Consider the following 230686-nt stretch of genomic DNA (forward strand, 5'->3'; position numbering starts at 1 on the left):
TCCACCCCGAAGGGCTTCATCGTTCGACTTGCATGTGTTAAGCACGCCGCCAGCGTTCGTCCTGAGCCAGGATCAAACTCTCCGTGAATGTTTACTCGTAATCGAGTGAACACATCGGAAGAGCGGAACAGCCACCATCGGAATAAGACGGTGTGTTCCTGCGTCCTCGCTAGTGTTGCCTACCCGCCGCATGGGCCAGTAGGACTTCAAAGGAACCTCAACTTGCCGAAGCAAGTCGGGGTATCAACATATTTGGCGTTGACTTTTGGCACGCTGTTGAGTTCTCAAGGAACGGACGCTTCCTTCGTACTCACCCCTGCGGGCTTTCCTCCGGACGTTTTCGTTCGGTGTTTCTTTTGTGTTGTTGCGTTTCCGACTCTATCAGACCGTTTCCAGTGCCGATTTCCTCGGTCCCGCTCGCTTTCCAGGTTCTTCGCTTTCGCGTTTTCCCTTTCCGGCGGTTCCGACTCTATCAGATCCTTTCGGGCCTGATTCCCAGTCAGCGGGTGTTGTCTTCGCGGCTGTTGGGCCGTTCCGACGAGTGAGACATTAGCGGAGTCCGGGGCCCCGATGCCAATCGGGGTGCGCCCTCTCGAACGCGGATTCCTCATTTCGCAAAAGCGCATGAGAATGCATACGACGGACGTCGCAGTCATTGGTCATGGTTTTGCGGGATGGTTGTCGCCGTCCCGGTCGAGGACGACCGGTGCTCACATAGGACAACCCGCAGAACCTTACGGACGGGCCCCCTCCGCGTCAAACCGGCCCGGTGTGACCCACCGCTCACCCCGGAGCCGCGCCCCCCGGCCTTATTATGCAACTTGTTGCACAAGGGATGTCGCGTGAGCGCATGGAGGCGTCGGATGAACCAGTCGAGCCCTTCGGGTCAAAGCCCATCGGGTCTGAACCCTTCAGGTCAAAGCCCATCGGGTCAGAGCCCGACGAGTCGGTACCCCCACCTGTTGGCCCCGTTGGACCTGGGTTTCGTCACCCTCCCCAACCGGGTGGTCATGGGCTCGATGCACATCGGCCTGGAGGAGGCCGAGCGCGGCTTCGAGCGGATGGCCGCCTTCTACGCCGAGCGGGCGCGTAGTGGTGTCGGGCTGATGGTCACCGGCGGCATCGCCCCTAACGACGTCGGGCGGCCGTACCCCGGCGGCGCCAAGCTGACGACTCCCGAGGAGGTCGCGCAGCATCGCCTCGTCACGGACGCCGTGCACGAGGCCGGCGGCCGGATCGCGATGCAGATCCTGCACTTCGGGCGGTACGCGTACCACCCCGACCTGGTCGCACCGAGCGCGCTGCAGGCGCCGATCAGCCCGTACGTACCCCGTGCGCTGACCGACGACGAGGTCGAGGAGACCGTTGAGGAGTTCGTACGGGCGGCCGGGCTGGCCAAGGAGGCCGGTTACGACGGGGTCGAGATCATGGGCTCCGAGGGGTACCTGATCAACGAGTTCATCGCCGCGCACACCAACAAGAGGGACGACAGGTGGGGCGGGTCGTACGAGAACCGCGTGCGCTTCCCGCTGGAGATCGTGCGGCGGGTGCGGGAGCGGGTCGGGCCCGACCTCATCCTGATCTACCGACTGTCCATGCTGGACCTGGTGCCGGGCGGGTCGACGTTCGACGAGGTCGTGCAGCTCGCGAAGGCCGTGGAGGCGGCCGGGGCGACGATCATCAACACGGGCATCGGATGGCACGAGGCCCGGATCCCGACGATCGCGACCTCCGTGCCGCGCGGCGCGTACGCCTGGGTGACGAAGCGGGTCATGGGATCGGTAGGGATTCCGCTCGTGACCACCAACCGGATCAATACACCCGAGCTGGCGGAGGAGCTGCTGGCCGGAGGCTTCGCCGACCTCGTGTCGCTGGCGAGGCCCTTCCTCGCGGACCCGGAGTTCGTGGCCAAGGCACGGGACGGACGGGCCGACTCGATCAACACCTGCATCGGTTGCAACCAGGCCTGCCTCGACCACACCTTCAGCGGGAAGATCACTTCCTGTCTGGTGAACCCGCGGGCCTGCCACGAGACCGAGCTGGTGCTCTCCCCCACCCGGCTGCGCAAACGGGTCGCCGTGGTCGGCGCCGGCCCGGCCGGGCTCGCGTGTGCGGTGACGGCGGCCGGGCGGGGACACGCGGTGACGCTGTTCGACGCGGCCGATGCGATCGGCGGGCAGCTGAACGTCGCACGCAAGGTGCCGGGCAAGGAGGAGTTCGACGAGACGCTGCGCTACTTCGGCAACCGGATCCAGGAGTACGGGGTCGAGCTCCGGCTGGGCAGCGTCGTGACGCGCGAGGTGCTGGAGGCGGGCGCGTACGACGAGGTGGTGCTGGCGACCGGTGTCGCCCCGCGTGTGCCGGAGATCGACGGCGTCGGTCACCGTAGCGTCGTGCGCTACCTGGAGGTGCTGCGCGGCGAGGTGGAGGTCGGCGAACGGGTCGCGATCCTCGGCGCGGGCGGCATCGGGTTCGACGTCGCGGAATTCCTCACCGACGAGGGGGAGCAGGCCTCGCTCTCCCCCGAGGTCTTCTTCCGGCAGTGGGGTGTGGACATGGAGTACGAGGGCCGGGGTGGGCTGCGGGCGCCCGAGCGGCCGAAGTCGACGCGGACCGTGCACCTGCTCCAGCGCAAGGAGACGAAGGTGGGGGCGGGGCTCGGCAGGACCACCGGCTGGATCCACCGCACCGAGCTGGCCAAGCGGGGGGTGACCATGGTCGCGGGGGCGTCGTACGAGCGCATCGACGACGAGGGACTGCACGTGGTCCTGGGCGGCGAGCGGCAGGTGCTGGCGGTCGACACCGTTGTGCTCTGCACGGGGCAGGAGCCGCGCCGGGACCTGTACGAGGAGTTGCTGGCCGGGGGCGTACCGGTCCATCTGATCGGTGGCGCGGACGTGGCGGCGGAACTGGACGCCAAGCGGGCGATCAAGCAGGGGACCGAGGTGGGGGCGGGGTTGTAGCGGGACGTGCGGGTGGGGGGAGCTGTGGTCGGGCTTGCGGATGGGGGGAACTGTGTCGGGCGTGCGGGGTGGAGGCGGGCCCGTTGCGGAGCGTGCCGGTTGGCGGTGCTGCCTAGGATGCGGTCATGTCACTCCCCCACGCCATCCTGACCGCCCTGTTGGAGAAGCCGTCCTCCGGGCTGGAGTTGACCCGGCGGTTCGACCGGTCCATCGGGTACTTCTGGTCGGCGACGCATCAGCAGATCTACCGTGAGCTCGGAAAGCTGGAGCAGGCCGGGCTGATCCGGGCGCTGCCGCAGGACGTACCGACGCGGGGGCAGAAGCGGGAGTACGAGGTGCTGGCCGCCGGGCGCGAGGAACTGGTCGCGTGGGTGGCGAGGACCGAGGATCCCAAGCCGTTGCGGGACGCGTTCGCGCTGCGGCTGCGGGCCGCCGCGATGGTGGGGACCGGGGAGCTGCTGGCCGAGGTGGAGCGTCATCTCGGACTGCACCGCGTGCAGCTGGCCACGTACCGGGAGATCGAGAAGCGGGACTTCGCGGCGGGAGCCGACGGCCGTGAGGAACGGTTGCAGCATCTGGTGCTGCGGGCCGGCATCGAGATGGAACGGTTCTGGGTGGAGTGGCTGGAGGAAGCCATGGTGGAGCTGCGGGAGCTGGACGGCTGACGAGGTCCACGGCTTCCGGGCGGCGCGGGACGGGCCCACGCGTGCCGTATGGGTAGGACCTACGCGTGCCGTATGGGCAGGACCTACGCGTGCGGGAGGGCTCGACCCACGCAAGCGGGGGGGCCGGGCCCGCGCATGCGGGAAGGGCCGGGCCCGTGACGGGTCCGGCCCTTCCGGCAGGTGGCTCAGGCCTCGTTGCGGGAGGCCCAGAACTCTTCGAAGTTGAGCCGGCCGTCGCCGTCGCCGTCGTGGGACTTGATGATGGCCTGGGCCACCGTCTCGGTGACGTTGAAGTCGCCGAGCTGGGCCATCAGGCTCTTGTACTCGGCGGCCGTGATGACGCCGTCCTGGTTCTTGTCGAACTGGTCGAACGCCTTGCGCGCCGACTCGAAGTCGATGTCCGCCACGTGGTCCACCCCTTGGTGCGTCAGGCCGGTCGGTCTCGGCCGGGCCAATCAATACGGCGACAGGTTAGCGGCCCTGGTAAGGACCCCGGTGGGGCGGGTTCGGGATCCGGTTTCCGGACCGGTCGCCGGTGCCCGCCCGCGACGGGCGGCGGGGGCGGGCGCAGGGGCTGAGCAAGGGGGAGGAGGGACCCTGGTGGAGTGGGGAGGGGTCAGCGGAAGATTCCTGTGTGGCCGAGGGAGTAGCGGCCCGGTTGGGGGTAGACTGCCAGGCCGTGCGGGCCGTCGCCGACCGGGATGCGGGCGAGCTGCTTGCCGGATGTCGTGTCGATCGCGTACACCTCCGAGTCGTAGCGCCCGGCCAGCCAGAGGACCTTGCCGTCCGCCGAGACCCCGCCCATGTCGGGGCTGCCGCCCTCCGGCAGGTGCCACTTCTTGGTGAGTTTGTTCCGCGCGAAGTCGAAGACCGAGATCGACCCCTCGCCCCGGTTGGGCACGTACATCTCCTTGGAGTCACGGGAGATGTAGAGGCCGTGGCAGCCCTTGCCGGTGGGCAGGAGGTTGGGGGTGGTGAACTTCTCGCCGTTCAGTACCCACATTCCGTGCGCCATCATGTCGGCGATGTAGAACGTCTTGCCGTCCGGGGAGATCTTGACGTCCTGCGGCATCGCCCCCTCGAAGGGCAGCTTCTGCTGGCCGACGACCCTCATCTTCTCCGTGTCGACCTTGAGCAGTTCCCCGGAGAACTCGCACGAGACGATGAAGTAGCGGCCGTCCGCGGAGAAGTCCGCGTGGTTCACGCCCGCGCAGCTCACCGGCACCGTCTTGACCCGGTTCATGGTGTGCGGGTCGCGGAAGACGAGTTCGCGGTCCATGGAGGCCATGACGATCGCGTACTTGCCGTTCGGGGTGAAGTAGAGGTTGTACGGGTCGTGCACCTCGACCGGCTTGCCCGCGATCCCGTTGGCCGGGTTGATCGGGGTCAGGGAGTGGCCGCGGTTGTTATTGACCCAGAGGGTCTTCATGTCCCAGGAGGGCACCACGTGCTGCGGCTGGATGCCCACGGGGATCGTCTCGATGACCTTGTACGTGGCCGGGTCGATGACCGAGACGGTGTTGGAGATGGTGTTGGGGACGTAGATGCGCGCGGGGAATTTCCGGGCCACCGGCGCGATGTTGCCGGGGCGGTTCGCCGCGTAGATGTCCTTCGGGTTCTGCACCGGCGGCATGCCGGGCAGTCCGGCCGGGGCGGCCTTCTTGAAGGGGGCGGGCACGGCGGCGGCATTCGTACCGGGAGCTTGTGCGCCGTTCCTGCCCGAGGGGTCCGCGCAGCCCACGAGGGCGGAGAGCAGCACGGTCGCCGCGCACAGGGCGCGGGTACGGGAGGAGAACGGGCGCGCGGCGGGCGGGCGGGGGGCGGGCGTACGACGTGAGGCCAAGACCCGCGCGAGGGAACGGGGCAGGGGCCGGGATCCGCGCCACGGGCGGGGGTGGTCGTGGGCGTGGGGGTGGGGGTGGGCGCTGGTGCGGGGAGGCAGGGGCAGCGGGGTCATGGCGTCAGCAGCTCCGTGGTGGTCACCGCGCGCAGCTTGCGGCGGTGGAGGTCGTCGAGGAGGGCGGGCAGCGCGGCGACCGTGTCCGCATAGCCGAAGTGCAGGCTCACCACGGATCCGTTGCGGATCTCCCCGGCGACCTTGCTGGTGACGGCCGTCGCGCCGGGCGAGGTGAAGTCGAGGGAGTCCACGTCGTAGGAGAGGACGTGGGGGTAACCGGCCCGGCGGGCGAGCCGCTGCACGAGCGGTGTCGCGTACTGGGTGCGGGACGGCCGGAACCAGGTGCCGATCGAACCGGTGAGGCGGCGCAGGCGCTGCGCGCACTCGGTGATCTCGCGGTACGCCTCCTCCTCGGGCATCTCCGAGACGGTGAGGTGGCGCTGGGTGTGATTGCCGAGGTCGTGACCGCCGTCCAGGATCCGGCGCGCCATGGCGGGGTGTTCGTCGAGCCAGCTGCCGACGGCAAGGACGGTGATCCGGGCGCCGGCCCGTTCGGCCTCGGCGAGGACGGCCCTGGCGGTGGCGGGGTCGCCCTGGCCGTGGAAGGTGAGGGCGACCTGGGGACGGTCACGCGGGCCGTGCCCGACCTGGGCGGGCTGCCCGGGGAAGCGGCGGGGGGCGGGGGCGGCCGGGACACTGCCGGTCCGGTCCTGGCCGTGCTCCCCACCGGACGCGGCCCCGGTGGCGGTGGGGTCCGTGGAGCGGCCCGCGGGCACGGCGCCGTCGGGGCGGTCCGCTCCCCCGCACCCGGCCGCGAACACTCCCGCCAGCGCGGCACCGGTCCCGGCCCGCAGCAAGGCGCGCCGACCGGACACCGCCGCACGGCCACCGCCGGCCTCTTCGGCAGGGGCCGGGGACGTTCCAGGGGCACTGCGCAGCCGGTCGCCGTGGTCGGTCGGTGGTGCGATGGGGCTCACCTCGCCAAGGGGTGGGGCGGGGCTCGCCCCGGGTGAGCACCATAAATGTGTCAAGCGAGGAACTTCCCGATTGCTCCTTTTGGGGCGTTTCGACCCCCGGCCAGAGTGGTCGCGTCCGGGAGTTCACGGGCCACCCGACCGGACCCAGGCAGCAAGGAAACACGCATCGAATCCCATAGTTATGCAGCTAAAGAGAGGTGGGTGGCCCACCTCACCAACGATTCACCTCTAAAGTGTGAGGGTTTGTGGCGTATTGCCCGAGTAGGGACTTTTGGCTTGAAGCCGCCTGTCTGCCATAGTCGGAGGCACGAACCCCATTGACCCGGGCCAGTTCGTGACTCAGGCCCTGGAGCACACCCCTTCCGCTCCAAGGCCCCCTCGGAAGCCCCCGCAGCGCGCCCCACCCCGGCGCCTGGGGGCTTCTGGCGTTTACGGGCGGCCACCCCGCGCGGGCAGCCAACCCTCGCGATCCGCAACCCCAGCGGCCCGCCGACCCTCACCGGCCCGCCGACCCTCACCGGCGGTCCGCTACCCGCACTCAGCGGTCACGGTCAACCACCCGCATCTCGAACCACGTCGTCTTTCCTCGCGGCAGTAAATCCACGCCCCACCGGTCGGAGAGCTTGTCCACCAGGAAGAGGCCCCGGCCGCTGACGTCCGTCTCGCTCACCGGCATCAGGCACGGCAGACCGCGCGAGGGATCACGCACCTCCACGCGGATCCAGCCCCGGCGGCGCAGCATCTTCAGCCCGAAGACCCGGGCGCCGGTGTGCCGGACGGCATTGCCGACGAGCTCCGAGACGAGCAGTACGGCGAACTCCGAGACCTGCGGGGACAGTCCCCACTTGCGCTGCACGACCCACAGGGTCAGCCGGCGCGCGGTGCCCGCCGATTCGCCGAGCGAGGGCAGCTTCACCTCGCCGTCCGTCGGGTCGCCGAAGGTCGCCACCTCCGTGCGCGTCCGTTCGTCCTCGACGGCCGGCAGCCACCGCGCGGCGGTCACATGCCCCTGCTGTCGCGGTTCCTCCACACCCTCCAGGCCCGCCATGCCCCCATCATGGCCGCAGCCGGCGGGGTCCGGGGCCGTTCCGGGGGAATCGATCCCATGGAACGGCGTCACCCCGGGGCGGCATCCGGTATATGACAGAGGCAGGAGTGGAGCCTTGGCGCCGCACTGACCTGCGACTACGTACCGCACCCAGGTGATCACCCGCTGTGCGATCACGCTCAGCCTTAATGTCCTCTTAAGGCTGAGCCGGCCCGGCAGGCCCCCCGCACGGATGACCTGCCGTCAATAGACCCTGCCGTCAATTGGCCGCGTCCTAGAGGAACTTGGCCTTGCCGGGCCCCTCCTCCACGAAGCTGCGCATGCCGCGCTCCCGGTCCTCGGTCGCGAACAGCCCGGCGAACCAGGTGCGTTCGATCGCCAGGCCGGTCTCCAGGTCCGTCTCCAGGCCGGCGTCGATGGCCTCCTTCGCCGCGCGCAGGGCGAGAGCCGGGCCCTGCGCGAGCTTCGCGGCCCACGCGTGCGCCTGCTCGTACACCTCGGCGGCCGGTACGACCCGGTCGACCAGGCCGATCACGAGGGCCTCGTCCGCCTTCACCATGCGGCCGGTGAAGATGAGGTCCTTGGCCTTGGAGGGGCCGACGAGGCGGGACAGCCGCTGGGTGCCGCCCGCGCCCGGGATCAGGCCGAGCTGGATCTCGGGCTGGCCGAACTTGGCGTTGTCGGCCGCGATGCGGAAGTCCGCACAGAGGGCCAGCTCGCAGCCGCCGCCCAGCGCGTACCCGGTGACGGCGGCGACGACGGGCTTGGGGATGCGGGCGACCGCGGTGAAGGCGTCCTGGAGCGCCCGGGACCGTACGACCATCGCGGCGTGGTCCATCGCCTGCATCTCCTTGATGTCCGCACCGGCCGCGAACACCTTCTCTCCGCCGTGGACGACCACCGCGCGCACGTCGTCGCGCCGGCCGGCCTCCTCGGCGAGCTCGCGCAGCCGGTCCTGGGTGGCGACGTCGAGGGCGTTCATCGGGGGGCGGTCGAGACGGATCGCGCCGACGCCTGCGGTGACTTCGAGAGTGACTGTCATACGGGCGAGGTTAGCGGTCGTTCACGCGGTGGCAACGGGAGCACGGACACGGGCCCGATGCACTTGGTCACAGTGCACCGGGCCCGTTCCGCGTACGAGACGCGGGAGCTACTTGGTCCACTCCGCCCAGGACATGTTCCAGCCGTTCAGGCCGTTGTCCGGGGATATCCGCTTGTCGTGGGAGTTCTTGACGATGACGACGTCACCGATCTGCGAGCTGTTCCAGAACCAGGCCGCCGGGGTCCCGCCGTCCCCCGCCCCGCGCTCGTCGCGCAGGCCGACACAGCCGTGGCTGACGTTGGAGGAGCCGAAGGTGCCGGAGGAGGCCCAGTAGTTGCCGTGGATGAAGGTGCCGGAGTTCGACAGCCGCATGGCGTGCGGGACGTCCTTGATGTCGTACTCGCCGCCGAAGCCGACGGTGGCGCCGTTCATCCGGGTCACCTTGAGCTTCTCACTGATGACCATCTCGCCGTTGTACGTCGTGGTGGAGGGGGCGCCCGCCGTTATCGGGATCGTCCTGACCAGCTTGCCGTCGCGGACGACCTTCATGGTGTGGCTCTTGGCGTCGACCGTGGAGACCTGGCTGCGGCCGATGGTGAACTTCACCGTCCTGCTCTGCTTGCCGTAGACACCGGGGCGGCCCTCGACGCCGTCCAGGTTGATCCTTACGGTGACCTCGGTGCCGGGCGCCCAGTACTTCTCGGGGCGGAAGTCCAGGCGGTCGTTGCCGAACCAGTGGCCCTCGATCGGCACGGACGGTTCGGCCGTCACCTTGATCGCCTTCTGCACCGCCTCCGGCGAGGTGATGCCCCGGGTGAAGTGGAAGGACACCGGCATCCCGACGCCCACCTTGGTGCCGTCCTCGGGACGGAACTCGCCGATGAAGGTGTTCTTCGGGACGAGGGTGGTGAAGGAGGTGTCCTGGGCCGACTCGCGGCCGTCGGCGTCCTTCGCGATGGCGTGCACCTTGTACGACGTACTGGCGGCGAGGTGGTGGGAGGGCTCCCAGCCGCTGCCGTCGGCGGCCAGCTTGCCCTCGACCTCGTTGCCCTTGGAGTCGGCGACCTTGACCTCGGTCAGTTTGCCCTTGTCGGCGGTTATCTTCAGCGTGCCGCTGGTCGCGACGTCCTTCGCGCCGTTCTTCGGCGCCACGGTGACGACCGCCTGGGACGCCTTGGTGTCAGGCTGCCCGGCACCCGGCTGCTGCTTGTCCGGTTTGCCCGCGTCGTCCGGTCCGCCGCCGCCGCAGGCGGTGACCAGGAGCAGCAGGGCGCCGAGCACGAGCGCGAGCAGCGCCCGCCCGCCGCGCCGACGTGTTCCCGTGGGCCCGGACGTGACCGGGATCGGCTGCCTGTTCAATGTGGAATTCTCCCCTCGCGCACGGCCCTGACCAGGCCCGCACCCCCGTACGCAACTACCGCGCACTGTGCGCTAGATAATCACACCGGGCGCGTCGGGAACTCTCTCCGAATGTCACCGTTCCGTCCCAAGTGGCCTGCTGGGCAGGGGTGCGGGCCCGCGTCGGGAGGGTCAGCGCAGGGCGGAGCCGGCCGTCCAGCTCTCCCATCCCATGTTCCAGCCGCCGAGCCCGTTGTTGGGAGCGACCTTTCGGTCATGTGAGTTGACCACTTCGACGACGTCTCCGACGAGCGTGCGGTCGAAGAACCAGCCCGCCGGGGTCTCCCCGCTGCCGCCCTTCACGTCGCGCAGTCCGATGCAGCCGTGGCTTGCGTTGCTGGAGCCGAAGACTCCGGTGGACCAGTAGTTGCCGTGCAGGAAGGTGCCGGAGGCGGTGAGGCGGATGGCGTGCGGGACGTCCGCGATGTCGTACTCGCCGCCGAAGCCGACGGTGCGCCCGTTCATCCGGGTGACGTCGTGCATCTCGCTGACCACCATCTTCCCGTTGTAGGTGGGGTTCTTGTCGGTGCCCGCGCTGATGGGGACGGTGGACAGTTCCTCGCCGTCGCGGGTGACGGTCATGGTGTGCTCCTCGGCGTCGACCAGGGAGGTCTGGTGGCGTCCGACGGTGAAGGAGACCGTCTTGTTCTGGATGCCGTAGACGCCGGGGGCCGCCGGTACGTCGCGCAGCCTGATGTCGGTGGTGACGACGGTGCCGGGGCGCCAGTACGTACGCGGCCTGAAGTCGAGGCGCTCCTTGCCGAACCAGTGGCCGACGACGGGGACGGCGGGCTGCGAGGTGACGCGGATGGCGCGCTCGACGGCCGCCCTGTTCTCGATGGCCCGGTTGAAGGAGAAGGAGATGATCATGCCGGTGCCGACGGTGGAGCGGTTCTCCGGCTTGAAGTAGCCGATGAAGCGCTCGTCGGGGACGTGGGTGGTGAAGGACGTCGTACGGGCGGTGCGGTGGCCGTCCTCGTCGACGGCGACCGCGTGCACGGTGTACTTGGCGGCGAGCACGAGCTTCCCGGCGCTGTCGCCCGCGTCCGGCTGCCAGGTGCTGCCGTCGGCGCTGATCCGCCCCCGTACCTCCTCCCGCTCGGAGTCCTCGACGCGCAGCACCCGCACCCGTTCCAACGTGCCGTCGGGGACGTTCACTTCGAGGGGGGCGCCGACCCGCACGTCCTTGGCGTTGTCGGCGGGGACGATGCGGATCGCCTCCTCGGGGGAGGCCGGCTCGGAGTCGAACCAGGAGCCGACGCCGCCGGAGCAGCCGGTGAGGGCGAGGGCCAGGGCGACGACGGCCCCGGCGCGGGCGAGAGTTCTTGTCACGGGGTGTCGCACGTCCGGGCCGACGGCCAGCGGCCTGCGGGGGAGACGTGAGTGCGAGCGCCACTCTGGGCATGACAGCAGGGAGGACCTCATGTGGAGAGCCTGGCGGCCGGGACGCCGTCGTGCCTCTCGACTCGCCGGTCCCCGACGAGCCGCGGGAGGACCAACGGTGTCGAGCGCATCCGAACAGGACGTGCAAGTAGTACCCGGGAGCGAGGTGCTCCCGGCCCATCGGAACGGGGCCGCGACCGTGGCCACCAGCAGAAACGGCCACCGGCAGCGGTCCGGCGACGGCCCCCGGCCACCCGTGTGGCCGGGGGCCCCGAACCCTCTGGGGGCCCGGTTCCGGGTCGGCCCCGACGGGGTGGCGGGCACCAACTTCGCCCTGTGGGCGGGCGGTGCGGAGTCCGTCGAGCTGTGCCTCTTCGACGAGGAGGGCGTGGAGCGGCGGTGCCCGCTGACCGAGCTGACGCACGAGGTGTGGCACGGCTTCGTGCCCGGGGTGCGGCCCGGCACGAGGTACGGCTTCCGGGTCACCGGGCGGTGGGACCCGTGGACGGGCGCCCGCTGGAACCCGGCGAAACTGCTGCTCGACCCGTACGCGAGGGCGGTGGACGGCGACTTCGTCCTGCCGCCCGAGGTGTACGGACACGTACGGGACTGGCCGCAGCAGCACGTGGCGGACACGGTGCGCGACGAGCGCGACTCGGCCCCGTTCGTGCCGAAGGGGGTCGTCGTCCACGACGACGACGACTGGGTGGACGACCGGCGGCCGAAGACGCCGTGGGCGGACTCGGTGATCTACGAACTGCACGTACGGGGCTTCACGATGCGCCACCCCGGCATCCCCGAGGAGCTGCGGGGCACGTACGCCGGGCTGGCGCACCCGGCGGCGATCGAGCACCTGGTGCGGCTGGGGGTGACGGCGGTGGAGCTGCTGCCGGTGCACCAGTTCGCGCACGAGGACCACCTGCTGCGGCGCGGCCTGAAGAACTACTGGGGCTACAACTCGGTCGGCTACTTCGCCCCGCACGCGGGGTACGCGGCGAGCGGTACGGCAGGACAGCAGGTCGGCGAGTTCAAGCGGATGGTGCAGGCGCTGCACGCGGCCGGCATCGAGGTGATCCTGGACGTGGTCTACAACCACACGGCCGAGGCGGGCGAGCTGGGCCCGACGCTGTCCATGCGCGGGATCGACAACCGCGGCTACTACCGGTTGCAGGGCGACGCCCGGCGCTACGCGGATTACACCGGGTGCGGCAACACCCTGCACGTGGTGCAGCCGCACGTGCTGCGGCTCATCACCGACTCGCTGCGCTACTGGGTCAACGAGATGGGGGTGGACGGCTTCCGCTTCGACCTCGCGGCGGCGCTGGCACGGTCCATGCACGACGTGGACATGTTGTCGCCGTTCCTCGCGGTGATCGCGCAGGACCCCACGCTGCGGCGGGTGAAGCTGATCGCGGAACCGTGGGACGTGGGCAGCGGCGGCTACCAGGTGGGCGCGTTCCCGCCGCTGTGGACCGAGTGGAACGACCGCTACCGGGACGCGGTCCGGGACTTCTGGCGCGGCGCGCTGCCGGACGTACGGGACCTGGGCTACCGGCTCTCGGGGTCGAGCGACCTGTACGCGTGGGGCGGCAGACGGCCGTACGCCTCGGTCAACTTCGTGACCGCGCACGACGGTTACACGCTGCGGGACCTCGTCTCCTACGAGCAGAAGCACAACGCGGCGAACGAGGAGGGCAACCGGGACGGCACCCACGACAACCGGTCCTGGAACTGCGGGGTGGAGGGCGAGAGCGACGACGCGTCCGTACTCGCCCTGCGCAGGCGGCAGCTGCGCAACCTGGTGACCACGCTGCTGCTCTCCACGGGCGTGCCGATGCTGGTGGCGGGCGACGAGATGGGTCGCACCCAGGGCGGCAACAACAACGCGTACTGCCAGGACAACGAGATCAGCTGGGTGGACTGGTCGCTCCTCGACGATCCCGGCTGGCGCTCGCTCTTCGACCTGACCGCGCGGCTGCTGGCCCTGCGGCACGCGCATCCGGTGCTGCGGCGGCGGGCGTTCTTCTCCGGCAGGTCCCAGGGGGCCGACGGGCTGCGGGACCTGGCGTGGTTCACGGTGCACGGCCGGGAGATGACGCAGGACGACTGGTACGCGCCGACGGCGACGCTCGGGATGTACCTCTCGGGCACCGACATCCCCGGCCGCGACGCCAGGGGCGAGAAGGTCGAGGACGAGAGCTTCCTGGCGGTGCTGCACACGGGCGGCGACCCGGTGGACTTCCGGCTCCCCGGTGAGCCGTGGGGGGCGTCGTACGAGGTGGTCGTGGACACGTCGCAGGAGGAGCAGGCGGAGCGGGCGGAGGTGGCGGGCGCCGTGCACGCGGGTGGCGCGGTGCTGCCGGTGCCGGGCCGGTCGGTGCTGTTGCTGCGGGTCAGGAGGTGAGGGAGGAGCAGGCGCGCGGGCGTCAGCCGAGGATGCCGCGTTCGTAGGCGGTGGCGACCGCCGCCGCGCGGTCGTTGACGTTCAGCTTGGCGTAGAGGTGGGTGAGGTGGGTCTTCACCGTGGCCTCGCTGATGAACAGGACGCGGGCGATCTCGCGGTTGGAGGTGCCCTTGGCGACGAGGCTCAGCACCTCGTGCTCGCGGGCCGAGAGGGGTGAGCCGGAGGTGGCGCCCGCGGGGCGGGGGTTGCGGACCTGGGTGATCAGGCGGGTGGCGACGGCGGGGGACAGGACCGTACGGCCTTCGGCGGCCGCCCGTACCGCGGTGAAGAGTTCCTCGCGGGGGGCGTCCTTGAGGAGGTAGCCCGTCGCGCCGGCCTCGATGGCGGGCAGGGTGTCGGTGTCCGTGTCGTAGGTGGTGAGGACCAGGACCTTGGCGGGGAGGGCGCGGCGGGTGATCTCGGCGATGGCGGCCACTCCCCCGCCGCCCGGCATGCGCAGGTCCATGAGGACGACGTCGGGGTTCAGCCGCGCGGTCAGTTCCACGCCTTGGGGGCCGCTCGACGCCTCGCCGAGCACCTCGAAGCCGGGATCCGTGGCGAACATGCCGCGCAGGCCGTCCCGTACCACCGGGTGGTCGTCGACGATCAGGAGGGTGATGGCATCAGATGTCTCGGGCATGGGGCAGCAAGGGTACGCGGGCGGAGAGCGCCGTGCCGGAGCCCGGCTCGGACTCGACGCTGACGGTGCCCGCGACGCGTTCGGCGCGGGCGCGCATGCCGTCGAGGCCGAAGCCGCCCGCCTCGGTGCGCGCGGCCACCGCCGAGGGGTCGCAACCGGTGCCGTCGTCGCGGATGTCGAGGGCCACCTCGTTCTGGCCGCCGGAGAGCCTGGCGAAGCGGGTGGTGAGCTTCTCGGCGAGGCCGAGCCGCTCGGCCAGGGGCCGCCAGTCCGCCGGGACGGGGTAGAACGACGCGTACAGCTCCAGGGCCTCGCGGACCAGGAGCTTGGGCTGCAACTCGCTCTCCTGGAGCTGGACGCCGAGCAGATGGGTGACCTTCTCGTGGTCGTCGACCGGGCTGAGCCCCGCCACCCGCACCGTGCCGGGGTCGGGGGTGCGCAGGCCCTCGACGCATTCGACGGTGGTGGTCTTGCCGGCCCCGTTCGGGCCGAGGATCCCGAAGATCTCACCTTCCTCGACGGCGAAGGAGACCCCGTCTACGGCGGGGCGTCCTGCGTAGGCCTTGCGGAGTTCGCTGACTTCGACGAGGGCCGTACGAGGAGGATGGCGCGGGCCCCGGCCCTGCGGTATCGGCCATCGCGCTCGACGGGGGCATCAGCCGATCGGTGGATGGGTGCGCCGCGGGGTGAACCCGTCCCCTACGACACCCGCAGGGCGTACCGGGGTGCGCACGGCGGCAGTTCCGAGGGTTCGTCGTACAGCTGGGTCCGTACGGCCGGGTCTGTACGGCCGGGTGCGTACGGCGGGGTGCGTACGGCGGGGTGCGTAGGGCCGAGTGCGTACGGCCGGGTCCGTACGGCCGGGTGCGTAGGACCGGGTGCGTAGGACCGGGTGCGTAGGACCGGGTGCGCGCGACCGGGAACGCGCGATCGGGAACGCGCGGGGAGTCGGGGCGAGGCTCCGAATACTCACTGGGCCAGGTCGCGGGCGGCTCGTAGGCTCAGGCCCGATGACCGATACACACACCTCCCCCGCGCCCGACCGCTCCGCCGTCCGCTCCCTGCTGCGCCTGTGGCCCTACGTCAGACCCGTGCGCGCGAGGTGGGGCGGGGCGGCGGTCGTCGCCGTCGTGGCCTCCTGCCTGAGCCTGGTCTTCCCCCTCGTACTGAAGTGGATGGTCGACGGGCCGATCGCGGACGGCGACCCGGGAGGGGTGTGGCTGGGCGCGGGCATGCTGCTCGGGCTCGGGATCGTCGAGGCGCTGCTGTTCGGCTTCCGGCGCTGGCTGGTGGCCCGGCCGCTCGCCTCGGTCGAGGCCCAGTTGCGGGCCGGCCTGTACCGGCACGTGCAGCGGCTGCCGGTGGCGTTCCACGACAAGTGGGCCTCGGGGCAGTTGCTGTCGCGCGGCACGACGGACCTGATGCTGATCCGGATGTTCCTGGCGTTCCCGCTGACCTTCCTGGTCGTCAACGGGACCACGATCCTGGTGGGGTTCGTGCTCCTCCTGCTTCAGGACTGGTCGCTGGCGCTGGTGCTGATGGTGCCGGTGGTTCCGCTGATGGTCCTGTGTGCGGTCTTCGAGGGGAAGTACGCCCTGGTGTCGCGCAAGGCGCAGGACCAGGTCGGGGACCTGACGACGGTCGTCGAGGAGAGCGTGCTCGGCATCCGGATCATCAAGGGCTTCGGCAGGCACCGGGCACAGGCGGCCGCGTTCCGGGAGCTCTCGCAGCGGCTGCGCGGTACGGAACTGGCCAAGGCCAGGCTCCTCGCGGGCATTCTCGGCTCCATCACGGTCGTGCCGGAGCTCGCCATCGGCGCGGCGCTTGTACTCGGCACGATCCAGGTGGCGGACGGCGGGCTGTCGGCGGGGACGCTGGTGGCGTTCCTGTCGACGGCGCTCGCGCTGCGCTGGCCGGTGGAGTCGATCGGCTTCCTGCTGGCGATGAGCCAGGAGGCGGCGACGGCGGCGGACCGGTTCTTCGAGGTGATGGACGTGGCGCGGGAGGCCGAGCCGAAGGACGGGACGGAACCGGCGGGGCCGGGCGAGGCGGGGCCGGGCGAGGCAGGGCCCGGCGAGGCAGGGCCCTGCCCGGCGGGGCCCGGCCCGGCGCGGCCGGACGAAGGGTCCGGCGGGCTGCGGTTCGAGGGGGTGGAGTTCCGGTACCCGGACGCGCCCGCCGACTCCGCACCGCTGCTGGACGGCGTCGACCTGCACATCAGGCCGGGCGAGACCCTCGCGCTGGTCGGTGCCACCGGATCGGGCAAGACGACGCTGACCGCGCTGGTGCCCAGGCTGCACGAGGCGACCGGCGGCCGGATCACGCTCGACGGGCAGGACATCGCGGAGATGCCCCGCGCGCGGCTGCGCGAGCTGGTGTCGGTCGCGTTCGAGGAACCGACGCTGTTCTCGGCGACGGTCGGAGAGAACGTACTGATGGGGGCGGGTGCGCTGGGCGCCGGGGACGAGGAGCTGCGGCGCGCGCTGGACGTCGCCCAGGCCGACTTCGTGCACCGACTGCCCGAGGGCTCGGACACGGAGGTCGGTGAACAGGGGCTCAGTCTCTCCGGCGGCCAACGACAACGGCTCGCACTGGCGAGGGCGGTGGTGGGCAAGCCGCGCTTCCTGGTCCTCGACGACCCGCTCTCGGCTCTCGACGTGCACACGGAGGCACTGGTCGAGGCGGCGCTGCGGCGGGTGCTCGACGACACGACGGCGCTGGTGGTGGCACACCGGCCGTCCACGGTGATGCTGGCCGACCGCGTGGCACTGCTGTCCGCGGGCCGCGTCACGGCGGTGGGCACCCACCACGAACTACTGCGCGACAACGCGGAGTACGCATGGCTGATGTCGGGAGCGGGGGCCGGGGCGGACGCGGAGGCGGACTCGGACGGGCCGGCGGACGGGCCGACCGGCACGGAAGCGGGCGGGCTGGCGAACGCAGAAGCAGACGGGCCGGCGTACGCGGGAGCGGGCGGGCCGACCGGCACGGAAGCAGACAGGCCGACCGGCGGGGTTGGGCCGGCGGACGCGGACCCGGACAGGCCGACCGGCACGGAAGCAGACAGACCGACAGGCGCGGAAGCGGGCGGGCCGACCGGCACGGAAGCAGACAGACCGACCGGCACGGAAGCGGACAGACCGACCGGCGCGGAAGCAGACGGGCCGGCGGACGCGGCCGATCCGACCGGTGTCGCCGCAGCAACGACCCCCTCCGACGTCCCCACCACAAGCGGCGCTCCGACCCCTCCCACCACCCCCCGCGCACAGAGCGCCTCCGCAACGACTCGTCACGAAGGGGTGGGCGCGTGACCACCATTGACCAGGGCAAGTCGCCATCGACCGTCGAGCAGCACGCCTCCACCGCGGCCTCCACCGCGTCCGATGCCCCGGACGCCCCGGCCACCCCGGACGGCCCGGGTGGCCCCCTCTCCCCCGACTCGTTCGACCGCGACGAGCTTCCCTCGCCTCCCGGTGCCACCTGGCACCTGCTCGGTTCGCTGTTGCGGCCGCGTCGTCCGTACGTCCTCGTCTCCGTCCTCCTCCTGCTGCTCCAGCAGGCCGCCGTGCAGGCCGGTCCGCTGCTGGTCGCGTACGCGATCGACCGGGGCGTACCCGCGTACCGGCGGGACGACTACGGGCCGCTGGTCTCGGTCGCGGTCGGCTACCTGGTCTGCTCGGTGGCCTCCGGCCTGCTCCAGTACGCGTTCTTCCGCACGTCCGCCCGCGTCAGCCAGGACGTGCTCCTCGATCTGCGCGGCCGGATCTTCCGGCACGCGCAGGCGCTCAGCGTGGACTTCCACGAGCGCTACACCTCGGGCCGGCTGATCTCCCGCTCCACCACCGACGTGGAGTCCCTGCGCGAGCTCCTCTCCGAGGGCCTCCAGGAGCTGATCGGTGTCGTCCTCGCCTTCGTCTCCATCTCGGCGATGCTGCTCTGGCTCGACCTCGGGCTCGGCGCCGTCGCGGTGGCCTCCTTCGTACCGCTGTATCTACTGGTGCGGCTGTACCAGCGACGGGCGGGTGTGGTCTTCGGCCGGCGGTCCACGGCGGTCGCCGCGGTGATCGTGAAGTTCGCCGAGACCCTGAACGGCATCCGCCCGGTGCAGGCCTTCCGTCGCGAGCGCGCCAACGACGCGGCATTCGCCGCCCTCAACCGGAGGCACGAAGTCTCCAACGGGGACAGCCTGTTGGAGATGGCCCGGTATGTGACCGGCTCCCGCCTGATCGCGAACACCGCCGTCGCCGGCATCGTCCTGTGGGGCGCCCACCGGGTCGCCGACGGCAGCCTCGCGCTCGGTGTGCTCGCGGCAGCGGTGCTGTACCTGCGGCGGCTGTACGACCCGATCGACCGGATGGGCATGTTCCTGAACGCCTTCCAGTCGGCGGCGGCCTCGCTGGAGAAGATCGCGGGGCTGCTCGCCCAGACCCCGACGGTCCCCGAGCCGGCCGAGCCGAAGCACCTGCCGTCCCGGGATGGTGAACGCCCCGGCCGCGAGGTGGAGTTCGCGGGCGTACGGTTCGCCTACCGCACCGGTGGCGAGGTGCTCCCGCGCTTCGACCTGACCCTGCGTGCGGGCGAGACGGTCGCGGTGGTCGGCTCGACGGGCGCCGGCAAGTCGACCCTGGCGAAACTCCTCGCGCGCTTCTACGACCCGACCGAGGGCCGGGTCCTGCTCGACGGCACCGATCTGCGTCATCTCGCGGTGCCGGAGCTGCGGCGCGGGGTCGTCATGGTCACCCAGGAGGCGTTCCTGTTCTCCGGCACGGTCGCCGAGAACATCGCGATCGGCCGCCCGGAGGCCACCCGCGCGGAGATCGAGCAGGCCGCGAGGGCGATCGGCGCGCACGAGTTCATCGTGGGGCTGCCGGACGGTTACGACACGGACGTGCGCAAGCGGGGCGGGCGGATCTCCGCGGGCCAGCGGCAGTTGGTGGCCTTCGCCCGTGCGCTGCTCGCCGATCCGGCGGTGCTGATCCTGGACGAGGCGACCAGCTCGCTCGACATCCCCGGCGAACGGGCGGTGCAGCGGGCGATGCACACGGTGCTGCACGGGCGCACCGCGGTCGTCATCGCGCACCGGCTCTCCACGGTGGAGGTGGCGGACCGGGTGCTGGTGATGGAGCACGGGAGGATCGTCGAGGACGGCGCCCCGGCCCGGCTCATCGGCGGCGACGGCCGGTTCGCGGACCTGCACCGGGCCTGGCGGGACAGCCTGGTCTGAAGCGAGGGGGAGACGGGCAGGAGGACGCGTACGCCACCCCTGCCCGCTGCCCCCTCCGGTCACTTCTTGCGGCGTCGCAGCAGCACACCGGCGACCAGCACCGCGGCGGCCACACCGAGCACGGCCGCCCGGTGGTCGCGTACCGGCCCCGGCGCCTTGTCCTGCCAGATCTCCTCGGCCTGTGCCGCCCTGGCCTTGACCTGCTCGGACAGCTCGGCGGCCTTCGCCGACGTCTGCTCCTTGAGCTCCAGGGCCTTGACCGCGGTCTGCTCCTTGAGTTCCACCGCCTTGACCGCCGTCTGCTCCTTGAGCTCGGCGGCCTTGACCGCCGTCTGCTCCTTGAGCTCCGTGGCCTTGGCCGCGGTCTGCTCCTTGAGCTCGCCTGCCTTCTCCTGAGCACGGGCCTTGACGTCGGTCTTGTCGGCCAGCGCCTGCACCGTCTCGCCCAGTTCGTGCCGTGTCTGTTCGACCTGCTCGCGCAGTTCCTCGGGGCTCTCGGCGGTGGGCTCGTCGTGGGGTGGCTGCGTCATCGCTTGGCACTCTCCTTGATCTCGGCCACATCGGCCTTCACGCTGTCGATGGTCTGTTCCGGCGCGGGCCCGGACGCCTTGCCGACCTCCTTCTTGCCGGTCAGCGCCAGTACCGCGGTGACCAGGCCGAGGACGGCCGTCACGATCAGGGCCGCGGCCCACACCGGCAACGGCACGGCCAGGCCCGCGATCGCGGTGGCCACCAGGGCCTGGAGGGTGAGGAACCCGGCCAGCCCGGCGCCGCCGAAGAGCCCGCCGCCCTTCCCGTACCGCTTGCCCTTCTCCTTCATCTCGGCCTGTGCCAGCCGCATCTCACCGCGCACCAGCTCGGTCAGCTGTTGCGAGGCGCGGTGCACCAGTTCACCGACCGGAGCCTGGGACGCACCGGAGTCCCCGGTGGCGCCCACGGGTCCGGCGCTGACGTGCCCGGTGCTGCCGGCGGTGCTGCCGGCCTCGTACCGGCCCGATTCATCCATCACTCACGCTCCTTGACGACGACCAGCTCCAGGTACCCGCTCCGGGCCGACGTTCACAGAAACACGCGCGCCAGTTGACGAATACGTACGGCGGGGCCTTCACGCCGCCCCCACAACCCCACGGGTAAGGTCGCGAAGCACCCGCAACTTCACACGCCTGCAACACTTTTCGGCTCACTGGGCACAGGTTTTCGGCCATGCGCGGATACTGGGACCATGACGTGGAGGCACCCCCTCCGGGCGGCTGTGCGGGAGGTGCCGTACGCGGGCTTTGCGATGGCAGCGCGCGCGGCACGGGACATCCATCCGTAAGCCCGTTCGGGACGGGATTTCCTACCGGGATTCCCTTACACACGGGCAAACGATCCGGATACCGAACATGACCATTCGAGCAACGGAACGCTTCCGGCCAACTTGTTGACGCGGTCCTGACAGCAGGCGGGTCCGACTGTCACTCTTCCGACGTTCCACGCACCAACTGCTCTGTCTGCTCTGCAAGTTCAGCCCGGGACGGCCCGACCCAGCCGACCGGTACCCCCCTCGCAGAAGGAGTTCGCGTGAGATCCACGCACCGCAAGCGCGCCACCGCGTCCGGCGCCCTGCTCGCCGCCGCAGCACTGCTCGCCGTCGGCGTCCAGACCGGGACAGCCAGTGCCGACGACGGATGGGACGTCGCGCCCAAGGGAGCGGCCGCGCAGCCCAACCCCGGGGCCCAGCCCGCCAAGCTCACCCCCGCGCAGCGCGCGGTCCTGCTGGCCAAGGCCAACGAGACCAAGGCGGCCACCGCCAAGGAGCTCGGGCTCGGCGCCAAGGAGGCGCTCCTCGTCCGCGATGTCGTCCAGGACCTGGACGGCACCACGCACACCCGGTACGAGCGCACCTACGGCGGCCTCCCCGTCCTCGGCGGCGACCTGATCGTCAAGAAGGACAAGGCCGCCAAGACGCGGGGCGTCTCCCGCTCCACCACCGCGAAACTCCAGGGCATCGCCGCCGCCGCGAAGGTGGCCCCGGCCGCCGCCGAGAAGCAGGCGCTCGGTCTCGCGAAGTCCGCGGGCTCCGCCAAGACCGAGGCGAGCAGCGCGCCCCGCCAGGTCGTCTGGATGGGTTCCGGCGCGCCGGTCCTCGCCTGGGAGACGGTGGTCGGCGGGCTGCAGCACGACGGCACCCCCAACGAGCTGCACGTCGTCACGGACGCCGCCACCGGCAACAAGCTGCACCAGTGGCAGGCCGTCGAGAACGGTGTCGGCAACACCCAGTACAGCGGCCAGGTCACCGTCGGCTCGACCCTGTCGGGTTCGACGTACAGCCTGACCGACGCCGGCCGCGGCAACCACAAGACGTACGACCTGAAGGGCGGCTCGTCGGGCACCGGCACCCTCTTCACGGGTCCTGACGACGTCTGGGGCAACGGCACGCCCTCCAACCGGGAGACGGCGGGCGCGGACGCCGCCTACGGCGCCCAGCTCACCTGGGACTACTACAAGAACGTGCACGGGCGCACCGGTATCCGCGGTGACGGCGTCGGCGCGTACTCCCGCGTGCACTACGGCAACGCGTACGTCAACGCGTTCTGGCAGGACTCCTGCTTCTGCATGACGTACGGCGACGGCCAGGGCAACAGCAAGCCGCTGACCTCGATCGACGTGGCCGCGCACGAGATGACGCACGGCGTCACCTCGGTGACCGCCAAGCTGGTCTACAGCGGCGAGTCCGGCGGCCTGAACGAGGCGACCTCCGACATCTTCGCGGCGGCCGTCGAGTTCAACGCCAACAACGCCCAGGACAAGGGCGACTACCTGGTCGGCGAGAAGATCGACATCAACGGCAACGGCACGCCACTGCGCTACATGGACAAGCCGTCCAAGGACGGCGCGTCGAAGGACGCGTGGTACTCGGGCATCGGCGGCATCGACGTCCACTACTCGTCGGGCCCGGCGAACCACTTCTTCTACCTGCTGTCCGAGGGCAGCGGCGCGAAGGTCGTCAACGGGACCTCCTACGACTCCCCGACCTCCGACGGCCTGCCGGTCACCGGCATCGGCCGCGACAAGGCCGAGAAGATCTGGTTCAAGGCGCTGACCACGAAGTTCACCGCCAACACCAACTACGCCAACGCCCGCGTCGGCACGGTGGCCGCGGCGACCGAGCTGTACGGCGCGAACAGCCCCGAGGTCAAGGGCGTCGAGAACGCGTGGGCCGGCATCAACGTCGGGGCGCGCCCCGGCGGCGGCGACCCGGACCCGGGCGGCACGGTCTTCGAGAACCAGACGGACGTCGCGATCCCGGACGCCGGTGCGGCCGTGACCTCGTCCATCCCGGTCAACAAGACGGGCAACGCCCCGGCGGCCCTCAAGGTCGACGTGGACATCATCCACACCTGGCGCGGTGACCTGGTCATCGACCTGGTCGCCCCGGACGGGACCACGTACCGGCTGAAGAACTCCAGCTCCTCCGACTCGGCCGACAACGTGAAGGCGACGTACACCGTCAACGCCTCCGCGAAGCCGGCGGCGGGCACCTGGAAGCTCAAGGTCCAGGACGTGGCGGCGCAGGACACCGGCCGCATCAACGGATGGAAGCTGACCTTCTGATCCGCTCCGCAAGCGGACCGAACAGCTGACGGCCTGAACAGCGGTGCCCGGAACCGGCAACGGTCCCGGGCACCGCTGCGTGCGGGCCAAGGCCTAGGGTCTTTCGTTTGGATCAGGCTGGATCAGGGAGCGGGGTCCGGTGCCGTGGATCGCAAGGCGGAGGAGGGAACCATGGCGGAGCCATGGTGAGTGACGACAACGCCGCGAGGCGCGGTGCCGGGGCACGCGAGCCCAGCATGATCCAAACGAGAGGCCCTAGGTTCGTGCCATGCGTGTCATATCCGCCCTGCGCAGGGACGGCCACCGTGCCGTGCTGCTGGACCTCGCCCTGTGGGTGTTCCTGAGCTCCTTCGTGCTGATGAAGGAGGACCCGAACGGCGGGGGCTCCTGGCCCCTGACGGCTGCGGGCACCGTCTCCCTCGGGGTGGCGGTGCTCTTCTGCCGTGGTGCGCCGCTGGTCGCGCTGACGGTCGCGGTGGTGTGCGGAGCCCTGCGCAGCCCGGAGCTGTTCACCCCTTCGTACGCCGTCGCGATGTGTGTCTTCGCCTTCCTCGCGGGGCGGCGGAGCGGGCGCACCCGGCCCGCCGTGCTGGTCTTCTCCGGGTACGCCGGCGCCGGCCTCCTCTGGTGCCTGCTCTGCGACGTCAGGCTGTGGGTGTGGTTCACCCAGCTGACGAGCCTGCTGCTGCAGGCCGTGGTGCCGTGGCTGATCGGGCGGTTCGTGCGGAGTTACGCGCGGATGGTCGCCGACGGCTGGGAGCTGGCCGACCGCATGGAGCGCGAACAGCGGGCGGTCGCGGACCGGGAGCGGCTGCGGGAGCGCTCCAGGATCGCGGGCGACATGCACGACTCGCTGGGCCACGACCTGTCCCTGATCGCGGTACGGGCAGCCGCCCTGGAGGTCAGCCGGGCACTGCCGCCGGCCGAACAGGAGGCGGCGGGCGATCTGCGCCGGGCGGCGGCCGATGCCACGGCCCGGCTGCGGGACATCGTCGGCGTGCTGCGCGCGGACGACGAGGACGCGCCGAGAACGCCGGCCGACGAGACGGTGGACGCGGTGGTGCAGCGGGCCAGGCGGTCGGGCGTCGAGGTGGAACTCACCGGCGGCGAGGCACTGTCGGGCCTGCCGCCGACGGCCGACCGGGCCGTCCACCGGGTGGTGCAGGAGGCGCTGACCAACGCGACGAAGCACGCGCCGGGCGCGCCGGTGCGGGTGGCGTCGACGGGCGGTACGGAGGTGGTGACCGTCGAGGTCGTCAACCGCCCGCCCGTACGGCCGGCTTCGAGCGGACTCGCGTCGGGCGGGACGGGGCTGGTCGGTCTGGACGAGCGGGTGCGGCTCGCGGGTGGCACCCTGACGCACGGCGCCACCCCGGACGGGGGATTCCGGGTCCGCGCCCGGCTGCCGCTGACCGGCTCCCCGCTCCCGGTGCCCGCCCCCTCGCCCACCGCGGCGGGTGAGTTGCGCCGTGCGCGCCGGGACGTCAGGCGCGGCCTTGTGCAGGCGGTGGTGGCGCCGGTGGCCGTGGTCGCGGTCGTCGGCGTGCTGATGCTGCTCTTCCAGCAGTACACCCAGTCCCGGTCGGTGCTCGGCCGCGGCGAGTTCGACCGGATGCGGGTCGGCGAGGAGCGGACCGCGCTGGAGGCCCGGCTGCCCGACCACCCGCTGGACGGCCCGCCGGAGGGCGTCGGCCCCGAACCCGCGGGAGCCGACGCCTGCCTCTACTTCCGTACCCTCCGCCACGACACGACGCCGGTCTACCGGCTGTGCTTCACGGACGGCCGCCTGACCTCGAAAACCGTCGCGGAGGACGTCCCCAACGAGGAGCGACGCCGACCGTAGGTGCAACGCCGGCCCGCCCGTGACAGCACCGCACGCGACAAGAGCACCGCCGGCCGTGGGAGCACCGCACGCGACAAGAGAGATCCGCCGACCGTGGGAGCACCGCGCGCGGTGGAGCACCCCCGGCCGCAGCCGCACCCTCTGTCACGGCAGGAGCCCCCTACCGCATCAGCACCCCCGCGCCCTCTCCCGTGGCCTCGGTCGGCAGCACCAGGAGCCCCATCTCCACGCCGCTGCCGAGCAACCGGTGTGCGGGCAGCACCCGGACCGTGTATCCGTACGGTCCCGTCCGGTCCAGTGCCAGCGGGCCCTCGTACGTCCACCGGCCCTCCAGGTCCGGCCCGGACGCGGGCTTGAGCGGGAAGGTCTGCGCGCCGCCGATCCGGTCCTCGGAGTCGACGCGCCCCGCGACGGCCTGCACCTCCACGTCGTCCGGCCCCAGCTCACCGAGCTCCACCCGGACCCGCAGCGAGAGGGTGGAGCCGAGTTCGGCCGTGCCGTTGACCGCCGCGGGGGCGAGCGCCTCCACATGGTCGACGGCGACGCCGGGCCACGCGCCGCGCACCCGCGCCTTCCAGCCCGCCAGCTCCCGCGCGCCGTCGGGCCCCAGGTCCCGGTGCGCGCGGGCGGCCGGTGCGTACAGCCGCTCCACGTACTCCCGCACCATCCGTCCCGCCAGCACCTTGGGGCCGAGTGTCACCAGGGTCCGGCGGACCATCTCGATCCAGCGGTCGGGGAGCTGGTCGCGGCCCTGCTCGTAGAAGCGGGGGGCGACCCGCTGCTCGATGAGGTCGTAGAGGCCGTTCGCCTCCAGGTCGTCCCGCCGGTCCTCGTCGGCGCCGGCGCCGTCCGCGGTCGGGATCGCCCAGCCGAAGTCGGGCTCGAACCACTCGTCCCACCAGCCGTCCAGGACGGACAGGTTGAGACAGCCGTTGAGCGCGGCCTTCATTCCGCTCGTGCCGCACGCCTCCAGCGGCCGGAGCGGGTTGTTCAGCCATACGTCGCAGCCCGGGTAGAGCTTCTGCGCCATCCGCATCCCGTAGTCGGGCAGGAAGACGATCCGGTGCCTGACCCGCGGGTCGTCGGCGAACCTGACCAGCTGCTGCACCAGCCTCTTCCCGCCGTCGTCGGCGGGGTGGGCCTTGCCGGCGACGACGATCTGGATCGGCCGCTCGGGGTGCAGCAGCAGTTCCGTCAGCCGGTCACGGTCGCGCAGCATGAGGGTGAGCCGCTTGTACGAGGGGACCCGGCGCGCGAAGCCGATGGTGAGGACGTCGGGGTCGAGCACTCCGTCGATCCAGCCCAACTCGGCGTCCACCGCGCCGCGTTGCAGCCAGGACGCGCGCAGCCTGCTCCGCACCTCGTGCACCAGGTTCTCCCGCAGTACCCGGCGCAGGTCCCAGATCTCGGCGTCCGGGATCTCGGCGACGGCGTCCCAGCGGGGTGAGCCACCGACGGACAGCGCGTCCTCGGCGCGGCCGGGGCCGATCTGCCTGGCACCGAGCCGGACGACCTCGGGGTCGACCCAGGTGGGGGCGTGCACGCCGTTGGTGACCGAGGTGATCGGCACCTCCTCCGGGTCGAACCCGGACCACAGCCCGGCGAACATCCCCCGGCTCACGGCACCGTGCAGCAGGGAGACGCCGTTGGCGCGCCCGGCCAGGCGCAGGCCCATCACGGCCATGTTGAAGAGGTTGGGCTCCCCGCCGGGGTAGGTCTCCATGCCGAGCTGGAGGATCCGCCCGGCCTCGACCCCGGCGAGCTCGCCGTCGTCCCCGAAGTGGCGGGCGACCAGCTCGCGGTCGAAGCGGTCGATGCCGGCCGGGACGGGGGTGTGGGTGGTGAAGACGGTGCCGGCCCGCACGGACTCCAGTGCGGCGTCGAAGTCCAGCCCGCCACCGCCGGTCCCGCCACCGGTCCCGCCGCCGTCCGCCGCACCGCCGTCCGCCACAGCGCCGGCCGTCCCGCCGGCCCCCAGTTCGCGGATGCGCTCCAGGCCGAGGAAGCCGGCGTGCCCCTCGTTCGTGTGGAACACCTCGGGCTCGGGGTGCCCGGTCAGCCGGCAGTACGCCCGTACCGCACGCACGCCGCCGATTCCCAGCAGCATCTCCTGCAGCAGCCGGTGCTCGCTGCCACCGCCGTACAGCCGGTCGGTGACGTTGCGCTCCCCCGGGGCGTTCTCCTCGACGTCGGAGTCCAGCATCAGCAGGGGTACGCGCCCCACGTGCGCCTGCCAGATGTCGGCGTGCAGCGCGCGGCCGCCGGGCAGGCGCAGCGAGACCCGGCACGGCGATCCGTCCGCCTCCCTGAGCAGGGTCACCGGCAGCTCGTTGGGGTCCAGCACGGGGTAGTGCTCCTGCTGCCAGCCCTCCCGGGACAGCGACTGGCGGAAGTAGCCGTGCCGGTAGAGCAGGCCGACGCCGATGAGCGGGACACCGAGGTCGCTGGCGGCCTTGAGGTGGTCCCCGGCGAGGATGCCGAGGCCGCCGGAGTACTGGGGAAGTGCGGCCGTGACGCCGAACTCGGGCGAGAAGTAGGCCACGGCGGCGGGGAGTTGGGGCGCCTCGCCCGGCCGGACCTCCTGCTGCTCCTGGTACCAGCGCCGCCCGGCCAGGTACTCGGTGAGGTCGTCGGAGACTGCGGTGAGCCGCTGCAGGAACGGACCGTCCCCGGCCAGGGCGGCGAGCCGCTCGGCGGAGACGGCGCCGAGCAACCGTACCGGATCCTCTCCGGAGGCCTGCCACCCCTGCGGGTCGATGGACTGGAACAGTTCCCGGGTCTCGGTGTGCCAGGACCATCGCAGGTTGCGGGCGAGATCGCTGAGCGGGCGGAGCGGGTCGGGAAGAACGGGACGCACGGTGAACCGACGGATTGCCTTCACAGGACCACCTTCGCAGGGGCAGCGGTTTCCGGACGAAGACGCCACGATGCGTCTGCGCCCTTCACTCCGACGGTAAGGCCGATCGCCCCTCGCCCTCCACGGCGCACGCCCGGCGGGCGGGGGTGCGCGCCGTCCCGGTGTCCCCCGGTCGGCGGAATTCCGTCCCCCGCGGCCGGAGCTTCAACAACTGCCCACGTGACGCTGAAGGTTGGGCAAACACAAGCCCCACGTGAACGGCGGGACCCCGTTGTTTTTCGCCTGGTGGTCTTGCACGCACCGTTACGCGACGGTAGTTAACACGGCACCGGATTGACTCCGGGAGGTGTAGGGGAAGCCTCCTCCCGGTACCCGGTGAAGAGAGCACCCGAACACGCACCCGAATGCCTCATATCCCGCCACCCGAGTGACTGTTCATTCTTCGGACGCCGGACAGGAGCGGTCATGCCCGCACCCCGCAGGTCGAGCACGGATAGTCACGAGCAGCTAGAGACAGCGCGCCCCGCCCAGAGCCGAAGCGGCTCCGTTGAAGATCGGCCCACAGGTGAGCACATGATCGGTCGTATTCCCGTCCTGGACGTCCTTCCCGCGGTCGACCGCGGACGAAGGCCGGCCAAGGCGGTGGCCGGAGAAACGTTCCAGGTCTCCGCCACCGTCTTCCGTGAAGGCCACGACGCCGTGGCCGCCAACGTCGTCCTCGTCGACCCGAAGGGAAAGCCCGGCCCCTGGACCCCGATGCGTGAGCTCGCGCCCGGCACGGACCGCTGGGGCGCCGACGTGACCCCCGACGCCGTGGGCCGGTGGTCCTACGCCGTCGAGGCGTGGGGGGACCCCGTCTCGACCTGGCGCCACCACGCGGGGATCAAGATCCCGGCGGGCCAGGACACCGAGCTCGTCCTCACCGAGGGCGCCGAACTGTACGAGCGCGCCGCGGCGGGGGTGCCGAAGAAGGACGGCCGCGAGGCGGTCCTGGCCACCGTGGACGCCCTGCGCGACACGCGGCGCCCCGCCGCCGCCCGGCTCGCCGCCGCCCACACGCCCGAGGTCGACGCCGCCCTGCGCCGGTACCCCCTGAGAGAGCCGCTCTCCACCTCCGACCCGCTGCCGCTGCTGGTCGAGCGCCCGCGCGCACTCTTCGGTTCCTGGTACGAGTTCTTCCCCCGCTCCGAGGGGGCGACCCCGTCGCAGGACGGTGCTACGGCGACCGGCAGGCTGCGCAGCGGCACCTTCCGCACCGCCGCGGAGCGGCTGCCCGCCGTCGCCGCGATGGGCTTCGACGTGATCTATCTGCCGCCGATCCACCCCATCGGCACCACCCACCGCAAGGGGCCCAACAACACGCTCTCCGCCACCGAGGCGGACGTGGGCGTGCCCTGGGCGATCGGCTCCGCCGACGGCGGCCACGACGCGATCCACCCGGACCTCGGCACCTTCGAGGACTTCGACCACTTCGTCGCCACCGCCCGCGACCTGCGCCTGGAGGTGGCCCTCGACTTCGCCCTCCAGTGCTCGCCCGACCACCCCTGGGTCACCGAGCACCCCGAGTGGTTCCACCACAGGGCCGACGGTTCCATCGCGTACGCCGAGAACCCGCCGAAGAAGTACCAGGACATCTACCCCATCGCCTTCGACCGCGACATGGAGGGCCTGGTCACCGAGACCCTGCGGATCCTGCGGCTGTGGATGGGGCACGGGGTGCGGATCTTCCGCGTCGACAACCCGCACACCAAGCCGGTCGTCTTCTGGGAGCGGGTGCTCGGCGAGATCAACCGCACCGACCCCGACGTGATCTTCCTGGCCGAGGCGTTCACCAGGCCCGCGATGATGCGCACCCTCGGCGCCGTCGGCTTCCAGCAGTCGTACACCTACTTCACCTGGCGTAACACCAAGCAGGAACTCACGGAGTACGCGCTGGAGTTGGCGCACGAGACCGCTTCGTACATGCGTCCGAACTTCTTCGTGAACACCCCCGACATCCTGCACGCCTACCTCCAGCAGGGCGGGCGTCCGGCCTTCGAGGTGCGGGCCGTGCTGGCGGCGACGCTGTCGCCGTCCTGGGGTGTGTACGCGGGCTACGAGCTCTGTGAGAACACCCCGTTCCGGGACGGCAGCGAGGAGTACCTCCTGTCCGAGAAGTACCAGCTGAAGCCGCGGGACTGGGAGGCGGCGGAGCGCGAGGGCCGGACGATCGCGCCCCTGATCACCACCCTCAACCGGCTGCGGCGGCGCCACCGCGCGCTCCAGCAGCTGCGTGACGTGCACTTCCACCACACGGACAACGACGCGGTGATCGCGTATTCGAAACGCTGCACGGGAGCCACGGAGGGCGACGGGGCCTCGAACACCGTTCTGGTGGTCGCGAACCTCGACCCTCACCACACCCAGGAGGCCACGGTCTCGTTGGACATGCCGGCACTCGGCCACGAGTGGCACAGTGCCGTCCCGGTGCGCGACGAGCTCACCGGCGAGACCTACCACTGGGGCAGGGCCACCTACGTGCGACTGGAGCCGGGCCGTGCGCCCGCGCACATCGTGACCCTGCGACCGTCCCCGCTGACCGGAGGGTCACCCACATGATCGTCAACGAGCCCGTTCACGACACCTTCGAGGACACCCCCGCCAAGGACCGGGACCCCGAATGGTTCAAGCGCGCGGTCTTCTACGAAGTCCTCGTCCGGTCCTTCCAGGACAGCAACGGCGACGGCGTCGGAGACCTGAAAGGCATCACCGCCAAACTGGACTACCTCCAGTGGCTGGGCGTCGACTGCCTCTGGCTGCCGCCGTTCTTCATGTCGCCGCTGCGCGACGGCGGCTACGACGTCTCCAACTACACGGCGGTCCTCCCGGAATTCGGCGACCTCGCCGACTTCGTGGAGTTCGTCGACGCCACGCACCAGCGTGGCATGCGCGTGATCATCGACTTCGTCATGAACCACACGAGCGACCAGCACGACTGGTTCCAGCAGTCCCGCAACGACCCCGACGGGCCCTACGGCGACTACTACGTCTGGGCCGACGACGACAAGCAGTACCAGGACGCCCGGATCATCTTCGTCGACACGGAGACCTCCAACTGGACCTTCGACCCGGTGCGCAAGCAGTACTACTGGCACCGGTTCTTCTCGCACCAGCCGGACCTCAACTACGAGAACCCCATGGTGCAGGAGGAAATCATCTCCGCCCTGCGCTTCTGGCTGGACCTCGGCATCGACGGATTCCGCCTGGACGCGGTGCCGTACCTCTACCAGGAGGAGGGCACCAACTGCGAGAACCTGCCGCGCACCCATGAGTTCCTGAAGCGGGTGCGGGAGGAGATCGACGCCTCGTACCCGGACACGGTGCTCCTCGCGGAGGCCAACCAGTGGCCCGAGGACGTCGTCGACTACTTCGGCGACTTCGAGAAGGGCGGGGACGAGTGCCACATGGCGTTCCACTTCCCCGTCATGCCGCGCATCTTCATGGCGGTGCGCCGCGAGTCGCGCTACCCGGTCTCGGAAATCCTCGCCAAGACCCCGGCGATCCCCTCCAGCGCCCAGTGGGGCATCTTCCTGCGCAACCACGACGAGCTCACCCTCGAAATGGTCACGGACGAAGAGCGCGACTACATGTACGCGGAGTACGCCAAGGACCCCCGGATGCGCGCCAACATCGGCATCCGCCGCAGGCTGGCCCCGCTGCTGGACAACGACCGCAACCAGATCGAACTGTTCACCGCCCTGCTGCTCTCCCTGCCCGGCTCCCCGATCCTCTACTACGGGGACGAGATCGGCATGGGCGACAACATCTGGCTCGGCGACCGCGACGCGGTACGCACCCCGATGCAGTGGACACCCGACCGCAACGCCGGGTTCTCCTCCTGCGACCCGGGACGGCTCTCGCTGCCGACCATCATGGACCCGGTCTACGGCTACCAGGTGACCAACGTCGAGGCCTCGATGACCTCGCCCGCGTCCCTGCTGCACTGGACCAGGCGCATGATCGAGATCCGTAAGCAGAACCCTGCCTTCGGTCTCGGCTCGTACACCGAACTGCCGTCGTCGAACCCGGCCGTGCTCGCGTTCCTGCGCGAGGCGCCCTCCACCGTCGAGGGCGAGGACGACCTGGTGCTGTGCGTGCACAACTTCTCCCGGTTCGCCCAGCCCACCGAGCTCGACCTGCAGGTGTTCAACGGACGGCACCCGGTTGAGCTGATCGGCGGAGTGCGCTTCCCCGCGATCGGCGAACTGCCGTACCTGCTGACCCTGGCGGGACACGGCTTCTACTGGTTCAGGCTGCGCAAGCCGACCTCCCTGGTGAGGCCGCCCAAGTCCAAGCGCTGAGGGGCCGGGTGTCCCGGCGGGGCGGTTTCCGCCGCCCCGCCGGGGGCACCCGCCCCTCATACGCGTACCCGACACGTCCCGTACAGCCGGACAGCTTTGCCGTAATCCGGGACACTCTGTGCATTACGTGTGCCCGGGGAAAGGACGCGATGCCATGTCGGAGGCTGCTTCCGCCTCGCCGCTCATTTCTCCACCGACGTCCCCGCCCGTCCCGCACGCCTCGTCGGCCCTGCTCGCCTCGCTCGCCCCGCTGCTCCACGAATGGCTGCCCCGGCAGCGGTGGTTCGCGGGGAAGGGGAGGCCGGTGGACGACTTCACCCTGGTGTCGGCGACGGAGCTGCTGCCGCTCACCGGTTCACCGGGGCTGCTCCATCTGCTCGTGCGCGCCGTGCAGCCGGCGGCCCCCGCACAGATCCCCGGGGTGCCACCGCCCGCCGACTGCTACCAGCTGCTCCTCGGGGTGTGCAGGTCGCTGCCGCCGGTGCTCGCCACCGCGCTGATCGGCCGGGTGCAGGAGGGCCCGCTGGCCGGATACACCGTGTACGAGGGGCTCGCCGACCCGAAGGTCGCGGCTCTGCTGCTCGAACGGCTCCGGGTGCCGGGAACGCTCGGCTCGCTGCGCTTCGACAAGGACACCGACGCGCACTTCACGGCCGGCCTCGTCGCCAGGCCACTGGACTCCGAACAGTCCAACTCCTCACTGGTGTACGGAAATTCGTACATCCTGAAGATCTTCCGACGGGTCCATCCGGGGGTGAACCCCGATCTGGAACTACCGCTCGCGCTCGGCCGCGAGGGGTGTGCGCGAGTACCGGCGCCGGTCGCCTGGTTCGAAGGGGCGAACCCGGAGGACCCCACCGAGCCGTTCACCCTCGGACTGCTCCAGCCGTTCCTGGACGGTGCCGACGACGGCTGGCAGCTGGCCCTGAAGGCGCTCGCCACCGACGCGGACTTCACCGCGGAGGCGTACGCGCTGGGCCGGGCCACCGCCGAGGTGCACACCACGCTCGCCGCCGCCCTGCCGACGCTCACCCTCGGCCGCCCGCAGGCCGAGGCCCTGGCCGCGCAGATGGCCGAGCGGCTGGAGGCGACGGTGCAGGCGGTACCCACGCTGCTGCCGTACGCGCCGGGTCTGCGGGCCGCCTTCGACGCGGTACGGGAACTCGGCGGCGCCGGTCCGGTCGTCACCTCGCAGCGCGTCCACGGCGACCTCCACCTGGGCCAGGCGCTGCGCGGCCCCGACGGCGAATGGTCGGTGATCGACTTCGAGGGTGAGCCCGCGAAACCGCTCACCGAACGCCGCCGCCCCCAGCCCGTCGTACGCGACATCGCGGGAATGCTCCGCTCCTTCGACTACGCGGCACGGATGCACCAGCCGTGGAACCCCGAATGGGCCGAGCGTTGCCGCGCCGCCTTCTGCGAGGGGTACGCGGCCGCGTCCGGCACCGACCCACGCCACCAGCCGGTACTGCTGCGGGCGTACGAGACCGACAAGGCGGTCTACGAGGTGCTGTACGAGGCCCGGCACCGGCCGGACTGGCTGCCCGTGCCGATGGCCGCCGTCCAGCGGCTCGCCACCCCCCTGCCCCCTTCCGACCGACCCTGACCGCCCCACCCTGCCCCATCTCCCCCCCGCTCGAACTCCAATGCTGTTCCTGAGGAGGACGCACCCGTGACCCCCCGTCCCACCACCCCTCCCCCCGGCGAAGACGCTCCACCCCCGCCCCGCCGCCGCGCGCCCGGCGCCACGGCACCCAAGGCCCCGAAGCCGAGGGCGGAGAAGACCGAGGAGGCGAAGCCCGCGGAAGTGCAGCCCGCGGAGGTCAAGCCGGCGGCGGCGAAGGCCAAGCGCGCCAGGTCCAAGCCGGCCACGGCCGCCGAACCGGCCACGGCGAAGCCCGCCACGGCCAGGACCGTGAAGGCCAAGTCGGCCACGTCGAAGCCTGCCGGGGCCAAGCCGGCCGCGGCCCGGTCGGCCGCTGCCAAGCCTGCCGAGGCGAAGCCCGCAGCGGCCAAGGCCGTCAAGGCCGTCAAGGCCGCCAAGACGAAGCCGGCGAGGACGCGGCCGGTGAAGGCCACGTCCGTGCAGGCCACGTCCGTGGATCCCGGGTCGGCCGAGGCCGGTTCCGCGACGGCCGTGCCCGCGCTTACCGCGACCGCGGAGGCTGTGCCCGTCGCGGGCGCGCCCGTGGCGGCCGGTTCACTGCGGACCCTGCCCGTGGAGAGCGAACCGGTGACCCTCTCCGCGCAGGCCGGGCCGGTGCGGACCGTTCCCGGGCAGGCCGAGTCGGTGGAGCCGGAGGCCGCCGTCTCCCCCTCCCCCACGGCCCTGTCCGGTGACGGCGTGCAGCCCGCGCTCCCGCTCGGCGGTGAGGAGCGGTCGCGACTGCTCGCGGGGACCCACCACGCACCGCACGGCGTGCTCGGCGCACACCCCGCCCCCGCGCCGGGGCGCGGCGTGCTGTTCCGGGTGCTCCGGCCGCACGCGAAGGCGGTCGCCGTCGTCGCCGACGGGGTGCACACCCCGCTCTTCGACGAGGGCGACGGGCTGTTCGGCGGCGTGCTGCCGCTCACGGACGTCCCGTCGTACCGGTTGCGGGTGACGTACGAGGACAACGAGATCACGGTCGACGACCCGTACAGCTTCCTGCCCGCGGTCGGCGAACTCGACCTGCACCTCATCGGCGAGGGCCGCCACGAGGAGCTGTGGAAGGCGCTCGGCGCCGAGCCGATGACCCACCAGGGCGTCACCGGCACCCGGTTCACCGTGTGGGCGCCGAACGCGCGCGGGGTCCGGGTGGTCGGGGACTTCAACTACTGGGACGGCGCCGGGTGCCCGATGCGCTCGCTGGGCGGCACCGGGGTCTGGGAGCTCTTCCTCCCCGGGGTCGGCGAGGGCGCGCTCTACAAGTTCCAGATCACCCGCCCCGACGGCTCCCACACGATGCGTGCCGACCCGATGGCCCGGCACGCGGAGGTGCCGCCCGCGAACGCGTCGATCGTCACGGCCGCACATCACGAGTGGCAGGACGCGGACTGGATGGCGAGCCGCGCGGAAAGGCCCGTGCACGAGGCGCCGCTTTCCGTATACGAAATCCATCTGGCTTCCTGGCGGCCGGGCCTGACGTACCGCCAGCTCGCCGAGCAGCTGCCCACGTACGTGTCCGACCTCGGGTTCACGCACGTCGAGCTGATGCCGGTCGCCGAGCACCCCTTCGGCGGCTCCTGGGGCTACCAGGTGACCGGGTTCTACGCGCCGACCTCCCGGATGGGCGGTCCCGACGACTTCCGCTTCCTGGTCGACTCCCTGCACAGGGCAGGGATCGGCGTGATCGTCGACTGGGTGCCCGCACACTTCCCGCGCGACGACTGGGCGCTCGCCGAGTTCGACGGCCGGCCGCTGTACGAGCACGAGGACCCGATGAAGTCGGCGCACCCCGACTGGGGCACCCTCGAATTCGACTTCGGCCGCGCCGAGGTGCGCAACTTCCTGGTGGCGAACGCGAGTTACTGGTGTGAGGAGTTCCACATCGACGGACTGCGCGTGGACGCGGTCGCCTCGATGCTCTACCTCGACTACTCGCGCGAGGAGGGCCAGTGGGCCCCCAACGCGCACGGCGGCCGGGAGAACCTCGACGCCGTGGCCTTCCTCCAGGAGATGAACGCCACCGTCTACCGGCGCAACCCCGGCGTCGTCACCATCGCCGAGGAGTCCACCGCCTGGGACGGCGTCACCCGTGCCACCCACCACGACGGGCCGGGCGGTTTCGGCGGTCTCGGCTTCGGCCTGAAGTGGAACATGGGGTGGATGCACGACTCCCTCGACTACGTGTCGAAGGAGCCGGTGCACCGCAAGTACCACCACCACGAGATGACCTTCTCGATGGTCTACGCGTACAGCGAGAACTACGTCCTGCCGATCTCGCACGACGAGGTCGTGCACGGCAAGCGCTCCCTGGTGAGCAAGATGCCGGGCGACTGGTGGCAGCAGCGCGCCACCCACCGTGCCTACCTGGGCTTCATGTGGGCCCACCCGGGCAAGCAACTCCTCTTCATGGGACAGGAGTTCGCGCAGGGCGCCGAGTGGTCGGAGGCGCACGGCCCGGACTGGTGGCTGCTCGATCCGTCGTACGGCGCGGAGGCGGAGCACCGGGGCGTGCGCGACCTGGTGCGTGACCTCAACGCCGGTTACCGGCAGGCGCCGGCACTCTGGGAGCGCGACACGGTCCCCGAGGGCTTCGCCTGGGTGGACGGCAACGCGGCCGAGGACAACGTGTTCGCGTTCCTGCGCTACGACGCCGCGGGGAACCCGCTGCTCGCGATCTCCCACTTCTCGCCCGTCGTACGGCACGACTACCGCATCGGCGTCCCCGACGACGTGCCCGCGTGGGCCGAGGTCCTGAACACGGACGCGGCCGACTACGGCGGCAGCGGCGTGCACAACCCGGAGCCGCTGAAGCCGGAGTCCGTCCCGCACCACGGCCGCCCGGCCAGCATCCGGATCACGCTGCCGCCGCTCGCGACGGTGTGGTTCCGGCCGGCGTGACCGGCGCGGGCGGTGGTGCGTGACCAGCCGTAGGTGATCACGCCTGGGCGAAGGGCCGTTCACCGGTGTGGACCAGGCCCAGCTGCTGGGTCGCCCGGGTCAGCGCGACGTACAGGTCGCTGAGGCCGCGTGCCGAGCCGGACCTGATCAGGTCCGGCTCGGTGACGACCACCGTGTCGAACTCCAGGCCCTTGGCCTGGTGCGGGGCGAGCAGGACGACCCGGGCGGTGAGGTCGGGCTCGGCGCCGTACGAGGCGTCGGGCAGTTCCGCCGCCAGGGCGGGCAGCAGGCCCTCCGGGGCGACGACGGCGATCCGGCCCCCGGACCGGGCGCCGGCGAGCGCCTCGGTGACGGCCTCCGCGACCGTACGGGGCAGGGCGTGCGCGGTGGTGGCCCTGCTCCACGGCTGGACACCGGTGGAGCGCACCGAGGCCGGCGGTTCGAACGACGGGTCGGCGGTGCGCATCACGCGTGCGGCGAGGTCCATCACCTCCGCCGGGGTCCGGTAGTTCACGCCGAGCCTGGTGTGCTCGAAACGGCTCCCCACGTACGGTTCGAGGATTTCCTGCCACGAGCCGCAGCCCGCCGCGTCACCGGTCTGTGCCGGGTCGCCGACCAGGGTCATCGAGCGGGTGGGGCAGCGGCGCATCAGCAGCCGCCACGCCATCGCGGACAGCTCCTGCGCCTCGTCCACGATGACGTGTCCGAACGCCCAGGTGCGGTCCGCGGCGGCGCGCGCCGCGGCGCTGCGGTGGTCGCCCTCGTCGTGCCGTTCGGCGAACCGCTCGGCGTCGATGACGTCGTGTGCGGAGAGCAGCTCGGAGTCCTCGTCCTCGACGTCCTCGAACTCGTAGGTGCGAGAGCCGTACGACACGTCCAGGACGCCCTGCGCGTAGGCGACGCGTTCCTGGTACTCGCGGGCCGCGGCGGCGCGCGCCGCGTGGTCGTCCGAGCCGAGCAGCTCGGCGGCCTCGTCGAGCAGGGGTACGTCGGCGGACGTCCAGGCCCCGGCCCCGGACCGCCGGATCAACTCGGCGTCGCTGTCCGGGAGATGGGTCGGGGACTCCAGGAACTCGGTGATCAGCTGCTGCGGGGTGAGCTCGGGCCACAGGCCGTCGATCGCGGCGACGACGTCCGGGTTGGCGGCGATCTCCTTGCCGAGCTGTTCGACGTCGGAGGGGGTGAGGATGTTCTCGTCGGGGCCCAGGTCCTCGCCCAGCTCCTCGGCGATGGCCTCGTAAGGCTCCCGCCCGATGCGGTCGGCGTGCTGTGCGGTGAGGGCGTCCAGGACGTGCCTGCCGAAGTGGGCACGGGCCAGGTTGTGCGGCAGCCGGGTGGCGCGGGCCAGGTGGCGGGCGTCCTCGGCCATGGCGCGCTCCAGCCGCAGTGTGTACTGCTCGTGCGCGATCTCCAGGACGGTGTCGGGGGCCGTCTGCCGGTCCCGTACCACCTGGGCGAGTACGTCGGCCATGGCGGCACGGCCCTTGACCGCGGCGGCCCCGGGGGTGTCGGTCGCGGTGGCGGTGACACCGGGGAAGAGCTCGCCGGTGGTGGCGAGCAGGACGCCGGTCTCACCGAGCGAGGGCAGGACGTCGCCGATGTAGCCGAGGAAGGCCGGGTTGGGGCCGACCACCAGGACGGCGCGGCGGGCCAGCTGCTCCCGGTAGGCGTAGAGGAGGTAGGCGGCGCGGTGCAGGGCGACGGCGGTCTTGCCGGTGCCGGGGCCGCCCTCGACGACGAGCACGCCACGGTGGGGGGCGCGGATGATGCGGTCCTGCTCGGCCTGGATGGTCTGCACGATGTCGGCCATGCGGCCGGTGCGCGCACCGTTCAGGGCCGCGAGCAGCACGGCGTCGCCGCTGGGGTCCTCGTGGCCGGTGCGCTCGGTGTCGCGCAGGTCGAGGATCTCGTCGTGCAGCGCGGTGACGGTGCGGCCCCGGGTGGTGAGGTGCCGGCGGCGGCGCAGTCCCATCGGGGTGTGCCCGGTGGCGAGGTAGAAGGGCCGGGCGACGGGGGCGCGCCAGTCGATCAGCAACGGGGTCCGTTCCGCGTCGTCGCGGCGGATTCCGGCCCGGCCGATGTGGTGGGTGGCGGCGCCGTCCCCCGCCTCGTTCTGCTCGCCGTCGTGGAAGTCCAGGCGGCCGAAACACAGGCCGGACTCCACCGCGTTCAGCGCGGAGAGCTGTCCGGAGCGTTCCTGGGCGGTGATCTCGCGCTCCACGCGGGTCTGCCGGCCGTTCCCGGTCTGGGCGAAGGAGCCCTGTACGGCGGCCTCGGCCTGCTCCCGCAGCGCGTCGAGCCGTTCGTACAGACCGTCCACGAATTGCTGCTCGCCGCGCAATTCCTGGGATTCCTGGGTTGACAATTCCTCGGTTGACAAGTCTTCCCCCACTGGGATACGGTGACGTCATAAGGATCCCCATGACAATTTCCAATTTCAGTCATGGAAACGTCCAATATACGCAGAGAAATACCCCGGCTGTCAATTGCGCCGGGGTATTTCTCTGTGTGCGCGCCTCGGTCGGCCCGGGTGCCTCAGTCCGCCGGAAGCGATTCGACGAAGGTCAGCGGCGCCGTCAGGGTCACGTACCGAAGGACCCTGAGCGCCGTGCGGTCTGGGCAGTGGACCGCGAATGCGCCGCCCCAGCGGGCGACCTGCTTGCGCACCCGGAGCAGTAGCGCCAGGCCGCTGCAGTCGAGGAAGGTCACCTCGCGGAGGTCGACGACGGTGTGCCGCGGCCGCGAGGTGAGGGCCCGGTCGATCGGGGGGCCGCACCGGATCGCCGCATGGAGATCGAGTTCACCGGACAGGCCGAGGACGAGCGTGCTCCCCGCCTGTCGTTCACCGACGATCTGCTCGACGGTTGATTCCGGCATGTTCGCCATCCCAGGGGCTCGCACTGTCTACGATCGGTCGACTCACCGGGGTCTGGGATGGTCTCCATGAACGTAAGCATCGACCGGGCGCGCAGAATCGGTTCCTCATACGGATGTAGCCCGTACGAGTGACTCTGACCTGACTTTCCTTGACTCAGCGGCGCGAGATCCGATCCTTCCCCGCTCCAGGCAGCAGGACCGCCACCAGCACCGTGCCCGCACCGAGCACCACCGCGCCGACCAGGCTGGTGTGCGCGACGGCGTCCGAGAAGGCGGAGCCGACGGCGTCCGCCATCTCCTTGGCTCCCTGGGCGAGTTGCTCCGCCTGACCCTTCAGCTGGGCGGCCTGCTCGGGCGAGGTGGCCTTCGCCGCCTGTCCCGCCAGCGCGTGCGCCTTCTCACCGATGCCCTGCGCGACCGCGTACCCGGCGCCGACGGAGTCCTGCGCGGTGTCGAGTGCGGAAGCGGGCAGCTTCGTGCCCTGCACGCCGTCCGCCAGGTGCGAGGAGTACGCACCGGCCAGTACCGAACCGAGCACCGCGATGCCGAGCGAGCCGCCCAGTTCCAGGGAGGTGTCGTTGACCGCGCCGCCGACGCCGAGTTCGGACTCGGGGAAGGCGCCCATGATCGCGTCGGTGCAGGGCGAGAGCGCCAGGCCGATGGCAAGTCCGAGGATGACCAGGGGCGGTACGAAGTCGCCGTACGAGGACGCGGCGTCGATCCGGGTGAGCAGGGCGAGCGCGACCGTACCGCCGACCATGCCGGCCGTGACGGTGGTCTTCATGCCGAGTCGCGGGGTGAGGAAGCCGGTCAGCGCGGAGCCGACGAACACGGCGCCGGCCAGCGGCAGCATCCGTACACCCGTCTCCAGGGCGTTGAGGCCGAGCACGAACTGGAGGTGCTGGGTGAGGAAGTAGAACGCGCCGAACACGGCCAGGAAGAAGAGCGCGACGGCGAGGTTCGAGCCCGCGAAGCCCCGGTCGAGGAAGCGGCGGACGTCGAGGACCGGGCGCGGGTGCCGCAGTTCCCACAGTACGAAGAGCAGCAGTCCCACACCTGCGACGACGGCTGCGCCGATCGCCTTCGCGTCCCAGCCGAAGTGCGGGCCCTCGATGATCGCGAAGATCAGGGCCGCGACCCAGACGACGGAGAGGAGTCCGCCGACGTAGTCGATGCGGCCGTGCGAGGAGGCCTTGGAGGGCGGTACGAGCGTGTAGGCGCCGATGATGGCGAGGGCGGCGACCGGCACGTTGATCAGGAACGTCGAGGCCCAGCCGTGGTCCTCCAGCAGCGCGCCCGCGACCAGGGGGCCGGCGGCGATGGCGAGCCCCGCGGTGGCGGTCCAGATCACGATCGCCTTGGCGCGTTCGGCGCGGGGGAAGGTCGCGGCGAGGAGGGAGAGCGTGGCGGGCATGATCATCGCGGCGCCCACGCCCATCACGGCGCGGGCGGCGATGACGCCGTCGGCGCTGTCGACGAGCGAACCGGCCACCGACCCGGCGCCGAACACCAGCAGCCCGAGGACGAGTGCGCCTCGGCGGCTGTACTTGTCACCGACGGCGCCCAGCAGCAGCATCAGCGCGGCGTACGGCACGGTGTAGCCGTCGACGACCCACTGGAGGTCGGCGCTGTTCAGCCCGAGGTCCTTGGTCATGTCAGGGGCGGCGACGGTGAGAGCGGTGTTCGCCATCACGATGATCAGCAGGCTGAGGCACAGGACCAGGAGCGCCCACCAGCGCCTCAGATAGGGCCCGACCATCTTTTCGACCGGTTGGTTCGCGACCAGGGGCACGGTTTCCACCTCTTTGACATCTTCTGGCGATTCCTGCGGGCGCGCGCTTGCACACCGATGTGCAATTACACAGCCGTGTGCAAGTTACGGGAATGCACAGCCATGTGCAAAATGGGGGCATGACCACGGGTGGCTCGACCGGAACCGGTAGCTCAGGCAGGGCGGACGCGAACCGCCGCCGCATCCTGGAGGTCGCGCTGGCCGAGCTGCTGCGCGACCCGGACGCGAGCATGGACCAGATCGCGCGGGCGGCGGGGGTGGTGCGGCGCACGGTGTACGGGCACTTCCCGAACCGGGAGGCCCTGGTGGCCGCGCTGGTCGACGGCGCCGCGGAGGCGGTCATCGAGGCCCACGCGGCGGGGCGCGCCGGGGTGGCCGACCCGGCGGAGGCGCTGGCGCGCGCGATGCTCGCGGTCTGGCACATCGCGGACCGCTACCGGCTGCTGGTCGCGCTGGCCCAGCGGAGCGTCACGATGGAGGGCATCAAGCAACGGCTGACCCCGGTGCGGGAGGACTGCGTGGCGCTGCTGCGGCAGGGGCAGGAGGCGGGGGTGTTCCGGTCCCCGGTGCCGGCGGCGGCCCTCGCGTACGTCCACGAACAGACGCTTTTCGGCCTGATGGAGGCCGTGAACGAGGGAGCCCTGCCCACGGCCGAAGCGGGCCGGGCGGCCGCGACGACGGCCCTGCTCTCGGCGGGCGTGGGGGCGGCGCGGGTGGAGGAGCTGCTGGGGCGGGTGGGGGTTCAGGGGTGGCTGAGTGATCAGGAGCGAGGGCACACTGCTGACTGACGCCAGGCGGGCTCTTGACTGACTGACACCGGGCGCGGCCCCCGGTCCAGCCACGACCCCCGGTCCGGCTGCGGATACACCCCGGTAACCCCTGGATCTTCCTACGAGCTGTGTTCTCGTCGGAACGCACCGTAGCCACCGGCCCCCTCCTGTCCCTACGGTGTGCCCGTGCACCTCACCCCGCCGTCCGACGCCCCGCCCTTCGACGCGCCCGCCGCCCGCCGGCTGCGCGAGGCGCTCGGGATGGAACCCGGCCATGTCGCGTACGGGCTCCAGGCGCAGTACGGGCTGCCCGTCGGACCCGAGTTGGTGGTCGCCTGGGAGCGGGGGCTGCGTACCCCGACCGCCCACGAGGTCACCGCCCTGGCCGGGGTGCTGTGGTGCTCACCCGCCGAACTCCTGCACGCCGCCCGCACGCTGCGCGAGCACCGCACCGCGCGCGGGTTCTCCACCGCCGACCTGGCCCGGCGGGTCGGGCTCGGCCTGGACGCGTACGTACGGATGGAGGAGACGGGCAGGTGGCGCGGCACCGAACGGCAGTCGGCCGCACTGGCCGCCGAACTCGGCCTGTCCGCACAGCAGTTCGTGACCGCCGCGGGCCGTGACGAGGACCTGGCAGAGCTGCTGCGGAGCGCGGTGACGACCCGCTGGCAGGCGTACGTCAGACCGCTCGCCAAGGTGGTTCCGCTGGAGCGCGCCGCGCTGGAGGACGTACTCCTGCGGCTGCACGCCGACTACCAGTCGCGGATGGTGGCGACGCTGGGCTGGGGCGGCGGCGTCGGGGACGCGGGCGACGGGGCCGCGGGGCGGGAGTTCCTGACGGAGGTCGTGGGGCACTTCTGGGAGCGCGCGAAGGGGGCCCGCTGACCTTGCGCGGCTGACCTTGCGCCGGCTGACCTTGCGCGGCTGACCTTGCGCGGCTGACCTTGCGCGGCTGACCTTGCGCAGCCGACCTTGCGCAGCCGACCTTGCGCGCCGTACGACGCGGCCCCGGTCGCCCCCGAGGGGGTGGCCGGGGCCTTCGGCGTGCGAGCGGGCGGTCGGGGACCGTCGGTCACGCGCGCGGGCGGCCAGGGACCTCGGGCGCGCGGGCGGGGGCGACGCGGGCCGGTCCGCCGACGGCCCCGAGAGGTCCTAGAAGACCGACTCGGCCTCGCGCATCCGGTTGTCCGGAACCGTCTTCAGCTCGGTGACGCCCTCGGCCAGCGGCACCATCTGAATGGTGGTGCCGCGCAGCGCGGTCATCTTGCCGAACTGCCCGGCGTGCGCCGCCTCCACCGCGTGCCAGCCGAAGCGGGTCGCCAGGACCCGGTCGTACGCGGTGGGGGTGCCGCCGCGCTGGACGTGACCGAGGATGACCGGCCGTGCCTCCTTGCCGAGCCTGCCCTCCAGCTCGACGGCGAGGCGGGTGCCGATGCCGGTGAAGCGCTCGTGACCGAACTGGTCGATGATGCCCTTCTCGTACGGCATGGTGCCCTCGGCCGGGCGCGCGCCTTCCGCGACGCAGATGACGGCGAACTTCTTGCCGCGCGCGAACCGCTCCTCGACCATCTTGACCAGCGAGTCCACCTCGAAGGGCCGCTCGGGCAGGCAGATGCCGTGGGCGCCGCCCGCCATGCCGGACTCCAGCGCGATCCATCCCGCGTGCCGGCCCATGACCTCGACGACCATGACGCGCTGGTGGGACTCGGCGGTGGTCTTCAGCCGGTCTATGGCCTCGGTCGCGACGCCGACGGCCGTGTCGAAGCCGAAGGTGCGGTCGGTGCCGTTGATGTCGTTGTCGATGGTCTTGGGGACGCCGACGACCGGCATCCCGGCGTCCGAGAGCATCCGGGCGGCGGTCAGGGTGCCCTCGCCGCCGATCGGGATGAGGGCGTCGATGCCGTACTTGGCGGTCAGCTCGGCGCAGTTCTCGGCCGCCTCGCGCAGCCGGTCGCGCTCAAGCCGGGCCGAGCCGAGGATGGTGCCGCCGCGCGGCAGGATGCCGCTGACCGCGTTGAGGTCGAGCGGACGGAAGTGTCCGTCGAGGAGGCCCTTGAAGCCGTCCTCGAAACCGATCACCTCGTCGTCGTGTCCGGCGACGGCGCGGTGCACGACCGACCGGATCACTGCGTTCAACCCAGGACAGTCGCCGCCTGCGGTGAGAACTCCGATACGCATCGTGCTGTGTCTCCTGCTCTTGGTGGTACTTGTGAGCCAGGTGCCAATTGTTCCACGCCCGGAATGCGACGCGCGCTTTCGGATACTCCGGACCAACGGGGACAGAGGGTCTTTGGCCCTTGGCCAAGGGACTTCTTCCGGCGGGCGCTCTATCCAGCCTCAAAGGTATTGTCAAGGGTGCAAGACCACCCTAACCGCACAAACTCGGCAAAGCCGCTGGCCGGCCGCCGAGCGGCCCCACCGGCCTGTTGACTTGACCTGGCGACCGGGTAACCGGGTGACCGGGTGGCCCGGTGACCGACCCGAGACTTACCGACGACGAGACGGAGAGCACGCGTGACGCGCAGCGTGTACGTGACCGGCATCGACCGGGGGGACGGCCGCCAGGTCGTCGAGCTGGGAGTCATGGAGCTCCTGACCCGCCAGGTGGACCGGGTGGGCGTGTTCCGCCCCCTGGTGCACGACGGCCCCGACCGCCTCTTCGACCTGCTCCGCACCCGCTACCGGCTGTCCCAGGACCCGGCGACGGTGTACGGCATGGACTACCGCGAGGCGTCCGCACTGCAGGCCGAGAAGGGCACCGACGAGCTGGTCTCCCGCCTGGTGGACCGCTTCCACCAGGTGGCCAGGGATTACGAGGTGGTCCTGGTCCTCGGCACCGACTTCGCGGACACCCAGCTCCCGGACGAACTCTCGCTGAACGCCCGGCTGGCGAACGAGTTCGGTGCGTCCGTGATACCGGTCGTCGGCGGCCGGAAGCAGACCGCCGAGTCGGTGCGCGCCGAGGCCCGCAACGCCCACCGCGCGTACGAGAGCCTGGGCTGTCACGTCCTCGCCCTGGTGGTGAACCGGGTCGCGCCCGCCGACCGCGCCGAGATCTCCGAACGCCTCGAAAGCCGGCTGCCGGTCCCCGCGTACGTACTCCCGGACGAGCCCGCGCTCGCCGCACCGACGGTCGCGCAGATCACCCAGGCGCTGGGCGGAACGGTCCTGCTGGGGGACGACGCGGGTCTCGCGCGCGACGCGCTGGACTTCGTCTTCGGCGGCGCCATGCTGCCGAACTTCCTCAACGCCCTGACCCCCGGCTGCCTGGTCGTGACCCCCGGCGACCGCTCCGACCTGGTGGTCGGCTCGCTGGCCGCACACAGCGCCGGCACACCGCCCATCGCCGGCGTACTGCTGACGCTGGACGAGCGGCCCGGCCAGGAGATCCTGACCCTGGCCTCGCGCCTCGCGCCCGGCACACCGGTGGTCTCGGTGGCGGGCGGCTCCTTCCCCACCGCCGGGGAACTCTTCGCCATGGAGGGCAAGCTCAACGCCGCCACGCCCCGCAAGGCGGAGACCGCACTGGGCCTGTTCGAGCGACATGTCGACACCGCCGATCTGCTGACCCGGATGTCGGTGGCCCGCAGCGGCCGGGTGACGCCGATGATGTTCGAGCACGAGCTGCTCGAACAGGCCCGCTCCGACCGGCGCCGCGTCGTCCTCCCCGAGGGCACCGAGGAGCGTGTGCTGCGCGCCGCCGACGTGCTCCTGCGCCGCGACGTCTGCGACCTCACCCTCCTCGGCGACGTCGACGTCATCCGCAAGAAGGCCGCCGACCTGGGCATCGACCTCAAGGGCACCCAGCTCATCGACCCGCAGACCTCCGAGCTGCGGCAGACCTTCGCCGAGCGGTACTCCCAGCTGCGCGCCCACAAGGGCGTCACCGTGGAGCTGGCGTACGACGTCGTCGCCGACGTGAACTACTTCGGCACGCTGATGGTCCAGGAGGGTCTCGCCGACGGCATGGTCTCCGGCTCGGTGCACTCCACGGCGGCCACCATCCGCCCGGCCTTCGAGATCATCAAGACCAAGCCGGACGCCAAGATCGTCTCTTCGGTGTTCTTCATGTGCCTCGCGGACAAGGTCCTGGTGTACGGCGACTGCGCGGTCAACCCGGACCCGAACGCCGTCCAGCTCGCGGACATCGCGGTCCAGTCGGCCGCCACCGCCGCCCAGTTCGGCGTGGCACCGCGGATGGCGATGCTGTCGTACTCCACGGGCACCTCGGGCGCGGGCGCCGACGTCGACAAGGTGCGCGAGGCGACCGAGCTCGTCCGCTCCTCGCGCCCCGACCTGCTCGTCGAGGGGCCGATCCAGTACGATGCGGCCGTCGAGCCCTCGGTGGCCGCGACCAAGCTCCCGGGGTCCGAGGTGGCCGGCCAGGCGAGCGTGCTGATCTTCCCGGACCTGAACACCGGCAACAACACCTACAAGGCGGTCCAGCGTTCGGCCGGCGCCGTGGCCGTCGGCCCGGTCCTGCAGGGCCTGCGCAAGCCGGTCAACGACCTCTCGCGCGGCGCGCTCGTCCAGGACATCGTCAACACGGTCGCGATCACCGCGATCCAGGCTCAGGGCGAGCCCCGGGAGCGGCGCGACGAGCAGACCGCGCCCGGCGAACAGCCCGCCGCCCCGCAGAGCACACGGGCCCCGCAGAGCGGCGGGGCCGCATGACCTCCGTACCCGTACCAGAAGGCAGTGCCGTGACCAGCAACCCGACCCGTGTCCTCGTCCTCAACTCCGGCTCCTCGTCGCTGAAGTACCAGCTCATCGACATGCGCGACCACTCCAGGCTGGCCATGGGGCTGGTCGAGAAGATCGGCGAGGACACGTCCGCGCTGGTGCACACGCCGCTGTCCGGCGGTGGTGACAAGCGCGTGCGCGAGACCCGGTTCGCCGACCACGACGAGGCCCTTCAGGCGGTCGCGCTGGAGCTGGCGTCGGACGGTCTGGGCCTCGACTCCCCCGAACTGGCCGCGATCGGTCACCGGGTGGTGCACGGCGGGCTGAAGTTCTCCGCGCCGACCGTCGTCACGGACGAGGTGCTGGAGGAGATCGAGCGGCTGGTGCCGGTCGCCCCGCTGCACAACCCGGCGAACATCACCGGCATCAAGACGGCCCGGGCACTGCGCCCCGACCTCCCGCAGGTCGCCGTCTTCGACACCGCGTTCCACACGACGATGCCGGAGTACGCGGCCCGCTACGCGATCGACGTCGAGACCGCCGACGCGCACCGCATCCGCCGCTACGGCTTCCACGGCACCTCGCACGCATACGTCTCCCGCAAGACGGCGGAGCTGCTGGGCAGGGCTCCTTCCGAGGTCAACGTCATCGTGCTGCACCTCGGCAACGGGGCCTCCGCCTCCGCGGTGCAGGGCGGCCGGTGCGTCGACACCTCGATGGGGCTGACCCCGCTGGAAGGCCTGGTGATGGGGACGCGCTCCGGCGATCTCGACCCCGCGGTGATCTTCCATCTGGAACGGGTGGCGGGAATGTCGACGGACGAAATCGACACGCTGCTCAACAAGAAGAGCGGGCTGGTCGGCCTCTGCGGCGAGAACGACATGCGGGAAATCCGCCGCCGTATCGACGAGGGCGACAAGCAGGCCGAACTCGCCTTCGAGATCTACATCCACCGGCTGAAGAAGTACATCGGCGCCTACTCCGCCGTGCTCGGCCGGGTGGACGCGGTGGCCTTCACCGCGGGCGTGGGGGAGAACGCGGCCCCGGTGCGCGCGGCGGCGGTCGCTGGCCTCGCCGAACTGGGTCTCGCGGTCGACGCGGATCTCAATTCCGTACGTTCCGACGAACCCCGGATCATTTCGCCGGAGTACGCACGGGTGGCCGTGGCCGTTGTACCGACCGACGAAGAACTGGAAATCGCGAACCAGGTGTACGACCTGGTCGCAGCCGTCGACAACAACGACAACTGAGCGCGTCTGAGCAGCACCGCGCCCATTTGTACATTCCACCAGACGGAATATTCCGCAGCGAAACAAACCGATAGGATCCGCCTTATGCGCCGTTCCAAAATCGTCTGCACCCTTGGCCCCGCCGTCGACTCCCACGAGCAGTTGGTCGCTCTGATCGAAGCCGGCATGAGCGTGGCCCGATTCAACTTCAGCCATGGCACCCACGAGGAGCACCAGGGCCGTTACGACCGCGTCCGCAAGGCCGCCGCCGAGACGGGCCGCGCCGTGGCAGTGCTCGCGGACCTCCAGGGTCCGAAGATCCGCCTGGCGAAGTTCGCCGAGGGCCCCGTCGAGCTGGTGCGCGGTGACGAGTTCACCATCACCGCCGAGGACGTCCCCGGTGACAAGTCCATCTGCGGCACCACGTACAAGGGCCTGCCGGGCGACGTCCAGAAGGGCGATCCGATCCTGATCAACGACGGCAACGTCGAGCTCAAGGTCGTGTCGGTCGACGGTCCCCGCGTGAAGACGATCGTCATCGAGGGCGGTGTCATCTCCGACCACAAGGGCATCAACCTGCCCGGCGCGGCGGTCAACGTCCCGGCCCTGTCCGAGAAGGACGTCGAGGACCTCCGCTTCGCGCTGCGCATGGGCTGCGACCTGGTCGCGCTCTCCTTCGTCCGGGACGCCGACGACGTCAAGGACGTGCACAAGGTGATGGACGAGGAGGGCCGCCGCGCCCCCGTCATCGCCAAGGTGGAGAAGCCGCAGGCCGTCGAGCACATGGAGGGCGTCGTCATGGCGTTCGACGGTGTGATGGTGGCCCGTGGCGACCTGGCCGTCGAGTACCCGCTCGAAAAGGTCCCGATGGTGCAGAAGCGCCTCATCGAGCTGTGCCGCCGCAACGCCAAGCCGGTGATCGTGGCGACCCAGATGATGGAGTCGATGATCACCAACTCCCGTCCGACGCGCGCGGAGGCCTCCGACGTCGCCAACGCGATCCTGGACGGCGCGGACGCGGTCATGCTCTCCGCCGAGTCCTCGGTCGGCGCGTACCCGATCGAGACGGTCAAGACGATGTCGAAGATCGTCGTGGCCGCCGAGGAGGAGCTCCTCGGCAAGGGACTGCAGCCGCTGGTCCCCGGCAAGAAGCCCCGCACCCAGGGCGGTTCGGTGGCCCGCGCGGCGGCCGAGATCGCGGACTTCCTGGACGGCAAGGCGCTGGTCGCCTTCACCCAGTCCGGCGACACCGCCCGCAGGCTGTCCCGCTATCGCGCGGCCCAGCCGATCCTGGCCTTCACCACGGACGAGGCCACCCGCAACCAGCTCGCGCTGAGCTGGGGCGTCGAGTCCTTCGTGGTCCCCCACGTCGACAACACCGACGCGATGGTCGACCTGGTCGACGCCGAGCTCCTCAAGCTCCAGCGCTACAACAACGGCGACACCATGATCATCACGGCCGGCTCGCCCCCCGGCATCCCGGGCACCACGAACATGGTCCGGGTGCACCACTTGGGCGGCGTGGAGGCCACCGCCTGACGGCAGTCGCCCGTCCGGCACGTGGTGCGGCGACGGCCGCGGCGCAGCTGAACGAGGGCGGGTCCGGGGTACTGCACCCCGGGCCCGCCCTCTTCGGCATTCAGGACCTTCGGCCCGCCCGGCCGGGCCCATCGGCCCGGAAGGGCCCCCGAACCCGCTGCTACGTTGGACGAGTTGCACCGCCCGGAGCCCCCGGGCCCCGCGGCATCCACCACGTGTACGCCCGGCACTGCCCGGCGACAGGTACGGCCGAGAGGAGGCGATGGTCCCATGGATCACAGTCCGAGTTGCCCGCACAGCGCACTCCGCATCGCCTCTGCCTCCGCCACCGACACCGCTCGCTGAACCTCGGTCCTCTCTTCCTGAGTCGCGGCCGTGGCTCGGCCGGGTCACCGCGACGGCCTTGAGGGCCCCGCGCCCCCGCCCTCTTACGGGCAGCCGCGGATTCCGCCCGCCTGAGCTGATCCCCGGAGTCCCGGCTCATCGGGGCCGCCGTGGGCGATGCGCGCCTTCGACGCACCCACACGTACACCCCCTCACGCAGTGCACCGCCGTGCCGTGCGTTGCCGTCAGGCATCCCGCGGCCCCGCGGTCCGCGACGCGTCTGCCCGAGTTACGGCTGACGCAACGTCACCACCCCTATGCACTAGGAGACTTCACCATGACGCACCACGCCTTCAGCACGGAGACCCTGGGCTCCCGGCCTGTCGGTCAGAGCCCCGCCTCCTTCGAGCACGCCCCCGAGGCCCCCGAGAGCTTGGAGCTGCTGCGCGAGATCCGGGACGAACTGCGGGACTTCAACAAGGACATGGACCGGCTCAACGCCCTGACGGAGGAGCAGGTCGTCTCCACCGTGCAGAATCGCAAGGTCGCCGCGATCACGCTGATGTTCGTGATCCCGTCCACGTTCGCCGCGATTCCCGGTGCCAACTTCGAGCACCTCGACGAGTACGGCTTCGACAGTTTCTACGCCCTGCCGGCCCTGCTCGGCGCGGTCGTCGTCTCCGCGCTCGCCACCTTCGCCGTGGTCAAGCGCAAGAGGTGGCTCTAGACCAGCACCGCACCGCGCCCGGCGCACGGCTGAGCCCCCTCCGTCGAACACGGAGGGGGCTCAGCCGTGCGCCGGGCGGTTCCGCCAAGGCCGCTGCGGTCGGCGTCAGTTGGCCGCCGCGTTGCCCGTACCCGGGCCGGTGAAGTAGTTGTGCAGACCGGGGACGGTCAGGGTGCCGCCGAACTGGCCCGCCTGGACGACCCTGACCTTCGTGAACATCGCGATCGGCACGTTCAGCGGCGGCGGTGACTCCGGGCTGAAGGTGATCGGGATGAGGCCGAAGAGGTTGCCCTTCAGCTCCTCGGTGTACATGGTGACCGTGCCCTGGCGGAGGGTCGAGGTGGAGCCCTTGCGCGCCTGGACGTGGCCCGTCGTGCCGTTCGGGCCGACGGTCGTCTGGTGCAGGTCCTTGATGTCCGTTTCCTTGGTGGTGAACTTCAGGACCTTCTTGATCTTGCCGCCCGCGGTGCGGACCTCGACGACGCCCTCGTAGTTGAGGCCGCGGAGGGTCAGCATCGAGGTTTCGAGGATCCACGGGTCGTCCGGCAGGTCCGGGATGCCCGGCTCCAGTTCGGCGTCCGCCAGGGCCTTGGGGTCGGCCGTGGGGCAGGGGAAGGGGATCTGGCCGTCCGCGTTCGGGACCAGGTCGGGCTTGCCGTCGCCGTCCCGGTCGAAGTCCTCGACCTTGAGTCCGAGCTTCTCGGCGGCCTCGCGGATGGCCTTCTCGGTCTTGGCGGTGGCGGCGTCGGCCTTGTCCTTGGCGGCCTGCTCCTCCTGCGCCAGTTTCTCCTTGGCTTCCTTCGCCTTCTTGTCGAGCGCGGCCTTGGCGTCGTCGGCCTTCGCATCCTCAGCCTTCGCGTCCTTGGCGTCGTCGGCCTTGGCGTCGCCGGCCTTGGCGTCCTTGGCGTCGTCCGCCTTGTCCGCGCCGGCTGCTCCGGCGTCGCCCGGGTCGGCGGCCGGGGGCTTCTGCGCGTCGTCGGCCGGCTTGTCCTTCGCGTCCGGGGCCGCGGAGTCCTTCGGTGTGGGCGTGGCCGCGGGGGGAGCCGCCGGCTCCTCCTTCTTGCCGCCGAGGCCGTCGAAGAAGTCCTTGATCGCCGGTCCCACACCGAGCGGGTCCAGCGGGTTCTTGGACTCGGTGGGAGTGGGGGTGGGCGCGGGTGTCTGCGCCTCGGCGCCCGGGGCCTTGGGCTGCGCGGGCGACTTCGTGGCGTCCGGGGGCGGCTTGCCGTCCTGCGCACCCGCCCCGGCGCCGTCACCGGCGGCGTCGTCCTTCGCCGGGTCGTCCTTCGCCGCGTCGTCCGTGGCACCGCCGGGCTTCGTGGCGTCCGGCTTCGTGGCGTCCGGCTCGCCCGCCCCGTCCTTGCCCTTGTCCGCCTCGTCCTTGGCGGCGCCGTCCTTGTCCGCCTGGTCCTTCGCCGCCTCGTCCTTCGCGGTGTCCGGCTTGCCGTCCCCGTCCTTGTCGGCGTCCTTGGCCGCCTCGTCCGGCTGGGTCACGCACGGGCCGGGGGCGAACGGGTTCACCGGTTCCTCGGCCGCCATCGCCAGCTTCGGCGTCAGGCTCATCCCGACGAACACCGCGGTGGGCATCGCCGCGAGGGCCAGGGCCTTGCCGGCCGGCATGTGGAGCTTGGTCAGCAGCGACTTCCTGGGGGCCGCGTGGCGCGGCCCGCCTCTACCGCGCGCCGCCTCTCCCCCGCCCGCGATCTCCTGGGCCTCGTCACCCCGCACTGTTCCTCCTGCCATTGGCGTCGACGGATGTGTCGGTCGTGCTGGTGTCCGGCGCGTGCGTGCCCGTACCGGCTCCCGGGCCCTGGGTCTTGGTCAGGTTCGGCCCCGGCTGTCCGGTGTCCTGCGGCGGCACCTGCGTCAGGGTCATCGTCCGGTCGGGCGACGACGGCTGCGCGGAGGGCTGCGCGGGGACCTGCGCGGCGGGCTGCGGCTCAGGCTGCGAAGGCGCCTGCGCGGCAGGCTCCTTCGCCGGGGCCCATGCGATGGACATCGCACCGCCCAGCAGCGCGAGCAGGAAGCCGATGATGAAGCCGCCGATGTTCGACACCGGGATGGAGACGAGGGCGAGCAGGATCGCGGCCACACCCGCGAAGATCCGCACGATGGAGTGGAACCACATCGTGAGGCCGAGCGTGACCAGCAGTACGCCGATGATCAGCGAGCCCGCACCCGCCGTCGTCGCCATGGTGAGCGTGAGCGAGCCCATTTTGAGGTCGTTGTACGGGAAATACATGATCGGGACGCCACCGAGGATGGTGAGGAGTCCCGCCCAGAACGGCCGGACGCCTCGCCAGGCGCGGAAACGTAGCCGCCAGTATTGGAAATCGCGGCTCTCGCTCGGAACCGAGGTCTCGGCGCTCATGAAAACAGCTCCCTGGAACCGGTGTTGCTGTGCAGAAGATGAGGGAGAGGGTGCGGGCGGGCCACCCCGGTGATGAGCCGGCCAACGGTGTCCCGCCCGCGGCGGGGTGCTAGCGGCACGCCCGCGTCCGAGTGCCTAGTAGCACTCCTTGACGCCCTTGTGCAGGCGCAGGCTCAGGTTGCTGAGCTTGAAGGTGCCCGCCGAGGTCGCCCAGGCGCGCTGCTTCACCTTCGTCAGCACGGCCTTGTCGGCCTGCTGCGCGAAGCCGAAGGGGTTGGCCTGCGTCCCCTTCTGGATGCCGGGGCCCTTGGTGGCCTTGCCCGCCGCGACACCGATGTCGATGTTCGAGAACTCGGCGTCGGCGTCGAGGTCGGCGACGTCCAGGTAGATGTTCTCGGCGTGCACCGGCGTCGCGCCGGTGCCTGCCTTGAGCATCAGGCTGACGCTGCCGAAGATCGGCACGCCCGGCGTGACGACCGACTGGCACATGTTCGTGATGTCGGCGGTCTTGAAGCCGGAGACCGCGACCGGGTGGGCGGTCGGGTTGCCCTCCAGGTCGGTGCCCTGGGCGATGCTGCCGTACTGCACGAAGCCCGTGCCGTCCAGCTTGTCGGCCGTGACCTTGAAGTCCTGGCCGGAGACGCTGAACGAAGCCGCCAGCGCACCCTGGGCCATGGCGACGCCGATCGCGGCGGTCGCGGCCACGCTCGGCACCATGACGACCGCGAAGCGACGCCATCTGGTTCCACCGCGTACTTGGGAACTCATGTACTTTCCTCCTTCTCGGACGTACATCTCCGGTACGGGCAGGGGCCCGTCGGGATGGGAGAAGTGCTACGTCCTCGGAGGGCGGGCGCCGCGTCGGAGCCCGGCACGAGCCGTGTACCGATCACCGGCGATCACCCCCGAGCGACAACCACTGGCCACGCGTTCGCGCAACCTGCTGGACAGGCACCGCGGTTGAGCGCGGAGACCCCCCTGTCCTGAGCCGGCACCACTGCTGCCGGCCCGCCCGGTGGGGACCCAGAGAACCCGCCGACCCGACCGGCTTGTCAGGGCGTGGGCAATGGACCGAGCGTGGCCGATCGTGGTCCATTCACGGGCTCGGCACAAGGGGGTTCGTTACTCGCTAGTAACGGGCCGATAACCGAAGCACTGCCGGGCGGTCTCGCAGGGTTGCGTACGGCTGCGTCGCGTGACGCGGCAAATTGGGCGATTGCCGAGAGAAGGCGGACAGAAGGACAAGTTCGCTTTACTGCGAGTAACAGCGGCCGCGATTACCAAGTTTTGGTAAAGCGCGGCCGCGTTTTGTCACTGTGTCGCCAAATTCCCGCGAGGCGGAAGAGCGTCGCGGACACCGCGGTGGTGGTTGAGGTTTAAACACCATCCACCGATATGTCGCCGCACCCGGGGGCGGATTGCCCCGGATCCGGCGGCGGAACTGCTAGAAGAGCACTCGTGCGAGGGCCGCCCGCGCGGATGCCACCCGCGGGTCGTCGGCGCCCACGACCTCGAAGAGTTCGAGCAGCCGGACCCGCGCCGCGTTGCGGTCGTCCCCCGCCGTCACGCGCACCGTGTCGACGAGCCGCCCGAAGGCGTCCTCGATGTGACCGCCCGTGAGGTCCAGCTCGGCGGCGGCGATCTGCGCGGACACGTCGGCGGGCCGCTCGGCCGCCTCCTTGCGCGTCTGCTGCGGGTCCAACTTCGTGACCCGGCCCAGGAGTTCGGCCTGCACCAGGCCGGCCTTCGCATCCGGGTTGGCGGGGTCGTCCGCGAGTACGTTCTTGTAGGCCTGGACGGCGCCCGCGAAGTCGTTGGCGTTGAGCGCGTCCATCGCCGCGTCGAGCAGCGCGTCGTAGGGGCCGACCGGGACGGTGGTCTCCGCCTCGGCCACGGGGCCGTCCGCGACCTGGATCCCGGTGAGCCCGAAGCGCTCCTCGCCGACCTGGATCAACTGGTCCAGGGTCTGCCGGATCTGCTCCTCGGGGGCCACGCCCTGGAAGAGCGGCAGGGCCTGTCCCGCCACCACGGCGAAGACGGCCGGAATGCCCTGGATGCCGAACTGCTGCATCAGCATCTGGTTGGCGTCCACGTCCACCTTGGCGAGGACGAACCGGCCCGCGTACTCCTGGGCCAGCCGCTCCAGGAGCGGGCCGAGCTGCTTGCACGGCTCGCACCACTCGGCCCAGAAGTCGATGACGACCGGGACCTCGGACGAGCGCTGGAGGACGTCTGTCTCGAATCCTGCCTCGTCGACGTCGAAGACGAGGTGGGAGGCGGGCACTGCTGCGGTGCCGCCCTGCCGGGCGGTCTCGGCGCGCGCCTGCTCCGCCTTCTGCCGGGCCTCGTTGGCCGCTTTCACCGCGGCGAGGTCTACGACGCCGCTCATGGACATGTTCCTAGGCTGCATGCGTACATCCTCCCCCCTCGGCGACCGGTTCAGAAAAGGCTCCGCCCCTGACGGGGGGTGCCGCTGTGCGATGTCGTTCGGTACTGCTCGGGCGGCGCCGGGTCCCCACCTGACGCCAGTGGTTGTCGCTCGGCCTCACGGGAAGTCTCGCGGAAGGCTTTCGCTACGGGTCGTAGCGTAACTCGACCGCCCGGCGGAACGCGCCGTGATCTCCCTCACGATCACCTTCGGGGCCTCTGCCGGACCGGACCTACTCGCCGGTATGGTCTCCGGCATGTCCACCCCCGCCACTCCCTCACCACCCCGCACGGGCCGCCCCCGCAGCGTCACCGCCGACGCCGCGATCCTCGGCGCGACCCGCGACGCACTGGTGGATCTGGGCTGGTCGAAGTTGACCATGAGTGATGTGGCACAGCGCGCCGGGGTCGCCAAGACCACCCTCTACCGGCGCTGGGCACACAAGAACGAGCTCGTCGTGGACGCGGTCGCGGTCCTCTTCGACGAGCTCGAACTCCCGGACCGGGGAAGCCTGTTGGCGGACGTGCAGGGCGTGGTGCTGCAGTTCGCCGCGCTCCTGGAGCGCCCCGAGACCAAGACGGCCCTGATGGCGGTGGTCGCGGAGTCCACGCGCGACGCCGCCCTGCGCGAGCGGATCCGCTCGGCCATCGTGGACCGGCAGAAGCGCCTCGTGCTGCTCGGCCGGGAACGCGCGCAGGCCCGCGGCGAGCTGCCGTACGAGGAGTCCCCCGTACAGGCGGCGCGCAACGCGGACCTGATCTTCGACGTGATCGCCGGGGCCGTCGTCCACCGGGCGCTGGTGAGCGCGGAGCCGGTGGACGAGGCCTGGGCACGCAACTTCACGGTCCTGCTGGTCGGGGGGCTCGGCGGGGTGACCCCCGGCTGAGCCTCCCCGGGCAGATCGGACCGGCCGGCGCGGGACCCGGCGCGACTCAGACCTGGTAGCGGTCCGGCGTGAAGAGGTGGACGTTCTCGGCGACCCACTCGCTGGTCCGCTTCAGCCCTTCCTCCAAGGACATCTCCGGTTCCCAGCCCGCCCATTCACGCGCCCGGGTGTTGTCGGAGAGCAGCCGCTCCACCTCGCTGCCCGTGGGCCGCAGCCGTGCCGGGTCGACGACGACCTCGGCGTCCCGGCCCGAGGCGGCGATCAGCGCGCTCGCCAGTTCGCCGATCGCGATCTCGCGCCCCGTACCCAGGTTGACGCTCTCGCCGAGCGCCCTGTCGCAGTCCGCCAGCGCCAGGAAGCCGCGCGCGGTGTCCGTGACGTAGGTGAAGTCCCGGGTCGGCGTGAGCGAGCCGAGCTTGATCTGCCGTGCCCCGGAGTGCAGCTGGGCCAGGATCGTCGGGATGACGGCGCGCGCCGACTGCCGCGGCCCGTAGGTGTTGAAGGGGCGTACGACGGTGACCGGCAGCTCGAAGGCGTGGTGGAAGCTGAGCGCCATCATGTCGGCGCCGATCTTCGACGCGGAGTAGGGCGACTGCGGCTGGAGCGGGTGCTGCTCGCTGATCGGCGCGGTCAGTGCGGTCCCGTACGCCTCGCTGGTGGAGGTGTGCACGAGCCGGCGGACGCTGTGCCGGCGGCAGGCCTCGGCGATGTTCTCCGTGCCGACGACGTTCGTCTGGACGTAGGCGCCCGGAGAGGCGTAGCTGTACGGGATGCCGATGAGGGCGGCGAGGTGGAAGACGGTGTCCGTGCCCGCGACGGCGTCGCTGACGCGGCCCGCGTCGCGCACGTCGCCGGTGAACATCTCGACCTGGTCGCTGCGCAGGTGCTGCTTGAGGAAACCCTTCTCGGCGTACGGCTTGTAGTGCACGAAGGCACGGACGTCGGCGCCGAGCTCCACGAGCAGGTCGACCAGGGTGGAACCGATGAACCCCTCGGCGCCGGTGACGAGTACCTTGCGGCCGTTCCAGTCGATGCGGTCGCGATTGGCGGCAGTGCTCATGAGGTGTACTCCAGGTCTCGGGAGATGTGGGCGAGTTCGGGAAGTCCGGAGAGGCGCAGCACCTGGGCGGCGAGCAGGTCGGCGGCCTGAGCGTGCGTGCTGGGGCCCGCGGCGCGGGACATCGCCGCGAGCCGGGAGGGGTCCGCGAGCAGCGGCTCGACGAGTGCGGCGAGGCGCTCGGCCGTCGTCTCCTCGTCCGGTACGAGGTGGGCGGCGCCGGCGTCGGAGAGGACCCGCGCGTTGTGCGTCTGGTGGTCGCCGGGGGCGTGCGGGTAGGGCACCAGCACCGCGGGCACCTTGACCGTCTCCAGTTCGGCGACGGTCGCGGACCCGGCCCGGCAGACCACGAGGTCGGCCGCGGCGTACGCGAGGTCCATCCGGTCCAGGTAGGGCACCACCGAGGCGACCTGCGCGGCGCCCGCGTACGCCACGCGCTGCCGGGTCTCCGCCAGCTTGGCCGGTCCCGTCTTGATCAGCAGGTGCACGTCGTCGCGGTGGCGCCACCTGGCCGCCAGGCCCACGGCCGCCTCGGTCAGCCGCACCGCGCCGAGGCTGCCGCCGTTGAACAGGACCAGCCGGGACCCGTCCGGCACGCCCAGCGCCCGGCGGGCCTCCTCACGCAGCCGGGCCCGGTCCAGGTGGGCGAGCGACGCGGCGATCGGCATGCCGACGGTGCTGGCGTTCTGGCCGCCCGCCAGGTGGGCGCGGCTGCGGTCGAAGGCGACGGCGATGTTGTTGGTCAGCCGGGCGGCGAACTGGTTGGCCCGCCCGGGGACGGCGTTGGACTCGTGGATGATGCTCGGCAGCCCGGCCATCCTGGCGCCGACGATCACCGGGGCACTCGGGTAGCCGCCCATGCCGACGGCGACGTGCGCGCCCTGTTCCTTGAGGATCGCGCGGGCCTGTGCGCCCGACTTCAGCAGGGCGGCGGGCAGCAGGTACCGCTTCGCCCCCAGCGAGGGGTCGAAGGGGATCATGTCGACGGTGTGCAGCCGGTGTCCTGCGCCCGGTATCAGCTCCGTCTCCAGGCCCCGGGTCGTGCCGACGAACGAGATGACGGCGTCGGGCACGGCCCGGCGCAGTGCCTCGGCGAGTGCGAGCCCCGGGTAGATGTGCCCCCCGGTGCCGCCCGCCCCGATCACGACTGAGAGTGGTGTGCGCATGGCCGCCACACTCACGAAGATCCGTAAGAAGGTTCTAAGAGGTTCCGTTGACCGCATTTGGCAGGATTCGGTGCATGACGAAGATCCTGGTGGCCGACGACGAACCGGAAGTGCGGGCCGCCGTCGAGGACGGCCTCTCCATCGAGGGGTACGAGGTCCGCGGCGCGCCGGACGGGCTGGCGGCGCTCTCGGCCGTCGCCACCTGGCAGCCGGACGTGCTCGTGCTGGACGTGATGATGCCGGTCATGGACGGCCTCGCGGTCTGCCGGCAGCTGCGGGCCGTCGGCAACCGCACGCCGATCCTGGTGCTCACCGCGCTCGACTCGGTGAGCGACCGGGTGGACGGGCTCGACGCGGGCGCCGACGACTACCTGGTCAAGCCGTTCGCGCTGGACGAGCTGGTGGCCCGGGTGCGGGCACTGCTGCGCCGGGCGGCCCCGCCGGCCGAGGAGGACCCGGCGCTGTCGTACGCGGACCTGGTCGTCGACCCGCTCACCCGCACCGGCCACCGGGCGGGGCGCCCGCTCGAATTCAGCCGCACCGAGTTCGCGCTGCTCGAACTGCTGCTGCTCCACCCGGGCCAGGTGCTCCCCCGTGAGCTGATCCTCGACCTGGTCTGGGGCCGCGACTTCGGTCCTGACTCCAACTCGCTCGCGGTGTACATCGGTTATCTGCGCCGGAAACTGGAGTCGGCGGGCGAGCCCCGCCTGGTCCACACCGTGCACGGGGTCGGTTACCGGCTGTCGGACGGGGCATGAGCGGCGGCCGGCGCCGACGCGCGCTGGGTGCCCGCTGGCGCCGTCACCGCCCGATCCGCACCCGCCTGGCGCTGGCGGCCTCCGCCGCCGTCGCCCTCGTCGCGATCGGTGTCTGCACCGCCGCGTTCTTCGTCATCCGCTACGAGATGTACCACCAGCTCGACCTCAACCTGACCCAGTCGGCGACCATCCTCATCCAGTCCGACCGGCACCGGCCGGTGGGCAACATCGCGGGCGAGTGCCGCTATCTGTCGGCTCCGGCGTGCTCCCAGGTCGTACCGGCCGACCCGGCGGACGACCCGGCCGCGCCGTACCACCTGCCGGTGACGCCACCGGTGCGCGAGGTGGCGTCCGGCGCACGCGCCCCGTACTTCTCCAACTTCCGGATGGAGGGCCATCCGGCGCGGCTCGCGGTGACCCCGATCGGGGGCGGGCGCGCCCTCCAACTCGCCCTGCGGGCCGACTCGGTGGAGCGCGGCATCCGGCAGGCGGCCCTCCTGCTGTCGGCGGTCGGCGGCGCGGGCGTCCTGCTGGCCGCCGCCCTGGGCTACTGGGTCTCCCGCACCGGCCTGGCCCCGGTCGCCCGGCTCACCGCCACCGCCGAGCACATCGCCGCGACCCGCGACCCCCGTCACCGCATCGAGCTGCCGCCGGGGCCGCCGGGCCGCGAGGACGAGGTCACCCGGCTCGCCGCGAGTTTCAACACCATGCTCGGCGAACTGGAGCAGTCCGTCACCGCCCAGCGCCGGCTGGTCGCGGACGCGTCGCACGAGCTGCGCACCCCGCTCACCGCGCTGCGCACCAATGCCGAACTCCTCGCGAAGTCGGACCGGCTCACCCCCGCCCAGCGCGACCGGGCCTCCGGCGCCCTGACCCGTCAGCTCCGCGAGGTCACGGGGCTGGTGAACGACCTGATCGAGCTCGCCCGCGACGAGGAACCCCAGCCCCTGCTGGAGGAGGTACGCGTGGCGGCCCTGGCCGAGCACACGGTGGCCGCCGCTGCCGCGCACTGGCCCGCCACCCCCTTCCCGTTCCACCTCGCCCCGCAAGCGGCGACGGTCGTACTGCCCGGCGTGCCGGCCAGACTGACCCGGCTGCTCACCAACCTGCTGGACAACGCGGCGAAGTTCAGCCCGTCGGGCGCGCCGGTGGAGGTGGAACTGTCGGTGCGCGGCGCCCGGCTGGAGCTGACGGTGCGCGACCACGGCCCCGGCATCTCGGCCGACGACCTCCCGTACGTCTTCGACCGCTTCTACCGTGCCGAGGCGGCGCGCGCGCTCCCCGGCTCCGGGCTCGGCCTGGCGATGGCCCGCCAGATCGCCCGCGCCCACGGCGCGGAGCTCACCGCCGAACAGGCCCCGGGCGGCGGCGCGTTGTTCCGGCTGCGCTTCGGTGGCGGCGGTGGCGGCAGTGGCGGGGCGACGGAGTCGTGAGGCACTCGCGTGCCCCGGCGGACGGTCCTGGCAACGCCGGTGGCAGTATGCCGAGTTCCTCCTGTCAGGGGGACGAGTCCGATCGCGAGGAGTGCGCATGACTTCGGGTACAAACGGCGCGGCGGCGGCCGGGAGCTGGAAACTGGGCGGCGATCTGCCGGTCCACCGCATGGGCCTCGGCACGATGCGACTGCCGCAGACCGGTGAGGCCTTCGCGGCAGGCGCCGTGCCGCGCGACCGCGACCAGGCGATCGGCGTGCTCAGACGTGCGGTCGAGCTCGGCGTGAACCACTTCGACACCGCGGCCTTCTACTTCTCGTCGCTGCGTTCCGCCAACGAGCTCATCAACCGGGCCCTGGCCCCGTACGCCGACGATGTCGTCATCGCCACGAAGGTGTGGCCCGGCCGGGACGCGAACGGCGAGTGGTGGCAGGCCGAGCCGCACCAACTGCGCGGCCAGGTCGAGGAGAACCTCCGCCAGCTGGGCCGCGACCACCTCGACGTGGTGAACCTCCGCGTCCCGCGGCGGGACGGGATCGTCTCGGTGGCCGAGCACTTCGCGGTCCTCGCCGGGCTCCGCGAAGCCGGCCTGATCCGCCACCTCGGCCTGTCCAACGCGACCCCCGCCCACCTCGCCGAGGCCAGGGCCATCGCCCCCGTGGTATGCGTCCAGAATGCGTACGGCCTCGACTCGCCCCGCGAGCAGAGCGACTTCCTCCGCCTCTGCGGGGAGCAGGGCATCGCGTACGTGCCGTTCTACGCCATCGCAGGCGCCGGACGTGAGGCCGGGGCAACGGGCACCGACGACCCGCGGGTGCTGACCGTCGCCCGCACGCACGGCGCGTCTCCCGCGCAGGTCCGCCTGGCCTGGACGCTGCGGCAGGGCCCGCACGTGCTGGCGATCCCGGGCACCGGCGACCCGGCGCACCTGGAGGCGAACGTGGCCGCGGCCGCCCTGCGCCTCACCGACGAGGACCTGTCCCTCCTGGGCGCCCCGACGGCCGGCCAGGACCGGCCCCTCACCTGACCCCGCGGGCCGCAGGGGGAACTACTGGGGCGGGTGCAGCTTGCGGTAGTACGTCCAGCTGGTCTCGTTGGGCTCGCTCCACCTCTGCGGGGCGTGGGCGAACTCCGGGTGGTGGCCTGCGATGTGGTCGCGGGTACGCTCCGGCACTTCGGCGTACGAGCCGAGCTTGCGGCCCCGGCAGTGGTAGGTGAGCCCGCCGGGGCGCTGTCCCCTGCCCATCCACGGCAGCCAGGGCGACATCCGGGTCCACGACATGGTGGCCGGCACACTGGGCGCGGACCCGGCCAGGTCGGCGCGGTCGGCGAAGAACTGGAAGAGTTCGAGGGCCCTGTAGGTGTCGCCCGCCGAGGCGTGCGGGTACTGGGCCACCGGCAGCGGCGAGGGGTAGGCGAGGGGGATCTCCAGACTGAAGCAGACCTGGTCCCCGAGTTCGGTCGTGGGGACCGGGAAGGGGCGCCACCGCTGGTTCGCCGGGTCGTTCCAGATGTGCACCACCGGCAGTTCCTGCCAGGTCTCCAGGATCTCGCGGGTGACGGGGTCCAGGTAGAACGCGGCCTCGCGGGTGAGCAGTTGGAAGGCGTCCTCGCCCGCCTCGGGGTCCTGGACGAGGCGGGCGACGTTGAGGCCCTCGAAGCCGAAGAGACGCTGGTAGGGCTCGTCGGGGGCCCACGAGTACACGTCTCCAGACCACCAGTAGGTGACCTCCTCGCCGTCGAGGGAGGCCCGGGTGCGGGCGAGGTCTCGGAGCAGTTGTGCGGGTGTGGTCGTCATACCGAGCACTCTGCGCGACAGCCGTCCCGGCCGGGCGGAAAACACCGCGACGGGCACGGAAACGGCCGGAAAAGCCGCCCGGATCGTGGCCCCCGATCGGGGGCCACGGTCCGGGTGCGCGCGCCGGGCGGTGAGGATGCGGTCCTGGCCGGCGCCGGGAGGCCAGGCGGGTCTGCGGTCCCGGTCGGCGCCGGGAGGTCAGGCCTGGGTGCCTGCCTGGTCGGCGCCCTCGGCCGGCGCCGCGGTCCGTCCGCCGCCGAACACCTCCTCGACGAGTCGCTGGAGTGCCTGCTGGAACGCGGCCCCCAGGGAGAGTTCGGCGTCGTCCACGTAGTTCAGCGCGGCGGTCAGGGTCCTGCTGCCGTCGGGGGTGCTGAACATCAGCGCCGCGTGACCGCCGTGACCACCGTTGTGGGTGATGACCTTGGAGCCGTCGCCCGCGTCCTGCACGAAGACCCCCAGGCCGTAACCGACCTTGGACTCGGGGGTGAGCATCTCGGCCAGCAGGTGCGGCGGCAGGAGCTCCCCGCCCACCAGCGCGGAGATGAAGGTGTGGAGGTCCTGGGCGGTGGAGATCATGTCGCCGCCGCTGGAGATCCAGGACGGGTCCTGGCGCGTGACGTCCACGGTCCGCTGCTCGCCGTCGGCGTCCTCGTACCGGTAGTAGGCGTGGGCGTGCGGCTCCGGGACGTCCAGCTGGGGGTGTTCGGCGTCCGGCACCCGGGTGCCGGTCAGACCGAGCGGTCCCAGGATCAGCCGCTGCATCTCCTCGGCGAGCGAGTGCCCGGTGACGCTTTCGACGATCATCCTGGCGAGTACGTAGTTGGTGTTGGCGTAGCTCCAGTCCGCGCCCGGCTCGAACCTGGCCGGCTTGGCCAGGGCCGACCGGGCCAGCTCCTCGGGCCGGTAGCTCCTGAAGCGGTCCTCCACCCACTCCCGGCCGGACCACGGGATGCCCGGTGCGAAGGTGCCGTCCGCCAGGAGTTCGCCGGTGTGGTTGAAGACCCCGCTGGTGTGCTGGAGGAGCATCCGCACGGTGATCCGCCGGTCGATGCCGAGCTCGGGGAGGTAGTCGTGCGCGGGGACGTCGAGCCCGATCCGGCCCTCGGCCACCAGTTGCAGCACCACGGTCGCGGTGAAGGTCTTGGTGTTGCTGCCGATCCGGACGTGCCCGCCGGGCGGTGGCATCGCCGCCCCGCCGAGTTCGGCCACCCCAGCGGCGCCGCTCCACACGCCCCGCTCGTCGTGCACCCGCAGCAGCACTCCGGTGAAGCCGGACTCCACCATCTCCTCCGCGAGTTTCCGCAGTTCGGGGCGGTCCTGACCGGCGGCGGCCTGGCTGGTCTCGTTGGTCCTGTTCGACATGATGCTGCTCCTCAGGGGCGGCGGGCGAAAGACGCGGCGGGGAGAGAGACGGTGCGCGGTGGGAGGTCAGAGGCTGCGGGCGGTGATGTCGCCGTACGAGGTGGTGGCGTGGATGTTCAGTGCGGCGCCGGCGCCCTCGGAGTTACGGAGGGAGTTGTGGACGCGGCCGAAGCCGGTACCGGCGTCGAGGGTGGCGGAGACTCCGCGGGCGGCGCCGATCTCGATCTCGCCGGCCTCCGTGCGCAGCACGACCTCGCCGCCGACGGCCTCGGTGATGCGCAGGTCGCCCTTCTGGGTGCTGATCCTGGCGGGGCCGCCCAGCCGGCCGACCGTGACGTCGCCTGCCTGGAGGCTGAGGTGGGCCGCCGCGGTCTCGTCGAGCTTGACCGTGCCGTGCGCACCCTCGAAGGTGACGTCGCCGAGCCGCCCGACGCCCCGCAGTTCGGCGCTGGCGGCCTTCGCCTCGACGTGCGAACCGGCGGGCAGCTGCACGGTGATCTCGACGGAGCCGGAGTTGCCCAGCATGCGGCTCTGCGCGGCCGGGACGGCGATCCGCAGGACACCGTCGGCGTGGTCGACCACGACCCGCTCGGCCGCCTTGACGTCGCGGCTCTTGCCTGCGTCGGCGGGCAGGATCTCGACGGTGGTGTCGGCGCGGTCGGCGGCGATGAACCGGATCTGCCCCGCGGGGATGTCCAGGACGGTGGTGACGGGGGCGGCGGTGGCGAACTTCTGCATGGTGTGCTCCTTGGCTCGTTGTTTCCGATGCCTGAAAGCTACGTTGCATTCACAACCTGGGCAACACCTAATTACCCGTCAAACCCCTTAATTGCAGCTCAGCACAGCAAAATCGTTGCAACGCCCTGCGACCTAATGCAACAGCCCTCCCACCCCCCGTTGCAATGGAATGCCGGTGAACGCTATGTTGGGTCACCACGGACCACGAAGGAGACCGCGATGCCGGGAGGCAGACTCACCCAGCAGGAACGTCAGCAGATCGCGCTGGGGCTGGCCGACGGTCTTCCCTATGCGGAGATCGCCAGACGCCTCGACCGTCCGACCTCGACCGTCACGCGGGAGGTCATGCGTAACACCGGCGCCTCCGGCTACCGCGCCGACCAGGCGCACCGCGCCACCGAACACCGCGCCAGGCGCCACAAGCAGGCCGAACCCCGGGAGCCGGCGGTCAAGTCGCCCGCACAGCCGCACGGCAGGGACGCCGAGGCGGTACGCGAGTACGAGGAGGTGTTCACGGAGGTCCAGGTCGCTTCCGGCATGCCTCGGATGATGGCCCGGGTGATGGCCTGCATCACCCTCACGGACTCGGGCAGCCTCACCGCGGCCGAACTCGTCGAGCGGCTCCAGGTCAGCCCGGCCTCCGTCTCCAAGGCGGTGGCGTTCCTCGACAGCCAGGGAATGGTGCGGCGCGAGCGCGACGAAGGGCGCCGTGAGCGCTACGTGGTCGACGACGACATCTGGTACCAGTCGATGGTCGCCAGCGCCCGCGCCACCGCCCAGATCGTCGAGACCGCGCGCCGGGGCGTCGGCGTCCTGGTCCCCGGCACCCCCGCCGCCACCCGCCTGGAGAACATCGCGCGCTTCCTGGACTACGTCTCCGAAGCCACCGCCCGCGCCGCGGAGCAGGCCCGCGACGTCCTGCGCACCAGGCCCGACCCGACCCCTGGCGAGCCCGCCTGACGGTACGGGACGCGCCCCGGGCAGCGGTACGGGATGGGCTCCGGCTCCGGCTCCGGCTCCGGCTACACGGGAGGCCGGGGTCCCCCCTTGCTGCTTCCGGAGGTCACCTCTTCCAGGCGCAGCTGCCCAGCGTCGCGCGCCCGTTCTTCAGGAGCTTCGCCGCCTCCCGGGCGGGCGGCAGTTCGGTGTCACCTTTGTGGCAGACCACCGTGCGGCTGCCGTAGCCCGCCAGGTCGGCGAGTATCTGGTCCCAGTGGCGGTACTGCACGTCGTGCCCGGTGTCGTCGTAGGTGCGGACGACCGGCTTGCCCGGCAGCGCGCCCTGCCAGGTCTTGAGAGTGGCCGGAGGGACCGTGGTGTCCTTGTTGCCGCCGTAGAGGAAGACAGGGGCCTTCAGCCGCGAGAGGTCGGGGCCCGGCCGCAGGCAGTACAGCTTCTGCTCGTGGACCTGCGGGGCCGGGTCCGCCTGCTGGCCGCGCTGGTTGTAGGTGCGGGCCCCTTCCTCGAAGGCGGTGTCCGCGAAACCGGGGATCGACTTGACCGGGCTGTCGTCGGCGAACGCCCACCACTTCCTCGGGTCGGTGATCGACTCCTTGAGGGACTTGGCGAGTTCGGCGTCCGGGAGCGCGCAGTAGGCGGGCCTGGCGCCGTAGGGGGCCGCGGCGGCGGCCAGGTGGAGCTGGTCGATGCGGCCGGGGGCCAGGGACGCCAGCTCGGCGGCGTACGGGCCGCCGCCGGAGATCGCGATGACGCGGACCTTCCTGACGCCCAGCCGGTCGAGGACTTCCAGGGCGTCCTTGGCGAAGTCCGCCTTGCCCAGGCCCTTGTCGAACTCCGTGTCGCCGAAGCCGTTGCGCTCCACGGAGATCAGCCGCAGGTTCAGGTTCTCCCTGGTGGTACGGAAGAAGTCCGTCATGTGCGCGGCGCGGGCGCTCGTTCCCGTACCGCCGATGTACAGGACCGGGGTGCCGTCGCGCGGGCCGTCGTCGATGTAGTGCGCGGTGCGGCCCGTGGAGAGCTTCGCCGCCTTCACCTCGGGGCCGAGGGAGTCGAAGGAGTCCTGGATCTTCGGCAGACCCTGGCCCTTCCCCTGCTCGTCCCCCTCGCCCTTCTCCTTCGCGTGGGCGAGGGGCTGCTGCGCGCCGGCGGGGGACGCGTCCGTCAGGGCGAGCGTGCCGATGACGGCGGCCAGGGTGGCGGTCGCGGCAACGGCGCTGCGCAGGGCGGTACTTCTGAAGGCGGTGCTCACGGTGTTTCGGTCCTCCGGCAGGAAGGCGGGCAGGGGCGGGCGGATCTTGCTGTCGCGCCGCCCCTACCCGGGCAACCGCCGTTGACACCTGTCACTGCCCGTTGCCACCGCCGGGTGCACGGTGGTACTCGGCCTGCTGCCACGACCGGATGCCCTACGGGCCTCCGCTCACTGGCACTGCCTGGCGCCCCGCGGCGGTCCGCTCACTGCCACGGTTGCGCGCTCTGCCTGGCGTTGGCGGTCATACGGCGCAGTACCTTGAGCGCGGCGACGTACTCCTCGTCGCTCACACCCTCGTGCACCTGGGCGCGCAGGCCGCTCACCAGCTGCTTGACCTCCGCCTTGCCCGCCAGTCCCGCCTCGGTGAGGTTCAGCTGCCCGCCGGCCGGGTCCGTGGCCAGCCAGCCCCTGTGCAGGAGCTGATCGACGACCCGGGAGATGTCGTACGGATTGTCGGCGAACTCGGCGAGGGCGGCCACCACCTCGGCGCGGGTCTGCGGGCCCGCGTCCACCCGGTTGAGGACCCACCACTGGGGCTGGGTGATGTCGAGACGTGCCATCGAGTCCCGGAGCAGGTTCTTGACTGCGTTGCTCGCCACCCCGGTCCAGTAGGCGACGGGCTGGGAGGCGAGGTCCGCGTCGGCGGCGTGCGGGTCGGCGCTGTGCTGTGCGGTGGGGGCGGCAGGGGTCCTGGGCTCGCTCGTCGTGGTCATGTGCGGGACGCTACGACCTCAACCCAGGTCGAGGTCAACGGCCGCCCGCACACCGAGAACCGCCGGCCCCGCACATCGAGGACCGCCGGCCCCCGCACATCGAGGACCAACAACACCCGCCCACCGAGGACCACCGGCAAAGCGCGCGCCGAGGACCACCGACAGTCGCACGCCGAGGACCACCGGCACCCGCGCGCCAAGGACCACCGACCGTCGCACGCCCAGGACCACCGGCACCCGCGCCCCGACCGCCGCTAGAACCCCGGGGGTTCCGTGTAGACGCCCCACTCGTCGCGCAGCACTCCGCAGATCTCGCCGAGCGTCGCCTCCGCCCGTACCGCGGCCAGCATCGGCTCGATCATGTTGGAGCCGTCGCGCGCCGCCGCCAGCATCGCGTCCAGCGAGGAGCGCACCTTGGCGTCGTCACGCCGCGACCTGCGCTCGGCCAGCACCCGTACCTGCTCGGTCTCCACCTCGTGGCTGACCCGCAGGATCTCCAGGTCGCCGGTGACCGAACCGTGCGCGGTGTTGACCCCGACGACCAGCTTGTCGCCCTTCTCCAGCGCCCGCTGGTACTGGAACGCCGACTCGGCGATCTCGCCGGTGAACCAGCCGTCCTCGATGCCGCGCAGGATGCCGGAGGTGATCGGCCCGATCGGGTGCCGCCCGTCCGGGTGGGCGCGCAGTCCGCGCTCCTTGATCTGTTCGAAGATCTTCTCGGCGTCGGCCTCGATGCGGTCGGTGAGCTGCTCCACGTACCAGGACCCGCCGAGCGGGTCGGCCACGTTGGCGACGCCGGTCTCCTCCATCAGGACCTGCTGGGTGCGCAGCGCGATCTCGGCGGCCTGCTCGCTGGGCAGGGCGAGGGTCTCGTCGAGTGCGTTGGTGTGCAGCGAGTTGGTGCCGCCGAGGACGGCCGACAGTGCTTCCACGGCCGTCCGTACGACGTTGTTGTACGGCTGCTGCGCGGTCAGGGACACCCCGGCCGTCTGGGTGTGGAAGCGGAGCCACTGCGCCTTGTCGGTCTTCGCCCCGTACACCTCCTTCATCCAGCGGGCCCAGATCCTGCGGGCGGCGCGGAACTTGGCGATCTCCTCGAAGAAGTCCAGGTGCGCGTCGAAGAAGAAGGAGAGCCCGGAGGCGAAGTGGTCGACCTCAAGGCCGCGGCTCAGCCCCAGCTCCACGTACCCGAATCCGTCGGCGAGGGTGTACGCCAGCTCCTGCGCGGCCGTCGCCCCCGCCTCGCGGATGTGGTAGCCGGACACCGAGAGCGGCTTGTAGGCGGGGATGCCGGCGGCGCAGTGCTCCATGAGGTCGCCGATCAGGCGCAGGTGCGGCTCCGGCTGGAAGAGCCACTCCTTCTGGGCGATGTACTCCTTGAAGATGTCGGTCTGGAGGGTGCCGTTGAGGGTGGCGGTGTCGACGCCCTGGCGCTCGGCGGCGACCAGGTACATGCAGAAGGCGGGGACCGCGGGCCCACTGATGGTCATCGAGGTGGTGACGTCGCCGAGCGGGATGTCCCGGAAGAGGACCTCCATGTCGGCGGCCGAGTCGATGGCGACCCCGCAGTGCCCGACCTCGCCGAGCGAGCGGGGGTCGTCGGAGTCGCGGCCCATCAGGGTCGGCATGTCGAAGGCGACGCTCAGCCCGCCACCGCCGGCCGCCAGGATCATCTTGTAGCGCTCGTTGGTCTGCTCGGCGTTGCCGAAGCCCGCGAACTGGCGGATGGTCCAGGTCCGGCCGCGGTACCCGGTGGCGTGCAGTCCACGGGTGAAGGGGTACTCCCCCGGCCAGCCGATGCGCTCGAAGCCCTCGTAGGTGTCACCGGGGCGCGGCCCGTAGACCGGTTCGACCTCGTCGCCCGAGAGCGTGCTGAAGTCGGCGTCCCGCTTGCGGGCCTTGTCGTACCGGGCCTGCCAGCGGCGGCGGCCCTCCTCGATCGCGGCAGCGTTGTCCGTGGCGTCCATCCCTCCAATTTACTAGGACGTCCTAGTAAATGTCGATGGAGAACCGCCGTACGGTTTTCCTTCCGTACGGCGGCGGGTGCTGCCTGCGTCAGGCCTGCGCCTTGGAGGTCACCGGGCCCTGGTCCCTGACCAGCGGCTTCACCTCGCGGGTGATCTTCGGCTCGACGAAGAAACTGGCCACCGGGATGCAGCCGGCCGCCAGCACCCAGAGCAGCTTGCCGAAGGGCCACTTCGCCTTGGTGCCGAGGTCGAAGGCGAACACCACGTAGATGATGAAGAGCACACCGTGGATCTGGGAGATCAGCATGGTGTCGCCGGTGTCGAAGCCGTACTTCAGGACGATGGCGACGGTGAACACCAGGAGCCACACGGCGGTGACGTAGGCCATCACCCGATAACGGGTCAGCACGCTCTGTTTCATGCCATCGAGCGTAACCGGGCGGACCGGGCGATCTTCGGGCGGGCCGGGGGTCGCGGGCGGTGGCCTGCCGCGCCGCGACGCGCCCTCTCAGGCCTCGTCGAAGTCCTTGGCCGCCACCCGCAGCGGGCGCAGCATCGCGAAGATCTCCGCGCACTCCTCCGCGTCGTAGGCACCCAGCCCGAACTCCATCGCCATCAGGTCGCGGGTCGCCGCCTCCACGACGTCGCGCCCCTTGCCGGTGATGGACGCGAGGGTGCCGCGTCCGTCGTTGGGGTTGGGGCGCTTGTCGACGAGCCCCGACCTGACCAGCCGGTCCACGGTGTTGGTGACCGAGGTCGGGTGGACCATCAGACGCTCGCCGATCTTCGACATCGGCAGCTCGCCCTCCTTGGAGAAGGTGAGCAGAACCAGCGCCTCGTACCGGGCGAAGGTCAGTCCGTACGGCTTGACGACCGCGTCGACCTCGCCGAGCAGGATCTGCTGGGCACGCATGATCGAGGTGATCGCGGTCATCGAGGGCACGGGACCCCAGCGCTGCTGCCAGAGTTCGTCGGCGCGGGAGATGGGATCGAAGGGGAGGCTGAGCGGCTTCGGCACGGAGCCGACCCTACCGGTCAGTCATATCGTGGTCAGCTCTGTCTCGCGGATCGGTCCGGACGGGACCGGCTTCTTGCACCGGCCGGGCTTTGCGCACCGGTTTCGCTTCCTGCGCCGGCTCTCCCCCTTGCGCGGGGCACGCGTCCGGGGGCACGCCCGGGTACGCGTCCGGGGGCACATCCGGCTAGGCGTCCGGGGGCAAATCCGGGCACGCGTACGGGACCACGTCCCGGGGCACGCCCGGGGGCACGTCCAGGGGTGGGCCTCGCCGCTTCGTCCGTCTCGGCGCACCTCGCCGCGCTGCGCGACGCGGGACTGCTGGTCCCCCGGCGGTACGGACACCAGGTGCTGTACGAGCGGTCACCGCTCGGGATCGCCCTGGCGGCCGGAGGGTGAGCGGGCCGCAGCACGGGGGGTGGCCCCGGGACGGGCGTGACCCTCCCCACCCCGGGACGGGCCGTAACCCTCTCCGGGACGGGTCGTAACCCCGCACTAACTGTGCGTTATGTCACGATTGGGCGTTCCGTTCCGTCCGTCTGCACCGCCGTCCCGAGGGGGCTGGATGTCCGGCCGAAGGATTGTCCGTACGCGTGCGCTGAGCTTTCCGCATCTCAGCCGTGCGCACTTCACCAGCCGTGCGCGCCTCACCCGTGTGTCCGCGACCCGTACGTCCGCCACCCGTGCGTCCGCGCCCGTCACCCGTACCTCGCTCGTGCTCGCGGTCGTGGTCGCCCTGGCCGGGGTCGCCGGGTGTGCGTCGGCCGACTCCGCCGTCCCCGCAGCGCCCGCCGCCTCCGCCGACGCGCCGTCCACGCGGGCGCAGGAGCCGCCCGCCGACACCTCCCCCTTCTGGGTGGACCCGCGGTCCAGCGCCGCACGCCAGGTGCAGGAGTGGACGGCGCAGGGGCGTACCGAGGACGCGGACCAGCTCAAGAAGATCTCCGAGCGGCCGGTGGCCAACTGGCCCGCGGGCGACGACCCGGTGCCGGACGTCCGGCGGGCCACGGCCGGGGCGTCCGGCGCCGGGCGCACCGCCGTGCTCGTCGCGTACAACATCCCGCACCGCGACTGCGGCCAGCACAGTGCGGGCGGCGCGGCCGACAGCGACGCCTACCGGAACTGGCTCGACTCCTTCGCGAGCACCATCGGCAACGCCCGCACGACGGTGATCCTTGAGCCGGACGCCGTCCCGCACATCGTCGACGGCTGCACCCCCGCCGAGGTCCACGACGAGCGCAGCCGGCTGCTCTCGCAGTCCATCGACCGGCTGAAGCAGCAGCCGGGGACCAAGGTCTACCTGGACGCGGGGAACCCGGCCTGGATCACCGACCCGGGGAAGCTGGTCGATCCGCTGAAGCGGGCCGGGGTCGAGAAGGCCGACGGGTTCTCGCTGAACGTGTCGAACTTCCAGCGCGACGAGGTCGTGAAGTCGTACGGGGCGCAGTTGTCCGGACTGCTCGGCGGCGCCCATTTCGTCGTCGACTCCAGCCGCAACGGCAAGGGTCCGCTGTCGGGTTCGCGCACCGACGCCTGGTGCAACCCGACCGGCCGGGCACTGGGCAAGCCGCCCACCGACCGGACCGGGAACGCGCTGCTCGACGCGTACCTGTGGATCAAGCGCCCCGGCGACTCGGACGGCCAGTGCCGGGGCGGCCCCGCGGCGGGGACCTGGTGGCCGGACTACGCGCTGGGCCTGGCCCGCGCGAGCGGGTGAGCCGGCGCGCCGCTCGGCCTACTTGACCTGGATCCAGTGCGCCACCGACGGCACGCCGTCCTTGTCGGTGGCGAACAGCATGTACCAGCCCGCCGGGACCAGGGTGCGGTCGTCCGGCACCGTCACCGTGATCTTGCCCTTGTCCTTCTTCAGACCGAGCTCGATCGAGCGCTGTTCGACGTCGGTGGTGTGGGTGACGGCGCTGGGACGCATGAGGCGCGCCTTGACGATCCGGTCGGCGTCCTTGGTGCGGTACGTCGCCGATTCGTCGGCGGCGAAGGCCTGCGGGCCGCCTTCCAGGGCCGGGCGGCTCCTGCCCTTCTCCAGGTAAGGCGGGGTGTAGATCTCCACGCGCTGCTCGAAGGTGCCGAGCTTGGTGTTGTCCTCGTCGCCGTAGAGCGGGTCGGAGCCGAAGGTGGCCACCCGGCCGTCGGGCAGCAGCAGCGCCTCGGAGTGGTAGTTGCGGCCGACGGTGGGCTCGGCGGCGTCGCGGAAGGCGTTGGCCCGGGGGTCGTAGAACTGCGCCTTCAGGATGTCGCTCGCACTCCGGCCGCGGTAGTCCTTCGAGCCGCCGCTGGTGAAGACGGTGTCGTCGGGCATCAGGACGCTGGAGAGGTACCGGGTGCCCTGGGCGAGCTGCGGTCCCGTCCGGAACGCCGGGTTGCCGGCCTTCAGGTCGGCGATCGCGGTGCGGGTCGTGGCCTTGTCGGACTCGCCGACGCCGCCGCCGCCGAGCACCATCACCTTCTGGTCCTGCGCGGGCGGCAGCAGGACGGAGGCCGAGGTCTCCAGCTGGTCCTGGTCGGTCATCCCGCCGACCTTCGTGAACTTGTTGGTGTCCACGTCCCACAGGCCGGGCTCGCGGCCCTTCAGGGCGGGGCCGTAGCCCGCGTTGGAGCCGCTGTAGAAGAGCTTGCCGCCCTTGGTGAGGAAGAGCGCGGGGTACGTGGGGAAGTAGTGGAAGGGCCCCTTGCCCCACTTCTTGGTCCTGGGGTCGTAGATCTCGTTGTCCCCGGGAACCACGTCACCGACGTCGTTGAGCCCGGAGGCGGCGAGGACCCTGCCGTCCTCCAGGGTGGTCAGCGTCGGGTACCAGCGGGCGTCCTTCATGGGCGACACCGGGACGTACTTCTCGGCCTTGGGGTCGAACTCGTAGGCCGCCTTGATGCCCTGGAAGTCCTGCTTCTCGGTGCTGATCCGCTGCGCGAGGCCGTAGACGTTGTCCGCGTCCTTTTGCGGCAGGCCGACGATCTCGTACTGCGCGGCCTGGGTGGTGAGCGCGCCCGCCCCCTCCTTGACCGCCTCGACGAACACGCGTGCCTCGGCCGCAGTCACCTTGGTCTGCCAGGGCTTCATCTGCCCCGAGGCGAAGTAACCGATCTTGAAGTCGCGCTTGGCCTTGGGGACCGTCACGTCGAACTTGGACACGTACTCCACGCCCGAGGGGGAACGGAAGCGGGTGCCCTTCTTCAGGCTGATGGGTTTGTCGGGCGACTCGTTCTTGACGCGCATGCCGCCGCCGGCCCGGGTCACCTTGTCGCCGAGCACCTCGTAGCGGGCGGTGCCGCCGGCCACCAGGAGCTGTCCGTCCGGGAGCTGGGCGTGCCCGGCGCAGAAGAAGTCCTCGGGGGTGGGGATCTTCTTGAAGGTGTTCTTCGCCGGGTCCCACAGGACGGTGTCGAAGGTCCCCGAGTCGAACTTCTTCTGGTCGTTGCCCGAGCCCGCGATCAGGAGCACCTTGCCGGTGTGCAGGAGGGCCGCGTGGATCGCGTTGAGCCGGTACTCGCCGGGGATGTCCAGCGTCTCCCAGGAGCCGTACTCCGCCTTGTAGTCGGGCTGCGCGATCTTGTAGGCGTGGTACCTCTCCTGCGCGAAGTCCAGGGCCGCGGGGGCGTTGAGACCGACCAGCAGGATGACGGCGCCGCCGCCCAGCAGGCTGTTCCTGAGCTTCTTCGGCGCGCGGACCTGGCTCTCGCGCGGCTCCTTCGACGCGTCGGACGCCTTGTCGGCCGGCTCGCCTGACGGGCGGTCGGTCATGTCACTTCCCTCCGGTGGTGGCGTTGGCGGTGGCCGGGGTGGCGGTGGCGGTGGCGGGTTTCTTCGGGGCGATGGCGGGCTTCTTCGGAGCGGTGGCGGGCTTCTTCGGGACGGTGGTGGGCTTCTTGGCCGGGGCCGCCGCCTCGGGTCCCGCCTCGACGTGCACCCCTTCGCGCCGCGGGTTCGTGCCGCGCTCGGCGTACCCGCTCCAGAGCCAGACGCCGACCGGCGCGAGCGAGATGACCAGCGCCAGTACGGCCCAGGTGCGCATGGCCGCGTGGGTGTGGCCGTACTGCACCGACGCGGCCAGGGAGACCACGACGACCGCCGCCCAGAGGAGATGGATGCGGAAGGTCAGCAGCCGGTCGGGGCTGGCCTCGCCCCCCTTGGGCGTGACCACGAACCGGCCGCGCCTGCCGACCAGGGCGGCGCCCAGCGACTTCAGGTAGATCGGTGCGCAGATCGCGGACATCGCCATGCCGGCCAGGCCGCCGGAGCCCTCGGGCTCGTGCGGGGAGACGTTGTGGTGTCGGTTCCAGAGGTAGAGGCAGATCTGGAGCGCGACGGCGTCGCTGTAGAGCATCAGCCAGACGGACGTCGAGACCTGGGTGCCGGACGCCCCGAACCACAGGAACAGCACGCAGCTGAGGATGCCGAGCAGCCAGTTGACCGCCGTCATGGGGTAGTACACGAGCATCAGGCCGTAGTTGAGCAGCCGGCCGGGCGGCACCCGGAAGGGCGCCTTCCAGAACTGCTTGAACACCGTCTCGTACGTGCCCCTGGACCAGCGCATCTGCTGGGTGAAGAAGTCCGTCCAGGACGCCGGGCCCTCGCCGACCGCGAGCACGTCGGGGGTGTAGACCGAGCGCCAGAAGTGGTTTGTGCGCGGGTTCCTGCGGCGGTGCAGCTCGAAGCCGGTCGCCATGTCCTCGGTGATCGAGTCGTAGAGCCCGCCGATCTGGGTCAGCGCGGTGACCCGTACGACGTTGTTGGTGCCGACGAACATCGGCGCGCGGTAGCGGTTGCCCGCGCGCTGGATGAGCGCGTGGAAGAGGTACTGCTGCGACTCCGCGGCCTTGGTGACGGCGGCCGTGTAGTTGCCGTACACCTGCGGGCCCACGACGAAGGCGACGTCCGGGTCACGGAAGTAGCCGAGCATCCGCTCCAGGTAGTTGGGCAGCGGGATGTGGTCGGTGTCGACGGAGGCGAAGTAGTCGTAGGACTTGCCGTGCATGGCCAGCCAGGCGTTGTAGTTGCCGTGCTTGGTCCTCGCCCGGTGCGCGCCCTTCTCCCGGTTCCAGTCCGGGACGCCCTTGCGGGTGAAGTGACGTACGCCGAGCTCCGCGCAGAGCGCCTTCGCCGCGGGGTCGTCGCCCTCGTCGAGCAGCCACACGTCGAGCGGCCCCTCGTGGCGGACCTTGCCGGCGCCCTCCAGGGTGGCGCGCACCATCGCGAGGGGTTCCTTGCCAGGGACGTACGTCGTGAGGAAAGCGACCCGGGTGCCCTTCTCGGCGGTGACCGGGACCGGGTCGCGGGCGACCATCGTGGCGTGTGCGATCGACACCACGTTCAGCAGCATGAAGAACATGATGAAAGCGATCGCGCCGAGCATCGTGTGGTCGGCGCGGACCAGCCAGGGGTCCGCGTTCTCCCGCTCGGTCCAGTGCGAGGGCCAGACCAGGTACGCCAGCAGCGCCGCCGACAGCAGCGGGGCGAGCGTCATCAGCAGGACGGCGCGTATTCGGTGCGGCTCCTTGGAGAGCAGGCTGGTGTACCCGACCGTGTAGGGGCCGTCCCCCGGGTCCGTGAGCGGCCCGGCCAGGCGGCTGTACTTCTCGTAGTCGTAGCCCTCCGGCAACACGCTGCCTCCAAGGTGGTTCCGTGAGGCCCATACCTCACGAATCCCACAAAAGGTCAGATCGACGCGCGCTGCGACTCGGGTCGTCCGATGGAGGGACGGCCGACGCTACGGCAGCTGCGTCCGCCGGACCTTGCGCAGCCGGAGCCTGACGGCCCGTTGGGCGACGGGGCCGAGCTCCTCCAGCACGCCGACCAGCCCGGCGAGCTGCTCCAGCGCGTCGAGCGCGCTCATCGCGCCCGCCTCGTCCACGCCCTCGTACAACTCCAGACCGATGAAGGCGGCGGCGACCGCGCGGGCGAGTCCGGCCGGGTCGGTGAACTCGGCGACCGGGCTGCCCTCCAGCACCCGGGCGAGCACCTTCTCGATCTCCTCCACCCACAGGTCGAGGCCGGCGGCGGTCGCCGGGGCGAGCCGGGGCTGGGTCTGCGCGCCGGCGAGCAGCTGGCCCAGGAAGGCGACGTGCCCGCCGCGCTTCTCCTCGTCGTGCATGACCCGGCCGAACTCCAGGAGCTCGGTGAGGGAGCTGACAGCGGCCAGCCGGGGCCTGTGGTGGGCGACGCGCTGTTCGGCGCCGTGCCGGCAGGCGGCGGCCAGCAGTTCGTCGACGGAACCGAAGTGGTAGAACACCAGGGCCTGATTGACCCCGGCCGCGGCTGCGACAGTGCGCGCCGACGTCTTGGCGATGCCCTGCTCGGTCAGCGTTCGCAACGCCCCCACCAGCAGTTTCTCCCGGGTGTCCGCCGCACTCACGCGCGGGCCTCCTCGCGGATCGGGCGCAGCCCCGGCCGTGTGCCGTGCGCTGTCGCGGCCATGAAGGCGGCCCGGAAGGACCCCTCGTACCCGAAGAGCGGTCCGAACCACCTGTTGACCACCCTGACACGGATCCGGAAGCGCCCTGTCCGGTCGTCGTACGTCTCGCGCACCTCGGCGTCGGCGCCGACGAGGTGCGGGACGCGGACGTCCACCGGGCCCTCGCGGAAGCGGTGCTCGCCGGAGCGGATGACGAGGCCGCCGTGCGCGTCGGCGGAGAAGTGGAGGTCGCTGGCGAGGTGCTGGTGGGTGCCGAGGTAGTCCAGCACGCAGTCGCGCTCGGGGCTGTGGATCATCGTGGCGTCGAACCGGTACGGGCCGCCGGGCAGGTGGAAGGTCCGCACGAAGGTGACGGTCTCCCGGCCGAAGGAGTCCAGGTACGGGACGTTCTCGATGACGAACGGGACGTTCCGGCCGGTCCGCGGAACGAGGATGTTGCGGGTGGCGCCGAGCTTCAGGAACGGCCGGACGAAGCCGGGGCCGTGCCAGATCCGGTCCATGACGCCCCGCCCGACGCACGCCTCCCCGCTGTCCAGACCGACCGAGAAGCGGCGTTGCAGCATGGGGTGGAGGCGGTCGAAGGTCTCGTCGCCCATCGCGGTGCGGAAGATCGAGTCGTGCCGCAGGGGGACTGTCGTGCTGGTCATGCCTGCTCCAGGGTGGCGAGGACGGCGGGTGTACGGACCGAGGCGGGCGGGGTGCGCAGAGTGCGGCGGGCGGCGGGGGTGCCGGGCAGCGGCGGCAGCAGCACCGCCGCCGCCAGGAGGACCGCCGCGAGTACGGGGGCGGCCCCGGCGAGCTCCGGCACGCGCCCCGTGGCCGCTGGCCCGGCGGCCGCGAGTACGACCGAGAGGACCGCGACGGCGACGCGCAGCGCCAGCTCGGCCAGCGCCGCGGCCAGGGAGCGGGCCGGGCTCCTCCCGTGCTCCAGCCACAGCCGCAGCCGGTCGAAGGACCACGCGGTGGCCCAGCCCATCAGCGGCCGGAACACGAGGCGGTCGGCCATCTTCCCGAACCGGCCCCAGCGCGGCCGGTAGTCGTAGCCGGTGAGGAAGCGGATCCCGTCCGGCGTCGGGACGTAGCGCCAGTAGCCGCTGCCCTCCGCGAGCAGCGAGAGCGGGTGCGGCGAGGCGAACCGCAGGGCGCAGGTGCGGGTCCCGTCGGGGCGGTGGCGCTCCCCCGCGAAGACGCCCGTACCGGCGACGTTGAGGAAGGGCGCCAGCCGGGTCGCGTACCGGAAGCGCTGCGGTTCCGCCTCCGAGAGGCGCGGCAGGTGGTCTATGTCGGTGAAGCGAAGGTCCCAGCGCCGGTGCTGGGACGGCTCCTGGGTGCGCTCCCAGAGGGTCTCCAGGTCGGCGCGGATCAGCGCTTCCACGTACAGCTGCGTCATGTGCGTACCCCCACCACGATGTTTTGAGCGACCGCTCAAAACGGAAGGTACGCCTTTTTGAGCGACTGCTCAACCCTGAATTGAGCAACTGCTCAAACACGGGTCGCGAAAAAACCCCTGGCCCACGGGACCAGGGGTTTGTACGCGAGCGGGAGACCGCGGGTGGCTCAGCCGGCGAGGTGGCGCTCCACCGTCTCGACCTTGGCGGTCAGGCCGTCGGTGACCGACGGGCGGATGTCCGCCTTCAGTACGACGGACACCCGCGGCGCCCGCGCCTCGACGGCCGCGACGGCACGCTTGACGACGTCCATCACCTCGTCCCACTCACCTTCGATCGAGGTGAACATGGCGTCCGTGCGGTTCGGCAGTCCCGATTCGCGCACCACGCGCACCGCGTCGGCGACGTACTCGCCGACGTCCTCGCCGACTCCCAGCGGCGTGACGGAGAAGGCGACGATCATGCGGCTGCCGCCTCCTTGCGGGCGCGGGCGGCCATCACGGCACGCTCGCCCTCGGACTTGAGCCTGCGCTCGGCGAAGAAGCCGCCGGTGGGCAGGACCGACATCACGAGGTAGAAGGCGGCAGTCCTCAGCGGCCACCTGGTCCTGTTCCAGGCGTCGGCCCAGAAGAGGACGTACAGCACGAAGAGCAGGCCGTGGACCGCGCCCATGACCGGGACCGCGTTGAAGTCCGTGGTGCGCTTGAGCACCGAGCAGACGAGCAGCAGCAGGAAGGAGACCGCCTCGGGGGCGGAGACCAGGCGGAGGCGGCGGAGTGCGGAGGCGGTCTTGAGATCCACGGAAGGGCAACCTTCGTCGTCGGAACGGGGTGGGCCGCGAGACGGGACCCGCGGCGATCTTGTGAACGTGTGCACAAGCGCGGCTCCATTGTGGCATCCGGCTTTGCCACGCCTTGGCTCAGGGTCGTGTCAGGGTTGTCCGGGGGGGGTGCCCCGGAGAGCGAATCAGGGCCGGTATCCGCCCGAAGACCCTGGTAGCGCACGCATCGGGCGGATATCTTCGATCCCGTGGCTCAGTTCCGACTCCAAGGCAGCAAGGTGCTCGCCGTCGACATGACCGGGGACGCCGTCAAGGCGAAGAACGGCTCCATGGTCGCGTACGACGGCCGGATCGCCTTCAAGAAGATGACCGGCGGCGGCGAGGGGATGCGCGGCATGGTGACCCGCCGCCTCACCGGCGAACAGATGACGGTGATGGAGGCCAAGGGGCACGGCACGTGCTACTTCGCCGACCGCGCCAGCGAAATCAACCTGGTGAACCTGACCGGCGAGAAGCTCTACGTCGAGTCCAGCAACCTGCTCTGCACGGACGCGTCCCTGCGCACCGGCACCACCTTCACCGGGTTGCGCGGCGGCGCCACGGGGGGCGGCCTGTTCACCACGACCGTGGAGGGCAGTGGCCAGGCGGCGATCACCTCGGACGGCCAGGCGGTCGTCCTGCGGGTGTCGGCGCGGTACCCGCTGCAGGTGGACCCGGGCGCCTACATCGCGCACACCGGCAGCCTCCGCCAGTCCTTCCAGTCCGGCGTCAACTTCCGGACCCTCATCGGCGAGGGCTCCGGCGAGGCCTTCCAGATCCGCTTCGAGGGCGAGGGCCTGGTGTACGTCCAGCCCAGCGAGCGCAACACGGTGGGGGGCGACGTCTGATGCCGTTCGTCGAGATCAACTCCCGGATGGTCGAGGCCCGGGTGGTGCCCGGCGCGCGGATGTACAGCCAGCGCGGCGCGATGCTCGCCTACCGCGGCGACGTCTCCTTCACCCCGAACATCCAGGGCGGCCAGGGCGGCGTCATGTCGATGATCGGCCGCCGGGTCGCGAACGAGGCGACCCCGCTGATGACGGTGGAGGGCAGCGGCACCGTGATGTTCGGCCACGGCGGCCACCACATCCAGGTGATCAACCTCGCCGGGGACACGCTGTACGTGGAGGCGGACCGGCTGCTCGCCTTCGACGGGACGCTCCAGCAGGGCACGATGTTCATGGGCTCGCAGGGCGGGGTGATGGGCATGGTCCGCGGCCAGGTGTCGGGGCAGGGGCTGTTCACCACGACCCTGAAGGGCCACGGCGCGGTCGCCGTCATGGCGCACGGCGGCGTCGTCGAGCTGCCGATCACCCCGCAGCGGCCGGTGCACGTCGACCCGCAGGCGTACGTGGCGCACCACGGGGACGTCACCAACAAGCTGTCGACCGCGCTCGGCTGGCGCGACATGGTGGGACGCGGCTCCGGCGAGGCGTTCCAGCTGGAGCTGTCCGGCAACGGCGCGGTGTACGTACAGGCCTCGGAGGAAAAGCTGTGACCGCTCCCGTCGTCCTCGACCCGCAGACCCTCCCCTGCGACGACAACGTCAATCCGTACACCTTCTGCGTGGAGCTCAAGGGGAGCCAGTGGTTCCTGCAGAAGGGCAAGATGATCGCCTACTACGGGCAGATCGACTTCAACGGCATCGGCCACGGCCGCTTCGACCGGTTGCTGCGCACGAGCTTCCACTCGCCGCTGCACGCCAGTGACTGGGTGGTCGCCGAGGGCAGCGGCAAGATGCTGCTCGCCGACCGCGCCTTCGACGTGAACTCCTTCGACCTGGCGGACGGCAACCTGACGATCCGCTCGGGCAACCTGCTCGCCTACCAGCCCACCCTGGCGCTGAAGCAGTCGATCGTGCCGGGTTTCCTGACCCTGATCGGCACGGGCAAGTTCGTCGCGGCCTCCAACGGCCCGGTGGTCTTCATGGAGCCGCCGCTGCGCGTCGACCCGCAGGCCCTGGTCGGCTGGGCGGACTGCCCGTCCCCCTGCCACCACTACGACCACGGGTACCTCTCGGGCCTGGTGGGCGGCCTGCGCGCGATGACCGGGATCGGCGGGGCCTCCGGCGAGGAGCACCAGTTCGAGTTCGTCGGGGCGGGTACGGTATTGCTCCAGTCGACCGAGGTACTGAGGGCCGAGGCGGCCATGGGCGCGGTGGGCGGCGCGGCCGGGGAGAACGCAGGCGTGCCCGGCGGCGGGGGCCCGGCCAGCGGTCAGCACGGCGGACAGCAGGGCGCACCGCGGCTGCCGGGTCAACTGGGCGATCTCCAGCGCCGGTTCGGACTGTGAGCGGTAGTCTGCGGAGTGTGACCGTCTCTTTCGGGTGACACCTCGGTGCCCGGGAGTGCCCGGCATCACACTCGCAGGCTTTGTCCAGTATTCAACTTCTTAGGTAGAATCCGATCATGCCCCCCATGGACAGCGCCCCCTCCGCCGACGACACCGCCGCCACGCCCTGGCTGAGCGATGCCGAACAGTGCGCCTGGCGCACCTGGCTGGACGCCAGCAAGCTGCTGATGCACCAGCTGGAGAAGGATCTCCAGCCGTTCGGCCTGACCAACAACGACTACGAGATCCTGGTCAACCTCTCCGAGTCCGCCGACAAGCGGCTGCGGATGAGCGACCTGGCGACCGCCACCCTCCAGTCCAAGAGCCGGCTCTCGCACCAGATCACCCGCATGGAGAACGCGGGCCTGGTCCGCCGCGAGAACTGCGAGTCGGACCGGCGCGGACTGTACGCGGTACTCACCGAGCAGGGCGGCGAGGTGATGCAGAAGGTCGCCCCGCACCACGTGGCGTCCGTACGCCGCCACTTCATCGACACGATGGAGCCCGAGGAACTGCTCAGGCTGCGCGCCTCGCTGACCCCGATGACGGAGCAACTGCGCGGCAGGCGCGGCAAGGCGTGACGCGGCGCGGGTGACCGGGTCGCCGGGCGGGGGCGGCCGACGGGGAGCGCGCGGATGACCGGGTCACCGCCGGACGGGGGCGACCGGTGGAGAGCGCGCGGATGGCCGGGTCTCCGCCGGAACGGGGGGGGCGACCGGTGGAGAGCGCGCGGTTGGCCGCTACCGCAGGACCGGCAGTGCGAGCGTGAACAGCGCGCCTCCGCCCGGGGCCTGACCCGCCGTCAGTGTGCCGCCGTGTCTGCGCGCGACATCCCTGGCGATGGCCAGTCCGAGTCCCGCGCCGCCGTCGTCCCGGCTGCGCGCGTCGTCGAGCCGGACGAACCGCTCGAAGATCCGGTCCCGTTCGGCCGCCGGCACCCCGGCCCCGTCGTCCGCGACCTCCAGCACCGCGCGCCCGTCCCCCCGGGCCCGCAGCGTCACGGTGCCGCAACCCTCCGCGTGCCGCTGCGCGTTGTCGAGGAGATTGCCCAGCACCCGGGCCAACTGACCCCGCGAGCCCGCCACTTCGATCCCGTCCGCCACGTTCGCGGTCACCCGGCACCGGTCGCTCCCACCGCGCTGCGCCACTTCCGCCCGTACCAGCGCGGACAGGTCCAGCCGGGCGGCCCCCGGCTTCTCGCCCGCGTCCAGCCGAGCGAGCAGCAGCAGGTCGGCGGCCAGGTCCTGGAGCCGCACGGTGTCCTCCACCGCCCCCGCCAGGTCGAGCAGTTCCGGGTGCGCGGCGGCCACTTCGAGCTGGGTGCGCAGCGAGGCGATCGGGCTGCGCAGCTCGTGCGAGGCGTCCGCGACGAACCGGCGCTGGCGCTCCACCGAGCTCTCCAGGGCGGCCAGGGTCTCGTTGGTGGTGACCGCGAGCCGGTCCACCTCGTCACCGGTGCCCGGCACCGGCACCCGCCGGGACAGGTCCTCGGACGCCGTGACGGTGGCCATCTCGCGCCGGATCCCCTCGACGGGCCGCAGCGCCCGCCGGGTGACCAGCCAGGTCACCCCGGCCACGACCACCAGCAGCACCGGCAGCCCCACCAGCATCGCGGAGCGCACGGTCTCGACGGCGCCCTGCTCGGTGGCGAGCGGCGCGCCCGCGTAGACGGTCACGGTCTCGCCGGCCCCGGTGGTGGCCTCGACGGCCGCGAACCGGTAGTCGGCGCTGTCGCCGTCGACGGTCGCGGTGCCGGAACTGTGCGCGGGCTCGTCGCGGGAGACCTCCCCACGGCCCGGGTCGTCGCCGTCGTCGTCACCGTCCGCCTCCGCCGGGCTCCGGCCGGACGCGACCGGCCGTACCCGGGCGCTGCCGGTCCCCGAGATCGCCTCCAGCTTCCTGCTGGCGGCCACCACCTCGCCCTTCTCCGTGACGACCTGGACCGGGCTCTCCTCCGCGTCCGGCAGTTCCAGCTTCTCGTACGGAACCCCCAGGGCGACCTGCGAGGCCACCTCCTGGGCGGCCACCTCGGACTGGAGGTCGGTCTGGCCCGTGAGGTTGTCGTGCAATACGAGCAGCACGGCGAGCCCGGCGGCGATCAGCGCGACGGCGACGACGGCGGTGGCCCCGAGGGCGGCCCTTGCCCGTACCGAGCGCATCAGGCGTCGCCCCCCACCGGCACCAGCCGGTAGCCGGCGCCGCGCACGGTCTGGATGCGCTCGGCGCCCAGCTTGCGGCGCAGCGTGGAGATGTACACCTCGACGATGTTGGGGTCGCCCTCGTAGGCGAAGTCCCAGACGTGTTCCAGCATCTCCGCCTTGCTGACGACGGCGCCCGGCCGTAGCGCCAGCTGTTCGAGCACCGCGAACTCCTTGGCGGTGAGGGTGACTTCGTCCTCGCCCCGGTGCACGCGCCGGGCGGCGGTGTCCAGGGTGAGCGCGCCGACGCGCAGCAGCGGGGACTGTCCTGCGCCGCCCCTGCGCCGCAGCAGGGCCCGGACGCGGGCGAGCAGGACGACGTACGAGAAGGGCTTGGTGAGGTAGTCGTCTGCGCCGGTGTCGAGCCCTTCCGCCTCGTCGTACTCGCCGTCCTTGGCGGTCAGCATCAGGATCGGCACGTCGTTCCCGGCGGCGCGCAGGGTGGCGCACACCCGGTAGCCGTTCATGCCCGGCAGCATGATGTCGAGGACGAGCAGGTCGTACGCGGTCTCGCTCGCGCGGTGCAGCCCCTCCAGACCGTCATGGACCACGTCCACGGCGAAACCTTCGGCGGTGAGCCCCTTGGCCAGGGACACCGCGAGGCGCTTCTCGTCCTCCACGATCAACAGGCGCATGGGGACAAGGGTCGCAGGGCCTACCTGAAACGGGCTTCAGGCGCCTTCAGGGAGCGTTCAGCCTCCCGGGTCCAGATTGATGTCCGTACCAAGGAACTCGGTCGACGCAGGCCGGGGAAGACCGATCGCGGATCCGGGAGGACCCCATGAAGCGCAAGTTCGTCATCGCCACCGCCGTCGCCGTCGTACTCGTCGGCGGAGGTACGGCCACCGCGTTGAGCGCGCCGTCCGACGACGCTGCGGCGGCCTCCGCCTCCGCCTCCGGTCGCGACGAGGGCAAGCAGGCCCCCGCGGGCAGGGCCGACGCTGCCAAGGCCGTCGGCACGGCCGCGTCCGCCGTGCCCGGCACTGTGACCGGCGCGGACCTGGAGGACGACGGGCGGGAGTGGGACGTCGACGTGTTCGGCAAGGACGGCAAGTGGTACGACGTCACGCTCGACCCGGCCGGCGCCAAGGTCCTGGCCAAGCGCCTGGACGCGGACGACGACGACCGCGGGCGGCACGCCCCGCAGGGCGCGCCCGTCACCGTCCGGCAGGCGATGGACGCGGCGCTCAAGGCGGCGCCGGGCACCGTGACCGAGGCCGACCTGGAGAAGGGCCACTGGGAGATCGAGGTCCACGACGGCGACGGCCGGGGCAAGGACGTGAACGTGGACGCCAAGACCGGCAAGGCCACGCCGGTCAAGGCTCAGGACGACGACCGCGCGGACGCCGACGGGACGGACCACGACGGCGCGGACGACAACGGGACGGACGACAACGGCGCGGACGACGACAGCGGCGCCGCGTCGCACGACTCCGCCTCGCACGACTCCGCCTCGGACGACTCCGGCACGGACGGCTGACCGCCCGGGACGTCCCGTACCGCGGCACGGCGGCAGCCAAGGGCAGGCGGCCCCGCGGCCCGGCGGCGGCCCAGGAGGCAGGCGTCGGCACGGCCCCCGTACCCACCCCGTACGCACCGGCGGTGCTCGGCGGTACGGCCACGGAGAGCAGGCGCGTCCCTCAGCCCTCCGTCACGCCCGCCACCAGTTCGTCCGCCGCCGCGTAGGGGTCCAGGCCGCCCGCCACGATCCGGGCGGCCAGTGCCTCCAGGCGGCGGTCGCCGCGCAGGTCGCCGATGCGCTCGCGCAGCGTGGTGACCGCGATGGTCTCCACCTCGTGCGCCGCCCGCGCCGCCCGGCGCGCGGTCAGCACCCCGTGCTCCTCCATCCAGGCGCGGTGCTTCTCCAGGGCCTCGACGACCTCGTCGATCCCTTCGCCGCGCGCCGCGACCGTCTTCACGATCGGCGGCCGCCAGTCGCCGGGCCTCCGGGACTCCCCGAGGCCCAGCATGTGGTTGAGCTCGCGGACGGTGGCGTCGGCGCCGTCCCGGTCCGCCTTGTTGACCACGTACACATCACCGATCTCCAGGATTCCGGCCTTCGCGGCCTGGATCCCGTCGCCCATCCCCGGGGCGAGCAGCACCACCGAGGTGTCCGCCTGCGACGCGATCTCGACCTCCGACTGGCCCACGCCCACCGTCTCGACGAGGACGACGTCGAAACCTGCCGCGTCGAGGACCCGGACGGCCTGGGGGGCCGCCCAGGCCAGCCCGCCCAGGTGGCCGCGGGTCGCCATCGAGCGGATGTAGACGCCGGGGTCGGAGGCGTGGTCGGCCATCCGGATCCGGTCACCGAGCAGCGCGCCCCCGGAGAACGGCGACGACGGGTCGACGGCCAGCACCGCGACCCGCTTCCCGGCCCGCCGGTACGAGGCCACGAGCGCGGACGTCGATGTCGACTTGCCGACACCGGGCGAGCCGGTCAGGCCGACCACGTACGCGTTGCCCGCCAGCGGCGCCAGCGCCGCCATCACCTCGCGGAGCTGCGGGGACGCCCCCTCGACCAGCGAGATCAGCCGGGCCACGGCCCTGGGCCGGCCCTCCCTGGCCTGTTCCACCAGCGTGGGGACGTCCTGCATCGTTCAGCTCCGCTCGGTCGTTCGGCGCGTACCTGTGAACCGCGTACCTACGAGAACCACGTACCTACGAGAACCGCCTACGTACGGGAACTACTTGCCCGGCACGCGGACGATCAGTGCGTCGCCCTGGCCGCCGCCGCCGCACAGTGCCGCCGCGCCGACGCCGCCGCCGCGCCGCTTCAGCTCCAGGGCGAGGTGCAGTACCAGCCGCGCGCCCGACATGCCGATCGGGTGCCCCAGGGCGAGGGCGCCGCCGTTGACATTCACCTTTTCCGGGGACACCCCGAGGTCCTTCATTGACTGGAGCGCGACGGCGGAGAAGGCCTCGTTGATCTCGATCAGGTCGAGGTCGTCGACGCCGATCCCCTCCTTGCCCAGTGCGTGCTCGATGGCGTTCGAGGGCTGGGACTGGAGGGAGCTGTCGGGGCCCGCCACATTGCCGTGCGCGCCGATCTCGGCGAGCCACTCCAGGCCGAGCTCCTGCGCCTTGGCCTTGCTCATGACGACCACGGCGGCGGCGCCGTCCGAGATCTGCGAGGCGGAGCCCGCCGTGATCGTGCCGTCCTTGCCGAAGGCGGGACGCAGCTTGGCGAGGACCTCGACGGTGGTGTCCGCCCTGATGCCCTCGTCGGTGGAGACCAGCACCGGCCCGCCCTTGCGCTGCGGGACCTCGACGGGGGTGATCTCCGCGTCGAAGACGCCGTTCTTCTGCGCCGCCGCGGCCCGCTGGTGGGACCGGGCCGCGAACTCGTCCTGCGGGGCGCGCTCGATGCCGAGGCGCTTGTTGTGGGTCTCGGTCGACTCCCCCATCGGCACGTTGTCGAAGGAGTCGGTCAGGCCGTCGTACGCCATCGAGTCGATCATCTCGATCGCGCCGTACTTGTGGCCCTCGCGGGACTTCGGCAGCAGGTGGGGGGCGTTGGTCATGGACTCCTGGCCGCCCGCGACCACGATGTCGAACTCGCCCGCGCGGATCAGCTGGTCGGCCAGCGCGATGGCGTCCAGGCCGGACAGGCAGACCTTGTTGACGGTCAGGGCCGGCACGCTCATCGGGATGCCCGCCTTGACGGCGGCCTGCCTGGCCGGGATCTGGCCCGCGCCGGCGGTGAGCACCTGGCCCATGATCACGTACTGCACCTGGTCGCCGCCGATGCCCGCACGCTCAAGTGCCGCCTTGATCGCGAAACCGCCCAGGTCGGCACCGGAGAAGGACTTCAGGGAGCCGAGCAGCCGGCCCATGGGCGTGCGCGCGCCCGCGACAATGACTGAGCTCGTGGTGGAGGGATTCGTTCCGGGAGTTCCAGGCATGAGGCACGGCCCCTTGGGAGGTTGGTTGTGAACGAGGGTTTACCTGAAGATACTGACGCGTCACCCGCCCGTCACCGGGCATCAGGTGTGACGGCGCGCACGTTGCGTAACCGGTGCCAACCGCGCTGCACTGAAGGCATGCTGACGCGAATCGATCACATCGGGATTGCCTGCCACGACCTCGACGCGACCGTCGAGTTCTACCGGGCCACGTACGGCTTCGAGGTGCACCACTCCGAGATCAACGAGGAGCAGGGCGTCCGCGAGGCCATGATCAGGGTCAACGGGGCCTCCGACGGCGGCGCCACCTACCTCCAGCTCCTCGAACCCACCCGCGAGGACTCCGCGGTGGGCAAGTGGCTGGCGAAGAACGGCGAGGGCGTCCACCACATCGCCTTCGGCACCGCCGACGTCGACGCGGACGCCGCCGACATCCGCGGCAAGGGCGTGCGGGTCCTGTACGACGAGCCCCGGACCGGCTCGATGGGCTCCCGGATCACCTTCCTGCACCCCAAGGACTGCCACGGCGTCCTGACCGAACTCGTCACCGCCGCACCGGCCGGCCCCGAGGTCGTGGCGGAGGGCCACTGAGCGAGGACCACCGACCCCTGCCCGACCCGGCCGGTAGAGTGGGCCGTTCCGGGCCGGGGCCGGGAAGAGGGCCTGCGACTCGTGGCCCCCTGTTGATCTGACACCATTCCCCCGGGGCCCACCCGCTGAGAGGGTGGGGCCGTGCGCCCAGCAGGACGTACGGCACCACGCAGGACTACAGCGTCAAGACAGACAGTTGCGACCAGGGGACGGATGGGACCGCGCAGTGCGGGGCTACGAACGCCAGGAGAGCCCTCAGCGGGCTGAGTCCGACCATCTCTCGCGGTTCGAGGCCGAGATGGACCGGCTGAAGACCGAGCGGGAGAAGGCGGTCCAGCATGCCGAGGACCTCGGCTACCAGGTCGAGGTGTTGCGCGCCAAGCTCCACGAGGCGCGCCGCAACCTCGCGTCCCGTCCTGCCTACGACGCGGCGGACATCGGTTACCAGGCCGAGCAGTTGCTCCGCAACGCCCAGGTGCAGGCGGACCAACTCCGCACCGACGCCGAGCGCGAGCTGCGCGACGCCCGCGCCCAGACCCAGCGCATCCTCCAGGAGCACGCCGAGCACCAGGCCCGCCTCCAGGCCGAGTTGCACCAGGAGGCGGTCACCCGCCGTCAGCGGCTGGACCAGGAGCTCTCGGAGCGCCGGCAGACCGTCGAGTCGCACGTCAACGAGAACGTGGCGTGGGCCGAGCAGCTGCGCGCCCGTACCGAGGCGCAGGCCCGCCGGCTCATGGAGGAGTCCCGCGCCGAGGCCGAGCAGGCCCTCGCCGGCGCCCGCGCGGAGGCCACCCGGGTCGCCGAGGAGGCCCGCCAGCGCCTGGGCGCCGACGCACAGGCCGCCCGCGCCGAGGCCGAGGCGACGCTGCTGCGCGCCCGCAAGGACGCCGAACGGCTGCTGAACGCCGCCTCCGCGCAGGCGCAGGAGGCCACCGCCCACGCCGAGCAGCTCCGTACCACCACGACCACCGAGTCCGACCAGGCCCGCAAGCAGGCCGCCGAGCTGTCCCGCACCGCCGAGGCGCGGATGCAGGAGGCCGAGACGGCGCTGCGCGAGGCCAGGATCGAGGCCGAGAAGGTGCTCGGCGAGGCCAAGGAGGCCGCGTCGAAGCAGCTGTCGGGCGCCGAGTCCGTCAACGAGCAGCGCACCCGTACGGCCAAGTCCGAGATCGCCCGCCTCGTCGGCGAGGCGACGAAGGACGCCGAGGCGCTGAAGGCGGAGGCCCAGCAGGCGCTCGCCGACGCCCGCGCCGAGGCCGAGCGGCTGGTGAAGGAGGCGGCCGACAAGGCCCGCACCGTCGCCTCCGAGGACGCCGCGGCGCAGCTCGCCAAGGCCGCCCGCAGCGCCGAGGAGGTCCTCACCAAGGCGTCCGAGGACGCCCGGGAGACCACCCGCAAGGCGGCCGAGGAGGCCGAGCGGATCCGCCGCGAGGCGGACGCCGAGGCGGAGCGGCTGCGCGGCGACGCGGCCGAACAGGCCGACGAGCTCAAGGGCGCGGCCAAGGACGACACCAAGGAGTACCGGGCCAAGACGGTCGAGCTCCAGGAGGAGGCCCGCCGGCTGCGCGGCGAGGCCGAGCAGCTGCGGTCCGAGGCCGTCGCCGAGGGCGAGCGGATCCGCGGCGAGGCCCGCCGGGAGGCCGTCCAGCAGATCGAGGAGGCGGCCAGGACCGCCGAGGAGCTGCTGACCAAGGCGCGTACGGACGCGGAGGAGCTGCGGGCGACCGCGGGCACCGACACCGAGCAGATCCGCTCCGAGGCCACCGAGCGGGCGAACGCGCTGCGGGCGCAGGCCGAGGAGGCGCTGGAGCGCGCCCGCGCCGAGGCGGACCGGCTGCGGGCCGAGAGCGAGGAGCAGTCCCGGGCGGCGCTGGCGGAGGCCGAGGCCGCCGCCGCGGAGCTGCGCGAGGACGCCGACCGCGGCATCACCGCCCGTAAGGCGGAGGCGGCCGAGGAGCTGGACCGGCTGCGCAGCGAGGCCGAACAGCGGCTGGCGTCCTCCGAGGAGACCCTGGCGGGCGCCCGCGAGGAGGCCGAGAGGCTGCGCCGGGAGACCGGCGAGGAGTCCGAGCGGTTGCGGGCCGAGGCGGCGGAGCGCGCGCGCACGCTGCAGGCGCAGGCGGAGACGGAGGCCGAGCGGCTGCGCACCGAGGCCGCGTCCGACGCGTCGCAGTCGCGGGCCGAGGGTGAGTCCGTCGCGGTACGGCTGCGCACCGAGGCCGCCACGGAGGCCGAGCGGCTCAAGGCGGAGGCGCAGGAGAGCGCCGACCGGGTCCGCGCGGAGGCCGCCGCGGCGGCCGAGCGGGTGTCGGGCGAGGCGGCGGAGGCACTGGCCGCCGCCCAGGAGGAAGCGGTACGGCGCAGGCGCGAGGCCGGGGAGACGCTCGACAACGCCCGTGCGGAGGCCGAGCGCGAGCGCGCCCAGGCCCGCGAGCAGAGCGAGGAGCTCCTCGCGTCCGCCCGCAAGCGGGTCGAGGACGCCCAGACGGAGGCGCAGCGGCTGGTCGAGGACGCGGACCGGCGGGCGTCGGAGCTGGTGTCGGGTGCCGAGCAGACCGCGCAGCAGGTGCGCGAGGCGGTGGCCGGGCTCCAGGAGCAGGCCGAGGAGGAGATCGCCGGGCTGCGCAGCGCCGCCGAGCACGCGGCGGAGCGCACCAGGTCCGAGGCGCAGGAGGAGGCGGACCGGGTCCGCGCCGACGCCTACGCCGAGCGGGAGCGGGCCACCGAGGACGCCAACCGGGTCCGCAGCAGGGCGCAGGAGGAGACGGACGCCGCGAAGGCGCTCGCCGAGCGCACCGTGGGCGACGCGATCGCCGAGGCGGAACGGCTCAGGACGGACTCCCAGGAGCGCGCCCAGCAGCTGCGTACCGAGGCGTCGGACGCCCTCGCGGCGGCCGAGGAGGCGGCGGCGAAGTCCCGGGCGGAGGCCCGCGACGACGCCAACCGGATCCGCGGCGAGGCCGCGGCGCAGGCCGACCGGCTGGTCGGCGAGGCCCGTACCGAGGCCGAGCAGATCCAGCACGAGGCCGCGGACGTACGTGCCAAGGCCGACCGGGCGGCGGCGCAGACGCTCGCCGATGCCACCGACGAGGCGGAGCGGCTCACCGCGCAGGCCACCCACACGCTGACCACCGCGGAGCAGGACGCGGAGCGGCTGCGCGCCGAGGCGGAGCAGGTCAGGGCGGACGGGGAGGCCGAGGCCGAGCGGCTGCGCGGGGACGCGCGCACCGACGGCGAGCGGGTGCTCGACGAGGCCCGCAAGGCCGCCGACAAGCGCCGCACGGACGCGGCCGAGCAGGCCGACAAGCTCATCACGGAGGCCGCGGCCGAGGCCGACAAACTGACCACCGAGGCTCTCCAGCAGGCGGAGAACCTGGTGGTGGAGGCGACCCAGGAGGCCGAGAAGCGGGTCACCGCCGCCACCCGGAAGTCCGAGCTGCTGGTGTCGGAGGCGACCCAGCGGTCCGAACTGCTGCTCTCCGAGGCGACCGGTGAGGCCGAGCGGCTGCGCGCCGAGGCCGCCGAAACGGTGGGCTCCGCCCAGCAGGCCGCGGAGCGGATCCGCGGTGAGGCCGCCAGGCACCGGGCGGACGCCGAGAGCGCCGCCGAGCAGCTGCGCTCCGAGGCGCGCAGCGAGGCGGACCGGCTGCTCGACGAGGCCCGCGAGAGCGCAGCCAAGCGGCGCGCCGACGCCGCCGAGCAGGCCGACCAACTCGTGGCCAAGGCCCAGGAGGAGGCGCTGCGTGCCGCCACCCAGGCCGAGGAGCAGGCCGACATCATGGTCGGGGCGGCCCGCAAGGAGGCCGAGCGGCTGGTCTCGGAGTCCACGGTCGAGGGCAACTCGCTGGTGGAGAAGGCCCGTACGGACGCCGACGAGCTGCTGGTGGGTGCCCGCAGGGACGCCACTGCCATAAGGGAGCGGGCACAGGAGCTGCGGACCCGGCTGGAGGGCGAGATCGAGGAGTTGCACGAGCGTGCGCGCCGCGAGACCTCCGAGCAGCTGAAGACGGCCGGCGAGCGCGTCGACAAGCTCATGAAGGCGGCGACCGAACAGCAGGCCGAGGCGGAGGCGAAGGCCAAGTCCATGGTTTCCGAGGCGAGTTCGGAGGCCGGGAAGGTCCGGATCGCGGCGGTCAAGAAGGCCGAGCAGCTGCTCAAGGAGGCCGAGCAGAAGAAGGCCGAACTGGTCCGCGAGGCAACGAAGTTGAGGGACGACGCGAAGGCCGAGGCGGAGCGCACGGTCGCCGACGGCCGGCGCGAGCTGGACGTTCTGGTGCGCAGGCGCGAGGACATTCAGGCCGAGATCTCCCGTGTCCAGGACGTCCTTGAGGCGTTGGAATCATTCGAGGCACCGTCCGGGGGCGGCAAGCCGGCCGGCGGCCCGGGTGCGGGCGGAGTGAAGGCCGGCGCGGCGGCGGGCGGGACTCGGTCGGGCGGCAAGTCCTCCGACGGTTAGCGGGAATCACGGCGTGCACGGGGTGCGGACGTCACGGATGGATCGTCAGAACGATTCTGTGGCTGATGTTCCACTTGTGATTGAGCTGTGATTCCAGGCAGGTTTGACAGGACGTTCATCCGTGCGGGTGGCAAGCAGCTCGACGGGTTGCCACTCAAAAGGAGGGTCATTCTCCAGATCAAACCGGCATTGGCTCGATGACACGCCGCTATGGCCCCTAGGATTCCCCTATCACCTCACCGGTCTCATTCGACAGGAACCTCATGAGCGACACTTCCGCCTCCCCATACGGCTTCGAGCAGGTGCGGCGTGGTTACGACCGCGGTCAGGTGGACGACCGCATCGCCAAGCTGCTCGCCGACCGTGACAGTGCTCTCGCCCGGATCACCTCGCTGGAGAAGCGCATCGAGGAGCTCCACCTCGAAACGCAGAACGCACAGGCCCAGGTCAACGACGCCGAGCCGTCGTACGCCGGCCTCGGCGCCCGTGTCGAGAAGATCCTCCGGCTTGCCGAGGAGGAGGCGAAGGACCTGCGTGAGGAGGCCCGTCGCGCCTCCGAGCAGCACCGCGAGCTGGCCGAGTCGGCCGCCCAGCAGGTGCGCAACGACGCGGAGTCGTTCGCCGCCGAGCGCAAGGCGAAGGCGGAGGACGAGGGTGTCCGCATCGTCGAGAAGGCGAAGGGCGACTCCGCCCAGCTGCGTTCCGAGGCGCAGAAGGACGCGCAGTCGAAGCGCGAGGAGGCCGACGCCCTCTTCGAGGAGACCCGCGCCAAGGCCGCCCAGGCCGCGGCCGACTTCGAGACCAACCTGGCCAAGCGGCGCGAGCAGTCCGAGCGCGACCTGGCCTCGCGTCAGGCGAAGGCGGAGAAGCGTCTCGCGGAGATCGAGCACCGGGCGGAGCAGCTGCGCCTGGAGGCCGAGAAGCTGCGCACGGACGCGGAGCGCCGCGCCCGTCAGACGGTGGAGACCGCCCAGCGCCAGGCCGAGGACATCGTGGCCGACGCGAACGCGAAGGCCGACCGGATCCGCAGCGAGTCCGAGCGCGAGCTGGCGGCGCTCACCAACCGCCGCGACTCGATCAACGCCCAGCTCACCAACGTCCGCGAGATGCTCGCGACGCTGACCGGCGCGGCCGTGGCCGCCGCCGGGGCCCCGGCGGACGACGAGCCGATCTCCCGCGGGGTCCCGGCCCAGCAGTCCCGCTAGTCGCCGACCGTACGACTCCTTGCGTACGGCCCGTACCGCCCTTTCCGTACGGCACGAAGCCCCTCGCCACTCCCCGGTGGCGGGGGGCTTCGTCCGCATCTAGCGTGGCGGGCATGATCGAGGTATCGGGCCTGACGAAGCGGTACGGCGAGAAGACGGCGGTCGACGATCTGAACTTCCAGGTGCAGCCGGGCATCGTCACCGGATTCCTCGGCCCCAACGGGGCGGGCAAGTCCACCACGATGCGGATGATGCTCGACCTGGACCGTCCCACCGCGGGCGCCGTCCGCATCGACGGCAGGCGCTACACGGACCTCAAGGACCCGCTGAAGTACGTGGGCGCCCTGCTGGACGCCAAGGCCCTGCACGGCGGCAGGAGCGCGTACAACCACCTCCTGTGCCTGGCGCAGAGCAACGGCATCCCGGCCTCCCGGGTCGGCGAGGTGCTCGACACGGTCGGCCTGACGGCGGTCGCCAAGAAGCGCTCGAAGGGTTTCTCGCTCGGCATGGGGCAGCGGCTGGGCATCGCGGGGGCGCTGCTCGGCGACCCGGAGATCCTGATGTTCGACGAGCCGGTCAACGGGCTCGATCCCGAGGGCATCCACTGGATCCGCAACCTGATGAAGTCCCTCGCCGCACAGGGCAGGACCGTCTTCGTCTCCTCGCACCTGATGAGCGAGATGGCGCTGACCGCCGACCACCTGGTGGTCATCGGCCAGGGCAGGCTGCTCGCCGACACGTCCATGGCGGACTTCATCCGGACCAATTCACGCTCGTACGTGCGCCTGCGCAGTCCGCAGCAGGAACGGCTGCGGGACCTGTTGCACCAGGCCGGGGTGGCGGTGGTGACGGCGGGCAACGGCACCCTGGAGGTGGACGGTGTCACGTCGGACCGGCTCGGCGAGCTGGCTGCGCAGCACCAGGTGGTCCTGCACGAGCTGAGCCCGCAGCAGGCCTCGCTGGAGGAGGCGTTCATGCAGCTCACCGCGGAGTCGGTCGAGTACCACGCGCACTCGGACACGCCGGCAGGGGGAGCTTGAGATGGCCGCCGCACAGGTGCTGAAATCGGAATGGACCAAGATCAAATCCGTGCAGTCCACGGTATGGACGCTGGGACTCGCCGTGCTGTTCACGGTCGGTCTCGGATTTCTGATCAGTCTGCTCGCCAAGGACCAGTTCGCGAAGATGAACGCACGGGAACGGCTGTTCGCCGACCCGACGTTCACGAGTTTCGCGGGAACGAGTCTCGGCCAGCTCGCAATGATCGTTTTCGGGGTGCTGGTCGTCGGAAACGAATACAGCACCGGAATGATCCGCACCTCACTCGCCGCCGTACCCAGGCGCGGCACCTTCCTGGCCGCGAAGCTGGTCGTGGCCGGGCTGCTCGCCTTCGTGGTGGCGCTGGTGACGAGCTTCGTGACGTTCTTCGTCGGCCAGGCGGCGCTCGGCCCCTACAAGGCGTCCATCGGTGACCCGGGCGTCCTGCGGGCGGTGATCGGCTGCGCGCTCTACATGACGCTCATCGCGGTGTTCGCGATGGGAGTGACCATGATCCTGCGCTCGCCGATGCTCTCGCTCGGCATCCTGATGCCGATCTTCTTCCTGCTCGCCCCGATCCTGGGCGGCGTCGAGGCCACCCGCAAGATCGGCCAGTACCTCCCCGACCAGGCCGGCACCAAGATCATGCAGGTCGTCGCGCCCGAGGACAACACCGCTCCCTACGGCCCCTGGGGCGGACTCGGGATCATGGTGGTGTGGGTGGTGGTCGCCCTGGTCTGCGGCTGGCTGGTGCTGAAACGCCGGGACGCCTGACCGCCGGGTTCACCGCCCCGGCTCAGGGCCCCCGGCCCCCGCGCGCCCGATCCACCGGGACGTACAGTGGCGGCCCCGGCTGCGACCGCGCCGGGGCCGGCCCGGCAGGAAGAAGCAGCGCGTGAACGAGCGTTGGAAGGACCCCGGCGTGCTGCGGGGCGCGGTCAGTGGGGCCGAGAGCTTCACCGTGCCGGGGCTGGTGACCGAGGGCCGCCCCTTCTCGGTCGACTACGAGGTGAGCGGAGCAGGCGCTGCCGAGATCTCGTACTCCCTCGGGGACACCGACGCGGGCGAGACCGTCGTGGAGCGCCCCCGGCTGCCGTGGCGGGCGACGGTGCGCATGCAGGGCGTCGAGGCGGTGCCGATGCTGAGTGTGGTGCTGGACGAGGACGGCGGTCGCGTCGAGGGCGTCGTCCGGGTCGACGGGACGGAGGCCATCCGCTGCACGGCGGCCGGTGCCTCGGGAACCCTGATGTGTGTGGCCGAGGCCGGCGGCCTGGACTGATCCGGGCGCCTGCGGGTGGCTCGCACCGGCCGAGGCGGTGGCCGGTGCGAGCCGCTGACCGGAGGTGCTAGGACAGTCCCTTCATGACCTGCCAGCCGGTGGTGCCGACGACCGTCGGGGTGCCGAGGAGACCGGTCCTGCGGCCGGGGAAGAACTCCAGGCCCGCGGTGGTGTTCGCGGTGGTGGTCCAGAGGTCGCCGACGCCGTCGCCGTTGACGTCACCGGTGGCGGTGAACAGCGGGCGGGCGGCGGCGGTCCAGCCGGTGGCGTAGGCGGTCCTGTTGGAGCCCGCGCCCAGGGAGCTGGGGTCGGTGCCCCCGTCGGGGACGCCGTCGCCGTCCGCGTCGCCGTTGCTCTTGCCGTGGTAGAGCCAGACCTCGCCGTTGGTGGTGTTGCGGGCGACCAGGTCGGCGAAGCCGTCCCCGTCCACGTCCCCGGGCGAGCCGAGCTGCATGTTGGTCCAGCCGCCGTTGCCGATCGGGTAACCGACCTGGATATTGCCGCTGGAGTAGCCGGGGAGGAACCAGAGCTGGTCCCCGACGACGGCGACGAAGTCGGGGTTGGTCGCCCCCTCACCGGGGGTGAGGTCACCCATCGACACGATCTGCTTGATGGTGGCGGGGTCGAGGGTCAGGCCGGTCTCGGGGTCCGTGAAGAAGTAGACGAGCTCCTTGGTGTCCTCGGTGAAGCCTCCGGCACCGTCGTTGGGGTAGAGCCAGAGCTTCCCGTCCGCCTTGCGGGCGACCAGGTCCTCGTAGAGGTCCTCGGTCCAGTCGCTGCGGTGGGTGAGCAGCGCGCCCGCCCAACTGCCGTCCGTCCGCAGCGGGAGGCCGGTGTCCAGGGCGCCGGCGCCGACCCCCGAGTACAGCCGGAGGTTGCTGCTGCCGTCGACGGTGAACAGGTCCGGGTTGCCGTCGCCGTTGACGTCACCCGGCTTGTCCATGATGCCGGGGCTCTTGGCGTAGAACTTGTACGGGTAGACCGGCCCCGCGTTCTTGCCGGCGTCGAAGGTCTGCACGTACAGGGTGTGCGGTCCCGGGCTGAGCGGGGTCAGCTTTATGCTGACGTTCGCGCCGGCCGTGGCGGGCCGCACGACGGTGCTCGCGGGCGTGCGGTCCAGGGACCACCGGTACTCGACGATGTCCTTCTCACCGCCCGCGCCGAGGGTGAACTCCCCCTCGGTGCGCGCGAGTGCGCCCTCGCTGTCCTCCGGGTAGAGGCCGCCCACGGAGGCCACGGTCGGCACGGTGGAGGGGGCGGTGGGGTCGAAGCCGAAGCGGCAGCCGGGGGCGCCCGCGGTCGGGGTCCAGTCCGAGGCGAAGGCGGAGTCACCCACGTCCTCGGCCTGGGCCTTCCAGGAGAACTGGCCCCCGCTGGCGTCCTTGTACTGGTTCAGGAGCGTCTTGGGTACGACGATGCTGGCGCGGACGCCCTTGGAGTCGGACGCGATCACCGTCTTGCGGACCCGCTTGTCGAAGATGATCCCCGGGCTCACGTCGTGCTTCCCGGTCGCCCAGAGGTGGAACTGGACGTTGACGTCGCCGCCGTCCTGGTCCCACACCTGTGCGTTGAGGGTGACGTCGGTGTTGCCGACGGTCACGTAGCTGGAGCCGTTGCCGCACTCGGTGCTGTTGACCTTGGTGCTGGGGATGGTGTCCAGCGCCCAGGGGTTCTTGGGCAGACGGTTGAACTCGACGATGAGCTTGGCGTCGGGCTTGAACTTCTTCCAGCTGTAGGCGTCCTTGTTGTCCTCGGCGCTCTGCGGTGCGCGCAGGCCGAAGGTGATGTTCGTCCAGGCGGCGGCGGCGGCCTTCACCGCCGCGTCCTTGGCCGTGAAGTCGACGGCCTTGTCCGGGCAGCCGTAGCTCTCGTTGCCGTGGGCGTAGTTGCGGCTGTCCTGCCGGGTGGACCAGGACGGCTGCTTGTTCCAGGTGGTCGCCGAGCTGATGCCGCCGGTGAGGTAGAGCTCGACGGGCTTGGCCGTGCAGGACCAGGAGTGGGTCTCGGTGATCTGGAACTGCGCGTCGACCACCTTCACTCTGGCGAGGAACTTCGAGTCCACCCGGAAGAAGGAGCGGGCGGTGCCGCCGGAGGACGACTCGTAGCCGACGCGGGCCTCGCTGGTCTTGCCGCCGGACCAGCCGGCGCCGTTGTAGTAGCTGTCGTTCGGGTACGGCTTGTAGGCGATGGTCCAGGCCTGCATGGGGCCGGTCACCCGCGGGTCGATGTAGACCGGGTAGGTCGTCCTCGGCGAGTCGAGCAGTTCCTGGTCCGGCGTCAGCGTCAGCCGGTCGCTGGAGAAGTCGACGTCGACGGTGCTGCTGCGGGTGCCGGGCGTCAGGTCGGTGGGGGTGTCCCCGGCCGGCGACTGCGTACGGCGGGCGAGTCCCGCGGGCGCGCTCTCGTCCTTGCCCGAGGAGTCCCACATCCGGGCGGTCGAGGTGGAGAAGACGGTCTGGCCGGCCTGGTTCACGGCGGTGAGGCTGCCCGCGGCGGGGTCCTGCCTGAGGGTCAGCCCCTCGGTCTTGAGGCCGAAGTCGACGGTGGTGAGCTCCGGGTTGTCGGCGGCCGCCGCGGACTTGACGATCAGCGCCTGGCTGAAGCCGTCCACACCCGCGGCCACGGCCAGGTCGACACCGGGCAGCACCTCGGGATAGGTCGCGGTGGAGCCGTCGAGCACCGGGGCGGGCAACGGCCTCGGCCAGCTGAGCGACACGGAGCGGCCCTGCTCGGTGAGGGTCACCAGCGGGGCGCTGCCACCCGCGGAGAAGGTCACCTTCCCGATCGCGGCCTTCGGGGCGATCCGGCCCGCGACGGCGGCCAGGGTGGTGTCGACCGGCGTCCAGACACCTTCGCGCTTCACCCGGACCGGCACGGTGTGCTGGGTCCTGCGCAGGTTGCCGTTGGGCAGGGCGTACGTCTCGCCGGTCTCCGAGCGTTCCGCCAGGATCTCGACCGGCTCGCCGGACAGCTTGGCCTCGGCGAGGGCGCTCTCCTCCGGCTCCGCGGCGGGGGCGGGGCTCTTGGCGTGGGACACCGCCGGGGCGGGTCCGACGGGCACGAGTCCGAGCGAGCTGCCGACGACGGCGAGAGCGAGAACCGCCGGTATGGAGCGCGGAGTTGAAGCCCATCTTCGTGTGAAGGTTCTTGGCATTTTTTGCCCGTTCTTATCTCAGTTTGGGCTTCTGTGTGAAGGTCCCTTGACTTGGCTGTGAACTTTAACGCGTGTTTACTCGCTCCGATCAAGCGTTCCCCGTACTCACGAGTGGGTCAGATATGCAACAACTATTGCGACATCTACGCTATTTGGGGCACTGGCACAGATCTGTGTCCTACGTCGCCTTCATGGCGATACTCATCGCTTTCATTCCGGACGATCCGGCGGCGGCGGGCACCGGCAAGGCGCGGCTGGCGGAGCTGGAACGTGACCGTTCCGTTCCCGGCCGCGCCCTGGCCCCCTCGCGCAAGACCGTGGCGAACGACGCCGCGAAGAGCTGGTCGCCCACCGCGGCCAAGGCACTGGCCGGCGACTTCACGGTTCAGGTGACCGGTGCTCAGCAGCCGGCCAAGTCGCCGCGACTGTCCCTGACCGACCGCCCGGCCGACGGCCTGGCCACACCTCCCCAGGCCCTGGCGGACCTTCCGGTACGGCTGTCCAGCCCGTCCGCGCAGCAGGCGAGGTCGGCCCGTACGGCGGGCTCGAAGACGCCCGCCCCGGTCGGCGGCGCGGCCAGGGTCCAGATCAAGGACCGGGCCACCGCCCGCAAGGCGGGTGTGGACGGTGTGCTGTTCACGGCCGCCCCCGCCGCCACGAGCACGGCGAAGGCCGTCTCGGGCGCGGTCGAGGTCGAGCTGGACTACACGGCGGTCAAGGACACCTACGGAGGGGACTGGGGCTCGCGACTGCGCCTGGTGCAGCTGCCCGCGTGCGCGCTGAGCACCCCGGACCTGCCGCAGTGCCGTACCCGTACCGAGCTGGGCGGCTCCAACGACCCGGCCGCACACACCGTCAGCGCCACCGTCGACCTCGGCGGCCAGGCCGCACGCGGCGCCGGTGCCCCGATGGTCCTGGCCGCCGCTGCCGCCGCCTCGGGCCCCGGTGGCAGCCACGAGGCGACCTCGCTCTCGCCCACCGGGTCCTGGATGGGCGGCAGTTCGTCCGGCGGGTTCGCGTGGAGCTACCCGGTGGAGTCGCCGGAGGTGCCCGGCGGCCCGCAGCCCGAGATCGCGCTCTCCTACTCCTCGCAGGCGGTGGACGGCCGCACCGCCTCCACCAACGGCCAGTCCTCCTGGATCGCCGAGGGCTGGGACTACGAACCGGGCTTCATCGAGCGCCGGTTCAAGTCCTGCTCCGACGACAAGGCGGCCGAGGACGGCAAGACGCCGAACAACTCGGGCGAGACCGCCGACCTGTGCTGGGGCTCCGACCACGTCGTGATGTCGCTCGGCGGCAACTCCAGCGAGCTCGTCAAGGACGACGCCACCGGCAAGTGGCGCCCGGCCGACGACGACGGCACCCGTCTGGAGCGCAAGACCGGCGCGGACAACGGCGCCAACGGCGGCGAGTACTGGATCCTGACCGGCACCGACGGCGTGCAGTACCACTTCGGTCTCAACAAGCTCCCCGGCGCCACCACCCAGCGCACCAACTCCGCGCTGACCGTCCCGGTGTTCGGCAACCACCCCGGCGAGCCCTGCCACGCCACCGCCTTCGCGGACTCCGACTGCGCACAGGCCTACCGCTGGAACCTGGACTACGTCGTCGACCCGCTCGGCGACGCCATGACCCTGTGGTGGGACAAGTACACCAACTACTACGGCCAGCACATGAAGGCCGACAAGCAGATCGCCTACACCCGCTCCGCCACCCTCGCGCGGATCGACTACGGCCAGCGCGCGGACGCCCTGTTCGCCGGTCTGCCGGCGGGCCGTACCACCTTCACCACCGCCGAACGCTGCATACCCAACGACACGTTCGACTGCGCCGAGTCCAAGCGGACCACCGCGAACGCCAAGTTCTGGCCGGACACCCCCCTGGACCAGGAGTGCCTGTCCGGGGCGAAGTGCACCGACAAGTACTCCCCGACGTTCTGGTCCACCAAGCGCCTCACGAAGATCAGCACCCAGGTGCTGGCCGGTGCCGCGCTGAAGAACGTCGACTCCTGGACCCTGGAGCAGACCTTCCCCGACACGGGTGACGGAACGTCCCCCGCGCTGTGGCTGGCGTCCATCACCCGTACCGGCCTGGGTGCGGGTGGCACGGCGAGCATGCCGAAGGTCAGTTTCTCCGGCACCCAGATGGACAACCGCGTCGACGGCGTCGAGGGCCTGCCCCCGTACTCCCGGATGCGCGTGCACGCCATCGACACCGAGACCGGCGGGCGCATCGGCGTCACCTACTCGCCGCGCGAGTGCCAGGCGCTCGAACCGCGCAGGATGCCGGCCTCGCCCGAGACCAACACGATGCGCTGCTACCCGCAGTACTGGACCCCCAAGGGCGGCCTCAAGCCGATCCAGGACTGGTTCCACAAGTACGTCGCCACCGAGGTCCGCGAGGACGACCTGGTGACCGACGCACCTGACAAGGTGACCAGTTACGAGTTCATCGGCAGCCCCGCCTGGGCGTACGACGACGGCGAGTTCACCGAGCGCAAGGAGCGCACCTGGTCGCAGTACCGCGGCTACGAGCGCGTCCGCACCCGTGTCGGCGGCGACGACGTCGTCAAGCAGCTCACCGAGCACCGCTTCTTCCGCGGCATGCACGGCGACAAGCTGCCCACCGGCACCCGCACCGCGTCCGTCGTCGACAGCCAGGGCGGCAGCAGCCCCGACCTTCCTCAGTACCAGGGGCAGTTGCGCGAGCAGATCAGTTACGAGTCCGACGGCGGCCCCGTCGACTCCACCACCCTCACCAGCACCAAGTCGGTACGGACGGCGGAGCGCAAGCGCGCCGGCACCACGGCGCTTGAGGCGTGGATGGCCCGCCCGGAGACCGTCACCACCCGTGAACGGGTCAAGGGCGACACCTGGCGCACCTCGACGGAGACCACCAAGTACGACAGTGTCGGCCTCCCTTACGAGGTCGACGAGACCACACCGGGCGGCAAGCGCCTGTGCACGGTCACCTCGTACGCCCGCAACACCGCCCTGCACCTGCTGGAGTCGGAGTCACGCGAGCTCACCACCGTCGGTGCCTGTGGCACCTCGGGCGGCGAGGTCGTCGAGGACACCCGCACCCTGTACGACGGCCAGGCCTTCGGCGCGGCGCCCACCAAGGGGCTGCCCACCGAGATCCAGGAGCTGAACGCCAAGGGCGACGGCTATCTGACCATCGACAGGACCGAGTACGACATCCACGGCCGCGAGAGCGCGACGTACGACGGCGAGAACCGCAAGACCACCGTCGTCAACACCCCGGCCACCGGGGCACGTCCGCTCAAGACGGTCACCACCGACCCGCTCGGCCACACCGAGACCACCGAGTTCGACGACGTGCGCGGCATGCCGGTCAAGGAGACCGACGCCAACGGCAAGAGCGCCACGATGAGTTACGACCCGCTGGGCCGGCTCCTCAAGGTGTGGGAGATCGACCGCGACCCGGCGACCCAGACCCCCACTGCGTCCTACGACTACACCGTGCGCCGCGACGGGCCCACCGTCGTCACCAACCGCACCCTCAAGGACAACGGCGAGTACGCCGTCTCCTACGAGCTGATGGACGGCCTGCTGCGCGAACGGCAGACCCAGGACGAGGCGGTCGCAGGCGCGGGCCGGATCGTCAACGACACGTTCTACGACTCGGCCGGCCGGCCCTGGAAGACGAACGACGGCTACTTCCACGAGGCGGAGCCCGCCCCGGTCGTCCTCCAGGTCGGTGACAACGAGGTCCCCTCGCAGAACCGCACCACCTTCAACGGTCTCGGCCAGCCGACCGCGGACATCTCCTACCACCGCGGCGTCGAGAAGCTGCGGACCACCACCGAACGCGACGGCGACGTCTCCACCGCGATCCCGCCCGCGGGCGACACCGTCACGGCGACCTTCGAGGACGCCGAGGGCCGCACCGCCAAGCTGCGCGAGTACTCCAACAAGGAGCGCACCGCCTGGCGCGACACCTCCTACGAGTACGACGTCCACGACAACGTCGTGAAGATCACCGCCCCGGGCGGAGCGGTGACGACGTTCGAGTACGACGGGCGAGGCAGACAGATCTCCTCGACCGACCCCGACGGCGGCAAGACGACACTGACGTACGACAACGCGGACAACGTCGTCTCGTCGACCGACCCGCGCGGCAACACCCTGGCCACCACCTTCGACGCGGCCGGCCGTCCCACCTCACTGCGCGAGGGCAGCGTCACAGGCCCCAAGCGCATGGAGTGGACGTACGACACCCTCGGCAAGGGACTGCCCACGGCCTCCATCCGTTACGAGAACGGCCGTGAGTACCGCGACGAGGTCACCGCGTACGACAACGCCTACCGGATCAAGACCACCAAGACCGTCATCCCGGCGGAGGAAGCGGGCCTCGGCGGCACGTACACCTACGCCTACGGGTACACCCCGACCGGCAACATGGCGACGGCCGACGTCCCCGGTGTCGGCGGTATGGTCAACGAGCGGGTGACGTTCCGCTACAACTCGGACGACCTGCCGATCTCCGTCCGCGGCGATGCGTCCTACCTGAACGACGTCGAGTACTCGGCGTTCGGCGAGATCCTGCGTACCGACGCGGGCGCCGCCACCAAGAAGGTCTACGGGTCCTACCTCTACGACGAGTTCACCCGCAGGCTCACCCGGTCGACCTTCGACCGGTCGCTCAACCCGGGCCGGATCAGTGACACCCAGTACTCGTACGACGAGGCCGGCAACGTCACGAAGATCAAGGACACCCCCGGCGAGGCCGCGCCGGACAACGGCAAGACGGACACCCAGTGCTTCGTGCACAACCAGCTGCGCCAGATGACGTCGGCCTGGACGGCGACGGACGACTGCAAGGCGGCCCCGTCGAAGGCCAACGTCGGTGGCACTGACGCCTACTGGCAGCAGTACGAGTTCGACGCGGCGGGCAACCGCAGCAAGCTCGTGGAGAAGGACGCCACCGGCGACACCACCAAGGACGTCACCCGCACCTACACCTACGGCAAGCCCGGTGTGGGCGGTCCCAACGCCCTCGCCGAGATCAAGTCGGTGGGTCCGGGCGGCGAGCGGCTCAACACCTTCGCCTACGACAAGGCGGGCAACACCACCACCCGTCAGCACGAGGGCACCACGCAGACCCTCGAATGGAACGTCGAGGGCGAACTGGCCTCGGTGACCGAGCCGGTGGAGGGCGGCGGCACCAAGAAGACGTCGTACCTCTACGGGGCAGGCGGCGAGCGGCTGATCCGTACCGACTCGGACGGCAGCAAGACGCTCTACCTGGGCGAGGCGGAGCTGAAGGTCAGCGCCGACCTCTCCAAGAAGACGGCCGAGCGCTTCTACCCGCACCCGGACGGGGCGGTGACGGTCCGCGCGACCGGCGGTGTGCGCCAGCTGATGCTGGCCGACCACCACGGCTCCTCGCACACCACGGTCGACCTGGCCGGGGCGGGGATGGCGGTCACCCGGCGCAAGTTGATGCCGTTCGGCGAGCAGCGGGGGCAGCAGCCCTCGACCTGGCCCGGGGCACGTGGCTTCGTCGGCGGCACCGTGGACGAGGACACCGGACTCACCCGGCTCGGCGCCCGCGACTACGACCCGGCCACCGGCCGGTTCATCTCCGTCGACCCCCTGGTCGACTACAGCCAGCCCGCGACCATCAACCCGTACGCCTACAGCAACAACGCGCCGGTGACGTTCTCCGACCCGTCGGGGACGTTCTTCCCGATCCTGATCGGCATCGCCGCCCGCATCGCCATCCAGGCGGCGATCCGCGCGGCGGCCCGCCGTGCGGCGGCGATCGCGGCCCGCAAGGCGGCCCAGGCACTGGCCCGCCGCCTCGCGGCTGAGGCACGCAAGCGCGCCATCGAGGCCGCGAAGAAGCTCGCGGCCAAGCTCAAGCGGGAGGCGGCCAAGAAGGCGGCAGCGGCCAAGCGCGCCGCGGCCAAGCGGGCGGCGGCACAACGCGCCGCCGCCAAGCGCGCGGCGCAGCGCCGCGCGGCAGCCCAGGCACGCGCCAAGGCCCAGCGCGCGGCGGCCAAGCGAGCGGCAACGAAGCGAGCCGCGGCCCGCAAGGCAGCGGCCCGCCCGAAGCCGAAGCCGAAGCCACGCGCACAGCCCAAGCCGAAGCCGAAACCCTCCAAGGTCAAGAAGCCGGCAGCGGCAGCGGCGGTCGCGGCCGCGGCCAAGAAGGCGGCCAAGGAAGCAGCGAAGGACGCGGCGGAAGGCAGCAGCTGCGAGAGCAACAGCTTCACCGGCTCGACCCTCGTCCTGATGGCCGACGGCTCCAAGAAGCCGATCAGCCAGGTGAAGGTGGGCGAGAAGGTCCGCGCCACCGACCCGAAGACGGGGAAGACCTCTTCGCGGGTGGCCACGGCCACGATCCTTGGCAAGGGGAAGAAGAACCTCGTCACGGTAACCCTCCACGAACAGGGGAACCCCGACGGGAAATCCGCCACGGTCACCGCCACGGAGGGCCACGCGTTCTGGCTTCCGGCCATGCGGACCTGGGTGCCTGCCAAGAGTCTCCATGAGGGAGCGTGGCTCCAGACCTCTGCCGGGACCTGGGTCCAGGTCGGCGACGTACAACGGCGGACCGAAACGTCCACCGTGCACAATCTGACCGTCAACGACACCCATACGTACTACGTGCTGGTGGGTGCCGCACCTGTCCTCACCCATAACTGCGACAAGGAAATCAAGGATGTCGCTCTCGGGACCAGTGACAACGGCCTAGAGGAATTCGCAAAGAAGAATGGGTACACCCACTTCATGGGCCAGACGCGGGACGATGCTCTTTCCAGCGTTCGAGACGCGGTGAACGAGCACCCCGAGGCGCACATTCACGTTCGCCTTGACGGCTTCAAGATGACCAGCGGCAAGCGGGGCACACCGTCTCAGCTCTTCGACGATGCCGTGAGCGAGGGCCAGGGCAGTAACTGGTACACAACGCAGCGGGAGATGGCGATCCTTGAGCGCGCCCACCGCGTTGGTAACCTCGGACGGAACAGGCTCTCCTTCTACATGGGGGGACGAGACATAACGGACGAGATTTTCTCCGGTTCCCGGTATCTAGGAGGCTCCTGATGGAGACGGTCGCCGAATGGGATCGTGCCTTCCGCGTCTGGCACTACTCGGTGAGCTACCGGCAATTGCTGCTGCGCAGTCTGACCGAGGAATCGCCCAGCAGGGTCGACGTACTCTTCTCCAACGTTCGATTCCTGCACGGGGCAACGGAGTGGGAGCAGCTGGAGATCTCGGTGGATCCGGATTTTCGGGCCCCGGGCTCTCCCGCCTTCCATGACGTTCCCGGAAAGTGGTTCGTGCTGAACGGAGGCGCCGGCTACCTCCATGCCACGCACTGCCAGTGGCACGAAGATGACGGCAACGCCATGACTCCGTCCAGGTTCGGGCCGCTCAAAAGAACGGACTGACCCGCGGACGGCTTTCTCGGCGGCTGTCAGACCGTCGCCCAGGACGGACTCAGGACCCCGGCGGCCCACGGTCCGTGCTGACCACGACGCCGTGCCGACGGGGTGACGCCCCGGCGCACACAGAAGCTCCGGTTGATGTCGGTAACCGCTCGTGCGGCCCCCGTCGACCGGAGCTTCTGTCACAGTCGGCCCGCCACGACCTGTGCGTACCGCCACACCCGACCGGCGCGTTCCACCGCCGGTCGAAACACCTCCCAGCCGAACACCTGTTCTTGGCCGGAACCACGCCCCTCTGGTTAAGCTCCTAGTTCTTAACGGGGGCACACCAGGATCACCGCACGTGACCGCGCCCCGACGATCCGTCGATGGGGCTGAAGAATGATCGAGGCAGTCGGCCTGACGAAGCGCTACGGCGCCAAGACGGCCGTGCACAACCTTTCCTTCCAGGTGCGGCCGGGGACCGTGACCGGGTTCCTGGGGCCCAACGGCTCCGGCAAGTCCACCACGATGCGCATGATCCTCGGGCTCGACGAGCCCACGTCCGGGCGGGTCACCGTCGGCGGTCACCCCTTCCGGGAGCTGCCCAACGCGCCCCGGCAGGTCGGCGCCCTGCTCGACGCCAAGGCCGTGCACGGCGGGCGCAGTGCCCGTAACCACCTCCTCTCGCTCGCCCAGCTGTCCGGCATCCCGGCCGGCCGCGTCGACGAGGTGCTCGGGGTGGTCGGCCTCCAGGAGGTCGCCAGGCACCGCTCCAGCGGCTTCTCGCTCGGCATGGGCCAGCGGCTCGGCATCGCCGCCGCGCTCCTCGGCGACCCGCAGGTGCTCCTCTTCGACGAGCCGGTCAACGGCCTCGACCCGGAGGGCATCCTCTGGGTCCGCAACCTGATGAAGATGCTGGCCGCCGAGGGCCGCACGGTCTTCGTCTCCTCGCACCTGATGAGCGAGATGGCACTGACCGCCGAGCACCTGATCGTGATCGGTCGCGGCCAGTTGCTCGCCGACATGAGCGTCCGCGACTTCATCGCCGCCAACTCCGCCGGTTTCGCCCGCGTCCGCACCCCGCAGAGCGATCCCCTCCAGCGCGAGAAGCTGACCTCGGTGCTCACCGAGGCCGGCGGCCAGGTCATGCCGGAGCCGGACGGCGCGCTGCGCGTCACCGGTCTCGCGCTGCCGCGGATCGCGGACCTCGCGCACGACGCGGACGTACGGCTGTGGGAGCTGGCCCCGCACCAGGCGTCGCTGGAGGAGGCCTACATGCGGATGACGCAGGCCGCCGTGGACTACCGCTCCACCGACGACCAGCTCGCCGGCTTCGCGCAGCCCGACGTACCCGGCGCACTGCCGGGCGGCCCCCTGCCGGGGCAGCCGGTCGTGCCGCAGGCCCCGCCGCAGCAGGGCTGGTACGCCCCGCCGCCGCCCCGGCCGGGACAGCCGCACCCGGGGGTTCCGGGATCCACGCCGGGTGCGGCGCCGGGCGCGGCACCCGATGCGATGCCGGGCGCGGTGCCCGGCGCGGCTGCGGGGCCTGTGCCCGGCGGGCCCGTACCGGTGGCGCACAATCCGTACGCCGCGCCCGTTCCGGCGCCCGCGGACACCGCCCCCCGGCCCGGCAAGAGCGACGACACCAGCAGCGACAAGAGCAGCGACACCTCCGAGGACGCCCGATGACGACTCCCCCGCTCCCGTACCCGCAGGGGCAGATCTCCGCGACCGGGCAGGTCCCGTCCGGCGGGCCGCACCACCCCGGCTACGTCTCCCCCGTGCCCCAGCGCCGCGCCACGCTCGTGGACGCGCTGGCCTCGGAGTGGACCAAGATCCGGTCGGTGCGCTCCACGATCTGGTCGCTCGGCGTCATGGTCGTACTGATCCTGGGCGTCGCCGTCCTCGTCACCCTCGCCCTCTCCTCCACCGACCTGCCCGGCAACGAGTCGTCGCTGTCGTTCGGCTTCGTGGGCGTGCTGCTCGGCATCATCCCGGTGATCACGCTCGGTGTGATGACCATCGCCTCCGAGTACGGCACCGGCATGATCCGTACGACGCTGACCGCCTGTCCGAGCCGGGCGCGGGTACTGACCGCGAAGGCGCTCGTCTTCTTCCTGCTCACCTTCCTGATCACGCTGGTCGCCACCGTGCTCCAGTCCGCCCTCATGGCGGGCGTACTGGGCGGCACGGCCACCGGCGGCCAGTGGCTGCGGGCGACCGTCGGGGTCAGTGTGTTCGTCGCCCTGCTCGGCCTGCTGTCGCTGGCCGTCGGCTCGCTGATCCGGCACTCCGCGGGCGCGATCACCATCATGATCGGGCTGGTGCTGCTGCCGCTGGTGATGGCGCTGTTCATGATGTCGGACGCCCTGCGCGACATCCAGCTCTTCCTGCTGGAGTACTCGATCCCCAGTCAGCTGGGTGTCTTCTACGGGGCCGAGATGACCGACGGCGGCCTCACCGGCTGGACCCCGCTGGCCTCCATGGGGGGCCTGGTGGCCGTCGTACTCGGCCTGGCCTTCGCCGTCCAGAACAAACGGGACGTGTGAGCGCACGGCACGCCCGCACGGCGTACGGGTAGTACAACTTCCCTAATACCGGGGCGCGTTCCGGGACCGCTGCACCTTCGTGGTGCGGCGGTCCTTCGCGTTCCAGCAGGCCTTGTGCCAGTGCCGCCGGTCGTCCACGCCGCCGTAGTCCGGCCAGGCCACCAGGTGCGGGACGCCGGAGGGGATCTCCTGGTCGCAGCCGGGGCAGCGGTAGCGCTTGCCCTGCGCGCTCGCCCCGCTGACCTGCCGCACCAGCCACTCCTCGCCCTGCCAGGACTCGGAGCGCTGCAGGCCGAACCGGTCCGGGGAACCACCGCCGCCTCCGCTGCTCGCGGTCGGGTTCTCGCCGCCTCGGGGGCGGTTGCGGCGCGGGGACACGTAGCACCTCATGGGGCCGGGCGGACGGTTTTGCTCCAGCCTAGGCCCATCGGGCAGGGGTAGGCGTACCACTGGATTGGGTACAGCGGTATCCCCGGCGCAGCACCGGCCGGAAAATCACAAGATCTTTGCGCGGGCCCGTGCCTTTGGCACTTGTCAGACGTTATTGCCAATGGGGGATCGCCGATTCGAGGCCTGTTGGTAAGCCTGAAGGAGGCAGAGGGCTATGCACATCGGAGCTTTTGTACTGGCGGCGCAGTTCCCGGGGCAGGGCCAGGGTGAGGCCTTGCACCGCGCGATCAGGACGGCCGAGGTCGCCGACGAGGCGGGGCTCGACTCGGTCTGGCTGGCCGAGCACCACTTCGTTCCGTACGGCGTGTGCCCTTCCGCCGTGACGCTGGCCGCGCTGCTGCTCGGCCGCACCCGCAGGATCAGGGTCGGCACCGCGGTGACCGTGCTGCCCACCGCCCACCCGGTCAACGTCGCGGAGCAGGCGGCCCTGCTGCACCTCACCTCCGGCGGACGCTTCTCGCTCGGGGTGGGGCGCGGTGGCCCGTGGGTGGACCTGGAGGTCTTCGGCAGCGGCCTGAAGGCGTACGAGGAGGGCTTCCCGGAATCCCTGGACCTGCTGCTGCGCTGGCTGCGCGAGCCGCGGGTGGAGGCCAGGGGCGAGCGGTACCGCTTCCGCGAGGTGGCCGTCGTCCCGCGGCCGGACGAGCTGGAGGGGGCGCCGGGGCCGGAGGTCGTCGTCGCGTGCACCTCGCCGAAGACGGTGAAGCTGGCCGCCGAGCGGGGGCTGCCGATGCTGCTGGGGATGCACTGCGGGGACGAGGACAAGGCGGAGATGACCGCCCTGTGGCGCAGGCACGCGCGCGCCGCCGGACGTTCGGCGCAGGAGATCGCGACGGTCGGCCATGTCTCGGCCGGGGTCGCGCAGATCGCGGACACGGTCGAGGACGCCTGCGAGACGCTGACCAAGGCGATGCCCGGCTGGCTGAGGCAGGGGCTCGACGCGCACGTCACGGTGGACGGCCGGCACCGCGCGATGCGCGACCCGGTGGGGTACACGGAGAAGCTGTGCGCCCTGCACCCGGTGGGCACGCCGGAGTTGGCCGCGGACCGGCTGGCGCGGACCGCCGAAAGGACCGGGATCACGCGGTTCGCCCTGCTGACGGAAGGATCGGGCGACCTCGCCGCCACGGAGGAGAACGTCCACCGGCTGGGCACCGAGGTGCGGGCACTGCTCTCAGGGTTGGGCGCACTCGCGTGATCGGTCACGGCGTAGGAGCCACCGGGACCACGAGAGCCTCGGAGGTCACGAGAGCAGCGGGCTACCGGGACCACGAGAGCCGTGGGGCTGCGGGGGGGGGGCTGCCGCCCCTGCGTCAGTACACCTCCCGCGACGCGGGAGCGGCAGCCGCAGAGGTCAGCAGTCCCGCAGTTCAGGCGACTGGTTGAGCAGCTGGCCGCGTATCGAAGTGAATCGGGCGAGCCGCTCGTCGACCGAGGGGTCCAGCGGGAACACCGCCACGCGGTGGCAGTTCTGGAAGGCGAGCCGCACTCCGAAGTGGCGCTCAAGCGAACCGCGGATGGCATCACTCGCCAGGGCCCGCAGCAACTGGCCACGGGCTTGCTCGCTGGGCGGCGGTGTCTGGTTGTCGGCGAACTGGCCGCCGTCGACCTTCAGTTGGGCCACCAACGAGCTGATCATCTCCCACGCGAAAGGCAGGGAGGTCCGGACGCAGTCGACGAAGTCGGCTTCGTCGACCTCGCCTCGCTCGGCCTGTTCCAACAGAGCCGGTGAGACGTCGAGCGACATGGGTTCTCCTCTCGCGACCCCGCACCGAGACGGGGTCTTCCGGGCAGGGCAGGAGTCGGCGACGCAGCGTGCACGCACGGCGACCTCCTGCATCCACGGTAAGCGTGCCGTCCACACCGCGACAGGGGATTGCGCATACAACCGGCCATTGCCGTTGGCCCTTCCGTCAACTGGCGAACAGTGGCTTACGGGTGCCTTACAGGGCGAATCGCGTCCGGGGCGTGTCGTCGAGTAGCGTTGCTCCTCATGCGTCTCGTCATCGCCCGCTGCTCCGTGGACTACGCGGGCCGGCTCACCGCCCACCTCCCCTCCGCCCCCCGTCTGATCCTGGTGAAGGCGGACGGCAGCGTCTCCATTCACGCGGACGACCGGGCGTACAAGCCGCTCAACTGGATGTCCCCGCCCTGCACGCTCAAGGAGGGCACCGGTGACGACGCCGGTGTCTGGACCGTGATCAACAAAGCGGGCGAGAAACTGATCATCACCATGGAGGAAGTCCTCCACGACTCGTCCTACGAGCTGGGCATCGACCCCGGTCTCATCAAGGACGGCGTGGAAGCGCACCTCCAGGAACTCCTCGCGGACCGCATCGAGACCCTCGGTGAGGGCCACACGCTGATCCGCCGCGAGTACATGACGGCGATCGGCCCGGTCGACATCCTGTGCCGGGACGCGGACGGCGCGACCGTGGCCGTCGAGCTGAAGCGGCGCGGTGACATCGACGGTGTCGAGCAGCTCACCCGCTACCTCGAACTCCTCAACCGCGACCCGCACCTGGCCCCGGTCACCGGTGTCTTCGCCGCTCAGGAGATCAAGCCGCAGGCCCGCGTGCTGGCCACCGACCGCGGCATCCGCTGCGTGGTCCTGGACTACAACGCGATGCGCGGCATCGAGGACGACAAGCTGCGGCTGTTCTGAGCGCCGCACCTCCGCTCACCGCACCTCCGCTCACCGCACCCCCGCTCACCGCATGACCGTGGCGGCCCACCTGACCTCAGGTGGGCCGCCACGGTTCTTCATTCGTGCGGTGCTTCGTTCGTGCGGTGCTTCGTCCGTACCGCGCTACGTCCGTACGGTGCTTCGTCCGCCGGGTGTTACGAGGACACCTCCACGAACGACGTGGTCCCGAACAGCGAGCCGTCGTCCTCGTCGCTGTCCGACGTCGCCGGCGCCGGCGCGCCGAACGTGTTGGCGGGCGAGCTCGGCGGGTTGTCCGAGCCGGGGGCGGGCTGTTCCGGCGGGGGCGGCGGGTTGTCCGGCGAGGTCGGCGGGTCCGGCTCGGGCGTCGTCGGGTCCGGGTCCGGTGTGGACGGCGGGTCCGTGGGCGTCGTCGGCGGATCGGTCGGCTGCGTCGGGGGAACCGTCGGCGGGACCGTGGGCTTCGTCGGCGGGCCGGTCGGCCCGGTCGGCGGAGCCGTCGGCCCGGTGGTGCCGGGTCCCGGCGTGCTCCCGTCGCCGCCGGGCGTACTCGCCGTGCCGCTCGGGACCGGGTCCGGGCCTGCGGTCTCCCGGCCACGGCTGGTGGAGTCGACGGCGGGCACACCGGGCCCGCCGGCGCCGTCGTCGCCGGTCGCGCCGCCCGAGCCGCTGCCCTCCGAGCCGTCCGCCTGGTCGGCGTCGATGCCGCCCTTGCCGTCGTCCTCGTTGGCGGACTGCCCGGGGCCGATCTTGTCCGACGGCCCTTCCGGGTTGCCGGTCGCCCCGAGCGTCACCACGGTGCCGAGGACGGCGACGAGCAGCGCGCCCGCGCCCGCCGCGACCATGTTCCGCCGGGCGCCGCTCAGCATCGACCGGCGCGACGGCGGGCCGCCCGCGGCGGCCGAAGGGCTACGGCCGATCACCAACGGCTGCCCGGCGTCCGGGAGTTCGGCCAGGACGGCGGTGGCGGGAACTCCGCCGGGCGGCGAGGAGGACTCCTCGTACCGCGCTGCGGGCATCTCCTCGCCGGCCGAAGGACGCTCCGACTCGAAGGGGTTGTACGGGGTGTCGAACGGCGAGCGCGGGGAGGCGCCGCCACCCGTGGGCACCGCTGCCAGGACCGGCGGGCCGAAGGGACTCGCGCCGCTGCGGTCCGTGACCAGCGCGAGGGCCCGCCGGGCGGCGACGGTGCCGCGCCGGTCGGCGAGTGCCCCGCGCAGCCCGACCGAGGTCTCCAGCTCCGCCCGCGCCCGGTCGAGCTGCCCCGAACAGAGCGCGAGGATCCCCAACTCGTGGTGGAAGTAAGCCTCTTCGGCTACCTCCCCGGCGATCCGGGAGGCCTCGGCGCCGGCCCTCAGCGACCGCTCCCAGGCTCCCCACTGCATGCCCGCCGCGAAGGCCGGCGCGGCGGTACGGGCCAGCAGCACGGCGGCGCTCGGGTGCCCGGCCTCGGTGCCGGGGACCAGTGCGGCGAGCGCGGCCAGTACGGCGTCGGACTCGGCGGAGATCCGCTCCGGCGTCACCGAGGGGTGCCCGGCCCACCAGGCGTAGTGCTGGGCGGCGGTCGTCGCGGGACCGGCCGCGTCGGCACCGTACCCCGCGTTCTCCAGCTGTACGGCGACCCCGGCGGCCAGCCGGTAACGGGTGCCGGAGGGCGAGAGCAGACCGCACGAGACGAGTTCGCCCAGCGCGGCGTCCGCGTGGGTGTCGCCGACCAGCGCGGGCAGGTGGGCCTGGTGCGGGACCTCGCCGCCGAGGGCCACCGCGAAGCGCAGTGTGGCCCTCGCGGACTCGCTGAGCCGGGCGGCCAGCGGCGCGACCGGGGCGACGCCCTCCGCGAGGGTGGGCAGCGGTACGTCGTGCCCGTCGGCCGCGTCGAAGGGCGCGTCCAGCGGGGCCTCGGTGAAGTACCCGTACTCGTCGAAGGCGCCCGGGTCGGCGCGCAGTACGTCACGCTGCAGCAGCAGCGCCCCGGCCTGTACGAACCGCAGCGGCAGCCCCTCGGACTCGAACCAGAGGTCACCCGCCCAGTTCGCCTCCTCGGCGGTGAGCGGGCGGCCCACCGCCCGCTCCAGGAGCTCCAGCGAGGCGCCCCGCCCGAGCCCGCCGAGCAGCACCTCCTCGACGAGTGACCCCAAGGAGGGCGCCACGACGTCGGGCGTCGTGGCCAGCAGGAACGCGCACTCGGGCGTGGCGGCGAGCAGTTCCTCCAGCGCGTCGCCGCCGAACTCCAGGTCGTCCAGGACGACGACGGCGCCGATGTCGTGCACGTGGCGCAGCAGTTCGTCCCGGTCGGGCCGGTGCAGCGGGGCCCGGAAGACGGCCGCGAAGAGGTCGTGCAGGAGCTCCGACGTGGTGCGCCGGTGACCCGAAAGCCGTACGACGCCGTCCGGCGCGAGGTCCGCGCAGTCCGCGGCGACGGCGTCGAGCAGTGCCGTACGCCCGGATCCGGCGGAGCCGACCAGCCGGACGGAGCGGCCGCGTGAGAGCAGTCCCACCAGCCGGTCACGCTCCTCCTGGCGTTCCAGGAGGGGCAGCTCGGGCACGGCGGGGCCCGGTGGCACCGGCGGCCTGGCGGCGCGCGCCAGTTCGGCGCGGTCGGCCGCCGGGTGCCGCACGGGCACCTCGGGGCGCTCTCCCGGCGGGCAGGGTTCGATCTCGCTCCCGTCGACCGGATTGACGGTCAGCAGGAAGTCGCCCGAGGTGAACTGCACGGTGCGGGCGGGCGAAGGTGCCGCGCTCGGACCGAGGTCGCGGGTCATCGGGTCGCGTTCGCGCACGCGTTCCGGCTGGTCCCGCTCGTCGTGGTCGCGGATGTTGTCCTGGCCGTACTCAACAGGTCCCCGGTTCATCGGGTCCATGGTCAAAGCCCCCCAGATGCGTTGCGTGCTGACTGCCCCTCCCGGCCTTTCACACGCTCGCTGTCGCTTCTGGTCCGGTGCCCGCCGACGTGGGTGCATCCATTGCGTGGGTTCGTCAAGCGGCAGGCGACCGAACCCTAGACCTTGGCACATTATCTATGAGCGGCAGGGGTGCCGGGGGCCGGGGCACGTCACAGTCGTGTGAGGATTGCGGCCCTCGCGGGGGCGCCGTGGACGGGCCGTCAGACGCGCGGCAGCATGTCCGCCGCGAGCCCGCCCTCGATCGACAGGATCCGGTGCAGCCGGGTCGCCACCAGCAGCCGTTGCATCTGCGGCGGCACGCCGCGCAGCACCAGCCGCCGCCCGCACCGCCCGGCCCTGCGGTGCGCGCCCATGATGACGCCCAGTCCGGTGGCGTCCCACGAGTCCAGCTCGGTCAGGTCGAGCACCAGGTCTCCGGCGCCGTCGTCGACGGCCGAGTGCAGGACCGTACGGGCGTCCGCCGCGCTGCGGACGTCGAGGCGGCCCCCGACGACCAGCTCGACGTGATCGCCCCTGATGTACATGTGCGCTCCCCGAGAGTGCTTGTCCGTGACGTCAGACGTCTTCGTCTCTGTCTCTTGTTTCTTTCCAACTGACTCATCAACTGACTGCCGCACGGGCAGATAAGTTGCCGTCTGTAAGCGAATCGATACCGAATTCACCCGCAGGGGTGAGTGCGGTGCCCGGTACCGGCCCCTGCGGCAGAACAGCTCAGTGCTTGTAGAAGCCCTGTCCGCTCTTGCGGCCGATGTCACCCGCGTCGACCATGCGCCGCATCAGCTCCGGCGGTGCGAACTTCTCGTCCTGGGACTCGGTGTAGATGTTTCCGGTGGCGTGCAACAGGATGTCGACGCCGGTCAGGTCGGCGGTGGCGAGCGGTCCCATGGCGTGGCCGAAGCCCAGCTTGCAGGCGGTGTCGATGTCCTCGGCGCTGGCCACGCCCGACTCGTACAGCTTGGCCGCCTCGACGACGAGTGCCGAGATGAGACGGGTCGTCACGAAACCGGCGACGTCGCGGTTGACGACGATGCAGGTCTTGCCGACGGACTCGGCGAACTCCCGCGCGGTGGCGAGGGTTTCGTCACTCGTCTTGTACCCGCGGACGAGCTCGCACAACTGCATCATCGGGACCGGCGAGAAGAAGTGCGCGCCGACGACCCGCTCCGGACGCTCCGTCACCGCTGCGATCTTCGTGATCGGGATGGCGGAGGTGTTGGAGGCGAGGACGGCGTCCTCGCGCACCAGCTTGTCCAGCGTGCGGAAGATCTCGTGCTTGATCTCCAGCTTCTCGAACACGGCCTCGACGACGATGTCCACGTCGGCGACGGCGTCCAGGTCGGTGGTGGTCGTGATCCGCGCGAGTGCGGCCCCGGCGTCCTCGGCCGACAGCTTGCCCTTGCTGACGAACTTGTCGTAGGAGGCCTTGATCCCGTCGGTGCCGCGCGTCAGCGCCGCGTCCGTGACGTCGCGCAGGACCACGTCCCAGCCCGCCTGCGCCGAGACCTGGGCGATGCCCGACCCCATGAGACCGGCACCGATGACGGCAAGCTTCCTGGCCACTGCGCACTCCCTCTGCAACCCCGTGCATGAACGTCGGACACCCGGATGCGTTGTCCTGAGGCGGAGGCTATCGCCGGATCCGGCCGCAGGGACGGCGAAGAGATGCGCGTCACGTCTCGAATGACGGACATCACACCGGTACGGGTCAGCTCGCGTCCCGTGCGGCGTAGTTGAGCACCCGTTCGCTCAGCAGCCCCTCCATCTCGTCCAGCAGGACGAGGGCGTCACGCGACACCTCGGCCGCGGCGCGCCCCTTGACCATCTCGCGGCCGATCCAGGCCATGAGGGTGGAGTGCACCCAGGCGATCTGTCCGGCGACCAGGTCGGGCAGGTCGTCATCGGGGCCGGCGCCGGTGTCCTCGCGCAGGGCCTTCTCCAGGTTCTGCAGGGACTCCTGCTGGATGTACCAGAGCCGGGAGCGCAGGGTGTGCGCGCCGTGCACGACCTTCATGAAGCGGTCGTAGCCCTCCATCAGCCCGACCCGCGGCGAGACCGCCTCCACGTCGGCGCGCAGTTCGCGCAGCACGGCCGCCGCCGCCGACTCCCCCTCGTCGCGGGCCCGGACGAACCGCGCCAGCAGGTCGACGATGCCGGCGCTCCGGTCGAAGAAGAGGTCTTCCTTGGCCGGGAAGTAGTTGTAGACGGTGTTGACCGAGACATCGCTGGCGGTGGCAATCTCGGCGATCGTCACCGCGTCGAAGCCCTTCTCCAGGAACAGCCCGGTGGCCACGTCGGAGATGTACTGCCTGGTCCGGCGCTTCTTGCGCTCCCTCAGTCCCTCAGCCATGCCGCCATCGTACGCACGCTCGTTGAGCTCACTGGAAATTTGCACCCTGCTCTTTTTTGGTGTCATTGCAATTTTAGGGCGACTCTGTTTTTCTGGTGCCATGACAGCGAACGAAGCGCCTCAGGCGATCGTCAGCACCTCCGGTCTCGCCCGCACCTTCCAGACCAAGGCGGGCCCGGTCGAGGCCGTCCGGTCCGTCGACCTGAGCGTGCGTCCCGGCGAGATCCTCGGCCTCCTCGGCCCGAACGGTGCCGGGAAGACCACCACCCTGCGCATGCTCACCACGCTCCTCGCCCCCACCGGCGGCGCGGCCACCGTCGCGGGCCGTGACCTGCTGACCGACCCGGCCGGCGTCCGGCAGAAGATCGGGTACGTGGCGCAGGCGGGCGGCGTCGACCCGCACGTCCCGGTGCGCGAGGAACTCGTCACCCAGGGCAGGCTCTACCGGCTGAGCAGGACGGAGGCCGCCGCGCGCGCCGAGGAACTGGCCCACGACCTGGACCTCACCGACTTCCTGGACCGCGACTGCGCCACCCTCTCCGGCGGCCGGCGGCGCAGGCTCGACATCGCGATGGGCCTCACCCACCGCCCCGAGGTCCTCTTCCTGGACGAGCCGACGACCGGACTCGACCCGGCGGGCCGCAGCGACCTGTGGGCACTGGTGCGCCGGCTGCGTGACACGTACGGCACGACCGTCCTGCTGACCACCCACTACCTCGACGAGGCCGACGCGCTCTCCGACCGCCTGGTGATCATCGACAAGGGGGCGGTCGTCGCCGACGGCACCCCCGCCGCGCTGAAGCTGCGCCACGGCGGCTCCCCCGACGCCACACTCCAGGACACGTTCCTGGCCATCACCGGACGCGCCGCCCCGGCGCCGAAGGACAACATCCCCGTAGCGGTCTAGGAACCCCTCCCATGTCCTCCAGATCCTCCCTGACCTCCAGGTCCTCCAGGTCCTCCGTGCTCTCCGACACCTCGCTGGTCCTCGGCCGGTACCTGCGGCAGACCCTGCGCTCGAAGTTCCAGATCTTCTTCGGCGTACTGATGCCGCTGCTCTACCTGCTCTTCTTCGGCCCCCTGCTCACCGGCCTGCCGCTCGCCTCGAAGGGCGACTCCTGGCAGGTACTCGTCCCAGGTCTGCTGCTGCAACTCGGCCTGTTCGGTGCCTCGTTCGCCGGTTTCGCCCTCATCCTCGACAAGGGGACGGGGGTGGTGGAGCGGATGCGGGTCACCCCGGTCAGCCGGCTCGCCCTGCTCCTGGGGCGGGTACTGCGCGACGCGGTCCTCTTCGTCTTCCAGGCGGTGCTGCTGGTGGCCGCGGCCCTGGTCATGGGGTTGCGCGCGCCCGTCGCCGGCATCCTGATCGGCTTCGTGTTCGTCGGCGTCCTGACCGTCGCGCTCGCGGCGCTCTCGTACGCCCTGGCCATGAGGGTCTCGACGCCCCAGGGATTCGGCCCGGTCGTCAACGCGGTCTCGATGCCCGCGATCCTGCTCTCCGGCCTGATGCTGCCGATGGCCCTGGCACCCACCTGGCTGGACGTCCTCTCGCACTTCATGCCGTTCCGCTACCTGGTGGACGCGGTGCGCTCGGCGTACGTCGGGGAGTACCTGAACCCCACCATGCTGTACGGGGTGCTGGTCGCGGTGGCGTTCACCGTGCTGGCGCTCGCGGTGGGCACCCGGGAGTTCCGCCGCGCCGGAGCCTGACCCTGATGGATACGCTCCTCCCATGGTCAATCTGACGCGCATCTACACCCGTACCGGCGACCAGGGCACCACCGCGCTGGGAGACATGAGCCGCACCGCCAAGACCGATCTGCGGATCTCCGCGTACGCGGACGCCAACGAGGCGAACGCGGTGATCGGCACGGCGATCGCCCTGGGCGACCTGGACGAGGGCGTGGTCAAGGTCCTCACCCGCATCCAGAACGACCTCTTCGACGTGGGCGCGGACCTCTCGACGCCGGTCGTCCAGGACCCGAAGTACCCGCCGCTGCGGGTGGAGCAGTCGTACATCGACAAGCTGGAGGCGGACTGCGACGCCTACCTTGAGGAGTTGGAGAAGCTCCGCTCCTTCATCCTGCCCGCCGGCACCCCGGGAGCGGCCCTGCTCCACCAGGCGTGCACGGTGGTCCGCCGGGCGGAACGCTCGACGTGGGCGGCGTTCGAGGTGCACGGCGAGACGATGAACCCCCTGACCGCCACCTACCTCAACCGCCTCTCCGACCTGCTCTTCATCCTCGCCCGCACGGCCAACAAGACAATGGGCGACGTCCTCTGGGTACCAGGCGGCGACCGCTAACCCCCCGGCCCTTCCTGGGCCCTAGCCTCCTTGGGCAGCGGGCCCCCCTCATCCCCACCCCCAGCCCCCTCGCACAGCGGGGCCACCCCTCGCCCCCACCCCCAGCCCCCTTGGGCAGCGGGGCCGCCCCCCGGGGGCGGGACGGGTGGGCAAGGGGGCGGCCCCTCGCGCGGAGCGCCCCCTTCTCGCCCCGCCCACGACCGCTTACGACCGCCCACTACCGCCCGGAAAGCTCCCGCTCCGACTCCCCCGGCCCCCGCTCCCCCTCAACCCGCTCCCGCTCCCGCTCCCGCTCCCGCTTCGGAAACACCGTATAGCTCCCCGCAATCACCAAGTTGATCCCCGCCACGAACGCCACCTTGGACTGCCAGTCCCGCAGGGACGCCACGTCGCCCGCCTCCCCCACGTACCAGACCGCCCCCTGCAACAGCCCCGCCGCGATCGCACACGCGAGGATCCACCGCCCCGCCGTCCTCCACTCGTACGCCGCCCGCGCCATCCCGTACTTCGGCGGCCTCACCGGCGGGGGCCCGCCCGCGTAGCGGTGTGCGAAGTGCGCGTCGAGCCACTTGACGGTGCGGTGACCCAGCGCCACCGTGAACCCGATGTAGACCGCCGCGAGCCCGTGCTTCCAGTCCGGCGCGGCCCCGTTCTTCAGGTCGATCGCCGTGACCACGAAAAGCACGACCTCCAGCAGCGGCTCGCACAGGAGAACCGCCGCCCCGAGCCGGGGCATCCTCGCCAGGTAGCGAAGGGAGAGCCCCATCAGCAGAAGCACCCAGAAGGCGACTTCGCAAGCGATGATCAGTCCGAGGACCATGACCGCACTCCTCTCCTCAGCACCCCTCCATCCTCGGCCGTCCCGCTCCGCAGGACATCGTCGCCAGGGGCGAAAGCGCACTACACCGAAGGATGCAGTCCGGTTTCCGCCCGGACGCTGAGGCCGCCCGGCCCAGGGCCGTGTTGGATGGAGTACGTGCCCCGCTTCAGCCATCCCCTCCTCCAACCGCACCGGGACGACGTACGCCTCTCGGTGATCAGCCTGCTCGGCGGTCTGCTGCTCTGGTTCCTCGGCCTGCACAGCCAGGGCGACCGGCTGCTGCTCCCCGGCTGGGCGACCCTCGTGCCTCTCTGCCTGCTCGCCGCACTGGAGCTGGTGCGCAGGACCGCCCCCGCGTTCGCCCTCGTGGCCGGCACCCTCGGGGTGGTCGCGGACCAGTTCACCCAGGGCAACCTCGCCACGGTCATCATGTTCGCGGACCTCGTGTACGCGGCCGTGGTCTACGGCACCCCCCAGGCAGCCCGCCGGATCCCGGTCACCACCGGGGTGATCACCCTGGCGGTCACCGTCGGCTTCCTCGCCTGGTTCCGCAAGCCGGAGGCCCTGCTGATCGGCACGGTCACCGGGCTGGTCAGCTTCGCCCCCGCCCTCACCGGATCGATCCTCCGCAACCACCGCCAGGCCGCGGTCGCCGCCCGACTGCGTGCCGAACAGACCGCGCTGCTCGCCGAGATGGACCGCGCCCAGGCTGTGACGGCCGAACGGGCGCGGATGGCACGGGAGTTGCACGACATGGTGGCCAACCACCTCTCGGCCATCGCGATCCACTCCACCGCCGCGCTCTCCATCGACACCCCCGAGACCTCCGTGCGCGCCCTGTCCGTCATCCGGGAGAACAGCGTGCAGGGACTGGCCGAAATGCGTCGTCTGATCGGACTACTGCGGGAGAGCGACGACGATCAGGAGCCCACGGCCGCCCCCACCCTCGACGGCCTCGACGCACTGCTCGCCAGGTCCCGTACCTTCGGCGCCGACAGCGGGCTGAGCTTCACCCTGGACGACGCCCGCCCACCCGGCCTCAAGCTGCCCACGCCGGTGGAGCTGGCCGCGTACCGGATCGTTCAGGAGTCCCTGACCAACGCGCTCAAGCACGCGTCCCCCGGCCCGGTCGCCGTCACTCTCGCCCATGCGCGGACCGCCTTGACCGTGACGGTGACCAGCCCCTTCGGCGGCGGGCGCCCGGGGCCACGCGCCCCCGGTTCGGGCGCCGGCCTGGTGGGCATGCAGGAACGCGTGGCGCTCCTGGACGGCGAGCTGACGGCGGGCCCCGTCACCCTCGACGACGGCACCAAGATGTGGCGGGTGCGGGCGGAACTGCCCGCCGAGGACGAGAGCGAGGAGCTTCCCACGTGAGCACGCCCACGAGCGCGGACAAGGGTGCGGACCCGGGAGCGGACCCGGGTGCGGACACGAACGCCGACCCGGGCGCCGACCCGGGCGCGGACCCGGGCGCGGACACGAGCGCCGACCCGGGTGCGGACCCGAGCGGTACCGACGCCCCTTCCCCGATCAGGGTCCTGGTCGCCGAGGACCAGTCGGCGGTGCGGGCCGGCCTCGTCCTCATCCTGGGCAGCGCCCCCGACATCGAGGTCGTGGGCGAGGCCCCGGACGGCGAGGAGGCGGTCAGGCTCGCCCGTGAGCTGCGCCCCGACCTGGTGCTCATGGACATCCAGATGCCACGGCTCGACGGGGTCTCGGCGACCAGGCTGGTCGTCGCCGAGCAGCTCGCCGACGTCCTCGTACTGACCACCTTCGACCTCGACGAGTACGTCTTCGGGGCGCTGCGCGCGGGCGCATCGGGCTTCCTGCTCAAGAACACCGAGGCCAGGGACCTGCTGGAGGCGGTGCGGACGGTGGCGCGCGGCGAGGGGCTGATCTCGCCCGCCGTGACCCGCCGGCTGATCGCCGAGTTCGCCTCCCCCGCGTCCGTACGCAAGGAGGACGCACCCGACCTGTCCGTGCTCGATCCGCTGACCCGGCGTGAGCGCGAGGTGCTGGCCCGGCTCGGCGAGGGGCTCTCCAACGCGGAGATCGCGGCTCGCCTGGACATGGCGGAGGCCACCGTCAAGACACATGTGAGCCGACTGCTCGGCAAGCTCGGGCTGCGCAGCAGGGTGCAAGCGGCCGTTCTGGCGGGTGAGTTGGGTATCTGACCACCTGCACCGACGCATTTCCCTTCTCTGGTCCAGACCTCTTGACGATTGGTCCAGACCTTGGCACGCTCACCGCACTGCAGTGGTGAGCACGCCAAGCTTTGCCTCCCCCCTCACGGGTGTGCTCACCAGGCGGCGCAGGTCCCACCCGTCATGTCGGACCTCTCTCGGGAGCAACCCTTGAGCACTGGAATCCCCCTGCGAACGCGGTACAGAACGCGTGTCGCAGCCACTCTCACCGCACTCGCCCTTCCCCTCGCCGCAATGGTCGGCCTGGCCTCCCCCGCCCAGGCAGCTCCCGCGGCGACGGCGACGTACACCAAGAAGTCGGACTGGGGCACGGGCTTCGAAGGCTCGTGGACCGTCAAGAACACCGGTACCACCACGCTGAGTTCATGGACCGTGGAGTGGGACTTCCCCACCGGCACCAAGGCGGGCTCCGGCTGGGACGCCGCGCTCACCACGGCCGGCAACCACGTCACCGCCAAGAACCTCTCCTGGAACGGCACCCTGACCCCCGGCGCCTCCGTGACCTTCGGGTTCAACGGCACCGGCCCCGGCAACCCGTCGGGCTGCAAGCTCAACGGCGCCTCCTGCGACGGCGGTTCCCAGCCGGGCGACGCCGCCCCCAGCGCCCCCGGCACCCCGGTCGCCAGCGGCGTCACCAACACCTCGGCCAAGCTGACCTGGACCGCGGCCACCGACGACAAGGGCGTCAAGAACTACGACGTCCTGCGCGACGGCAGCAAGGTCGCCACCGTCACCGGCCTCACCTACACGGACAACGCCCTCACTGCGGGCACCAGCTACTCGTACGCCGTGCAGGCCCGCGACACCGCCGACCAGACCGGTCCCGCCAGCGCCTCGGTCGCGGTCAAGACCACCGGCGGCGGCACCGACCCGGGCCCCGGCCCCGGCGACCAGGTCAAGCTCGGCTACTTCACCAACTGGGGCGTCTACGGCCGCAACTACCACGTCAAGAACCTCGTGACGTCGGGCTCGGCCGCCAAGATCACCCACATCAACTACGCGTTCGGCAACGTCCAGGGCGGCAAGTGCACCATCGGTGACGCCTTCGCGGACTACGACAAGGCGTACACGGCGGACCAGGCCGTGGACGGCGTCGCCGACACCTGGGACCAGCCGCTGCGCGGCAACTTCAACCAGCTGCGCAAGCTCAAGGCCAAGTACCCGAACATCAAGGTGATCTGGTCGTTCGGCGGCTGGACCTGGTCCGGCGGCTTCGGTGAGGCGGCCAAGAACCCGGCCGCGTTCGCCGACTCCTGCTACCAGCTGGTCGAGGACCCGCGCTGGGCCGACGTCTTCGACGGCATCGACATCGACTGGGAGTACCCGAACGCCTGCGGCCTGACCTGCGACACCAGCGGTCCCGCCGCACTCGGCAACGTGGCCTCCGCGCTGCGCACCAAGTTCGGTGCGAACAACCTGGTCACCGCCGCCATCACCGCGGACGGCTCGGACGGCGGCAAGATCGACCTCGCCGACTACGGCACCGCGGCCAAGTCCTTCGACTGGTACAACGTGATGACGTACGACTTCTTCGGCGCCTGGGCGGCGAAGGGCCCGACGGCCCCGCACTCCCCGCTGACCTCCTACCCGGGCATCCCGCAGGCGGGCTTCAACTCCGCCGACGCGATCGCCAAGCTGAAGGCCAAGGGCGTCCCCGCCAAGAAGCTCCTGCTCGGCATCGGCTTCTACGGCCGCGGCTGGACCGGCGTCACCCAGAAGGAGCCGGGCGGCACCGCCACGGGCCCGGCAGCCGGCACGTACGAGCAGGGCATCGAGGACTACAAGGTCCTCAAGACCAGCTGCCCCTCGAACGGCACGGTGGCCGGCACCGCGTACGCCCACTGCGGCACCAACTGGTGGAGCTACGACACCCCGGCGACGATCAACTCCAAGATGGCATGGTCGAAGTCGCAGGGCCTGGGAGGCGCGTTCTTCTGGGAGTTCAGCGGTGACACCGCCAACGGCGAGCTGGTCTCGGCGATCGACTCCGGTCTGAAGTAACCGCTCGCAGCAGTAAACCCCCCATGGGAAAAGCCGGGGGAGACGGGTCCGCCCCCGTCTCCCCCGGCCTTCCTGCGTTCGGCCTACGCCACGTTCACCCGCTGGCCGGGCGGCGCCGCCTCAAGCCAGGCCAGGAAACCGGTCAGCGCGTCCTCGCTCATCGCCAGCTCCAGGCGCGTACCGCGGTGGACACAGCCCAGGATGGAGGCGTCGGACAGCAGTGCCAGCTCCTCCTCGCCCTGGGGCGAGCGCCGCGTCACCACCTCGATCGCCGAGCGCTCCAGCACCCGGCGCGGCTTGGGCGCGTACGAGAAGACCCGGAACCAGGCGATCCGGTCACCGCTGTAGCGGGCCACGCCGTACACCCAGCCCTTGCCTGACGTGTCCAGCTCCTCGGTGGTGTCCCAGCGCAGCGAGCAGTCGAAGGTGCCGCCGGAGCGCTGAATCAGCCTCCGGCGCAGTCCGAAGACGAAGAGTCCCACCAGCACCAGCAGGACGACAGAGCCGCACACAAGCAGAGCGAGGATCATCTCCCACGACCTCCTCGCCTCATCCAGTACCGCTACGGAAAAGCCATTCACTCACTGCGACGCCGCGACCGCGTCAGCATCGCCTCAGCCGCGACCCGTCCTGGAAGTATCCAGTACGAGCCGCGGCTGAGGTTAATTCACGTGGCGTGAGGCGGGACTCAGTGCCCCGCCACCGCACGCAGTCGGACGTCGGCGCGACGCTCGGCCGCGGAGTCGTCCGCCGCCTTCGCGGCTTCCAGCGCCCGCTCCGCACGGGCGGTGTCGATCTCGTCGGCCAGCTCGGCGATCTCCGCGAGCAGCGACAGCTTGTTGTCGGCGAACGAGATGAAACCGCCGTGGACGGCGGCGACGACGGTGCCGCCCTCGCTCGTACGGATGGTCACCGGGCCCGATTCCAGCACACCCAGAAGCGGCTGGTGACCGGGCATGACGCCGATGTCGCCGGACGTGGTACGCGCGACGACCAGGGTGGCCTCGCCGGACCAGACGTTACGGTCCGCAGCGACCAGCTCGACGTGCAGCTCAGCAGCCAAGGGTGGCTCCTCGGGTCACCACCCGGCAGTGCTGCCGGGTGTTGGGTCAAAGTCTAGGGGGTGTACGGAAGAGGGGCGGGCGGGCCCGCCCCTCTCACCCGTACGTAACTCCGGGGCTTCGGACGTCAGCTGACGCCGAGCTCCTTGGCGTTGGCCTTGAGGTCCTCAATGCCACCGCACAGGAAGAACGCCTGCTCGGGGAAGTGGTCGTAGTCGCCGTCGCAGATCGCGTTGAACGCGCGGATCGACTCTTCCAGCGGTACGTCCGAACCGTCCACGCCGGTGAACTGCTTGGCGACGTGGGTGTTCTGCGACAGGAAGCGCTCGACGCGACGGGCACGGTGGACAACGAGCTTGTCCTCCTCGCCCAGCTCGTCGATGCCGAGGATCGCGATGATGTCCTGGAGGTCCTTGTACTTCTGGAGGATCCCCTTGACACGCATGGCGGTCGCGTAGTGGTCCGCCGCGATGTAGCGGGGGTCCAGGATGCGCGACGTGGAGTCGAGCGGGTCCACCGCGGGGTAGATGCCCTTCTCCGAGATCGGGCGCGACAGCACGGTCGTCGCGTCCAGGTGGGCGAAGGTGGTGGCCGGCGCCGGGTCGGTCAGGTCGTCCGCGGGGACGTAGATCGCCTGCATCGAGGTGATCGAGTGACCACGGGTCGAGGTGATGCGCTCCTGGAGGAGACCCATCTCGTCGGCCAGGTTCGGCTGGTAACCCACCGCGGACGGCATGCGGCCGAGGAGCGTGGAGACCTCGGAGCCCGCCTGCGTGTAGCGGAAGATGTTGTCGATGAAGAAGAGCACGTCCTGCTTCTGCACATCGCGGAAGTACTCCGCCATGGTCAGACCCGAGAGCGCGACGCGAAGACGCGTGCCCGGCGGCTCGTCCATCTGACCGAACACGAGCGCCGTCTTGTCGATGACGCCGGACTCGGCCATTTCCTCGATGAGGTCGTTGCCCTCACGGGTGCGCTCACCGACACCGGCGAACACCGACACACCGTCGTGGTTGTTGGCCACGCGGTAGATCATTTCCTGGATCAGCACGGTCTTGCCGACACCGGCACCACCGAACAGACCGATCTTTCCACCCTTGACGTACGGGGTGAGAAGGTCGATGACCTTGACGCCGGTCTCGAACATCTCGGTCTTCGACTCGAGCTGGTCGAACGACGGGGCCTTGCGGTGGATGGGCCACCGCTCGGTCACCTCGGCGTTGGCCTCCGGCTTGTTGAGGATCTCGCCGAGGGTGTTGAACACCTTGCCCTTGGTGATCTCGCCGACGGGGACGGTGATGCCCTCGCCGGTGTCGGTCACCGGGGCCTGGCGGACCAGGCCGTCGGTGGGCTGCATCGAGATCGCGCGGACCAGGCCGTCACCCAGGTGCAGGGCGACTTCCAGGGTCAGCGTCTTGAGCTTGCCGTCCTCGGCCGGGTCTGCGACCTGGACCTTGAGGGCGTTGTAGATCTCGGGCATGGCGTCGACGGGGAACTCCACGTCGACGACAGGGCCGATGACACGGGCAACACGGCCCGTGGCGGCGGCCGTCTCCACAGTGGTCGTCATTACTTGTCACTCCCCGCGTTCGCGTCGGCGAGGGCGCTGGAGCCACCGACGATCTCGCTGATTTCCTGGGTGATTTCGGCCTGGCGGGCCGCGTTGGCAAGCCGGGAGAGGCTCTTGATGAGATCCCCGGCGTTGTCGGTCGCCGACTTCATCGCACGACGACGGGCGGCGTGCTCGGAGGCGGCGGCCTGAAGCAGTGCGTTGTAGATACGGCTTTCGACGTATCGCGGCAGCAGGGCGTCGAGGACGTCCTCCGCCGAGGGCTCGAAGTCGAAGAGCGGAAGGATCTCGCCCTTCGTGCCCTTCTCCTCCTGAGCCCCCGCGGCGGTAGCCGCTGATGTCTCCGTGAGCGAGAGCGGCAGCATCCGGTTCTCGACCGGGTTCTGCGTCATCATCGACACGAATTCCGTGAAGACGATGTGCAGTTCATCGACGCCGCCCTCGGCCGTCTCCGCGGTGACGGCCTCGATGAGGGGGCCGGCCACCCGCTTTGCGTCCGCGTAGGTGGGGCTGTCGGTGAAGCCGGTCCACGACTCCGCGACCTTGCGCTCGCGGAACCCGTAGTAGGCGATGCCCTTGCGGCCGACGATGTAGGTGTCGACCTCCTTGCCCTCGCCGCGCAGCCGCTCGGTGAGCCTCTCCGCGGCCTTGATGGCGTTGGAGGAGTAGCCGCCGGCCAGACCGCGGTCGCTCGTGATGAGCAGGACAGCGGCCCGGGTCGGGGCCTCGACCTCGGTGGTCAGCGGGTGCTTGGTGTTGGAGCCGGTCGCCACCGCCGTCACCGCGCGGTTCAGCTCACTGGCGTACGGCGTGGAGGCCGCCACCTGGCGCTGAGCCTTGACGATGCGAGAGGCGGCGATCATCTCCATCGCCTTGGTGATCTTCTTGGTCGCGGTGACGGATCGGATGCGACGCTTGTAGACCCGGAGCTGCGCTCCCATGAGTCAGGTCCCTTCCGTCGTCACTTGGAGACGTTGACGGCCGGTGCGTCCTCGCCCAGGGACTTGCCGTCCGAGGTCTCGAACCGTCCCTTGAACGTGGTGATCGCGTCGGCGATGGACTGGAGCGTGTCGTCGTTCATCTTGCCGCCGTCGGCGATCGAGGTGAGGAGCTCCTTGCGCTCGCGGCGCAGGTAGTCCAGCAGCTCGTTCTCGAAGCGACGGATGTCCTCGACCGGGACCTCGTCCATCTTGCCGGTGGTGCCGGCCCAGACGGAGACGACCTGCTCCTCGATCGGCATCGGCTGGTACTGGCCCTGCTTCAGCAGCTCGACCAGGCGCTTGCCGCGCTCCAGCGACGACTTGGAGGCCGCGTCCAGGTCGGAACCGAAGGCGGCGAACGCCTCCAGCTCACGGTACTGGGCGAGGTCCAGGCGCAGTCGGCCGGAAACCTGCTTCATGGCCTTGTGCTGGGCCGAGCCACCGACGCGGGAGACCGAGATACCGACGTTCAGCGCCGGGCGCTGGCCCGCGTTGAACAGGTCGGACTCAAGGAAGCACTGGCCGTCGGTGATGGAGATGACGTTGGTCGGAATGAACGCCGACACGTCGTTCGCCTTGGTCTCGACGATCGGCAGACCCGTCATCGAACCGGCGCCCAGCTCGTCCGACAGCTTCGCGCAGCGCTCAAGGAGACGCGAGTGCAGGTAGAAGACGTCGCCCGGGTAGGCCTCGCGGCCCGGCGGACGGCGCAGCAGCAGCGACACGGCGCGGTAGGCGTCGGCCTGCTTCGACAGGTCGTCGAAGATGATCAGGACGTGCTTGCCGGCGTACATCCAGTGCTGGCCGATGGCCGAACCGGTGTACGGCGCCAGGTACTTGAAGCCGGCCGGGTCGGACGCGGGGGCGGCGACGATCGTCGTGTACTCGAGCGCGCCGGCCTCCTGGAGCGCACCACGCACGGAGGCGATGGTCGAGCCCTTCTGACCGATGGCGACGTAGATGCAGCGCACCTGCTTGTTCACGTCGCCCGAGCGCCAGTTGTCACGCTGGTTGATGATCGTGTCGACGGCCAGCGCGGTCTTGCCGGTCTGGCGGTCGCCGATGATCAGCTGACGCTGACCGCGGCCGACCGGGACCATCGCGTCGATCGCCTTGTAGCCGGTCTGCATCGGCTCGTGCACGGACTTACGGACCATGACGCCCGGAGCCTGGAGCTCCAGGGCGCGGCGGCCCTCGGTCTCGATCTCGCCGAGTCCGTCGATCGGGTTGCCGAGCGGGTCGACGACGCGGCCGAGGTAACCCTCGCCGACGCCGACGGAGAGCACCTCACCGGTGCGCTGCACCGGCTGGCCCTCCTCGATCCCGCTGAACTCGCCGAGGACGACCGCGCCGATTTCGCGCTCTTCGAGGTTGAGCGCGAGACCGAGCGTTCCGTCCTCGAACTTCAGCAGCTCGTTCGCCATGGCCGAGGGAAGTCCCTCGATCTTCGCGATGCCGTCGCCGGCAACGCTGACAGTTCCGACCTCCTCGCGAGAGGCCGCGTCCGGCTGGTACGACTGGACGAAGTTCTCCAGTGCGTCCCGGATCTCCTCCGGCCGGATCGTGAGCTCCGCCATCTGGGTTCCCTGCTCTCCTTGTTGGGCCCGAAGTTTTCTAGGGGTCTGGGGTCGGCCCCCAGGAATCCTCTGCGGCCCAACCGGGCCGCCGGCAATGCGTGGTGCTTCGGTGCTTTTACTGCGTTGCTTGTGCGCTGTGCTGACGTCAGCCGGCCATGCGGCGGGACGCCTCGTCGAGGCGCTCCGCGATGGTCCCGTTGATGAACTCGTCGCCGACGCGGACCTGGATACCGCCGAGGACCGCGGGGTCCACGTCGAGGTTCAGGTGCATCTCGCGACCGTAGATCTTCGCCAGGGCCGCGCCGAGGCGCTGCTTCTGCGGGTCACTCAGCGGTACCGCGGAGGTGACCTCCGCGACCATCCGGCTGCGGCGCTCCGCGGCCAGCTTGGAGAGGGACTCGAGTCCCGATTCCAGGCTACGTCCACGAGGCTGCGTCACAAGGCGTGCGACCAGACGCTCGGTGACCGTCTCGGCCTTGCCCCCGAGCAGGCTGCGCAGCAGCTGGCTCTTGGCGGCGGTGGTGGCCGACTTGTCGGTGAGCGCGGCGCGCAGTGCCGGGTTGGACGAGACGATCCGGCCGAAGCGGAACAGCTCGTCCTCGACGTTGTCGAGGGAGCCGGCCTGCTGCGCGGCGGTGAGGTCGGCGGTGTTCGCCAGCTCCTCCGCCGCGTCGACCAGGTCGCGGGACTGCGACCAGCGGGACCGGACCATGCCCTTGACCAGGTCGACGGCCGCGCCGTCCACCTGACCGGTGAGCAGTCGGCCGGCCAGTTCGGCCTTGGCCTCACCGGGCTGCGACGGGTCGGTCAGGACCCGGCGCAGCGAGACCTCACGGTCGAGCAGCGCGGTGACGGCGGACAGGTCACCGGCCAGCTTCGTCACGTCGACGGAGCTGGTGTCCGTCAGCGCGTCGAGGCTGTCCCGGGCACCCGCCAGTGCCTCGCGGCTCGCGCCGTTCATCGGGCCGCCTCGGCCTTCTCCTCAAGTTCGTTGAGGAAACGGTCGATGGTGCGGCTCTGCCGGGCGGAGTCCTCGAGGGACTCGCCGACCAGCTTGCCGGCCAGGTCGGTGGCGAGCTTGCCGACGTCCTGACGCAGCGAGAGTGCGGCCTGCTTGCGGTCGGCCTCGATCTGGGCGTGACCGGCAGCGATGATTTCCTCACGCTGCCGCTGGCCCTCTGCGCGCAGGTCTTCCTTGAGCGCAGTGCCCTGCTCCAGCGCCTCCTGGCGCAGGCGCGCGGCCTCGTGGCGGGCCTCGGCGAGCTGAGCCTTGTACTGCTCCAGGACGCTCTCGGCTTCGATCCGGGCCTCATCGGCCTTCTCGATACCGCCTTCGATGGCCTCGCGGCGCTCGTCCAGAACCTTGTTGATGTTCGGGAGGAGCTTCTTGGCGAGGAAACCGAAGACGATGACGAAGGCGATCAGACCGATGACCAGCTCGTCGAGATGCGGGACCAGAGGATTCTGAGGCTCCTCCGCTGCCGCAAGGAACAGAGCGTTCACATCAGTGCCTTCCGTGAAAGGTAGTTGGCTGTCGGTCCGGGCTTACTGGTAGACGAAGCCCATGACGATGCCGATGAGGGCGAGAGCCTCACAGAAGGCGAAGCCCATGATCTGGTTGGTGCGGATCAGGCCGGCGGCCTCGGGCTGACGCGCGAGGGCCTGGGTGCCGTTACCGAAGATGATGCCGACGCCGACGCCGGGGCCGATCGCCGCGAGGCCGTAGCCGATGGAGGCGACGTTGCCGACCAGGGTGGTCTTGGCAGAGCCTTCGGCAGCGAGGTTGACAAGCTCGAGAGCAGCGGACATGCCGTTACTTCCTTCTCTTTCACGGACCGGTGGGGGTTGGCCACCGGACGTCTGTTGGTTCTTGGGGGCGGGGCCGGCTCAGCGGTGCTGGCTCAGTGGCCCTTGGCGAGTGCGCCCTGGATGTAGCTGGAGGCCAGGAGCACGAAGACGTATGCCTGGACGGCCTGGATGAACAGCTCGAAGAGCGTCATCACCAGGACCATGACGAAGGACACGGCGCCGTAGGCGATGCCGATCCCGTTCATCAGGTACCAGGAGGCCAGCGTGAACATCACCAGCAGCAGGTGGCCGGCGAACATGTTCGCGAACAGTCGGACCGCGTGGGTGAACGGGCGGATGATCAGGTTCGAGAAGAACTCGATCACGACGACCAGCGGGAGCACCCAGCCGAGCGACTTGTCGTAGCCGGTGATGTTCTTCCAGGCGCCGGACCAGCCGTGCTTCTTGAAGGTCAGTCCGACCCAGAGCACGTACACGATCAGTGCGAGACCGGCCGGGAAGGCGATCAGCGACGGGACCGGGAACTGGGCGAGCGGAATGATCGACCAGATGTTCATGATCCAGATGAAGAAGAACAGCGACACCATCAGCGGGACGTACTTCTCGCCGTCCTTCTTGCCGATGATCTCGTACACGATGCCGCGGCGTACGAAGTCGTACCCGGCCTCACCGATCATCTGAACCTTGCCGGGAACCAGCTTCGGCTTGTTGAACGCCGCCCAGAAGAACGCGACGATCACCACCGTGCTCAGCAGCGCGAGCAGCATGGGCTTCGTGAACTCGAAGCCCGCCACCTCGAACATCGGCTTGTACATGAAGGTGTGGAGGCCCGGAGCCGGGAACCCGCATCCGGAGAAAATGTGGCAGCTCGCATCAAAGGCAAGCGTTGTGTCAGCACTCACCGCGGGCTCCTTCAGCGTGGCGCATAGGTACGGCAACCTCGTTGTGTCGGCGCGGCAGGAAGCCGCGGGTCGGCACTGGACTGGTGGTCTTGGAAAGCTGGGCGGGGCGGTTCGGCATCGAGCCTCGCGCTGGGACAGGCGTCAGCTCGGATGCCCGCGCCCGCAGTGCCGCAGTTGGCACCGGACGATAGCAGCATCTCGAACGGCCATTTATCCCGGCCCTACCCTTCACGACGACGACCCGGTCTTCTGGGACTTGTCGGCCTCGGCGGACGCGTCGTCGACGTAAAGAATCTTGGCCTTCATGTAGGCGCGCGCCTGGGCGGCGATCCACACGAGGGTGACGGCGAGCAGTGCGAAACCGAACGCCTTGAAGTCGAACAGCTCTGTTCCCTTGAACACTGCCAGGAAGACGAACAGCAGCAGCAGTTGGAGCACATAGAGCAGGAGCCCCATGGCCTGGAAGAGCTGCGGCAGGCGCTTCGCGGTGCGCTGGAGTGCCACCAGCCCACCCCCCATGAAGACGATCGCCAGCGCTGCGCCCACGAGTGCCCCGAGCGCTGCCTCGCCGCCGCCGAGCACCGCGCCGACCAGGACGGCGAGCACGCCGACGGCAGCGGAAGGCACAGCGGTTCGGAGGAGTGTCCGGGCGTCGTTGGACGGCATGGCGGCAGCTCCGCTTTGCTTGGTGGGGGCAGTGGGTGTCGTCATGGACGAGCGTAAGCCCGGATCGAGAAGGGTCCTCGGGCCGCCGGACCGTCGCACAGCGGTCCCGCGGCTCTGTCGCCGGGTCTCGTGAACCGTATCACAAACTATTTGATGCAGTCTTTACCCAGAAAGTGTGGTTGCTGTCACACATGAGGGTGACTCCGCCCGTGTGTGCAGTGCGCGTCATCGCTTTGTCTGGTATTGGGCTGCACTGAGGCAATCGTCAACGTGGCTATGTCAGTTGAAACGCGAACGGGGGCCCACCGCTGTCGCCCCGTTGACGCCGGCCGGGACCGGGGTGCGGTCCGCCTCGTCGCTCTCCTCCGCCGCCGCGGCTCCGGCAGCCCCGTCGGGGGAGCCCGCCGCCGAGGAGGCCACGACCTGGTTGCGCCGACGCCGGTAGCGGGGCGGAACGAACGCCTCCATCCAGCGCGGGGCGCGGGGCGTGAAGCGCGGCAGGAGCAGCAGCAGCAGACCCAGCGCGCTCAGCACGACGACGAGCATGACGAACCACATGCTCTCCTTGGCCACCGAGTAGGCGACCATGCCGAACGCGATCAGCGCCGACCAGAAGTACATGATCAGTACGGCCCTGCTGTGCGAGTGCCCGATCTCCAGCAGCCGGTGGTGCAGATGCCCGCGGTCCGCCGCGAACGGCGACTTGCCCTGCCAGGTGCGCCGCACGATCGCCAGGATCAGGTCGGCGAACGGGATCGCGATGATCGTCAGCGGTAGCAGCAGCGGAATGAAGACCGGCAGCATCGCGTGGGTGGCGTTGCGCTCGCCGCCGACGAACAGCTTGAGTGCGTCCGGGTCGACCTGCCCGGTGATCGAGATCGCGCCGGCCGCGAGCACGAGCCCGATGAGCATCGAGCCCGAGTCGCCCATGAAGATGCGCGCCGGATGCATGTTGTGCGGCAGGAAGCCCAGGCACATGCCCATCAGGATCGCGGCGAACAGGGTGGCGGGGGCCGCCTCCTCGATCCCGTACCGGAACCACATGCGGTAGGCGTACAGGAAGAACGCGGCGGTGGCGATGCAGACCATGCCGGCCGCCAGCCCGTCCAGACCGTCCACGAAGTTCACCGCGTTGATGGTGATGACGACCAGGGCGACGGTCAGCAGATTGCCCTGCCAGGGGGTCAGCGAGACGGTGCCGATGCCGGGGATCGGCAGGTAGAGGACGGTCAGGCCCTGCATGACCATCACGCCGGCGGCGATGAACTGGCCGCCCAGCTTGATCAGGGCGTCGATCTCGAACTTGTCGTCGAGCACGCCGATCAGCCAGATCACCGCGGCTCCGGAGAGCAGCGCCCGCGGCTCGTTGGAGAGCTCGAACACCCCGTTGAGGCTGGCCAGGTGGTCCGCCACGAGCAGGCCCGCGCACAGACCGCCGAACATGGCGATCCCGCCGAGCCGCGGTGTCGGCTCCCGGTGGACGTCACGGGCGCGGATCTCCGGCATCGCTCCGGCCGCGATGGCGAACTTCCGCACCGGGCCCGTCAGCAGATACGTCACCGCGGCCGTGACGCAGAGCGTCAACAGGTATTCACGCACGGGCTGCCCCACAGTTGTCGCTGACCATCTCAGCCCCACACCCTAGCTTCGCGACCACACGGATGAAGACACTCGGGTGCCCCTGGCCGGTTCCGCGCGGCGGATTCCTCACGCGTACGGCCGCGGATTCATCCCGCGTACGGGGGAAACCTCCGGGCCAGCTCGCGTACCTCCGTGGCCGCATTCCGCTCCCCCCTCAGCGCCTGCGCGAACAGCGCGGCGACCCGCGCCATCTCCGCCTCCCCCATGCCCTGGGTGGTCACGGCGGCCGTGCCGAGCCGCAGGCCCCGCCCGTCGCCGTAGGGCAGTGCGCAGGTGTCGAGCACCACACCCGCCGCCGCGAGCCGCGCCCGTGCCTCGCGTCCGTCCAGCCCCAGGGGGGAAGGATCGACGGTGATCAGATGGGTGTCCGTGCCGCCCGTGGGGACGACGAAGCCCTCGGCGGCGAGCCCGTCGGCGAGGACACGCGCGTTGGAGACCACCTGATGGGCGTACGCGGTGAAGGCCGGCCGCGCCGCCTCGCCGAAGGCCACCGCCTTCGCCGCGATCGTGTGCATCTGCGCGCCCCCCTGGGTGAAGGGGAACACCGCGCGGTCGATCCGCTCCGCCAGTTCGCCGCCGCACAGCAGCATCCCGCCGCGCGGCCCGCGCAGCACCTTGTGCGTCGTGGCACAGACGACGTCCGCGTACGGAACCGGATTGGGCGCCGCTCCCCCGGCGACCAGGCCGATCGGATGCGCGGCGTCGGCCAGGAGGTACGCCCCGACGTCGTCCGCGATGGCGCGGAAGGCCGCGTAGTCGGGGTGGCGGGGGTAGGAGATGGAGCCCACCACGATGGCCCGGGGCCGGTGGGTGCGGGCGAGCGCGTACACCTGCTCGTAGTCGATCAGCCCGCTCTCCGCGTCGACGCCGTACCCCACCACGTCAAACCAGCGGCCGGAGAAGTTCACCGGCGACCCGTGGGTGAGGTGCCCGCCGGACGGCAGCCCCATCGCCAGCAGGGCGTCCCCGGGCTTGAGCAGCGCGGCGTAGGCGGCGAGCACCGCGGCGGAACCGGAGTGCGGCTGTACGTTCGCGTGCTCCGCGCCGAACAGCCCCTTGGCCCGGTCGACCGCGATCCGCTCGGCGCCGTCGACGACGTCGCAGCCGCCGTGGTGACGGGCCCCCGGGTACCCCTCGGCGTACTTGTTGGCCAGAGGGGACCCGAGGGCGGCCAGTACCGCCCGCGAGGTGAAGTTCTCCGCGGCGATCAGCTGGAGCCCGTCGGCCTCGCGGCGTGCCTCGTCCCGTACGACGGCGGCGATCTCCGGGTCCTGCCGGGCGAGCGCGTCGAAATCGGCGCCCGCGGGCACGGAGGGGGTGGGAGCGGGTGCGGCGACGACAGGCATCTCTGGCTCCGGGCCTCGGAGGGACTTCTGTGACGTGTCCCCCAATGTAGGCCCGCCACGCCCCGCCCGCCCGGCGTACGCGGGGACGGACCCCGCGCGACCCCGCTCAGCCCTTGGCCGGCACGCCCGTCAGCGCCGTCACCACGGGATCCAGCGCCAGGTTGATCTCCTCGCCGATCGAGCGGAAGAAGGTGATCGGCGCCCCGTACGGGTCGTACACCTCGTCCGCCTCCTCGCTCGGCGCCAACAACCAGCCCCGCAACGCCGCGGCAGCCCGTACCAACGCACGGGCACGCTCCACCACGCCGTCCTCCAGGGGGTCCGGCAGGGTGAGCGGGTCTATGGCCCGTACCAGGCGGTTGAACTCCTTCAGGGTGAAGGTGCGCAGGCCCGCGGAGTGGCCCATCGAGATGACCTGGGCGCGGTGGTCGCGGGTCGCGGTCAGGACGAGGTCGGCGCGGATGACGTGCTCGTCGAGCAGTTCGCGCCCGGTGAAGCCGGAGGCGTCGGCGCCGAAGTCGGCGAGGACGGCGGCGGCGTTGGCCTCCATGGGGGCGCCCTCGTGTCCCCAGGTGCCGGCGCTCTCCACGACGAGCCCGCCGATGGAGGGGTCGCCGAGGCGCTCCTCCAGGGCATGGCGGGTCAGCCGCTCGGTGATCGGCGAGCGGCAGACGTTGCCGGTGCTGACGTGGAGGATACGGAAGGTGGTCCCCGATATGCCTTCTGCTGTGCCACGCCCGTCAAGGGCGGTCAACTCGCCACCTCAAGATCGGGTACGACCTTGCGGAGCTCCTCCGCGCTGAGCACTCCGGCCCGCAGGAGCACCGGCACCGGGCCGGTGACGTCGACGATGGAGGAGGGGAGGTTGCCCGGGGTGGGGCCGCCGTCCAGGTAGACGGAGACGGAGTCGCCGAGCATGTTCAGGGCGTCGTCGCAGGTCTCGGGGGACGGATGGCCCGTGAGGTTGCCGGAGGAGACGGCCATCGGACCGACCTCGGTGAGCAGCTCGATGGCGACCGGGTGCAGCGGCATCCGGATGGCGACGGTGCCACGGGTGTCACCGAGGTCCCACTGGAGGGACGGCTGGTGCTTGGCGACCAGGGTGAGCCCGCCGGGCCAGAACGCGTCGACGAGCTCCCAGGCCTGCTCGGAGAAGTCGGTGACCAGACCGTGCAGGGTGTTCGGCGAGCCGATGAGAACGGGCGTGGGCATGTTGCGGCCCCGGCCCTTGGCGTCGAGGAGGTCGGCGACCGCCTCGCTGCTGAACGCGTCCGCGCCGATCCCGTACACGGTGTCGGTGGGCAGCACGACCAGCTCACCGCGGCGGACGGCCGAGGCGGCTTCACGCAGACCGGTCTTGCGGTCGGTCGCGTCGTTGCAGTCGTATCGCCGTGCCATTTAACGGACCCCCTCGGGCAGGAACATCGGGCTGTACACACTCACGTCGTACGCTTCCCCGCTCACGGCATCGCCTTGCGGGCGGTCGCGAAGCGGGGCCTGTTGTTGAGGTCCGGGTGGTCGGCGGCATCCGCCCAGCCCCGCTCCTCGGTGAAGATCCACGGGACCTGGCCGCCCTGGGTGTCCGCGTGCTCGATGACCACGACGCCGCCGGGGCGCAGCAGCCGGTGCGCGGTGCGCTCGATGCCGCGGATCAGGTCGAGGCCGTCCTCGCCGGAGAACAGCGACATCTGGGGGTCGTGGTCCCGGGCCTCCGGCGCGACGTACTCCCACTCGGTGAGCGGGATGTACGGCGGGTTGGAGATCACCAGGTCGACCTGGCCGTCCAGCTCGGGCAGCGCGGTGAGCGCGTCCCCGTGGTGCAGGGAGACCCGGGAGCCGTCGACGTTCTTGCGCGTCCACTTCAGGGCGCCCTCGTCCAGTTCCACCGCGTGCACGCGCGAGCGCGGCACCTCCTGGGCCAGCGCGAGCGCGATGGCGCCCGAGCCGGTGCACAGGTCGACGATCAGCGGTTCGACGACGTCCATGGCGCGTACGGCGTCTATGGCCCAGCTGACGACCGACTCGGTCTCGGGCCGGGGCACGAAGACGCCGGGCCCCACCTGGAGCTCCAGGTAGCGGAAGAAGGCGCGGCCGGTGATGTGCTGGAGCGGTTCGCGGGCCTCGCGGCGGGCGATGGCCTCCCAGTAGCGGGCGTCGAAGTCGCTGTCGGGGACCCGGTGCAGCTCTCCCCGCTTGACACCGTGCACGAACGAGGCGAGCTCCTCCGCGTCGAAGCGCGGTGAGGGCACGCCGGCGTCGGCCAGCCGCTGGGTGGCCTGCGCCACCTCGGCGAGCAGCAGATTCATCCGGATCCTCCGGCTTGCAGGGACAGCTGGGAGTGGGCAGTCGGTTGCGGACGCCTACTGTGCGGCGGCGAGCTTGGCCGCGGAGTCCGCGTCGACGAGGGCCTGGATGACGGCGGCGAGATCGCCGTCGAGCACCTGGTCCAAGTTGTACGCCTTGAAGTTCACGCGGTGGTCGGAGATCCGGTTTTCCGGGAAGTTGTACGTACGGATCTTCTCGGAGCGGTCGACCGTACGGACCTGGCTGCGACGCACGTCCGAGGCCTCGCGCTCGGCGGCCTCCTGGGCGGCGGCGAGCAGCCGGGAGCGCAGGATGCGCATGGCCTGCTCCTTGTTCTGGAGCTGGCTCTTCTCGTTCTGGCAGGAGGCGACGACACCGGTCGGCAGGTGCGTGATGCGCACCGCGGAGTCGGTGGTGTTGACGGACTGGCCGCCGGGACCGGAGGACCGGTACACGTCGATGCGCAGGTCGTTGGCGTGGATCTCGACGTCGACCTCCTCGGCCTCGGGCGTGACGAGCACGCCGGCGGCGGAGGTGTGGATACGGCCCTGCGACTCGGTGGAGGGCACCCGCTGCACCCGGTGCACGCCGCCCTCGTACTTCAGGCGGGCCCAGACGCCCTGGCCGGGCTCGGTGGCACCGTTGCCGCCCTTGGTCTTCACGGCGACCTGGACGTCCTTGTAGCCGCCCAGCTCGGACTCGGTGGCGTCGATGATCTCGGTCTTCCAGCCGACGCGCTCCGCGTACCGCAGGTACATGCGCAGCAGGTCACCGGCGAAGAGGGCCGACTCGTCGCCGCCCGCGCCCGCCTTGACCTCAAGGATCACGTCCTTGTCGTCGCTGGGGTCGCGGGGGACGAGCAGGAGACGCAGCTCCTCGGTGATCTCGCCGCGGCGCTTCTCCAGGTCCTTGACCTCGGCCGCGAAGTCCGGGTCGTCCGCGATGAACTCGCGGGCCGTCTCGATGTCGTCGCCGGTCTGCTTCCAGGACAGATAGGTCCGGATGATCGGGGTCAGCTCGGCGTAGCGCTTGTTGAGCTTGCGCGCGTTGGCCTGGTCCGCGTGGACCGACGGGTCCGCCAGCTTCTTCTCAAGATCGGCGTGCTCGCCGATCAGGTCCTCGACCGCCTCGAACATCTCGGCTCCTGGTTTCGCTCAAGTTTAGGAAGGTGCGGTGCGTCACGACAAAGCGCCGGTCATCGCCGCCCCTGTACGGAGCGGTCGAGGACCGGCGCGATGACTCGCTACTTCGCGGCGGAGCCGGCAGCCTTGCCGAAGCGGGCCTCGAAGCGGGCCACACGGCCGCCGGTGTCGAGGATCTTCTGCTTGCCCGTGTAGAACGGGTGGCACTCGGAGCAGACCTCGGCACGGATGGTGCCGTCGGTCAGGGTGCTACGGGTGGTGAACGACGCGCCACAGGTGCAGCTGACCTGGGTCTCGACGTACTCGGGGTGAACATCGCGCTTCAAGGTGACTCCTAGGTTTCGGGAGGGCACCGGGTCGCATCCGCGGATTTGCGGGTACGTGAACCGGGGCCGACGGACCAGTCTGCCAGGGCTGGCCCGCGCTTCAAAATTCGAAGGTAATCGTCTCAACGGGGACGGGCCCCGATGTATTCCACGGGGGCGGGCCGGGGCCTCAGCTGTGTTCCACGGGGGCGGGCCGGGGCCTCAGCCGCTCTTGACTATCTGGCCCGCGTCGCTCTTGTCGCCGGCCGCACCCTCGGAGACGGACGCCGGAATGGGCTGCTCCGCCCGGAGCGCCTGCCACAGCTGCTGCCCCTGCTTCTCCAGCGGCAGTACCCGGTTGAGGTCCTGCGGGTCGTACTGGACCGGCAGCGTGACCATCTTCATGTCCTCGGCGCCGATGCCCTTGAGGCCGTCCGCGAAGGAGACCAGGCTGTTCACGGAGGCCAGGTCGCTGTCGGTGGTGACCGTCTTGGTGGCCGCGTCGGCGAGGTCGTAGAGCTTCTTCGGGTTGGTGAAGACTCCGACGTCCTTGACCTGGCCGATGAGGGCCTTCATGAACGCCTGCTGGAGCTGGATGCGGCCCAGGTCACTGCCGTCGCCGACGCTCTTGCGGGTCCGCACCAGGCCGAGGGACTGCTCGCCGTTCAGCTGGTGGGTGCCGGGCGGCAGGTCGAGGTGGCTCTTGGGGTCCTTGATCGCCTTCTTGGTGGTGATCGGGACGCCGCCGAGCTCGTCGATGAGCTTCTTGAAGCCGGTGAAGTCCACCTCGACGTAGTGGTCCATCCGGATGCCGGACATCTTCTCGACGGTCTTGACCGCGCAGGCGGGCCCGCCCACCTCGTACGCCGTGTTGAACATCTGGCGCTCGGCGGCCGGGATCGGCGTCTTGCCGTCGTTGTCGGAGACGCAGTCGGGGCGGGAGACCAGGGTGTCGCGCGGTATCGAGACGATGGCGGCCTTCTTGTGGCCCGGGTAGACGTGCAGGACCATCGCGGTGTCGGAGCGCGCTCCGCCCTCGTCCGTGCCGTACTTGCCGTTGTCGCCGTGCCGGGAGTCGGAGCCCAGGACGAGGATGTCCTGCGAGCCGTTGTCGACCTCCTCGGGGCGGTCGGTGCCGAGGGCGCCGTTGATGTCGACGCCGTGCAGGTTGCCGTCGAGCTTGAAGTACACGTAACCGAGCCCGCCGCCACCGAGGACCACCACACCCGCGGCCACCCAGGCCAGCGTGGTGACGGCCCTGCGGCCCTTGGTGCGTCCCTTGCGGCGTCTGCCGGTGGCGCGTATTCGGCCACTGCCCCTGCCGGTCTCGCTCATGCGCTCCTCAGTCCCTCGTGGATACCCGCGTACCCCCTGCCGTGGTGGATCAGGCACGGTTTGTCGTCACTTGTCAGACGGTGGATCACCCAGAAGGGTTGCACGGCGTCCTGTGTCGGCCTCGGGGGAAGAGGGCTGCCGGAGATGCTTGCAGGACTCTTTAAGAGCGCTTCTTATCCTATCTGAGCTGCCCTTTTACGCACCCGGACGAGACGCCGCCCATGATCACTCCCAGTGACGGATGTGGCGCAAGTCTCGGGTCGGTCATCGGGTCGGTCACGACGCGAGGGCCCCGCCACAGCGTGCGTGGCGGGGCCCTCGGGTCGTACCTGCCGGAGCTGATCAGCCCGACAGGGCGTTGCCGCTCCTAGTCGTTGCCGCTTCCGTTGCCGGACGGCGTCGTCTTGGCGATCTGCATCAGGAACTCGGCGTTCGACTTCGTCTGCTTCATCTTGTCGAGCAGCAGCTCGATGGCCTGCTGCGAGTCGAGTGCGTGCAGCACCCGGCGCAGCTTCCAGACGATCGCCAGCTCCTCGGCGTTGAGCAGGATCTCTTCCTTACGGGTACCGGACGGGTCGACGTCCACCGCGGGGAAGATGCGCTTGTCGGCGAGCTTGCGGTCGAGCTTGAGCTCCATGTTGCCGGTGCCCTTGAACTCCTCGAAGATCACCTCGTCCATCCGCGAGCCGGTGTCGACCAGCGCGGTGGCGAGGATGGTCAGCGAGCCGCCGTCCTCGATGTTGCGCGCCGCGCCGAAGAAGCGCTTCGGCGGGTAGAGCGCGGTCGAGTCGACACCACCGGAGAGGATGCGCCCGGAGGCCGGGGCCGCCAGGTTGTACGCACGGCCGAGCCGGGTGATCGAGTCGAGCAGCACGACCACGTCGTGACCCAGCTCCACGAGGCGCTTGGCGCGCTCGATGGCCAGCTCGGCGACGGTGGTGTGGTCCTCGGCGGGACGGTCGAAGGTCGAGGAGATGACCTCGCCCTTCACCGACCGCTGCATGTCGGTGACCTCTTCCGGACGCTCGTCGACCAGGACGACCATCAGGTGGCACTCGGGGTTGTTGACCGTGATCGCGTTGGCGATGGCCTGCATGATCATGGTCTTGCCGGTCTTCGGCGGGGCCACGATCAGACCGCGCTGGCCCTTGCCGATCGGCGCGACGAGGTCGATGATCCGGGTCGTCAGGACGCCCGGGTCGGTCTCCAGGCGCAGCCGGTCCTGCGGGTACAGCGGGGTGAGCTTCTGGAACTCGGGGCGGCCCCGGCCGCTCTCCGGCGCCATACCGTTGACGGAGTCCAGGCGCACCAGCGCGTTGAACTTCTCGCGGCGCTCGCCGTCCTTGGGCTGGCGGACCGCACCGGTGGTGTGGTCGCCCTTGCGCAGGCCGTTCTTGCGGACCTGGGCCAGCGAGACGTACACGTCGTTCGGGCCGGGCAGGTAGCCGGAGGTCCGGATGAACGCGTAGTTGTCGAGGATGTCCAGGATGCCCGCGACGGGGATCAGCACGTCGTCGTCGTTGACCTGCGGCGGGGCGTCGCTGCCGAACTCGTCGCGGCCACGGCGGCCACGGCGGTCGCGGTAGCGGCCGCGGCGGCCACGGCGGCCGCCCTCGAAGTCGTCGTCGTCCTGGGGACCGTTGTCACGGCCCTGGTTGTCACGGCCCTGGTTGCTGCCGCCCTGGTTGCCCTGGTTCCCCTGGCCGCCCTGGTTGCCACCCTGGCGCTGCTGGCGGCCCTGGTCGTCGCCGCCGCCCTTGTTGCCGCGGTCCCGGTCCCGGTCGCGGCGGCTCTGCCGGTCGCCGCGGTCCTGGCGGTCGCCGCGACCCTGGCGCTCCCCGCGCTGGCCGCGGTCGCGCCGGCCCTCGGCGTTGTCCGCCGCCTGGTCCGCCCTGGTGTCCGTCTGCGCCTCGGCCTTGGCCTCGGTCTTGACGTCACCCTTGGGCTCGGACTTCTGGCGGTCCGTCACCTCGCTTGCGGCGGTGGCCTGTTCGGGGCTGCCGGCCGCCGCGGTGGCGCGACGGCGGCGGCGCTCGCCGGACGGCTGGTCGTCGCTGGCAGGCTGACCGGGGATGTCGATCTGCTGCTGGGAAACGGCCTTCTCGGCCTTCTTCCCGGCCGGGGCGGCAGCTTCCGCAGCCGCGGCTTCCGGCGCGGCGGCGTCCTTGGCGGCTTCCGGGGCGGCGTTCGCCGCGCCGCGCGCCTTGGTGGCGGCACGGCGCTTCGGCTTGGCCTCGGCGTCGCCGGCATCGGCGCTCTTGGCCGGGGCCGAGCCACCGGCCTGCGTCTCCTTGATGACCTCGATCAGCTGGCCCTTGCGCATCCGCGCGGTGCCCTTGATCCCGAGGCCGGACGCGACCTGCTGCAGCTCGGCCAGGACCATGCCGTCCAGGCCGGTGCCGGAGCGGCGGCGCCGTGGGGCACTGCCGGTGGCAGCACCTGCGTCGGACGCGTTGTCGACATTCTTGTCGGCAGTCACGCCCATCAGATCGGTGGTGTCGCTCACGAAGGGTCCTTCCCTGGAGCGGACGTCGGCCTGTCTGGCTCGGCGACCGGTTGTGCTGTGCCGGCGGTCCCGTGTGGAGAACCGTGCCGGGGCGGTGGTCCGCCGGATGTGGCGGGGAGATAAACGTGCGTGGGGTTCCGACCCGAAGTCCCCAGTTGCCCCCTCTGGGAAGAACGCGGGGTGTCGTGCCGGTTCCGGAGCGTGCTCAAAACTGCTCAGGCAGGCTGCTCAGGCAGTTTGGGGAGGCTCCCGGAAGAAGACGGTCCCGAAGGGGACACGATGCACCACGCCGCGAAGGCGTCGGATGCAGACTTGAGATTAACACTACCGGCTCCAACAAACATTCCCCCTCTCATCCACCGGCAATCACCCACGGACCGGGCCCGGCCCTAGCCGGCCGCGTCCTGCTGGGCGAGCGGAAGCACGCTCGCGCCCGCGGCGTCGAGGGAGAGCCTGCCCGCTGCCCACCCGTCGCCCGCCATCCGCACGACCTTGTCGGCCGCGTGGTCCTCGGTCAGGGCGAGGACCGTGGGGCCCGCGCCGGAGATGACCGCGGGGACGCCGTCCGCGCGCAGCCGGTTGACGAGCGCGACGCTCTCGGGCATCGCGGGGGTGCGGTAGTCCTGGTGCAGACGGTCCTCGGTGGCGGCCAGCAGGTGCTCGGGGCGCCTGGTCAGCGCCTCCACGAGCAGGGCGGCACGGCCCGCGTTCACGGCTGCGTCCACATGGGGGACGGTACGCGGGAGCAGACCGCGGGCGGCCTCGGTAAGGACGGGTACCGACGGGACGAAAACCACCGGAACGACTCCGTCCGAGGGGTCCATCCGAATGGCGCGGGCGGCGCCGGAGTCCATCCAGGCGAGCGTGAAGCCGCCGAGCAGGCAGGCGGCCACGTTGTCGGGGTGTCCCTCGATCTCGGTGGCGAGTTCGAGCAGGGCCTCGTCGTCCAGCTTGGCGTCGCCGCCTATGGTCACCGCGCGGGCGGCCATGATGCCCGCGCAGATGGCGGCGGACGAGGAGCCGAGGCCGCGGCCGTGCGGGATGCGGTTGGCGCAGACGATCTCCAGGCCGCGCGGCTGGCCGCCGAGGACGTCGAAGGCGGTGCGCAGGGACCGTACGAGCAGGTGCCGCTCGTCGCGGGGCAGCGTCTCGGCGCCCTCGCCCGCGATGTCGATGTGCAGGCCGGAGTCGGCGACGCGTACCACCACGTCGTCGTAGAGCCCCAACGACAGGCCGAAGGCGTCGAAGCCCGGCCCCAGGTTGGCACTGGTGGCGGGGACACGCACGCGTACGGCGGCGGCTCGGAAAGCAGGACCGGCCATCGCTCGACGATCTCCTTGTGTGGCTGGGGCGTGGGGTGGGGACTTCACAAGCTGGCGCACCCGGGGCCTGACGGCAACAGCACCGCGGCATATGCGGCGCGGCAGGTTGGGTACAGCCTATCGAAGGAAGGTTCCATGAGGACATAGGGCGCACAGGAGGCGCACGTGTCGCCCGGACGCGGACGGTCGCGGGGCCGGGCGGCCGTCCGCCCGGGGCGCGGGGAACCGCGCGAGACCGTAGTGGCTGGTCGCGCACTCCCCCGCGCCCCCGGAAGCACGGCCCGCGCCCGGGGCGGGGGCGTGCTACGCGAGGCCGAGCTTCTCCGCGGCGATGGCGGCGTCGACCGGGACAGCCGTGGCCGGCGGGGCTCCCGCGGTGGCCCACTCGGGGTCCTTGAGGCCGTTGCCGGTGACCGTGCAGACGATGCGCTGACCCTTGTCGACCTGGCCCGCTTCGGCGGCCTTCAGCAGACCGGCGACCGACGCGGCCGAGGCGGGCTCCACGAAGACGCCCTCCTGGGCGGCCAACAGGCGGTAGGCGGCCAGGATTTGACGGTCCGTCACCTCGTCGATACGGCCGTCGGACTCGTCCCGTGCGGCGAGCGCGAAGCTCCAGGAGGCCGGGTTGCCGATCCGGATCGCGGTGGCGACCGTCGAGGGGTCCTTGACGATCTCGCCGCGGACGATCGGCGCGGAGCCCGAGGCCTGGTAACCCCACATCCGCGGGGTGTGCGTGGCCAGTTCGTCGCCCGCGTACTCCTTGTACCCCTTCCAGTACGCGGTGATGTTGCCCGCGTTGCCGACCGGGAGGACGTGGATGTCGGGGGCGTCACCGAGTGCGTCCACGATCTCGAAGGCGGCGGTCTTCTGGCCCTCGATGCGGACCGGGTTCACCGAATTGACCAGCGCCACCGGGTAGTTGTCCGACAGCGAGCGGGCCAGCGTCAGGCAGTCGTCGAAGTTGCCGTCGACCTGGAGGATCTTGGCGCCGTGCACGAGTGCCTGGCCCATCTTGCCGAGCGCGATCTTGCCCTGCGGGACGAGCACGGCGCAGACCATTCCGGCCCGTACCGCGTAGGCGGCGGCGGACGCGGAGGTGTTGCCGGTGGAGGCGCAGATGACGGCCTTCGCGCCCTCCTCCTTGGCCCGCGTGATCGCCATGGTCATGCCGCGGTCCTTGAAGGACCCGGTCGGGTTGGCGCCCTCGACCTTGAGGTACACCTCGCAGCCCGTGCGCTCGGAGAGGACCTGCGCGCGGACGAGCGGCGTGCCGCCCTCGCCGAGCGAGACGACCGGCGTCGTGGCCGTCACCGGGAGCCGGTCCCGGTACTCCTCGATGATGCCGCGCCACTGGTGGGTGCCCTTGATGGTCATGGGTCCTTACTCCCCTTCAACACGCATGATGCTGGCGACACCTCTGACGGTGTCGAGCTTGCGCAGCGCTTCGACGGTCCCGGAGAGGGCCGCGTCGGGCGCGCGGTGGGTGACGACGACGAGGGAGGCCTCGCCGTCCTTCCCCGACTGGCGGACGGTGTCGATCGACACGTCGTGTTCGGCGAAGACCGTCGCGACCTGGGCGAGCACGCCCGGCTTGTCGGCCACGTCGAGGCTGATGTGGTACCGCGTGACGACGTCGCCCATCGGGCTGACGGGCAGACGCGTGTACGCGGACTCGCCGGGCCCTGTGGACCCGCCGAGCTTGTTGCGGCAGACGGCCACGAGGTCGCCGAGCACCGCGGACGCGGTGGGCGCGCCGCCTGCTCCAGGCCCGTAGAACATAAGCTGCCCGGCGGCCTCCGCCTCCACGAACACCGCGTTGTACGCCTCACGGACGGAGGCCAGCGGGTGGGTCAGCGGGATCATGGCCGGGTGCACGCGCGCGGTGACGGAATTCCCGTCCAGGGCCCGCTCGCAGATGGCGAGCAGCTTGACGGTGCAGCCCATCCGCTTTGCGGAAGCGATGTCCGCGGCGGTTACCTCGGTCAGCCCCTCGCGGTGCACGTCGCCGATCTTGACCCGGGTGTGGAAGGCGATCCCGGCGAGGATGGCGGCCTTGGCGGCGGCGTCGAAGCCCTCGACGTCGGCGGTCGGGTCGGCCTCGGCGTACCCGAGGGCGGTGGCCTCGTCGAGCGCCTCGGAGTAACCGGCTCCGCTCGTGTCCATCTTGTCGAGGATGAAGTTGGTGGTGCCGTTGACGATGCCCAGCACGCGGTTGACCTTGTCGCCCGCGAGGGACTCGCGCAGCGGCCGTACCAGCGGAATGGCGCCCGCGACGGCGGCCTCGTAGTAGAGGTCCCGGCCGTGCTTCTCGGCGGCGGCGTGCAGTGCCGCGCCGTCCTCGGCAAGCAGCGCCTTGTTCGCGGAGACGACCGACGCGCCGTGCTCGAAGGCCGTGGTGATCAGGGTCCTGGCGGGCTCGATGCCGCCGATGACCTCAATGACCACGTCGATGTCACCCCGTTTGACCAGGGCGGTCGCGTCGGTGGTGATGAGCGCGGGGTCGATGCCCTCGCGCACCTTGGAGGGCTGGCGGACGGCCACCCCGACGAGCTCCACGGGAGCCCCGATACGCGCCGTGAGGTCGTCGGCGTGCGTCGTCATGATGCGCGCCACCTCTGAGCCGACCACACCACAGCCCAGCAGCGCCACCTTCAGCGGACGCGTACGCATCATCCGACCTCACTCCTCATACTTCTTACGGTGTTGACCAGTCTCACCCACCGGACGGGAGTTTCTATCCCCCGTCCAGTGGCTGAGACAAGGATTCCACTAGCCGACATCGAGCCGCAGGAGATCTTCCTCGGTCTCGCGCCGGACGATCACCCGGGCCGCGCCGTCCCTGACGGCGACGACGGGCGGGCGCAGTGCGTGGTTGTAATTGCTCGCCATGGAGCGGCAGTACGCGCCGGTGGCGGGCACGGCGAGCAGGTCGCCGGGGGCGGTGTCGGCAGGCAGGAACGCGTCCCGTACGACGATGTCGCCGCTCTCGCAGTGCTTGCCGACCACCCGCACCAGCATCGGCTCGGCGTCGGAGCGGCGGGAGACGAGCGCCACGCTGTACTCGGCGTCGTACAGGGCGGTCCTGATGTTGTCCGACATGCCGCCGTCCACGCTGACGTAGGTCCGCAGGCCCTCCAGCGGCTTGACGGTCCCCACCTCGTACAGCGTGAAGGCGGTGGGGCCGACGATGGCGCGTCCGGGCTCGACCGAGATGCGGGGGGTCCTGAGGTTTGCCGCTTCGCATTCGCGAGTGACGATCTCGGTGAGCGCCTTGGCGATGTGGTGCGGCTCGCTGGGGTCGTCCTCGGGGGTGTACGCGATGCCGAGTCCGCCGCCGAGGTCGATCTCCGGGAGCTCCACGCCGTGCTCGTCGCGCACCTCGGCCAGCAGCTGTACGACGCGTCGCGCCGAGACCTCGAAGCCCGCCATGTCGAAGATCTGCGACCCGATGTGCGAGTGGATCCCGATGAGTTCGAGCCCGTCCAGCGCGAGCGTCCGCCGCACGGCCTCCGCCGCCTGTCCGCCGGCCAGCGCGATGCCGAACTTCTGATCCTCGTGGGCGGTGGCGATGAACTCGTGGGTGTGCGCCTCGACGCCCACCGTCACCCGGATCTGGACCCGCTGGCGAAGGCCGCGCTCGTGGGCGATGTGCGCGACGCGGACGATCTCCTGGAAGGAGTCGAGCACGATCCGCCCGACCCCGGCCTCCACGGCGCGGGTGATCTCGTCCACGGTCTTGTTGTTGCCGTGGAAGGCGATGCGCTCGGCGGGCATGCCGGCGTCGAGCGCGGTGGTCAGCTCGCCGCCCGAGCACACGTCCAGGTTCAGCCCCTCCTCCTGCAACCAGCGCACGACCGCGCGCGAGAGGAAGGCCTTGCCCGCGTAGAAGACGTCCGCGTCGCTGCCGAAGGCGTCGGCCCAGGCGCGGCAGCGGGCCCGGAAGTCGGCCTCGTCGAGGAAGTAGGCGGGCGTGCCGAACTCCTCGGCCAGACGGGTGACTTCGAGTCCGCCGACGGTGACGACACCGGCGGCGTTCCGCTCGACGGTCCGCGCCCAGACCTTCTCGTCGAGGGCGTTGAGGTCCTCGGCGGGGGCGGAGTAGTGCCCCTCGGTCAGCACGTCGGCGTGGCGGGGCCCGGCGGGGTGGGCGGAACGGCTCATGCTTCTTCTCTCACTTCTTCCCGTACGTCTTCACGCACGTCACAGGTGGTCCGGTGCACTGATGCCGAGCTGGGACAGGCCGCCGGCCAGCACCGTCCCGGCGGCTTCGGCGAGAGCCAGCCGGGAGCGGTGGGCGGCCGAGGGTTTCTCGTCGCCCAGCGGCAGGACGGGCACCGTGTCGTGGAACCGGAGGAAGGCGTCGGCGACGGTGACGAGGTACCGGGCAACGCGCTCGGGCGCGCCGAGCCGGCCGGCCGCGTCGAGCTCGACGGGCCAGGCCCCGAGCAGGGCCATGAGTTCGGCGGCGGCTTCCGGTGCGGTCTCGGGGACGAGCCGCCCGGGGACAAGCTCGGGTGCGATGCCCGGTGTGGTCTCCGGGGCGGGCTCGGGTGTGATGTCCGGTGCCGTCTCCGGGACGGCCCGGCCGGGGTTCTCGTACGAGGGACCGAAGCCGAGGTCGGCTGCGTTCCTGCGCAGCGCCCGCGTCCTGGAGTACGCGTACCGCACCCGGAAGAGAGGGTTCCGCTCATGCTGGGCGAGCAGGTCGGTGTCGGCAGCGGGAAGCAGCAGCGCCCAGACGGCGGCGTCGTGCCCGAGCCGGGCGAGGGCGGCCGGGGCGGGGGTGGGCACGGGCAGGGCCGGCATGGGATGGGCGGACGGGCCGGCCGCGTCGGACCCTCCGGCGCCTTGGGCGAGCAGCGGCCGTGCGACCTCGCCGCCACCTTGGGCGAGCGACTGCCGTACGACCTCGCCGCCACCCTGGGCAAGCAGCTGCCGTACGACCTCGTCGCCCGACCCCGCGTCCAGCGTGAAGTTCAGGAACCCCGGTCCGGTGACCTCGACCGCGGCGAGCCCGGGGGCGTCGGCCAGCCGCTCGCGGAGGATCTCGGCGACCTCGCGCGCCGGCCTGCCCGCGCCGCGGGCGAGCCGCAGGGCCACACTGCTGGCGTACTCCCCGGTGCCGCCGGGCCTGGTGCGCTCGACGAAGGCCCGCTCGGGCACCGGAGCGGGCAGCACGTCCTCCTCGACGGCGCGGCACACGGCGCGCAGCACGGTACGGGAGAGCTCTGCGGGGGTCACGCGCCAAGCCTAGGCGAGATGGGGGTGGCTCCCGCGAACGGGTTTCAGCATCTGGGCGGGTACGGAGGCCGTCACGGGGCCGGGGGCGCCCCGTGCGCGGTCCGCCCGTACCCGGCGGGGTGCCTGCCGTCGGTGGACGGCGGTTCCTCCTGACCTGCCAGCCGCCGGACCAGCCCGACCAGTTCGGTGGGCTCGAAGGGCTTGGAGAGAAAGGCGTCCACCCCGGCTGCCAGGCCGCTCTCGACCTCGTACTGCGTACAGGCACTCACGATGGCGACCGGCAGGTGACCCGTACGGGGGTCGGCGCGGAGCCGGGCGGCGGTGCTGAGCCCGTCGAGCCGGGGCATCACGACGTCCAGGGTGATCACGTCGGGGCAGACCCGGTGGACGATCTCCAGGCATTCGGCACCGTCGGAGGCGGTCACGACCTCGAAGCCCTCCAGCTCGAGATTGACCTTGATCAGCTGCCGGATGACCTTGTTGTCATCGACGACAAGGACCCGGCCGAACACGCCCGGCACTCTTCGAGAGTAGGTCGGACTCCCGCAGCGCGTACGGGTTTTACCCACTTCCGCCCCGCGCGGGGGAAGCGCTTGCCAACGGCTGACGTGCGGAACGCGCAGATATCTGTTCACGGGCACCGGCCACTAGCTGGTAAGGTTCACCACGTCGCCGACACACCGTGCGACACGCCCCCGTAGCTCAGGGGATAGAGCATCGGCCTCCGGAGCCGGGTGCGCAGGTTCGAATCCTGCCGGGGGCACTTCGCAGGAAGTGTCCGAGGACCCCGCGGTCAGCGTTTTCGCTGATTGCGGGGTCTTCGCGTATGTACGGGCAGGTTCGGGTCGGGTACGGGCCGGCAGGGGTCGGTCGATATGGGAGACGGCCCGTGCTTCCGCGGCGCGGTGGTCAGGCGGAAGTCCGTTTCCTGGCGGGGGCCTTCTTGGCAGGGGCCTTTTTCGTGGCGGCCTTCTCCGTGGCGGCCATCGTGGCGGCCTTCGTGCCGGCCTTCTCCGTGGCGGCCTTCTCCGTGGCGGCCTTCGTGCCGGCCTTCTCCGTGCCGGCCTTTTTCGTGGCCGCAGCCGGCTTCCTCGCCGTGGAAGCAGTCGCCTTCGCGGCCGTCGTCCCCTTCACGCCCGTGGCCTTCTTCGTTGCCGTGGTCTTCTTCGCGGCCGTGCTCTTCTTTGGCGCCGGTGCCTTCTTGGGGGCGGACGTCCTCTTCCGGGAGTCCAGTTCCGTGACCTTCGCGGGGGGCTTCTCGGCTGCGTCCGGCGGTCCGCCGTGGGAGTCCTTCGCGGCACGGACGCTGTTCTTCAGGGCGGCCATCAGGTCCAGGACCTGGGCATCCCCACCCGTTTTCTCCGTCGTCGCCGGTGAGATCGAGCCGCCGCTCTCGGACTTGGCGGCGATCAGCTCCTCCACCGCCGCGCGGTAGTCGTCGTGCAGGGAGTCGAGGTCGACCTCGCCGAGGGTGTCCATCAGGGTGTCGGCCAGGTCGAGTTCGGCGTCGCGGACCGTGACGTTTCCTTCGGGGGCGACGTCCTCGGGCCCGCGGATCTCGTCCGGCCAGAGCAGACCGTGCATGGCGATCACGTCGTCGACGACGCGCAGCATTCCGAGGCGCTCCCGCCCGCGCAGGGCGAACTTCGCGACGGCGACCTTGCGGCTGCGGGAGAGCGCTTCGCGCAGGAGGGTGTACGGCTTGGCGGCCGGGACCCCGTTGGCGGAGAGGTAGTAGGCCTGGTCCATCTGGAGGGGGTCGACGGAGGCCAGCGGGACGAAGGCCACGATCTCGATCGTGCGGGCGGTCGGCAGCGGCAGGGCGGCCAGGTCGTCGTCCGTGATGGGGATGACCGCGCCGTCGGCGTCCTCGTACCCCTTGCCGATCTCGGCCGACTGCACCTCCTGCTCGTCCAGCTCGCACACCTTGCGGTAGCGGATCCGGCCACCGTCCGCGGTGTGGATCTGCCGGAAGGAGATGGCGTGGTTCTCCGTCGCGGTGAAGAGCTTGACGGGGATGCTGACCAGTCCGAAGGAGATGGAGCCGTTCCAGATCGATCTCATGCCCGTGGGCCCTTTCGGTGGGATTCTTATGCTATGTCGCCCATGACGGAGGTGGAGGGTCGGAAACTGGCCCTCAGCAATCTGGAGAAGGTGCTCTATCCGGCCACCGGTACCACGAAGGGCGAGCTGCTGCACTACGTCGCCACGACCGCCGGGGCGCTGCTCCCGCACGTGCACGACCGGCCGATGTCCTTCCTGCGCTTCCCTGACGGGCCGCAGGGCGAGACCTTCTTTGCGAAGAATCCGCCGCCGGGCAGGCCCGCATGGGTGAAGACGGTGGAGGTGTCACGGTCGGAGGGGGTCGCGGCGCGGCAGGTGCTGGTGGCCGATCTGCCCTCGCTGATGTGGGCGGCGAACCTGGTGGTGGAGTTCCACGTACCGCAGTGGCGGGCGGAGAGCCCCGGGGTGGCCGACCGGATGGTGTTCGACCTGGACCCCGGGGAACCGGCGACGGCCGCGGAGTGCTGCGAGGTGGCGCTGTGGCTGCGGGACCGGCTGGCGGCCGACGGTCTGGGCGCGTGGGTCAAGACCTCCGGGTCCAAGGGGCTGCACGTCCTGGTCCCGGTGGAACCGACGCCTTCGGACCGGGTCAGCGCCTACGCGAAGGCGATCGCGGTGGAGGCGGAGGCGAAACTTCCGGAACTGGTGGTGCACCGGATGGCGCGGGCACTCAGGAAGGGACGGGTGTTCGTCGACTTCAGCCAGAACTCCGCGGCCAAGACGACAGCCGCGCCGTACACCGTCAGGGCGAGGAGCGAGCCGACCGTGTCCACGCCGTTGACCTGGGAGGAGGTCGGGACGGGGAAGACCGACGCGGGGTCGCTGGTCTTCCGGCTGGACGACGTGACGCGACGGCTGGAGCGGCACGGGGACCTGCTGGCCCCACTGCTGGACCTGAACCTGGCACGTGGACTGCCGAGCCGGGCGGGGTCGGGAGCGTAGCCGGGTGTGGCCGTCCCGGGCGGGGTCAGGAGCGTAGCCGGGGTGTGGCCGTCCCGGGCGGGGTCAGGAGCGTAGCCAGGTGCGCCGGTCCCGCGCGGGATCAGGCGCGTAACCAGGTGCGCCGGTCCCGCGCGGGATCAGGCGCGTAACCAGGTGCGCCGGTCCCGCGCGGGATCAGGCGCGTAACCAGGTGTGGCGGTCCCGCGCCGAGGCGTAGAGCGATTCGACGTCGGCCGGTTTGAGTACGGAGCCCAGGCGGGCCAGTGCGGTGGCCGCTTCGCCGTCGCGCAGCAGTCGGACGCCGTCCGGGGGCGGGCCGCCCGCGAACCTCCTCGCTCCCGCGACGGCGAGTACCGGGCGTACGGCCGCGGCCAGCGCGAGCGCGGCCCGTTCGGCGTGGTGGGCGGCCCGGCGCAGGTGCGGGGTACTCGCGGGAGCGTCCAGGGCGAACCGTCGGCTCCGGGCGGGGACCGTGTGCACCGCGAGGACACCGGCGGGACCGATCAGGAGGTGGTCGAGTTGGGTGCGGCCCGGGAGGGGGACGGAGTGCAGGATCCGCCAGCCGGCGGGCTCCAGCGCGTCGAGCTCCGCACCGACGCGCTGGAGCGCGGCCAGGGTCGCGCGACGCGGGTCGGCGCGCGAGCGACGAGCCGGCGGCGCCATATCGGCCATGTCCGGCACGTCCGCCACGAGGTGCAGGTGTTCGCCGGGACGGTTGGGGGCCAGGTCGTCGTCCGGGTGGAGGGCGAGGCGCACCAGGTCCGCCGGGGTGGGGACGGGGGCGGCCCGACGCTGAGGGGGCCGGTGACGTACGGGGCGAGGGCGGCCAGCACCTCCTCGCGGCAGCTCTCCGCCAGCAGGCTGACGCGGCCGGTGTCCCTGTCGTACCGGGCGACGCTCCGGCCGGAGGGGAGACTCACGTACAGTCGCGCGCCGCCGCTGCCGACGGCCGGTGTGACTCGCAGTGGTTTCATCGTCCATCACCCCCTGCCATGGGAACAGCCGCGAGCCACCGAGGGAACAACTGGGCGTGAACGAATGGCAGTTGGCCGGGGGTCGGCCAGGACCGGACCGCACGACGGAGTCCGGTGGCGGAGAGTGACCGGGGCGGACCGGGCGAGGGGGAGGCGGCGGGAACCCGTCGGGGGCGCCGGACGTTGCACGGGTACGGTCGGGACCAGGCTGGTCGTGGGGCGGGCGCGGGGTCCGTTCCCGGAGAATCGGGGGCACCAAATGATCATCTTCGGCACCAAGGGTTATGTGTACCAGCTGGCGATGCTGATGCTGCTCTGCGGGCAGTGCGGCAACCCGGCGGCGCACACGCTGCGCAAGCGGGTCACCAAGTTCACCCTGTTCTTCGTACCGCTGTTCCCGGTCTCCTCGAAGTACGTCACGCAGTGCACGTTCTGCGGGGCGGAGCGGCGGGTGGAGCGGGCGGAGGCGGAGCGGCTCCAGGCACAGGCGCAGCAGGGCGGGAATCCGGCGTACGGGCAGGGGCCCGGCCAGGGCCCCGGCCAAGGGGCCGGTGGGATGTCGCCGCAGCAGAATCCGTATCAGCAGTGACCCAGCTACTACTCCACTCCAAGATCCGCGAGGTTCACAAGTGGACAATAGGAACTTAGCTCCGCATAAGGTCTATGGGGAGACCGGCCACCCGGTACCCCGTCCGACCGACGACAGCATCTTCTTCGCCGACCTCCTGCAGTAGCGGTCGGCAGGGAGGGGAGTTCTTGTTCCTCCGCCGACCCGACCGACGCGTCGCCCGACCTGACCGGCGCCTCGGCGCCGAGCGACGCGTGGGTCCGGACCGCGGACCGGCCTCCGCCGGCGGGACCGGCTCCGGGACCCGCTCCAGCATCCGTACCCGCCCGGCCGTGGCGGCCCGCGCCGCCGTGCTCGTCGCCGTGGTGTGCGGCGTCGTTCCTGGCTGCGTCCGAGCGGGCGAGCTCAAGAGCGCGGGGCCCGCGCCCACCGCGGTGGGGCCGGTGCGGCTGTGGCCCACGCTGCCTCCCGCGAAGGCCCCGGCCGAGGAATTCGGGATGGCCGAGACGGAGACGGCCAAGGGCATCAAGGTGCCCGGGGGCGATGTGCACAAGGTCGACCCGGTCGCCGTGGTGCGGGCCGAGGCCAACGCCCACCCCAACACCTACAGCGGACCCGACGGGCTCTACGCGGAGACGGTGACCAAGCTCCGCGCCTGCGGCGACAAGCCGCGGGAGTGCCCGGTGCTGCCGCCGTACTACCGCGACCTGACGGGCGACGGCCGAGACGAGCTGATCGTCGGCATCACCATGCCGGGCAGCCAGCTGGCGATCCGCGCCTACCTCGCGGAGAAGGGCGGACTGACCCGGATCATGGGCACGTCGGACGCGGTGATCAGTGTGGCGTTCGCGGGCAAGGACCTGGTGCTACGGGTGCCGGCGGGCATCGCGGGCTACGAGTACCGGACCTCCTGGACCTGGGACGCGCACCAGCACGCGATGCTGCCCACCCAGGACCAGATCGTGCACACAGGCCGGGGAACGCTGCCCAAGCGCCCAGGACCAGCGGCTGCTCAAGGACCGGGGGCCGGACCGTGAAGCGCCTCCGGCTCCGCTTTCCCGCCTGGACCGCCTCGCTGACCTGGAAGGCTCTCGCCTTCCTCACCGTCATGTGCTGCGCCCTCGCCTTCTTCCTCGGCGCCCTCGTCCACGTCTCCGTGACCCACCAGACCGTCGAGCAGGCCCGCGAGAAGGCGCTGGACAAGCTGGGCCGGGCCGCCGAGGCGTACGAGGCGGGGGAGGCGCTGCCGCCCGGCGCCGGGCTCGACCTTCCCGGTATGCCGGCCTCCCTGCGCACCCTCGTCCGCCACGGCGAACACGGCAGCGTCGTGGCGAACGACCTGCAAGGCCGTCCCCGTATGTGGGCCGCCCGCGCCGCCGACGGCCGCGCCCTGGGTGTCGCACTGGACTACCGCTCCAGCGTCGCGACCATCACCGGCCTGGACCGGGCCATCCTCGGCTCCTCCGTCCTGGCGATCGGAGCCACCCTGCTGGTCGGTGCCTTCGCCGTCACCCGTGTCACCCACCGGCTGCACCAGACCGCCCAGGTCGCCCGCCGGATCGACGCGGGCGACCTCGACGCCCGGGTGAACGACCCCCGCAACCGGGACCAGGGCAGGCACCAGGACGAGGTGTCCACCGTTTCCGGCGCCCTCGACACCATGGCCTCCACCCTCCAGGGCAAGCTGCTCAGTGAGCAGCGCTTCACCGCCGACGTGGCGCACGAGCTGCGCACCCCGCTGACCGGGCTGACCGCGGCGGCCGGACTTCTGCCGCCCGGCCGTCCGGCCGAGATGGTGCGGGACCGGGTGGACGCCATGCGCCGGCTGACCGAGGACCTGCTGGAGATCTCCCGGCTCGACTCGGGCAGCGAACAGGTCGAGCTGGACGTCCACCAGCTGGGCCCGCTGGCCGAGCGCGCGGTGCACGCGGGCCTCGCGCCGACCGAGGTCAGGGTCGTGCGGAGCGTGGGTGTGGAGACCGACAGACGCCGGCTGGAGCGGGTGCTGGGCAATCTCGTCGCCAACGCGCACAAGCACGGCCGGGCCCCGGTGGTGCTGACCGTCGACGGGCCGGTGCTCACGGTGCGTGACCACGGACCCGGTTTTCCGGCCTATCTGGTGGAGCACGGACCGCAGCGGTTCCGCACCGAGGCGGGCGGTGGCAGGGGCGGGCACGGCCTCGGTCTGACCATCGCGGTGGGCCAGGCGGAGGTGATCGGGGCGCGGTTGACGTTCGCGAACGCGCCCGACGGAGGGGCGGTCGCGACGCTCACCCTGCCGGAGCGTTCCGGCACACCGCAGGGCTCGACATAGAGTCCGCATAGCAACACAAAGTGACACTTTGCGATCATTAGTGGTCGATTTTAGGGTGAAGCAAGCGAGTTGAGGGCCACGCGCCGTACTGGAGCGCGGCCACTCCTCCCATAGGAGGCAACATGCCCAGCCCGAAGAAGTTCGTCCTGTACGTCGCCGCGGGCGCGCTCACCGCCACCCTCGCCGCGCCGCCTGCCCTGGCGGCCACCCAGACCGGCGCCCCGCAGACCGGAGCCCGGCAGAGCGTCGGCCTGCACCCGGATGCGCCGCGAACTGGTGACAGCGACGACCAGAGCGAGGACCAGCGGGCCCGTGAACGGTGGGTCCGCGACCAGTGGGACTGGGCCGAGGAGCACCGCGACCGGCAGCACCAGGACGACCGGCAGCGGCACACCGAGGGCCGCGTGACCGCGCGGGGCGGCCTGGAGCTCCGCGACAAGCCCACCAGTACCAGCGATGTCATCCGCACCGAGCCCTACGGCGCCACGGTCCACATCTTCTGCCAGACCGTCGGTGACCACGTCGGGGGCAACGACCGCTGGTACCAGCTCACCGACGGCGTATGGGCCTGGGGCTCCGCTCAGCACATCACCCCGAAGAGCGGCCACACCCCCCGCTGGTGCTGAGCCGGCGCCATCCCGCGGCCGGCGCCGCCCCCGCGGCTCGCGCCACCCCCGCGGCCAGGGCCGTTGACGGGGACGCCACTGAGGGGACGGGGTGACGCCCCGCCCCCTCAGTGACATTTACGGACATTCGATACAAACGCTTGCTACGTTGCCGGTCATGACGGACACGCCGACGGGCAGGCCCACAGAACCTCCCCCACCCGACCTCCGGCTCCCCAAGCGGCGGGGCGTCGAACTCTCGCTGCTCGTCGGCGCCGTCCTGATCGCCGTGCTCGGCTACTGCGTCACGGGTTTCGGCAAGACCGGCGGCGCACCGCCCGACGCCCTGAGCTACGGGGCGGGGCTGGGCGTCCTCGCCCTGCTCGCCCACTTCGCGGTCCGCTTCCGCGCCCCGTACGCCGATCCGCTGCTGCTGCCCATCGCGGTCCTGCTCAACGGCATCGGCCTGGTGCTGATCTACCGCCTCGACCTGGAAACCCCCGACGACCAGGCCGCGTTCACCCAGCTGACCTGGTCCACGCTCGGCGTCGCCCTCTTCATCGCGGTCGTCGTCTCGCTCCGCGACCACCGGGTGCTCCAGCGGTACGCGTACCTCTCGTGCGCCGCCGCCCTCGTGCTGATGGTGCTGCCCATCTTCTTCCCCGCGGTCAACGGGGCCAAGATCTGGATCCGGATCGGCGGATTTTCCTTCCAGCCGGGCGAGTTCGCGAAGATCCTGCTCGCCGTCTTCTTCGCCGCCTACCTGGCCGCCAACCGCAACGCCCTCGCCTACACCGGCCGCACCCTCTTCTTCAAACGCCTCCAACTGCCCACCGGCCGGGTACTGGGCCCGATCGTCGCGATCTGGCTGCTGAGTGTCGGCGTCCTGGTCCTGGAGCGGGACCTGGGCACCTCCCTCCTCTTCTTCGGCCTGTTCGTGATCATGCTCTACGTGGCGACCGGCCGGACCGGCTGGATCGCGGTGGGCCTGCTGCTCGCGGCCGTCGGGGCCTACGCGGTGGGCTCGGTCGAACCGCATGTGCACAGCCGGGTGGTCGACTGGCTGGACCCCTTCGCCTCCATCGCGGCGGGGCAGGGGCCCAGCCAACTCGCCCAGTCGCTCTTCGCGTTCGCGGCGGGCGGGATGCTCGGCACCGGCCTCGGCCTCGGCCACTCCATCCTCATCGGGTTCGCCGCGAAGTCGGACTTCATCCTGGCCACCGCGGGCGAAGAGCTCGGCCTGGCCGGGCTCACCGCGCTCTTCCTGCTGTACGCGCTGCTGGTCGCCCGCGGCTACCGGGCGGGGCTCGCGCTGCGCGACCCGTTCGGGCGGCTGCTCGCCATCGGTCTCGCCTCGATCATCGCGCTCCAGGTGTTCGTGATCGCGGGCGGTGTGATGGGGCTGATCCCGCTGACCGGGATGGCGATGCCGTTCCTCGCCCAGGGCGGCTCGTCCGTGGTCACCAACTGGATCATCGTGGCGCTGCTGATCCGGGTCAGCGACTCGGCGCGCCGCCCCCGGCCGACCGCCGCCGAGACGGGTCAGATCGCGGCGGTGTCCGCGGACAGCGTGGCCGGCAACCTTGCCGAACTCGCGAAGGTGCAGCGGAAGCTGGAGGGCAGGAAACCGTGATCCGATACATCCGGCGGGCCGCCGGACTCTGTCTGTTCCTGCTGGTCGCGCTGCTCCTCAACGCCGCCCGTGTCCAGGTCCTCCAGGCCGATTCCCTCGACGACAATCCCGCCAACCGACGTAAGAACATCGTCCGTTACGAGCAGGAGCGCGGGAACATCCTCGTGGACGGCAGGCCGGTCACCGGCTCCAAGGACACCGGGGAGCAGCTCCGCTGGGAACGCACCTACACCCAGGGTCCGTTGTACGCGCCGGTCACCGGTTACGCCTCGCAGACGTACGGCACCGCGCTCATCGAGGCGGCCGAGGACGACGTCCTGTCCGGCACCGACCCGATGCTCGCGCCGTTCCCCTTCTGGGGGGAGATCACCCGGGAGCAGCAGCCGGGCGGGCGGGTGGCGACAACGGTCAAGGCCGCCGCCCAGCAGGCGGCGTACCGGGGCCTCGGTGGCCGGCGTGGCGCGGTGGCGGCGATCGAACCTGCGTCCGGGCGGATCCTCGCGCTGGTCAGCAGCCCTTCGTACGATCCGGGGCAGCTGTCCGGGACGGGTCCCGCGGCCACCGGCGCCTGGGCCGCCCTCAACTCCTCGACCAGCAGGCCGATGCTCAACCGGGCGATCCGCCAGACGTACCCGCCGGGTTCCTCGTTCAAGATCGTGACGGCTGCGGCGGCGCTCGACGCGGGGGTGGTGACGGACGTGGACGCACCGACGGACACCCCCGACCCGTACGTCCTGCCGAACACGACCACCACGCTCCCCAACGAGGCGAGCGGCTGCGAGGACGCCTCGCTGGCGTACGCGATCCGGGTGTCGTGCAACACGGTGATGGCCGGCCTCGGGGTGAAGGTCGGGCTCTCCGGGATGTACGAAGCGGCCGGCCGCTTCGGGTTCAACGACAAGGGGATCGCCATCCCCTCCTGGGTCTCGGTGAGCAACTTCGACAAGGACATGAGCAACGACCAGCTGGCCCTGTCGTCCATCGGTCAGTTCAACACCCGCGCCACCCCGCTCCAGATGGCGATGGTGGCGGCGGCGGTCGCGAACGGCGGGGACCTCAACACGCCGCACCTGGTGGAGAGTACGGCGACTAACTCCGGGAGTGTCATCTCTCAGTCGGCCACCCGCTCCTACCGGCAGGCGATGAATCCGGCGACGGCCGTGCAGCTCCAGAAGATGATGGTCGACGTCGTCGAGAACGGCACCGGGGGCAATGCCGCGATCCCGGGCGTGACCGTCGGCGGCAAGACGGGCACGGCGCAGCACGGCCTGGACAACTCCGGCGTTCCCTATGCCTGGTTCATCTCCTGGGCGCAGAAGCCGGACGCCGGGCAGGCGGCGGTGGCGGTCGCGGTGGTGGTGGAGGACTCGCAGGCGCGCCGCGGGGACATCACGGGTGGCGGGCTCGCGGCGCCCATCGCCAGGTCGGTGATGGAAGCGGTACTGGGAGACTGACCGGAGGGGGTGGCCATGGAGGTGCGGCAGGCGCTGGCGCGGATCACGGAGCTCGATCCCCGGCTGTGCGCGTTCCTGGACGTGTGGCAGGACGCGACGGTGGCCGTCGACGACCCTGAACTGCCGTTGTACGGCATGCCGTTCGCGGTGAAGGGACCTTCCGGTCTGCGTTCGTACGCCGCCCGTCGGCTGATCGCGGCGGGCGCGGTCGCGGTGGGCTCCACGGCGGTGCCGGGCCCGGGTACGTACTGGCAGACCTGGGGCATGGGGGCGCGGGGCCGCACCCGCAACCCGTACCGCGCCGACCGTACCCCCGGCGGTTCGTCCGCGGGCGCCGCGGTGGCCGTCGCGGCCGGGATGGTCCCGTTGGCCACCGGGACCGACGGGGCGGGCTCGGTACGGATCCCGGCCGCCTGGTGCGGGGTGTTCGGGCTGCGCACGACGCGTGGCCTGCTGCCGTCACCGGACCGCACGGGGCTGGCGACCGCCGGGGTGCTGGGCCGCTCGGCGGCGGAACTCCAGGCGTATCTGCGCTGCGTGGTGGACGGCTACGAACCGGTGGCCGAGCGGCCCGTGAGCGCGGTGTGGTCCGCCGACCTGGGGTTCGCGGCGGGCCCCGACCTCGATCCGGAGGTGGTGGCGGTGGCCAGGGGCGCGGCGGAGCGGTTGCTGACGCTCACGGACGCCCCCGAGGGTTTCGCCCTGCTGGACCCGAAGGAGGAGTGGGCGGCGATCCGGGGCGGTGCCCGGCCGGGCGGCGTGGCGGCGGAGAACACGTCCCGGCTCGCTCAGCTCTTCACCCGTACCGCACTGCTGGCGACGCCCACCACGCCCTTCGCGCCGCACGGCCACGATGGGCCGGGCGGACGGTTCTCCACCGCGCTCACCTGGGCCTTCAACGTGAGCGGGCATCCGGCGCTGAGCATCCCCGCGGGGTTCACCCGGGACGGCCTGCCGGTGGGGCTGCAACTCGTCTCGGACCTCGGCACGGAGGCCTTGCTGGCTCGGGCGGCGGCCTGCGTGACGCCCTGGGTCAGCGGCGGCGGTCGACGGCCGTGAGGTCGATGTCGACGGGGAACGGGACGGAGAGCTTGAGCCGGTCGTGGAAGATGCCCGCGGCCCCGTAGCCGTGGGTCGCCGGGTCGAGTTCGTAGACGTAGACGACGGGCAGGCCGTGGTTCTCCTCGACGCGCCAGAAGTGCTTGATGCCGGCGGCGGCGTACTTACGGGGCTTGGTCTCGCGGTCGCGGTCGGTGGGCTCCGCCGACACGATCTCGACGGCCAGGATCACGTCGGCCGAGTCGTACCAGGTCTGGGAGGGCCCGGTGCGTGCCGTGTCCGGGACCAGCATGAGGTCCGGCTCGGGGCGGTCCCGTTCCGACAGCTTCGTGGTCATTTCCCGTACGACGTACAGTTCCTCCGGCGCCAGGGTCAGCAAGGCGTTCTCCAGCAGGCGCAGGGTGGCCATGTGGAAGTCGGTCTGCGGACTCATGAAAACAAGGCTCCCGTCGATCAGCTCCGTGTGCGGAGGAAGATTCGGAAGCCGGTCGAGATCGTCGGCCAGCCACCCGCCGACAGGCGGACGGACCCACTCGGTACTCGCGTCCAGCTCGTACTCGCGTGCGGCGCTCATGATTGCTCCCATGGGACGGAGTCTGTCCGACATGGAAAGCGTACCCAGAGTGATTGCCGAATCGCCCCTCGTACGGGTGAGTGACCGGGACGCGTTGACCCCCCGGTGCGCTGGCCCCGGCGTACGGATGATTGCGTGTCTGTCGTACGGGGACGCAGGCTGGACGCGGAGGAATGCTGATGATCGACCCGTTCTGCGACGGGCCCGCCGGAGCGAGCACGGGGTCCGCCCGATGAGCGCCGGGACGCCCCCCGAGGTGGTCGTGTGCGGGGAGGCCATGCTGCTGATGCTGGCCGAGCCCGGGATCCCGCTGGAGCGGGCGGTGGCCTACCGGCGTTCGGTGGCGGGCGCGGAGTCGAACGTGGCGGCCGGGCTGGCCCGGCTGGGGCACCCGGTGCGCTGGCTCGGCCGGGTCGGCGACGATCCGGCGGGCCGGGCGGTGCTCGCGCAGCTGCGGGCCGAGGGGATCGACACGTCGTACGCGGCCGTCGACCCGGAGGCGCCGACGGGCCTGCTGCTGCGGGACAGCCATCCGGCGCGGGGCATCGACGTGCAGTACTACCGCTCGGGCTCGGCCGCGTCCCGGCTGTCGGCCGAGGAGCTGACGGCCGCGATGCTGGAGGGGGCCAGGATCCTGCACGTCACCGGCATCACACCGATGCTGTCGGACTCCGCGCACCGGGCGACGCTCCGGCTGTTCGACCTGGCGGAGGCGGCGGGCGTGCGGATCTCCTTCGATCCGAACGTACGGCTGAAGCTGGGCGGCCCGGAGCGCTGGCGCGCGGTCGTCGCCCCGCTGCTGGCACGGGCGGACGTCGTGCTGGCGGGCGAGGACGAGCTGGAAGTGCTGGGGATACGGGGCGGGGCGGCCGAGGTGCTGGCCTCGGGGCCGGGCACCGTGGTGGTCAAGCACCGTGACAAGTCCGCCGGTTGCCTTCGTACGGACGGCAGTTGGAGCCACCGTGCCTTCTCCGTCCCGGTGACGGACCCGGTCGGGGCGGGGGACGCCTTCGCCGCCGGGTTCCTGTCCGGGCTGCTGCGGCGGGCCCCCTACGAGACCTGTCTGCGCGAGGCGGCGGCGGTGGCCGCGCTGGTGGTGCAGTGCGCCACCGACACCGACGGACTGCCGGACCGGCGCGACCTGGACCGGGCGCTGGCGTCGTTCGGCGGGGACGCCGAGACCGTGAACCGCTGAACACCCTTTGCCTGAGGAGCAGTTGACATGATGTACCGCTGGGACCTCGTACGCGCCGTCACCGAGCAGCGTGTCTTCGGCATCGTCCGCAGCCAGAACCCCGAAGCCGCGGTGGCCGCGGCCGACGCGGTGCTCGACGCCGGGCTGCACGCCGTGGAGGTCGCCCTGACGACGCCGCGCGCGCTGACCGCGGTGGCCCACCTCGCCGAGAGCCGGCCCGGCGCGCTGATCGGCGCGGGCACCGTCATCGACGGGGCCGCGGCCCGCGCGGCCGTGGAGGCGGGGGCCAGGTTCCTCGTGTCGCCGAGCCTGCACCCCGAGGTGATCCGCACCGGGCACCGGTACGGCGTGCCGGTCTTCCCCGGTGTCGTGACGCCCACGGAGATGGTGCGGGCGCTGGAGGAGGGGGCCGACGGTCTGAAGCTGTTCCCCGCCTCCACGGTCTCCCCCTCCTGGCTGCGGGACGTGCGCGCGGCGCTGCCGCAGGCCCCGGTGATCCCCACCGGCGGGGTCACCGTCGAGAACGCCCCGGAGTGGATCGCGGCCGGTGCGGTGGCCTGCGGCATGGGCTCGGCGCTGACGTCGGGCGGTGCCGAGGAGGCGGGCGCCCGGGTGCGCACGCTGCTCGACCGCCTCACCCGGGCCGCGACCGGCTGACGCCCCCGGGGCCTCTCGTCCGGATCGTGCCGGGCCGACCCGGACGGAGGACCCTACGTGGCCGCGGCCCCGCCGTCCGCGATCGCGGTCCGTACCTCGTCCACCCTCGCCTGCTCCTCGGCCGCGAACCGCTCCCGGTCGAGCTGTTCGGCGATCTCCTCGTCCTGGGTCATCAGCAGGTCGAGGTTGGAGTCGCCGAGCTCGAAGACGCCCATGTCGACGTACGCCTTCTGCAGGCGTTCGCCCCACAGCCCGATGTCCTTGACGCAGGGGACGATGCGGCTGAAGAGGAGCTTGCGGAAGAGGTGCAGGAACTCGGACTGCTCGCTGAGTTCGTGCGCCTCCTGGCGGGGGATGCCGAAGTTCTCCAGGACCTCCACACCGCGCAGCCGGTCGCGCATCAGGTAGCAGCCCTCGATGACGAAGTCCTCGCGCTCCTTGCGTTCGGCGTCGCTCAGCTGCTTGTAGTAGTCGCGCAGCGCCATCCGGCCGAAGGCGACATGGCGGGCCTCGTCCTGCATGACGTACGCGAGGATCTGCTTGGGCAGCGGCTTGTTCGTGGTGTCGCGGATCATGCCGAACGCGGCGAGGGCGAGTCCCTCGATGAGGACCTGCATCCCGAGGTAGGGCATGTCCCAGCGGGAGTCCCGCAGGGTGTCCCCCAACAGCCCCTGGAGGCTGTCGTTGACGGGGTAGAGCATGCCGATCTTCTCGTGCAGGAAGCGGCTGTAGATCTCGGCGTGCCTGGCCTCGTCCATGGTCTGGGTCGCGGAGTAGAACTTCGCGTCCAGGTCGGGGACCGACTCCACGATCCGCGCGGCGCAGACCATCGCGCCCTGTTCGCCGTGCAGGAACTGGCTGAACTGCCAGGCCGTGTAGTGCCGGCGCAGATCGCCCTTGTCCTTGTCGGTCATGCGGTCCCAGTAGCGGGTCCCGTAGAGGTTCAGGGACTCGTCGGGGGTGCCGAGGGGGTCCTGCGGATCGACCTCCAGGGACCAGTCGATGCGGGTGGCGCCGTCCCACTGCTTGTCCTTGCCCTTCTGGTAGAGGGCGAGGAGACGGTCGCGGCCCTCGTCGTACTCCCAGCTGAAACGGGCCTGCCCGGTGGCGGGTATCTGCCAGATCGACTCGGACGGGGTGTTCGTGTAGAGCTCGTGCGTCGACATCGACGCCCCTTTCGCATCCCCAACAGTGCTGTGCGTGCGCTTACTTGGCAGGCTCACACGTGGGTAGACGCACGGTCAACAAGGACGCCAACAAGTCCCGTACAAGGGATTGACGCCCTTGCTGACAAGGAGTCTCATAAGGAGTGACCCCCGGTAACCCGGGAATCCCGGATTCTCCGACCACGAGGTGCTCCGATCATGACGACCGCCCCGGCAAGGACCACGGCCGAGCCGACCGAGACCGACTTCACCGCCCTCCGCGACGCGCTCGGGATGCTGAAGGACCGCGAGCAGGTGGCGATGCGTCTTCTGGAGTCGTCCGCCAAGCACTCCTTCGACCCCGACACGGAACTCGACTGGGACGCCCCCGCCGACGAGGGCAAGTGGTACTGGCCGCCGGAGCTGGTGTCCCTCTACGACACCCCGATGTGGAAGAAGATGTCCGAGGACCGGCGGATGGAGCTGGCCAGGCACGAGGCCGCGGCCATCGCCTCGCTCGGCATCTGGTTCGAGATCATCCTGATGCAGCTGCTGGTCCGGCACATCTACGACAAGTCCGTGACCAGCAACCACGTCCGCTACGCGCTCACCGAGATAGCCGACGAGTGCCGGCACTCGATGATGTTCGCGAAGATGATCCAGAAGGGCGGTGCGCCGAGCTACCCGATCCCCCGGGTCTACCACAACCTCGCGCGCGTCCTGAAGACCGTCTCGACGACCCCCGGCTCCTTCGCCGCCACCCTCCTCGGCGAGGAGATCCTCGACTGGATGCAGCGGCTGACCTTCCCGGACGAGCGCATCCAGACGCTGGTGCGCGGTGTGACCCGTATCCACGTCATCGAGGAGGCCCGCCACGTCCGGTACGCCCGCGAGGAGTTGCGCCGCCAGATGGTGACGGCCCCGCGCTGGGAGCAGGAGTTCACCCGGCTGAGCTGCGGCGAGGCCGCACGCGTCTTCTCCACCTGCTTCATCAACCCCAAGGTGTACGAGAACGTGGGCCTGGACCGCCGCGAGGCCGTCGCCCAGGTGAAGGCGAGCGGCCACCGCACCGAGGTCATGCAGAACGGCGCCAAGCGGCTGACCGACTTCCTCGACGACATCGGCGTGCTGCGCGGTCCTGGCCGCCGGCTCTGGGTGAGCTCGGGCCTGCTGGCCCGCTGACCTTCCTCCGGGCGCGGGCCCGGTTACGCTGCGGAACATGACCACCGCAGCGTCCTCCCCCGCGTACCGTCGCCTCAGTGTGGAACAGCGCCGCGTCCAGCTCATCGACGCGGCGCTGTCGCTGTTCGCGCACCGGTCGCCGAAGGACGTCTCGCTCGACGACGTGGCGGAGGCGGCCGGGGTGTCCCGCCCACTGGTCTACCGCTACTTCCCCGGGGGCAAGGTCCAGCTCTACGAGGCCGCCCTCGGCTCGGCCGCCGACGAGCTCAAGCTCTGCTTCGCCGAGCCGCAGCACGGTCCCCTCACCGAACGTCTCGCCAGCGCCCTGGACCGCTACCTCGCCTTCGTGGACACCCACGACGCCGGTTTCAGCGCCCTGCTCCAGGGCGGCAGCGTCGTCGAGACGTCCCGTACGAGCGCCACCGTCGACGGTGTGCGGCGGGCCGCCGCCGAGCAGGTCCTGCTCCACCTGGGCATGACGGACAGCGCGGGCCCGAGGCTGCGCATGATGGTCCGCACCTGGATCTCGGCCGTCGAGGCCGCCTCGCTGATCTGGCTCGACGAGGGCAAGCAACCCCCGCTGCCCGAGCTCCGCGCCTGGCTGGTCGACCACTTCATGGCCCTGCTCATCGCCACCGCGACCACCGACCCCCGGACGGCGGCCGGCACCCGCGAGGCGCTCGCCCTGGAGAGCGCCGACGGCGCTGCCGGTGCGCTGGCCCGCCGGGTGGTGCCGGTCCTCGCGGACGCCGCTCATCTGCTGTGACACTGGTCCCGTGAGAAGCGAGAAGACTCCCTTTGTCGGTGGGCCGCTGGACGGCCGGGTGCTGGACGTCCTGACCGGGGCGACCGGGAACCCGCCCAAGTGGTACGAGGTGCCGGTGCCCGGGGCGAACGGCGGGGCGACGGTGGTGCACGCCTACGAGCGGCAGCCGGCCGGGTACGGCAAGCGGCTCGGGCTGCAGCGGGGTTGGAAGTACGTGTACGTACCGCAGGGGCGGGAGCCGTGGAGCCCGAAGTGGCCGTGGTCGAGGAACACACCCGCACCCGGTGCCACGTCCACCCGCCACGCCGGGGGCGACACCTCTTCGCCCGGTAAGGATGACTGAACTGCGCCGTCCCGCCCACCCGCCGGGCTGACGGGCCGTCATGACCGCACCATCGGGCTGAGCCGGGCGTATCGCCCGGCGACGGTACCGGAGGTGATGGTGTGACAGGACGGTTCAGGACCGCCGTGGTGATCGCGGCGGCGGCGACGGTGTTGGCGACCAGCACGGCGGGCAGCGCGTACGCCGTACCGGACGATCCGTTCGGCGGCCCGGTGAACGGGGCGGGGCCCGAGGCCGGGCCCGAGGCGGCCGGCGGGGTGGGGAAGCTGCTCACCGACCTGCGGAAGCTGTACCAGGAGACCGAGGAGGCCAGCGAGGCCTTCAACGCCACCGAGGAGAAGCTGAAGGCCGCGCGCCTTCAAGTGACGCGCCTGAACACCGAGTTGGGCAAGGCCCGGGTCACCCTCGCCGACGGCAGGCGGGCGGCCGGACAGCTCGCCAGGGAGCAGTACAAGGGGCGCGGGGACTACGCGTACTCCTCGTTCGTACGGCTGCTGACGTCGAGCGATCCCGAGCACGCGCTGATGCAGGGCCACGCCCTGCGCCGGGCGGCGGCGGACCGCGCGGTGAAGGTGGCGCGGCTGGCCGCCGGCGAGAAGCGGGCGGACGGGCTCGCGACCGAGGCTCGGGCCTCGCTCGACACCCAGCAGACCCTCGCCGCGCAGCAGAAGAAGGCGCGGGACGGTGTCCAGGCCAGGCTGCGGCAGGTCGAGGCGGCGCTGGCGGGCCTGTCGAGCGACCAACTGGGCGAGCTCGCGGCGCTGGAGACCCGCTCGGTGGACCGCGCGCAGCAGACCCTGATCGGCTCGGGGGCCCTCGGACCCGGTGGCGTACGGGCCGCACGCACGCCGTCGCGGGAGGGCGCGCGGGCTCTGGAGTACGCGGTCCAACAGCTCGGGAAGCCGTACGAGTGGGGGGCCGAGGGGCCGGATTCCTTCGACTGTTCCGGGCTCACGCAGCAGGCGTGGGCGGCGGCGGGGCGGACCGTTCCGCGCACCAGCCAGGAGCAGTGGCAGGAGCTGCGGCGCGTGCCGCTGTCCGCGCTGCGCCCCGGCGACCTGGTGGTCTACTTCCCCAAGGCCACCCATGTGGCCATCTACCTCGGGAACGGCCAGGTCGTGCAGGCGCCGCGCCCCGGTGCGCGTGTGAAGGTGTCACCGATCGCGTCGAACCCGCTCCTGGGCGCCGTACGCCCGGACCCCGACCTCGCCTCGCTCGCCTCCTACACCCCGCCGGACCTGCCGACGGGGCGCGCGGAGGAGGGCAACGAGTCCGACGAGGGCTACTCCTCGCAGACCGCCCCCGAACCGGCGTAGGCGATCCGGGCGCCCGCTCAGGCCTGACCGGTCACCGATGCCAGGTACGCGTTCGTCTTCTCCGGTTCGTAGAAGAAGTTCTCGAAGTCGGCCGGGTCGTTGAAGCCGTTGGCGAAGCGCTCGGCCACCGGCGGGAGTTCGGAGGCGGCCCCGATCAGGTTGAGGACGTGCTCCGGCGGGACGCCCAGCATGGCGTTGGTCCACTTGGTGACGTGCTGGGCGGTGTCCCAGTAGCGGTCGAAGGTGCGCTGCATCCATGCCTCGTCGAAGGCGTCCTCACCCTGCTCGACGATCGAGTCGAGGTAGGAGGCGGCGCACTTGGAGGCCGAGTTGGAGCCCTGGCCGGTGATCGGGTCGTTGGCGACCACCACGTCCGCGACGCCGAGCACGGCGCCGCCGCCCGGGAGGCGGCCGATCGGGTTGCGGACCGTGGGGGCGTAGCGGCCGGAGAGCGTGCCGCCCGCGTCCGTGAGTTCCACGTGGGTGGCGCGGGCGTACTCCCAGGGCAGGAACTTCTCCATCAGCTCCAGGGTGAGGGAGAGGTGCTCCGCCGGGTCCTTGACGCCCTTGAAGGCGTCGACGGGGCCGCCGGGGATGCCCTCCCAGAAGAGGATGTCCGCGCGGCCCGACGTGGTGAGGGTCGGCATGACGAACAGCTCGCCGACGCCCGGCACCAGGTTGCAGCGGACCGCGTCGAAGTCGGGGTGCTCGGGGCGCGGGCCCATGCCGTGCACGTACGCGACGGCGAGCGCGCGCTGCGGGGCGTCGTACGGGGAGCGGGACGCGTCCCGGCCGAACAGCTGGACCAGCTCGCCCTTGCCCGCGCTGACCAGTACCAGGTCGTACGTACGGGCGAAGAAGTCCAGGTCGGAGACTGCCGCGCCGTGGATGACGAGCTGGCCGCCGCGCTGGGCGAAGGTGTCCATCCAGCCGGCCATCTTCACCCGCTGGTCGACGGACTGGGCGTATCCGTCGAGCTTGCCGACCCAGTCGACCGGACGGGAGGCGTCCGGGGCCGCGACGGAGACGCCGACGCCCTCGATGCGCGGGGCCTGGGACTCCCAGAAGTTCAGCCGGAGGTCCCGCTCGTGCTGGAGGGCGGTGTGGAACATGCACTGCGTCGACATGACCTTGCCCGCCCGGATCTCGTCGGGCGTGCGGTTGGACATCAGGGTGACTTCGTAGCCCTTGGACTGCAGGCCCAGGGCGAGCTGGAGGCCGGACTGGCCGGCTCCGACTATGAGGATCTTCCGCATGGGGTGGGTGGCTCTTTCACTCAGCGAACAGACTTCAGACGGGGGTGGCGTCCAGGGCGTGGGCGACCACGCCCAGGAGGGTCTCGACGACCGAGATGCGACTGCGTGCGTCCATGATGACGACGGGCACCTGCGGGGGCACCGACAGTGCCTCGCGGACGTCCTCGCTCTCGTAACGCTCGGTGCCCTCGAAGTGGTTGACGGCCACGATGTACGGCAGGCCGCAGCTCTCGAAGTAGTCGAGCGCCGGGAAGCAGTCGCCGAGGCGGCGGGTGTCGGCGAGCACGATCGCGCCTATCGCGCCGCGCACCAGGTCGTCCCACATGAACCAGAACCGCTGCTGGCCCGGCGTGCCGAACACATACAGGACGAGGTCGTCGTCGAGCGTGATCCGGCCGAAGTCCATGGCCACCGTCGTGGTGGTCTTCTCCGGTGTCGCGGAGAGGTCGTCGGTGTCCTCGCTCGCGGTGGTCATCACCGCTTCGGTCCTCAGCGGGGTGATCTCGGAGACCGAACCGACGAAGGTGGTCTTGCCCACGCCGAAGCCGCCCGCGACCACGATCTTGGTGGCGGTGGGCGCCCTGGTGTGGTCCAGCTGCCAGGCGGGGGCCGCCCGTTCGGCGACGGCGGCCTGTCCGTCGGCGCCGGCGACGGGGCGGGTGGTGGTGGTGGTGGGGACGGTGGTGGGGACGGCCTCAGAGGCGACGGAGCCCATTCAGGACCCTTTCCAGCAGTGCGCGATCGGGGCGGCCGGCGCCGTGGCCGGTTCCGTACACGCGGATCTTTCCCTGGTCGGCCAGGTCGCTCAGCAGCACCCGGACCACACCCAGCGGCATCTTCAGCAGGGCCGCGACCTCGGCGACCGTACGCATCCTGCGGCACAGCTCGACGATGGCCTGCATCTCGGGGCCGACCCGGTTGCCCGGGGTGCGCCCGGTCAGTTCCGGGCGCTCGGGCGAGGCCTCGATAGCAGGCGTGTCGAGGGCCGCCACGAACGTCTCCACCAGCAGGACGTGCGTGAAACGCGTCCGGCCCCCGGTGAGGGAGTACGGGCGGACGCGGGCGGGACGGCGGCCCTCGCCGCGTATCGGCAGGCGGGACGGCGCCAGGAGAGAGCTCTGCGGGTTCAACTGGCACTCTCCATCGATTTGCGCAGCTCACTGCGGAGTTCGGGAGTCAGGACGTGTCCGGCACGGCCCACGAAGAGCGCCATGTGGTACGCGACGATGCTCATGTCGCAGTCGGGGGCGGCGTGCACGCCGAGCAGCGAGCCGTCGCTGATCGACATCACGAAGAGGCTGCCGTACTCCATGGCGACCATCGTCTGCTTGACCCCGCCGCCCTCCATCAGCTGGGCGGCCCCGACGGTCAGGGAGCCGAGGCCCGAGACGATGGTGGCGAGATCGGCACTGGAGCCCTTGGGTCCGACCGGCATCGGCGCGGGGTCCGCCGGCATGTGGTCCGGGTCCGAGGACAGCAGGAGCAGGCCGTCGGACGACACGACGGCGACCGAGACCAGGCCGGGCACCTCCTCGACCAGATTGCTCAACAGCCAGTGCAGATTACGGGCTTCGTTGCTCAGCCCGTATGTGATCGGCGCGGTCAACTGCGTGCCTCCTCGACGGTGTCCCCCTCGGTGTCGGTCCGGTTGGTCCTGTCGGTACTGGTCTGGACACCCGGTCCCCCGGTTGCCCCGTCTACCCCGTGATCCTCGTTGTTACCACTGTTCGCGATCTCCGCCTCGACGTCGCGCCTGCCGTTCTTGGCGCCCAGGTGGAATCCGCCCAGGCGACGGCGGAGCGCGTCGGCGTCCACCCCGCCGGATCGCTGCGGCGTGGCGTCGGCCGCCGGCTTGACGACCTTGGGGGTGCGCTTGGGCAGCCCCTTGTCGGTGAGACGCGGAGTGGTCGGCTCCGGGTCTGCGGGGGCGGGGGCGGGGGCCTGAGCGGGTACGGGATCGGGATCGGGCCCGGGTACGGGCTCCGGCGCGGGCTCGGGTGCCGGCCGGGGCAGGCGGATCTCGCGGGTGGGCTGGTCGGCCTCACCCTGCGTGTTCGCCGATGCTGTGGCCTCTGCCGCCTCCGGCGCGTCTGTTGCGTCCACCGCGCCGGTGGTCTCTGCGGCCTCCGCCGCCTCGATCGCCTTTTCGGCGACGGCGATCAGCGGGTCGGTCTCGGGTTCCGGGCGGCCCGCGCGCCCCGGCAGGGCGTTCGAGTTGGCCTCGGCCACCGAACCGGGGAGCTGGTGCACGGGCTCCGACACCAGGGACACGGCGGGCGGTTCGGTCGGCAGCAGTGCCTTGGGCAGGACCACGACCGCCGTGGTGCCGCCCTGCTTCTGCTCGCGCAGCTGGATGCGCACGCCGTGCCGGGCCGCCAGCAGCGCCGCGACCTGAAGGCCGAGGCCCTCGCTCTCTGCGGCCGGGGCGTACGTCGCCGGTTCGGAGAGCCGGGAGTTGAGGTCGGTGAGCCGGTCGGGGGCCATGCCGATGCCCTCGTCCTGGACCGACAGCATGATCTCGCCGCTCTCCAGGAGCCAGGCGGACAGCTGGACATGCGCGTCGGGTGGCGAGAACGAGGTGGCGTTCTCCAGGAGCTCGGCGAGAAGATGACTGAGGTCGTCCGCCGCGAACCCGGCGACCTGCGAATGCGGCGGCAGGGCCTGGAGGGTGACCCGCTCGTACCGCTCGATCTCGCTGATCGACGCGCGCAGCACGTCGACGAGCGGTACGGGGCCGGTGTGCGCGACCCCGTGGTCGGTGCCCGCGAGGACCAGCAGGTTCTCGCCGTGGCGGCGCATCACGGTCGCCATGTGGTCGAGCTTGAAGAGGGTGGCGAGCCGGTCCGGGTCCTGCTCGCGCTCCTCCAGCGTCTCGATGACGGCGAGCTGGCGCTCCACGACGCCCAGGGTGCGCAGCGAGAGCTTGACGAAGGAGGAGTGCACGGTGGACCGCAGCTCCGCCAGCCTGGCCGTGGTCTCCTGTGCGCGGGCCAGCAACTCTGCCTGTTCGGCCAGCAGTTTGCCGTTCTCCGCGGTGAGCGTACGGCGCTGGGCGTCCAGGCTCTCGCGCTGGCCGACCAGGTGGCTGCGGTCGCCGGCGAGCTTCTCGCTGCGGGCGCCGAGGTCGAGCAGCTTGCCGTGCAGGCTGTTGAGGGACCGTACGACCTGGGCGTACTCGTCGTTGCGCCCGGTGTAGCGGACCGGCTCTTCGGTCTCGGGGGCCGCGGCGAGGCGGGCGGCGCCGAGACGCAGCACGGCGAGCGGCTGGGTGAGCGTACGGGCGACCGCGGTGGAGATGCCCACGGCGAGCAGGAAGCAGGCGGCGAGCAGGCCGACACGGAATTCGAGGGCGGAGACGTCGTCGTCGCGCAGGGCGGCGAGGTTCTCGCTCTGCGCGGAGGCGAGGGCGGCCTCGGCGCCGCGCATCCGGTCGACACGTGCGGTGAGCGCCGAATCGACCTTCTCCACGCCCAGCCCGCGGTCGGCGGTGCTCAGGGTGGGCTCGTCGGTGAGGACGTTCAGGTACTGCTCGGCGGTCTTGACCTCGGGGCCGCTGACGGTCGCGGCGAAGGAGTCCCGGTCCTTGGCGGGCGCGGCGACGGCGAACTCGGCGAGGGCGGCCTGCTCCCGCTGCCTGGCCCGCTGCGCGGCGGCGCCGAGGGCGTCCCTGAGCTGCTTGCTGTTGCCGCTCTCGGTCCGTACGTACCGCCCGGTGACCGCGTCGAAGCTGACCGTGGAGGTGCCGCGCGGCACCTGGAGGGCTGCGAGCAGCAGGCCGCGTGAGGCGGCGGCCTGCTCGACCGCGCCACCGAGGGTCGCCGGCGCGGTGCCGGAGCCGCCGGCCCGGGGCGGGGTCTTGCGCGCGAGGTCGCGGGAGAGGCCGCGGAGCTCGTCGAGGGCGGCGGAGTACGCCTTGTGGAGGTCGAGCGGGGTGGCGGCCCCGCTGCCGTCGGCCCTGCCGGCCGCGCGGCGCAGGGCGGGGATCTTCGCGATCGCGGTGCGTACGGAGGCGGGCAGGTCGGCGGCGCCGTGGTCGGTGAGCTCCGCAATCTGGCGGTCGACGCGGGAGGTGCGGTCGGCCTGGGAAGTGCCCTTGTCGCGGCTGTCGCCCTCGCTGCCGCCACCGGCCTGGGGGTTCTCGCCCTGGCCCGCTCCCCCGCCTGCCCCCTGGGCCGCTGCCGTGGAGCTCGCGGCGCGGGCGGTCGCCTCGTCCCGCTCGTCGGCGAGGGAGTGCGCGAGGGCGAGCGCCTGCCGGTTGACCTCGGAGAGGTCCAGGAGGTTCTGCGAGCGGGTCAGCTCGTCGGACGCGGCGACCAGGGAAGGGGCTCCGGCGGCGAGCACGATGATCCCGACGGCCGCGACAGAGGCGACGAGGCGGTTGCGCACGCGCTTGGGACGGCGGGATTCGGTGCCGGTGCTCGTGCCGGTGCCGGTGCTCGTGCCGTTGGGAGATGGGGTCGGGGCCGAGGCCGAGGCCGAGGACAGGCCGGGCGAGGTGCCGGGACCCTCGTTGCTGACGCTGTCGCCCCGAGGCCGCTTGTTCTGCACCGGTGCTCGCATTCTTGTTTCGTCCGCCCAGGGTGGCCGAGGTGACGGCTGCTGCATCTACGTCTGGCACACGCGGACCGAGCGCTCCACCCCCACCCCTGGTTCAGCCTTCGACCATTCCAGCCCCCGGGGAGGGCGGCGTGCATCAACCGCTCCGCCACCCGAACGAGTGAACATCAATCGGGAGTTGGCGAACAACTTCGGTCACGGACCGTCAGCCGCCCGCCCGGTGTGCCGGTTGGAACTTCCGTGCGCGCTTTGGCAGGATGCACCCCCGCAGCTTCCCGGAACAGATCATTCCACCCAAAAGCAAGCAGCTGACCTGCTGGTATGGGCCAATTCGCGCCTCTCGGAACCGGCCGGTGGCGGTCCGGCAGACTGGCGCCATGCGCATCGAACTCGCCACCGCACCCGGAGACCCCGAACGCCCCAACGAGGACTGGACGTCCGTGGCACTGCCTGCGGCGGGGCCGACCGGGCAGGGTGGCACCGTCGTCGTCCTGGACGGGGTGACTCCGCCACCGAGCGAGACGGGCTGCGTGCACTCCGTGCCGTGGTTCACGGCGCGGCTCGGGGGCGCGCTGATCGAATTGTCCGGTTCCCGGCCGGAATTGGCCCTCCCGGAGGTGCTGGCCGAGGCGATCGGCTGGGTCGCGGACGCACACCGGGACACCTGTGACCTTTCTCACGTACGTACGCCTCAGGCAACCGTGGTGATGGTGCGTTGGGATGCGCTGGCGGTCGAGCACCTGGTGCTCTCGGATTCGGCGCTGCTGGTGGAGGGGACGGACGGGACGGTCCGCGCGGTGCTGGACGACCGGCTGGACCGAGTGCCGCGGGAGGCCCTGCGCTCCCACGCGACGGCGGACGCGTACCGGAACACGGAGGGCGGCTTCTTCACGGCGGCGGCGGATCCGGGGGTCGCCCGGCGTGCGGTCACCGGCTCGACCCCACGGGAGGAGGTACGGGCGATCGCGGCCATGACGGACGGGGTGACGCGGTGGGTCGAACTGTTCCGCGCCGGCGACTGGACGGAGTGCGTGGCGCTCCTCCGCAAGGAGGGCACCCAGGCACTGATCGACCGGGTACGGGAGCTGGAACGGGGGGACGGGGGAGCAGGCCGCTGGAAGAGGCATGACGATGCGGCGGTGGTCTACGCGGAGCTGTAGGGGCTGCCGCCGGGGGATGGGGGCGGACGGCGAGCCCCCCCCCCACTCACGCAGGCCGTCGACCTCTGGGGCCCGACCCTGCCCCCACCCCAGCCTCCTTGGGCAGCGGGGCCCCCTCCTTCCCCCCACCTCAGCCTCCTTGGGCAGCGGGGCCGCCCCCCTTTCCCCCCCAGCCCCCTTGGGCAACGGGGCCGCCCCCCTTTCCTCACCCCCCAGCCTCCTTGGGCAGCGGGGCCACCCCCTTTCCCCACCCCCCAGCCTCCTTGGGCAGCGGGGCCGCCCCCCGGGGGCGGGACGGGTGGGCAAGGGGGCGGCCCCTCGCGCGGAGCGCACCCTTCTCGCGTGCCCCCTTGCCGGTGCGTTTCCGTCGCGCGGGCGCGTCGTGGCCGGTCGCGCAGTTCCCCGCGCCCCTATGGGCCGCCCCCTCAACGTGGGAGCGGAGCGTGCGGGCGCGTCCTGGCTGATCGCGCAGTTCCCCGCGCCCCTGGGAGGTGCCCTCTGGGCGTGGGTGTAGGACGTGCGGGCGCGTCGTGGCTGATCGCGCAGTTCCCCGCGCCCCTGGGAGGTGCCCCCCCCCGGGCGTGGGTGGGGACCGCGCGGGCGCGTCGCGGCCGGTCGCGCAGTTCCCCGCGCCCCTATCGGGGCGCCCCCTCGGGGAGGGAGCGGCGCGGGCGGGCGCGGTGGGGGCCGTGTCAGCCCTCCGCGCGGGTGTTCAGTTGGTGGAGGAGGCGGGCCAGTTCCGCCACCTCTCCCCGGTCCCAGTCCGCGAGTTTGCGGACGTAGCTGGCCCGGCGCGCGTCCCGTACGCCGCGGAAGCGTTCGCGGCCCTCCGGGGTCAGCAGGACGAGGGAGGCGCGGCCGTCCGCCGGGTCCGGTTCGCGGGCGACCAGGCCCAGTTCCTCCAACGCCCTCAGCTGCCTGCTCATCGTCGCCTTGCCGACGCCGAACCACGCCGCCAGCTCGGTCGCCCGCTGCCGCTCCACCTCGTCCAGCCGTACCAGAAGTCCGTACGCGGCAGGCTCCAGTTCAGGGTGGACCTCACGGGCCATGTCGCCGGACGAGGCCCGCGCCCTGCGCAGAAAGAGCGCCAACTCCCGTTCCAGCGCGAGGAATTCCTTGTCCACGTGACCTCTCCTGTCGCATACGGACCGCTCCGGCACACTCCGACACGCCCCGAAAACTTTCAGCGGCAGGCATCACCGCAGTTCGCCCAGTATTTCTCAGGTGTGGACCAATGTCGGCACAGAGACCCCCTTCCGCCCCACCGGTCTACGTGCGTAGCTTTCGTTCGGCAAGGCCACTACAGTCGCTTTGTCGATCTTTCGGAGGCACGCAATGCACGTGCTCAGAGCAAGATCCTTGGCCGTGACGGTCGCGGCAGCCGCCGCACTCGCGCTGTCCCTCACCGCGGAGGCCGTGGGCGCGGGGCCCGCTCCCGTCACTCCCCCGCCCGGCTCCGCACACATGGGCATGGGCGTCATCGAGCACGACGGCCAGGGCGGCGGCCTGCCCCCGGCCGCGCCCCGCGCCGTACAGACCGAGGGCGTGGACGTCTCCAGCCACCAGGGCAACGTCAACTGGGCCACCCTGTGGAGCAGCGGGGTCAAGTGGGCGTACGTCAAGGCCACCGAGGGCACCAGCTACAAGAACCCCTACTTCTCCCAGCAGTACAACGGCTCGTACGACAGCGGGATGATCCGCGGGGCCTACCACTTCGCCCTGCCCGACAACTCCGGCGGTGCCGCCCAGGCCACCTACTTCGCGAGCAACGGCGGGGGCTGGTCGCGGGACGGCCGTACCCTGCCCGGCGTGCTGGACATCGAGTGGAACCCCTACGGCGCCCAGTGCTTCGGCAAGACGCAGTCGCAGATGGTCGCCTGGGTACGGGACTTCCTCACCACGTACAAGGCCCGGACCGGGCGCGACGCGGTCATCTACACCGCGACCAGCTGGTGGAAGACCTGTACGGGCAACTACGCGGGCTTCGGCGCGAGCAACCCGCTGTGGGTGGCCCGCTACAACTCCACCGTCGGTGAACTCCCCTCGGGCTGGGGCACGTACACGATGTGGCAGTACACCTCGACGGGCCCCACCGTCGGAGACCACAACAGGTTCAACGGCGCCCTCGACCGCGTGCGCGCCCTCGCCAACGGCTGACGGACGAACGACCGGTGGGGGGAAGCCGCAGGGCCCCCGGCGCACAATGCGCCGGGGGCCCTCCTTCACAGAACGCCGGAACGACCGGTCAGCAGCGGCCCGCCGCACGGTCCCGGACCACCAGGTCCGTGTTGCTCGTCGTGCCGTCGATCCAGACGACCCGCTTACCGGTGTCGGCCGACGCCCACGACTGGTCACCGCGGTTGCAGGAGACGCGCTCGGCCTCCCGGGTGCCCGCCGCGTCGAACTGCCACAGCTTCGGCAGTGTCTCGTTGCGGTACTGCGTGTCGGGCAGTACCGCGCCGACCGTCACGGCCTCGTCGGACGCGGTCAGGTCGAGGGCGTACAGCGCCCCGTCACCGGCCTCGGGGCTGAGGTCGAGCAGCTTGCTGCCGTCCAGGTTGGCGCGGCGTACGGCCATCTGGCCGGCGTCCTCGATCTCGTCGACCAGCCAGGAGACGTGCGTCCTGGAGATGCCGGTCTGGCCGAGGCTGTTCACGACGGCCTTCTGGGGCAGGAGGTTCGTCTTCTTGGTCGTGGTGTCCAGGACCTCGACGTCGAGCTTGTACTCGTTCGTGTCCGGCCACAGCTTCGCGTACGCGACCTTGCCGTTCTTCACGGAGGGCAGCGCGGAGCTCAGGTGGTAGCGGCCTCCGTCGACGTACGCCTGCTCGCCCGTCCGCAGGTTCTTGTACGCGGCGTGCCGCCCGCCGAAGGGGTCGCTCTCCTCCCAGACCACCAGGTCACCGTCGATCCGCAGGCCCTGGAGGTCGGTGTACGAGGACCAGATCTTCTTGACCGGGCCACCCGCGACCGGCCGGACCAGGACGTCGATGCCGGTGCTGCCGAACGCCGCCCAGACGACGTTCTTGCCGTCCGTCGCCGGGTAGACGTGGAAGCGGCCGTCGTTCGGGCTGACCAGCTTGGGCGAACCCTTGCCGTCGGTGCGGCCCGTGTAGACCGAGTACGGCTCGGAGCCGTCGTCGTTGGACTTGGAGACGGCGTACTGGCCGCCGCCCGCGCCCACCCCGGTGCCCGCCGTGTTGAGCTTGCCCAGCAGGGTGTCGGAGTCCGTGCCCAGCGCGTCCTCCCAGCCGGGGACGATGCCGTGCGCGTTGAAGGAGCGCTTGATGACGTTCTGCTGCTTCGCCGTCGCCTTGAGGTCCTTGGCCGCGGCGATGATCGCGTTGCGGCCCTCGGTGAAGCCGTCCAGCGGGGTGAGGTACTCGGCGAGCGCCTTGTGGACGATGGCGTCGGCGAGGTCCTTGTCGAGATCCTGGCGGATGTCCCAGAGGGCGCCGGAGAAGATCGTCGAGTTGAGGTGCACCCCGCCGTTGTCGACGTCGTAGGAGACGCCGAGGAAGTCCTTGGACGTGGTGCGGCCGTCGTTCATGTCACGCAGGGCGCACTCCCGCGCGGGGAGCGTGCGGCACAGGTCCTCACCGAGGAGCCCCGAGTCCGGGTCGTCCATGGCGGTGCCGGAGGTGTTGGTGTCGATCGCGTTGCCGAAGTAGTCGGCGATGCCTTCGTTGAGCGCGCCCGACTGGCCGACGTACACCAGGTTGGCGGTGTTCTCGACGACGCCGTGCGTCATCTCGTGGCCGACCACGTCGATGTCCGAGGCGAGCGGCTTGTACTCGTCGTCGCCGACGCCGTACACCATCTTTGTGCCGTCCCAGAAGGCGTTGACCCACGGCTGGCCGCCGTTCGTCACGCCCACCAGGGAGTTGATGGCCATGCCGCGGCCGTCGAGGCTGTCGCGCTGGTGCTTGGTCCTGTAGTAGTCGTACACCTGGGTGCCGGCCCACTGCGCGTCGATCGCGCCGGCGTCGGTCGCGTCCTTGCCGAAGTCCTGGACCGGCGAGCCGAACTCCTTGATGCCCGAGGGCCACTTGCCCGCCGCGTCGTCGGCCTCCACCCCGCGCGCGTCCCAGGTGGTGACGGAGTTCTTGGAGGTGTCCTGCATCCGCACGTAGTCGCGGAGCGTGTACTCCTTGCGGGAGGTGTCGTAGTACAGGTTCAGGCCGACCTTGGTGCCGTCGGTCCTGACGCCGGTACCGGTGGCGTCCCCGGTGCCGAACGCCTTCGCGGGGGCCCGGTCCGCCGCACCCTTCGAGCCCGCGGGCTTCGAGGCCGCAGGCTTCGAGGCCGCAGGCTTCGAGGCCGCAGGCTTCGAGGCCGCAGGCTTCGAGGCCGCAGGCTTCGAGGCCGCAGGCTTGGATGCGGCGCCCTTGGTCTGCTTGCCGCCGCCGAAGGTCTTGATGCTGCTGTACTGGAGGACCGGGAAACCGGCCTTCGCGTCGATGTAGACCTGCCGCAGCACGGCCTCGCCGGTCACCGGGTGGTGTCCCTTGACCGTGACCTGGCGGGTCAGCACGCCCTTGCCCTGCGGGAGGACCACGAGCTTGCCCGCGGTGCCGGTGAGCGCGGCGGCGGCGTCGGACTTCCGTCCCTGGTCCTGCCGTACGTCCTTCTTGGTCAGGTTCTTGCCGTTCAGCTCGCGGCTGACGGCGGCGACGGCACGCTCGACCGCGACCTTCTCGGAGACCGCTGCGGTGGTGCCGGTGGCGAGCTCCGTGAAGTACTTGCCGGAGGTGCCGGTGACGGACCGCTTGCCGCCCTCCTTCTCCATCCGGACGACGTACTGGCCGCCGAGGACGTCCACGCCCTTGTACTTCTGCTGCAGGCGTACGGTCTCGGTGCCCCCCTTGGCCACCGAGGCGACGGCCCGCAGGTCGGCCTTGGGGTCGCCGATGCGGTACCGGCTCTGCTTGTCGGCCAGGTGGCCGACGGCCGCGTCGGCAGCGCTGCCGGTCGCCTTCACAGCCTCGCTGATGCCGTCGACCAGGGCCGGGGTCTCGGTGTCGGTGCCCGGGATCACCTCGGCAGCGGGCGCCACGGGGGCCGATGGTGCGGCCTGCGCGGCGGGTACGACTCCGGCGAGGAGGGCCGCCGCTGCGAACGTCGCGGCAACCCCCTTGGATATACCGGCACTTGTGATGCCGGATCTTGTTGCACGCACTTGGGTCCTGTGCACGCTTCCCCTCCCACGGTACGGACGAGCTCTGGGCATTGCGCTCTTGGCGCGACGCGACGTGAAGCTGTCGGCGCAGCGCCATGGAAGTCGCTACGTGCGCAAGTCGGCAATGTTTCCCGTGTGTTCAGATGTGGACACGCACACTTGTGTGCATGGTGTGCGCACGAAAGAATCCGGCCCATGATCGAGGGGGAAGAACTGCACAGCCTCGGCCTGGGGGAGGTCGAGGGACGTGTCTACGAGGCCCTGCTGAGGGAACGGGCTGCCAGCACCACCGATTTGGCGCTACTTCTGGAACTCCCCGTTCCACGGATCGACGAGGCCCTGACCAGCCTTCGTAGCTCCGGATTCACCGTGCCCGCCGGCGGCGGGGTCCCGCGCCCGGCAGCTCCGGCCGCCGCCATCCGCACACTCATCCATCGCCGTCAAGCGGAACTCCACATCCGGTCAGCGGAGTTGGAGCAGCTGATGATGTCCGCGGACCGGATCGCGGGCCGTCTCACGGCGGACTCCCCGAGCGCGTCGGACGGCGGCATAGAGATCGTCACGGGCCCACGCGAGATCGGCGAGCGCGCCGACTCGCTCCTGGCCTCGGCCGAGCGGGAGGTGGTGATCCTCGACCGCCCTCCGTACGCGAAGGCGGACGCGGACCGCCCGGACCGGCCACCGGCCCTGGACATCGAGGCACTGCTCGCCCGCGGCATCACGGTCCGTGCGGTCATCGACCGGGAGGGTCTGGGCCATCCGGGCCGGATGCGTTCCCTGACCGCGCTGGCGGACCGCGGTCTGCGCGCCCGGGTCACCTCGGGGGTGCCCACCAAGCTCATCGGCATCGACCGGCGCATCACGCTTCTTCCGCCCACCGAGTCGGCCGATCCGACCGCGTCGGCACTGGTGGTGGGTGACGCACTGCTCCGCAACGCGCTGCTCCCGCTCTTCGAGACGGTGTGGGACCGTTCCATCCCGCTCGGCGGCGGCGGCGATGGTGCGGAACCCACGACCGACCCCGCGACGGGCCAGCAGCGGGAGTTACTCGGCCTGCTGGCGGCCGGCCTCAAGGACGAGGCGATAGCCCGCCGGCTCGGCGTGCACGTCCACACGGCCCGCCGCCGGATCAGCCGTCTGCTGGCGTCCCTGAACGCGGAGACCCGCTTCCAGGCGGGGGCGCAGGCGGCGGCCAGGGGGTGGCTGGCCTGAGACACGAGGCGCGGGGGCGGGAACGCACGAGGCGCGGGGCGGGAATCGGGAACGAGGACACGGAACCTGGACACTCCCCGCCCCGCCCCTATCCTCACCGGACGGCATCGCGCGTCGGCCACCGGCTGGGTGGGGCGTGGAGGTAGCCCGTGAGTTTGCCCTACGGAGGCATTCCACAGTGTCGGTCCAGCTGAATCACACGATCGTCTTCTCCCGTGACAACCGGGAATCCGCAGAGTTCTTCGCCCACGTCATGGGCCTCGAAGTAGGCACCCGATGGGGCCCGTTCATCCAGGTCACTCTCGCGAACGGCGTCGACCTCGACTTCGCGACGCTCCCGCCCACGCAGGACGTCTTCCCGCAGCACTACGCGTTCCTCGTCCCCGAGGACGAGTTCGACGCCATCCTCGCCCGGATCCGGGCACTGGACCTGCCGTACACGGCCGACCCGCACGGCAAACAGCCGGGCGAGATCAACCATAACGACGGCGGCCGGGGCGTCTACTTCCCCGACCCGTCAGGCCACGGCCTGGAAATCATCACGGTGCCCTACGGAGGCTTCTCCGCGGCGTAGCACCGCACTCAGCCCCCGGGCTACGCGGCTCCAGGTGGGGCCCGCGCGAGCGACACGCGCGGGCCCCACCCACCCCGGCCGGTCCGCTCCCCGCCCTACCCCTCGTACGTCTCGTCGAAGATCTCCTCGGCGGTGGAAACAGTCCAGGCACGTTCCGCCCACCGGCCGAGCACATCGAGGTCCACGCAGGAGGCGATCTGCTCCCGGGCTTCGAGGGACGGCTCCAGCCCCCGCCGCTCCAGCACCATCAAAATCGCCGCGGCACGCTCCTGCGCACGGCCTTCCTCGCGGCCTTCCTCACGGCCTTCCTCACGCACCTTCTGAGCAGCTTCGGAGCGGAAGAAGATATTCATGGTGTCCATCAGTTTCCTCCAGGTCCGCCGGGCCGACTCGTCCGCAAGGCCCGCCTCGACGTACTCGGCGTAGATCACCGCTTCGTTCGGATCCAAGGCGTCCAGGGCGTCGGCCAGTGACTTCAGTATGGCAGTGACGTCCGGGTCACTACCATGCGTGATCGCCGAGAACACGGCGAGTGGGACGTTACTGCGCACCTGCCCCGCCTCGGCGATCACCGGGACGTTGTCCGGCCCCAGAACCAGGGGCCGGACCAGCAAGGACGGCAGTCCGGGCAGCCCGAACTCGATCGGCTTCGCTGCCCACCGCGCTGTTGCCCGGTCGTGGCACAGAACCAGAAGCACAGGCTGGCCGTCGTACTTGTCCAGCAGATACGCCAGGTAGTACGCCCAGCTTCGTCGCTTGCGTGCAACCGGGCGGCCCTGCGACTCCAGGACGACGAAGTATGTCTCGTCCCTGGTGTCGATGCGCAGAATCGTATCGGCCCGGCGCTCGATCGCCTCGATCTCGGTCAGATCCACACTGACGGGTTCGATCTTTTCGTACACGGGAAACGGGACACCCAGCAGCTCCTGCAGAGCGCTGATCAACAAGCCGGTGTCCCGCTGGAACACCTTGTGCAGAGTTTCGTGGTGCGCTGAGACCATGACCGTGACGCTAGGGCGGGTCTGGCATGTGCGGTGGGCACATGCCAGACGTTCACCCGATCGGGTTATGCGGGCTCCTAACCCGCGAGAACCAGGTCCCGTGCCTTCGACCCGAGTTCGAGTGCTTCGGCGGGTTCGGTGACCCGTTGCTGGAGCTCCACGAACGCGCCCTGCGCGCCCCATGCGCGTACGGCGCGCAGGGTGTTGGCGATGTCTTCCGCGGTCTCGCCGGGGTTCACGTTGACGCGGATCAGCTGTCGCAGGGACTCCGGGTCCCGGCCTGCTTCCTCGGCGGCTTGGCGGGCCATGCCCCACAGTGCGTCGTGGCCGGCGTCCGGCATGGCTATGCCCACCCAGCCGGCGGCGCGGCGGCCGATGCGGTGCATGGCTGCCGGGCCGAAGCCGCCCAGGTAGACGGGCGGTCCGCCCTGCTGTGCCGGGCGCAGGTCCACGTGCGAGTCGGGGATCTGCCAGGTCTCGCCCCGGTGCCCGAACGGGTTCTCGGTCCAGATCTTCTCCAGCAGGTCGAGGATCTCGTCGAGCTGCGCGCCCCGCTTGCTGAAGTCGGCGTTGACGGAGGTGTACTCGTCCCGCATCCAGCCGACCCCGAACCCCGCGTCGAGCCGGCCGTTGCTGACGAGGTCGAGCGAGGTGAGGCTGCGGGCCAGGAGCAGGGGCGGGTACCAGGGGGCGTTGAGGGTGCTGGTGCCCAGGCGGACGCGGGTGGTGGCGGTCGCGGCGACGGTGAGGGCGACCAGCGGGTCGACGAAGCGCTTGAAGCCTTCGGGGTACGGGTCCTCCTTCGTGTATCCCGGGTACACGTCGCTCGGCTCGACCGGCGCCAGGGAGCGGTCGCCGACCCAGAGGGAGTCGAAGCCGAGCTGTTCGGCGTCCCTCGCGTAGGCGGCGATGAGCTCGGGGCGCGCGTGGCTGCCGTACTGGGGCAGGGAAATTCCGATGTCCATGTCACCTATCTGTATCACCGCGGTGAAGCATGGCGTGAGGGGTGGCACGGGATCAACTCCCGTGCCACCCCTGTGATTTGAGTGGCCGTTACGCGGCGACCGTGGCCGCCACCCGAGCCGGTGCCAGGGCGATCTCCAGTACCTGGCGGACGTCCGTCACCGGGTGGACCTCCAGCTTTTCGAGGATCTCGGCCGGTACGTCGTCCAGGTCGGGCTCGTTCCGCTTGGGGATGATCACCGTGGTGGTACCGGCCCGGTGGGCGGCGAGCAGCTTCTGCTTCAGACCGCCGATGGGCAGGACCCGGCCGGTCAGGGACACCTCGCCGGTCATGGCCACGTCGGTGCGGACCAGCCGGCCGGAGAGGAGGGAGGCGAGGGCGGTGGTGAGGGTGATGCCCGCACTCGGACCGTCCTTGGGAACCGCACCCGCCGGGAAGTGGATGTGGATGCCCCGCTCCTTCAAGTCCCTCACGGGCAGTTCCAGTTCGGCGCCGTGCGAGCGGAGGAAGGAGAGGGCGATCTGCGCGGACTCCTTCATCACGTCGCCGAGCTGGCCCGTGAGGGTCAGCCCCGCACCGCCGGTCTCCTCGTCGGCGAGGGAGGCCTCGACGAAGAGGACGTCGCCACCCGCGCCGGTCACGGCGAGTCCGGTGGCCACGCCGGGCACCGCGGTGCGCCGCTCGGCCGGGTCCTGGGCGGACTCGGGCACGTGGTGCGGCCGGCCGATGAGGTCCCGCAGGTCGGTGTCCTGGATGGCGAACGGCAGCTCCCGCTCCCCCAGTTCGTGCTGGGCCGCGACCTTGCGGAGCAGCCGGGAGACCGCGCGCTCCAGGTTCCGTACGCCCGCCTCCCGGGTGTACTCCCCCGCCAGCTTGCGCAGCGCCGACTCGTCGAGGCTGACCTCGCCCGGCTCCAGACCCGCGCGGTCGAGCTGGCGCGGCAGCAGGTGGTCGCGGGCGATGACGACCTTCTCGTCCTCGGTGTAACCGTCCAGACGGACCAGTTCCATACGGTCCAGGAGCGCCTCGGGGATGGATTCCAGGACGTTGGCGGTGGCGAGGAAGACGACGTCGGAGAGGTCGAGCTCGACCTCCAGGTAGTGGTCACGGAAGGTGTGGTTCTGCGCCGGGTCCAGCACCTCCAGCAGTGCCGCCGCCGGGTCGCCCCGGAAGTCGGAGCCGACCTTGTCGATCTCGTCGAGGAGGACGACCGGGTTCATCGACCCGGCCTCCTTGACGGCCCGGACGATTCGGCCGGGGAGCGCGCCGACGTAGGTACGGCGGTGGCCGCGGATCTCCGCCTCGTCGCGCACGCCGCCGAGCGCGACCCGGACGAACTTGCGGCCCATCGCGTGGGCGACGGACTCACCGAGCGAGGTCTTGCCGACGCCGGGCGGGCCGACCAGGGCCAGCACCGCGCCGCCGCGACGGCCTCCGACCACGCCGAGGCCACGGTCGGCCCGGCGCTTGCGGACCGCCAGGTACTCGGTGATGCGCTCCTTCACGTCGTCCAGGCCCGCGTGCTCCGCGTCCAGGATCTCGCGGGCGCCCTTGATGTCGTACTGGTCCTCGGTGTGCTCGTTCCACGGCAGTTCGAGGACGGTGTCCAGCCAGGTGCGGATCCAGGAGCCCTCCGGGGACTGGTCGCTGGAGCGCTCCAGCTTCTCGACCTCCTTGAGGGCGGCCTCCCGTACCTTCTCGGGCAGGTCGGCGGCCTCGACGCGGGCGCGGTAGTCGTCGGACTCCTCGCCCTCGGCCTCGCCGTTCAGGTCTCGGAGCTCCTTGCGCACGGCGTCGAGCTGCTTGCGCAGGAGGAACTCGCGCTGCTGCTTGTCGACGCCGTCCTGGACGTCCTTCGCGATGGTCTCGGCGACGTCCTGCTCGGCCAGGTGCTCACTCAGCGCGGTCAGCGCGAGGCGCAGCCTGGCGACCGGGTCGGCGGTCTCCAGGAGCTCGACCTTCTGGCCCGTGGTCAGGAAGGGTGAGTAACCGGAGTTGTCGGCGAGCGCGGAGACGCCCTCGATCTGCTGGACCCGGTCCACGACCTGCCAGGCGCCGCGCTTCTTCAGCCAGGTGGTGGCGAGGGCCTTGTACTCCCTCACCAACTCGGCGACCGCGCCCGGCACCGGGTCGGGGTCGGCCTCGTCGATCCGGGTGCCCTCCACCCAGAGGGCGGCGCCGGGCCCGGTCGTCCCCGCGCCGATCCTGACGCGGTCGCGGGCCCGGATGAGGGCGCCCGGGTCCCCGTCGGACAGCCGGCCCACCTGCTCGACGGTGCCGAGCACGCCGGTTCCCGCGTACGTCCCGTCGATGCGCGGAACAAGCAGCACCTCCGGCTTGCTGCTTCCGGTACGGGCTGCTGCTTGTGCCGCCTCGACCGCCGCGCGCACCTCGGTGTCGGACAGGTCGAGCGGCACCACCATCCCGGGCAGCACGACCTCGTCGTCGAGCGGCAGCACGGGCAGGGTGAGCGGTGTGGACGTCGATGCCATGATCTCCCCTAGGGCAGTGAAGTTGAGCTATACCGACTCAATGCATATGAGCTCCCTGATGTTCCCCAACCGGTGTTCGCTCTGAGCGATCAGCTGTCGACGAGGATCGCCTTCGCGGGATGTAATGGCTGACATACCGAATCGACCATTACCCGTAAGCCCTCGCTCACGACGCGCACCGCCCCGCCCTGCGCGTCGTTCTGGCGCCCCGCCCGACACCCACCGCAGCAGGGAGAATCCCCCCATGGCCCTCGCCACCACCACCGACGCCGTGCGCGCCTGGACCGAAGGGTGGGCCCTTTCGCGTGGGGCCGCCGAGCCCGTGCCGCAGCCGTGGGGCGTCACGATCGACATCGGCCTGCCGAAGGCCGTCACGCGGCACGTCCTGTTCGACTCGTACGCCTCCGACGAGGCGACCGTCCGCAAGCTGCTGCGCGCGGACTCGGCCCCCGGCACCTGGATCAAGTTCGTGGAGCCGCCGGAGGCGGTGGCGCCGTGGCTGGCGGACGGCTGGGAGTACGACACCCCCGGCCATCTGATGACTCTCGCCCTGACCCCCGGCCAGAGCGCCCCCGACGTCCCGGCCGGCTATACACGGCGCAGCTGGACCAGGGGCGGGCTGACCCGCGTACTGGTGCTGGCCGCCGACGGCTCGCTCGGCGTCCGCGGCCAGGTCGCGGTCACCGGCCGCACGGCGGTCGTCGACCAGGTGGAGACGAACGCGGCGCACCGCCGACGGGGCCTGGGCACCCTGGTGATGCGCACCCTCCAGGCGTGTGCGGCGCAACAGGGCGCCGAGGACTGCGTGCTCGGCGCGACCGACGAGGGCCGCGCGCTCTACACGACGCTGGGCTGGCAGCGGCGTTCGCCCCTGACGGGCATCTTCCGGCCGTAACGCCCACCGGGCCGCCCGGTCCGCCATCGGTGCGCCGTACCGATGGAACGCATCGGTACGGTGCGTCATACGGATGGAACGCATTGGTGCGGTGCGTCGTGCCGATGGAACGCATTGGTGCAGTGCGTACGTCAGAGCGGCAACAGGCAGCAGCATCAGCCGACACCGCAGACGACGGGAGCACCATGCGATCCGCACGAGTTGGAGCAGCAGGTACCGGAGCGATGGTGGTGGCGGCCCTCTGCGGGCTGTTGCTCGCGGGGTGCGGCGAAGGGGCGGCCGGCGGTCCCGCGACCGGGAAGCCGTCCGGTCCCGAGGTCTCGGTGTCGGACAGCGGCAACGGCCCTTCCGGCGCCGCGTCACCGAGCACCGTGCCGCCCGCCCCGGCATCCACACCGCCCTCGGCACCACCGTCCACGGAAGTGCCGCCGTCCGTCGATCCGGCGCCCTCCGCGTCCGTACCCGCGCAGACGCGGCGCCTCGTCGCGGCCACGGTCAGCGGGGGCATCGACGGCCGGCACCGCAGTGTGCTGGTGAACAGCGACGGCACGTACACCACTCTGGACCGGAAGAAGCCGCCGAGGTCCGGCCGGATGCGGCCCGCCCAACTGGCCGAGCTGCGCGCCGCCCTCGCCGCGTCGGACTTCGCGAAGCTGCCCCGGGTGTCGAGGGCCGATCCGCCCGTGATGGACGGAGTGACCACCGCGATCATCTACGACGGGCACGAGGTCGCCACGGACGGAATGAAGAAGATCCCGAAGCTGGACCGGGTCGTCGCGGCGCTGCCGGGACTCGGCTGAGCGAGCCGAGGGAGGGGAGCACAGGGGATGGGGACGGATGGGCGGTCCCGGCCCCCGCCTCGGGCCGGTCACAGGTACGAGGGCGCGGCCCGCTCCGCCTTCCAGCGCCGTACGAGCGGCCAGGTCGCCAACCCCAGGCAGAGGGCCAGCGGGTGGCCGAGCGCGGTGAGCGGGTCCGCGTACGCCACCAGGTCCTGCAGCAGTACGAGCCCGACGACGCCCAGCAGTCCCCACCTCAGCCACCGCAGCCGCAGGACCCCGGCCAGCGCCCCGACGCACGCCATCAGCCCGAAACTGATGCCGAAGTCGAGCCGGTGCAGCGAGGTTTCGGGCAGGTGCCCGGCCCAGACGGCGACGCCCACCGGGACCTCGGTGGCGAGCGACGCGACGACGTGCCCGAATACGAAGACCCCGGCCGCCCTGAGCCCGCCGACGCGGCGCTCCAGCGCGGTGAGGACCACCAGGAACCCGACGGCGTACGGAGAGGCCAACCCCCCTGCCACCCACAGCGCGCTGCCGACCAGGGCGAGCACCGGGGTGTGGGTCAGGTGGGCGACGTCCGTGCTGGAGCCGCGCAGCATCGCGGAGACGGTGGCCGGGTCGCCGAGCTGCGCGTAGAGCGAGGTCGCGATCAGGACCAGGGCGTAACAGAAGGTGAAGGGGGTGCCGGTGGGCGTGGGCAGAAGATGCCAGAGGTGCCAGCAGCGACGGTCGGGGACGGAGGCAAGAGCGGAGTCGGCGCCGGGAGCGGGAGCGGTGCCGGGAGCTGGAGCGGTGCCGGGAGCTGGAGCGGTGCCGGGAGCTGGAGCGGAATCCGGACCCGGAGCGATACCGACGCCCGCACCGGGACCGGCATCCGGAGCGATACCGACGCCCGACGCAGGGCCGGTCCGCCCGGTAGACAGTCGCTGTCCGGCCGGAGCAGTCCTCTGTCCGGCCGCAGCAGTCCGAGCCGCGGTCGTCTCCCCGTACTGCCGCCGCTTCGTCTGCGCCTTCGTCCTCGACCTGGTAACTGCGCGGTCCACTGCGTGAGGCCCCATTCCCCCGGGCGCCGCGCCTGGTGGCGGGCGGCCGGAATCGTCAAGCCACGCCCGTGTCCCTCGGTCGCGTCTCTCGCGTTCGCTTGCTGCTCCTGATGCAGACAACGCCCACCCTCCGCCGAAATCTCCCGCGTCGTCTATGACTCACGTCACATCAGCTCTCACAGAGGCAACCCGCATATCGTTTCGCGCGTCCCCGGTCGCCGCTCGCCCCAGCGGCCCACGCGCAAGGCGGCGGGGCCGTGCGGACGCCCGCGACCGGCGGTCGAGACAACATTCACAAGTCCTGCACGTTTGCGCGTACAACCCTGTCCATGGTGAACAACGGGTCACCGTGCCACCACGGCGCGACACCACGCCTACGCAACGTCTACTTCCTTGTGCGCAGGGCGAGTTACGACGCGGGGACTTCCGAAGGGTCATTGCGGAATGTCGTATTCAGCAAGATTCGGGCGATGAGGAAGGACTTGCCCGACGCGTGGCATTCGGGGCACGCGTGCCCCGTCGCACCGCGTAGCCGTGAGCTGGTCAGTGCCCTTACGCTGCTCACCTGACCGCGAGATCTTACGAACGCACTCCAGGGGCGGGGCGATGGAGCAGACACACACCAGCCACAACGGACTCGCGGCCACACCCGGCGCACAGCGCCGGGTTCTGGTCGTCGAGGACGATTCCACGATTGTGGACAACATCGCGGCCCGGCTCCGTGCCGAGGGCTTCCAGGTGCAGACGGCCGGTGACGGCCCGGCGGCCGTGGACACGGCCGAGGCCTGGCAGCCGGACCTGATGGTCCTCGACATCATGCTGCCCGGCTTCGACGGGCTCGAAGTCTGCCGCCGGGTGCAGGCACAGCGTCCGGTGCCGGTGCTCATGCTCACCGCGCGCGACGACGAGACCGACATGCTCGTCGGCCTCGGTGTCGGCGCCGACGACTACATGACGAAACCGTTCTCCATGCGTGAGCTCGCAGCGCGGGTGCACGTACTGCTGCGCCGGGTCGAGCGGGCGACCATCGCCGCCGCCACTCCGCGCAGCGGCATACTGCGCCTCGGCGAGCTGGAGATCGACCACGCCCAGCGGCGGGTACGGGTGCACGGCGAGGACGTGCACCTGACGCCCACCGAGTTCGACCTGCTGGTCTGCCTGGCGAACACGCCGCGTGCGGTCCTCTCCCGGGAGCAGCTGCTCGCCGAGGTGTGGGACTGGGCGGACGCCTCTGGCACCAGGACCGTCGACAGCCACATCAAGGCGCTGCGGCGCAAGATCGGCGCGGAGCGCATCCGTACCGTGCACGGCGTGGGCTACGCGCTGGAGACGCCGGCGCCGTGAGCACCGCGGCCGGGGCGAAGAAGGAAAAGAGAGCGAAGAGGGAGCCGGGGCGGGAGAGACGGCGGCGGGTGCCCGGCCCGCGGCAGGCGCCCCGGCGCCAGGACCGCGGTTGCCCCGAATGCGGCCGGCGCGTCCGCCGTCCGCTGCTGACCGGGCTCCGCTCCGCCCGGGCCCGGAAGCAGGGCTTCCTGCGCGGCGCCGGATCCCTGCTCTCCCGCTTCCTCGCCGCCCGGTCCTTCACCCTGCGGCCGTTCACGATCAGGGCGAAGCTGATCTCGCTGGTCGTCGTGTCCGTGGCCCTCACCACGGGTCTGGTCATGGTGGCGCTCGCCACCAAGACCGAACTGCGCTTCATCACCGTCTTCTCGATCATCGCGTCGATGCTGATCACCCAGTTCGTGGCGCACAACCTCACCAAACCGCTGGACGAGATGCGGGACGTCGCCGCCGCCATGGCGCACGGCGACTACACGCAGCGGGTCGGCGGCGAGGCCAGGCGCGACGAGCTCGGCGGGCTGGCCACCACGCTGAACCGGATGGCGGACGAGCTGGAGGCGGTGGACCAGAACCGCAAGGAACTGGTCGCGAACGTCTCGCACGAGCTGCGCACCCCCATCGCCGCGCTGCGCGCCGTGCTGGAGAACGTCGTCGACGGGGTCGTCGCCGCCGATCCGGAGACCATGCGCACCGCACTCAAGCAGACCGAGCGGCTCGGCGGCCTGGTGGAGACCCTGCTGGACCTGGCGAGGCTCGACAACGGCGTCGTACCGCTCAAGGCCCGGCGCTTCGAGGTCTGGCCGTATCTGTCGGGCGTGCTGAAGGAGGCCAACCTGGCCGCCGCGCAGCGCGGGCTGGTCTCCGGGTCCGGGCACCACACGCGCAAGGACGTACATCTGCACCTGGACGTCTCGCCGCCCGAGCTGACCGCGCACGCGGACCAGGAGCGGCTGCACCAGGTCGTCGCCAACCTCATCGACAACGCCGTGAAGCACAGTCCTCCGCACGGGCGGGTCACCGTGCGGGCGCGCGCCGGAGAGCTTCCCGACAGCCTGGACCTGGAGGTCCTGGACGAGGGGCCCGGCATACCGAAGTCGGAGTGGCACCGCGTGTTCGAACGGTTCAATCAGGGGAAGGCGCCTGCCAAGCCCGGGTCCGGGAGCGACGGCGGTACGGGCCTCGGTCTGGCGATCGCGCGCTGGGCCGTGGACCTCCACGGCGGCCGGATCGGGGTGGCCGAATCCGAACGCGGCTGCCGCATCCAGGTCACCCTTCCGGGGACTGCTCGCGCACGTAGTTGACGTAGGGTTCGAACCAGAAACGGACGTATCGCGTCCGTCCTGCCAGGATGCGGGGCTGAAGGTCGCATCCTCGGTCGGATGCACCTGGGGCGGCACTCATCCATGGCCGGCTGTCGCGCGGCTTACAGCGGAACCACGCTTGTTTCCCGCCATTTCGTGCGCCGAAACCAGCTCTCCGATGTGACTTACACGACGGATGGCCCGCCCGGTCTGCATCTCCCGGCCGGGGAGGCGTAGCCTTTATTTCCGCTGTCCACCACCTTGCGAAGCGGAAGAGGGCGGTTAACGCCGTGTCGTCTCAGTCCACCAGTAGCTCCAGTCATTCATCGACCGACCAGGACGGGCAGGGGAAGAACCCAGCTGCGGCCTTCGGTCCCAATGAGTGGCTCGTCGACGAGATCTACCAGCAGTACCTCCAGGACCCCAGTTCCGTCGACCGAGCGTGGTGGGACTTCTTCGCCGACTACAAGCCGGGCGCGGGAGCCTCCGGCGGTACGGGCGAGAAGTCGGCCACCGGTGGCAATGGTGCGTCGGGCGCCGCGCAGGCCGCGACCACGGCCGCCCCGGCCCAGGCTCCCGCCGCCGAGCAGACCCCCGCCGCCGGGAAGCCCGCCGATGCGCCGGCCGCCTCCGGTGCCGGGACGGCGCCCGCCGAGGCCGCCGAGCCGGCGCAGAGCGCCTCCGCCCCGAGCACCGCGCAGGCATCCACCACCGCCCAGCCCGCCGCCAAGGCTTCCGCCCGGCCCGCCGCCAAGGCACCGGCATCCGCTCCCGCTCAGAAGGCCGCACCTGTGAAGCCCGCCGCTGCCGAAGGGGCCACCGCCCCGGCCGGTCCCGAGTTCGTCACCCTGCGCGGCCCCGCCGCCGCCGTCGCGAAGAACATGAACGCCTCCGTCGAGGTGCCCACCGCGACGTCCGTGCGCGCCGTGCCGGTGAAGCTGCTCTTCGACAACCGCATCGTCATCAACAACCACCTGAAGCGCGCCAGGGGCGGGAAGATCTCCTTCACCCACCTCATCGGCTTCGCGATGGTGCAGGCCATCAAGGCCATGCCGTCGATGAACCACTCCTTCGCGCAGAAGGACGGCAAGCCGACCCTGGTGAAGCCGGAGCACATCAACTTCGGCCTCGCCATCGACCTGGTGAAGCCCAACGGCGACCGCCAGCTCGTCGTCGCCGGCATCAAGAAGGCCGAGACGCTCGACTTCTTCGAGTTCTGGCAGGCCTACGAGGACATCGTCCGCCGCGCCCGCGACAACAAGCTGACGATGGACGACTTCACCGGTGTCACGGTCTCCCTCACCAACCCGGGCGGCCTCGGCACCGTGCACTCCGTGCCGCGTCTGATGCCCGGACAGTCGGTCATCATGGGCGTCGGCTCGATGGACTACCCGGCGGAGTTCCAGGGCACCAGCCAGGACACGCTCAACAAGCTCGGCATCTCGAAGGTCATGACCCTGACCTCGACGTACGACCACCGGGTGATCCAGGGCGCCGCCTCCGGCGAGTTCCTGCGCACCGTCGCCAACCTGCTGCTGGGCGAGAGCGGTTTCTACGACGAGATCTTCAAGGCGCTGCGGATCCCCTACGAGCCGGTCCGCTGGCTCAAGGACATCGACGCCTCGCACGACAACGACGTGACGAAGGCCGCCCGCGTCTTCGAGCTCATCCACTCCTACCGGGTGCGCGGCCACGTCATGGCCGACACCGACCCGCTGGAGTACAAGCAGCGCAAGCACCCCGACCTCGACATCAACGAGCACGGGCTGACGCTGTGGGACCTGGAGCGCGAGTTCGCCGTCGGCGGCTTCGCCTCGAAGTCGATGATGAAGCTCCGCGACATCCTCGGCGTGCTGCGCGACTCGTACTGCCGCACCACCGGCATCGAGTTCATGCACATCCAGGACCCGAAGCAGCGCAAGTGGATCCAGGACCGGGTGGAGCGCCCGCACTCCAAGCCCGAGCGCGAGGAGCAGCTGCGCATCCTCCGCCGCCTCAACGCGGCCGAGGCCTTCGAGACCTTCCTGCAGACCAAGTACGTCGGCCAGAAGCGCTTCTCCCTGGAGGGCGGCGAGTCGGTGATCCCGCTGCTCGACGCGGTCATCGACAGCGCGGCCGAGTCGCGCCTGGACGAGGTCGTCATCGGCATGGCCCACCGCGGCCGGCTGAACGTCCTGGCGAACATCGTCGGCAAGTCGTACGCGCAGATCTTCCGCGAGTTCGAGGGCAACCTCGACCCGACGTCGATGCACGGCTCCGGCGACGTGAAGTACCACCTGGGCGCGCACGGCACCTTCACCGGTCTGGACGGTGAGCAGATCAAGGTCTCGCTCGCCGCGAACCCGTCCCACCTGGAGACGGTCGACCCGATCATCGAGGGCATCGCCCGCGCCAAGCAGGACATCATCAACAAGGGCGGCACGGACTTCACGGTCCTGCCCCTCGCGCTGCACGGCGACGCGGCCTTCGCGGGCCAGGGCGTCGTGGCCGAGACCCTGAACATGTCGCAGCTGCGCGGCTACCGCACCGGCGGCACGATCCACATCGTGATCAACAACCAGGTCGGCTTCACCGCATCCCCGGAGTCGGCCCGCTCCTCGATGTACGCCACGGACGTGGCCCGCATGATCGAGGCGCCGATCTTCCACGTGAACGGCGACGACCCGGAGGCCGTGGTCCGCGTCGCGCGCCTGGCCTTCGAGTTCCGCCAGACGTTCAACAAGGACGTCGTCATCGACCTGATCTGCTACCGCCGCCGCGGGCACAACGAGACGGACAACCCGTCCTTCACCAACCCGCAGATGTACACCCTGATCGACAAGAAGCGTTCGGTGCGCAAGCTCTACACCGAGTCGCTGATCGGTCGCGGTGACATCACCCTCGAAGAGGCCGAGCAGGCGCTCCAGGACTTCCAGGGGCAGCTGGAGAAGGTGTTCGCCGAGGTCCGCGAGGCCACCCAGGCCCCGGCGTCCGCGCCCGTCCCGCAGCCCGAGGCGTCCTTCCCCGCGTCCGTGGAAACCGCGATCTCCCAGGAGGTCGTGAAGCGGATCGCCTCCTCGCAGGTCAACATCCCCGACAACGTCACCGTGCACCCGCGGCTCATGCCGCAGATGCAGCGCCGGATGGCGATGATCGAGGACGGCACGATCGACTGGGGCATGGGCGAGACCCTCGCCATCGGTTCGCTCCTCATGGAGGGCACCCCGGTCCGCCTGTCCGGCCAGGACTCGCGCCGCGGTACCTTCGGCCAGCGCCACGCGGTCCTCGTCGACCAGCACACCGGCGAGGACTACACCCCGCTGAACTACCTCTCCGACGAGCAGGCCCGCTACAACGTCTACGACTCGCTGCTCTCCGAGTACGCGGTGATGGGCTTCGAGTACGGCTACTCGCTGGCCCGCCCCGAGGCGCTCGTGCTCTGGGAGGCCCAGTTCGGCGACTTCGTCAACGGCGCCCAGTCCGTCGTCGACGAGTACATCTCGGCCGCCGAGCAGAAGTGGGGCCAGCACTCCGGCGTCACCCTGCTCCTGCCGCACGGCTACGAGGGCCAGGGCCCGGACCACTCGTCCGCCCGCATCGAGCGCTTCCTGCAGCTGTGCGCCCAGGACAACATGACCGTCGCCATGCCGACGCTCCCGTCCAACTACTTCCACCTGCTGCGCTGGCAGGTCCACAACCCGCACCACAAGCCGCTCATCGTCTTCACCCCGAAGTCGATGCTGCGTCTGAAGGCGGCGGCGTCGAAGGCCGAGGAGTTCACGACGGGCGGCTTCCGCCCCGTCATCGGCGACGACTCGGTGGAGGCCGCCTCGGTCCGCAAGGTCGTCTTCTGCTCCGGCAAGGTCTACTACGACCTGGAGGCCGAGCGGCAGAAGCGCGGCGCCACGGACACCGCGATCATCCGCCTTGAGCGCCTGTACCCCCTCCCGGGTGCGGAGCTCCAGGCCGAGATCGCCAAGTACCCGAACGCCGAGAAGTACCTGTGGACCCAGGAGGAGCCGGCGAACCAGGGCGCCTGGCCGTTCATCGCCCTCAACCTGATCGACCACCTGGACCTGGCCGTCGGCGCGGACATCCCGCACGGCGAACGCCTGCGCCGCATCTCCCGCCCGCACAGCTCCTCCCCCGCGGTCGGCTCGGCCAAGCGCCACCAGGCGGAGCAGCAGGCCCTGTGCGACGAGGTCTTCGACGCGTAGCCGCTGCCGCAAGCAGTCGTAAGAAGCCCTGGGGCCCGGCCCCGCGAGATTCCTTCGCGGGGCCGGGCCCTTCGGCGTGCTCTACAGCGTCTGAGGCTCGAAGTCCCAGTAGGGCCTGCGGCCCTGGAGTACGTACTGGACCTGTTGGTGCTCCTCGAAGAAGTTGGTGGTGAGGCGGGTGACGGCGTCCTGGTGGATGCGGTCGGCGTCCTCGGTGCGGCCCAGGTGGCGTAGGTCCTGGGCGAGGCCGGAGGCCAGGTTGAGGGTGAGGACGTGGGCGTCGCCGACGGCGGCGCGGGCCAGTGGGAGGGTGGTGCGGCCCAGCTCCGCCGCGCCCTCGTGGTCGCCCGCCGCCGCGCGGGCGGACGCGGTGTTCATGGTGATGCCGACCGACCAGACGTGGCCCGCGCCGAGGGCCGCGGTCATGGTGGCTCGGGCGTTCTCCGAGCGGGTGAGGGCGGCGGTGTGTTCGCGCTGGTCGCGCTGGATGAGCGCGCAGTTGTCCTGGACCCCCACCGTGTACGGGTGCGTGGCGCCCAGCTGGGTCTCGTAGCGCGCGGCGGTGTCCTCGGCGATCTCACGGGCGCCGGGCAGGTCGCCGGTGTCGCGCAGCAGCATCGCGTAGTCGGAGCTGACGAGGAGCGTCTCCGGGTGGTCCGCGCCGCGGCGGCGGGTGATGTTGGTGCGGACCTTGCGCATCAGGGCCGACGCGTAGTTGAGGTTTCCGTCGCGGCGCATGCACAGGGCCAGGTTGTGCTCGGCGATCAGGGTCTCGCTGTGGTTCTTGTCGAGGACCTGGGCGTGCAGACGGCAGTTCTGTTCCTGGATGTCGAGGGCCTCGCGGTAGCGGCCGAGCAGCCGCAGCATCCACGCGGTGTGCAGGCCCGCGTGCAGGGTGAGGCGGGCCTTGCCGCCGAACAGCCGGATGGACTCCTCCAGGATCTCGCTGTGCAGGTCGTAGGCCTCCTGGTAGTGGCCCTGGAGGCCGATGGCGATGGCGAGGTTGGAGCGGATGGAGAGGATGCGGGGGATCTGGTACTCGCCCAGCAGGTGGGTGGCGTCCCCGGCCGCCTCGTCGAAGAGGGTGCGGGCCTCGTCGTAGGAACCCAGGGCCATCAGGGTGCCGCCGAGGCCGTTCTTGGCGCGGACCAGCTCGATGGGACGGACCTCGGAGCCCGAGGAGACCAGGGAGAGCGTGGCGCGGCCGATCTCCTCGGCCTTCCGGTAGAAGCCGAGCCTGCGCTCCATGTTGGCCTGCTGGTGGCGGGCGACCAGGACGTCGCGGTCGGTGGGGCCGGAGAGCTTCGTCCAGGAGTCCGCCGCCGACGCACTGAGCCTGCGGCCCTCGATGTACTCACCGCGCACCCTGAGGTACTCGACGCAGTTGAGGACGACCGCGCGCACGTCGCGGTCGTTCGAGCCGAGGGTGCCCGCCAGTTCCAGGTGCGGGACGAGTTCGGCGTACCGCGGCCAGTGCCGGGGGTCGCCCGGATCCCGCGGGTCGCCGGCGACCAGGACGCGGCAGGCGATGGCGGAGGCGCGGGAGAAGTCGGCGGCGGAGAGGTGGCCGCGTACGAAACGGTGGAAGAGCCGATGCATCCGCAGGGTGCCGACGGTGACGATGTCCATGCGCGGGCCCGGCTCGTACTCGACGCGCATCGACGTCGCCTCGGAGAGCGTGCGCAGCGCGGAGTTCCAGGTGCTGGGCTCGCTGACCAGGGAGGCCAGATGGTCGGGGAGGTCCCCGCCGCGGGCGGTGCGCAGCAGGCGGGCGGGCACGACGTCGGGCGAGAAGAAGGCGAGCAGGACCAGGAGTTCGTACACCTGGGGGTGCTGTTCGAGGAGCCCGTTGACGGTGCGGCCCCAGGCGGCCTTGAAGCCGGCCGGGTAGTCGTGCGCCTGCTCGACCTCCGCCTCGTGCGGGTTGCCGTACCGGATGTCGCGTACGTACTCGGCGACGGAGGCCGCCGGGTGGGTGTCGATCCACGCGGCGGTCTGCGCGATGAGCAGCGGCAGGTCCTGTACGGCGGCGGCCAGCTGGTCGGCGTGGACGGGGTCGAGGTGCTTGGCGCGCAGCAGGGCGAAGGCGACGGACTCCTCCCGGACGAACGGCGGCAGCTCGAACAACTCGGCCCCGTAAGCGGCCCATTCGGTGCGCGGGGTGGTGATGAGCAGATGGCCTGAGCCGCGGGGCAGGATGCCCTCGACCGCCTCCGGGTCCTCGGCCCCGTCCAGGACCACGAGCCACCGGCCGCGCCGTCCGAGCTCCTCGCAGGCGGCGTCGATGTGATCGCTGAGCTGGTCGCGCTCGACCGGCGCCACCCCCAACTCCTCGGCGAGCGCGGCGAACTCGGAGCGGGCGCGCAGCCGGACCGAGGCACCCACCCACCACACGATGTCGTACTCACCCGCGTGCCGGTGCACGTACTCGGTGGCGACCTGCGTCTTGCCGACGCCGGGCGGCCCGTGCAGGGCGATCCGTGCGCCGGGGCCGATCTGCGCGAAGGTGTCGTGCAGCCGTTGCAGGATTCTCTCGCGGCCGGTGAAACGGTGGTTGTGCCGGGGCGCGTTGTCGATCTCGCGCAGGTCGTCGGGGAAGCGCGGGCCACGGCCCAGGTCGACGGGGACGGCGGCTCCCGTCCGTGCGCCGGCCGTGGCGAGCAGTCTGCGCCTGGCCTCCGCGGGGCCGAGGCCGCGCAGCCGGGTCGGGCTCAACGGTTCGGCGGCTGCGGGGAGGGTGGCGGCGGTGACGCTGACGGCACTGATCCGCTCCCCGTACCGGGGCACGACCTCGCGCAGGACGTCGCCCCACGCTCCCTGCCGTTCCTCGGTCAGCCGCAGGAACCAGTCGTCGACCACGATCAGGACATGGCCCCCGGCGGGGTTCTCCAGCAACCCGGTGAGCAGGGACACCTCGGGGGCGCGGTGCAGCGGGTCCCAGCGCACCAGCCGGGGGTGCGCGTCGGCGCGGGTGAGCTGGTACCACATCCAGTCCGCCCAGGACTGGGACTGGCCCGCGTAGACGACGGTGACGTGCTGCTCGGGCCCGACGGGGGGCTGTTTCGGCACGGTGGCGGACAGCCGCGGCCCGGGTGGGGGCTGCTTCGGCCCGGGTGGGGACTGGTCCGGCCGGGGCGGGGGCTGCTTCGGCCCGGTGGCGGGCCGGGGGCGGGGCTGGGGTTGCTGCGGCGCGCTGGACATGGGGCGGCTCTCCTCGTCCGTCAACTCATCGGTGGCACACGCCCGTTGTCGGCACGGTACCTGGCGGGAGCTGCTCGGCCACCCGTCCGGCGACATGCCGGATGAAGTGCTCCAGGTCTGCGCAGTACACGCTGGGGTGCTGGAAGTCGTTGCCCGGTGCGTGGTAGCGGTGGGCGTAGTTGCCGCCGCCGCAGACCCGCACCACCGGGCAGCGCCGGCAGGTGCCGGGAAGGGCGCGGGCGCCGAGGTGGCGGGCGGCTATCCCGGGGTGGCGCAGCGCCTCGTCGAAGGTGTTCCGTCCGACGTCGAGGCCGGTGGCCGGGGCGCCCGGGTAGGTCGACTTGAGCGAGTCGACCTGTTCGATGCTGCCGTCGGTGTCGACCACCACTGCGGCCAGCGGGGAGAGCCCGACGGACTCGGCCGCGCTGTCCCCGCCGAGCAGCAGCGCCACCACCTCGGTGAACAGGCGGATCCTGGGCCGCTGCCCGTCCGCCGCGCCCCACCACAGCTCGAAGGCGCGGATGAGCCAGTCCCCGTACGGAACGGGGGCGGGGCGGTGCCTGCCGGGGCGTGCGTCGCCCCAGTTGCGGTGCGGCAGCAGGAAGTCGAGCGCGGGCGGGCCGAGCGCGCACAGGCTCTCGTACACCTCGCGCGGGTCGCTGGTCACGTCGATGGTGCAGAGCAGTCCGGCGTACGAGGCCGGGTGGCGGTCCGCGAGGAGCCGGGCGGCCCTGGAGGCGGCGGGCCAGGAGGGGCGTCCCGCGTGGTCGGTGCGCCGGGAGTTGAGCGCGGCGGTGCCGCCGTCGAGGCTCAGGCCGACCCGGATCCGGGCGGCGGCGAGGGCGTCGAGCACCGGCGGGGTGAGGAGGGTGCCGTTGCTCTGCACGGTGGCGGTGACGGCCGTGTAACCGGGGACTTCGGCCCGAACCGCGTCCGCGTAGGCGACGACCGCCGCCGGACCCCGTAACAGGGGCTCCCCGCCGTGCAGTTCGATGCGCAGCCGGGACAGCCGGTGGGCGCGCGCGTGTTCGCCTATCCGACGCGCGGTGGCGCGAACGGTCGCGGCGGCCACGGCGGACGGACGCTCGCGCCAGCTGCGGTCGGGGCTCTGGTAGATGTAGCAGTACGTACAGGCGAGATTGCACCGGCTGTGCACCTTGAGCACGAACTGCCGAAAGGGGATGGCGGGGCCTGCGGGGACGGGGTGGCCCATGGGAGCCAACCGGTCCATGCGGACGGACTGGTCCGTGAGGCCTGTGAGTTGGCCCTCTGCATACACCTTTTCAGTCATTCGCGGCGCCCTCACCGCACCCGGCACTCCCGTGGCCCTCGCCGGGCGGTGCGTCCTCGTAGTACGGCGCGTCCTCGTAGTACGCGACGGTCGGTTCGCCGCTCGCCTCCCTGGCGCGCAGCTCGCCCAGCACCGCGGCGAGCGCGGGGTGCGCCACGGTCGCGCCGGGAGCCGGACGGACGAGGACCGGCAGGGGGCCGCCACCCCCGCCGGGCGCCGGGCCCGGTCGCCCCGTCACGCCGGGCCGCCCTGCGGGTCCAGCCGGCCGACGGCGGCCTGCGCCTCGGCCGCCCCCGGGGTGTCCGACCCGAGCTCCGCGTAGAGCCGTACCGCCTCCCGGTACTCACCGAGCGCACGCGCGGGGCCCGCCGTCCGCTCCAGGACCTTGGCGCGCTGGCGCCTCGCGTCGGCCTCGACCTCGGGGAGGCCGGCCTCCCTCGCGCTCTCGGCGGCCCGCCGGTAGTAGTCGGCGGCGTCGGTCCAGCGGGTCGCGGACCGGCCGCGCCTGGCCTGCTCCTCGGCGACCCGGGCCCGCAACTGCCAGCTCGCCGCGGCTATCTCGGTCCCCTCGCTGCTGCGCGCCGCCGCTCCCAGCATCCAGTCCGCCTCGTGCAGGTCGGACTGTCCCTCACGGGCCAGGTAGCGGGTGAGGAGCGCGTGGCCCAGGGCCATCCGGCGGGCGGGCATCTCACGGTCGCCCTCGGCCGTGTTGTCGACGGCCGCGCGCATCATCCGTACCGCGTCGTCCCACTCCTCGGCCTGGATGAGCGCCTCACCGAGCGACTCCAGCGCGTACGGGGAGAACTCGCCGTCCCGTTCGAGGCCCGCGAGCGAGGACCACCAGGCGTCGATCTCCTCGTCGAGGTAGACGCGGTCGCCGGTCCTGGCGTACGCGTCGGCGAGCGCCCAGGCCAGCTGCTGGAGCACCAGGGTGCGCAGGGCGCTGTCGTCGCCGGTGAGGCCGAGCGCCCGGCGCAGGACGGTGAGGCGTTCGGCCTCGGCCTCCGGCACGCCCTCCTGGAACGCCCTCAGGGCGAAGTCGAGTCCGAGGCAGGCGTGCGCGAGCCGGCGGTCGGGCGCCGCCACGGATTCCGGCGTGGCCGTGGAGGCAGCCGCGTCCGACGGGACCACCGAGGCTGGTGGGGGCGTAGCGGCCGACGCGTCCGCCGGGGGCGTGGAGGCCGGGGCCCCCGTGGGAGCCGAAGGGGCCACCGGCCCGGGCGGGGCCGCCGGAGCTTCCGGCACCCCCGAGGTGGCGCCCGCCGCGCCACCGGCGGCCCGTTCCCTGTCCAGCCGGTCGATCAGCGCCCGGTACGCCTCGACCGCCGCACCCGCCCGGCGCCGGCCCGACTCCAGCTGGTCCTGGCTCGGCTCCCAGCGGACCTCGCCGCGGCCCAGCAGGTGCATCGCGCTGTCCAGGAGGAGGCCGGCCTCGTACTCGGCGCCTTCCGTCGTGTCCCTGTGGTCCCGGGTCAGCGCCACGTCGACCGCGTCGTCGAGCACCCGGGCGGTCCACTGCCCGCTCCCGCCGTACTCCCACGCCAGCAGTCCGGCGAACGCCGGGTCCGCGCCCCAGGCGGCCATCACCCGCAAGGTGTCGAGCAGTTGCGCGTACGTCCCGTCCGCGTCGTGCTCGGGGTGGGCGCCGGCCTCGCGCAGACAGCGCACGGCCCGCCGGTACAGGGCGACGAGGACCCGCTGCAGGGGATGCGTCCCGCGCTCCTGTTCCCGTACGAAGGCGGGCAGCGCCGCCGACTCCAGACCGGCCGCCCGTACCTCGGCGGCGACCGCGAGCAGGGCCGCGTGCCAGCGCACCAGCAGCCCGGCGCCCAGGAGGCTCCCCTCCGTCCTGGCGAACGCCTCCAGCGCGCCGCGCAGGTCCTCCGGGGCCCGCCTGGCCTCCCACCGCAGGTGCAGCGCGGCCCCGTACTCCGCCCAGAGCACACCCGGTTCGAAGGTGGTGGCGAGGGCGCCCCGCAACAGGGCGACGGCCTCGTCGAGGTCGCGTGCGGTGTGCCGGGCGGCGTAGCGGTCGAGCAACTCCCGTGCGCGAACCGCCGGTTGCTGCGGGTCCCCGCCGGTGGCGGTCAGCTCGGCGGGTGCGACCGGCACCGACTGGCCGAACCGCCGCAGCACATCGGCCGACACGCGGGCGAAGGCGCGCAGCCCGTCGTCCTCGACGGCCCCCGGCCGCCCCGACGGGGCCTCGTGGGCCTCGCCCGCCAGATAGGCGGCGGCCAGGGCGGGGAAGTTGCGGGCCGTGCGGCCGTAACGGGTCTCCAGATAGGCGGAGCAGTGCTTGAGCACCAGGTGCGCGTCGCTGACCGCGATCTGCTCCAGCAGTTCCCCGCGCACGCCCTCGACGAACTCGTAGCCGACCAGGCCCTCCACGTCGCCGCTGCGCCGCAGCAGCCCGCCCAGCATCACCTCGGCGAGGACCTCGGGCCCGCTGTCGGGGAGCATCGCGCGCTGGACCAGCTGCATGACGGGCAGCACGAGGGGGGTGGCCGCCAGGTAGACGGCGAGACGGGCGGCGTCCGGGGAGGCGGTCCTGCGAAAGGCGCGCACCCGGTCCGCGGGGGACGCGGCGCGGTCGGTGCGCCGCGGGGCCGCCGACGCGGGATGCCGGGCGCGCACCCAGCCGGCCACGGTGTGCATGCTCTGCCCCTTCGCCCCGGAGACGAGCCGCACCCAGGCGCGCAGCGGCCCCGGGCGGGGCGCGAGAACCGGCACGGGAAGGGCGTCGGGGCCCGGCGCGGCCCCCGCCGACGGGCGGAAGGCGAGCCGTCCCGCCGGGCCCTCGCCCCGCACCAGCTCTCCCGGCAGGGCCGGCAGATGGGTGCGCCGCCACATCCGCTGCGGCAGCGGCTGGACGACGGCGACCGGCGCGGTGGCCGCCCAGCTGTGCAGCAGCCGCTGCATCTTGCCGGACCGCCACAGCGGCCCCGCGCAGTCGCTCAGCACGAGGGTGAGCCGGTGCCCCGTGGGGTCGCGCAGTTCCTCGGCGCGGTGCAGCGGGGCGTCGGGGGCGGCGGACAGCGCGACGGCGGCGTCACCGTCCGCGTTCTCCCGTACGTAGTGGATCCGGACCTCGCGGAACGCCCCCGAGCGTTCGCAGATCTGCCGCAGTTCCTGGAGGGTCTCCTCCCACACCACCATCGAGGTGGACAGGTCCATCACGAACTGCACCCGGGCGGCCCGTCGCCTGCTGTCGCGCAGGACGGGCACGAGGATCCCGGTGTCGGCGGCGCGGTCGGCGGTGGCCTGCTCGTCGAGGGAGTCGGGGCCCGCGGCGGAGCGGGCGGGGGCTCGGTAGTGGCGCAGCGGCCGTAACGCCCTTTGCAGGGCGAGCGGTTCGGGCAGCGCCGCGGCGGTGGGCACCCGTACCCGGCCGCCGCGCGACCCGCCCTGTTCGGCAGTCCCTTCGGCGTCGCCGCCGTCGGCGCCGCGGCCGGAGCCCGGACCTGGGCCGGAGACGGCCAGCTCGGCGGTGAGCGCGGTGGGCAGCCGGGTACCGCGGGGCGGCGTGACGTCGGGCAGGGGGCCGGCGCCTTCCTCCGGCGGACGCAGGCCCGGCCTGACCCCTTCGGTGCGGGGCCGGCCGCCCTGGTCCGGCACCCGCTCGGGGTGCACAGCCGGAGCCCAGCGGGCCAGCCACAGCGCGTCGGCGAGTTCGTCGGGGTGCGGGTCGATGCCGAGCTCGTGCAGACCGGCGACGAGGGACGTCAACTGGTCGCTGGTCGCACCGGAGTTGATGCGGTCCCCGGCGGCGAGTACGTGGCGTCGGCCGGCCATGGCGTCAGCGCTGCCCGTGCTCGGCGGCGGGCCGCAGCAGCAGCCTGCCGAGGCCCTGCTGCTGGGCGTTGCGGGTGAGGTAGATGGCGTTCAACAGCTGGTCGGTGGGGCGGAGTTCGCCGCCGTTGTCCTCGGTGAAGAGATCGACGAGGTCCTGGTGGGTCTCGTCGGCGCGCTCACCGAAGTGGGCCTGGACCATGGCGGCCAGGCGTTCCCCGCGCGCCGGGTCGAGGTGGACGTGGATGCAGCGGCGCAGCAGCGGGGCCGGGAACTCCCGTTCCCCGTTGCTGGTCATGACGATCACCGGGAAGGCGCGGCAGCGCACCTGCCCGCCGGTCACCGGTACCCGGCGCCCGTCGTCGCTGAGGACGTCGACCGTGCGCTGGCCGGGGCGGTCGGCGATCCGCTCCAGTTCCGGGATGTCGAACTCGCCTTCCTCCACGACGTTCAGCAGGTCGTTGGGGAGGTCGATGTCGCTCTTGTCGAGCTCGTCGATGAGCAGCACGCGGGGGCGGACGGTGGGCAGCAGGGCGGTGCCGAGCGGCCCCAGCCGTACGTACCGGCCGATGTCGGCGCTGTTGTCGGCATCGTGAGGGCCGGGACTGTTGTGGTCGGGGCTGTTGTGGCCGGGACTGTTGTGGCCGGGGCTGTTGTGGTCGGGACTGTTGTGGCCGGGGCTGTTGTGGTCGGCGCTCTCCTCGTACGCCGTCTCCCGCGGCGACCGGTACTGCCGGCGGCCGTGCAGCTGGGCGTCCTGGAGGCGGCCGATCGCGTCGTAGGTGTAGAGCCCGTCCTTCAGTTCCGTACGGCTGACGACCGGCCACTGCAGCACCCGGCCGAGGCCCAGCTCGTAGGCGATCTCGTGCGCGAGGGTGCTCTTGCCAGTGCCCGGGTCGCCGGTGACGAGGAGCGGGCGCCGCAGATAGAGGGCCGCGTTGATGAGCTGGAGGGAGGTGGGGTCCTGGGCGGACAGTGCCGTACGGTCACCGAGCCGGCGGGTGGAGGCGGCGTCCAGCGGTGGCGCGTCGGCGGCAGGACCGGTGAGCGGATCACCGTCGAACCGACGCCAGCGCGGCGGCTCCGGCAGGCTGTCGATGCGGTCGGGGGCGGGATCCCCCTTGCCCTGGTAGATCAGCCACTCGTGGACACTCATGGCGTGCTCCTCGTCGTCGGTCGGTCGTGGCGTGCCGTGGCCTGACCGACGGGGGCAGTCGGTGCCCGCAACGGGCCCCTGGAAATGTACCCAACTCCCCCGCCCTTACAGGCTGGTTCCGGCCATAGTGGCCGGGCGAACAGAGTGACGCGGGGTGACACGGGGGCGCACGTGCCGCCGCATGCGACGGCACCCAGGGAAGCACGCGGGGTGGACCGCACGGCGCAACCTGGCGGGGCGGCGCGGACGAGGACGGCCGGCCCCGCGCCCCGCACGGCGAGCACGCTCACCACCCCACCCTCCGGACCGGCCGCGACGGCCTTCGGAGTGACCGTGGCGCGCGCGGAATGCGACTTGGCGCGCGCGGGACGGGACGTGGTGTCGGTCGGCGTGATCGTGACGGGCGCGGGACGGGGCGTGGGGCGGGAGGGAGTGGTCGTGGCGCGCGCCGGAGTGGACCCGGCGCACGTCATACCGGACGCGGCACCCGTCACCCCGGACACGGCGCACGACGACGGCCCGGACCCGGCACCCGTCACCCGGGACCCGGCGTCCGTCAAAAGAAGCGCGGCGTAGTACCTCACGGGGAGTCGAACACCCCCGTTTCGTCCGCCACCGGCCTTCGGGGGTCGTCGTAGAGGAGCGCGAAGCCGCCGGCGGGGTGGGGCTGGTCGTCGCCGATGGCCGCCCTGATCCGGCGCATCCGGTCCGGGAGCTCGTCGGCGTGACCGGTGCGGGCGAACTCCTCCACGGCGAAGGCGTGCAGCACGTCGCAGGAGTCCCGGCAACGCACCCCGGCATGCCCCTCGACGTGCCACAGCGCGATGCCGTGGCCCGCCGCGATCGCGTCGCCCAGCGCCCGGGTGCCGATCCTGTCGCGGGCCCCCCGGCACAGCACAGGCACCTCCCCGTCCGCGAAGCCCGCCAGCAGCCCCTTGGTCAGGACCCCGCCGCGCGGCGGGGTGCGCCGGGCGACGAGACCGGGCGCCGCGTGGGCGGCGTCCCAGCGGGCGCGCCACGCGTCGTCGGGCACCCCGAGCCGGTCCAGCTGGCGCACCACGACGGGACGGCGCACCCCGAGCAGTTCCTTGAGTTCCCGCTCGTGGAAATTGGCCTGCTGGTTGACCTGCCACCGGTGCACGGGTCGGTCGAACTCGCCGATGTCCACGGCGATTTCGAGGGGGGCGGGCCACTCCTCCAGGTCGACCTGGGAGAACAGGTCGACGAGCGGCGCACCCACCCGGTGGATGAGGTCTGCCGCGGGTACGGCGTGCCCGTCGGCCACCGGGTAGCCGTCCGCGTCGCCCATCCGCAGCGTCCAGTCGTAGCTGGCCCCCTCGCCCTCCAGCCGGAGCAGTTCCAGGACGACCACCGGCCTGTCGTCCTCGGGCCCCGGGTAGCGGCGCGGACTGCCGTCGTCGGCCCGGGGCAGCAGTGCGGTGGGCAGGGGCTCGTGCGCCGCCGGTTCCGCCGCCGCCCCGGCCGGCGCACCTCCGCGGCGCCGCTCGATCCAGTCGGCGAGCTGTCCGCTGCCGACGCCCTGGGACGCGGAGAGGCGCTGCACGTCGTCGAGGTAGCGCAGGAAGTACTCGGCGCGCTGCGGGGTGGCCCCGTCGTACAGCTCGCCGTGCCCGTCCCGCCAGGCGACCGGCCGGGCCGCCGGATCACCGACCCGGTAGCGGGGCAGGGCGATCCTGGCGAGCGTGATGACGGCGTACGGGCCGGGCGGCGGCGGCAGTTGGGCGAGCAGGCCGAGCGCGGTGCGCCGGTCCTCCGGCGTCCAGGTGCCGGCGCCGTGGCCTCCCCCGTGACCCGGCAGTACGGACTGCCTGCCGATCCAGTCGTCACCCGCGGACGACCGGCGCTGTTCGTGCCAGGTGTCGTGAGCGCTGACGATCTCCTGGTAGAGCGGGCCGAACTGGCGCAGCGCCGTGATGGCGACGGACAGCCCGCCGGACATGTCGTCGGGGCGGCGCGACTTGGTGACGCCGACGACGGCGCCGGCCGCCGGGTCGAGGACCGGGCCGCCGGAGAGCCCCGGCAGGATCCGTACCTCACTCTCGTCGAAGCGGCGCCCGTAGGCCGTCCCCTCGTGCACCCGCACCCGGGTCTCGGCCGACCAGGGCCGGCCGGCCCCTTCGCCCTCCTCACCCTCGGGCACGTAACCGTGGACGGTGCGCAGACTGCCGACGGGCTGCTCGGCCCAGTCGGCGAGCCATACGCACTCGTGGCGGACGCCGGCCGTTTCGAGCCGGACGACGGCGAGGTCGAGGGCGGGCGGGATGGTGGCCGGGTCGGCGAGGTCCCAGAGCGAGGCGGCCAGCCTGGCCCGGACCGGCTCACCGCCGCACAGACCGTCGCCGCGCACCAGGAAGACCGTGTCCCGCTTGTCCCGCAGGGGGCCGCGCAGGACGTGCGCACAGGTGACGACCAGTCCGGGGGCGACGAAGAAGCCGCTGCCCCACATCCGCGGGGTGCCGGGGCTGTCGGCGGTGAGGTGGACGGTGGCCGCGGCGGCGAGGTCGGCCAGCCACTGGCTCGACTCAGGCATCGCTGCCGCCGTCCATGATGTGACCCCCCGTGGTCGCCCCGCTGCCGTGCTCCGAGGCGCTCCCGCCCCGGCCCTCGCGCCCCGTCCCCACTCCGTCCGGCCGGTCCCCGGCCCGCCCTTGTCCGCTCCTCGACCGCCAATGTCCGGCCGTTGCAAAGACTGCGACGAGGTTACCGGCCCGTCCGGTTGCACGTCAGCCCCGGGAACCCGGCAGATCAGGACGGCCGCGGCGGCGGTTCCCGGCCACGGCGGCAGGTCCGAGGAGCGTGCCGGTCCGTTTTATTCTTGCCCCATGTACTTCACCGACCGTGGCATCGAAGAGCTGGAGAAGCGGCGCGGCGAGGAGGAGGTCACCTTCGAGTGGCTCGCCGAGCAGCTGCGTACGTTCGTGGACCTCAACCCGGACTTCGAGGTCCCGGTGGAACGGCTGGCGACCTGGCTCGCCCGGCTGGACGACGAGGACGAGGACGAGGAGTAGCCCCCGCGCGGAGTAGCTCCCCCCACCACGCGGGGGGGGGACGAGGAGCGACCCCGTCCGCGAGGAGGCGGGCCCCGGTCAGTTGCCGCGGGCGCGCATCCTGTCGTACGTCAGGCCCATCGCGCCCTGGGTGACCAGCAGGCCGCCCGCGACCGCCCAGCCGGCCGCGGACCGCCGCAACCCCCAGGCCAGCAGCGGTACGCCGAGGCCGAGTTGGGCCGCCCCCACGAGCCGCGCCTTGGGCCCCCGTACCCACGAGCCGAACGGGCTGTGGTCCATCACGTCCAGCTCGGCGCGCAGCGCGTCGCGCCAGCCCGCCCACTCCACGGCCTCCGTCGCCGCCCCCGCCCTGGCCACCTCCCGCAGTCGGTCGGCGCTCTCGCCGGGGGTGAGGCCCGGCGCGAGTTCGAGTCCCGCCCGGTGCAGCAGTGCGACCAGTCCGAGCAGCCGGGCGCGGGCGTCCGCGGCGCCGTCCGCTCCCGCGAGTTCCTCCAGCCGCTCCATGTCGTGCACCGGGTCGAGCGCCAGCCGCGCCGCGAAGGTGCGCATCGCCTCGTCCTCGCCGACCGGGGTGCCGTCGGTCAGCCACTCGTACCCCACGGTCCGCCGGAATCCGGCGGCGAGGGTGTATCCGGCGTGCTCCGGGTCCCACCACAGGGCGAGCACCGGCCAGTTCGCGCCCACGGCGAGGGCGGTGGCCCAGCCGGTGAGCACCCGGTCGACGGGCTCGTGCCCGCTCCCCCGTACCAGCCAGGGTTTGCCCTCCGGGACCAGCACGCTCCAGCCGTCGCCCGCCGGGGCGAGCAGCATCCGCTCGCGCAGCAGGTGGGCCGCGGGGCGCACGTCGTCGACCGGGGCCCGGCAGAGCAGCAGGGCGCCGGTGTCACGCGCGGGGCGCACGGGCGAGGGCGTCGGAGGCACGGGGTGCGACATAGGCACCACGCTAGGTCAATTCACCAGGAGTCACCTCTCTTGGGGACTCGCACAGGACACCGTCCTTACCTTGACTTCACCCAACCGCGATATATCGTGTTGAGGAGAAGACGCGATATGTTGTGTCCATCGGGAACGGCCCGCGAAGACCTGCGACGGCCCGCGACGCGCCGCGAAGACCAACGAAGATCCACACCTGGCTACTGAAGATCCACACCTAGCTACTGGGGAAGGAATCACCATGACCGAGTGGTCCGTCACCGAACCGCGGAAACTCACCTTCGACGCACCTGTGACCGCGCTGAGCGTGCGCGTCGTCAACGGCACCGTCAATGTCGTCGGCACGGACGCACTCTCGGACGGGGAGCCGACGGCCCGCCTGGAGGTGACCGACCTGGACGGTCCCCCGCTGGTCGTCACGCACAAGGACGGCACGCTCACCGTGTCGTACGAGGACCTGCCCTGGCACGGATTCCTGAAGATGCTCGACCGGCGCAGCTGGACGTACCGCGCGGCCGTCACCCTGACCGTCCCGGCCGGAACGAAGGTCGACGTGGGCGTGGTCGGGGCGAACGCGGTGGTCACGGGAATCCGCGGGCGCACGGAGGTACGCGGCGTTCACGGCGAGGCGACGCTGGTCGGCCTGTCCGGCCGGGTGAACGCGGAGACGGTCTCCGGCAACGTCGAGGCCCACTCCCTCACCGGCCCCCTGCACTTCAAGTCGGTGACCGGCGATCTGACGGTCGTCGACGGCGCGGGTCCCGCCGTGCGGGCGGAGACGGTGAACGGCGCGCTGGTCGTCGACGTCGACACCGCGCGCAGCGGTCCCACGGACATCGACCTGACGACGGTGACCGGCGAGGTCGCGATCCGGCTGCCGCACCCCGCCGACGCCAAGGTGGAGGCGAACACCACCAGCGGCTCGCTCTCCAACGCGTTCGAGGACCTGCGGGTCTCGGGCCAGTGGGGGCAGAAGAAGATCACGGGCACGCTGGGCACGGGGGCGGGCAAGCTGCACGCGACGACCGTCTCCGGCGCGATCGCGCTGCTGCGCCGCCCGGCGCAGGAGGAAGCCCCGCCGGAAGGCCCGGCGGACGCCAGGCCTTCCGGGCCCGCGCCGTCCGCCGGCCCGGCGGACACCCCGCCGTCCGACGTCCCGCCCTCCGACACCTCGCCGTCCGACGTCCCGCCCTCCGACACCCCGCCGTCCGACGTCCCGCCGTCCGGCGGCCCGTCCGACACCCCGCCCGCCTCCGACGCCCCTTCCGGAAAGGTCCTCTGACATGCCTCCCGTCTTCGCCCACGGCCGACTCCGCCTCTACCTCCTCAAGCTGCTGGACGAGGCGCCGCGGCACGGCTACGAAGTGATCCGCCTGCTCGAAGAGCGCTTCCAGGGGCTGTACGCGCCGTCCGCCGGCACGGTCTACCCGCGCCTGGCCAAGCTGGAGGCCGAGGGCCTCGTCACGCACGCCACCGAGGGCGGCCGCAAGGTGTACTCGATCACCGAGGCGGGCCGCGAGGAGCTGGCGGGCCGGGGCGGCGAGCTGGCCGACCTGGAGATGGAGATCCGCGAGTCGGTCTCCGAGCTGGCCGCCGAGATCCGCGACGACGTACGCGGCGCGGCCGGCGACCTACGCCGCGAGATGCGCGCCCAGGCGGCCGACTCGAAGGAGTCCCGCACCGACGGGCCGAAGGGCGAGTGGGGCGGCCCCTGGAGCGACAAGGAGGCCTGGCGCACCGCGAAGGAGGAGATGCGCAAGGCCCGCCAGGAGTGGAAGGAGCAGGCCCGCCGCGCCAAGGACGAGAGCCGCCGGGCCCGCGAGGACGCTCAGGAGGCCCGCCGCCAGGCGAAGGAGACCACCGATCGCGCCCGCGAGCAGATGCAGCACGCCGCACGCCGGGTGGAGGAGCAGGTCCGCGAGCACGTGGCGCGCGGCGACTGGCCCTCCGCGGTACGGGACGGCCTCGCGGAGATCGAGAAGGAGATCAGCCGCAGCTGGGGCAAGGACTTCGGTCTCTTCGGCAAGGGCCCCGGGGCTCCGAAGGAAGCGCCGGACATCACGGTGGAGCGTGCGGACGGGACCGCGTCGGGCCCCGCGCCCGCCTCGGCTTCAGGCCCCGCGCCCGCCTCGGCTTCAGGCCGCGCGTCCGCGTCCGCGTCCGCCGCGTCGTCCGGTGACGTCTGGGAGGACGCCGTACGCGACGAGACCCCCGAGCCGGCTCTCCCCGACTGGGCCTACGAGGACACGAAGCCGGGCTCGGACCCGGCCCGCGACCTGGACCGCCTCCTGGACCGCTTCCGCGACGACATCCGGGACGCCTCCCGCGACCACGGCGTGACGTCCGCCCAACTGGCGGACGCCCGAGCCCGCCTGGCGACGACGGCAGCACACATCAACGCCCTGCTGCGTACCCCGAAGAACTGAGCCGTGGGCGTGGGTGAAGGAGCCCGGCCCACCCGGCCCCACCACCCACGCCCGCTCACCTCCCGCTCACCTCACCTCACCTCACCTCACCTCGCCTCGCCTCGCCTCACTCCGCTCCCCCGTACATCACCCGCTCCACCTCGCCGTATCCCGCCCCGAAGTCCGTCAGCACCTCCGAGACGACGCCGGGGCGCACCGCCAGCGCCAGCAGCAGGTGCTCCTCGCCGATGTGCTTGTCGCCGCGGCCCAGTGCCACCCTCAGCGACTGCTCCAGCACCTTCTTCGCCTCCGGCGTGAACGGCCGGTGGTCCAGCAGCTTCCGCCTGCGCCGGCCCCGGGAACGAGCGGGCTCCAGGTCGGGTACCCCGGCGCCGGTCGGGCTGTTGGCCATCGCCCCCTCGCCGTGCGTCTCCTCGACCTTCCGCACGATGGCGTCCACGTCGATCCCGAGGTCTGCCAGCGCGTCCGTCTCGGCCTTCGACAGCCCTCCCCTGCGCCGAGCCGCCGCCAGTGCCTGCGCGACCTCCTCGCGGCGGTCGCGGACGCCGAGTGCGGTGAGGGCGAAGAGGGCGCGGCCCTCGGCCGTCTCCAGCAGGGAGAGCAGCAGGTGCTCCTCGGTGATCTCCGGCGAGTCGAGCCGTTCGGCCTGCTCGACCGCGCCGGTCACCGTCCGGCGCGCGCTCTCGGTGAACCGTTCGAACATCATCGACCCCCATGCTTCTTGTGCACGGCCTGCTTGCTGACGCCCAGCTCGGCCGCGATCTCCTGCCACGACCAGCCCTGGTGACGAGCACCCCGCACCTGTACGGCCTCCAGCTGCTCCAGCAGCCGGCGCAGCGCGACCACCGCGCGCAGTCCGACCCTTGGGTCCTGGTCTCCCGCCCTCGCGGCGAGATCGGTTGCTTCGCTCATGTTCGTCAATTTACGTTGACGAGCCGCAGCCGTCAACCCCGATTGACGATCCGGGTCCGGACCAGGACTGGGTTCGGGTACGGGTCCGGCTACCTCGGTCGCACCGTCACCGTCACCGTCACCGTCACCCCGGCGCCCGGGGCCGCGTGCACCCGGACCGCGGCAGGCTTTCCGGCCGGCACCTGCCGGGCGTCGCTCCACGCCCGGCCGGCCACCTCCACGCGCCAGCCGCGTGGACCCGGGGGGACGGAGAGCACCGTCGGAGCGCCACCGGACCGACTCGGCCGATAGGAAAGGGAGTAGGAGCCGTCGCGGTAGGCCTCCTCGCGCACCCGGCCCGCGACGGTGGCCGCGTACGGCGCGGCGGTCTGCTGCTTGTGTCCCCGCAGCCTCCCCGCCTCGTCCACCGCGCAGTAGCCGCCGCCGTAGCACCACACGTAGCCCGCCCAGCCGGAGCTGTAGCGCGCCATCGACGCGAGCGCGTCCCGGTAGAAGGTCCCCATGTTCGGCAGGGAGTTGTTGAGCGGGCCCCATTCGCCGACCACGACCGGCACCCCGTACTGCTTCGGGTACCGAGTGACGGCTTCCTCGTAGCGCTCGATCCAGCCGTCCGCCGGGTCGTAGTCGGCGCCCGCCTCCATCGCGGTGTTGTAGAAGTGCGGCGCGTAGACGACCTTGCCCCTGGGGTCCTTGATGCGGCCGAGACCGGTGGGCACGCCCTCGCCCACGATCGGGGTCGGTTCGACGAACAGCCAGCTGTCCCGGTCCACCGAACGCACCGCCTCCACAAGGCGGTTGTGCATCGGCGTCACGTGGTCACGCTCGATTCGGCGGGCGGCCGTGGGCAGGTCCTCGCCCTCCTTCAGCTCGCCCATCGGCTCGTTGAGGAAGTCGTAGCCGAGGACCGCGGGATGGTGCTCGAACCGGTCGGCCAGCAGTCGCCAGACGGCGGCCTGCGCGCGCCGCAGGTCCTCGTCCTCGTACAGGTGCGTGAAGGCGCGCTGCACGGCGGGCTGGAAGTACTCGGAGAACCAGTCGTCCGGGTTCGGGGTGAACGGCAGCCCGTCGGTGCGGGTCGCCCACTCCGGGATGCCGCGGTGGCCGAAGGCGGGCCCGAAGACGTCCTGGTGCCCGTCGAGCAGCACCTTCACCCCGTACTTGTGCGCCCAGTCCAGGATGCGGCCGATCTTGCGCAGGTACCGCCCGCTGTAGTGCCCACGGGTGGCCTCCAGGTCGTCCCAGTAGACCAGCAGACGGGCGAAGTTGAAGCCCTGCGCGCTCATGTCGCGGAAGTGCTTCTCGGTGATGGCGGTGAGGGCGTTCTCGCCCCGGTTGCCCTTGTCCTCGACGTTCCAGCCGCGCAGGGTGAGCACGCGGCCGTGCTCGTCCGTCAGCCGGGGGATGCCGGGAGCAGGTGTGCGCACGGCAGGAGCTGGGACCTGCGCCGCGTGCACGGCGGGAGCTGGGACCTGCGCCGCGTGCACGGCGGGAGCTGGGACCTGCGCCGCGTGCACGGCCGGGCCGGGTTTCTGCGCCGCGTGCACCGCGGGGGCTTCGAGCCACCCGCCCGCGAGCAGCGCCCCGCAGGCCAGTCCGGCCACGGCTGTTCGGTACGACGTGCTGCGCATGGGGCACTCCTCGGATCCGGCGCCGGTCGGGTGCCGGAGATCCAAACAGCGCCCCCGCGCACTCTCAAGACCCGGTGAGCACAATCTTTCCGAAGAGGTCCCCGCCCGCCATCCGCTCGAAGCCCTCCCTGGCCCGCTCCAGCGGCAGCACCTCGTCGATCACCGGGCGCACCCCGGTGGCGGCGCAGAAGGCGAGCAGGTCCGTCAGCTCGTCCTTGGAGCCCATCGTCGAGCCGACGACCTTCAGCTCCAGGAAGAAGATCCGGTTCAGCTCGGCAGAGGCGGGGCTGGGCCCGCTGGTGGCACCCGAGATCACCAGGGTCCCGCCGGGCCGCAGCGACTTGACCGAGTGCGACCAGGTGGCGGCGCCCACCGTCTCGATCACCGCGTCGACCCGCTCGGGCAGCCGTGCCCCCGGCTCGTACGCCTCCACCGCGCCCAGCTCGACGGCCCGCTTGCGCTTAGCCTCGTCCCGGCTGGTGGCGTACATCCTCAGTCCGGCCGCCTTGCCGAGGACGATCGCGGCGGTGGCGACGCCACCGCCCGCACCCTGCACGAGGACGCAGTCCCCCGGCCGTACGCCCGCGTTGGTGAACAGCATCCGGTACGCGGTCAGCCACGCGGTCGGCAGGCAGGCCGCCTCCTCGAAGCTGAGCTCCTTGGGCTTCGGCAGTACGTTCCACACCGGCACGGTGACGCGTTCCGCGAAGGTCCCCTGGTACTTCTCGGTCAGGATGGTCCGCTTCTCGTACGGCCCGACGCCGTGCCCGCTTTCACCGATCACCGAGTGCAGCACGACCTCGTTGCCGTCCGCGTCGACGCCCGCCGCGTCGCAGCCGAGGATCATCGGCAGCGCCTCGTCGCCGATGCCGACCCCGCGCAGCGACCACAGGTCGTGGTGGTTGAGGGAGGCCGCCTTCACGGTCACGGTGGTCCACCCGGGCCGCACTTCGGGCTCCGGGCGCTCCCCCAGCGCAAGGCCGTTCAGCGGCTGGTCACGGTCGATGCGGGCTGCGTATGCGGCGAACATGGCCCGACGATAGGCGGCCGGAGGCGGGTGACGGAACCACCCCGGGGTGTGACTCGCACCGCGTCCGGGCCGCCGGGCCCCCGGGCCCGTTCACAGGTACGCACACAGAAGGGCCGCGACCGCGAGAAGGACCGCGACCGCGAAAAGGGCCGCGACCGCGAAAAGGGCCGCGACCGCGAAAAGGGCCGCGCCCGTGCCCCCCGCACCGGGGACACGGGCGCGGCCCGTACGCATGCACCGCTCGGCGTGCGGTCAGCGGCGCGCCACACCCTCGGCGCGGGCGGCGGCGGCGACCGCCGCCGTGACCGCGGGGGCGACCCGCTCGTCGAACGGCGACGGGATGACGTAGTCGGCGGCCAGGGCCTCACCGACGACGTCCGCCAGCGCGTTCGCCGCGGCGATCTTCATGCCCTCGGTGATGCGCGTGGCGCGCACCTGGAGGGCGCCCGCGAAGATGCCGGGGAAGGCCAGGACGTTGTTGATCTGGTTCGGGTAGTCCGAGCGGCCCGTGGCGACGACCGCCGCGTACTTGTGGGCGATGTCGGGGTGCACCTCGGGGTTCGGGTTCGCCATGGCGAAGACGAACGCGCCGGGGGCCATGGACGCCACCGCGGGCTCCGGGACCGTACCGCCGGACACGCCGATGAAGACGTCCGCGCCGGCCAGCGCGGACTCCAGCGAGCCGCTGAGTCCCGCCTTGTTCGTCAGCTCGGCCAGCTCGCGCTTGACCGGCGTCAGGTCGTCGCGGTCCTTGCTCACGATGCCCTTGCGGTCGGCGACCGCGACGTCACCGAGACCGGCCTCCAGGAGGAACTTCGCGATGGCGACACCGGCCGCGCCCGCTCCCGAGATGACCGCGCGCAGCTCGCCCAGCGACCGGCCGGTCAGCCGGGCCGCGTTGCGCAGGGCCGCCAGGGTCACCACGGCGGTGCCGTGCTGGTCGTCGTGGAAGACCGGAATGTCCAGGGCTTCCTGGAGCCGGCGCTCGATCTCGAAGCAGCGCGGGGCCGAGATGTCTTCCAGGTTGACCCCGCCGAAGGACGGGGCGAGACGGACGACCGTCTCGATGATCTCTTCGGTGTTCGTGGTCGCGAGCGCGATCGGCACCGCGTCGACGCCGCCGAACTGCTTGAAGAGGATTGCCTTGCCCTCCATCACGGGGAGGGAGGCTTCCGGACCGATGTCACCGAGGCCGAGGACCGCCGTGCCGTCGGTGACGACGGCGACGACGTTCGACTTCCAGGTGTAGTCGTTGACCAGGTCCGGCTGCTCGGCGATGGCGCTGCACACCTTGGCGACGCCCGGCGTGTACGCCAGGGACAGGTCGTCCCTGTCGCGGATCGGCACAGTGGCCTGCACGGCCATCTTGCCGCCCCGGTGGAGCGCGAAGGCCGGGTCGAAGGGCTCATCCAGCCCCGCGCCCGTACCGGTTTCGGGATTGACGATCTCCGCTGCCATTGTCTGTTGACCCCTTAAGTCTTCATCAGTTGAGGGTGGCCACTCCTGGTTGAGGAGGGGTGGGCGGGTCCGCGCACGTGCCCTGCGCCGGACGGGATGACCCGTCCCGGCAGGGGGAGAGGTACGTGCGCGCGGGCGCGCCGCACACGCGCCCTGGGCCCCGGATGAGGGGTGTAAGGATCCTTCTTACCGGACCGGACGCACCGGCGACGAGTCCGTGTCGCAGCGGTGGCCGATTGCGGGCAGAGTTCCGGTGGAGTTGCGGCGACTCATGGGGCGATGTCGGACAAGTTCCGCAGAAGTCCAGGACTTGTCCGGTTCTGCGACCCAATTTGTGTCCGCATCGCGAGACTTGCCGGAGTTTCTCCGGCCGGGTGTCGGCTTTTCCGCAGAAGGTCCGGCCGTGATCTACCGGCCTGTTGGGGTACGGGGATCACCCGTTATCTGATTTTGACATGACCGGCACCCTTAATGACCAGGTCCGAATGGCAAGATGCCGACATCACACCTGGTCGTGTCCGGTCGTGCCACTCAGAGCCGCGTGCTCGATCACCGCGACCTGCCCGGACACCCGGGCGCCCGGACCACCGGGACACGGACGTACACCTGCATCTGCCGGAGGACCCCCATGACCGCTCCCACCCCCCGCCGCGCCGCCGCCCGTTCCCGGATAGCCGCGGTCGGTGCGCTCGCGGTCGCCGGGGCCCTGGTCCTCACCGGCTGCGGCGACCAGACCGGCGCCGCGGACGGCGGCGCAGACAAGGCCAAGGAGAGCGGCGGCAACGCGCTGTTCGCCAAGCTCCCCGAGGCGATCCAGAAGAAGGGCACCCTGGAGATCGGCACCAACGCCGAGTACGCCCCGATGGAGTCCAAGGAGGGCGGCCAGATCGTCGGTGTGGACCCGGACATCGCCGCCGCGCTGGGCGAGAAGCTGGGCGTCAAGGTGAAGTTCACCGACGCCAAGTTCGACACCCTGGTCACGGGTGTCAATGCCGGCCGCTACGACCTGGCGATGTCCTCCATCACGGACACCAAGGCGCGCCAGGAGGGCCTGGACGACAAGGGCAAGAAGCTCGGCCAGGGCGTCGACTTCGTGGACTACTTCGTGGCCGGCACCGCCGTGTACGTCAAGAAGGGCAACCCGCAGGGCATCAAGTCCATCGAGGACCTCTGCGGCAAGGGTGCGGCCGTCCAGCAGGGCACCACGTACGAGGCGGCGCTGAAGACCGCCTCCAAGGCGTGCACCGACGGCGGCAAGCCGGCCATCAAGATCGAGTCGTTCGAGAACGACACCGAGGCGCAGACCCGGGTGCGGGCAGGCGGCGCGGCGGCCGGTGTCAACGACTACCCGGTCGCGGTGGACCTGGTCCGCAAGGCCGGCGGTGGCAAGACCTTCGAGATCGTCGGCGAGCAGTACGAGGCGGGCCCGTTCGGCATCGCGGTCGACAAGAAGAACACCAAGCTGCGGGACGCCCTCAAGGAAGCCCTCGACGCCATCATCAAGGACGGCTCGTACAAGAAGGTGCTGGACAAGTGGGGCGCCGCGACCGGCGCGATCGACGCCGCCGCGATCAACAGCGGCAAGTAACGGGACCGGCAGCAGCCCCCGGCCCCACGGGTGACCGCACCGGGGCGCCCTCGCCGGCCCCGGCCCCCGGAGCGCCGGACCAGGGCGCTTCCGCCGCCCCCGGCACCACGGGCGACCGGACCAGGGCACCCTCCGCGCCCCGGCACCCTCCGCGCCCCCGGCACCACCGGCGAACCACTTGAGCATCACCGAAGGGCAGTCGTCATGACTGAGAAGTTGAGCAAGGAGCCCGCGGACACACCTCCCGCAGGGCAGTCGTCGGCGTCGACGACGGCGACCCCGCCGTCCGGCCCCGCCGAGGCCGTCAAGGCCATCCCCGTACGCCACTACGGGCGCTGGGTCAGCGGCGTGATCGTGATCGCGCTGCTGCTCCTGCTCGGGTACTCGTTCTCGCAGGGCGAGATCCAGTGGAGCGCCATCCCCGACAAGATCTTCGACGACACCGTCGTCGCGGGCGCCGGCCGCACCCTGCTGATCAGCGTGCTCGCCATGGTGATGGGCGTGGTGCTGGGCATCGTGCTGGCCGTGATGCGGCTCTCGAAGAACCCGGTGACCAGCGGCGTCGCCTGGCTGTACATCTGGTTCTTCCGCGGCACCCCGGTCTACCTCCAGCTGCTGCTGTGGTTCAACCTGGCGCTGATCTTCCCCGTCCTCAATCTCGGTCCGCTCTACAAGGACGAGATGACGGACGTGATGACCCCGTTCCTGTGCGCCCTGCTGGGCCTGGGACTCAACGAGGCCGCGTACATGGCGGAGATCTGCCGGGCAGGTCTGCTGGCCGTCGACGAGGGCCAGACCGAGGCCTCGCAGGCGCTCGGCATGAGCCAGGGCAAGACGCTGCGGCGGGTCGTGATCCCGCAGGCGATGCGGGTGATCGTGCCGCCGACCGGCAACGAGTTCATCAACATGCTGAAGACCTCGGCGCTGGTGTACGCCGTGACGTACAACGAGCTGCTGCGCTCGACGTCGGCGATCGGTTCGACGTCGTACGCGGTGATGGAGATGCTCTTCGTCGCGGCACTCTGGTACCTGGTGATGACCAGCGTGTTCAGCGTCTTCCAGTTCTACCTGGAGCGGCGGTACGCGCGCGGCTCGCTGCGCTCGCTGCCGGACACCCCGTGGCAGAAGATCAAGGCGAACGTGCTGAACATCAGCGGCAGTAGGAGCATGCGATGAGCGCCATGGTGAAGGCCGAGGGCGTACGCAAGTCCTTCGGTCACGTAGAGGTCCTCAAGGGCATCAACCTGGAGGTGGCCACGGGCGAGGTGTTCTGCCTCGTCGGCCCCTCGGGGTCCGGCAAGTCGACCTTCCTGCGGTGCATCAACCACCTGGAGAAGGTCAACGCGGGCCGGCTCTCGGTCGACGGCCAGCTGGTCGGCTACCGGCAGAAGGGCGACAAGCTGTACGAGCTGAAGGACAGCGAGGTCGCCCGCCAGCGCCGTGACATCGGCATGGTCTTCCAGCGCTTCAACCTGTTCCCGCACATGACGGCGCTGGAGAACGTCATGGAGGCGCCCGTACAGGTCAAGGGCGAGTCCAAGGCGACCGCGCGGGAGCGGGCCCGGAAGCTGCTCGACCGGGTGGGCCTCGCCGACAAGGCGGGCAACTACCCGGCCCAGCTCTCCGGCGGCCAGCAGCAACGCGTGGCGATCGCGCGGGCGCTGGCCATGGAACCCAAGCTGATGCTCTTCGACGAGCCGACGTCGGCGCTCGACCCGGAACTGGTCGGCGACGTGCTCGACGTGATGCGCGGGCTCGCCGAGGACGGCATGACGATGATCGTCGTGACGCACGAGATGGGGTTCGCGAGGGAGGTCGGCGACTCGCTGGTCTTCATGGACGAGGGCGTGGTCGTGGAAACCGGCCACCCACGGGACGTCCTGACCAACCCGCAGCACGACAGGACGAAGTCGTTCCTGTCCAAGGTGCTGTAGCTGTAACGGCAAGGGCGGTACGCCGGTAGGGGCGGTACGGGGAGAGCTCCCCGTACCGCCCCTACCCTTTGCCCTACTTGCCTACTTGACTGTTTGCTCTACTCGCCTACTTGACCGCGAGCACCAACGCGTCCGATGGGGAGGACCACACCGCGCGCGCCTCCGCGAACCCGGCCGCGCGAAGGGTCGCCGCGTGCCACTCCAGGGACGGGGTCTCGCCGTCCGCGTGCTCGCCGAAGATCGCGAAGCGTTCGGCTGTCGGCGCCGCCAACTCCGGCGCGGCGGCGGCCAGTTCCCACCAGCCGGCCCAGTCCCGGACCTCACCGCCCTTGCTGCGTTCCATCAGCGCGTGCCGCGCGGCCCGTTCGGCGGCGTTGATCCGGGGGGTCGTGGGATCCTTCATCCGGTCCGCGTTCATGAACACCCCGCCGGTACGCACCAGTTCGCCGAGCTGTCCGTACAGCGTGCCGAGCGGGCCCAGCTTCAGCCAGTGCAGGGCGGTGGCGGTCAGTACCGCGTCATAGCTCTCGTACGGGAGCTTGCTCCGCCACCCCGGGTCCATCAGGTCCGCGGTCACGAACTCCGCCCGGCCGTCGCCCTCGAACGTCCCTCTGGCGATCGCGAGCAGCGCCGGGTCCAGATCGACGCCGGTACTCGTCGCCCCGGGGAACCGCGCCAGTAGCCTGCCCGTGATACTTCCCGTACCGCACGCGAGATCGAGTACCCGCGGCTCGGGCCCGACGACCGCCTCCACCATGTCGAGCATGACCCGCAGCCGCTCCTCGCGGTCGGGCATGTACCACTCCTGCTGCCGGTCCCAGCTGCGCTGCCAGCCTTCCCAGTCCGTACCACCACCGGCACCCGAACCAGTCACCGTCACGGGAAACCACCCAATCCGTAATACTCTCGACCAAGAACCGCCCATTACGACAGATGCTCGCACCGAGACTAGACCGCCCCTGTAAGGACTACAAGTGGAACTGGCCTATTACGCGGACTACGCCGTACGCCTGGTGAACAGCGAGGAGCCGGCCCGCAACAAGGACTCGCTGACCTCGGTGGACGCGGTGCGTGACCTGTTCGGCGGCAGCCAGCAGGCGGCCCGCCGGGCGACCGACGCGGACGTCACCCGCTTCCGCTCGGTACGGGCCCGCCTCCGTGCGATCTTCGAGGCGGCCGACACGGGCGACGAGACCCTCGCCGTCGACCTGCTCAACTCCCTGCTGCTCGAATTCCCGGTGAGCCCGCAGATCTCCGGCCACGAGACCCGCAAGAGCGACGGCAGGCCGGACTGGCACATGCACCTCGCTGAACACCCGTCGAACGTGACTGCGGGGTACGCGGCGACCGCCTCCATGGGGCTGGCCTTCCACGTCACCGAGTACGGCCCCGGCCGCCTCGGCCTGTGCCAGGCCGCGCCGTGCCGCAACGCCTATCTCGACACGTCCACCAACCGCTCCCGGCGCTACTGCTCGGACCGGTGCGCGACCCGCGCCAACGTGGCCGCCTACCGAGCCCGCAAGCGCCTGGAGACGGAACGGTCCGCCAGCACCGGCCGCACCGCCGAGAGCAGCCAGGAGGCGACCGCTCCCACGGAGCGCTGACGCCCGGCCCTGAGCGGCCGGTACCGCGCACGCACCCGCCCGAGCACCAGGGCGGGCGGCACGGCGCCGAAGGTGCGGGAGTCGGACATCCCCTCGTCCCGGTTGTCCCCGAGCACCCACCACCCGCCGTCCCTGCGCTCCGCCACCCGCTTCACCACCAACAGGTCCTGCTGCAACGGGTGCCGCAGCACCGCCACGTCACCCGGCCGGACCTCGGCGCCCCAGTGGACGACCACCTGGTCGCGGTGGCGGAGCGTCGGCACCATGGAGGGCCCGCCGACCTCGGCAAGCCCGAACGGCAGCAGGGACCGCTGCGCCCCGCCCTCCCGCATCCTCCCCCGCTCCGTCTCCCGCGCTCTCTCCTGCTCCCGCTCCCTCTCCCTCTCCCGCTCCGTCTCGCGCCCGTACTCGGTCATCCGCGGCACCTCCCGGTTCCGATCCTGCAGCGCCCCAGGTCCCATACTCACCCCGGACTTTTGACGTAAGCCCCCGGGGGCACTCGCGAAAAGGCGCTGTCCACGGAGTAATCTCCACCCTTGAGAAGACGATCACGAGGAAGGATGCGATTCACATGCTCTCCCGCCTGTTCGCCCCCAAGGTGAAGGTCAGCGCCCACTGCGACCTCCCGTGCGGTGTCTACGACCCCGCCCAGGCCCGCATCGAGGCCGAGTCGGTCAAGGCCGTCCAGGAAAAGATGCAGGCCAACGACGACGCGCACTTCCAGGCGCGCGCCATCGTCATCAAGGAGCAGCGCGCGGAGCTCGCCAAGCACCACGTCTCGGTGCTGTGGAGCGACTACTTCAAGCCCCCGCACTTCGAGAAGTACCCGCAGCTGCACCAGCTGGTCAACGACACCCTCAAGGCCCTCTCGGCCGCGAAGGGTTCGACGGACCCGAAGACCGGCGAGAAGGCTCTTGAGCTCATCGCCGAGGTCGACCGGATCTTCTGGGAGACGAAGAAGGCCTGATCTACGGTTAGGCCGTCTGACCTGCGGTTTCGCTGGTCACAACGCCTACCTGTCCGCACCCGGTCCGCAGGCCGCCGAGAACGGTGTCCATCACGGACCGGGTGCGGTCTTCTTCGCCCGGCCACAGGTGCGCGTAGATCCGCAGCGTGATGACGGCGGACGCGTGGCCGAGGACCATCTGGACCTGCTTGACGCTCGCCCCGCCCGCGATGAGCGCGGAGGCGTAGAAGTGCCGCAGGTCGTGAGTCACCATGTGCGGCAGCTCGACGGGCTTGCGGCCCTCGCGCTCGGCCGCTTCCCTCTCCACCGCCTGGAGCGCCCTGCGGGCGCAGTTCCACTCCGTCTTCCACCGTCGGTAGTTGAGCGGCTCCCCCTCCTCCATCGTGAACAGCCACTCCTTCGAGGGCCGTGCGGCGAGATGCGCGAGCAGCGCGTCAGTGACGACCTCGCCGACCGGGACCGTGCGCCGCGATTTGCTGGTCTTCGGCGGCCCGATCAGACCGGACTGAAGCCGCTGCCGCTCGATGCGGATCGTGCCGAGCTTGAAGTCCACGTCCGAGACCTTCAGCCCCAGCAACTCCCCTATGCGCAAGCCCGATCCGGCGAGGACGACGATGGCTGCGCGGATGTACGGCGGGATCGTCTCGACCATCGCCGCCACCTGCGCGACGGTGGGCGGAGTGATCTCCTCGTCCGCCAGCGGAGGAAGGGTGATCTTGCGACAGGGCGTTTCGGATATCACCTTGTCGTCGACGGCTGCCGTCATCAGCCGTACGAGTACGTCGTAGACGTTGCGCACACTGCCGGACGAGAGCTGCCCGGACAGCGCCTTGAACAGGACCTGCACGTCGTTGCGGCGTATCGCCGCCATGGTCCGCGCACCAAGGGCCGGTATGAGGTGGAGCCGGAGCGCGTTGTCGGTGATGCGCTCGCGGGCCTCACCTGCGATGAGTGAATCCTCCCAGCGCTTCGCGTACGTCTCGAATGTCACGCGTCCCGCGCGAGGATCGACGTATTGGCCGGTGACGAGCGAAGCAGTGACCTCGTCGATCCAACGCTGGGCATCGACCTTGCGGTCGAAGTGGCGGGCATGCTCCTTACCGTCGAGGTCGCGGTAGCGGGCACGCCACTTGCCGTTGTCGCGCTTCTGGATGTTGGCCAAGTCGGTTCTCCTTCAAGTTGGTTCAGAAGTAGTAGCCGCCGCCGTTGATGTACTCGGTGAGAGCGCGGGCGTCGCGCTCTTCACCCATGAGGCGGAGGCACTGCTCGTGGATGGCCCGCGAGCTCTCCGGATGGGCCCGGATGTGCTCGGCCGTGGCGGCTACGGCGTGGTGGAGGCGGTCCTGGGCGTCGCGGGACTCGTAGAACGCCTCGACGGCCTCTTGGACGAGACGCCGCCCGTCCATGTCGATGCCTTCAAGCGGCGGGGACATGAGCTCTTCGAGGGGGAGCTCGAAGACCCTGGCGAAGGCGAGGGCCTCGTCGAGGTTGATGCGGCGGCGGGGTTCGCCGTGCTCGATGCGCCAGACCGCCGTCTGGTTCATCTTCACGCCGGCCTTGGTCACTCTGTCGGCCAGCTCGGTCGTACTCCACCCCCGCACTTCGCGCTCCAGCGCCACACGCTCGGCGACGTTTCCCTCGCTATAGAGAAGCGGCACCTCCGCACCGCCCACGTTGTCGTCTGCCATCACGTCTCCCATCGTCGCTATCCCAATTGAAACACAGGCTTCCCGATTTGGTTAACCGGCGATCGCCGGCTACAACTTCCCTTACTGGATAGACGCCTAGCCGAATGGGAAAACGCATGACCGACTACCTGACCACCGCCGAGGTCGCGGAGCGCTACCGCACAGCCGAGAGCACGGTCCGCTACTGGCGGCAGATCGGGAAGGGACCGCGCGGCATCAAGGTCGGCAAGCGCGTGCTCTACCGCGAGGCCGAGCTGCTGCGGTACGAGCAGGCACTCGCCCAGGGCCAGGGCGAGTGGGGCATGGCCGCATGAGTCGTCGGCCGCAACCCCCAACACAGCGACGGCCCCCGGCGAGCCAACGCCGAGGACCGAAGGTGCATCAACACATCGCCCGTATCTGAACGATCAATCCGGTGGAGCAGGCTCTGAACCAGCCTGCTCCACCAGTGAGGACATGCATGAACGACTCTACGACTCCCCGCACTTCTGGTGCGGCGGCCGACGGGGACCGACCCAAGGCCCTCTGGCCTCCCGTGGCGGTCCCCGGGCAAGGGGCTGTCCCTAGTAGGGACAAGGATCAGACCCACACCGAACACGGGGACCGTCCCCAGGACGGGACCGGTCCCCTGAACGAATCCGTCGGGGACCGGGGATCGCGAGCGGGGGCCGGGGACCGTCCCCACCCCGAACCTGTCCCCCGGATAGCTGGAGTCCCGGAACCATCACCCACCGGACCGGGAAACACGCAGGTCAACGGCGCAGGGACCGGTGTCCGCGATGCGGTCCCCACGGAACCCCAGGGGACCGCGAATGTCGGTCCCCCGGACACTGTGCTGCGGGACCCGTCTGACGGGACGGCTCCTTCGGGACGGGACCGTGCGACTGGTCGCCAACCCGCACGGGGACCGTCCGGCTACGGGGACCGGACCGATCGCGGGGACCGGACGGACCTCGCGGACCGCCGGACCGACATCGGGGACCGTACGGACCGTGGAGGCCGGACGGACCATGCGGACCGGACCGTCGCCGGGAACGGGCCGGACCACGAGCGCCGGACCAACCACGAAGGCCCGACGGACCAGGCGGACCGGACGGCCACGCGGACCACGCGGACCGGACCGTCCACGCGGACCGGACCAACGACGGAGGCCGGACCGACCACGCGGACCACCCGACCGACAACCAGGGCGCGGACCTTCTGACCGAACTGCGCACGACGATCGGCCGGTACGTAGTGCTGCCGAGCCCGGAGGTGCTGACCGCCGTCACGCTGTGGGTGGCGGCGACCCACCTCCAGCCCGCGCTGCAGCACGCACCCCGACTGGCGGTCGTGGGCCCGACCAAGGGGTGCGGCAAGTCCCGCCTCCTGGACGTGCTCCACGAGACCGTGCACCAGCCGATGATGACGGTGAACACCTCACCGGCGGTGATCTTCCGCATCATCGGCGAGAATCCGCCGACCCTGCTGGTGGACGAGGCCGACACCATCTTCGGTCCGAAGGCCGGCGAGAAGGAGGACCTGCGCGGTCTGCTGAACGCCGGACACCAGCGGAACCGGCCCGCCTGGCGGGTCTCAGGCCCCGAGCACAAGCCGACCGCGTTCCCCACCTTCGCCGTGGCCGCTCTGGCGGGAATCGGCGACCTGCCGGACACGATCATGGACCGGTCCATCGTGGTCCGCATGAAGAAGCGCAAGGACGGCGAGAAGATAGCGCAGTTCCGCTCGCGCCACTCCGTACCCGAACTGAACGCGCTACGAGACACGTTGAGCAGCTGGCTGGTCCCGCTCCTCGACGCCGCCTCACGGCTCATACCGCCCATGCCCGTCGAGGACCGTCCCGCAGACACCTGGGAACCCCTGATCATCGTCGCCGACCTAGCCGGTGGGGACTGGCCCGCGCAGGCCCGCGCCGCCTGCCTGGCCATGACCAAGCACCAGGCCGGCCAGGACGAGGAGACCACGCTCAAGACGCGACTGCTGCGCGACATCCGACGCATCTTCGCCGAGCACGGCGATCCCGAGGCCCTGCGTACGCACGATCTGCTCGCGGCCCTCATCACGGACGCCGAGTCCCCGTGGCCCGAGTACGGCAAGAGCGGGCTCAACGCCCACCTCCTGTCCGGCCTGCTGCGGGACTTCGGCATCACCCCGGCCAACTTCCGCCCGGAGAACGGCAAGCAGGCCAAGGGCTACCTCCGCAACAGGTTCGTGGATGCGTGGGACCGCTACTGCCCGGAGCCCTCCGAGGTACCGCCCGCACCCGCGCGTCCGGTCCGGGCCGCGCCCATCGCCCCGGTGGGAAGGCTCCCCGTAGGTCCGCCGGGCGGAATCTCCGGCCCCAAGCGCGCTCGCTGACTCCCACACCCTCATTCAAGTGAACCGTCCCATCCGTCCCCGCGCAGGTCAGCGCGGGGACGGATGTCCTCGCCGGGACGGACTCCCCCGTACCTGGCCCTCCATCCGTACCTGTCCTGACCTGCCGTGCGACGGATGCGACGGATGTCTCGCAACCCTGCCCCCAAGCCACAGGAGCACCACCACCGTGCACGACGAGCACACCGACAACGCCCCCTCACGTCGCCGCAGGGGACTCTTCGCCCTGGCCCACCGATCAGCAGCAAGCTGGAGCGAACGAGCCCCTTCCGGGGCTACGTCCGCGCTTGCCCCCGCCCCAGGGGTGGCGGGGGTGCTCCAGCGCCAGGGGGCGCCGGAGCAGAAGGAGGTGGGTACGTCCAAGGACAGCACCGCCGAGGAAGCTCCGCCGACGCCCGCCCCTTCCGCCGACCAGCCGTCGCCGACCGAGCAGCCCGTCTGGCGTGAGCTCGACGCTCCGCCGCTCCCGCTCGCGATGAACCGACGCCGCACCAAGGAGAAGCGGACCGTGGAAAAGAAGGTCCGCTTCACGCCCTCGGCCGCCGAGGCGATCACGGCCGCTGCGGCGGCCTGCGGGAAGCGCTTCGCGGGATTCGTCGGAGACGCCGCCCTGAGCGCCGCGCTCGGCCACACAGGCGGGCAGTCAGGCCCGGAGGACGATCCCCACCGTCAGCTCCTGCACGCCATCGAAACCCACACCCAGGCGCTGGACCGCATCGGCCGGAACCTCAATCAGATCACCGCCGCCATCAACCGGGGCGAGATCCCAGCACGCACCGAACACGTCTTGGCCGCCGTCGAGCAGGCCGTCCGGTACGACTACACCGTGGCCGGCCACGTCCTGGGGGCGTGAGGCGCGTGGTCCCCGACATCTCCACCGGCAACGACACCCGCGGCCTGCTCGCCTACGCCTTCGGCCCCGGCCGCCGCGACGAACACCTCGACCCCCACCTGGTCGCGGCCTGGGACATGGCCGGTGCCCCCGACCCCGGCCACGACCCGACCGCCACGGTCACCCAGCTCGCCAAGCGCCTCGACCAGTACGTCACCCTGGCCACCCGCGAGCGCGGAGCCAAGCCCGCAAACCACGTCTGGCACTGTCCGGTTCGGACGGCGCCCACCGACCGCCACCTCAGCGACGCTGAATGGGCCGAGGTCGCCCGCCGCATCGTGGCCGCCGCCGGCATCGCCCCGGAGGGCGACGAGCAGGCATGCCGGTGGGTCGCGGTGCGCCATGCCAAAGACCACATCCACATCATCGCCACCAGCGTCCGCGCTGACGGCCGCCGCCCCCGCAGCAACCGGGACGGAAAACGCGCCCAAGCCGAATGCCGCAAGATCGAGAAGGAGCTGGGCCTGCGCCAGCTCAACCAAGGGGACGGCACCGCGCCCAAGACACCAACCGGCGCAGAGCGCGCTAAGGCCGAACGCCAGGGCCGTACGGTGACCGCCCGCGCCTGGCTGCGCGAGCAAGCCCATACCGCCGCCGCAGCATCCCGCAACGAGGACGACTACTTCGCGATCCTGACTGACCTGGGCATCACGGTCCACACCCGCATCGGCCCCGAGTCCGGCGAGGTGATCGGCTACAGCCTGTCGGCCCCCGGCGACACCGCAGCCGGTCAGCCGGTGAAGTTCGGCGGCTCGAAACTCTCCCCCGACCTGTCCATCCACCGCCTGCGCGAACGCTTCGCCGCCCACCCGACCGCCCCACTCACGAACCCACCGGCCCACCGTGGCGCCAGGCCGAACGCACCCTCCGTACCGCACACGCCAGCCTCACCGGCCCAAACGCCGACGCACACCAAGCGCAGGGCGAGATCGCCGCCTTCGCCGACTTCCTCCACACCGCAACCCTGTATGCGCCCCGCCCTACCCGCACCGAACTGCACGCCGCAGCAGTCGCGTTCAACCACGCCAACCGCTCCGCGATCCGCGCCGACCACCAGGCCGGCCACGCCCTGCGCAAGGCCGGACAGGAACTCCTCTACGGCACCCACGACGCGGTGGGCTTCGTCATCGCCGTCCTCTTTGCCGCCATCCACCTGGCCCACGCCTCCGCCCGCTGGCACGAGCAGCGC

Annotated in this window: 186 protein-coding genes, 1 tRNA gene, 1 rRNA gene and 3 pseudogenes (1 of these 191 cut by a window edge); 84 read left to right on the plus strand and 107 right to left on the minus strand. The window is 71.2% G+C overall.

Annotated elements, in window-relative coordinates; genetic code table 11:
• Positions 1-88 (minus strand): 16S ribosomal RNA (locus ACIQM4_RS04875); the annotation flags it as partial.
• Between the two features lie 922 nt (positions 89-1010).
• Between ACIQM4_RS04875 and ACIQM4_RS04880 the strand changes: the two genes are divergently transcribed.
• Both ACIQM4_RS04880 and ACIQM4_RS04885 read left to right on the plus strand, forming a co-directional pair.
• Positions 1011-2963, plus strand: a complete 1953-nt coding sequence (locus tag ACIQM4_RS04880; protein WP_401588065.1) for an FAD-dependent oxidoreductase — start codon at positions 1011-1013, stop codon at positions 2961-2963.
• 125 nt (positions 2964-3088) lie between these two features.
• Positions 3089-3628 carry a PadR family transcriptional regulator gene (locus ACIQM4_RS04885; RefSeq protein ID WP_401586166.1) on the plus strand — a complete coding sequence of 180 codons (540 nt, stop codon included), beginning with the start codon at positions 3089-3091 and terminating at the stop codon, positions 3626-3628.
• A 185-nt stretch (positions 3629-3813) separates the two neighbouring features.
• Here the strand turns inward: ACIQM4_RS04885 and ACIQM4_RS04890 are convergent, their stop codons facing one another.
• From ACIQM4_RS04890 to ACIQM4_RS04920, 7 genes are all read right to left on the minus strand, one after another.
• Positions 3814-4035 carry an EF-hand domain-containing protein gene (locus ACIQM4_RS04890; RefSeq protein WP_401586168.1) on the minus strand — a complete coding sequence of 74 codons (222 nt, stop codon included), beginning with the start codon at positions 4033-4035 and terminating at the stop codon, positions 3814-3816.
• A gap of 209 nt (positions 4036-4244) precedes the next feature.
• Complete coding sequence (locus ACIQM4_RS04895) at positions 4245-5471, minus strand: YncE family protein (RefSeq protein ID WP_401586170.1); 1227 nt, start codon at positions 5469-5471, stop codon at positions 4245-4247.
• Between the two features lie 110 nt (positions 5472-5581).
• Complete coding sequence (locus ACIQM4_RS04900; RefSeq protein WP_401588068.1) at positions 5582-6400, minus strand: polysaccharide deacetylase family protein; 819 nt, start codon at positions 6398-6400, stop codon at positions 5582-5584.
• A 640-nt stretch (positions 6401-7040) separates the two neighbouring features.
• A complete protein-coding gene (locus tag ACIQM4_RS04905; protein ID WP_401586172.1) occupies positions 7041-7550 on the minus strand; it encodes an ATP-binding protein in 510 nt (169 codons plus the stop codon).
• 274 nt (positions 7551-7824) lie between these two features.
• Positions 7825-8592, minus strand: a complete 768-nt coding sequence (locus ACIQM4_RS04910; RefSeq protein WP_401586175.1) for an enoyl-CoA hydratase/isomerase family protein — start codon at positions 8590-8592, stop codon at positions 7825-7827.
• 108 nt (positions 8593-8700) lie between these two features.
• Entirely contained in the window at positions 8701-9951 is a 1251-nt protein-coding gene (locus ACIQM4_RS04915; RefSeq protein WP_401586178.1) for an Ig-like domain-containing protein, read from the minus strand.
• A gap of 171 nt (positions 9952-10122) precedes the next feature.
• Complete coding sequence (locus tag ACIQM4_RS04920; protein WP_401586181.1) at positions 10123-11322, minus strand: Ig-like domain-containing protein; 1200 nt, start codon at positions 11320-11322, stop codon at positions 10123-10125.
• A 169-nt stretch (positions 11323-11491) separates the two neighbouring features.
• Here ACIQM4_RS04920 and glgX point away from each other — a divergent pair, with 169 nt between their 5' ends.
• Positions 11492-13777 (plus strand): glycogen debranching protein GlgX, encoded by a 2286-nt coding sequence (gene glgX / locus ACIQM4_RS04925; RefSeq protein WP_401586183.1) that lies wholly within the window; start codon positions 11492-11494, stop codon positions 13775-13777.
• A gap of 22 nt (positions 13778-13799) precedes the next feature.
• On the opposite strand, the gene ACIQM4_RS04930 is transcribed toward glgX, so the two are convergent.
• The 3 genes and pseudogenes from ACIQM4_RS04930 to ACIQM4_RS04940 all read right to left on the minus strand — a co-directional run.
• A complete protein-coding gene (locus ACIQM4_RS04930; RefSeq protein ID WP_401586186.1) occupies positions 13800-14456 on the minus strand; it encodes a response regulator in 657 nt (218 codons plus the stop codon).
• Positions 14440-14643 carry an ATP-binding protein gene (locus ACIQM4_RS04935; RefSeq protein ID WP_401588071.1) on the minus strand — a complete coding sequence of 68 codons (204 nt, stop codon included), beginning with the start codon at positions 14641-14643 and terminating at the stop codon, positions 14440-14442. Before ACIQM4_RS04935 ends, ACIQM4_RS04930 begins: the two co-directional genes overlap by 17 nt.
• A pseudogene (locus ACIQM4_RS04940) lies at positions 14644-15087 on the minus strand (ATP-binding cassette domain-containing protein); the annotation flags it as partial.
• 379 nt (positions 15088-15466) lie between these two features.
• Between ACIQM4_RS04940 and ACIQM4_RS04945 the strand changes: the two are divergent.
• Positions 15467-17767: an ABC transporter transmembrane domain-containing protein gene (locus ACIQM4_RS04945; protein WP_401586189.1), complete on the plus strand. Its 2301-nt coding sequence runs from the start codon at positions 15467-15469 to the stop codon at positions 17765-17767.
• A 5-nt stretch (positions 17768-17772) separates the two neighbouring features.
• On the plus strand, positions 17773-19680 hold the full coding sequence (locus ACIQM4_RS04950; RefSeq protein WP_401588074.1) for an ABC transporter ATP-binding protein: 1908 nt from the start codon (positions 17773-17775) through the stop codon (positions 19678-19680).
• A gap of 59 nt (positions 19681-19739) precedes the next feature.
• Here the strand turns inward: ACIQM4_RS04950 and ACIQM4_RS04955 are convergent, their stop codons facing one another.
• Both ACIQM4_RS04955 and ACIQM4_RS04960 read right to left on the minus strand, forming a co-directional pair.
• Complete coding sequence (locus ACIQM4_RS04955) at positions 19740-20210, minus strand: DUF3618 domain-containing protein (RefSeq protein WP_401586192.1); 471 nt, start codon at positions 20208-20210, stop codon at positions 19740-19742.
• Positions 20207-20686, minus strand: coding sequence for a phage holin family protein (locus tag ACIQM4_RS04960; protein ID WP_401588077.1), 480 nt, complete (start codon positions 20684-20686; stop codon positions 20207-20209). The genes ACIQM4_RS04955 and ACIQM4_RS04960 overlap by 4 nt, the downstream gene beginning before the upstream one ends.
• Before the next feature lie 557 nt (positions 20687-21243).
• Between ACIQM4_RS04960 and ACIQM4_RS04965 the strand changes: the two genes are divergently transcribed.
• Entirely contained in the window at positions 21244-23277 is a 2034-nt protein-coding gene (locus ACIQM4_RS04965) for a M4 family metallopeptidase (RefSeq protein WP_401586195.1), read from the plus strand.
• Positions 23278-23545: 268 nt separating this feature from the next.
• A complete protein-coding gene (locus tag ACIQM4_RS04970) occupies positions 23546-25120 on the plus strand; it encodes a sensor histidine kinase (protein WP_401586198.1) in 1575 nt (524 codons plus the stop codon).
• 160 nt (positions 25121-25280) lie between these two features.
• Here ACIQM4_RS04970 and glgP read toward each other — a convergent pair whose 3' ends face one another.
• On the minus strand, positions 25281-28001 hold the full coding sequence (gene glgP / locus ACIQM4_RS04975) for an alpha-glucan family phosphorylase (RefSeq protein WP_401586201.1): 2721 nt from the start codon (positions 27999-28001) through the stop codon (positions 25281-25283).
• A gap of 549 nt (positions 28002-28550) precedes the next feature.
• Here glgP and ACIQM4_RS04980 point away from each other — a divergent pair.
• From ACIQM4_RS04980 to glgB, 4 genes are all read left to right on the plus strand, one after another.
• Entirely contained in the window at positions 28551-30575 is a 2025-nt protein-coding gene (locus ACIQM4_RS04980; protein WP_401586204.1) for an alpha-1,4-glucan--maltose-1-phosphate maltosyltransferase, read from the plus strand.
• Entirely contained in the window at positions 30572-32317 is a 1746-nt protein-coding gene (gene treS / locus ACIQM4_RS04985; RefSeq protein ID WP_401586206.1) for a maltose alpha-D-glucosyltransferase, read from the plus strand. The genes ACIQM4_RS04980 and treS overlap by 4 nt, the downstream gene beginning before the upstream one ends.
• A gap of 154 nt (positions 32318-32471) precedes the next feature.
• Complete coding sequence (locus ACIQM4_RS04990) at positions 32472-33923, plus strand: maltokinase (RefSeq protein ID WP_401586208.1); 1452 nt, start codon at positions 32472-32474, stop codon at positions 33921-33923.
• Between the two features lie 66 nt (positions 33924-33989).
• Positions 33990-36863, plus strand: a complete 2874-nt coding sequence (gene glgB, locus ACIQM4_RS04995; RefSeq protein ID WP_401586211.1) for a 1,4-alpha-glucan branching enzyme — start codon at positions 33990-33992, stop codon at positions 36861-36863.
• A 37-nt stretch (positions 36864-36900) separates the two neighbouring features.
• On the opposite strand, the gene ACIQM4_RS05000 is transcribed toward glgB, so the two are convergent.
• From ACIQM4_RS05000 to ACIQM4_RS05010, 3 genes are all read right to left on the minus strand, one after another.
• A complete protein-coding gene (locus ACIQM4_RS05000) occupies positions 36901-39204 on the minus strand; it encodes a HelD family protein (protein ID WP_401588080.1) in 2304 nt (767 codons plus the stop codon).
• A 194-nt stretch (positions 39205-39398) separates the two neighbouring features.
• Entirely contained in the window at positions 39399-39740 is a 342-nt protein-coding gene (locus ACIQM4_RS05005; RefSeq protein WP_401586214.1) for an STAS domain-containing protein, read from the minus strand.
• A 154-nt stretch (positions 39741-39894) separates the two neighbouring features.
• Complete coding sequence (locus ACIQM4_RS05010) at positions 39895-41499, minus strand: MFS transporter (protein ID WP_401588083.1); 1605 nt, start codon at positions 41497-41499, stop codon at positions 39895-39897.
• Between the two features lie 152 nt (positions 41500-41651).
• On the opposite strand from ACIQM4_RS05010, the gene ACIQM4_RS05015 reads away from it, so the two are divergent.
• Both ACIQM4_RS05015 and ACIQM4_RS05020 read left to right on the plus strand, forming a co-directional pair.
• A complete protein-coding gene (locus ACIQM4_RS05015) occupies positions 41652-42320 on the plus strand; it encodes a TetR/AcrR family transcriptional regulator (RefSeq protein ID WP_401586216.1) in 669 nt (222 codons plus the stop codon).
• A 168-nt stretch (positions 42321-42488) separates the two neighbouring features.
• The gene (locus tag ACIQM4_RS05020) at positions 42489-43187 is read left to right on the plus strand and encodes an XRE family transcriptional regulator (RefSeq protein WP_401586219.1); all 699 of its coding nucleotides are present in this window, start codon (positions 42489-42491) and stop codon (positions 43185-43187) included.
• Positions 43188-43454: 267 nt separating this feature from the next.
• Here ACIQM4_RS05020 and ACIQM4_RS05025 read toward each other — a convergent pair whose 3' ends face one another.
• Positions 43455-44480, minus strand: a complete 1026-nt coding sequence (locus ACIQM4_RS05025) for an ATP-dependent 6-phosphofructokinase (protein ID WP_401586222.1) — start codon at positions 44478-44480, stop codon at positions 43455-43457.
• A 336-nt stretch (positions 44481-44816) separates the two neighbouring features.
• On the opposite strand from ACIQM4_RS05025, the gene pta reads away from it, so the two are divergent.
• The 4 genes from pta (at position 44817) to ACIQM4_RS05045 (ending at position 50804) form a co-directional block, all read left to right on the plus strand.
• Positions 44817-46976 carry a phosphate acetyltransferase gene (gene pta / locus ACIQM4_RS05030; RefSeq protein WP_401586225.1) on the plus strand — a complete coding sequence of 720 codons (2160 nt, stop codon included), beginning with the start codon at positions 44817-44819 and terminating at the stop codon, positions 46974-46976.
• On the plus strand, positions 46973-48235 hold the full coding sequence (locus ACIQM4_RS05035; RefSeq protein ID WP_401586228.1) for an acetate kinase: 1263 nt from the start codon (positions 46973-46975) through the stop codon (positions 48233-48235). Before pta ends, ACIQM4_RS05035 begins: the two co-directional genes overlap by 4 nt.
• A gap of 84 nt (positions 48236-48319) precedes the next feature.
• The gene (gene pyk, locus ACIQM4_RS05040) at positions 48320-49753 is read left to right on the plus strand and encodes a pyruvate kinase (protein WP_401586230.1); all 1434 of its coding nucleotides are present in this window, start codon (positions 48320-48322) and stop codon (positions 49751-49753) included.
• A gap of 661 nt (positions 49754-50414) precedes the next feature.
• Positions 50415-50804 (plus strand): hypothetical protein, encoded by a 390-nt coding sequence (locus tag ACIQM4_RS05045; RefSeq protein WP_401586232.1) that lies wholly within the window; start codon positions 50415-50417, stop codon positions 50802-50804.
• Positions 50805-50909: 105 nt separating this feature from the next.
• Here ACIQM4_RS05045 and ACIQM4_RS05050 read toward each other — a convergent pair whose 3' ends face one another.
• The 4 genes from ACIQM4_RS05050 to ACIQM4_RS05065 all read right to left on the minus strand — a co-directional run bounded on the left by ACIQM4_RS05050 (position 50910) and on the right by ACIQM4_RS05065 (position 55585).
• Positions 50910-52532, minus strand: coding sequence for a hypothetical protein (locus ACIQM4_RS05050; protein ID WP_401586235.1), 1623 nt, complete (start codon positions 52530-52532; stop codon positions 50910-50912).
• Entirely contained in the window at positions 52522-53175 is a 654-nt protein-coding gene (locus ACIQM4_RS05055; protein ID WP_401586238.1) for a DUF6114 domain-containing protein, read from the minus strand. Before ACIQM4_RS05055 ends, ACIQM4_RS05050 begins: the two co-directional genes overlap by 11 nt.
• A gap of 135 nt (positions 53176-53310) precedes the next feature.
• Entirely contained in the window at positions 53311-53943 is a 633-nt protein-coding gene (locus ACIQM4_RS05060; RefSeq protein ID WP_401586240.1) for a DUF6230 family protein, read from the minus strand.
• Positions 53944-54619: 676 nt separating this feature from the next.
• Positions 54620-55585 carry a tetratricopeptide repeat protein gene (locus tag ACIQM4_RS05065; RefSeq protein ID WP_401586243.1) on the minus strand — a complete coding sequence of 322 codons (966 nt, stop codon included), beginning with the start codon at positions 55583-55585 and terminating at the stop codon, positions 54620-54622.
• Between the two features lie 274 nt (positions 55586-55859).
• On the opposite strand from ACIQM4_RS05065, the gene ACIQM4_RS05070 reads away from it, so the two are divergent.
• Positions 55860-56489 (plus strand): TetR/AcrR family transcriptional regulator, encoded by a 630-nt coding sequence (locus tag ACIQM4_RS05070; RefSeq protein WP_401586245.1) that lies wholly within the window; start codon positions 55860-55862, stop codon positions 56487-56489.
• 46 nt (positions 56490-56535) lie between these two features.
• Here ACIQM4_RS05070 and ACIQM4_RS05075 read toward each other — a convergent pair whose 3' ends face one another.
• Together ACIQM4_RS05075 and ACIQM4_RS05080 are read right to left on the minus strand one after the other, a co-directional pair.
• A complete protein-coding gene (locus tag ACIQM4_RS05075) occupies positions 56536-57549 on the minus strand; it encodes a GDP-mannose 4,6-dehydratase (RefSeq protein ID WP_401586248.1) in 1014 nt (337 codons plus the stop codon).
• Positions 57546-58712, minus strand: coding sequence for a UDP-N-acetylglucosamine--N-acetylmuramyl-(pentapeptide) pyrophosphoryl-undecaprenol N-acetylglucosamine transferase (locus ACIQM4_RS05080; protein ID WP_401586250.1), 1167 nt, complete (start codon positions 58710-58712; stop codon positions 57546-57548). Before ACIQM4_RS05080 ends, ACIQM4_RS05075 begins: the two co-directional genes overlap by 4 nt.
• Before the next feature lie 74 nt (positions 58713-58786).
• Between ACIQM4_RS05080 and ACIQM4_RS05085 the strand changes: the two genes are divergently transcribed.
• The 3 genes from ACIQM4_RS05085 to ACIQM4_RS05095 all read left to right on the plus strand — a co-directional run bounded on the left by ACIQM4_RS05085 (position 58787) and on the right by ACIQM4_RS05095 (position 61930).
• Complete coding sequence (locus tag ACIQM4_RS05085) at positions 58787-59470, plus strand: response regulator transcription factor (RefSeq protein WP_401586253.1); 684 nt, start codon at positions 58787-58789, stop codon at positions 59468-59470.
• Positions 59467-60903 carry an ATP-binding protein gene (locus ACIQM4_RS05090; protein WP_401586256.1) on the plus strand — a complete coding sequence of 479 codons (1437 nt, stop codon included), beginning with the start codon at positions 59467-59469 and terminating at the stop codon, positions 60901-60903. Before ACIQM4_RS05085 ends, ACIQM4_RS05090 begins: the two co-directional genes overlap by 4 nt.
• A 97-nt stretch (positions 60904-61000) precedes the next feature.
• Entirely contained in the window at positions 61001-61930 is a 930-nt protein-coding gene (locus ACIQM4_RS05095) for an aldo/keto reductase (protein WP_401586258.1), read from the plus strand.
• A 21-nt stretch (positions 61931-61951) separates the two neighbouring features.
• Here ACIQM4_RS05095 and ACIQM4_RS05100 read toward each other — a convergent pair whose 3' ends face one another.
• The 3 genes from ACIQM4_RS05100 to ACIQM4_RS05110 all read right to left on the minus strand — a co-directional run bounded on the left by ACIQM4_RS05100 (position 61952) and on the right by ACIQM4_RS05110 (position 64804).
• Positions 61952-62701: a DUF1838 family protein gene (locus ACIQM4_RS05100; protein WP_401586260.1), complete on the minus strand. Its 750-nt coding sequence runs from the start codon at positions 62699-62701 to the stop codon at positions 61952-61954.
• A gap of 198 nt (positions 62702-62899) precedes the next feature.
• Positions 62900-64066, minus strand: a complete 1167-nt coding sequence (locus tag ACIQM4_RS05105; protein ID WP_401586263.1) for a serine hydrolase domain-containing protein — start codon at positions 64064-64066, stop codon at positions 62900-62902.
• A gap of 66 nt (positions 64067-64132) precedes the next feature.
• The gene (locus ACIQM4_RS05110) at positions 64133-64804 is read right to left on the minus strand and encodes a DUF4097 family beta strand repeat-containing protein (protein WP_401586266.1); all 672 of its coding nucleotides are present in this window, start codon (positions 64802-64804) and stop codon (positions 64133-64135) included.
• 219 nt (positions 64805-65023) lie between these two features.
• On the opposite strand from ACIQM4_RS05110, the gene ACIQM4_RS05115 reads away from it, so the two are divergent.
• On the plus strand, positions 65024-65764 hold the full coding sequence (locus ACIQM4_RS05115) for a helix-turn-helix domain-containing protein (protein WP_401586269.1): 741 nt from the start codon (positions 65024-65026) through the stop codon (positions 65762-65764).
• 103 nt (positions 65765-65867) lie between these two features.
• Here ACIQM4_RS05115 and ACIQM4_RS05120 read toward each other — a convergent pair whose 3' ends face one another.
• The 5 genes from ACIQM4_RS05120 to ACIQM4_RS05140 form a co-directional block, all read right to left on the minus strand.
• Positions 65868-67013 carry an alpha/beta fold hydrolase gene (locus ACIQM4_RS05120; protein WP_401586271.1) on the minus strand — a complete coding sequence of 382 codons (1146 nt, stop codon included), beginning with the start codon at positions 67011-67013 and terminating at the stop codon, positions 65868-65870.
• Between the two features lie 203 nt (positions 67014-67216).
• The gene (locus ACIQM4_RS05125; protein WP_401586274.1) at positions 67217-67726 is read right to left on the minus strand and encodes a MarR family winged helix-turn-helix transcriptional regulator; all 510 of its coding nucleotides are present in this window, start codon (positions 67724-67726) and stop codon (positions 67217-67219) included.
• 254 nt (positions 67727-67980) lie between these two features.
• On the minus strand, positions 67981-69693 hold the full coding sequence (locus tag ACIQM4_RS05130) for a methylmalonyl-CoA mutase (RefSeq protein WP_401586276.1): 1713 nt from the start codon (positions 69691-69693) through the stop codon (positions 67981-67983).
• A gap of 88 nt (positions 69694-69781) precedes the next feature.
• Positions 69782-70114 carry a DUF3817 domain-containing protein gene (locus ACIQM4_RS05135; protein WP_401586277.1) on the minus strand — a complete coding sequence of 111 codons (333 nt, stop codon included), beginning with the start codon at positions 70112-70114 and terminating at the stop codon, positions 69782-69784.
• 87 nt (positions 70115-70201) lie between these two features.
• Positions 70202-70711: a MarR family winged helix-turn-helix transcriptional regulator gene (locus ACIQM4_RS05140; protein ID WP_401586279.1), complete on the minus strand. Its 510-nt coding sequence runs from the start codon at positions 70709-70711 to the stop codon at positions 70202-70204.
• Between the two features lie 258 nt (positions 70712-70969).
• On the opposite strand from ACIQM4_RS05140, the pseudogene ACIQM4_RS05145 reads away from it, so the two are divergent.
• Together ACIQM4_RS05145 and ACIQM4_RS05150 are read left to right on the plus strand one after the other, a co-directional pair.
• Positions 70970-71107: pseudogene (locus ACIQM4_RS05145) on the plus strand (transcriptional regulator); the annotation flags it as partial.
• A gap of 166 nt (positions 71108-71273) precedes the next feature.
• A complete protein-coding gene (locus tag ACIQM4_RS05150) occupies positions 71274-72425 on the plus strand; it encodes a glycoside hydrolase family 6 protein (protein WP_401586281.1) in 1152 nt (383 codons plus the stop codon).
• Positions 72426-72443: 18 nt separating this feature from the next.
• Here ACIQM4_RS05150 and ACIQM4_RS05155 read toward each other — a convergent pair whose 3' ends face one another.
• The 7 genes from ACIQM4_RS05155 to ACIQM4_RS05185 form a co-directional block, all read right to left on the minus strand.
• A complete protein-coding gene (locus ACIQM4_RS05155) occupies positions 72444-74462 on the minus strand; it encodes a galactose oxidase-like domain-containing protein (protein WP_401586284.1) in 2019 nt (672 codons plus the stop codon).
• A 1-nt stretch (position 74463) separates the two neighbouring features.
• Positions 74464-76323, minus strand: coding sequence for a glycosyltransferase family 2 protein (locus ACIQM4_RS05160; protein ID WP_401586287.1), 1860 nt, complete (start codon positions 76321-76323; stop codon positions 74464-74466).
• A 105-nt stretch (positions 76324-76428) separates the two neighbouring features.
• Positions 76429-77073, minus strand: coding sequence for a TetR/AcrR family transcriptional regulator (locus tag ACIQM4_RS05165; protein WP_401586289.1), 645 nt, complete (start codon positions 77071-77073; stop codon positions 76429-76431).
• Positions 77070-77780, minus strand: coding sequence for a DUF4166 domain-containing protein (locus ACIQM4_RS05170; protein WP_401586292.1), 711 nt, complete (start codon positions 77778-77780; stop codon positions 77070-77072). The genes ACIQM4_RS05165 and ACIQM4_RS05170 overlap by 4 nt, the downstream gene beginning before the upstream one ends.
• Positions 77777-78523, minus strand: coding sequence for a hypothetical protein (locus ACIQM4_RS05175; protein ID WP_401586295.1), 747 nt, complete (start codon positions 78521-78523; stop codon positions 77777-77779). Before ACIQM4_RS05175 ends, ACIQM4_RS05170 begins: the two co-directional genes overlap by 4 nt.
• Before the next feature lie 167 nt (positions 78524-78690).
• A complete protein-coding gene (locus ACIQM4_RS05180; protein WP_401586297.1) occupies positions 78691-78984 on the minus strand; it encodes an MTH1187 family thiamine-binding protein in 294 nt (97 codons plus the stop codon).
• On the minus strand, positions 78981-79322 hold the full coding sequence (locus tag ACIQM4_RS05185) for a DUF3817 domain-containing protein (protein ID WP_401586299.1): 342 nt from the start codon (positions 79320-79322) through the stop codon (positions 78981-78983). Before ACIQM4_RS05185 ends, ACIQM4_RS05180 begins: the two co-directional genes overlap by 4 nt.
• Before the next feature lie 228 nt (positions 79323-79550).
• On the opposite strand from ACIQM4_RS05185, the gene ACIQM4_RS05190 reads away from it, so the two are divergent.
• The 4 genes from ACIQM4_RS05190 (at position 79551) to ACIQM4_RS05205 (ending at position 82253) form a co-directional block, all read left to right on the plus strand.
• The gene (locus ACIQM4_RS05190; RefSeq protein WP_401586302.1) at positions 79551-80189 is read left to right on the plus strand and encodes an AIM24 family protein; all 639 of its coding nucleotides are present in this window, start codon (positions 79551-79553) and stop codon (positions 80187-80189) included.
• Positions 80189-80839: an AIM24 family protein gene (locus ACIQM4_RS05195; RefSeq protein ID WP_401586305.1), complete on the plus strand. Its 651-nt coding sequence runs from the start codon at positions 80189-80191 to the stop codon at positions 80837-80839. Before ACIQM4_RS05190 ends, ACIQM4_RS05195 begins: the two co-directional genes overlap by 1 nt.
• Positions 80836-81633: an AIM24 family protein gene (locus ACIQM4_RS05200; protein WP_401586307.1), complete on the plus strand. Its 798-nt coding sequence runs from the start codon at positions 80836-80838 to the stop codon at positions 81631-81633. The genes ACIQM4_RS05195 and ACIQM4_RS05200 overlap by 4 nt, the downstream gene beginning before the upstream one ends.
• Positions 81634-81758: 125 nt before the next feature.
• The gene (locus tag ACIQM4_RS05205) at positions 81759-82253 is read left to right on the plus strand and encodes a MarR family winged helix-turn-helix transcriptional regulator (RefSeq protein ID WP_401588086.1); all 495 of its coding nucleotides are present in this window, start codon (positions 81759-81761) and stop codon (positions 82251-82253) included.
• 159 nt (positions 82254-82412) lie between these two features.
• Here ACIQM4_RS05205 and ACIQM4_RS05210 read toward each other — a convergent pair whose 3' ends face one another.
• Both ACIQM4_RS05210 and ACIQM4_RS05215 read right to left on the minus strand, forming a co-directional pair.
• Complete coding sequence (locus tag ACIQM4_RS05210) at positions 82413-83831, minus strand: sensor histidine kinase (protein ID WP_401586310.1); 1419 nt, start codon at positions 83829-83831, stop codon at positions 82413-82415.
• Positions 83831-84505, minus strand: a complete 675-nt coding sequence (locus tag ACIQM4_RS05215; protein ID WP_401586313.1) for a response regulator transcription factor — start codon at positions 84503-84505, stop codon at positions 83831-83833. The genes ACIQM4_RS05210 and ACIQM4_RS05215 overlap by 1 nt, the downstream gene beginning before the upstream one ends.
• Positions 84506-84651: 146 nt before the next feature.
• Between ACIQM4_RS05215 and ACIQM4_RS05220 the strand changes: the two genes are divergently transcribed.
• Positions 84652-85350, plus strand: coding sequence for a PepSY domain-containing protein (locus tag ACIQM4_RS05220; protein WP_401586315.1), 699 nt, complete (start codon positions 84652-84654; stop codon positions 85348-85350).
• 160 nt (positions 85351-85510) lie between these two features.
• On the opposite strand, the gene meaB is transcribed toward ACIQM4_RS05220, so the two are convergent.
• On the minus strand, positions 85511-86467 hold the full coding sequence (gene meaB / locus ACIQM4_RS05225) for a methylmalonyl Co-A mutase-associated GTPase MeaB (RefSeq protein ID WP_401586317.1): 957 nt from the start codon (positions 86465-86467) through the stop codon (positions 85511-85513).
• Between the two features lie 90 nt (positions 86468-86557).
• Positions 86558-87775, minus strand: coding sequence for an acetyl-CoA C-acetyltransferase (locus ACIQM4_RS05230; RefSeq protein WP_401586319.1), 1218 nt, complete (start codon positions 87773-87775; stop codon positions 86558-86560).
• Positions 87776-87913: 138 nt separating this feature from the next.
• Here ACIQM4_RS05230 and mce point away from each other — a divergent pair, with 138 nt between their 5' ends.
• The 6 genes from mce (at position 87914) to ACIQM4_RS05260 (ending at position 96344) form a co-directional block, all read left to right on the plus strand.
• Positions 87914-88366, plus strand: coding sequence for a methylmalonyl-CoA epimerase (mce, locus tag ACIQM4_RS05235; protein ID WP_401586322.1), 453 nt, complete (start codon positions 87914-87916; stop codon positions 88364-88366).
• Positions 88367-88592: 226 nt separating this feature from the next.
• Entirely contained in the window at positions 88593-92822 is a 4230-nt protein-coding gene (gene scy, locus ACIQM4_RS05240; RefSeq protein ID WP_401586325.1) for a polarized growth protein Scy, read from the plus strand.
• Positions 92823-93085: 263 nt separating this feature from the next.
• Entirely contained in the window at positions 93086-94027 is a 942-nt protein-coding gene (locus ACIQM4_RS05245; protein WP_401586327.1) for a cellulose-binding protein, read from the plus strand.
• 113 nt (positions 94028-94140) lie between these two features.
• Positions 94141-95067 carry an ABC transporter ATP-binding protein gene (locus ACIQM4_RS05250; RefSeq protein WP_401586330.1) on the plus strand — a complete coding sequence of 309 codons (927 nt, stop codon included), beginning with the start codon at positions 94141-94143 and terminating at the stop codon, positions 95065-95067.
• A gap of 1 nt (position 95068) precedes the next feature.
• Entirely contained in the window at positions 95069-95839 is a 771-nt protein-coding gene (locus tag ACIQM4_RS05255) for an ABC transporter permease (RefSeq protein ID WP_401586333.1), read from the plus strand.
• Between the two features lie 121 nt (positions 95840-95960).
• Positions 95961-96344 carry a hypothetical protein gene (locus ACIQM4_RS05260; protein ID WP_401586335.1) on the plus strand — a complete coding sequence of 128 codons (384 nt, stop codon included), beginning with the start codon at positions 95961-95963 and terminating at the stop codon, positions 96342-96344.
• Between the two features lie 67 nt (positions 96345-96411).
• Here the strand turns inward: ACIQM4_RS05260 and ACIQM4_RS05265 are convergent, their stop codons facing one another.
• Positions 96412-99405, minus strand: a complete 2994-nt coding sequence (locus ACIQM4_RS05265; RefSeq protein WP_401586337.1) for an FG-GAP repeat domain-containing protein — start codon at positions 99403-99405, stop codon at positions 96412-96414.
• A 284-nt stretch (positions 99406-99689) separates the two neighbouring features.
• On the opposite strand from ACIQM4_RS05265, the gene ACIQM4_RS05270 reads away from it, so the two are divergent.
• The 4 genes from ACIQM4_RS05270 (at position 99690) to ACIQM4_RS05285 (ending at position 109446) form a co-directional block, all read left to right on the plus strand.
• Positions 99690-106571 carry an RHS repeat-associated core domain-containing protein gene (locus tag ACIQM4_RS05270; RefSeq protein WP_401586339.1) on the plus strand — a complete coding sequence of 2294 codons (6882 nt, stop codon included), beginning with the start codon at positions 99690-99692 and terminating at the stop codon, positions 106569-106571.
• Positions 106571-106918, plus strand: a complete 348-nt coding sequence (locus ACIQM4_RS05275) for a hypothetical protein (protein ID WP_401586342.1) — start codon at positions 106571-106573, stop codon at positions 106916-106918. The genes ACIQM4_RS05270 and ACIQM4_RS05275 overlap by 1 nt, the downstream gene beginning before the upstream one ends.
• A gap of 378 nt (positions 106919-107296) precedes the next feature.
• The gene (locus ACIQM4_RS05280) at positions 107297-108586 is read left to right on the plus strand and encodes an ABC transporter ATP-binding protein (protein ID WP_401586345.1); all 1290 of its coding nucleotides are present in this window, start codon (positions 107297-107299) and stop codon (positions 108584-108586) included.
• Entirely contained in the window at positions 108583-109446 is an 864-nt protein-coding gene (locus tag ACIQM4_RS05285) for an ABC transporter permease subunit (RefSeq protein ID WP_401586348.1), read from the plus strand. Before ACIQM4_RS05280 ends, ACIQM4_RS05285 begins: the two co-directional genes overlap by 4 nt.
• 42 nt (positions 109447-109488) lie before the next feature.
• On the opposite strand, the gene ACIQM4_RS05290 is transcribed toward ACIQM4_RS05285, so the two are convergent.
• A complete protein-coding gene (locus ACIQM4_RS05290) occupies positions 109489-109824 on the minus strand; it encodes an ATP/GTP-binding protein (protein ID WP_401586350.1) in 336 nt (111 codons plus the stop codon).
• Between the two features lie 226 nt (positions 109825-110050).
• On the opposite strand from ACIQM4_RS05290, the gene ACIQM4_RS05295 reads away from it, so the two are divergent.
• Positions 110051-111094 (plus strand): LLM class flavin-dependent oxidoreductase, encoded by a 1044-nt coding sequence (locus tag ACIQM4_RS05295; RefSeq protein ID WP_401586353.1) that lies wholly within the window; start codon positions 110051-110053, stop codon positions 111092-111094.
• A gap of 156 nt (positions 111095-111250) precedes the next feature.
• On the opposite strand, the gene ACIQM4_RS05300 is transcribed toward ACIQM4_RS05295, so the two are convergent.
• Positions 111251-111643: an SCO5389 family protein gene (locus tag ACIQM4_RS05300; RefSeq protein ID WP_401586355.1), complete on the minus strand. Its 393-nt coding sequence runs from the start codon at positions 111641-111643 to the stop codon at positions 111251-111253.
• Positions 111644-111889: 246 nt separating this feature from the next.
• Here ACIQM4_RS05300 and nucS point away from each other — a divergent pair, with 246 nt between their 5' ends.
• Positions 111890-112561, plus strand: a complete 672-nt coding sequence (gene nucS / locus ACIQM4_RS05305) for an endonuclease NucS (protein WP_401586358.1) — start codon at positions 111890-111892, stop codon at positions 112559-112561.
• 176 nt (positions 112562-112737) lie between these two features.
• Here nucS and ACIQM4_RS05310 read toward each other — a convergent pair whose 3' ends face one another.
• From ACIQM4_RS05310 to ACIQM4_RS05325, 4 genes are all read right to left on the minus strand, one after another.
• Positions 112738-115422 (minus strand): ATP-binding protein, encoded by a 2685-nt coding sequence (locus ACIQM4_RS05310; RefSeq protein WP_401586360.1) that lies wholly within the window; start codon positions 115420-115422, stop codon positions 112738-112740.
• A 242-nt stretch (positions 115423-115664) separates the two neighbouring features.
• The gene (locus ACIQM4_RS05315) at positions 115665-115988 is read right to left on the minus strand and encodes an STAS domain-containing protein (protein WP_401586362.1); all 324 of its coding nucleotides are present in this window, start codon (positions 115986-115988) and stop codon (positions 115665-115667) included.
• Between the two features lie 187 nt (positions 115989-116175).
• A complete protein-coding gene (locus tag ACIQM4_RS05320; RefSeq protein ID WP_401586364.1) occupies positions 116176-117024 on the minus strand; it encodes a 3-hydroxyacyl-CoA dehydrogenase family protein in 849 nt (282 codons plus the stop codon).
• 145 nt (positions 117025-117169) lie between these two features.
• Entirely contained in the window at positions 117170-117811 is a 642-nt protein-coding gene (locus ACIQM4_RS05325; RefSeq protein WP_401586366.1) for a TetR/AcrR family transcriptional regulator, read from the minus strand.
• A 100-nt stretch (positions 117812-117911) separates the two neighbouring features.
• Here ACIQM4_RS05325 and ACIQM4_RS05330 point away from each other — a divergent pair, with 100 nt between their 5' ends.
• The 3 genes from ACIQM4_RS05330 to ACIQM4_RS05340 are packed head-to-tail and all read left to right on the plus strand — an operon-like array spanning position 117912 to position 120116.
• Positions 117912-118718 (plus strand): ABC transporter ATP-binding protein, encoded by an 807-nt coding sequence (locus tag ACIQM4_RS05330; protein ID WP_401586368.1) that lies wholly within the window; start codon positions 117912-117914, stop codon positions 118716-118718.
• Positions 118719-118729: 11 nt separating this feature from the next.
• The gene (locus ACIQM4_RS05335) at positions 118730-119521 is read left to right on the plus strand and encodes an ABC transporter permease (RefSeq protein ID WP_401586371.1); all 792 of its coding nucleotides are present in this window, start codon (positions 118730-118732) and stop codon (positions 119519-119521) included.
• Between the two features lie 22 nt (positions 119522-119543).
• On the plus strand, positions 119544-120116 hold the full coding sequence (locus tag ACIQM4_RS05340) for a cob(I)yrinic acid a,c-diamide adenosyltransferase (RefSeq protein ID WP_401586373.1): 573 nt from the start codon (positions 119544-119546) through the stop codon (positions 120114-120116).
• A 217-nt stretch (positions 120117-120333) separates the two neighbouring features.
• On the opposite strand, the gene ACIQM4_RS05345 is transcribed toward ACIQM4_RS05340, so the two are convergent.
• Complete coding sequence (locus ACIQM4_RS05345; RefSeq protein WP_401586376.1) at positions 120334-120936, minus strand: hypothetical protein; 603 nt, start codon at positions 120934-120936, stop codon at positions 120334-120336.
• Positions 120937-121083: 147 nt separating this feature from the next.
• Here ACIQM4_RS05345 and ACIQM4_RS05350 point away from each other — a divergent pair, with 147 nt between their 5' ends.
• From ACIQM4_RS05350 to ACIQM4_RS05360, 3 genes are all read left to right on the plus strand, one after another.
• Positions 121084-122310: a sensor histidine kinase gene (locus ACIQM4_RS05350; RefSeq protein WP_401586379.1), complete on the plus strand. Its 1227-nt coding sequence runs from the start codon at positions 121084-121086 to the stop codon at positions 122308-122310.
• A 155-nt stretch (positions 122311-122465) separates the two neighbouring features.
• Complete coding sequence (locus ACIQM4_RS05355; protein ID WP_401588089.1) at positions 122466-123110, plus strand: response regulator; 645 nt, start codon at positions 122466-122468, stop codon at positions 123108-123110.
• Positions 123111-123374: 264 nt separating this feature from the next.
• The gene (locus ACIQM4_RS05360; protein ID WP_401586381.1) at positions 123375-125141 is read left to right on the plus strand and encodes a glycosyl hydrolase family 18 protein; all 1767 of its coding nucleotides are present in this window, start codon (positions 123375-123377) and stop codon (positions 125139-125141) included.
• 83 nt (positions 125142-125224) lie between these two features.
• Here the strand turns inward: ACIQM4_RS05360 and ACIQM4_RS05365 are convergent, their stop codons facing one another.
• The 25 genes from ACIQM4_RS05365 to ACIQM4_RS05485 form a co-directional block, all read right to left on the minus strand.
• On the minus strand, positions 125225-125671 hold the full coding sequence (locus ACIQM4_RS05365; protein WP_401586384.1) for a DUF2550 domain-containing protein: 447 nt from the start codon (positions 125669-125671) through the stop codon (positions 125225-125227).
• 158 nt (positions 125672-125829) lie between these two features.
• Positions 125830-126204, minus strand: coding sequence for a F0F1 ATP synthase subunit epsilon (locus ACIQM4_RS05370; RefSeq protein WP_345228397.1), 375 nt, complete (start codon positions 126202-126204; stop codon positions 125830-125832).
• Positions 126205-126329: 125 nt separating this feature from the next.
• Positions 126330-127772, minus strand: a complete 1443-nt coding sequence (atpD, locus tag ACIQM4_RS05375) for a F0F1 ATP synthase subunit beta (protein ID WP_399436875.1) — start codon at positions 127770-127772, stop codon at positions 126330-126332.
• Positions 127772-128713 (minus strand): F0F1 ATP synthase subunit gamma, encoded by a 942-nt coding sequence (locus tag ACIQM4_RS05380; RefSeq protein WP_401586387.1) that lies wholly within the window; start codon positions 128711-128713, stop codon positions 127772-127774. The genes atpD and ACIQM4_RS05380 overlap by 1 nt, the downstream gene beginning before the upstream one ends.
• Before the next feature lie 20 nt (positions 128714-128733).
• Positions 128734-130329 carry a F0F1 ATP synthase subunit alpha gene (gene atpA / locus ACIQM4_RS05385; RefSeq protein WP_401586390.1) on the minus strand — a complete coding sequence of 532 codons (1596 nt, stop codon included), beginning with the start codon at positions 130327-130329 and terminating at the stop codon, positions 128734-128736.
• Between the two features lie 145 nt (positions 130330-130474).
• Complete coding sequence (locus ACIQM4_RS05390; RefSeq protein WP_401586393.1) at positions 130475-131290, minus strand: F0F1 ATP synthase subunit delta; 816 nt, start codon at positions 131288-131290, stop codon at positions 130475-130477.
• Positions 131287-131832: a F0F1 ATP synthase subunit B gene (locus ACIQM4_RS05395; RefSeq protein WP_401586395.1), complete on the minus strand. Its 546-nt coding sequence runs from the start codon at positions 131830-131832 to the stop codon at positions 131287-131289. Before ACIQM4_RS05395 ends, ACIQM4_RS05390 begins: the two co-directional genes overlap by 4 nt.
• A gap of 42 nt (positions 131833-131874) precedes the next feature.
• Positions 131875-132138, minus strand: coding sequence for an ATP synthase F0 subunit C (gene atpE, locus ACIQM4_RS05400; RefSeq protein ID WP_401586397.1), 264 nt, complete (start codon positions 132136-132138; stop codon positions 131875-131877).
• 92 nt (positions 132139-132230) lie between these two features.
• On the minus strand, positions 132231-133040 hold the full coding sequence (gene atpB, locus ACIQM4_RS05405) for a F0F1 ATP synthase subunit A (protein ID WP_401586399.1): 810 nt from the start codon (positions 133038-133040) through the stop codon (positions 132231-132233).
• A gap of 228 nt (positions 133041-133268) precedes the next feature.
• Complete coding sequence (locus ACIQM4_RS05410) at positions 133269-133706, minus strand: hypothetical protein (protein WP_401588092.1); 438 nt, start codon at positions 133704-133706, stop codon at positions 133269-133271.
• A gap of 279 nt (positions 133707-133985) precedes the next feature.
• Positions 133986-135305 (minus strand): MraY family glycosyltransferase, encoded by a 1320-nt coding sequence (locus tag ACIQM4_RS05415; protein WP_401586402.1) that lies wholly within the window; start codon positions 135303-135305, stop codon positions 133986-133988.
• 128 nt (positions 135306-135433) lie between these two features.
• Positions 135434-136693, minus strand: a complete 1260-nt coding sequence (gene glyA / locus ACIQM4_RS05420) for a serine hydroxymethyltransferase (protein WP_401586404.1) — start codon at positions 136691-136693, stop codon at positions 135434-135436.
• Between the two features lie 106 nt (positions 136694-136799).
• Complete coding sequence (locus ACIQM4_RS05425; RefSeq protein ID WP_401586407.1) at positions 136800-137447, minus strand: protein-tyrosine-phosphatase; 648 nt, start codon at positions 137445-137447, stop codon at positions 136800-136802.
• A complete protein-coding gene (locus ACIQM4_RS05430) occupies positions 137444-138091 on the minus strand; it encodes an L-threonylcarbamoyladenylate synthase (protein WP_401586409.1) in 648 nt (215 codons plus the stop codon). Before ACIQM4_RS05430 ends, ACIQM4_RS05425 begins: the two co-directional genes overlap by 4 nt.
• A gap of 62 nt (positions 138092-138153) precedes the next feature.
• Entirely contained in the window at positions 138154-138999 is an 846-nt protein-coding gene (gene prmC / locus ACIQM4_RS05435; protein WP_401586411.1) for a peptide chain release factor N(5)-glutamine methyltransferase, read from the minus strand.
• Between the two features lie 54 nt (positions 139000-139053).
• Entirely contained in the window at positions 139054-140133 is a 1080-nt protein-coding gene (prfA, locus tag ACIQM4_RS05440) for a peptide chain release factor 1 (protein ID WP_401586414.1), read from the minus strand.
• Between the two features lie 107 nt (positions 140134-140240).
• Positions 140241-140465, minus strand: a complete 225-nt coding sequence (gene rpmE, locus ACIQM4_RS05445; protein ID WP_401586417.1) for a 50S ribosomal protein L31 — start codon at positions 140463-140465, stop codon at positions 140241-140243.
• Between the two features lie 201 nt (positions 140466-140666).
• Entirely contained in the window at positions 140667-141779 is a 1113-nt protein-coding gene (locus ACIQM4_RS05450; RefSeq protein WP_401586419.1) for an LCP family protein, read from the minus strand.
• 367 nt (positions 141780-142146) lie between these two features.
• Positions 142147-144285, minus strand: a complete 2139-nt coding sequence (rho, locus tag ACIQM4_RS05455; RefSeq protein WP_401586421.1) for a transcription termination factor Rho — start codon at positions 144283-144285, stop codon at positions 142147-142149.
• Positions 144286-144674: 389 nt separating this feature from the next.
• Positions 144675-145607 carry a homoserine kinase gene (thrB, locus tag ACIQM4_RS05460; RefSeq protein ID WP_401586424.1) on the minus strand — a complete coding sequence of 311 codons (933 nt, stop codon included), beginning with the start codon at positions 145605-145607 and terminating at the stop codon, positions 144675-144677.
• A gap of 303 nt (positions 145608-145910) precedes the next feature.
• Positions 145911-146981 (minus strand): threonine synthase, encoded by a 1071-nt coding sequence (thrC, locus tag ACIQM4_RS05465; RefSeq protein WP_401586426.1) that lies wholly within the window; start codon positions 146979-146981, stop codon positions 145911-145913.
• Positions 146982-146987: 6 nt separating this feature from the next.
• The gene (locus ACIQM4_RS05470; RefSeq protein WP_401588095.1) at positions 146988-148277 is read right to left on the minus strand and encodes a homoserine dehydrogenase; all 1290 of its coding nucleotides are present in this window, start codon (positions 148275-148277) and stop codon (positions 146988-146990) included.
• A gap of 99 nt (positions 148278-148376) precedes the next feature.
• Positions 148377-149768, minus strand: coding sequence for a diaminopimelate decarboxylase (gene lysA, locus ACIQM4_RS05475; protein WP_401586429.1), 1392 nt, complete (start codon positions 149766-149768; stop codon positions 148377-148379).
• A gap of 39 nt (positions 149769-149807) precedes the next feature.
• On the minus strand, positions 149808-150848 hold the full coding sequence (nrtL, locus tag ACIQM4_RS05480) for an ArgS-related anticodon-binding protein NrtL (protein ID WP_401586431.1): 1041 nt from the start codon (positions 150846-150848) through the stop codon (positions 149808-149810).
• A 71-nt stretch (positions 150849-150919) separates the two neighbouring features.
• The gene (locus ACIQM4_RS05485) at positions 150920-151417 is read right to left on the minus strand and encodes a PleD family two-component system response regulator (RefSeq protein WP_401586434.1); all 498 of its coding nucleotides are present in this window, start codon (positions 151415-151417) and stop codon (positions 150920-150922) included.
• 122 nt (positions 151418-151539) lie between these two features.
• Between ACIQM4_RS05485 and ACIQM4_RS05490 the strand changes: the two genes are divergently transcribed.
• Positions 151540-151611, plus strand: a tRNA-Arg gene (locus ACIQM4_RS05490).
• 146 nt (positions 151612-151757) lie between these two features.
• Here the strand turns inward: ACIQM4_RS05490 and ACIQM4_RS05495 are convergent.
• The gene (locus tag ACIQM4_RS05495) at positions 151758-152912 is read right to left on the minus strand and encodes a Ku protein (protein WP_401586437.1); all 1155 of its coding nucleotides are present in this window, start codon (positions 152910-152912) and stop codon (positions 151758-151760) included.
• A 33-nt stretch (positions 152913-152945) separates the two neighbouring features.
• Between ACIQM4_RS05495 and ligD the strand changes: the two genes are divergently transcribed.
• Complete coding sequence (gene ligD / locus ACIQM4_RS05500) at positions 152946-153854, plus strand: non-homologous end-joining DNA ligase (protein ID WP_401586439.1); 909 nt, start codon at positions 152946-152948, stop codon at positions 153852-153854.
• A gap of 174 nt (positions 153855-154028) precedes the next feature.
• On the opposite strand, the pseudogene ACIQM4_RS05505 reads toward ligD, so the two are convergent.
• Positions 154029-154828, minus strand: a pseudogene (locus ACIQM4_RS05505) (nuclease-related domain-containing protein).
• 259 nt (positions 154829-155087) lie between these two features.
• Here ACIQM4_RS05505 and ACIQM4_RS05510 point away from each other — a divergent pair.
• The 7 genes from ACIQM4_RS05510 (at position 155088) to ACIQM4_RS05540 (ending at position 162461) form a co-directional block, all read left to right on the plus strand.
• Positions 155088-155417: a zinc-ribbon domain-containing protein gene (locus ACIQM4_RS05510; RefSeq protein WP_401586442.1), complete on the plus strand. Its 330-nt coding sequence runs from the start codon at positions 155088-155090 to the stop codon at positions 155415-155417.
• Between the two features lie 311 nt (positions 155418-155728).
• Complete coding sequence (locus ACIQM4_RS05515) at positions 155729-156433, plus strand: hypothetical protein (RefSeq protein WP_401586444.1); 705 nt, start codon at positions 155729-155731, stop codon at positions 156431-156433.
• Complete coding sequence (locus tag ACIQM4_RS05520; RefSeq protein ID WP_401586446.1) at positions 156430-157710, plus strand: ATP-binding protein; 1281 nt, start codon at positions 156430-156432, stop codon at positions 157708-157710. The genes ACIQM4_RS05515 and ACIQM4_RS05520 overlap by 4 nt, the downstream gene beginning before the upstream one ends.
• 122 nt (positions 157711-157832) lie before the next feature.
• Positions 157833-158336, plus strand: coding sequence for an SH3 domain-containing protein (locus ACIQM4_RS05525; protein WP_401586449.1), 504 nt, complete (start codon positions 157833-157835; stop codon positions 158334-158336).
• 157 nt (positions 158337-158493) lie between these two features.
• On the plus strand, positions 158494-159948 hold the full coding sequence (locus ACIQM4_RS05530) for an FtsW/RodA/SpoVE family cell cycle protein (RefSeq protein WP_401586452.1): 1455 nt from the start codon (positions 158494-158496) through the stop codon (positions 159946-159948).
• On the plus strand, positions 159945-161402 hold the full coding sequence (locus ACIQM4_RS05535) for a penicillin-binding transpeptidase domain-containing protein (protein WP_401586456.1): 1458 nt from the start codon (positions 159945-159947) through the stop codon (positions 161400-161402). Before ACIQM4_RS05530 ends, ACIQM4_RS05535 begins: the two co-directional genes overlap by 4 nt.
• Before the next feature lie 15 nt (positions 161403-161417).
• Positions 161418-162461 carry an amidase family protein gene (locus ACIQM4_RS05540; protein WP_401586459.1) on the plus strand — a complete coding sequence of 348 codons (1044 nt, stop codon included), beginning with the start codon at positions 161418-161420 and terminating at the stop codon, positions 162459-162461.
• Here the strand turns inward: ACIQM4_RS05540 and ACIQM4_RS05545 are convergent.
• Positions 162436-163035 (minus strand): Uma2 family endonuclease, encoded by a 600-nt coding sequence (locus ACIQM4_RS05545; protein WP_401588097.1) that lies wholly within the window; start codon positions 163033-163035, stop codon positions 162436-162438. The two genes, ACIQM4_RS05540 and ACIQM4_RS05545, sit on opposite strands and share 26 nt — an antisense overlap.
• 232 nt (positions 163036-163267) lie before the next feature.
• On the opposite strand from ACIQM4_RS05545, the gene ACIQM4_RS05550 reads away from it, so the two are divergent.
• Together ACIQM4_RS05550 and ACIQM4_RS05555 are read left to right on the plus strand one after the other, a co-directional pair.
• A complete protein-coding gene (locus ACIQM4_RS05550; RefSeq protein WP_401586462.1) occupies positions 163268-164230 on the plus strand; it encodes a sugar kinase in 963 nt (320 codons plus the stop codon).
• A gap of 30 nt (positions 164231-164260) precedes the next feature.
• Positions 164261-164887 carry a bifunctional 4-hydroxy-2-oxoglutarate aldolase/2-dehydro-3-deoxy-phosphogluconate aldolase gene (locus ACIQM4_RS05555; protein WP_401588099.1) on the plus strand — a complete coding sequence of 209 codons (627 nt, stop codon included), beginning with the start codon at positions 164261-164263 and terminating at the stop codon, positions 164885-164887.
• A 53-nt stretch (positions 164888-164940) separates the two neighbouring features.
• Here ACIQM4_RS05555 and ACIQM4_RS05560 read toward each other — a convergent pair whose 3' ends face one another.
• Positions 164941-166053: a ferritin-like domain-containing protein gene (locus tag ACIQM4_RS05560; RefSeq protein ID WP_401586465.1), complete on the minus strand. Its 1113-nt coding sequence runs from the start codon at positions 166051-166053 to the stop codon at positions 164941-164943.
• Between the two features lie 198 nt (positions 166054-166251).
• Here ACIQM4_RS05560 and ACIQM4_RS05565 point away from each other — a divergent pair, with 198 nt between their 5' ends.
• From ACIQM4_RS05565 to ACIQM4_RS05580, 4 genes are all read left to right on the plus strand, one after another.
• Complete coding sequence (locus ACIQM4_RS05565; RefSeq protein ID WP_401586467.1) at positions 166252-167214, plus strand: diiron oxygenase; 963 nt, start codon at positions 166252-166254, stop codon at positions 167212-167214.
• Positions 167215-167251: 37 nt separating this feature from the next.
• A complete protein-coding gene (locus tag ACIQM4_RS05570; protein ID WP_401586470.1) occupies positions 167252-167980 on the plus strand; it encodes a TetR/AcrR family transcriptional regulator in 729 nt (242 codons plus the stop codon).
• A gap of 10 nt (positions 167981-167990) precedes the next feature.
• The gene (locus tag ACIQM4_RS05575; protein ID WP_401586472.1) at positions 167991-168323 is read left to right on the plus strand and encodes a hypothetical protein; all 333 of its coding nucleotides are present in this window, start codon (positions 167991-167993) and stop codon (positions 168321-168323) included.
• 101 nt (positions 168324-168424) lie between these two features.
• Positions 168425-169639: an NlpC/P60 family protein gene (locus ACIQM4_RS05580; RefSeq protein WP_401586475.1), complete on the plus strand. Its 1215-nt coding sequence runs from the start codon at positions 168425-168427 to the stop codon at positions 169637-169639.
• A 17-nt stretch (positions 169640-169656) separates the two neighbouring features.
• Here ACIQM4_RS05580 and ACIQM4_RS05585 read toward each other — a convergent pair whose 3' ends face one another.
• Genes ACIQM4_RS05585 through ACIQM4_RS05605 form a run of 5 tightly spaced genes read right to left on the minus strand, consistent with a single transcriptional unit; the run spans position 169657 to position 175455 of the window.
• A complete protein-coding gene (locus ACIQM4_RS05585; protein ID WP_401586477.1) occupies positions 169657-170895 on the minus strand; it encodes a styrene monooxygenase/indole monooxygenase family protein in 1239 nt (412 codons plus the stop codon).
• 34 nt (positions 170896-170929) lie between these two features.
• On the minus strand, positions 170930-171610 hold the full coding sequence (locus tag ACIQM4_RS05590; protein ID WP_401586480.1) for a GTP-binding protein: 681 nt from the start codon (positions 171608-171610) through the stop codon (positions 170930-170932).
• Positions 171591-172025, minus strand: a complete 435-nt coding sequence (locus ACIQM4_RS05595; RefSeq protein ID WP_401586482.1) for a DUF742 domain-containing protein — start codon at positions 172023-172025, stop codon at positions 171591-171593. Before ACIQM4_RS05595 ends, ACIQM4_RS05590 begins: the two co-directional genes overlap by 20 nt.
• On the minus strand, positions 172022-172501 hold the full coding sequence (locus tag ACIQM4_RS05600; RefSeq protein ID WP_401586485.1) for a roadblock/LC7 domain-containing protein: 480 nt from the start codon (positions 172499-172501) through the stop codon (positions 172022-172024). Before ACIQM4_RS05600 ends, ACIQM4_RS05595 begins: the two co-directional genes overlap by 4 nt.
• A complete protein-coding gene (locus ACIQM4_RS05605) occupies positions 172498-175455 on the minus strand; it encodes a nitrate- and nitrite sensing domain-containing protein (protein ID WP_401586488.1) in 2958 nt (985 codons plus the stop codon). Before ACIQM4_RS05605 ends, ACIQM4_RS05600 begins: the two co-directional genes overlap by 4 nt.
• 374 nt (positions 175456-175829) lie before the next feature.
• On the opposite strand from ACIQM4_RS05605, the gene ACIQM4_RS05610 reads away from it, so the two are divergent.
• Positions 175830-176612 (plus strand): hypothetical protein, encoded by a 783-nt coding sequence (locus ACIQM4_RS05610; protein WP_401586490.1) that lies wholly within the window; start codon positions 175830-175832, stop codon positions 176610-176612.
• Between the two features lie 692 nt (positions 176613-177304).
• Here the strand turns inward: ACIQM4_RS05610 and ACIQM4_RS05615 are convergent.
• On the minus strand, positions 177305-177736 hold the full coding sequence (locus ACIQM4_RS05615) for a MarR family winged helix-turn-helix transcriptional regulator (RefSeq protein WP_401586492.1): 432 nt from the start codon (positions 177734-177736) through the stop codon (positions 177305-177307).
• 211 nt (positions 177737-177947) lie between these two features.
• Between ACIQM4_RS05615 and ACIQM4_RS05620 the strand changes: the two genes are divergently transcribed.
• A complete protein-coding gene (locus ACIQM4_RS05620) occupies positions 177948-178769 on the plus strand; it encodes a lysozyme (RefSeq protein WP_401586494.1) in 822 nt (273 codons plus the stop codon).
• A gap of 88 nt (positions 178770-178857) precedes the next feature.
• On the opposite strand, the gene ACIQM4_RS05625 is transcribed toward ACIQM4_RS05620, so the two are convergent.
• On the minus strand, positions 178858-181842 hold the full coding sequence (locus ACIQM4_RS05625; protein ID WP_401586497.1) for a M4 family metallopeptidase: 2985 nt from the start codon (positions 181840-181842) through the stop codon (positions 178858-178860).
• A 144-nt stretch (positions 181843-181986) separates the two neighbouring features.
• On the opposite strand from ACIQM4_RS05625, the gene ACIQM4_RS05630 reads away from it, so the two are divergent.
• Positions 181987-183003 (plus strand): TrmB family transcriptional regulator, encoded by a 1017-nt coding sequence (locus ACIQM4_RS05630; RefSeq protein ID WP_401586499.1) that lies wholly within the window; start codon positions 181987-181989, stop codon positions 183001-183003.
• A 178-nt stretch (positions 183004-183181) separates the two neighbouring features.
• Positions 183182-183577 carry a VOC family protein gene (locus ACIQM4_RS05635; protein ID WP_401586502.1) on the plus strand — a complete coding sequence of 132 codons (396 nt, stop codon included), beginning with the start codon at positions 183182-183184 and terminating at the stop codon, positions 183575-183577.
• A 95-nt stretch (positions 183578-183672) separates the two neighbouring features.
• Here ACIQM4_RS05635 and ACIQM4_RS05640 read toward each other — a convergent pair whose 3' ends face one another.
• The 3 genes from ACIQM4_RS05640 to lon all read right to left on the minus strand — a co-directional run bounded on the left by ACIQM4_RS05640 (position 183673) and on the right by lon (position 188034).
• Positions 183673-184578, minus strand: a complete 906-nt coding sequence (locus ACIQM4_RS05640) for a hypothetical protein (RefSeq protein ID WP_401586504.1) — start codon at positions 184576-184578, stop codon at positions 183673-183675.
• A gap of 77 nt (positions 184579-184655) precedes the next feature.
• Positions 184656-185543, minus strand: coding sequence for a TIGR03619 family F420-dependent LLM class oxidoreductase (locus tag ACIQM4_RS05645; protein ID WP_401586507.1), 888 nt, complete (start codon positions 185541-185543; stop codon positions 184656-184658).
• Between the two features lie 88 nt (positions 185544-185631).
• On the minus strand, positions 185632-188034 hold the full coding sequence (lon, locus tag ACIQM4_RS05650; RefSeq protein WP_401586509.1) for an endopeptidase La: 2403 nt from the start codon (positions 188032-188034) through the stop codon (positions 185632-185634).
• Between the two features lie 244 nt (positions 188035-188278).
• Here lon and ACIQM4_RS05655 point away from each other — a divergent pair, with 244 nt between their 5' ends.
• Both ACIQM4_RS05655 and ACIQM4_RS05660 read left to right on the plus strand, forming a co-directional pair.
• Positions 188279-188929 (plus strand): GNAT family N-acetyltransferase, encoded by a 651-nt coding sequence (locus ACIQM4_RS05655; RefSeq protein WP_401586512.1) that lies wholly within the window; start codon positions 188279-188281, stop codon positions 188927-188929.
• A gap of 185 nt (positions 188930-189114) precedes the next feature.
• Complete coding sequence (locus tag ACIQM4_RS05660) at positions 189115-189729, plus strand: hypothetical protein (RefSeq protein ID WP_401586515.1); 615 nt, start codon at positions 189115-189117, stop codon at positions 189727-189729.
• A gap of 68 nt (positions 189730-189797) precedes the next feature.
• On the opposite strand, the gene ACIQM4_RS05665 is transcribed toward ACIQM4_RS05660, so the two are convergent.
• On the minus strand, positions 189798-190595 hold the full coding sequence (locus ACIQM4_RS05665) for a rhomboid-like protein (protein WP_401588102.1): 798 nt from the start codon (positions 190593-190595) through the stop codon (positions 189798-189800).
• A 765-nt stretch (positions 190596-191360) separates the two neighbouring features.
• On the opposite strand from ACIQM4_RS05665, the gene ACIQM4_RS05670 reads away from it, so the two are divergent.
• From ACIQM4_RS05670 to ACIQM4_RS05680, 3 genes are all read left to right on the plus strand, one after another.
• Positions 191361-192098 carry a response regulator transcription factor gene (locus tag ACIQM4_RS05670; RefSeq protein ID WP_362418308.1) on the plus strand — a complete coding sequence of 246 codons (738 nt, stop codon included), beginning with the start codon at positions 191361-191363 and terminating at the stop codon, positions 192096-192098.
• 242 nt (positions 192099-192340) lie between these two features.
• The gene (locus tag ACIQM4_RS05675) at positions 192341-193396 is read left to right on the plus strand and encodes a sensor histidine kinase (protein ID WP_401588105.1); all 1056 of its coding nucleotides are present in this window, start codon (positions 192341-192343) and stop codon (positions 193394-193396) included.
• A 290-nt stretch (positions 193397-193686) separates the two neighbouring features.
• Positions 193687-197592, plus strand: a complete 3906-nt coding sequence (locus tag ACIQM4_RS05680; RefSeq protein WP_401586517.1) for a multifunctional oxoglutarate decarboxylase/oxoglutarate dehydrogenase thiamine pyrophosphate-binding subunit/dihydrolipoyllysine-residue succinyltransferase subunit — start codon at positions 193687-193689, stop codon at positions 197590-197592.
• A gap of 81 nt (positions 197593-197673) precedes the next feature.
• Here the strand turns inward: ACIQM4_RS05680 and fxsT are convergent, their stop codons facing one another.
• Genes fxsT through ACIQM4_RS05705 form a run of 5 tightly spaced genes read right to left on the minus strand, consistent with a single transcriptional unit; the run spans position 197674 to position 207032 of the window.
• Positions 197674-200793: an FxSxx-COOH system tetratricopeptide repeat protein gene (gene fxsT / locus ACIQM4_RS05685; protein ID WP_401586520.1), complete on the minus strand. Its 3120-nt coding sequence runs from the start codon at positions 200791-200793 to the stop codon at positions 197674-197676.
• A 25-nt stretch (positions 200794-200818) separates the two neighbouring features.
• Positions 200819-202024: an FxsB family cyclophane-forming radical SAM/SPASM peptide maturase gene (locus ACIQM4_RS05690; protein WP_401588108.1), complete on the minus strand. Its 1206-nt coding sequence runs from the start codon at positions 202022-202024 to the stop codon at positions 200819-200821.
• Between the two features lie 52 nt (positions 202025-202076).
• Positions 202077-202322: a hypothetical protein gene (locus ACIQM4_RS05695; RefSeq protein ID WP_401586522.1), complete on the minus strand. Its 246-nt coding sequence runs from the start codon at positions 202320-202322 to the stop codon at positions 202077-202079.
• Entirely contained in the window at positions 202319-205879 is a 3561-nt protein-coding gene (locus ACIQM4_RS05700; protein ID WP_401586524.1) for an SAV_2336 N-terminal domain-related protein, read from the minus strand. The genes ACIQM4_RS05695 and ACIQM4_RS05700 overlap by 4 nt, the downstream gene beginning before the upstream one ends.
• A gap of 4 nt (positions 205880-205883) precedes the next feature.
• Positions 205884-207032, minus strand: a complete 1149-nt coding sequence (locus tag ACIQM4_RS05705) for an AAA family ATPase (protein ID WP_401586527.1) — start codon at positions 207030-207032, stop codon at positions 205884-205886.
• Between the two features lie 333 nt (positions 207033-207365).
• On the opposite strand from ACIQM4_RS05705, the gene ACIQM4_RS05710 reads away from it, so the two are divergent.
• Positions 207366-207608, plus strand: a complete 243-nt coding sequence (locus ACIQM4_RS05710) for a hypothetical protein (RefSeq protein WP_401586529.1) — start codon at positions 207366-207368, stop codon at positions 207606-207608.
• A 4-nt stretch (positions 207609-207612) separates the two neighbouring features.
• Here the strand turns inward: ACIQM4_RS05710 and ACIQM4_RS05715 are convergent, their stop codons facing one another.
• Entirely contained in the window at positions 207613-209583 is a 1971-nt protein-coding gene (locus ACIQM4_RS05715; protein ID WP_401586532.1) for a trypsin-like peptidase domain-containing protein, read from the minus strand.
• Positions 209584-209875: 292 nt separating this feature from the next.
• On the opposite strand from ACIQM4_RS05715, the gene ACIQM4_RS05720 reads away from it, so the two are divergent.
• Positions 209876-210061, plus strand: coding sequence for a DUF6104 family protein (locus ACIQM4_RS05720; RefSeq protein ID WP_030190019.1), 186 nt, complete (start codon positions 209876-209878; stop codon positions 210059-210061).
• A gap of 78 nt (positions 210062-210139) precedes the next feature.
• Here ACIQM4_RS05720 and ACIQM4_RS05725 read toward each other — a convergent pair whose 3' ends face one another.
• Positions 210140-210994: a hypothetical protein gene (locus ACIQM4_RS05725; protein ID WP_401586534.1), complete on the minus strand. Its 855-nt coding sequence runs from the start codon at positions 210992-210994 to the stop codon at positions 210140-210142.
• Positions 210995-211235: 241 nt separating this feature from the next.
• Here ACIQM4_RS05725 and ACIQM4_RS05730 point away from each other — a divergent pair, with 241 nt between their 5' ends.
• Positions 211236-212276, plus strand: a complete 1041-nt coding sequence (locus ACIQM4_RS05730; RefSeq protein WP_401586536.1) for a DUF4097 family beta strand repeat-containing protein — start codon at positions 211236-211238, stop codon at positions 212274-212276.
• 1 nt (position 212277) lies between these two features.
• Positions 212278-213420 (plus strand): helix-turn-helix transcriptional regulator, encoded by a 1143-nt coding sequence (locus ACIQM4_RS05735; protein WP_401586538.1) that lies wholly within the window; start codon positions 212278-212280, stop codon positions 213418-213420.
• 106 nt (positions 213421-213526) lie between these two features.
• Here ACIQM4_RS05735 and ACIQM4_RS05740 read toward each other — a convergent pair whose 3' ends face one another.
• From ACIQM4_RS05740 to ACIQM4_RS05760, 5 genes are all read right to left on the minus strand, one after another.
• Positions 213527-214123: a Clp protease N-terminal domain-containing protein gene (locus ACIQM4_RS05740; protein ID WP_401588111.1), complete on the minus strand. Its 597-nt coding sequence runs from the start codon at positions 214121-214123 to the stop codon at positions 213527-213529.
• Entirely contained in the window at positions 214123-214332 is a 210-nt protein-coding gene (locus ACIQM4_RS05745; protein WP_401586540.1) for a helix-turn-helix domain-containing protein, read from the minus strand. Before ACIQM4_RS05745 ends, ACIQM4_RS05740 begins: the two co-directional genes overlap by 1 nt.
• A gap of 89 nt (positions 214333-214421) precedes the next feature.
• The gene (locus ACIQM4_RS05750; protein WP_401586543.1) at positions 214422-215960 is read right to left on the minus strand and encodes a cellulase family glycosylhydrolase; all 1539 of its coding nucleotides are present in this window, start codon (positions 215958-215960) and stop codon (positions 214422-214424) included.
• 64 nt (positions 215961-216024) lie between these two features.
• Positions 216025-216990 (minus strand): zinc-binding dehydrogenase, encoded by a 966-nt coding sequence (locus tag ACIQM4_RS05755; protein ID WP_401586545.1) that lies wholly within the window; start codon positions 216988-216990, stop codon positions 216025-216027.
• A gap of 252 nt (positions 216991-217242) precedes the next feature.
• Positions 217243-218448, minus strand: coding sequence for an NADP-dependent malic enzyme (locus ACIQM4_RS05760; protein WP_401586548.1), 1206 nt, complete (start codon positions 218446-218448; stop codon positions 217243-217245).
• Positions 218449-219076: 628 nt separating this feature from the next.
• Here ACIQM4_RS05760 and ACIQM4_RS05765 point away from each other — a divergent pair.
• From ACIQM4_RS05765 to ACIQM4_RS05775, 3 genes are all read left to right on the plus strand, one after another.
• A complete protein-coding gene (locus ACIQM4_RS05765; RefSeq protein WP_401586550.1) occupies positions 219077-220036 on the plus strand; it encodes an ABC transporter substrate-binding protein in 960 nt (319 codons plus the stop codon).
• Positions 220037-220240: 204 nt separating this feature from the next.
• Positions 220241-221212, plus strand: coding sequence for an amino acid ABC transporter permease (locus ACIQM4_RS05770; protein ID WP_401586553.1), 972 nt, complete (start codon positions 220241-220243; stop codon positions 221210-221212).
• Positions 221209-221970, plus strand: coding sequence for an amino acid ABC transporter ATP-binding protein (locus ACIQM4_RS05775; protein WP_401586555.1), 762 nt, complete (start codon positions 221209-221211; stop codon positions 221968-221970). Before ACIQM4_RS05770 ends, ACIQM4_RS05775 begins: the two co-directional genes overlap by 4 nt.
• A 106-nt stretch (positions 221971-222076) precedes the next feature.
• Here the strand turns inward: ACIQM4_RS05775 and ACIQM4_RS05780 are convergent, their stop codons facing one another.
• Positions 222077-222850: a class I SAM-dependent methyltransferase gene (locus ACIQM4_RS05780; protein ID WP_401586558.1), complete on the minus strand. Its 774-nt coding sequence runs from the start codon at positions 222848-222850 to the stop codon at positions 222077-222079.
• A 94-nt stretch (positions 222851-222944) separates the two neighbouring features.
• Between ACIQM4_RS05780 and ACIQM4_RS05785 the strand changes: the two genes are divergently transcribed.
• Positions 222945-223574, plus strand: coding sequence for a CGNR zinc finger domain-containing protein (locus ACIQM4_RS05785; protein WP_401586561.1), 630 nt, complete (start codon positions 222945-222947; stop codon positions 223572-223574).
• Here the strand turns inward: ACIQM4_RS05785 and sodX are convergent.
• The gene (sodX, locus tag ACIQM4_RS05790) at positions 223478-223990 is read right to left on the minus strand and encodes a nickel-type superoxide dismutase maturation protease (protein ID WP_401586564.1); all 513 of its coding nucleotides are present in this window, start codon (positions 223988-223990) and stop codon (positions 223478-223480) included. The genes ACIQM4_RS05785 and sodX overlap by 97 nt on opposite strands.
• 155 nt (positions 223991-224145) lie before the next feature.
• On the opposite strand from sodX, the gene sodN reads away from it, so the two are divergent.
• Positions 224146-224541: a superoxide dismutase, Ni gene (gene sodN / locus ACIQM4_RS05795; RefSeq protein ID WP_401586567.1), complete on the plus strand. Its 396-nt coding sequence runs from the start codon at positions 224146-224148 to the stop codon at positions 224539-224541.
• A gap of 7 nt (positions 224542-224548) precedes the next feature.
• Here the strand turns inward: sodN and ACIQM4_RS05800 are convergent, their stop codons facing one another.
• Together ACIQM4_RS05800 and ACIQM4_RS05805 are read right to left on the minus strand one after the other, a co-directional pair.
• Positions 224549-225703 carry a tyrosine-type recombinase/integrase gene (locus ACIQM4_RS05800; RefSeq protein WP_401586570.1) on the minus strand — a complete coding sequence of 385 codons (1155 nt, stop codon included), beginning with the start codon at positions 225701-225703 and terminating at the stop codon, positions 224549-224551.
• Between the two features lie 22 nt (positions 225704-225725).
• The gene (locus ACIQM4_RS05805) at positions 225726-226229 is read right to left on the minus strand and encodes a helix-turn-helix transcriptional regulator (RefSeq protein WP_401586572.1); all 504 of its coding nucleotides are present in this window, start codon (positions 226227-226229) and stop codon (positions 225726-225728) included.
• A 116-nt stretch (positions 226230-226345) separates the two neighbouring features.
• Here ACIQM4_RS05805 and ACIQM4_RS05810 point away from each other — a divergent pair, with 116 nt between their 5' ends.
• The 4 genes from ACIQM4_RS05810 to ACIQM4_RS05825 all read left to right on the plus strand — a co-directional run.
• A complete protein-coding gene (locus ACIQM4_RS05810; protein WP_376497278.1) occupies positions 226346-226543 on the plus strand; it encodes a helix-turn-helix transcriptional regulator in 198 nt (65 codons plus the stop codon).
• Positions 226544-227465: 922 nt separating this feature from the next.
• The gene (locus ACIQM4_RS05815) at positions 227466-228587 is read left to right on the plus strand and encodes a DUF3631 domain-containing protein (RefSeq protein WP_401586575.1); all 1122 of its coding nucleotides are present in this window, start codon (positions 227466-227468) and stop codon (positions 228585-228587) included.
• Between the two features lie 187 nt (positions 228588-228774).
• On the plus strand, positions 228775-229458 hold the full coding sequence (locus tag ACIQM4_RS05820) for a plasmid mobilization protein (RefSeq protein WP_401586578.1): 684 nt from the start codon (positions 228775-228777) through the stop codon (positions 229456-229458).
• A protein-coding gene (locus ACIQM4_RS05825; protein WP_401586580.1) for a relaxase/mobilization nuclease domain-containing protein crosses the window boundary here: on the plus strand, positions 229455-230686 show its 5' portion. 85 nt of this gene lie beyond the right edge of the window; only the first 1232 of its 1317 coding nucleotides appear in the window; the start codon lies at positions 229455-229457; its stop codon lies beyond the right edge, outside the window. Before ACIQM4_RS05820 ends, ACIQM4_RS05825 begins: the two co-directional genes overlap by 4 nt.

This window comes from Streptomyces sp. NPDC091272 (assembly GCF_044757485.1).
Classification (GTDB): Bacteria; Actinomycetota; Actinomycetes; order Streptomycetales; family Streptomycetaceae; genus Streptomyces.

Coding starts and splice junctions, on each gene's coding strand:
- ACIQM4_RS05555 (WP_401588099.1), top strand. CDS start 164,261: ATGTACCGCTGGGACCTCGTACGCGCCGTCACCGAGCAGCGTGTCTTC.
- ACIQM4_RS05245 (WP_401586327.1), top strand. CDS start 93,086: ATGAGCGACACTTCCGCCTCCCCATACGGCTTCGAGCAGGTGCGGCGT.
- ACIQM4_RS05055 (WP_401586238.1), bottom strand. CDS start 53,175: ATGAGCGCCGAGACCTCGGTTCCGAGCGAGAGCCGCGATTTCCAATAC.
- ACIQM4_RS05655 (WP_401586512.1), top strand. CDS start 188,279: ATGGCCCTCGCCACCACCACCGACGCCGTGCGCGCCTGGACCGAAGGG.
- ACIQM4_RS05805 (WP_401586572.1), bottom strand. CDS start 226,229: ATGGCAGACGACAACGTGGGCGGTGCGGAGGTGCCGCTTCTCTATAGC.
- ACIQM4_RS05095 (WP_401586258.1), top strand. CDS start 61,001: ATGACTTCGGGTACAAACGGCGCGGCGGCGGCCGGGAGCTGGAAACTG.
- ACIQM4_RS05295 (WP_401586353.1), top strand. CDS start 110,051: ATGCACATCGGAGCTTTTGTACTGGCGGCGCAGTTCCCGGGGCAGGGC.
- ACIQM4_RS04970 (WP_401586198.1), top strand. CDS start 23,546: ATGCGTGTCATATCCGCCCTGCGCAGGGACGGCCACCGTGCCGTGCTG.
- ACIQM4_RS05230 (WP_401586319.1), bottom strand. CDS start 87,775: ATGCCTGGAACTCCCGGAACGAATCCCTCCACCACGAGCTCAGTCATT.
- ACIQM4_RS04885 (WP_401586166.1), top strand. CDS start 3,089: ATGTCACTCCCCCACGCCATCCTGACCGCCCTGTTGGAGAAGCCGTCC.
- ACIQM4_RS05430 (WP_401586409.1), bottom strand. CDS start 138,091: ATGGCACGGCGATACGACTGCAACGACGCGACCGACCGCAAGACCGGT.
- ACIQM4_RS05610 (WP_401586490.1), top strand. CDS start 175,830: ATGCGCATCGAACTCGCCACCGCACCCGGAGACCCCGAACGCCCCAAC.
- ACIQM4_RS05775 (WP_401586555.1), top strand. CDS start 221,209: ATGAGCGCCATGGTGAAGGCCGAGGGCGTACGCAAGTCCTTCGGTCAC.
- ACIQM4_RS05380 (WP_401586387.1), bottom strand. CDS start 128,713: ATGGGAGCGCAGCTCCGGGTCTACAAGCGTCGCATCCGATCCGTCACC.
- pyk (WP_401586230.1), top strand. CDS start 48,320: ATGCGCCGTTCCAAAATCGTCTGCACCCTTGGCCCCGCCGTCGACTCC.
- ACIQM4_RS05530 (WP_401586452.1), top strand. CDS start 158,494: ATGACGGACACGCCGACGGGCAGGCCCACAGAACCTCCCCCACCCGAC.
- ACIQM4_RS05760 (WP_401586548.1), bottom strand. CDS start 218,448: ATGGCAGCGGAGATCGTCAATCCCGAAACCGGTACGGGCGCGGGGCTG.
- ACIQM4_RS04990 (WP_401586208.1), top strand. CDS start 32,472: ATGTCGGAGGCTGCTTCCGCCTCGCCGCTCATTTCTCCACCGACGTCC.
- ACIQM4_RS05180 (WP_401586297.1), bottom strand. CDS start 78,984: ATGATCGTCGCCTTCTCCGTCACGCCGCTGGGAGTCGGCGAGGACGTC.
- ACIQM4_RS05195 (WP_401586305.1), top strand. CDS start 80,189: ATGCCGTTCGTCGAGATCAACTCCCGGATGGTCGAGGCCCGGGTGGTG.
- ACIQM4_RS04955 (WP_401586192.1), bottom strand. CDS start 20,210: ATGACGCAGCCACCCCACGACGAGCCCACCGCCGAGAGCCCCGAGGAA.
- ACIQM4_RS05560 (WP_401586465.1), bottom strand. CDS start 166,053: ATGTCGACGCACGAGCTCTACACGAACACCCCGTCCGAGTCGATCTGG.
- ACIQM4_RS05250 (WP_401586330.1), top strand. CDS start 94,141: ATGATCGAGGTATCGGGCCTGACGAAGCGGTACGGCGAGAAGACGGCG.
- ACIQM4_RS05270 (WP_401586339.1), top strand. CDS start 99,690: ATGGCGATACTCATCGCTTTCATTCCGGACGATCCGGCGGCGGCGGGC.
- ACIQM4_RS05285 (WP_401586348.1), top strand. CDS start 108,583: ATGACGACTCCCCCGCTCCCGTACCCGCAGGGGCAGATCTCCGCGACC.
- ACIQM4_RS05065 (WP_401586243.1), bottom strand. CDS start 55,585: ATGCAGCCTAGGAACATGTCCATGAGCGGCGTCGTAGACCTCGCCGCG.
- ACIQM4_RS05705 (WP_401586527.1), bottom strand. CDS start 207,032: ATGAGTGTCCACGAGTGGCTGATCTACCAGGGCAAGGGGGATCCCGCC.
- ACIQM4_RS05080 (WP_401586250.1), bottom strand. CDS start 58,712: ATGCGCACACCACTCTCAGTCGTGATCGGGGCGGGCGGCACCGGGGGG.
- ACIQM4_RS05210 (WP_401586310.1), bottom strand. CDS start 83,831: ATGCGCTCGGTACGGGCAAGGGCCGCCCTCGGGGCCACCGCCGTCGTC.
- ACIQM4_RS05330 (WP_401586368.1), top strand. CDS start 117,912: ATGACAGCGAACGAAGCGCCTCAGGCGATCGTCAGCACCTCCGGTCTC.
- ACIQM4_RS05770 (WP_401586553.1), top strand. CDS start 220,241: ATGACTGAGAAGTTGAGCAAGGAGCCCGCGGACACACCTCCCGCAGGG.
- atpD (WP_399436875.1), bottom strand. CDS start 127,772: ATGACGACCACTGTGGAGACGGCCGCCGCCACGGGCCGTGTTGCCCGT.
- ACIQM4_RS05280 (WP_401586345.1), top strand. CDS start 107,297: ATGATCGAGGCAGTCGGCCTGACGAAGCGCTACGGCGCCAAGACGGCC.
- atpA (WP_401586390.1), bottom strand. CDS start 130,329: ATGGCGGAGCTCACGATCCGGCCGGAGGAGATCCGGGACGCACTGGAG.
- ACIQM4_RS05085 (WP_401586253.1), top strand. CDS start 58,787: ATGACGAAGATCCTGGTGGCCGACGACGAACCGGAAGTGCGGGCCGCC.
- ACIQM4_RS05810 (WP_376497278.1), top strand. CDS start 226,346: ATGACCGACTACCTGACCACCGCCGAGGTCGCGGAGCGCTACCGCACA.
- ACIQM4_RS05540 (WP_401586459.1), top strand. CDS start 161,418: ATGGAGGTGCGGCAGGCGCTGGCGCGGATCACGGAGCTCGATCCCCGG.
- ACIQM4_RS05075 (WP_401586248.1), bottom strand. CDS start 57,549: ATGAGCACTGCCGCCAATCGCGACCGCATCGACTGGAACGGCCGCAAG.
- ACIQM4_RS05620 (WP_401586494.1), top strand. CDS start 177,948: ATGCACGTGCTCAGAGCAAGATCCTTGGCCGTGACGGTCGCGGCAGCC.
- ACIQM4_RS05130 (WP_401586276.1), bottom strand. CDS start 69,693: ATGGACGCCACGGACAACGCTGCCGCGATCGAGGAGGGCCGCCGCCGC.
- ligD (WP_401586439.1), top strand. CDS start 152,946: ATGTCGCCCATGACGGAGGTGGAGGGTCGGAAACTGGCCCTCAGCAAT.
- ACIQM4_RS05360 (WP_401586381.1), top strand. CDS start 123,375: ATGGTCGGCCTGGCCTCCCCCGCCCAGGCAGCTCCCGCGGCGACGGCG.
- nucS (WP_401586358.1), top strand. CDS start 111,890: ATGCGTCTCGTCATCGCCCGCTGCTCCGTGGACTACGCGGGCCGGCTC.
- fxsT (WP_401586520.1), bottom strand. CDS start 200,793: ATGTCCAGCGCGCCGCAGCAACCCCAGCCCCGCCCCCGGCCCGCCACC.
- ACIQM4_RS05740 (WP_401588111.1), bottom strand. CDS start 214,123: ATGTTCGAACGGTTCACCGAGAGCGCGCGCCGGACGGTGACCGGCGCG.
- ACIQM4_RS05630 (WP_401586499.1), top strand. CDS start 181,987: ATGATCGAGGGGGAAGAACTGCACAGCCTCGGCCTGGGGGAGGTCGAG.
- prmC (WP_401586411.1), bottom strand. CDS start 138,999: ATGAATCTGCTGCTCGCCGAGGTGGCGCAGGCCACCCAGCGGCTGGCC.
- ACIQM4_RS05205 (WP_401588086.1), top strand. CDS start 81,759: ATGGACAGCGCCCCCTCCGCCGACGACACCGCCGCCACGCCCTGGCTG.
- ACIQM4_RS05715 (WP_401586532.1), bottom strand. CDS start 209,583: ATGCCTGAGTCGAGCCAGTGGCTGGCCGACCTCGCCGCCGCGGCCACC.
- ACIQM4_RS05525 (WP_401586449.1), top strand. CDS start 157,833: ATGCCCAGCCCGAAGAAGTTCGTCCTGTACGTCGCCGCGGGCGCGCTC.
- ACIQM4_RS05335 (WP_401586371.1), top strand. CDS start 118,730: ATGTCCTCCAGATCCTCCCTGACCTCCAGGTCCTCCAGGTCCTCCGTG.
- ACIQM4_RS05450 (WP_401586419.1), bottom strand. CDS start 141,779: ATGAGCGAGACCGGCAGGGGCAGTGGCCGAATACGCGCCACCGGCAGA.
- ACIQM4_RS05730 (WP_401586536.1), top strand. CDS start 211,236: ATGACCGAGTGGTCCGTCACCGAACCGCGGAAACTCACCTTCGACGCA.
- ACIQM4_RS05015 (WP_401586216.1), top strand. CDS start 41,652: ATGACCACGGGTGGCTCGACCGGAACCGGTAGCTCAGGCAGGGCGGAC.
- ACIQM4_RS05090 (WP_401586256.1), top strand. CDS start 59,467: ATGAGCGGCGGCCGGCGCCGACGCGCGCTGGGTGCCCGCTGGCGCCGT.
- ACIQM4_RS05045 (WP_401586232.1), top strand. CDS start 50,415: ATGACGCACCACGCCTTCAGCACGGAGACCCTGGGCTCCCGGCCTGTC.
- ACIQM4_RS05510 (WP_401586442.1), top strand. CDS start 155,088: ATGATCATCTTCGGCACCAAGGGTTATGTGTACCAGCTGGCGATGCTG.
- ACIQM4_RS05315 (WP_401586362.1), bottom strand. CDS start 115,988: ATGTACATCAGGGGCGATCACGTCGAGCTGGTCGTCGGGGGCCGCCTC.
- ACIQM4_RS05215 (WP_401586313.1), bottom strand. CDS start 84,505: ATGCGCCTGTTGATCGTGGAGGACGAGAAGCGCCTCGCGGTGTCCCTG.
- ACIQM4_RS05745 (WP_401586540.1), bottom strand. CDS start 214,332: ATGAGCGAAGCAACCGATCTCGCCGCGAGGGCGGGAGACCAGGACCCA.
- thrB (WP_401586424.1), bottom strand. CDS start 145,607: ATGGCCGGTCCTGCTTTCCGAGCCGCCGCCGTACGCGTGCGTGTCCCC.
- ACIQM4_RS04960 (WP_401588077.1), bottom strand. CDS start 20,686: ATGGATGAATCGGGCCGGTACGAGGCCGGCAGCACCGCCGGCAGCACC.
- glyA (WP_401586404.1), bottom strand. CDS start 136,693: ATGCCTGTCGTCGCCGCACCCGCTCCCACCCCCTCCGTGCCCGCGGGC.
- ACIQM4_RS05545 (WP_401588097.1), bottom strand. CDS start 163,035: ATGAGCGCCGCACGCGAGTACGAGCTGGACGCGAGTACCGAGTGGGTC.
- ACIQM4_RS05135 (WP_401586277.1), bottom strand. CDS start 70,114: ATGAAACAGAGCGTGCTGACCCGTTATCGGGTGATGGCCTACGTCACC.
- lysA (WP_401586429.1), bottom strand. CDS start 149,768: ATGAGCCGTTCCGCCCACCCCGCCGGGCCCCGCCACGCCGACGTGCTG.
- ACIQM4_RS05645 (WP_401586507.1), bottom strand. CDS start 185,543: ATGGACATCGGAATTTCCCTGCCCCAGTACGGCAGCCACGCGCGCCCC.
- thrC (WP_401586426.1), bottom strand. CDS start 146,981: ATGACCATCAAGGGCACCCACCAGTGGCGCGGCATCATCGAGGAGTAC.
- ACIQM4_RS05255 (WP_401586333.1), top strand. CDS start 95,069: ATGGCCGCCGCACAGGTGCTGAAATCGGAATGGACCAAGATCAAATCC.
- ACIQM4_RS05585 (WP_401586477.1), bottom strand. CDS start 170,895: ATGCGGAAGATCCTCATAGTCGGAGCCGGCCAGTCCGGCCTCCAGCTC.
- ACIQM4_RS05660 (WP_401586515.1), top strand. CDS start 189,115: ATGCGATCCGCACGAGTTGGAGCAGCAGGTACCGGAGCGATGGTGGTG.
- ACIQM4_RS05640 (WP_401586504.1), bottom strand. CDS start 184,578: ATGGTCTCAGCGCACCACGAAACTCTGCACAAGGTGTTCCAGCGGGAC.
- atpE (WP_401586397.1), bottom strand. CDS start 132,138: ATGTCCGCTGCTCTCGAGCTTGTCAACCTCGCTGCCGAAGGCTCTGCC.
- prfA (WP_401586414.1), bottom strand. CDS start 140,133: ATGTTCGAGGCGGTCGAGGACCTGATCGGCGAGCACGCCGATCTTGAG.
- ACIQM4_RS05340 (WP_401586373.1), top strand. CDS start 119,544: ATGGTCAATCTGACGCGCATCTACACCCGTACCGGCGACCAGGGCACC.
- ACIQM4_RS05720 (WP_030190019.1), top strand. CDS start 209,876: ATGTACTTCACCGACCGTGGCATCGAAGAGCTGGAGAAGCGGCGCGGC.
- ACIQM4_RS05495 (WP_401586437.1), bottom strand. CDS start 152,912: ATGAGATCGATCTGGAACGGCTCCATCTCCTTCGGACTGGTCAGCATC.
- ACIQM4_RS05115 (WP_401586269.1), top strand. CDS start 65,024: ATGCCGGGAGGCAGACTCACCCAGCAGGAACGTCAGCAGATCGCGCTG.
- ACIQM4_RS05010 (WP_401588083.1), bottom strand. CDS start 41,499: ATGGTCGGGCCCTATCTGAGGCGCTGGTGGGCGCTCCTGGTCCTGTGC.
- ACIQM4_RS05565 (WP_401586467.1), top strand. CDS start 166,252: ATGACGACCGCCCCGGCAAGGACCACGGCCGAGCCGACCGAGACCGAC.
- ACIQM4_RS05570 (WP_401586470.1), top strand. CDS start 167,252: ATGACCACCGCAGCGTCCTCCCCCGCGTACCGTCGCCTCAGTGTGGAA.
- ACIQM4_RS05765 (WP_401586550.1), top strand. CDS start 219,077: ATGACCGCTCCCACCCCCCGCCGCGCCGCCGCCCGTTCCCGGATAGCC.
- ACIQM4_RS05755 (WP_401586545.1), bottom strand. CDS start 216,990: ATGTTCGCCGCATACGCAGCCCGCATCGACCGTGACCAGCCGCTGAAC.
- ACIQM4_RS04980 (WP_401586204.1), top strand. CDS start 28,551: ATGATCGGTCGTATTCCCGTCCTGGACGTCCTTCCCGCGGTCGACCGC.
- ACIQM4_RS05150 (WP_401586281.1), top strand. CDS start 71,274: ATGTCCGGCCGAAGGATTGTCCGTACGCGTGCGCTGAGCTTTCCGCAT.
- ACIQM4_RS05220 (WP_401586315.1), top strand. CDS start 84,652: ATGAAGCGCAAGTTCGTCATCGCCACCGCCGTCGCCGTCGTACTCGTC.
- ACIQM4_RS05110 (WP_401586266.1), bottom strand. CDS start 64,804: ATGCAGAAGTTCGCCACCGCCGCCCCCGTCACCACCGTCCTGGACATC.
- ACIQM4_RS05750 (WP_401586543.1), bottom strand. CDS start 215,960: ATGCGCAGCACGTCGTACCGAACAGCCGTGGCCGGACTGGCCTGCGGG.
- ACIQM4_RS05175 (WP_401586295.1), bottom strand. CDS start 78,523: ATGACGCAGCTGTACGTGGAAGCGCTGATCCGCGCCGACCTGGAGACC.
- ACIQM4_RS05700 (WP_401586524.1), bottom strand. CDS start 205,879: ATGGCCGGCCGACGCCACGTACTCGCCGCCGGGGACCGCATCAACTCC.
- sodN (WP_401586567.1), top strand. CDS start 224,146: ATGCTCTCCCGCCTGTTCGCCCCCAAGGTGAAGGTCAGCGCCCACTGC.
- ACIQM4_RS05625 (WP_401586497.1), bottom strand. CDS start 181,842: ATGCCCAGAGCTCGTCCGTACCGTGGGAGGGGAAGCGTGCACAGGACC.
- treS (WP_401586206.1), top strand. CDS start 30,572: ATGATCGTCAACGAGCCCGTTCACGACACCTTCGAGGACACCCCCGCC.
- ACIQM4_RS05275 (WP_401586342.1), top strand. CDS start 106,571: ATGGAGACGGTCGCCGAATGGGATCGTGCCTTCCGCGTCTGGCACTAC.
- ACIQM4_RS05310 (WP_401586360.1), bottom strand. CDS start 115,422: ATGGACCCGATGAACCGGGGACCTGTTGAGTACGGCCAGGACAACATC.
- ACIQM4_RS04880 (WP_401588065.1), top strand. CDS start 1,011: ATGGGCTCGATGCACATCGGCCTGGAGGAGGCCGAGCGCGGCTTCGAG.
- ACIQM4_RS05470 (WP_401588095.1), bottom strand. CDS start 148,277: ATGCGTACGCGTCCGCTGAAGGTGGCGCTGCTGGGCTGTGGTGTGGTC.
- sodX (WP_401586564.1), bottom strand. CDS start 223,990: ATGACCGAGTACGGGCGCGAGACGGAGCGGGAGAGGGAGAGGGAGCGG.
- ACIQM4_RS05670 (WP_362418308.1), top strand. CDS start 191,361: ATGGAGCAGACACACACCAGCCACAACGGACTCGCGGCCACACCCGGC.
- ACIQM4_RS05410 (WP_401588092.1), bottom strand. CDS start 133,706: ATGCCGTCCAACGACGCCCGGACACTCCTCCGAACCGCTGTGCCTTCC.
- mce (WP_401586322.1), top strand. CDS start 87,914: ATGCTGACGCGAATCGATCACATCGGGATTGCCTGCCACGACCTCGAC.
- ACIQM4_RS05105 (WP_401586263.1), bottom strand. CDS start 64,066: ATGTCGAACAGGACCAACGAGACCAGCCAGGCCGCCGCCGGTCAGGAC.
- ACIQM4_RS04905 (WP_401586172.1), bottom strand. CDS start 7,550: ATGGCGGGCCTGGAGGGTGTGGAGGAACCGCGACAGCAGGGGCATGTG.
- ACIQM4_RS05300 (WP_401586355.1), bottom strand. CDS start 111,643: ATGTCGCTCGACGTCTCACCGGCTCTGTTGGAACAGGCCGAGCGAGGC.
- ACIQM4_RS05035 (WP_401586228.1), top strand. CDS start 46,973: ATGACCTCCGTACCCGTACCAGAAGGCAGTGCCGTGACCAGCAACCCG.
- ACIQM4_RS05690 (WP_401588108.1), bottom strand. CDS start 202,024: ATGGACCGGTTGGCTCCCATGGGCCACCCCGTCCCCGCAGGCCCCGCC.
- ACIQM4_RS04930 (WP_401586186.1), bottom strand. CDS start 14,456: ATGCCCGAGACATCTGATGCCATCACCCTCCTGATCGTCGACGACCAC.
- ACIQM4_RS05345 (WP_401586376.1), bottom strand. CDS start 120,936: ATGGTCCTCGGACTGATCATCGCTTGCGAAGTCGCCTTCTGGGTGCTT.
- ACIQM4_RS05025 (WP_401586222.1), bottom strand. CDS start 44,480: ATGCGTATCGGAGTTCTCACCGCAGGCGGCGACTGTCCTGGGTTGAAC.
- meaB (WP_401586317.1), bottom strand. CDS start 86,467: ATGCAGGACGTCCCCACGCTGGTGGAACAGGCCAGGGAGGGCCGGCCC.
- ACIQM4_RS05125 (WP_401586274.1), bottom strand. CDS start 67,726: ATGACCACGACGAGCGAGCCCAGGACCCCTGCCGCCCCCACCGCACAG.
- ACIQM4_RS05170 (WP_401586292.1), bottom strand. CDS start 77,780: ATGACCAGCACGACAGTCCCCCTGCGGCACGACTCGATCTTCCGCACC.
- ACIQM4_RS04945 (WP_401586189.1), top strand. CDS start 15,467: ATGACCGATACACACACCTCCCCCGCGCCCGACCGCTCCGCCGTCCGC.
- ACIQM4_RS05005 (WP_401586214.1), bottom strand. CDS start 39,740: ATGCCGGAATCAACCGTCGAGCAGATCGTCGGTGAACGACAGGCGGGG.
- ACIQM4_RS05735 (WP_401586538.1), top strand. CDS start 212,278: ATGCCTCCCGTCTTCGCCCACGGCCGACTCCGCCTCTACCTCCTCAAG.
- ACIQM4_RS05605 (WP_401586488.1), bottom strand. CDS start 175,455: ATGCGAGCACCGGTGCAGAACAAGCGGCCTCGGGGCGACAGCGTCAGC.
- ACIQM4_RS05390 (WP_401586393.1), bottom strand. CDS start 131,290: ATGAACGGCGCGAGCCGCGAGGCACTGGCGGGTGCCCGGGACAGCCTC.
- ACIQM4_RS05365 (WP_401586384.1), bottom strand. CDS start 125,671: ATGATCCTCGCTCTGCTTGTGTGCGGCTCTGTCGTCCTGCTGGTGCTG.
- ACIQM4_RS05590 (WP_401586480.1), bottom strand. CDS start 171,610: ATGGGCTCCGTCGCCTCTGAGGCCGTCCCCACCACCGTCCCCACCACC.
- ACIQM4_RS05060 (WP_401586240.1), bottom strand. CDS start 53,943: ATGAGTTCCCAAGTACGCGGTGGAACCAGATGGCGTCGCTTCGCGGTC.
- ACIQM4_RS05550 (WP_401586462.1), top strand. CDS start 163,268: ATGAGCGCCGGGACGCCCCCCGAGGTGGTCGTGTGCGGGGAGGCCATG.
- ACIQM4_RS05100 (WP_401586260.1), bottom strand. CDS start 62,701: ATGACGACCACACCCGCACAACTGCTCCGAGACCTCGCCCGCACCCGG.
- ACIQM4_RS05350 (WP_401586379.1), top strand. CDS start 121,084: ATGGAGTACGTGCCCCGCTTCAGCCATCCCCTCCTCCAACCGCACCGG.
- ACIQM4_RS04910 (WP_401586175.1), bottom strand. CDS start 8,592: ATGACAGTCACTCTCGAAGTCACCGCAGGCGTCGGCGCGATCCGTCTC.
- ACIQM4_RS05155 (WP_401586284.1), bottom strand. CDS start 74,462: ATGACCGACCGCCCGTCAGGCGAGCCGGCCGACAAGGCGTCCGACGCG.
- ACIQM4_RS05725 (WP_401586534.1), bottom strand. CDS start 210,994: ATGTCGCACCCCGTGCCTCCGACGCCCTCGCCCGTGCGCCCCGCGCGT.
- ACIQM4_RS05325 (WP_401586366.1), bottom strand. CDS start 117,811: ATGGCTGAGGGACTGAGGGAGCGCAAGAAGCGCCGGACCAGGCAGTAC.
- ACIQM4_RS05070 (WP_401586245.1), top strand. CDS start 55,860: ATGTCCACCCCCGCCACTCCCTCACCACCCCGCACGGGCCGCCCCCGC.
- lon (WP_401586509.1), bottom strand. CDS start 188,034: ATGGCATCGACGTCCACACCGCTCACCCTGCCCGTGCTGCCGCTCGAC.